The sequence below is a fragment of the Tenacibaculum litopenaei genome (assembly GCF_964514025.1).
GTDB classification, from domain to species: Bacteria; Bacteroidota; Bacteroidia; order Flavobacteriales; family Flavobacteriaceae; genus Polaribacter; species Polaribacter litopenaei.
In genome coordinates this window covers 57,672-288,357 of record NZ_CAZEQT010000001.1, presented here as the reverse complement: position 1 = coordinate 288,357, position 230,686 = coordinate 57,672, and the positions used below count along the sequence as shown (strand labels likewise).

General features: G+C 39.5%; 204 protein-coding genes and 2 tRNA genes (2 of these 206 only partly in view). 104 read left to right on the top strand and 102 right to left on the bottom strand.

The features are described 5' to 3' along the window. From ACKTS5_RS01220 to ACKTS5_RS01210, 3 genes are all read left to right on the top strand, one after another. Positions 1 to 466 carry the 3' portion of a hypothetical protein gene (locus ACKTS5_RS01220; RefSeq protein WP_408042003.1) on the top strand. Its footprint begins 107 nt before the window's first position, so the window shows 466 of its 573 coding nt (coding positions 108–573); its start codon lies off the left edge, out of view; it ends in the stop codon at positions 464 to 466. A 362-nt stretch (positions 467 to 828) separates the two neighbouring features. Further along, the gene (locus tag ACKTS5_RS01215; protein WP_408042002.1) at positions 829 to 1,077 is read left to right on the top strand and encodes a hypothetical protein; all 249 of its coding nucleotides are present in this window, start codon (positions 829 to 831) and stop codon (positions 1,075 to 1,077) included. Between the two features lie 189 nt (positions 1,078 to 1,266). Next, positions 1,267 to 1,659 carry a hypothetical protein gene (locus ACKTS5_RS01210; RefSeq protein WP_408042001.1) on the top strand — a complete coding sequence of 131 codons (393 nt, stop codon included), beginning with the start codon at positions 1,267 to 1,269 and terminating at the stop codon, positions 1,657 to 1,659. Positions 1,660 to 1,850: 191 nt separating this feature from the next. Here the strand turns inward: ACKTS5_RS01210 and ACKTS5_RS01205 are convergent, their stop codons facing one another. Beyond that, positions 1,851 to 2,027, bottom strand: a complete 177-nt coding sequence (locus ACKTS5_RS01205) for a hypothetical protein (protein ID WP_408042000.1) — start codon at positions 2,025 to 2,027, stop codon at positions 1,851 to 1,853. A gap of 392 nt (positions 2,028 to 2,419) precedes the next feature. On the opposite strand from ACKTS5_RS01205, the gene ACKTS5_RS01200 reads away from it, so the two are divergent. The 9 genes from ACKTS5_RS01200 (at position 2,420) to ACKTS5_RS01160 (ending at position 9,659) form a co-directional block, all read left to right on the top strand. Continuing rightward, on the top strand, positions 2,420 to 4,078 hold the full coding sequence (locus ACKTS5_RS01200; RefSeq protein ID WP_408041999.1) for a DUF262 domain-containing protein: 1,659 nt from the start codon (positions 2,420 to 2,422) through the stop codon (positions 4,076 to 4,078). A gap of 181 nt (positions 4,079 to 4,259) precedes the next feature. Further along, complete coding sequence (locus tag ACKTS5_RS01195) at positions 4,260 to 4,979, top strand: hypothetical protein (RefSeq protein WP_408041998.1); 720 nt, start codon at positions 4,260 to 4,262, stop codon at positions 4,977 to 4,979. Positions 4,980 to 5,092: 113 nt separating this feature from the next. Beyond that, on the top strand, positions 5,093 to 5,740 hold the full coding sequence (locus ACKTS5_RS01190; protein WP_408041997.1) for an SLATT domain-containing protein: 648 nt from the start codon (positions 5,093 to 5,095) through the stop codon (positions 5,738 to 5,740). Then, positions 5,741 to 6,091, top strand: a complete 351-nt coding sequence (locus ACKTS5_RS01185; RefSeq protein ID WP_408041996.1) for a hypothetical protein — start codon at positions 5,741 to 5,743, stop codon at positions 6,089 to 6,091. 184 nt (positions 6,092 to 6,275) lie between these two features. Beyond that, positions 6,276 to 6,791 (top strand): hypothetical protein, encoded by a 516-nt coding sequence (locus ACKTS5_RS01180; protein ID WP_408041995.1) that lies wholly within the window; start codon positions 6,276 to 6,278, stop codon positions 6,789 to 6,791. Positions 6,792 to 7,219: 428 nt separating this feature from the next. Beyond that, positions 7,220 to 7,504: a hypothetical protein gene (locus tag ACKTS5_RS01175; protein ID WP_408041994.1), complete on the top strand. Its 285-nt coding sequence runs from the start codon at positions 7,220 to 7,222 to the stop codon at positions 7,502 to 7,504. A gap of 246 nt (positions 7,505 to 7,750) precedes the next feature. Beyond that, the gene (locus ACKTS5_RS01170) at positions 7,751 to 8,173 is read left to right on the top strand and encodes a hypothetical protein (RefSeq protein ID WP_408041993.1); all 423 of its coding nucleotides are present in this window, start codon (positions 7,751 to 7,753) and stop codon (positions 8,171 to 8,173) included. Positions 8,174 to 8,761: 588 nt separating this feature from the next. Then, positions 8,762 to 8,917 carry a hypothetical protein gene (locus ACKTS5_RS01165; RefSeq protein ID WP_408041992.1) on the top strand — a complete coding sequence of 52 codons (156 nt, stop codon included), beginning with the start codon at positions 8,762 to 8,764 and terminating at the stop codon, positions 8,915 to 8,917. Between the two features lie 67 nt (positions 8,918 to 8,984). Then, positions 8,985 to 9,659: a restriction endonuclease gene (locus ACKTS5_RS01160; protein WP_408041991.1), complete on the top strand. Its 675-nt coding sequence runs from the start codon at positions 8,985 to 8,987 to the stop codon at positions 9,657 to 9,659. A gap of 141 nt (positions 9,660 to 9,800) precedes the next feature. Here the strand turns inward: ACKTS5_RS01160 and ACKTS5_RS01155 are convergent, their stop codons facing one another. Together ACKTS5_RS01155 and ACKTS5_RS01150 are read right to left on the bottom strand one after the other, a co-directional pair. After that, positions 9,801 to 10,319 carry a peroxiredoxin-like family protein gene (locus tag ACKTS5_RS01155; protein ID WP_408041990.1) on the bottom strand — a complete coding sequence of 173 codons (519 nt, stop codon included), beginning with the start codon at positions 10,317 to 10,319 and terminating at the stop codon, positions 9,801 to 9,803. A 10-nt stretch (positions 10,320 to 10,329) separates the two neighbouring features. After that, positions 10,330 to 10,911: an NAD(P)H-dependent oxidoreductase gene (locus tag ACKTS5_RS01150; protein WP_408041989.1), complete on the bottom strand. Its 582-nt coding sequence runs from the start codon at positions 10,909 to 10,911 to the stop codon at positions 10,330 to 10,332. 105 nt (positions 10,912 to 11,016) lie between these two features. Here ACKTS5_RS01150 and ACKTS5_RS01145 point away from each other — a divergent pair, with 105 nt between their 5' ends. After that, a complete protein-coding gene (locus tag ACKTS5_RS01145; protein WP_408041988.1) occupies positions 11,017 to 11,403 on the top strand; it encodes a winged helix-turn-helix transcriptional regulator in 387 nt (128 codons plus the stop codon). A gap of 482 nt (positions 11,404 to 11,885) precedes the next feature. On the opposite strand, the gene ACKTS5_RS01140 is transcribed toward ACKTS5_RS01145, so the two are convergent. Both ACKTS5_RS01140 and ACKTS5_RS01135 read right to left on the bottom strand, forming a co-directional pair. After that, positions 11,886 to 12,386 carry a GNAT family N-acetyltransferase gene (locus tag ACKTS5_RS01140; protein ID WP_408041987.1) on the bottom strand — a complete coding sequence of 167 codons (501 nt, stop codon included), beginning with the start codon at positions 12,384 to 12,386 and terminating at the stop codon, positions 11,886 to 11,888. Beyond that, positions 12,355 to 12,663 carry a type II toxin-antitoxin system TacA family antitoxin gene (locus tag ACKTS5_RS01135; RefSeq protein WP_408041986.1) on the bottom strand — a complete coding sequence of 103 codons (309 nt, stop codon included), beginning with the start codon at positions 12,661 to 12,663 and terminating at the stop codon, positions 12,355 to 12,357. The genes ACKTS5_RS01140 and ACKTS5_RS01135 overlap by 32 nt, the downstream gene beginning before the upstream one ends. Positions 12,664 to 13,849: 1,186 nt before the next feature. Between ACKTS5_RS01135 and ACKTS5_RS01130 the strand changes: the two genes are divergently transcribed. Further along, positions 13,850 to 15,271, top strand: a complete 1,422-nt coding sequence (locus ACKTS5_RS01130; protein WP_408041985.1) for a pyridoxal phosphate-dependent decarboxylase family protein — start codon at positions 13,850 to 13,852, stop codon at positions 15,269 to 15,271. A 2-nt stretch (positions 15,272 to 15,273) separates the two neighbouring features. Continuing rightward, positions 15,274 to 16,116 (top strand): methylated-DNA--[protein]-cysteine S-methyltransferase, encoded by an 843-nt coding sequence (locus ACKTS5_RS01125; protein WP_408041984.1) that lies wholly within the window; start codon positions 15,274 to 15,276, stop codon positions 16,114 to 16,116. Between the two features lie 231 nt (positions 16,117 to 16,347). Here ACKTS5_RS01125 and ACKTS5_RS01120 read toward each other — a convergent pair. Then, a tRNA-Leu gene (locus tag ACKTS5_RS01120) sits at positions 16,348 to 16,429 on the bottom strand. A 483-nt stretch (positions 16,430 to 16,912) separates the two neighbouring features. On the opposite strand from ACKTS5_RS01120, the gene ACKTS5_RS01115 reads away from it, so the two are divergent. After that, positions 16,913 to 18,307, top strand: a complete 1,395-nt coding sequence (locus tag ACKTS5_RS01115; RefSeq protein ID WP_408041983.1) for a dipeptidase — start codon at positions 16,913 to 16,915, stop codon at positions 18,305 to 18,307. A gap of 71 nt (positions 18,308 to 18,378) precedes the next feature. Here ACKTS5_RS01115 and ACKTS5_RS01110 read toward each other — a convergent pair whose 3' ends face one another. From ACKTS5_RS01110 to ACKTS5_RS01100, 3 genes are read right to left on the bottom strand one after another with little or no spacing between them, the layout of a single operon-like run. Then, positions 18,379 to 19,041 carry a DUF2490 domain-containing protein gene (locus ACKTS5_RS01110; protein ID WP_408041982.1) on the bottom strand — a complete coding sequence of 221 codons (663 nt, stop codon included), beginning with the start codon at positions 19,039 to 19,041 and terminating at the stop codon, positions 18,379 to 18,381. Then, a complete protein-coding gene (locus tag ACKTS5_RS01105; RefSeq protein WP_408041981.1) occupies positions 19,041 to 19,628 on the bottom strand; it encodes a hypothetical protein in 588 nt (195 codons plus the stop codon). The genes ACKTS5_RS01110 and ACKTS5_RS01105 overlap by 1 nt, the downstream gene beginning before the upstream one ends. A gap of 1 nt (position 19,629) precedes the next feature. Beyond that, positions 19,630 to 20,205, bottom strand: coding sequence for a Crp/Fnr family transcriptional regulator (locus ACKTS5_RS01100; RefSeq protein ID WP_408041980.1), 576 nt, complete (start codon positions 20,203 to 20,205; stop codon positions 19,630 to 19,632). Positions 20,206 to 20,289: 84 nt separating this feature from the next. On the opposite strand from ACKTS5_RS01100, the gene ACKTS5_RS01095 reads away from it, so the two are divergent. The 7 genes from ACKTS5_RS01095 to ACKTS5_RS01065 all read left to right on the top strand — a co-directional run bounded on the left by ACKTS5_RS01095 (position 20,290) and on the right by ACKTS5_RS01065 (position 29,311). After that, positions 20,290 to 20,874 carry an HD domain-containing protein gene (locus ACKTS5_RS01095; RefSeq protein ID WP_408041979.1) on the top strand — a complete coding sequence of 195 codons (585 nt, stop codon included), beginning with the start codon at positions 20,290 to 20,292 and terminating at the stop codon, positions 20,872 to 20,874. Continuing rightward, positions 20,871 to 22,040, top strand: coding sequence for an MFS transporter (locus ACKTS5_RS01090; RefSeq protein ID WP_408041978.1), 1,170 nt, complete (start codon positions 20,871 to 20,873; stop codon positions 22,038 to 22,040). Before ACKTS5_RS01095 ends, ACKTS5_RS01090 begins: the two co-directional genes overlap by 4 nt. Before the next feature lie 77 nt (positions 22,041 to 22,117). Then, a complete protein-coding gene (locus ACKTS5_RS01085; RefSeq protein ID WP_408041977.1) occupies positions 22,118 to 22,489 on the top strand; it encodes a BlaI/MecI/CopY family transcriptional regulator in 372 nt (123 codons plus the stop codon). Beyond that, positions 22,486 to 24,039: a M56 family metallopeptidase gene (locus tag ACKTS5_RS01080; protein WP_408041976.1), complete on the top strand. Its 1,554-nt coding sequence runs from the start codon at positions 22,486 to 22,488 to the stop codon at positions 24,037 to 24,039. Before ACKTS5_RS01085 ends, ACKTS5_RS01080 begins: the two co-directional genes overlap by 4 nt. 149 nt (positions 24,040 to 24,188) lie before the next feature. Further along, the gene (locus ACKTS5_RS01075) at positions 24,189 to 25,289 is read left to right on the top strand and encodes a DUF4407 domain-containing protein (RefSeq protein WP_408041975.1); all 1,101 of its coding nucleotides are present in this window, start codon (positions 24,189 to 24,191) and stop codon (positions 25,287 to 25,289) included. Between the two features lie 68 nt (positions 25,290 to 25,357). Beyond that, entirely contained in the window at positions 25,358 to 27,268 is a 1,911-nt protein-coding gene (locus tag ACKTS5_RS01070; RefSeq protein ID WP_408041974.1) for a DUF3857 domain-containing protein, read from the top strand. A 24-nt stretch (positions 27,269 to 27,292) separates the two neighbouring features. Then, on the top strand, positions 27,293 to 29,311 hold the full coding sequence (locus tag ACKTS5_RS01065) for a DUF3857 and transglutaminase domain-containing protein (RefSeq protein ID WP_408041973.1): 2,019 nt from the start codon (positions 27,293 to 27,295) through the stop codon (positions 29,309 to 29,311). A gap of 76 nt (positions 29,312 to 29,387) precedes the next feature. Here the strand turns inward: ACKTS5_RS01065 and ACKTS5_RS01060 are convergent, their stop codons facing one another. The 5 genes from ACKTS5_RS01060 to ACKTS5_RS01040 all read right to left on the bottom strand — a co-directional run bounded on the left by ACKTS5_RS01060 (position 29,388) and on the right by ACKTS5_RS01040 (position 36,422). Continuing rightward, on the bottom strand, positions 29,388 to 30,257 hold the full coding sequence (locus ACKTS5_RS01060; RefSeq protein ID WP_408041972.1) for an acyl-CoA thioesterase: 870 nt from the start codon (positions 30,255 to 30,257) through the stop codon (positions 29,388 to 29,390). Between the two features lie 11 nt (positions 30,258 to 30,268). Next, a complete protein-coding gene (locus tag ACKTS5_RS01055; RefSeq protein ID WP_408041971.1) occupies positions 30,269 to 31,471 on the bottom strand; it encodes a GNAT family N-acetyltransferase in 1,203 nt (400 codons plus the stop codon). Positions 31,472 to 31,531: 60 nt separating this feature from the next. Then, positions 31,532 to 32,488 (bottom strand): hypothetical protein, encoded by a 957-nt coding sequence (locus ACKTS5_RS01050; RefSeq protein ID WP_408041970.1) that lies wholly within the window; start codon positions 32,486 to 32,488, stop codon positions 31,532 to 31,534. Between the two features lie 142 nt (positions 32,489 to 32,630). Then, a complete protein-coding gene (gene leuS, locus ACKTS5_RS01045; protein ID WP_408041969.1) occupies positions 32,631 to 35,444 on the bottom strand; it encodes a leucine--tRNA ligase in 2,814 nt (937 codons plus the stop codon). Positions 35,445 to 35,657: 213 nt separating this feature from the next. Next, on the bottom strand, positions 35,658 to 36,422 hold the full coding sequence (locus ACKTS5_RS01040) for a hypothetical protein (RefSeq protein WP_408041968.1): 765 nt from the start codon (positions 36,420 to 36,422) through the stop codon (positions 35,658 to 35,660). 198 nt (positions 36,423 to 36,620) lie between these two features. Here ACKTS5_RS01040 and ACKTS5_RS01035 point away from each other — a divergent pair, with 198 nt between their 5' ends. From ACKTS5_RS01035 to ACKTS5_RS01020, 4 genes are all read left to right on the top strand, one after another. Continuing rightward, a complete protein-coding gene (locus tag ACKTS5_RS01035; protein WP_408041967.1) occupies positions 36,621 to 37,631 on the top strand; it encodes an SAM-dependent methyltransferase in 1,011 nt (336 codons plus the stop codon). Between the two features lie 67 nt (positions 37,632 to 37,698). Then, the gene (locus ACKTS5_RS01030; RefSeq protein ID WP_408041966.1) at positions 37,699 to 38,331 is read left to right on the top strand and encodes a Crp/Fnr family transcriptional regulator; all 633 of its coding nucleotides are present in this window, start codon (positions 37,699 to 37,701) and stop codon (positions 38,329 to 38,331) included. Between the two features lie 91 nt (positions 38,332 to 38,422). Then, on the top strand, positions 38,423 to 38,869 hold the full coding sequence (locus ACKTS5_RS01025) for a YybH family protein (RefSeq protein WP_408041965.1): 447 nt from the start codon (positions 38,423 to 38,425) through the stop codon (positions 38,867 to 38,869). 22 nt (positions 38,870 to 38,891) lie between these two features. After that, on the top strand, positions 38,892 to 39,611 hold the full coding sequence (locus ACKTS5_RS01020; RefSeq protein WP_408041964.1) for an alpha/beta fold hydrolase: 720 nt from the start codon (positions 38,892 to 38,894) through the stop codon (positions 39,609 to 39,611). Positions 39,612 to 39,661: 50 nt separating this feature from the next. Here the strand turns inward: ACKTS5_RS01020 and ACKTS5_RS01015 are convergent, their stop codons facing one another. From ACKTS5_RS01015 to tyrS, 9 genes are all read right to left on the bottom strand, one after another. Beyond that, positions 39,662 to 40,204, bottom strand: coding sequence for a DUF2911 domain-containing protein (locus ACKTS5_RS01015; RefSeq protein WP_408041963.1), 543 nt, complete (start codon positions 40,202 to 40,204; stop codon positions 39,662 to 39,664). 97 nt (positions 40,205 to 40,301) lie between these two features. Beyond that, positions 40,302 to 41,567, bottom strand: coding sequence for a PepSY-associated TM helix domain-containing protein (locus ACKTS5_RS01010; RefSeq protein WP_408041962.1), 1,266 nt, complete (start codon positions 41,565 to 41,567; stop codon positions 40,302 to 40,304). Positions 41,568 to 41,578: 11 nt separating this feature from the next. Next, a complete protein-coding gene (locus tag ACKTS5_RS01005) occupies positions 41,579 to 43,915 on the bottom strand; it encodes a TonB-dependent receptor (RefSeq protein ID WP_408041961.1) in 2,337 nt (778 codons plus the stop codon). A gap of 9 nt (positions 43,916 to 43,924) precedes the next feature. Then, positions 43,925 to 44,920 carry a transporter family protein gene (locus ACKTS5_RS01000; protein ID WP_408041960.1) on the bottom strand — a complete coding sequence of 332 codons (996 nt, stop codon included), beginning with the start codon at positions 44,918 to 44,920 and terminating at the stop codon, positions 43,925 to 43,927. After that, positions 44,883 to 45,923: a cytochrome-c peroxidase gene (locus tag ACKTS5_RS00995; protein WP_408041959.1), complete on the bottom strand. Its 1,041-nt coding sequence runs from the start codon at positions 45,921 to 45,923 to the stop codon at positions 44,883 to 44,885. Before ACKTS5_RS00995 ends, ACKTS5_RS01000 begins: the two co-directional genes overlap by 38 nt. A 60-nt stretch (positions 45,924 to 45,983) precedes the next feature. Continuing rightward, a complete protein-coding gene (locus tag ACKTS5_RS00990) occupies positions 45,984 to 46,778 on the bottom strand; it encodes an MbnP family protein (protein WP_408041958.1) in 795 nt (264 codons plus the stop codon). A gap of 88 nt (positions 46,779 to 46,866) precedes the next feature. Further along, the gene (locus ACKTS5_RS00985) at positions 46,867 to 47,913 is read right to left on the bottom strand and encodes a transporter family protein (RefSeq protein WP_408041957.1); all 1,047 of its coding nucleotides are present in this window, start codon (positions 47,911 to 47,913) and stop codon (positions 46,867 to 46,869) included. A gap of 89 nt (positions 47,914 to 48,002) precedes the next feature. Next, positions 48,003 to 48,368, bottom strand: coding sequence for a hypothetical protein (locus ACKTS5_RS00980; protein WP_408041956.1), 366 nt, complete (start codon positions 48,366 to 48,368; stop codon positions 48,003 to 48,005). Positions 48,369 to 48,810: 442 nt separating this feature from the next. Continuing rightward, on the bottom strand, positions 48,811 to 50,115 hold the full coding sequence (gene tyrS, locus ACKTS5_RS00975; protein ID WP_408041955.1) for a tyrosine--tRNA ligase: 1,305 nt from the start codon (positions 50,113 to 50,115) through the stop codon (positions 48,811 to 48,813). A gap of 62 nt (positions 50,116 to 50,177) precedes the next feature. Here tyrS and ACKTS5_RS00970 point away from each other — a divergent pair, with 62 nt between their 5' ends. After that, the gene (locus ACKTS5_RS00970; RefSeq protein ID WP_408041954.1) at positions 50,178 to 51,182 is read left to right on the top strand and encodes an NAD-dependent epimerase/dehydratase family protein; all 1,005 of its coding nucleotides are present in this window, start codon (positions 50,178 to 50,180) and stop codon (positions 51,180 to 51,182) included. Here the strand turns inward: ACKTS5_RS00970 and ACKTS5_RS00965 are convergent. Genes ACKTS5_RS00965 through ACKTS5_RS00955 form a run of 3 tightly spaced genes read right to left on the bottom strand, consistent with a single transcriptional unit; the run spans position 51,170 to position 53,668 of the window. Next, positions 51,170 to 51,613, bottom strand: a complete 444-nt coding sequence (locus ACKTS5_RS00965; protein WP_408041953.1) for a DUF4296 domain-containing protein — start codon at positions 51,611 to 51,613, stop codon at positions 51,170 to 51,172. The genes ACKTS5_RS00970 and ACKTS5_RS00965 overlap by 13 nt on opposite strands. Further along, positions 51,613 to 52,947 carry a dihydroorotase gene (locus tag ACKTS5_RS00960; protein WP_408041952.1) on the bottom strand — a complete coding sequence of 445 codons (1,335 nt, stop codon included), beginning with the start codon at positions 52,945 to 52,947 and terminating at the stop codon, positions 51,613 to 51,615. The genes ACKTS5_RS00965 and ACKTS5_RS00960 overlap by 1 nt, the downstream gene beginning before the upstream one ends. 1 nt (position 52,948) lies before the next feature. Beyond that, a complete protein-coding gene (locus ACKTS5_RS00955; RefSeq protein WP_408042289.1) occupies positions 52,949 to 53,668 on the bottom strand; it encodes a polyprenol monophosphomannose synthase in 720 nt (239 codons plus the stop codon). Positions 53,669 to 53,755: 87 nt separating this feature from the next. On the opposite strand from ACKTS5_RS00955, the gene ACKTS5_RS00950 reads away from it, so the two are divergent. From ACKTS5_RS00950 to ACKTS5_RS00890, 13 genes are all read left to right on the top strand, one after another. Further along, the gene (locus ACKTS5_RS00950) at positions 53,756 to 54,397 is read left to right on the top strand and encodes a DUF4271 domain-containing protein (RefSeq protein WP_408041951.1); all 642 of its coding nucleotides are present in this window, start codon (positions 53,756 to 53,758) and stop codon (positions 54,395 to 54,397) included. An 11-nt stretch (positions 54,398 to 54,408) separates the two neighbouring features. After that, a complete protein-coding gene (locus ACKTS5_RS00945) occupies positions 54,409 to 55,155 on the top strand; it encodes a uroporphyrinogen-III synthase (protein WP_408041950.1) in 747 nt (248 codons plus the stop codon). Positions 55,156 to 55,275: 120 nt separating this feature from the next. Next, positions 55,276 to 55,956 (top strand): TIGR04282 family arsenosugar biosynthesis glycosyltransferase, encoded by a 681-nt coding sequence (locus ACKTS5_RS00940; protein ID WP_408041949.1) that lies wholly within the window; start codon positions 55,276 to 55,278, stop codon positions 55,954 to 55,956. Between the two features lie 79 nt (positions 55,957 to 56,035). Further along, positions 56,036 to 59,251: a SusC/RagA family TonB-linked outer membrane protein gene (locus tag ACKTS5_RS00935; RefSeq protein ID WP_408041948.1), complete on the top strand. Its 3,216-nt coding sequence runs from the start codon at positions 56,036 to 56,038 to the stop codon at positions 59,249 to 59,251. A gap of 9 nt (positions 59,252 to 59,260) precedes the next feature. Next, complete coding sequence (locus tag ACKTS5_RS00930) at positions 59,261 to 60,691, top strand: SusD/RagB family nutrient-binding outer membrane lipoprotein (RefSeq protein ID WP_408041947.1); 1,431 nt, start codon at positions 59,261 to 59,263, stop codon at positions 60,689 to 60,691. Positions 60,692 to 60,701: 10 nt separating this feature from the next. Next, positions 60,702 to 62,051: a sodium:solute symporter family transporter gene (locus ACKTS5_RS00925; RefSeq protein ID WP_408041946.1), complete on the top strand. Its 1,350-nt coding sequence runs from the start codon at positions 60,702 to 60,704 to the stop codon at positions 62,049 to 62,051. Beyond that, on the top strand, positions 62,027 to 62,887 hold the full coding sequence (locus ACKTS5_RS00920; RefSeq protein WP_408041945.1) for a metallophosphoesterase family protein: 861 nt from the start codon (positions 62,027 to 62,029) through the stop codon (positions 62,885 to 62,887). Before ACKTS5_RS00925 ends, ACKTS5_RS00920 begins: the two co-directional genes overlap by 25 nt. A 19-nt stretch (positions 62,888 to 62,906) precedes the next feature. After that, the gene (locus ACKTS5_RS00915) at positions 62,907 to 63,791 is read left to right on the top strand and encodes a sterol desaturase family protein (protein ID WP_408041944.1); all 885 of its coding nucleotides are present in this window, start codon (positions 62,907 to 62,909) and stop codon (positions 63,789 to 63,791) included. A gap of 33 nt (positions 63,792 to 63,824) precedes the next feature. Beyond that, positions 63,825 to 64,433, top strand: a complete 609-nt coding sequence (locus tag ACKTS5_RS00910) for a TIGR04282 family arsenosugar biosynthesis glycosyltransferase (protein WP_408041943.1) — start codon at positions 63,825 to 63,827, stop codon at positions 64,431 to 64,433. Continuing rightward, positions 64,433 to 65,257, top strand: coding sequence for a purine-nucleoside phosphorylase (locus tag ACKTS5_RS00905; RefSeq protein ID WP_408041942.1), 825 nt, complete (start codon positions 64,433 to 64,435; stop codon positions 65,255 to 65,257). The genes ACKTS5_RS00910 and ACKTS5_RS00905 overlap by 1 nt, the downstream gene beginning before the upstream one ends. 37 nt (positions 65,258 to 65,294) lie before the next feature. Beyond that, positions 65,295 to 66,263: an arsenosugar biosynthesis arsenite methyltransferase ArsM gene (gene arsM, locus ACKTS5_RS00900; RefSeq protein ID WP_408041941.1), complete on the top strand. Its 969-nt coding sequence runs from the start codon at positions 65,295 to 65,297 to the stop codon at positions 66,261 to 66,263. Between the two features lie 216 nt (positions 66,264 to 66,479). Next, entirely contained in the window at positions 66,480 to 68,243 is a 1,764-nt protein-coding gene (locus ACKTS5_RS00895; RefSeq protein WP_408041940.1) for an APC family permease, read from the top strand. 24 nt (positions 68,244 to 68,267) lie between these two features. Continuing rightward, entirely contained in the window at positions 68,268 to 70,043 is a 1,776-nt protein-coding gene (locus tag ACKTS5_RS00890; RefSeq protein ID WP_408041939.1) for a chloride channel protein, read from the top strand. On the opposite strand, the gene radA is transcribed toward ACKTS5_RS00890, so the two are convergent. The 4 genes from radA to panC all read right to left on the bottom strand — a co-directional run bounded on the left by radA (position 70,040) and on the right by panC (position 73,846). Beyond that, positions 70,040 to 71,401, bottom strand: a complete 1,362-nt coding sequence (gene radA / locus ACKTS5_RS00885) for a DNA repair protein RadA (RefSeq protein WP_408041938.1) — start codon at positions 71,399 to 71,401, stop codon at positions 70,040 to 70,042. The genes ACKTS5_RS00890 and radA overlap by 4 nt on opposite strands. A 243-nt stretch (positions 71,402 to 71,644) precedes the next feature. Further along, positions 71,645 to 72,592 carry a lysylphosphatidylglycerol synthase transmembrane domain-containing protein gene (locus ACKTS5_RS00880; protein WP_408041937.1) on the bottom strand — a complete coding sequence of 316 codons (948 nt, stop codon included), beginning with the start codon at positions 72,590 to 72,592 and terminating at the stop codon, positions 71,645 to 71,647. 6 nt (positions 72,593 to 72,598) lie between these two features. Further along, positions 72,599 to 72,949 carry an aspartate 1-decarboxylase gene (gene panD / locus ACKTS5_RS00875; RefSeq protein WP_408041936.1) on the bottom strand — a complete coding sequence of 117 codons (351 nt, stop codon included), beginning with the start codon at positions 72,947 to 72,949 and terminating at the stop codon, positions 72,599 to 72,601. Positions 72,950 to 73,000: 51 nt separating this feature from the next. Continuing rightward, a complete protein-coding gene (gene panC / locus ACKTS5_RS00870; protein WP_408041935.1) occupies positions 73,001 to 73,846 on the bottom strand; it encodes a pantoate--beta-alanine ligase in 846 nt (281 codons plus the stop codon). Positions 73,847 to 73,943: 97 nt separating this feature from the next. Between panC and ACKTS5_RS00865 the strand changes: the two genes are divergently transcribed. From ACKTS5_RS00865 to glmS, 3 genes are read left to right on the top strand one after another with little or no spacing between them, the layout of a single operon-like run. Beyond that, positions 73,944 to 74,762 (top strand): glycogen/starch synthase, encoded by an 819-nt coding sequence (locus tag ACKTS5_RS00865; protein ID WP_408041934.1) that lies wholly within the window; start codon positions 73,944 to 73,946, stop codon positions 74,760 to 74,762. Between the two features lies 1 nt (position 74,763). Continuing rightward, the gene (locus tag ACKTS5_RS00860; protein ID WP_408041933.1) at positions 74,764 to 76,422 is read left to right on the top strand and encodes a DUF4270 family protein; all 1,659 of its coding nucleotides are present in this window, start codon (positions 74,764 to 74,766) and stop codon (positions 76,420 to 76,422) included. A gap of 19 nt (positions 76,423 to 76,441) precedes the next feature. Beyond that, the gene (glmS, locus tag ACKTS5_RS00855) at positions 76,442 to 78,298 is read left to right on the top strand and encodes a glutamine--fructose-6-phosphate transaminase (isomerizing) (RefSeq protein WP_408041932.1); all 1,857 of its coding nucleotides are present in this window, start codon (positions 76,442 to 76,444) and stop codon (positions 78,296 to 78,298) included. Positions 78,299 to 78,333: 35 nt separating this feature from the next. Here the strand turns inward: glmS and ACKTS5_RS00850 are convergent, their stop codons facing one another. Then, positions 78,334 to 79,299: an endonuclease/exonuclease/phosphatase family protein gene (locus ACKTS5_RS00850; RefSeq protein WP_408041931.1), complete on the bottom strand. Its 966-nt coding sequence runs from the start codon at positions 79,297 to 79,299 to the stop codon at positions 78,334 to 78,336. 345 nt (positions 79,300 to 79,644) lie between these two features. Between ACKTS5_RS00850 and ACKTS5_RS00845 the strand changes: the two genes are divergently transcribed. From ACKTS5_RS00845 to ACKTS5_RS00815, 7 genes are all read left to right on the top strand, one after another. Beyond that, the gene (locus ACKTS5_RS00845) at positions 79,645 to 79,968 is read left to right on the top strand and encodes a hypothetical protein (RefSeq protein WP_408041930.1); all 324 of its coding nucleotides are present in this window, start codon (positions 79,645 to 79,647) and stop codon (positions 79,966 to 79,968) included. A gap of 115 nt (positions 79,969 to 80,083) precedes the next feature. Continuing rightward, entirely contained in the window at positions 80,084 to 81,289 is a 1,206-nt protein-coding gene (gene hflX, locus ACKTS5_RS00840; protein WP_408041929.1) for a GTPase HflX, read from the top strand. A gap of 343 nt (positions 81,290 to 81,632) precedes the next feature. After that, positions 81,633 to 82,358 (top strand): energy transducer TonB, encoded by a 726-nt coding sequence (locus ACKTS5_RS00835; protein WP_408041928.1) that lies wholly within the window; start codon positions 81,633 to 81,635, stop codon positions 82,356 to 82,358. A gap of 148 nt (positions 82,359 to 82,506) precedes the next feature. Further along, the gene (locus tag ACKTS5_RS00830; RefSeq protein WP_408041927.1) at positions 82,507 to 83,232 is read left to right on the top strand and encodes an energy transducer TonB; all 726 of its coding nucleotides are present in this window, start codon (positions 82,507 to 82,509) and stop codon (positions 83,230 to 83,232) included. Between the two features lie 42 nt (positions 83,233 to 83,274). Further along, positions 83,275 to 86,022: a TonB-dependent receptor gene (locus tag ACKTS5_RS00825; RefSeq protein ID WP_408041926.1), complete on the top strand. Its 2,748-nt coding sequence runs from the start codon at positions 83,275 to 83,277 to the stop codon at positions 86,020 to 86,022. A gap of 207 nt (positions 86,023 to 86,229) precedes the next feature. Beyond that, on the top strand, positions 86,230 to 86,988 hold the full coding sequence (locus ACKTS5_RS00820; protein WP_408041925.1) for an energy transducer TonB: 759 nt from the start codon (positions 86,230 to 86,232) through the stop codon (positions 86,986 to 86,988). A 34-nt stretch (positions 86,989 to 87,022) separates the two neighbouring features. Further along, entirely contained in the window at positions 87,023 to 89,788 is a 2,766-nt protein-coding gene (locus ACKTS5_RS00815; protein WP_408041924.1) for a TonB-dependent receptor, read from the top strand. Positions 89,789 to 89,861: 73 nt separating this feature from the next. On the opposite strand, the gene ACKTS5_RS00810 is transcribed toward ACKTS5_RS00815, so the two are convergent. The 3 genes from ACKTS5_RS00810 to aspS all read right to left on the bottom strand — a co-directional run bounded on the left by ACKTS5_RS00810 (position 89,862) and on the right by aspS (position 92,907). Then, positions 89,862 to 90,557 (bottom strand): ArsR/SmtB family transcription factor, encoded by a 696-nt coding sequence (locus tag ACKTS5_RS00810; RefSeq protein ID WP_408041923.1) that lies wholly within the window; start codon positions 90,555 to 90,557, stop codon positions 89,862 to 89,864. Between the two features lie 5 nt (positions 90,558 to 90,562). Beyond that, positions 90,563 to 91,033: a DinB family protein gene (locus tag ACKTS5_RS00805; RefSeq protein WP_408041922.1), complete on the bottom strand. Its 471-nt coding sequence runs from the start codon at positions 91,031 to 91,033 to the stop codon at positions 90,563 to 90,565. A gap of 119 nt (positions 91,034 to 91,152) precedes the next feature. Beyond that, a complete protein-coding gene (gene aspS, locus ACKTS5_RS00800; RefSeq protein ID WP_408041921.1) occupies positions 91,153 to 92,907 on the bottom strand; it encodes an aspartate--tRNA ligase in 1,755 nt (584 codons plus the stop codon). Positions 92,908 to 93,005: 98 nt separating this feature from the next. Here aspS and ACKTS5_RS00795 point away from each other — a divergent pair, with 98 nt between their 5' ends. Continuing rightward, a complete protein-coding gene (locus tag ACKTS5_RS00795) occupies positions 93,006 to 94,331 on the top strand; it encodes a Kelch repeat-containing protein (protein WP_408041920.1) in 1,326 nt (441 codons plus the stop codon). On the opposite strand, the gene ACKTS5_RS00790 is transcribed toward ACKTS5_RS00795, so the two are convergent. From ACKTS5_RS00790 to ACKTS5_RS00775, 4 genes are all read right to left on the bottom strand, one after another. Further along, complete coding sequence (locus tag ACKTS5_RS00790; RefSeq protein ID WP_408041919.1) at positions 94,328 to 95,698, bottom strand: alanine/glycine:cation symporter family protein; 1,371 nt, start codon at positions 95,696 to 95,698, stop codon at positions 94,328 to 94,330. The two genes, ACKTS5_RS00795 and ACKTS5_RS00790, sit on opposite strands and share 4 nt — an antisense overlap. A gap of 139 nt (positions 95,699 to 95,837) precedes the next feature. Beyond that, on the bottom strand, positions 95,838 to 97,130 hold the full coding sequence (locus tag ACKTS5_RS00785; RefSeq protein WP_408041918.1) for an aminopeptidase P family protein: 1,293 nt from the start codon (positions 97,128 to 97,130) through the stop codon (positions 95,838 to 95,840). Between the two features lie 499 nt (positions 97,131 to 97,629). Next, entirely contained in the window at positions 97,630 to 98,610 is a 981-nt protein-coding gene (locus ACKTS5_RS00780) for a succinylglutamate desuccinylase/aspartoacylase family protein (RefSeq protein WP_408041917.1), read from the bottom strand. Further along, entirely contained in the window at positions 98,577 to 99,479 is a 903-nt protein-coding gene (locus tag ACKTS5_RS00775; RefSeq protein ID WP_408041916.1) for an ATP-grasp domain-containing protein, read from the bottom strand. The genes ACKTS5_RS00780 and ACKTS5_RS00775 overlap by 34 nt, the downstream gene beginning before the upstream one ends. 215 nt (positions 99,480 to 99,694) lie before the next feature. Between ACKTS5_RS00775 and ACKTS5_RS00770 the strand changes: the two genes are divergently transcribed. The 7 genes from ACKTS5_RS00770 (at position 99,695) to ACKTS5_RS00740 (ending at position 109,220) form a co-directional block, all read left to right on the top strand. Continuing rightward, positions 99,695 to 102,514 carry a WD40/YVTN/BNR-like repeat-containing protein gene (locus ACKTS5_RS00770; RefSeq protein WP_408041915.1) on the top strand — a complete coding sequence of 940 codons (2,820 nt, stop codon included), beginning with the start codon at positions 99,695 to 99,697 and terminating at the stop codon, positions 102,512 to 102,514. A gap of 93 nt (positions 102,515 to 102,607) precedes the next feature. Continuing rightward, entirely contained in the window at positions 102,608 to 102,970 is a 363-nt protein-coding gene (folB, locus tag ACKTS5_RS00765) for a dihydroneopterin aldolase (protein WP_408041914.1), read from the top strand. Between the two features lie 54 nt (positions 102,971 to 103,024). Next, a tRNA-Cys gene (locus ACKTS5_RS00760) sits at positions 103,025 to 103,095 on the top strand. Positions 103,096 to 103,321: 226 nt separating this feature from the next. Continuing rightward, on the top strand, positions 103,322 to 104,194 hold the full coding sequence (locus tag ACKTS5_RS00755; protein ID WP_408041913.1) for a hypothetical protein: 873 nt from the start codon (positions 103,322 to 103,324) through the stop codon (positions 104,192 to 104,194). Between the two features lie 617 nt (positions 104,195 to 104,811). Continuing rightward, positions 104,812 to 105,657, top strand: a complete 846-nt coding sequence (locus ACKTS5_RS00750; RefSeq protein WP_408041912.1) for an MBL fold metallo-hydrolase — start codon at positions 104,812 to 104,814, stop codon at positions 105,655 to 105,657. Between the two features lie 12 nt (positions 105,658 to 105,669). Continuing rightward, the gene (locus ACKTS5_RS00745) at positions 105,670 to 107,307 is read left to right on the top strand and encodes a S8 family peptidase (protein ID WP_408041911.1); all 1,638 of its coding nucleotides are present in this window, start codon (positions 105,670 to 105,672) and stop codon (positions 107,305 to 107,307) included. Positions 107,308 to 107,375: 68 nt separating this feature from the next. Next, on the top strand, positions 107,376 to 109,220 hold the full coding sequence (locus ACKTS5_RS00740) for a M1 family metallopeptidase (RefSeq protein ID WP_408041910.1): 1,845 nt from the start codon (positions 107,376 to 107,378) through the stop codon (positions 109,218 to 109,220). A 29-nt stretch (positions 109,221 to 109,249) separates the two neighbouring features. On the opposite strand, the gene ACKTS5_RS00735 is transcribed toward ACKTS5_RS00740, so the two are convergent. Then, positions 109,250 to 110,089, bottom strand: a complete 840-nt coding sequence (locus tag ACKTS5_RS00735) for a helix-turn-helix transcriptional regulator (RefSeq protein ID WP_408041909.1) — start codon at positions 110,087 to 110,089, stop codon at positions 109,250 to 109,252. 101 nt (positions 110,090 to 110,190) lie between these two features. On the opposite strand from ACKTS5_RS00735, the gene ACKTS5_RS00730 reads away from it, so the two are divergent. From ACKTS5_RS00730 to ACKTS5_RS00710, 5 genes are all read left to right on the top strand, one after another. Next, positions 110,191 to 110,751, top strand: a complete 561-nt coding sequence (locus ACKTS5_RS00730; protein WP_408041908.1) for a YceI family protein — start codon at positions 110,191 to 110,193, stop codon at positions 110,749 to 110,751. A gap of 94 nt (positions 110,752 to 110,845) precedes the next feature. Continuing rightward, positions 110,846 to 111,898: a helix-turn-helix domain-containing protein gene (locus ACKTS5_RS00725; RefSeq protein ID WP_408041907.1), complete on the top strand. Its 1,053-nt coding sequence runs from the start codon at positions 110,846 to 110,848 to the stop codon at positions 111,896 to 111,898. Positions 111,899 to 111,987: 89 nt separating this feature from the next. After that, complete coding sequence (locus ACKTS5_RS00720) at positions 111,988 to 112,845, top strand: hypothetical protein (protein WP_408041906.1); 858 nt, start codon at positions 111,988 to 111,990, stop codon at positions 112,843 to 112,845. A 4-nt stretch (positions 112,846 to 112,849) separates the two neighbouring features. Beyond that, the gene (locus ACKTS5_RS00715) at positions 112,850 to 113,692 is read left to right on the top strand and encodes a hypothetical protein (protein ID WP_408041905.1); all 843 of its coding nucleotides are present in this window, start codon (positions 112,850 to 112,852) and stop codon (positions 113,690 to 113,692) included. A 213-nt stretch (positions 113,693 to 113,905) separates the two neighbouring features. Beyond that, positions 113,906 to 115,597 (top strand): glutamine--tRNA ligase/YqeY domain fusion protein, encoded by a 1,692-nt coding sequence (locus ACKTS5_RS00710; RefSeq protein WP_408041904.1) that lies wholly within the window; start codon positions 113,906 to 113,908, stop codon positions 115,595 to 115,597. Positions 115,598 to 115,640: 43 nt separating this feature from the next. Here ACKTS5_RS00710 and ACKTS5_RS00705 read toward each other — a convergent pair whose 3' ends face one another. Beyond that, on the bottom strand, positions 115,641 to 117,236 hold the full coding sequence (locus ACKTS5_RS00705; RefSeq protein WP_408041903.1) for an Ig-like domain-containing protein: 1,596 nt from the start codon (positions 117,234 to 117,236) through the stop codon (positions 115,641 to 115,643). A gap of 52 nt (positions 117,237 to 117,288) precedes the next feature. Continuing rightward, positions 117,289 to 117,834: a ComF family protein gene (locus ACKTS5_RS00700; RefSeq protein WP_408041902.1), complete on the bottom strand. Its 546-nt coding sequence runs from the start codon at positions 117,832 to 117,834 to the stop codon at positions 117,289 to 117,291. Positions 117,835 to 118,035: 201 nt separating this feature from the next. On the opposite strand from ACKTS5_RS00700, the gene ACKTS5_RS00695 reads away from it, so the two are divergent. The 5 genes from ACKTS5_RS00695 to ACKTS5_RS00675 all read left to right on the top strand — a co-directional run bounded on the left by ACKTS5_RS00695 (position 118,036) and on the right by ACKTS5_RS00675 (position 122,420). Further along, entirely contained in the window at positions 118,036 to 118,596 is a 561-nt protein-coding gene (locus tag ACKTS5_RS00695) for a class I SAM-dependent methyltransferase (RefSeq protein WP_408041901.1), read from the top strand. Positions 118,597 to 118,644: 48 nt separating this feature from the next. Continuing rightward, positions 118,645 to 119,529, top strand: a complete 885-nt coding sequence (locus ACKTS5_RS00690) for a hypothetical protein (RefSeq protein WP_408041900.1) — start codon at positions 118,645 to 118,647, stop codon at positions 119,527 to 119,529. A 22-nt stretch (positions 119,530 to 119,551) separates the two neighbouring features. After that, a complete protein-coding gene (locus tag ACKTS5_RS00685) occupies positions 119,552 to 120,430 on the top strand; it encodes a hypothetical protein (RefSeq protein ID WP_408041899.1) in 879 nt (292 codons plus the stop codon). Positions 120,431 to 120,526: 96 nt separating this feature from the next. Then, entirely contained in the window at positions 120,527 to 122,071 is a 1,545-nt protein-coding gene (locus tag ACKTS5_RS00680) for a glycine--tRNA ligase (RefSeq protein WP_408041898.1), read from the top strand. A 121-nt stretch (positions 122,072 to 122,192) separates the two neighbouring features. After that, the gene (locus ACKTS5_RS00675) at positions 122,193 to 122,420 is read left to right on the top strand and encodes a hypothetical protein (protein WP_408041897.1); all 228 of its coding nucleotides are present in this window, start codon (positions 122,193 to 122,195) and stop codon (positions 122,418 to 122,420) included. Between the two features lie 41 nt (positions 122,421 to 122,461). On the opposite strand, the gene ACKTS5_RS00670 is transcribed toward ACKTS5_RS00675, so the two are convergent. Next, the gene (locus ACKTS5_RS00670; protein WP_408041896.1) at positions 122,462 to 124,099 is read right to left on the bottom strand and encodes a G-D-S-L family lipolytic protein; all 1,638 of its coding nucleotides are present in this window, start codon (positions 124,097 to 124,099) and stop codon (positions 122,462 to 122,464) included. Positions 124,100 to 124,110: 11 nt separating this feature from the next. Beyond that, the gene (locus ACKTS5_RS00665; RefSeq protein ID WP_408041895.1) at positions 124,111 to 126,801 is read right to left on the bottom strand and encodes a TonB-dependent receptor; all 2,691 of its coding nucleotides are present in this window, start codon (positions 126,799 to 126,801) and stop codon (positions 124,111 to 124,113) included. A 187-nt stretch (positions 126,802 to 126,988) separates the two neighbouring features. Here ACKTS5_RS00665 and ACKTS5_RS00660 point away from each other — a divergent pair, with 187 nt between their 5' ends. Further along, the gene (locus ACKTS5_RS00660) at positions 126,989 to 127,936 is read left to right on the top strand and encodes a bifunctional riboflavin kinase/FAD synthetase (protein WP_408042288.1); all 948 of its coding nucleotides are present in this window, start codon (positions 126,989 to 126,991) and stop codon (positions 127,934 to 127,936) included. A gap of 146 nt (positions 127,937 to 128,082) precedes the next feature. Next, positions 128,083 to 129,357 carry a serine--tRNA ligase gene (gene serS, locus ACKTS5_RS00655; RefSeq protein ID WP_408041894.1) on the top strand — a complete coding sequence of 425 codons (1,275 nt, stop codon included), beginning with the start codon at positions 128,083 to 128,085 and terminating at the stop codon, positions 129,355 to 129,357. 56 nt (positions 129,358 to 129,413) lie between these two features. On the opposite strand, the gene ACKTS5_RS00650 is transcribed toward serS, so the two are convergent. Continuing rightward, entirely contained in the window at positions 129,414 to 129,557 is a 144-nt protein-coding gene (locus tag ACKTS5_RS00650; RefSeq protein WP_408041893.1) for a hypothetical protein, read from the bottom strand. Positions 129,558 to 129,749: 192 nt separating this feature from the next. Here ACKTS5_RS00650 and ACKTS5_RS00645 point away from each other — a divergent pair, with 192 nt between their 5' ends. The 4 genes from ACKTS5_RS00645 to mgtE all read left to right on the top strand — a co-directional run bounded on the left by ACKTS5_RS00645 (position 129,750) and on the right by mgtE (position 134,244). Further along, complete coding sequence (locus ACKTS5_RS00645; RefSeq protein ID WP_408041892.1) at positions 129,750 to 131,525, top strand: tetratricopeptide repeat protein; 1,776 nt, start codon at positions 129,750 to 129,752, stop codon at positions 131,523 to 131,525. A 205-nt stretch (positions 131,526 to 131,730) separates the two neighbouring features. Then, on the top strand, positions 131,731 to 132,060 hold the full coding sequence (locus ACKTS5_RS00640; protein WP_408041891.1) for a DUF4286 family protein: 330 nt from the start codon (positions 131,731 to 131,733) through the stop codon (positions 132,058 to 132,060). A gap of 41 nt (positions 132,061 to 132,101) precedes the next feature. Next, a complete protein-coding gene (rsmA, locus tag ACKTS5_RS00635; protein WP_408041890.1) occupies positions 132,102 to 132,914 on the top strand; it encodes a 16S rRNA (adenine(1518)-N(6)/adenine(1519)-N(6))-dimethyltransferase RsmA in 813 nt (270 codons plus the stop codon). Continuing rightward, the gene (mgtE, locus tag ACKTS5_RS00630; protein WP_408041889.1) at positions 132,895 to 134,244 is read left to right on the top strand and encodes a magnesium transporter; all 1,350 of its coding nucleotides are present in this window, start codon (positions 132,895 to 132,897) and stop codon (positions 134,242 to 134,244) included. The genes rsmA and mgtE overlap by 20 nt, the downstream gene beginning before the upstream one ends. Position 134,245: 1 nt before the next feature. Here mgtE and ACKTS5_RS00625 read toward each other — a convergent pair whose 3' ends face one another. The 3 genes from ACKTS5_RS00625 to ACKTS5_RS00615 form a co-directional block, all read right to left on the bottom strand. Continuing rightward, the gene (locus ACKTS5_RS00625; protein ID WP_408041888.1) at positions 134,246 to 135,499 is read right to left on the bottom strand and encodes a T9SS type A sorting domain-containing protein; all 1,254 of its coding nucleotides are present in this window, start codon (positions 135,497 to 135,499) and stop codon (positions 134,246 to 134,248) included. Between the two features lie 72 nt (positions 135,500 to 135,571). Continuing rightward, on the bottom strand, positions 135,572 to 136,249 hold the full coding sequence (locus tag ACKTS5_RS00620; protein WP_408041887.1) for a LysE family translocator: 678 nt from the start codon (positions 136,247 to 136,249) through the stop codon (positions 135,572 to 135,574). 21 nt (positions 136,250 to 136,270) lie between these two features. Continuing rightward, positions 136,271 to 137,311 (bottom strand): 2Fe-2S iron-sulfur cluster-binding protein, encoded by a 1,041-nt coding sequence (locus ACKTS5_RS00615; RefSeq protein ID WP_408041886.1) that lies wholly within the window; start codon positions 137,309 to 137,311, stop codon positions 136,271 to 136,273. 148 nt (positions 137,312 to 137,459) lie between these two features. Between ACKTS5_RS00615 and ACKTS5_RS00610 the strand changes: the two genes are divergently transcribed. Genes ACKTS5_RS00610 through ACKTS5_RS00595 form a run of 4 tightly spaced genes read left to right on the top strand, consistent with a single transcriptional unit; the run spans position 137,460 to position 139,839 of the window. Further along, positions 137,460 to 137,798 (top strand): PadR family transcriptional regulator, encoded by a 339-nt coding sequence (locus ACKTS5_RS00610; RefSeq protein ID WP_408041885.1) that lies wholly within the window; start codon positions 137,460 to 137,462, stop codon positions 137,796 to 137,798. A 17-nt stretch (positions 137,799 to 137,815) separates the two neighbouring features. Next, positions 137,816 to 138,460: a hypothetical protein gene (locus tag ACKTS5_RS00605; protein WP_408041884.1), complete on the top strand. Its 645-nt coding sequence runs from the start codon at positions 137,816 to 137,818 to the stop codon at positions 138,458 to 138,460. Positions 138,461 to 138,472: 12 nt separating this feature from the next. After that, the gene (locus ACKTS5_RS00600; RefSeq protein ID WP_408041883.1) at positions 138,473 to 139,147 is read left to right on the top strand and encodes a hypothetical protein; all 675 of its coding nucleotides are present in this window, start codon (positions 138,473 to 138,475) and stop codon (positions 139,145 to 139,147) included. Further along, a complete protein-coding gene (locus ACKTS5_RS00595) occupies positions 139,144 to 139,839 on the top strand; it encodes a hypothetical protein (RefSeq protein WP_408041882.1) in 696 nt (231 codons plus the stop codon). The genes ACKTS5_RS00600 and ACKTS5_RS00595 overlap by 4 nt, the downstream gene beginning before the upstream one ends. Positions 139,840 to 139,848: 9 nt before the next feature. Here ACKTS5_RS00595 and rsmI read toward each other — a convergent pair whose 3' ends face one another. Continuing rightward, the gene (rsmI, locus tag ACKTS5_RS00590) at positions 139,849 to 140,520 is read right to left on the bottom strand and encodes a 16S rRNA (cytidine(1402)-2'-O)-methyltransferase (protein ID WP_408041881.1); all 672 of its coding nucleotides are present in this window, start codon (positions 140,518 to 140,520) and stop codon (positions 139,849 to 139,851) included. A 65-nt stretch (positions 140,521 to 140,585) separates the two neighbouring features. Here rsmI and ACKTS5_RS00585 point away from each other — a divergent pair, with 65 nt between their 5' ends. Continuing rightward, positions 140,586 to 142,346 (top strand): 1-deoxy-D-xylulose-5-phosphate synthase, encoded by a 1,761-nt coding sequence (locus ACKTS5_RS00585; protein ID WP_408041880.1) that lies wholly within the window; start codon positions 140,586 to 140,588, stop codon positions 142,344 to 142,346. Positions 142,347 to 142,396: 50 nt separating this feature from the next. Here ACKTS5_RS00585 and ACKTS5_RS00580 read toward each other — a convergent pair whose 3' ends face one another. Beyond that, positions 142,397 to 145,066 (bottom strand): Ig-like domain-containing protein, encoded by a 2,670-nt coding sequence (locus tag ACKTS5_RS00580; RefSeq protein ID WP_408041879.1) that lies wholly within the window; start codon positions 145,064 to 145,066, stop codon positions 142,397 to 142,399. Positions 145,067 to 145,252: 186 nt separating this feature from the next. On the opposite strand from ACKTS5_RS00580, the gene ACKTS5_RS00575 reads away from it, so the two are divergent. Further along, a complete protein-coding gene (locus tag ACKTS5_RS00575) occupies positions 145,253 to 146,134 on the top strand; it encodes a hypothetical protein (RefSeq protein WP_408041878.1) in 882 nt (293 codons plus the stop codon). Between the two features lie 201 nt (positions 146,135 to 146,335). Here ACKTS5_RS00575 and atpG read toward each other — a convergent pair whose 3' ends face one another. From atpG to gdhA, 23 genes are all read right to left on the bottom strand, one after another. Further along, positions 146,336 to 147,196 (bottom strand): ATP synthase F1 subunit gamma, encoded by an 861-nt coding sequence (gene atpG, locus ACKTS5_RS00570; protein ID WP_408041877.1) that lies wholly within the window; start codon positions 147,194 to 147,196, stop codon positions 146,336 to 146,338. Between the two features lie 73 nt (positions 147,197 to 147,269). Next, complete coding sequence (gene atpA, locus ACKTS5_RS00565; RefSeq protein WP_408041876.1) at positions 147,270 to 148,850, bottom strand: F0F1 ATP synthase subunit alpha; 1,581 nt, start codon at positions 148,848 to 148,850, stop codon at positions 147,270 to 147,272. Between the two features lie 21 nt (positions 148,851 to 148,871). After that, positions 148,872 to 149,429: an ATP synthase F1 subunit delta gene (gene atpH / locus ACKTS5_RS00560; protein WP_408041875.1), complete on the bottom strand. Its 558-nt coding sequence runs from the start codon at positions 149,427 to 149,429 to the stop codon at positions 148,872 to 148,874. Positions 149,430 to 149,445: 16 nt separating this feature from the next. Beyond that, complete coding sequence (locus ACKTS5_RS00555; protein ID WP_408041874.1) at positions 149,446 to 149,943, bottom strand: F0F1 ATP synthase subunit B; 498 nt, start codon at positions 149,941 to 149,943, stop codon at positions 149,446 to 149,448. Between the two features lie 93 nt (positions 149,944 to 150,036). Then, the gene (atpE, locus tag ACKTS5_RS00550; RefSeq protein ID WP_408041873.1) at positions 150,037 to 150,225 is read right to left on the bottom strand and encodes an ATP synthase F0 subunit C; all 189 of its coding nucleotides are present in this window, start codon (positions 150,223 to 150,225) and stop codon (positions 150,037 to 150,039) included. A 40-nt stretch (positions 150,226 to 150,265) separates the two neighbouring features. Further along, positions 150,266 to 151,384, bottom strand: a complete 1,119-nt coding sequence (atpB, locus tag ACKTS5_RS00545; protein ID WP_408041872.1) for a F0F1 ATP synthase subunit A — start codon at positions 151,382 to 151,384, stop codon at positions 150,266 to 150,268. A 124-nt stretch (positions 151,385 to 151,508) separates the two neighbouring features. Continuing rightward, complete coding sequence (locus ACKTS5_RS00540; RefSeq protein WP_408041871.1) at positions 151,509 to 151,889, bottom strand: DUF6168 family protein; 381 nt, start codon at positions 151,887 to 151,889, stop codon at positions 151,509 to 151,511. Next, complete coding sequence (locus ACKTS5_RS00535) at positions 151,882 to 152,112, bottom strand: AtpZ/AtpI family protein (RefSeq protein ID WP_408041870.1); 231 nt, start codon at positions 152,110 to 152,112, stop codon at positions 151,882 to 151,884. Before ACKTS5_RS00535 ends, ACKTS5_RS00540 begins: the two co-directional genes overlap by 8 nt. Then, positions 152,081 to 152,488, bottom strand: coding sequence for a bactofilin family protein (locus ACKTS5_RS00530; protein ID WP_408041869.1), 408 nt, complete (start codon positions 152,486 to 152,488; stop codon positions 152,081 to 152,083). Before ACKTS5_RS00530 ends, ACKTS5_RS00535 begins: the two co-directional genes overlap by 32 nt. 25 nt (positions 152,489 to 152,513) lie before the next feature. Further along, entirely contained in the window at positions 152,514 to 154,757 is a 2,244-nt protein-coding gene (gene porW / locus ACKTS5_RS00525; protein ID WP_408041868.1) for a type IX secretion system periplasmic lipoprotein PorW/SprE, read from the bottom strand. Positions 154,758 to 154,975: 218 nt separating this feature from the next. Next, positions 154,976 to 155,671, bottom strand: a complete 696-nt coding sequence (locus tag ACKTS5_RS00520; protein WP_408041867.1) for an ABC transporter ATP-binding protein — start codon at positions 155,669 to 155,671, stop codon at positions 154,976 to 154,978. A gap of 21 nt (positions 155,672 to 155,692) precedes the next feature. Next, complete coding sequence (locus ACKTS5_RS00515; RefSeq protein WP_408041866.1) at positions 155,693 to 157,162, bottom strand: DUF5687 family protein; 1,470 nt, start codon at positions 157,160 to 157,162, stop codon at positions 155,693 to 155,695. A gap of 97 nt (positions 157,163 to 157,259) precedes the next feature. Continuing rightward, positions 157,260 to 157,760, bottom strand: a complete 501-nt coding sequence (locus tag ACKTS5_RS00510) for a DUF1761 domain-containing protein (RefSeq protein WP_408041865.1) — start codon at positions 157,758 to 157,760, stop codon at positions 157,260 to 157,262. Between the two features lie 87 nt (positions 157,761 to 157,847). Further along, the gene (locus ACKTS5_RS00505) at positions 157,848 to 158,846 is read right to left on the bottom strand and encodes a DUF4837 family protein (protein WP_408041864.1); all 999 of its coding nucleotides are present in this window, start codon (positions 158,844 to 158,846) and stop codon (positions 157,848 to 157,850) included. 5 nt (positions 158,847 to 158,851) lie between these two features. Next, a complete protein-coding gene (locus tag ACKTS5_RS00500) occupies positions 158,852 to 160,360 on the bottom strand; it encodes a lytic transglycosylase domain-containing protein (RefSeq protein WP_408041863.1) in 1,509 nt (502 codons plus the stop codon). A 44-nt stretch (positions 160,361 to 160,404) separates the two neighbouring features. Next, positions 160,405 to 161,166, bottom strand: a complete 762-nt coding sequence (locus ACKTS5_RS00495; protein ID WP_408041862.1) for an exodeoxyribonuclease III — start codon at positions 161,164 to 161,166, stop codon at positions 160,405 to 160,407. Continuing rightward, a complete protein-coding gene (locus ACKTS5_RS00490) occupies positions 161,166 to 161,393 on the bottom strand; it encodes a hypothetical protein (protein ID WP_408041861.1) in 228 nt (75 codons plus the stop codon). The genes ACKTS5_RS00495 and ACKTS5_RS00490 overlap by 1 nt, the downstream gene beginning before the upstream one ends. Position 161,394: 1 nt before the next feature. Then, entirely contained in the window at positions 161,395 to 162,048 is a 654-nt protein-coding gene (locus ACKTS5_RS00485) for a 3-oxoacid CoA-transferase subunit B (RefSeq protein ID WP_408041860.1), read from the bottom strand. A gap of 97 nt (positions 162,049 to 162,145) precedes the next feature. Continuing rightward, positions 162,146 to 162,847, bottom strand: a complete 702-nt coding sequence (locus ACKTS5_RS00480; protein WP_408041859.1) for a CoA transferase subunit A — start codon at positions 162,845 to 162,847, stop codon at positions 162,146 to 162,148. A gap of 19 nt (positions 162,848 to 162,866) precedes the next feature. Beyond that, a complete protein-coding gene (locus tag ACKTS5_RS00475) occupies positions 162,867 to 165,155 on the bottom strand; it encodes a penicillin-binding protein 1A (protein ID WP_408041858.1) in 2,289 nt (762 codons plus the stop codon). 2 nt (positions 165,156 to 165,157) lie between these two features. Further along, positions 165,158 to 165,658 carry a gliding motility lipoprotein GldH gene (locus tag ACKTS5_RS00470; RefSeq protein ID WP_408041857.1) on the bottom strand — a complete coding sequence of 167 codons (501 nt, stop codon included), beginning with the start codon at positions 165,656 to 165,658 and terminating at the stop codon, positions 165,158 to 165,160. Next, positions 165,633 to 167,315: a regulatory iron-sulfur-containing complex subunit RicT gene (ricT, locus tag ACKTS5_RS00465; RefSeq protein ID WP_408041856.1), complete on the bottom strand. Its 1,683-nt coding sequence runs from the start codon at positions 167,313 to 167,315 to the stop codon at positions 165,633 to 165,635. Before ricT ends, ACKTS5_RS00470 begins: the two co-directional genes overlap by 26 nt. 267 nt (positions 167,316 to 167,582) lie before the next feature. After that, a complete protein-coding gene (gene gdhA / locus ACKTS5_RS00460; RefSeq protein ID WP_408041855.1) occupies positions 167,583 to 168,926 on the bottom strand; it encodes an NADP-specific glutamate dehydrogenase in 1,344 nt (447 codons plus the stop codon). Between the two features lie 192 nt (positions 168,927 to 169,118). Between gdhA and pheS the strand changes: the two genes are divergently transcribed. Together pheS and ACKTS5_RS00450 are read left to right on the top strand one after the other, a co-directional pair. After that, positions 169,119 to 170,138, top strand: coding sequence for a phenylalanine--tRNA ligase subunit alpha (gene pheS, locus ACKTS5_RS00455; RefSeq protein WP_408041854.1), 1,020 nt, complete (start codon positions 169,119 to 169,121; stop codon positions 170,136 to 170,138). A 121-nt stretch (positions 170,139 to 170,259) separates the two neighbouring features. Continuing rightward, positions 170,260 to 170,655, top strand: coding sequence for a hypothetical protein (locus ACKTS5_RS00450; protein WP_408041853.1), 396 nt, complete (start codon positions 170,260 to 170,262; stop codon positions 170,653 to 170,655). A gap of 41 nt (positions 170,656 to 170,696) precedes the next feature. Here ACKTS5_RS00450 and ACKTS5_RS00445 read toward each other — a convergent pair whose 3' ends face one another. From ACKTS5_RS00445 to ACKTS5_RS00395, 11 genes are all read right to left on the bottom strand, one after another. Then, a complete protein-coding gene (locus ACKTS5_RS00445) occupies positions 170,697 to 171,863 on the bottom strand; it encodes a hypothetical protein (RefSeq protein ID WP_408041852.1) in 1,167 nt (388 codons plus the stop codon). A gap of 255 nt (positions 171,864 to 172,118) precedes the next feature. Next, entirely contained in the window at positions 172,119 to 172,481 is a 363-nt protein-coding gene (locus ACKTS5_RS00440; protein WP_408041851.1) for a plastocyanin/azurin family copper-binding protein, read from the bottom strand. Between the two features lie 33 nt (positions 172,482 to 172,514). Beyond that, entirely contained in the window at positions 172,515 to 173,072 is a 558-nt protein-coding gene (locus tag ACKTS5_RS00435; RefSeq protein ID WP_408041850.1) for a carboxymuconolactone decarboxylase family protein, read from the bottom strand. A 321-nt stretch (positions 173,073 to 173,393) separates the two neighbouring features. Continuing rightward, on the bottom strand, positions 173,394 to 174,230 hold the full coding sequence (locus ACKTS5_RS00430; protein ID WP_408041849.1) for a helix-turn-helix domain-containing protein: 837 nt from the start codon (positions 174,228 to 174,230) through the stop codon (positions 173,394 to 173,396). A gap of 210 nt (positions 174,231 to 174,440) precedes the next feature. After that, positions 174,441 to 175,022, bottom strand: coding sequence for a hypothetical protein (locus ACKTS5_RS00425; RefSeq protein ID WP_408041848.1), 582 nt, complete (start codon positions 175,020 to 175,022; stop codon positions 174,441 to 174,443). Positions 175,023 to 175,039: 17 nt separating this feature from the next. Next, entirely contained in the window at positions 175,040 to 175,723 is a 684-nt protein-coding gene (locus ACKTS5_RS00420; protein ID WP_408041847.1) for a hypothetical protein, read from the bottom strand. A 97-nt stretch (positions 175,724 to 175,820) separates the two neighbouring features. Continuing rightward, positions 175,821 to 176,513, bottom strand: coding sequence for a hypothetical protein (locus ACKTS5_RS00415; RefSeq protein WP_408041846.1), 693 nt, complete (start codon positions 176,511 to 176,513; stop codon positions 175,821 to 175,823). Positions 176,514 to 176,577: 64 nt separating this feature from the next. After that, on the bottom strand, positions 176,578 to 177,546 hold the full coding sequence (locus tag ACKTS5_RS00410; protein WP_408041845.1) for a hypothetical protein: 969 nt from the start codon (positions 177,544 to 177,546) through the stop codon (positions 176,578 to 176,580). Positions 177,547 to 177,592: 46 nt separating this feature from the next. After that, positions 177,593 to 178,672, bottom strand: a complete 1,080-nt coding sequence (locus ACKTS5_RS00405) for a hypothetical protein (protein WP_408041844.1) — start codon at positions 178,670 to 178,672, stop codon at positions 177,593 to 177,595. A gap of 53 nt (positions 178,673 to 178,725) precedes the next feature. Then, positions 178,726 to 179,157, bottom strand: a complete 432-nt coding sequence (locus ACKTS5_RS00400) for a phage holin family protein (RefSeq protein WP_408041843.1) — start codon at positions 179,155 to 179,157, stop codon at positions 178,726 to 178,728. Then, a complete protein-coding gene (locus tag ACKTS5_RS00395; protein WP_408041842.1) occupies positions 179,150 to 179,581 on the bottom strand; it encodes a TIGR02594 family protein in 432 nt (143 codons plus the stop codon). The genes ACKTS5_RS00400 and ACKTS5_RS00395 overlap by 8 nt, the downstream gene beginning before the upstream one ends. Before the next feature lie 289 nt (positions 179,582 to 179,870). Between ACKTS5_RS00395 and ACKTS5_RS00390 the strand changes: the two genes are divergently transcribed. After that, positions 179,871 to 180,725, top strand: coding sequence for a zinc-ribbon domain-containing protein (locus tag ACKTS5_RS00390; RefSeq protein ID WP_408041841.1), 855 nt, complete (start codon positions 179,871 to 179,873; stop codon positions 180,723 to 180,725). A 96-nt stretch (positions 180,726 to 180,821) separates the two neighbouring features. Here the strand turns inward: ACKTS5_RS00390 and ACKTS5_RS00385 are convergent, their stop codons facing one another. The 3 genes from ACKTS5_RS00385 to ACKTS5_RS00375 form a co-directional block, all read right to left on the bottom strand. After that, the gene (locus ACKTS5_RS00385) at positions 180,822 to 181,265 is read right to left on the bottom strand and encodes an SMI1/KNR4 family protein (RefSeq protein ID WP_408041840.1); all 444 of its coding nucleotides are present in this window, start codon (positions 181,263 to 181,265) and stop codon (positions 180,822 to 180,824) included. Between the two features lie 6 nt (positions 181,266 to 181,271). Then, positions 181,272 to 183,515, bottom strand: coding sequence for a hypothetical protein (locus tag ACKTS5_RS00380; RefSeq protein ID WP_408041839.1), 2,244 nt, complete (start codon positions 183,513 to 183,515; stop codon positions 181,272 to 181,274). A gap of 233 nt (positions 183,516 to 183,748) precedes the next feature. After that, a complete protein-coding gene (locus ACKTS5_RS00375) occupies positions 183,749 to 187,324 on the bottom strand; it encodes a hypothetical protein (protein WP_408041838.1) in 3,576 nt (1,191 codons plus the stop codon). Positions 187,325 to 187,631: 307 nt separating this feature from the next. Between ACKTS5_RS00375 and ACKTS5_RS00370 the strand changes: the two genes are divergently transcribed. From ACKTS5_RS00370 to ACKTS5_RS00340, 7 genes are all read left to right on the top strand, one after another. After that, a complete protein-coding gene (locus ACKTS5_RS00370) occupies positions 187,632 to 188,432 on the top strand; it encodes an XRE family transcriptional regulator (RefSeq protein ID WP_408041837.1) in 801 nt (266 codons plus the stop codon). Positions 188,433 to 188,440: 8 nt separating this feature from the next. Continuing rightward, positions 188,441 to 189,067: a DUF6973 domain-containing protein gene (locus tag ACKTS5_RS00365; RefSeq protein ID WP_408041836.1), complete on the top strand. Its 627-nt coding sequence runs from the start codon at positions 188,441 to 188,443 to the stop codon at positions 189,065 to 189,067. Beyond that, complete coding sequence (locus tag ACKTS5_RS00360; RefSeq protein ID WP_408041835.1) at positions 189,067 to 189,759, top strand: alpha/beta fold hydrolase; 693 nt, start codon at positions 189,067 to 189,069, stop codon at positions 189,757 to 189,759. Before ACKTS5_RS00365 ends, ACKTS5_RS00360 begins: the two co-directional genes overlap by 1 nt. Positions 189,760 to 189,831: 72 nt before the next feature. Further along, positions 189,832 to 190,806: a sterol desaturase family protein gene (locus ACKTS5_RS00355; protein ID WP_408041834.1), complete on the top strand. Its 975-nt coding sequence runs from the start codon at positions 189,832 to 189,834 to the stop codon at positions 190,804 to 190,806. A gap of 125 nt (positions 190,807 to 190,931) precedes the next feature. Further along, positions 190,932 to 191,612: a succinate dehydrogenase cytochrome b subunit gene (locus tag ACKTS5_RS00350; RefSeq protein ID WP_408041833.1), complete on the top strand. Its 681-nt coding sequence runs from the start codon at positions 190,932 to 190,934 to the stop codon at positions 191,610 to 191,612. A gap of 15 nt (positions 191,613 to 191,627) precedes the next feature. Then, on the top strand, positions 191,628 to 193,643 hold the full coding sequence (locus ACKTS5_RS00345; RefSeq protein WP_408041832.1) for a fumarate reductase/succinate dehydrogenase flavoprotein subunit: 2,016 nt from the start codon (positions 191,628 to 191,630) through the stop codon (positions 193,641 to 193,643). Positions 193,644 to 193,652: 9 nt separating this feature from the next. Continuing rightward, positions 193,653 to 194,399 carry a succinate dehydrogenase/fumarate reductase iron-sulfur subunit gene (locus ACKTS5_RS00340; RefSeq protein WP_408041831.1) on the top strand — a complete coding sequence of 249 codons (747 nt, stop codon included), beginning with the start codon at positions 193,653 to 193,655 and terminating at the stop codon, positions 194,397 to 194,399. Between the two features lie 247 nt (positions 194,400 to 194,646). On the opposite strand, the gene ACKTS5_RS00335 is transcribed toward ACKTS5_RS00340, so the two are convergent. Further along, entirely contained in the window at positions 194,647 to 195,030 is a 384-nt protein-coding gene (locus ACKTS5_RS00335; RefSeq protein WP_408041830.1) for a DUF1573 domain-containing protein, read from the bottom strand. A 12-nt stretch (positions 195,031 to 195,042) separates the two neighbouring features. Further along, entirely contained in the window at positions 195,043 to 195,942 is a 900-nt protein-coding gene (locus ACKTS5_RS00330) for a thioredoxin family protein (RefSeq protein WP_408041829.1), read from the bottom strand. Positions 195,943 to 196,027: 85 nt separating this feature from the next. Here ACKTS5_RS00330 and ACKTS5_RS00325 point away from each other — a divergent pair, with 85 nt between their 5' ends. Together ACKTS5_RS00325 and ACKTS5_RS00320 are read left to right on the top strand one after the other, a co-directional pair. Beyond that, on the top strand, positions 196,028 to 197,095 hold the full coding sequence (locus ACKTS5_RS00325) for a sensor histidine kinase (protein WP_408041828.1): 1,068 nt from the start codon (positions 196,028 to 196,030) through the stop codon (positions 197,093 to 197,095). Continuing rightward, positions 197,092 to 197,772: a LytR/AlgR family response regulator transcription factor gene (locus tag ACKTS5_RS00320; protein WP_408041827.1), complete on the top strand. Its 681-nt coding sequence runs from the start codon at positions 197,092 to 197,094 to the stop codon at positions 197,770 to 197,772. Before ACKTS5_RS00325 ends, ACKTS5_RS00320 begins: the two co-directional genes overlap by 4 nt. A gap of 3 nt (positions 197,773 to 197,775) precedes the next feature. On the opposite strand, the gene ACKTS5_RS00315 is transcribed toward ACKTS5_RS00320, so the two are convergent. Beyond that, on the bottom strand, positions 197,776 to 198,378 hold the full coding sequence (locus ACKTS5_RS00315; RefSeq protein ID WP_408041826.1) for an FAD-dependent oxidoreductase: 603 nt from the start codon (positions 198,376 to 198,378) through the stop codon (positions 197,776 to 197,778). A gap of 29 nt (positions 198,379 to 198,407) precedes the next feature. Then, the gene (locus tag ACKTS5_RS00310) at positions 198,408 to 198,989 is read right to left on the bottom strand and encodes a MarC family protein (protein WP_408041825.1); all 582 of its coding nucleotides are present in this window, start codon (positions 198,987 to 198,989) and stop codon (positions 198,408 to 198,410) included. A gap of 160 nt (positions 198,990 to 199,149) precedes the next feature. On the opposite strand from ACKTS5_RS00310, the gene ACKTS5_RS00305 reads away from it, so the two are divergent. Next, entirely contained in the window at positions 199,150 to 199,731 is a 582-nt protein-coding gene (locus ACKTS5_RS00305; RefSeq protein WP_408041824.1) for a DUF3109 family protein, read from the top strand. A gap of 62 nt (positions 199,732 to 199,793) precedes the next feature. Here ACKTS5_RS00305 and ACKTS5_RS00300 read toward each other — a convergent pair whose 3' ends face one another. The 4 genes from ACKTS5_RS00300 to ACKTS5_RS00285 form a co-directional block, all read right to left on the bottom strand. Beyond that, on the bottom strand, positions 199,794 to 202,967 hold the full coding sequence (locus tag ACKTS5_RS00300) for a PA domain-containing protein (RefSeq protein ID WP_408041823.1): 3,174 nt from the start codon (positions 202,965 to 202,967) through the stop codon (positions 199,794 to 199,796). 363 nt (positions 202,968 to 203,330) lie between these two features. Continuing rightward, positions 203,331 to 204,758 (bottom strand): endonuclease/exonuclease/phosphatase family protein, encoded by a 1,428-nt coding sequence (locus ACKTS5_RS00295; protein ID WP_408041822.1) that lies wholly within the window; start codon positions 204,756 to 204,758, stop codon positions 203,331 to 203,333. Between the two features lie 326 nt (positions 204,759 to 205,084). Next, a complete protein-coding gene (locus ACKTS5_RS00290; RefSeq protein WP_408041821.1) occupies positions 205,085 to 205,594 on the bottom strand; it encodes a hypothetical protein in 510 nt (169 codons plus the stop codon). 124 nt (positions 205,595 to 205,718) lie between these two features. Continuing rightward, positions 205,719 to 207,056, bottom strand: coding sequence for a deoxyguanosinetriphosphate triphosphohydrolase (locus ACKTS5_RS00285; protein WP_408041820.1), 1,338 nt, complete (start codon positions 207,054 to 207,056; stop codon positions 205,719 to 205,721). 215 nt (positions 207,057 to 207,271) lie between these two features. On the opposite strand from ACKTS5_RS00285, the gene ACKTS5_RS00280 reads away from it, so the two are divergent. Together ACKTS5_RS00280 and ACKTS5_RS00275 are read left to right on the top strand one after the other, a co-directional pair. Continuing rightward, positions 207,272 to 207,769 (top strand): Panacea domain-containing protein, encoded by a 498-nt coding sequence (locus tag ACKTS5_RS00280; protein WP_408041819.1) that lies wholly within the window; start codon positions 207,272 to 207,274, stop codon positions 207,767 to 207,769. After that, positions 207,762 to 208,088, top strand: coding sequence for a hypothetical protein (locus ACKTS5_RS00275; protein ID WP_408041818.1), 327 nt, complete (start codon positions 207,762 to 207,764; stop codon positions 208,086 to 208,088). The genes ACKTS5_RS00280 and ACKTS5_RS00275 overlap by 8 nt, the downstream gene beginning before the upstream one ends. A gap of 188 nt (positions 208,089 to 208,276) precedes the next feature. Here ACKTS5_RS00275 and ACKTS5_RS00270 read toward each other — a convergent pair whose 3' ends face one another. From ACKTS5_RS00270 to trxA, 3 genes are all read right to left on the bottom strand, one after another. Further along, positions 208,277 to 210,661 (bottom strand): ribonucleoside-diphosphate reductase subunit alpha, encoded by a 2,385-nt coding sequence (locus ACKTS5_RS00270; protein WP_408041817.1) that lies wholly within the window; start codon positions 210,659 to 210,661, stop codon positions 208,277 to 208,279. Between the two features lie 180 nt (positions 210,662 to 210,841). Next, positions 210,842 to 211,813: a ribonucleotide-diphosphate reductase subunit beta gene (locus tag ACKTS5_RS00265; RefSeq protein WP_408041816.1), complete on the bottom strand. Its 972-nt coding sequence runs from the start codon at positions 211,811 to 211,813 to the stop codon at positions 210,842 to 210,844. 282 nt (positions 211,814 to 212,095) lie between these two features. Continuing rightward, on the bottom strand, positions 212,096 to 212,455 hold the full coding sequence (gene trxA / locus ACKTS5_RS00260; protein ID WP_408041815.1) for a thioredoxin: 360 nt from the start codon (positions 212,453 to 212,455) through the stop codon (positions 212,096 to 212,098). A 271-nt stretch (positions 212,456 to 212,726) separates the two neighbouring features. Between trxA and ACKTS5_RS00255 the strand changes: the two genes are divergently transcribed. The 6 genes from ACKTS5_RS00255 to ACKTS5_RS00230 all read left to right on the top strand — a co-directional run bounded on the left by ACKTS5_RS00255 (position 212,727) and on the right by ACKTS5_RS00230 (position 220,602). Next, positions 212,727 to 214,058: a serine hydrolase domain-containing protein gene (locus tag ACKTS5_RS00255; RefSeq protein WP_408041814.1), complete on the top strand. Its 1,332-nt coding sequence runs from the start codon at positions 212,727 to 212,729 to the stop codon at positions 214,056 to 214,058. Between the two features lie 76 nt (positions 214,059 to 214,134). Then, complete coding sequence (locus ACKTS5_RS00250) at positions 214,135 to 214,659, top strand: hypothetical protein (protein ID WP_408041813.1); 525 nt, start codon at positions 214,135 to 214,137, stop codon at positions 214,657 to 214,659. A gap of 10 nt (positions 214,660 to 214,669) precedes the next feature. Next, positions 214,670 to 215,047, top strand: a complete 378-nt coding sequence (locus ACKTS5_RS00245) for a PH domain-containing protein (protein WP_408041812.1) — start codon at positions 214,670 to 214,672, stop codon at positions 215,045 to 215,047. Between the two features lie 230 nt (positions 215,048 to 215,277). Then, positions 215,278 to 217,443, top strand: coding sequence for a prolyl oligopeptidase family serine peptidase (locus ACKTS5_RS00240; protein ID WP_408041811.1), 2,166 nt, complete (start codon positions 215,278 to 215,280; stop codon positions 217,441 to 217,443). A 17-nt stretch (positions 217,444 to 217,460) separates the two neighbouring features. Next, on the top strand, positions 217,461 to 219,545 hold the full coding sequence (locus ACKTS5_RS00235; RefSeq protein WP_408041810.1) for a M13 family metallopeptidase: 2,085 nt from the start codon (positions 217,461 to 217,463) through the stop codon (positions 219,543 to 219,545). Positions 219,546 to 219,654: 109 nt separating this feature from the next. Continuing rightward, entirely contained in the window at positions 219,655 to 220,602 is a 948-nt protein-coding gene (locus tag ACKTS5_RS00230; protein WP_408041809.1) for an ABC transporter ATP-binding protein, read from the top strand. Between the two features lie 71 nt (positions 220,603 to 220,673). Here the strand turns inward: ACKTS5_RS00230 and ACKTS5_RS00225 are convergent, their stop codons facing one another. After that, positions 220,674 to 221,123 carry a 3-oxoacyl-ACP synthase gene (locus tag ACKTS5_RS00225; RefSeq protein WP_408041808.1) on the bottom strand — a complete coding sequence of 150 codons (450 nt, stop codon included), beginning with the start codon at positions 221,121 to 221,123 and terminating at the stop codon, positions 220,674 to 220,676. Between the two features lie 3 nt (positions 221,124 to 221,126). Next, positions 221,127 to 222,233, bottom strand: a complete 1,107-nt coding sequence (locus ACKTS5_RS00220; RefSeq protein ID WP_408042287.1) for an NAD(P)/FAD-dependent oxidoreductase — start codon at positions 222,231 to 222,233, stop codon at positions 221,127 to 221,129. 70 nt (positions 222,234 to 222,303) lie between these two features. Between ACKTS5_RS00220 and ACKTS5_RS00215 the strand changes: the two genes are divergently transcribed. After that, on the top strand, positions 222,304 to 222,783 hold the full coding sequence (locus tag ACKTS5_RS00215; protein ID WP_408041807.1) for a hypothetical protein: 480 nt from the start codon (positions 222,304 to 222,306) through the stop codon (positions 222,781 to 222,783). A gap of 72 nt (positions 222,784 to 222,855) precedes the next feature. On the opposite strand, the gene amaB is transcribed toward ACKTS5_RS00215, so the two are convergent. Beyond that, positions 222,856 to 224,397, bottom strand: a complete 1,542-nt coding sequence (amaB, locus tag ACKTS5_RS00210) for an L-piperidine-6-carboxylate dehydrogenase (RefSeq protein WP_408041806.1) — start codon at positions 224,395 to 224,397, stop codon at positions 222,856 to 222,858. A 198-nt stretch (positions 224,398 to 224,595) separates the two neighbouring features. Between amaB and ACKTS5_RS00205 the strand changes: the two genes are divergently transcribed. Continuing rightward, the gene (locus ACKTS5_RS00205) at positions 224,596 to 225,642 is read left to right on the top strand and encodes an isoaspartyl peptidase/L-asparaginase family protein (RefSeq protein ID WP_408041805.1); all 1,047 of its coding nucleotides are present in this window, start codon (positions 224,596 to 224,598) and stop codon (positions 225,640 to 225,642) included. Positions 225,643 to 225,669: 27 nt separating this feature from the next. On the opposite strand, the gene ACKTS5_RS00200 is transcribed toward ACKTS5_RS00205, so the two are convergent. Continuing rightward, positions 225,670 to 227,529: an ABC-F family ATP-binding cassette domain-containing protein gene (locus tag ACKTS5_RS00200; RefSeq protein WP_408041804.1), complete on the bottom strand. Its 1,860-nt coding sequence runs from the start codon at positions 227,527 to 227,529 to the stop codon at positions 225,670 to 225,672. Between the two features lie 74 nt (positions 227,530 to 227,603). After that, a protein-coding gene (locus ACKTS5_RS00195) for a GEVED domain-containing protein (protein ID WP_408041803.1) crosses the window boundary here: on the bottom strand, positions 227,604 to 230,686 show its 3' portion. 1,165 nt of this gene lie beyond the right edge of the window; only the last 3,083 of its 4,248 coding nucleotides appear in the window; the start codon falls outside the window, past its right edge — the gene reads right to left on this strand; its stop codon occupies positions 227,604 to 227,606.

Here is a 230,686-nt window from a genome sequence, read left to right as displayed (position 1 = left end):
CACCTCACCACTGCCCTTCATCATATTTCCAGCATGGCAACCCAACTCAAAAAAATACGTCGGTACCCTTACGACCAACAGCTTCAAGATGCGCGAACATATAAGCATCCGTAATTCCCTAACTACCAATATTGCTAGTGTAAGCGCAGCATTTGAGGAGCAGGGTACTTCCTTAAAGGTAAAAACAACCATACGTGGTATGCAAGTTGTTCCTTTTATAATAAGAGCTTTTGTCGTATGTGTATACCTCCTAGTAATGTCACTAGTCTTTATTGAATCCCTTCTGATGCCAGCAAGTCCTAGTACAGATAATTCAATGATTATCCTTCCACTTATCTTGACACTATTTGTAGGATTCCTAACCTACCTACCCTACCGTATCGCCCAAGCGAATACTCTCAAAAAGAAAGAAGAAATGCTTCATTTGTACAAACGAATGGTAAAAAACAACAGCGCTTCCCTATAAGCACTCACGGCACAACCTAGTACATAATAGTCGGAATGCCTTTTCCAAAACAGCCAGAATTATTCGTTGATGCCTACCCTTTTTACCACACTGTTAAATTACGTTAAGTAACGAAAACACATACTTTTTGTAAGGTATAACCTTCCTTTTACAGCATTATTTACGCTAGGTTTACCCACCAACAAGCTGTGAAAATTAAAAAATTCTTCCACGACACATAAGCTCTTAAGAGACAAAAATTTACCGGAAGCCGAAAAGGTTATAGAGTAGGCACATTTAAAAAAAATAATAATGAAAAACATCTTTATCATGACACTCCTCTATTTTTAGGGGTAACCAGCTTACAAGCACAATCCAATGAATTGATTAGAGAAACAGAAAAAATAGCGAGACAGGATGCCGTTTTAAATAAGGGACTGTTTAACGATTATTCGCAAAAATTAGATATCGTACTATTTGGATACTACCATGATGCATATAGAAAAAAAAAGGATGAAATCAATAAATCATCAGGAGGTGGTAATGGTGGTGCTGATCTCCCAGATCAATTGTCAAACCGTGTAGAACAACCGGTATGGACTATGAGACCTCAAGCATTTGGGCGTAACTAAGTCTTAGCAAAACTTATAATACAAATTATTAAAAACCACCTTATAAACTGAGGTGGTTTTTCCTTGTCCTTTACCCTAGTGTGAGTATTAACAACAAAAAACAACACTAGCTATCAATCTTGGCCACGAAGGACTTAAAATGCCCATTTTTACGAGTAACAATAGAATCATTTTACTAATTTGCATACCATGGAAAAGACACATACCCCCTACGAAACCATACTGCACCGTACGTGCGACTTCCGGGTTGCCTACGAATTTTACGAGCTTTCACGAATAGGTAAGAAAACCACTCCACCTCAAGGCATTCGATGTAATTTTTGGTATGAGCATCACGATCATAATCACAAGAAAAATTGGGCATTTATGATTTGGCCTGAGTTTGAAGATCAAGAGGGAAACATCCTAAAATCAGGAACTGTACCAATGACTGGAACGGCCCGTATGTGGATTATCAATGACGAGTTTCACGCATACCACCAATCACACATAGAAATCGGCACCACCGGCTGGTTTAAAGAGGGCAGTAACTCCATAGCCGTTTGCAAGGTGATTTCCATCAATGCCTTACAAAACCTGTAATGAGAAACACCAGCCTGTTAGTATTGGGCTAGTAAACGTATTCAAAATACCATTCCTAGTAAAACCTGTTCTTACAACCAAGTGTCCACTCACTCCGTTCGATACTACCAGAAACTGCTACCAAAAGGTACCTATGGCACGAGTAAATGCGCTCCTTGGTATGGATAGGCGCCTGCTTTGCGATTTTGCCATTAAGAAGCTTTATCCTGATTGCGTTTTTCGATGAGGACCGCTCCGATGAGTGCTACGCCAATAACAATCCCACTTAGCGATTCCATAGCTTCGCCTGTTCGAATGGCTCCATACATTCCCGATAAGATAGAGGCGATTCCAATTCCGATAATTAAATACAGCGTACGCTTACTCATTGTGTATACTTTTTTAGTTTGTGATACGATTTTACGCTCGGCAACTCTTGTTTCCATAGCTGATGGGAAATATAGTATATTTTTCGCCAACTCACACAGCTGTCAGTTCATTCGTTCGGCGTATTCAGCAATACCCCTAGTCACCATAATTGAACCTCTGTTCACCTAATATTTCCATAAAATTTCTCAAAAAATTTTACTTGTATTATGGATTCCCGTAATACTAAAACTTCCAAGTATCATACATTTATGACGTATCAATAAAAGTAACAAAGCACATTTTTGAATTGATTATGCACTTGAATAGGTGTATGAGGGGGTGTTTTGTGAGTGTATTAACAAGTTGGGGACCATGAACAAACCGAAAAACAACTAAACGAATAGAGAACTAGATGGCAGAAATTACAGCTGATAAGATAGAAGTAAACTCATTATTTAATAACTTTTGGTTTCTTATACCAGAATATCAACGTTCTTATGTATGGAACACGGATAATATAAATGATTTATTAGACGATTTGTGGTACGCTTTTAAAAACAAGCCATATGATGAGTATTTCTTAGGTTCTTTAGTTCTTAAAAAAACAAGTGAAACGAAGTTTAATGAATTTGAGGTGTTAGATGGTCAGCAAAGGCTAACTACTTTTTTTATGTTTATGGCTGTCTTAAGAGATGTAGCTATTGATGATGATTTGAAAGAAGCTTGTCACGATAGGATTTTCCAAAAGGCTAATAAATTTAAAAAAATTCCAGAGAGAATTAGGTTGATTTATAAAATTAGAGATAATGTTGAGACTTTTATTAATGATTATGTATTAGAGAATGGAGGTTCAAATAAAACTGACGATTTAAAGGAATCTTCAAAAAACAAGAATATTTCTATTAGTCATATGGCTAACGCCATATTAACTATTTCAAAATTCTTTTCGAATAAAAGCTCGACCGAAATTGAAAATTTCGGAGAGTTTATTGCTGAAAAACCTGTGTTTATTTATGTGTCAACAGAAAGTATGGAAGATGCTTTTAGAATGTTTACAATTCTTAATAACAGAGGGGTTCCATTAACAAATGCAGATATATTGAAATCTATAAACATTGGATTTATAGAAAATAGCGAACAAGAAAAATACGCTCAAATTTGGGAAAATATTGAAAGCGACCTCGGTGGAGATTTTGATAGATTTTTGTCCTTCATAAGAACAATAAAAGTAAAAGAAAAGGCAAGGCTTAATTTACTTGATGAATTTAATGAAAATATTTACACAAAGAATAAACTTGAGAAAGGGAAAAAAACAGTTGAGTTAATCCAAAAACACAAAGTAAACTATGACAAAGTAATCACGTTTAAAGAAGACATTAATTTAGAAAATGAATATAAAAACCTACTCACAATAATGCAAATTGGTCTTCCTTCTACAGATTGGATTCCTTCTCTTCTTCTTTATTTTGACAAATTCAAAAAAGAGAACATTTTTCATTTTTTGGAAAAATTAGAATACAAGTTTAGTAGTGATTGGATTAACCAGTTAACACCTACAAAGAGAATTGATAACTTAAACTCAATCCTAAAAGCGATTGAAAAGTATCAAACATCAAACGACCTTTTAAAAGACCAAGAAATTTTTGCTGTTGATAAAACAGAATTAAAAAGACGACTTTCAGGAAAAGTCTATGGACGCAGATTTGCTAGATACATACTATTAAAATATGAATATCTTTTAGGAGATAATACTGTTCATCTTTCAGATTATAATACCATCAGTGTTGAGCACGTTTTACCACAAAATCCAAAATTAGATAGTCAATGGATTAAAGACTTTAGCGAAGATGAAAGAAATGAATGGACTCATAAATTATCAAATTTAGTTTTGATCAGTAAAAGAAAAAACAGTTCTCTTAGCAACCTTGATTTTACCGAAAAAAACAGAAGATATTTCAAGGGGAGAATTGATGTATTTCCAAGTAACAAAATCTTTCAAACCTATAATAGATGGAATACTGAAATTTTGACAGAAAGGCAAAAAACAATGACTGAAAAGTTAATAAAATAACACCCCACAACCATGGCCGTAAGTAATTGGGACGATAGTGATAAAACAAAAGTATAAACATAAAACAAAGGACAAAGGACAAAGGACAAAGGACAAAGCTAAAAATTAGGCATAAAAACCCCAACTCACCATTCACGTTACCGTTGGTAGTAATGTTAACTTACTGATGAAATTAGAGAAAATGAACGAAATAGAATATGATTTAAAAAAATTATCACATATTTTCGGAGAAATTTTAGAAAAGTATCGACAATACGAGTTTGAGGCAAATCTTGCTGAGATATGTCTTAAATTATACAATTTTAAAATTTCTTACCTCGCACCAGCATACCATTTAAATAGATTTGATACAGTAACAAAAGAGTATTACGAAATTGACTTACCCAACATTTTTAAAAAAGGAGTTATTGATGAAAACGAAATAACTCTATCATTAACAAAACTTCATCTAGAATTCAATTCAGTTCTCTACTCAATAAAAATGTCATTAGATAGAATTGTTTTCTTTATGTCTAAATTTTATAAAGGAATTACACCACACAATACTTTTGGTAGAATTACAGAAGGAGGAAAACCGAAATCAATGATGGCAGAAGTAGTAAGATTAAAAGATTCTGACGAAATTATGAAACTAATTTACATAAATTATAAAGACTGGATTTCTGAGGCAGTAAAACCAAGGGACACAATAACACATTATGAAAACCTTTCATTGGATTTTTTGCCAATTGATAATTTTAAATCCACTCTAACATTTAGCCATAGCGACAAAAATATTAAGAACTTTGGAAGGACAGAATTGAAAAATTATATTGATAAATGGTATTTATTTATAGACGAATTATTGAACTTAATATTAGTTGAAAAGATAAATATTTCTACTAACAATGGTTATGAGTAATTGCTTGTTATGGTATTCTTATGAAAGTACTCTCGAATTTTCAGTTTACTGCGTACTTATAAAGCTAAACACCAACACACAAAACAGTTACCATTCATTTTTTTATAATAACAATGAAAAAGAAAAAATCATATAAAGATTATTTAGACAAAACATTTCTTGAGGAATTGAATTATAAAATTTGGTCTACTAAGGGTAGTAGATTTAATGCAAGTAAAAGACTTTTGAAAGTAGCTCACTTATCAAACTTATGTTTGAGTATGTTATCTGTCTACCTGATAGCTGTAGGACTTTTATCAGTTTACAATATATATTCAACTGAAACAATTGACGAAAACTTAATTGCTTACTCAATTACTTGCCTTTCCATATTGCTATTAGTATTTGGACAAATAGAGAACGCGAAAGACTTTAGTACAAAAGCAAAGCAATTTCATACTTGTGGACTTGAATTATCAAAACTGTATAATGATTTAAGGATTTTTAAAACTCTAAAAAAGAAACCAAAATTCAATGAAAAGAAAAAATTTGCAGAAAAAATATCTGACAAATATGAACGAATTTTGGAAAGGCACGAAAATCACGAGCCAATTGATCATAACATGTTTAAGGCATCAAAAGCTGATTATCATGAATTAAACAATTTAGATGTTTATAAAATAAAATTTAATTACTACATTAAAACAAGTTTGATTTATCACTCTTTAATAATATTACCACCAATAATCATAATTGGACTTTTAACTAAAACTAATTTTTAAATGACAATTAAAGAATTTGAAGAAAAATCTAAAATAATTAGAAAAGAAATTTTTATTGAGAGTCGATTAAAACAACCAAGTATCTACTCATTAAAAAGTGCTGGAAATAAACTTTTAGACATTGTAAAGACAATGGAATCTGAAAAGTCTGAAATGATTCCTACTCTTCAATCATTGGAAATGGACTTAGATATATATTTAACTGATTTAGGTGGAGAACTTCAAGACGATTATGATAAAAATAATAAAAGGTACAAAGGAAAATGGTCGAATGAAAGTAGAAAAATTAATGGATTTATTTCTCAACTGAAAACTTACATTTTGGAAAACGAAACGGTAAAAATCGTATAACCACAATTACGGCGGATTCGACTACGTCCGAATCTACTCGGAATCGTTGAAATCAGTACTAAACCGAAAAGTCTGTGAATAAAATACGCTACTTTTCACATACAAGACCGTTGTACGTAATATTGACCAATCTATGTGGAAATGACTTCCTCCCATTAAATCGGACAGATTAGAATTTTGAAATATGAATTTTATTAAGAAAATATTCTCTAAGAAAAGAGGTTCTGAAAAAGTAAATTTGGAATGGAATGAACATTTGGATAAAGTCTATGAATCAATAAATAATGATACATTAAATTATCCGATTATCTTGTTTTGTCACGTACTATGGGATTTTGCAGTTTTTAATAATCCTTCTGAAATTATTGGTGAATCAATAAGCGGGCATTGGGGATTAGATGAATATCTATCGAAAAATATTGATGAATTAGAAATTGTTATTGATAGTCACGGAAAAACATATAAATTATCTCACAAACATTATGACAACAAAACTAAGACCGGATTTTCGTATCCGTCAATTTTGCTTGATAGTGACAGTTTAAGTAGTTTAAAGAATAGAATTGTGGAAGGTTGTGATGATTACATTTTACAATTTCAAGAAAATGAAGAAATAATTAAAGCGAAGATTAAAACAGTAAATGAAATAAAATCGATTCCTGAATTGATACATTTTGTGGAAAAAGAATTAAACTTTTAGAAAAAATGAAATGCCAACATCAGGCATGATTCATCTCTAACACTCGTCTTATCAACAAGTTAAGAGCTAAACCGCAACAAACCATAAATAAACACGTTAAGTCTATTTTACTTGATTCAAACCTTATCACAAAACATCCCACACTGTAAACAACCAATCATCAACCTACTGTAGTGCATAAATCCAAAAAACATACAATTCCGGGGAAATATGCAATTTAGTAATAGAAGTAGAAACTTATCTCCACATTTGTAGTTAGAAATCAACATTAATTAACAAAATCTCAATAACAAGCAATAACTTAATTTTTTATATTTACAATTATTATTTTTTTTTTAAGAGCATATACATATGTCGTTTACCTATATAAATTAGTTCTATAACGACCTATTTTATGCGTATATATACAAGTTGTAGTACATTAAGAAATGAAATTGGAAGATAAATACCCAGAAGCATATTTCGAACATTGGTTGGTTATGCTTTCAACTATGAATATCGAATTCTCCAAGAACGGATTTGAAGAGCAAATAAATAATTATCTAAACTTCGAGGGAGAGGAAGAAATGAGGAAGTTACAAAATGAAGTTGTGCAAATTGTTCAATCTGATGATTTAATTAAATTTAAAGAAGTTGGAAATCGTTTTGATATTGAAAATTTGAATGAACAAAGTTTGAAAACAATGGCAGAAGTCATAATGAATTGGAATTAGTATCAGAAAGTGAATTCATAGACAATTGAAATTCAAAACATATCCGATAAAACTAAATGGAAAACAATAGAAATGGATTATGTTGCGGAGTTAAGTACTGCACATTTAAAAAAACGGATAAAAGACTGAAAATTAAAACCATACAAAACCATCGACTTGCATTTAAACCGTAAAATAATATGACTGATTTTAATCTAAATGATAAACATTCTGAAATTAACATTATAGATTGTATTAGAATACTGAATGAAAAAATTTGAATTTATATCTGATGATGCCTTTTATATTTGGAATAGGTGTTTTAGTTTTAAAGGTCAGGTTAAGTTTGGCGAAATTTCAGCCAACGAAGAAGTAATGATTGAAACAAAAAATGGACCTTTATATGCTAATATTGATTTAATTGTCAGATTATCGGATAGAAAAGTAATCAAAAAATCAATCCCGGAGGAAAGAATTGCAATCGGACTTAATAAATTCAGTAAAGCGGAATTAAATAATATTGAGAAAAAATTTGATCCCGAGGTTGACAAAGAACCTCCTGTCACAGAATTTATTGGAGCTGAATATCCAATACGCATTTATAACACTGATAGAACGGAAAGTAAAACTACTCACAACAAGGGCTATAGTTCATTGTGGCAGCAAGTAAAAAGAATATTTAATCAATAAATTTGGCTGATTTCATAAGTGGAATATTTCCTGCGGAAAATTCCACAACGAAATCATAGCCCAGACCTTAGTACACATTAAAACAAATCATAACTAAATAAACATTTACGATTATCGTAAGTGTTTATTGTTTTTCATTAAATCAAAAGAAATACCCTCGAAAATTAACTCACAAATACCTAGCAATAAGCAACTTATTAACAGAACAAGAAACGTTCCCCACATTTGTAATCAATTATTAAGTCTATTTTACTTGATTCAAACCTTATCACAAAACATCCCACACTGTAAACAACCAATCATCAACCTACTGCAGTGCATAAATCCAAAAAACATACAAATCCGAGGAAATATGCAATTTATTAATAGAAGCAGAAACTTATCTCCACATTTGTAGTTAGAGATCAACATTAGTTAACAAAATCTCAACAACAAACAATAACTTAATTCTTTTATATTTACAATTGTTATTTTTTGTATAAAAGTATATAAATATGTCGTTTACCTATATAAATTAGTTCTATAACGACGTATTTTATGCGTATATAAACAAGTTAGCTGCAACCTTGAAAAGATAAATGGTATTAAATGGCATCTGAAAAACTATTCAACATCCTAGAGGAATTTAATTTTGACAATCTTAAAAATCCTGAATTTCAAGAAGACTCTGTTAGAGAGGAGCTAATAATACCAATAATTCGTGGACTAGGATATTCTGCAGATAAACCAAATAGTAAGAAGTAGAAAGCTAATTCAACCATTTGTTTCGATAGGATCAAAACGTAAAAATATCTATTTAATTCCTGACTATTTGTTTGAAGTAAATGGAAAAGCTGCATGGATACTTGACGCAAAATCACCAAATGAAGACATTGTTAAATCTAAGCACGTCGAACAAGCCTACTCCTATGCAATTCACAGTGAAGTAAGAGTCAATTTTTTTGCACTTTGTAACGGAAAAGAGTTTGTACTTTATGATATACAAAAACCTGAACCTTTACTTCATTTCCCATTGACGAGTATTCCACGGTTTTGGGAACCACTTAAAAGCCTACTTACTCCTAACAAAGTATTTAGGGAAGATTATAGTAAACTTGCAAAAGACTTAGGATTACATCTTAAAAGATTAGGTTTTGAGAGCTTTAGAAGTTTAATATTTCCAGCCATTCCAATAATGCAAATAACACAATTAGACCCAAATCAGTTTTCTATTTCAGGAGGTTTGATTGTAAATGATGAAACCAACATGGTCACTTTCGACTTTGACGAAAATGTATTTAAACAACTTAAGAGTATAATCCCAGACGATGCATTCAAGATGTTAAGTATAAGACGAAAGGACGAAAGATTGTCTGCAAGATTCAGCGACAGAGATTTTCTGGTAACAATTGATTGTAAAATTGGACAAAATTTAGAAGAAAATGAAAGAGAAATCTTTTTACCAATGATTGTAAATAGATTTATAAAAATAAATGGCAGCAGCTAACAATGTGTATAATTCATTGCTGGCTGATTTTTCCGACGGAAAAATCATCGGACAACTTCAATGAGTTGTGATTTATTTGCTAACTTTCCGTTAAACAAAACCGCAACAAATCATACACGAGAACGTTGTACACAAGCTAAACTAAAGCATTTCACCTCTTGCAGGATAGCCTGACTGAACGATATAATCTACCGCTTTTACAAAAGAAGGAAGATATGGTCTTCCCCAAGGATTACTGTTTGTAGCTGAATAATAAACTTGATTACTATTGTCAATTAAAAATAATCCTGGTTCACTAAACTCACTTGGTTCACCATCTTTTACACCTGCACTTAAATACAAAGCCCAATCTCTTGCTGATTTTTCAGATAAACCATAGCCCAAAGCAAGATTAGACAGTTCCCACTTTTGACGAGAAAGTCTAGCTCTCTTTTCGGTATCCATACTTACAGCTACTACATTAACACCTCTTTGCTCAAATTCTGGTAGCAATTCTTGTAATTGTTGTAAGTACTTTTTACATAGTGGACAATGTAACCCTCGATAAAAAACAACCAAAGTAAAATTGTCTGGATTTTGGTCTGCTAAATTCCATTGATTTCCATCTAATAACGGAAATTCTAAATCTGGTGCTATGTGTTTTGGTGTTGGTCTATTCATAATTAATACTTTAAAAGTTTGCTTTTAAATGATTTTCAAAACGAATAAAATCATTCTCTATTTCTGGATTTTTCATTACATCATATGCCATGAATGTTGGTAATTGTTCAAAACCAAACCACTTGAAATTAAGATGCATTGGTTTTAAAAGTTCATCTTCGCTTATTCCATTAAAAAATGTTTCCTCTGGATTATTAAAAGCTTCTTTTGGTGCATTAGCCGTTACTGACATCATATACTTTCCGTTTAACTTTCCACCTAATCCATAATTCTTCTTCGGTGCTTCTTTACTTCTGCCGTCACCATCAGACATTTCGCCCATCATACCCATCGAAAATACTTCATCAATGTATTTTTTAAACGACCAACTTACACCCATCCAGTTCAATGGTGTTTGAAAAAAGACCACATCTGCCCATTTGAATTTTTCGATTTCTTCATTTACATCATAATTGTCTTCCATTGTAGTCTTCTTGATATTGTAACCATTGCTCTTAAAGTAGCTTTCCGCTTTTTCAGTTAAAATTGCGTTTAATTTTCCTTCAGAAAATGGATATTTCTGATGACCATTGATTATAAAAATATTTTTCATTTTAAATTTTTAATTACATTTGTGTCACAAAGAAACTAATATTAGTATAAAAAAGAAACTAATATATCTAGATTTGGACAAATAGTGGTAACTAAAAAGTAACTAATGGCAAGAAAATATATAGACAACCCAAATGCTTGTTCCCTTGTTCATACAATGAACATAATTGGCAATAAATGGAAACCGATTATTTTATATTTATTATCAAATGGTTCTATGCGATTTGGAATGCTGAATACTCTAATACCTACAATCTCAAAAAAGGTGCTGACTAATCAGCTGAAAGAATTAGAAAACGATGGATTACTTTTAAGACAGTCTTTTGCTGAAATTCCACCAAGGGTTGAATATTCATTAACCGAAAAAGCAGTTGGACTTTTGCCCGTTTTAAGAATGTTAAGTGATTGGGCAAATGAAGCTTATCCCGAAATGGACTTTGAACAATGTAGAATAATAGAAAATGGAAAAGCCAGCGTACAACAACGTGTATAAGCAATATCGGTTTGAGTGAAAGCTTAAACCATTTTGTCATTTAAATAAAGTATAATGCTCATTGAAATAAGGCAACATAAATCCGCTACTGCTCATACACAAAACCGTTAGCAAACATTAAAACAAATCATAACTAAATAAACATTTACGATTATCGTAAGTGTTTATTGTTTTTCATTAAACCAAAAGAAACACCCTCGAAAATCAACTCACAAATATCTGGAAATAAGCAACTTATTAACAGAACAAGAAACGCTCCCCATATTTGTAGTTAGAAATCAACATTAATTAACTAAATCTCTATAACAAACAATAACTTAATTCTTTTATATTTACAATTGTTATTTTTTGTATAAGAGTATATACATATGTCGTTTACCTATATAAATTAGTTCTATAACGACGTATTTTATGCGTATATAAACAAGTTGTAGCTAATTTAAAAAAAGAGAGTGCTAAACGAATAACACTCTCATCTTTAATCATATTGAATCTTCGATTGTTTTAATGGTAATGAACATCTTCCCTGTTCCTGGAATTAAAATAAAACCATATTTTAAATAGAACTTTTCAGCTTTAGAGTCGATTGGGTCAACCACTACTGCTAATGTTCCAAGGTTTTTAGATATTTGAAAACACCTATTGAGTGCATCTAATAATATTAATTCGCCAAATCCATTTCCTTTATATTTCTCATCAATAGCCAATCTACCTAGAAGAATTGTAGGCAAGTCTTGATATGACTTTGGTAATTTTTTAGAAATACTAATTGGGAAATCACCTCTACTTATCGAGTTAGCTGACAAAGTGTAATAGCCTAAGACTAAATGACTTTGTTCATCTTCTAATACAAAACAAGCCGATAAGTCTCTTTTTATATCTTGTTTTGCTTGTCTTTTAATATAATTATCCAGCATTGAATAACCACAACTGAAGGACTTTTTGTCGTGATTATTTTCTAGCGTCGTTATTTTTAAATCCATTTGTCTCTTTAAATTTTTTATAATTTAATTGAGCTCTTTTCAGTCTCTCGTTAGGAGAAGGTGGATTCAATATTGCATTTAAGAATATTTTCTTGTCTTCTAAAGTTTTGACAATAAGATTATTGTCTTTAACAATATTATTAGCTTCAGTATTAATACAGTAAACTACAAATTCGGACAAACTCTTAAATCCACGCAACTCTGACGCATACTTTACAAACTCTTTTTGTTCCTTGCTGATACGAACATCAATTCTATCTTTTGATACGGTTGACATAATACTCTTAATTTGCTTTGACTTACTTTCCTTGTCTTAATTTACTTTGACTTACTTTCCTTGTCTTAATTTACTTTGACTTACTTTCTTTGTCTTAATTTACTTTGACTTACTTTGACTTACTTTGACTTACTTTGACTTACTTTCTTTGTCTTAATTTCTTTGACTTAATTTCTTTGACTTAATTTCTTTGACTTAATTTCTTTGACTTAATTTCTTTGTCTTAATTTCTTTGTCTTAATTTCTTTGTCTTAATTTCTTTGTCTTAATTTCTTTGTCTTAATTTCTTTGTCTTAATTTCTTTGTCTTAATTTGCTTTGACTTACTTTCTTTGTCTTAATTTACTTTGACTTAATTTACTTTGACTTAATTTACTTTGACTTATGCTTTATTTCTATTTTTTTGTCGTAATAATGTAATCAGCATTACAAATGTACGTATTTTTACCGTACAATAAAAGTAAAATTAAAAAAAGTTGAAAAACTAGCTACAACAACGTATAAAATTAATTGCTTGGTTCAGGAGAACTTGCGGGAATCCTTGCGGATTTTCTATTCGGTTTATATTTGCTAAATTAGGTGCTTAAACATGCAACTAATCTTATACAAAACCGTTAGCAAACATTAAAACAAATCATAACTAAATAAACATTTACGATTATCGTAAGTGTTTATTGTTTTTCATTAAATCAAAAGAAATACCCTCGAAAATCAACTCACAAATATCTGGCAATAAGCAACTTATTAACAGAACAAGAAACGTTCCCCACATTTGTAATCAATTATTAGGTCTATTTTACTCTATTCAAACCTTATCACAAAACATCCCACACTGTAAACAACCAATCATCAACCTACTGTAGTGCATAAATCCAAAAAACATACAAATCCGGGGAAATATGCAATTTATTAATAGAAGTAGAACCTTATCCCCATATTTGTAATTAGAAATCAACATTAGTTAACAAAATCTCAATAACAAACAATAACTTAATTCTTTTATATTTACTATTGTTATTTTTTTAAGAGCATATATATGTCGTTTACCTATATAAATTAGTTCTATAACGACGTATTTTATGCGTGTATAAACAAGTTCTTAGTCATTTATAAGAAAACCGCAAGAATCGGGTTTTATAGTAAAAAGACATTTTAGAATTTTGTCAAAAAATAAAACGATACATAAAATGAATTTTGATTTTGACGAAAAACAACGCAAAGAAATACTAAATACTGTTTCACAAAAAATAGAGCATTTTTACTCTAATACTAAAGATTATAGAACTACACCAGAACTTAACTTACAAGAAATTAGAAATATTATAGAATCTGAAAATTTAGTTTCTGGAACCGAACCAGACAAAGCTATAGAGCATATAATAAACGGACTTGAAAATTATTCTGTTCACACACCACATCCAAAATATTTTGGTTTATTTAATCCACGAACAAATTTTGCGGGAATTATTGCAGATTTTATAACCGCTTCTTATAATCCTCAATTAGCAGCTTGGAGTCACGCTCCTTTTGCCGTTGAAGTAGAAGCTCACGTAATTAATCAGTTTATTGAAAAATTTGGCTTAAATCCAAAAAAATCAGACGGAGTTTTTACAACTGGCGGAGCTGAAGCAAATCTAACTGCTGTATTATCTGCATTAAATAATAAATATCCTGATTTCGCTAAAAACGGAATGTTTGGTTTAGATAAAAAACCTGTTATTTTTTGTTCTCAAGAAGCACATCATTCTGTGCAAAAAGCAGCGAAAATTGTAGGCTTAGGATATGAATTTGTAAAAACAATTCCAACGACTAAAGATTTAAAAATAGACACTGATTTATTAGAAAAAGAAATCAAAACCCTAAATAATTCAACACATAGCCCATTAATGGTTATTGGTACAGCAGGAACAACAGGAACAGGAACAATAGACGACTTAGAAGAAATTTCAAAAATATGCAAAACACATAATATTTGGTTTCACGTCGATGCCGCTTATGGTGGAGGAGCTGTCTTAAGTTCAAATCTAAAACACATACTGAAAGGCATTTCTGCTTCCGATTCGATAACTTTTGACGCACATAAATGGATGTCTGTTCCTATGGGAATAAGCGTATTCTTGACTTCTCATCAAGAAATTCTAAACAAAACATTTAGAATTACCACAGAATATATGCCTAAAGAAGCAAATGAATTAGAAATTGTTGAACCATTCTCACATTCCATTCAATGGTCAAGACGATTTATAGGTTTAAAAGTCTATTCATCTTTACTATTTTACGGTTGGAATGGTTATGAAAAAGTAATCAATCATCAAGCTAAAATGGGAGAATATTTAAGAACTAAACTAACAGAAAATAATTGGATTATTAAGAACAGTACCGAATTACCAGTAATCTGTTTTACAACCCCAAAATTTGAATCGGATGCAAATTTCACAAAAACCATTTTAGACAACATTTTGGCTAAAGGAAATTCTTGGATATCGGTTTACCCAATAAAAAACGTTCCAACATTTAGAGCTTGTATTACAAATTACAATACAACCGAAACAGAAATAGACGAATTAATTGAAGAATTAAATAAGGAAAGAAAAGCATATCAAGATTAATTATGTCAAATACTACAAAGACATATCATTATGATAAAATAGCAGAAGCTATTGAATATTTAGATGAGCATTTCAAAGAGCAACCTACTCTAGATGATATTGCTGAACATTTAAACATGAGTTCTTTTCATTTTCAAAGATTGTTCAAAGATTGGGTTGGTGTTACACCAAAAAAATACATTCAATTTTTGAGTGTAAATTATGCAAAAAGCAAACTTAAAAAAGATAAAAACACATTGTTTGATACTGCTTTAGACACAGGGCTTTCAGGTACTAGTCGTTTACACGATTTATTTATAAACATAGAAGGAATGACACCAGGAGAATATAAAAACGGGGGTAAGAGCTTAAATATAAACTATAGCTTTGCCGAAACCCAGTTTGGTGATATTTTGATGGCCACCACTAAAAAAGGAATATGTCATATTGCTTTTGTAGATAATAAAGAAGAGGCTTTACAGGTTTTGATAAATAGTTTTCCAAACGCAAATTACCAACAAAAGATTGATAAAATTCAACAAGAAATATTGATGGTATTCTTAAATGATTGGAATAAACTTAGTAAAATAAAATTACATTTAAAAGGCACTGATTTTCAATTAAAAGTTTGGGAGGCTTTATTGACTATTCCTAAAGGAAAATTGGCCACCTATGGAGAAATTGCAAAAAAAATCGAAAAACCAAAAGCTTCAAGAGCTGTAGGAACAGCTATTGGAAGTAATCCTATTGCTTATTTAATTCCTTGTCATAGAGTAATTCAATCTTCTGGAAAAACAGGTGGTTATCGCTGGAATCCAATCAGAAAGAAGGCAATAATAGGATGGGAAGCATCAAAATTAGATTAAAAACACCTTACAACAATGTGTATAATGCATACCCTCTGGGATACGTACCATACACAAAACGTTAGGACTATTTAAATCTATTTAGATCTTATCACAAAACAATATTTATTGTAAACAATAAATTATTAACCTACAGTAAAGTATTACTGCATAAAAAATGTGCAACGTTTGTACATCCTATAAAGCAAAAAATGCAATCAGTTAATTTTAACTAATTGCATTTGTTTAAAGTACGGGTGAAGGGAGTCGAACCCCCACGCCTTGCGGCACTAGATCCTAAGTCTAGCGTGTCTACCAATTCCACCACACCCGCGTGTTTTTGAATTGTGCCTGCAAATATACACCAAATATTCAATTTACAAGGACTTTTTTGAGGTTTAATTCCCTACTTTTTTATTGAACACTCAATTACAAGCACTTAACCAGTAAAAAAAGCAAAAGTCCTCCCGAGGAGGACTCACTTTAATCCTATTTTAAAACCCTTCTAAAAATTTTAAATAGATAACTAATGCGGGGCAAAAATCCGCTTTTATCACCATGATCAGGTTAAGCAAATATTATCAGTTTTTTAACTAAAAACCACCCAATTTCAACCTATTTAAAATCAACCACTTAGCAAACAAAATTCTTTTCCATTTTCCAACCTCCCGATACTCACTTCGTTTCAACTGATAGTATACTAACAAAAATCGCTCTAGCCTCAGTCAAAAAACACCAAAATCACCGCGCCTAACAAGGGCGTAAACATTTGTAAAAAATAAGTTAACTTTACATATTCAAATAACTTAATTTATCCATGCAAACAATTCAAGAATATATAGCTCAACACAAACAACGATTTATCGATGAGCTTATTGACTTATTAAAAATTCCTTCGGTAAGTGCCGACCCTGCCTATAATCAAGATGTATTAAATACTGCCGATGCAGTGAAAGCAAGCCTAGAAAAAGCAGGCTGCGATAAGGTGGAAATTTGCGAAACCCCAGGATATCCAATTGTTTACGGAGAAAAAATAATTGACCCTGCCCTTCCTACCGTATTGGTGTACGGGCACTACGATGTGCAACCCGCAGATCCTATTGACCTTTGGGATGCGCCTCCCTTTGATCCCGTGATCAAAAAAACAGACATCCACCCAGAAGGTGCCATCTTCGCCCGCGGTGCCTGTGATGACAAAGGACAAATGTACATGCACGTAAAAGCCCTAGAATACATGACTCAAAACGGTCAGCTTCCGTGTAATGTGAAGTTTATGATTGAAGGAGAAGAAGAAGTAGGCTCGGAAAGCTTGGCGTGGTTTGTACCTAAAAATAAAGAAAAATTAGCCAATGACGTGATCTTAATCTCCGATACCGGAATGATTGCGAATGATATTCCATCAATCACCACCGGATTGCGTGGTTTGAGCTACGTGGAAGTAGAAGTAACCGGACCTAACCGCGACCTGCACTCAGGGCTCTACGGAGGTGCCGTTGCCAACCCTATTAACGTATTGACCAAAATGATTTCGTCATTACACGATGAAAACAACCATATTACCATCCCTGGTTTTTACGATAAAGTAGAAGAATTATCAAAAGAGGAACGCGCAGAAATGGCCAAAGCGCCCTTTTCATTAGAAGCCTATAAAAATGCCTTAGACATCGACGATGTGTACGGAGAAGCGGGCTATAGTACCAACGAGCGCAACTCAATTCGACCTACCTTAGACGTCAACGGAATCTGGGGAGGCTATACCGGTGAAGGTGCCAAAACCGTTATCGCTAGTAAGGCCTATGCTAAAATTTCTATGCGACTGGTACCCAACCAAGAGTGGGAAGAAATTACCGAATTGTTTAAAAAGCACTTCGAAAGCATCGCACCAGCTGGCGTACGTGTAAAAGTAACGCCACACCACGGTGGACAAGGTTATGTAACTCCAATCGACAACATCGGATACCAAGCAGCGAGCAAGGCCTACCAAGAAACCTTTGGTGTTACCCCAATACCACAACGCAGTGGAGGAAGTATTCCTATTGTAAGCTTGTTTGAACAAGAACTAAAAAGCAAAACCATTTTAATGGGATTCGGATTGAACTCCGATGCGATCCACTCACCAAACGAACACTTCGGCGTGTGGAACTACCTTAAAGGAATTGAAACCATTCCGTTTTTCTACCGCTATTTTAGCGAGTTATCGGAAAAAGCATAACGTACTACGCTTAGTACAACAGCACGACCGGAATTCAGTACTGCACTGAATTCCGGTTTTGTTTTTTTAGACTAGTTGATGGTAATGTACCAGGTAGTTCGAAACCATAAACTGTGTGCCTGTGCAGGTTCAAATAGGTGGGCATAACGGTAGTCTACCCCAAATTCCAGCTTGTTGTTCGGATTGATTAAATACCCCACATACGGCGATACTCGCAGTTCAAAATCACGTTTGTTAAACTGGTATAAATACTCGTTGGTCAGTTTTACATACCACTCTTTTGGATCTAACTTTTCTCCACTCAACGCCCGTTGAGCACCCAAACGATATCGCGCACGGTATTGCGGACGTTTTCCCGATTGGAAAAACTGTTCAAAACCTATGCGATGGGCCAGCTTCCAATGCTGCACCCCAGTAACGATATTGTAGTGTTGCACCGTTCGGTGTATGCGCTCACCCGCCTTAAATCGTAAAATATATCCGACATTAACCGAGCGATTATAACCCGATTTTATCGATACTAAGGTCGATACATCGACCAACCTATGTGCTAACTTCCAGTCATCTTTATACCACTGCTCGCGTGCTTCCACACTTTGCACCCACTTTAACTGGGAATTGATTTTTTTCGTTAGTACCACCTTTGGCAACCATCCACTCAAGGTGGTATCTTGGGCATATAGCGCAGTGCTCAGCAATCCGAACACCCAAGTCATCATCAAAATTTTCTTCATTAATACTCTAGATTATCCGAATTTACCGGAGCAAATTTTAGTTCTTTTTCAAGGCTACCATCTCGGCGCAGCAATACTTCGTACTTAGCAGTGTCTCCGTCCTTCTCAGCGGTGAGTACGAGCTCGTACTTCAATACCAAAGGCTCGGCTAAATCACCCGTAAAAACAGCCTTCTTAATCGCTTCCACACTCCCAGTATACTGAAATTGTACTTTTTTTACCTTGAACGATCGAAAAGTTTGCTGCAGCCTTTTTTTTAACAAGGATTTTAAAGACTTCGGCAATTTTTTCCATCGGTAATGTACCTCTACATCTTGCAATTCACCCAATTCACTAAACTCCACACTGTGACGCTGCCCGCGGAACTTAAATTTGGCTTCAAAGGTTTTCCCATCTTGGCTCTCCTCGGCAAACCACTTTAGCTTTTTGAGGCTCTTGACTGGTAAATCCCAATTAGTAAGTAAGGTTCTTGCCGCTGGCGGAACCGCTGTGTCTTCGATACGATATTCGCGCTCGAATTTTTCTTGAGCCTGCACGCTTGTCCAACTCATCGTGGCAATCAAGCAAATGCCTATCAGCGTTTTCATGCTATAACTTTTTGTTTTTTTCTTTTCGTTGTAATAAGGCCCTGTTTAGACTTCTCGGAGTAATTCCCAGGTAATTTGCGACGTCGGTTTTTGCCACCTGCGTTAGCAATTCAGGAGCCTGTGTCAGTAAACGCGTTAGGTTTTCTTCAACCGTATAACTCGCCTGGTAAGCACTTCGCGGTGCTTTGTACGAAATCTTTTCGGCCAGGCCTTTCATGATCAACGCGTTAAAGGCGGTATCTTTTGCGAGTAGTTGCCGAAAGTGATCAAATGAAATTTTATACAGTACCACCTCGCTCAACGCCTCAATAACGCAGTAACTCCGTTTCCCATTAAAAAACTCAATCTCCCCAAAAAACATACCCACTCCCAAAAACTCTTGGATGTATTCTTTACCGTTTTCATTGGGCAAGTAACACTTGGCCAAACCCGTACTCAGTATGTAAATCCACTGATACCGTTTGTCAACATCGATCAACACCGCATTTTTTTCGCGCTGTTCGCGTTGAAAATAGCCTGCCGTTTCCCCTGTTAAATTTTCGATATAGGTTAGTAAATCGGGTTGTGTTCTGATCATGATATACCGTTGGGACAAATGTCCTTTGCCGTCCTTTTTAAGCGTTGTTACTTTGCCTTGTAAAAATACACAATATTTAAACACATGACCACAACAACGCTTTCACAACAACTAGATTTTATAACAGAAATAGACAAACTCAAAAACGTAGCACGCAAAACCAGACATCTCAACGGAACCACCGCAGAAAACGATGCGGAGCACTCTTGGCATCTCGCCATGATGGCCTTGATACTCCAGGAGCACGCCAACCAGCCCGTAAACATCCTCAAAGTTCTCAAAATGGTCTTGATTCACGATATCGTCGAAATTGACTCGGGAGATATCTTTTTATTTGACACGGTCCGAAACCACGACAATACCGAAAATGAACTCAAAGCCGCCGAACGTATTTTTGGACTACTTCCAGCACCCCAAAAAGAAGAATTCATTGCCCTTTGGCAAGAGTTTGAAGCTGCCGAAACACCAGAAGCTCAATTTGCCAAGGCCATTGACCGCTATGCACCTGTACTCATCAACTCACAGAACGACGGTGGTGCATGGAGAGAATTTGACATTTCTGAACAGCTTGTGATTGAAAAGAACCAGCGTATTCAACAAGGGTCTACTACCTTGTGGAGCATTGCAAAAAAGCAAATTCAACAGGCATTTCAACGAGTACAACTATGAAAACACTAACCCATACTACTACGCTGATCAGTAAACCCTTTGTGTTTATTTGTATCAGCTCCCTGCTCTTTTCATCGAGCTACAACATGCTTATACCTGAACTTCCAAGCTACCTCGCCCAAATGGGCGGTGGTGAATGGAAAGGACTCATCATTGCGCTATTTACCCTTACCGCCGGGCTTTCACGTCCGTTTAGTGGTAAACTCGCCGATACCATTGGGCGCAAACCCGTCATGCTCTTTGGCGCTTTTGTTTGTATAGGAATCAGCAGCTTATATCCTGTAATCAGTTCCATTGCGGGCTTCTTGTTTTTACGTCTCGTACACGGCTTCTCTACAGGTTTTACGCCCACCGGATTATCGGCCTATATTGCTGACAGTATTCCGAAAGCTCGCTGGGGAGAAGCCCTCGGAATCCAAGGACTATTTTACAGCACAGGACTCGCACTCGGACCCGCCGTAGGCAGCTTGATAAAGGCCAACTACTCCTTCGACATCATGTTTTACAGTTCCTCAGCAGTAGCTCTACTGGCCCTAACACTTATGCAACAAGTTCCTGAAACCCTGCAAAAAAGCGGGCAGTTTAGCTGGAATAGCCTAAAAATTACCAAAAGCGATGTGATTGCCAAAGAAGTACTACCTGCAGGGATCATCAACTTTCTTTACTACCTGCCCTTTGGCGTAGTACTCACCTTGATTCCCGACTGGAGTGAAACTGTAGGCATCAGCAATAAAGGCGCCTTCTTTATCTATTTCACCTTGGCTTCGTTGGCCGTTCGTTTCTTTGCCGGAAAATACTCGGATACCTACGGACGCATCCCGCTCATCAAGGTAGGACTCCTGCTCATGGGGATCGCCCTACTGCTCTTGGGCAGTATGCACAGCGCAACAGGCGTGTACTTGAGTGCAACGCTCTACGGCTTGGCTATGGGAATTTTATCACCCGCTGCCAATGCTTGGACCATTGACCTCAGCAATGACCATGAACGCGGAAAAGCAATGGCCACCATGTATATTGCCCTCGAAGCCGGAATAGGCCTCGGAGCCCTTTGCAGTGGTGCCTATGTACAAAACCATATTCAACGAACTCCAGTAAGCATACTCATTGCAGCAGCCCTTGTTTTTAGTGGTATTGTATACCTAACCCTAAGACGCTCAAAAAAATAAACTGCATTTTTTCATCTCTACATTTGTAGAATACATTTTTTATTTCTACATTTGTAGAGTACAAAATTGAAAAAAGCATGCAGTTATCAAAAACAGAAGAGCAAGTAATGCAACATTTATGGAAACTTGAAAAGGCCTTTATGAAAGACCTGCTTCAAGCCTTTCCAGACCCCAAGCCGGCAACCACTACGGTGGCTACCTTATTAAAGAGGATGCACGACAAAGGGTTTATTGGCTATGAACTCCACGGCAAAGCGAGGGAGTACTATCCGCTAGTAAAAAAATCAGATTACTTTTCAAAGCACGTGAACGGATTGATTAAGAACTTCTTTAACAATTCAGCTTCCCAATTTGCTTCGTTTTTTACTGCCTCAACAGATCTTTCTATCGACGAATTAGAAGATTTAAAAAAGCTCATTGACAACCAAATTAAAGAACAGAAAAAATGATGCTTTACCTCCTCAAATCGTCGCTGTGCTTGGCCTTGTGTTTAGGCTTTTACCTACTGTGGTTACAACGAGAAAAAATGCATCAGTTTAAGCGTTTTTTCTTGCTGGGAAGTATCTTTCTTTCCTTTCTCATCCCACTACTAACCATAAGCACACCAGCACTCACCGAAACATTGATCTACGAGCAAGCTATCACGGATAATATTGTTATTGCCGAGCAAGTAACTCCTGAGCCTGGATTCGATTACGGGCAGGTACTGTGGGTACTTTACCTGGCAGTGACAGCGGTGCTTACCGTCCGTTTAGTGCGCAATCTATACGGAATTGCCAAACGCATATGGACGTCAAAACGCTTGCATTTGGAATCGGCAACCCTGGTATTGACGGAAGAGCATTTGAGTCCGCATACTTTTTTGAACTATATCTTTATCAGTAAAAAAGAATACACCGACAGCAGCATTGCCCCGGAGTTATTGACCCATGAGCTCACGCATGCCCGTCAAAAACACTCTGTAGACATCTTGATTATAGAATGCTTGCTCCTCGTATTTTGGTTCCATCCGTTGTTTTACCTAGTCAAAAAACAGATGCAACTAAACCACGAATTTTTAGCCGACGACAAGGTGCTGCAACAGCACAGCAACCTCGTTGGATACCAACATTTACTCTTAGAAAAACTCACGCTGAACAGCGCTCATTACTTGGCCAGTAATTTTAATTATTCATTAACAAAAAAACGATTAGTTATGATGACTTCAAAACGATCAACCACGACGATACTGCTCAAAAAACTAGCAGTACTTCCATTACTTGGCGCATTTGTATACCTGTTTGCCGAACGTGTTCAAGCTCAAGAAGAGCCCAGCTATGAAAAAGTTATAGTAAAAGCTCCTAAGCCCAATGCTCCGGCAGCACAGTCACAAATGACCATTACGTACCAACGCAAAGACGGTACTAAAATCGTAAAGAAATTCGAAGATCTTACGGAGGCAGAAAAGGCAAAATTACCGCCACCGCCACCGCGTATTACCGCCCGTAAAGTTCCTTCAAAGGCACTTATAAACAAATTGAAAGACAGTAAAACCTATGCAATTTGGATTGATGGAAAACCTGTTAGCAACAAAATCCTCAACCGCTATAAAAACACGGATTTTGCGTATCATTCAGGGAGTATGGTGCATAAAAACGCTCGTAGCAAACGCTTCCCTCAACCCTACCAGTTTAACTTAGCTACGGAAAAGTACTACCGCAAGCACATTAAAAACCGCAAAGGTATATATCCGGTTGCTATTAAGGAGCTGTTACCTCCTCCGCCTCCACCACACACCAAAGAGTGCGAAGCAGTACCACCACCGTCTCCTTTAGAGTTTGTAAAAAAGATGAACAACAAAGAGGTGAGCTATACCTATAACGGTAAGCCTGTAAGCCATAAAAAAGCCTTACAACTCTTACAAAAAAACAACGCTCTCAATATTCGCGTGCTAAAGAAAAACGGAAAACAAAGTGTGCACATTAGCGAAAAACCCATTGTGATCGAAAGCAAACAGTAAATTTTCGCAAGCCGCTGCAAGCAGCAGACTAAAAACCAAGACACTAACCCAAGAACGGGCTCCTAGTGCTGGTAAAAACTTTAACACTAAAAAGCCTCTGAATCAGGGGCTTTTTTGTAACAAATCAACTTTTCATTCGTTATTAGAGTATGCTAAAACGTTTTTTCCTCCTTTGTTCTGGGGCCGATATTCCCTTGCTCAACGAATGTTCACACGGTGAACAAAACAAATACGTCGGTATCGGCGCTACCGTATTTTTTACTGCAGTCATGGCCGCCATTGCGGCTAGCTATGCCTTGTATACCGTATTTGACCAGGTGCTCATTGCAGTATTTTTTGGACTAGTCTGGGGGTTGCTCATTTTTAACCTCGACCGTTTTATCGTGTCGACCATGCGCAAAAAAGAATCCTTTAAAAGTGAGTTTCTGCAGGCCTTACCCCGATTAATTTTGGCTCTCATCATTGCCATGGTGATCTCAAAACCTTTGGAATTAAAAATTTTCGACAAAGAAATTCAACAGGTCCTACTCGAAGAAAAAAACGAGATGACACTTAACAATCAGCAGCAAATTGCGCAGCAATTCACTCCGCAACGAACTGCACTTCAAACGGAAATCGAGCGCCTAAAAGAAGAAATTACAGCAAAGGAAACAGAAGTAAACAACCTCTATGAAACCTATATTTCAGAAGCAGAAGGACGCAAGGGAACTAAAAAGGTAGGAAAGGGCCCGGTATACAAAGAAAAAAGAGCGAAACACGATCAAGCGCTTGCCGATTTGGCGGCCTTAAAAAAAGAAAATCAAGCAAAAATTGCCACCAAAGAAGCCGCCGTGCTCCAGTTGCAACAGCAAGAAAAAAATTCAGTGACCAACAGTCAACCCATCATCGATAATTTCGGAGGGTTTATGGCTCGCATCAACGCACTTAACAAATTGCCCTGGCTGCCGTCATTCTTTATTTTCTTACTCTTTTTAGCCATTGAAACAGCCCCTATTTTTGCGAAACTCATCAGTGCTAAAAGTGAATACGACCTCAAGTACCAGAACCGAGAAGACATCCTAAAAAACTGGATTTTACAACAAGAACACCAACGCAGTGTCTTACTGGCTACGGATACGGAATTAAACAACAAAGTATACCGCGATTTACAAGAAGAAGAAGCCATCTATCAACAAAAACAACAGATGGCTAGAAAACTCATTCAAGCCCAAACAGATAGCTTTTTACAAAACCATCAAAAAGTGCTATAGATTTCATAATTTTTCTTTATATCCTTCAACATTTTTTTTAATTTTGCGAAGAATATTATTGAAATTGCATGAATAAACTAAAAACGCTAGTACAAATTGCTATTGTATGTGTTAGCATGACCTCATTTGCACAAAATCCATTAGAATATTCAGGTTTACTCATCAGTCCTGAGTTAAAAGAAAATGCAAATGCCGTCATTAAACTGTCTGAAACGACCATTGAAGTCACCTCTTTTGACCGCTTAAAAGTAACGGAAAAACGCGTGGTTACGGTACTCAACAAGCTCGGTCGTAAATGGGTACACGCGTACCAACATTACAACAACGACACAAAAATTCGCAACCTAAGTGCGACGATCTACGACAATCTCGGAAAGCGTATCAAACGCTATGCTGAAAGTGACTTTAACGATGTAAGTGCTGTTGACGATGTTTCTTTGTACAGCGACGCCAAAATTAAGTTCTTAGAATACACGCCAACCTCATATCCGTATACCGTAGTTTTTGAAACTACCTACGAAAATTCAACGACGGCCTTTATTCCGAGTTGGAATCCTATAGAAGGATACAGTGTTTCTGTACAGAAAAGTACCTATCGACTGCTAAATCCTACCTCAGTACCTTATCGCAAAAAAGAATCGAACTTCAAAGGTTTTGACGTTCAAGCATCAGCTACTCCTGAGGTCTTGGTATACGAAATCAAAAATCAACCTGCTATCAAGTTCGAGCGCACCAGTGTTGCCTTGCATAAAACAACTCCGACACTACAGGTAGCCTTGGATAAATTTGCCTTAAAAGGCGTTGCTGGGACCGCAACAAACTGGAAAGAACTCGGTTTGTGGTTGCACCAGCATCTGTTTACCGACAAAAACCAGTTAAGTCCTGCAACCATTAGCAAGGTAAAACAACTCGTTAAGGGAATTGAAAGTGACGAAGAGAAGGTCAAAAAAATCTACGAATACGTTCAAAATAAAACGCGATACATCAGTGTACAAGTCGACATCGGTGGCTGGGAACCCATTGCCGCTATGGAAGTAGACAAGGTGAGCTACGGTGACTGTAAAGGCCTGTCTAACTACACTAAAGCCCTGTTAGACGCTGTTGGGATTCCGTCATATCACACCCTCGTATACGCGAAAAACAAACGTGACATCACCAAAGATTTCACCTCATTGCAAGGAAACCACATGATTTTAAACGTTCCGTTAAAAGATAAGGAACTGTGGTTGGAATGCACCAATCAGGAGATCCCTTTCGGATTTTTAGGAGACTTCACCGATGACCGTGATGTTCTCGTAGTAACCCCTGAAGGAGGAATCATTAAAAGGACTCCTAGCTACAAAGACAACAGTTTGCAAGAAACTACGGCAACCATAGCATTGAAAGCCAATGGAAATGTTACGGCTCATATTGAACGCAGTTCAACAGGAGTTCAGTACAACAACAGTTATCAAATTGAAGGTTTCACATCAAAAGAGCTCGACAAATACTACAAAGAACGCATTTGGGACTATAACAACAACTTGGAAATTGTTAAAACACAGTTTACCAATGACAAGAAAGCCGTTAAATTCACGGAATCGATAGATGTTACCTTGGATGAATTTGCTACGGTACGTCCGGAAAACTACCTCGTACGCGTCAATGTATTTAACCGCTTTTCGCACGTTCCTAAGCGTTACCGCAAACGCAAGCGTCCGTTAAAATTATCGATGAGCTATACTGACAAGGACAGCTATACCTACACCTTACCTGAAGGGTATAAGATGACGACACTTCCTGCGAAGATCAACCTTGAAAGTACTTTTGGACGTTACACCGCCTATTTTGAAAAGATAGATGATACGCATTTCCGCTACCACCGCGAAATGACCATCAACGAAGGAGTGTACCCAAAAGAAGACTACAAAGCCTATAGAAAATTCAGAAAATCAATTGCTAAATACGACGGAATGCGTATTGAACTTATCAGACAATAAGAAAAACTACTAAACATAAAAATTATGAAAAAACTAGCATTATTAGTATGTATGTTTATATCTGTCACGGCTATGAGTCAAGATATAAGCTTCGGAAAAGTTTCGGAAGCGGAACTTAAAGCAACGCAGCACGCCCTTGATTCCACGGCAGATGCGGCCTATCTCTTTAAAAAGAGACGCACCTATTTTGACTATAATCGCAACGACGGATTTAACGTCGTTACCGAATATCACAGCCGTATTAAAATTTACACCAAAGAAGGCTTTGACTACGCCACACGCCACATTAGCTACCGCGATCCTAAAAAAGGAGACCGCGAAAAAGTTACGGACCTAAAAGCCTATACGTTTAACCTCGTGGATGGTAAAATAAAACGTACCAAAGTATCGAGAAAGGACATTTTTGAAGAGAGAATTAGCAAATATGCCAGTCAAAAAAAGATCACCTTTCCTGAAATTAAAGAAGGTTCCGTAATCGATTTCAAATACACGATTACTTGCCCTTTTTGGATTATCGAAACCCTAAACTTTCAATACGGTATCCCCGTTGATCAATTAGACTATAAAGTAACCGTTCCTGAATACTTTTTATTCAACCAACGCGCTAAAGGATACTATACCATCAATCCTGTAAAATCTATTTCCAGAGGAACCATCAGTTGGAATACGAAAACCAGAAATCACGCTGCAGCAACTGTGGTTACTCAATTTTCTACGGAGAGTGTTTCGTTTAACAAAAACATTTTGGAGTACAAACAAACCAATATTCCTGCTTTAAAAGACAACGAGCCTTTTGTCGGTAATATTAATAATTACCGCGGAGGAATGCAATTTGAATTGGCAGGAACGAGATTCCCGAATTCGCGTTTTAGAGATTTTGCTGTGACCTGGGGTGATATTTGTAAACGCATCTACAAATCGGCGGATTTTGGTGGTCAACTCGAAAAAACGCGCTACTTTAAAAAGGACTTAGCGCAAATTGTAGCCGAAGCAAAAACCGATTCTGAAAAAATTGCCAGCATCTACTATTTTGTGCAATCAAAAATGACTTGGAATGAATACTTCGGGAAATTCACTGACGAAGGTGTGAAACGCGCCTATGCTGATGGAAAAGGAAACGTAGCTGAAATCAATTTGATTTTGACAGCGATGTTGCGAAGTGCAGGACTTAATGCCAATCCAGTATTGGTAAGTACCCGTGCCAATGGTGTGCCTTTGTTCCCTACCAGTAAAGGGTTCAACTACGTGGTTACCAAAGTGAATTTAGGAAACAGCTACGTACTACTCGATGCTTCTGACAAGTTTTCAACTCCGAATATATTACCTGCACGTGCATTGAACTGGAACGGGCGTGAAATTACTCCTAACGGAACTTCTAATTGGGTAGCTATGGTACCGCGACGTCCTTCAAAAGAAACCTATACGTTACAGTTAAAAATTGCTGACGATTACAGCGTTCAGGGAATGATGCGCAAGTCACTCAGCAATCACTATGCAATGTATTACAGAAATGTAAACCACAACAAAAAAGAGGAAGACATCATAGGAAAGATCGAAGAAAAATACGGTATCGAAATCGAAGACTTCAAGCTTACGAACCTCAAAAAACTAGGAAAAAACATCACTTATACCATCAAGTTTGACATCGACGAAGCTGTAGAGGTAATCAATGACAAAGCCTATATCAATCCGATGGTCTTTTTAGCGAGAAAAGAAAACGTATTTAAAGCGAAAGAGCGCAGCTATCCAATCGACTTTGTAATGCCTTGGGAAGATAAGTTCACGGTGTCAATTAGTATTCCTGAAGGATATACAGTAGCTGAGTTACCAAAACCACTCGCTATTGGGTTACCAGAAAAAATGGGGCTTTTCAAGTACCAGGTTACCCAGCAAGGAAACAAAATTAAGCTGATTGCTATGCATAAAAACAACAAGAGTATCATTGGTCCTGAGTACTACGAAACTCTTAAGGAATTCTACAAGCAAATCGTGGCAAAACAACAAGAAAAAATTGTATTGGTAAAAGCAGCGGCTGCTAAGTAATACAAACCTCAACGAAACCAAAAAAGCTCGGAAATTCCGAGCTTTTTTTGGTTTTATATGCTGTAATACTAGTACCTTACTGTTTTCGCATAGGGCGCATGAGTCCCTCTTGAGCAACCGAAGCCACTAATTCTCCTGTACGCGTGTAAATATTACCGCAAGCGAATCCTCTGGCCCCGTATGAGTTTGGACTTTCGATAGAGAAGAGCATCCAATCGTCAAAGTCAAAATCGCGATAAAACCACATAGAATGGTCCAAGCTGGCCATCTGAGTATTTCCGAAATGGGCTTGACTCGCATTTGGATACAGACAAGCCGTTAAAATATTATAATCGGAAATATAGGTCAGTACTTGTTGCTTGATAGCAAGCGGAATATCGGTAACAGGTTCCTTTAACTTAAACCACACATCAACCACCGGTGGCAAATCTTCCTTATCAAAAGGATTTACTACCTGCACTGGTTTAAAATCTATGGGGCGCTCAATACTCAAAAAATCTTTCATTTTTTGCGGTAAAAAGTCTCCAAACTGATCCAGCATATCCGTCCAGCTAAACAGCTCTTCAGGCTGCTTTAGCTCCCGTTTCATAGGCATTTGATGTTCGTAACCTTCCTCCTGTTTGTGAAAAGAACAGGCTAAAATAAAAATGGTTTTATCCTCTTGATGTGCGGTAACACGCCTCGTTGAAAAGCTTCCGCCATCGCGAATGGTTTGTACGTTGTAGGTTATCGGAATATCCAAGCGTCCAGCCTCTAAAAAATAGGCGTGTAACGAATGCAAGCTACGCTCTTCTGGGGCCGTTCGGTAAGCGGCGTTTAACGATTGTGCCAGCACTTGTCCTCCAAACACATTCGGACTTCCAATGTCCTTACTAACTCCTGTAAAATTGCCTTCTCCGGCAGCTTCCAAGGTTAGTAAATTCAGTAATTCTTCAGTATTTCTCATGAGTCTTGTCGTTATTTCTTCGGAACAACGGCCTTAAACGGATGTTTTTGCACAAAGGCTGTCGGCTCAATTTTCCGGAGAAATAAGCTTAGTATTTTGTTAGGTATTGTTTTTTTGTGTCGTAAATAAATAGTCATATCTCGGGGTTCCGCTCCAACGGAACTCTTGATTTCACTGGCCGTTCTGCCCAAAACCAAATAACGAGCTTTGTGCGCGATGGCCATCGAAATATAATCGTAGAGCATGCGCTGATACACCGCATAGGTTCTGTTTACCTCATAATCGATACCTACGAAATGCGCATCAACAGAATCATCGGTTATCATCCCCGAAGCAAACCCTACCAATTGCGATTCCTGCCAATAGGCGTTTACAAAATAGCGATCCCCCAAATTGTTAAGCAAGTGCACATAGGCTCCCAAACTGAAGTCTCCTAAATTAAAACTGGCATTCGATGCCACACTTTTGTACAACTGGGTTAACTGCGGCTCCAATGCTTCCATACGCGCCGCTGTAAGCGCTTCTACACGCAGTGTTGCACTCTTTTCCAATGCTTTTTTGGCTTTTACTCGGAACTTTGTTCGCATGGCAGCTAGATAGTCATCAAAATCTTGCCAGTCGGGACGCAAGGTCATCACCATATTCGGATCTACCTGAAACGAATAAAAGCCCTCATCTTCCAAATCGTCTGTACTCGCCAAGGTTTCTTCTGCAAAGTCTTTTACCATAAAGGCATCCACTTCACTTTTTAAATTGGGCACCGTTTCAACGAAGTGTAACAGGCCGGCAACACTTTGGTTAATAACCTTTTTTTTATCCTGGTCTGGGCGGATGTAAATTCCGTGTTCTCCGCTTACAAAAGTATTACCACAGGTCAGGATTTTAAAAGGTTTTTCAGGTGATAAGAGCCCTGCCTTACGACCGATACACCGCAGCCAATGAAACAGGGATTCCATGGTTTCCTGCACGCTGTCCAAATAAAAATCTACCAATTGAATAATTGCCAACCCAATGGCTTTAGAGTGTTGGTCTAACAACACCATATACGAAAACTGAATATTCTCGTGATTGAGTTCTAAGGCGCTTAAGTAGCCCGGACTAAAATACAAGTGATTGCAGCAATCCAACTCGTTAAATACCTGCTTAGGAATGTCATCGACCTTCGCGTAATACGAAACTTGGGGTGCATTTTTATTGCAAAAAAATAAGTTCACAGAGAATTTTTATGGTTATCTGAGTGTAAATTACGAAAAAGTTACAAATATACCAGTCTCTTACTGTACTCCAGCATTCCAAACAGGAAGCTTTAAAGCCTGTGCTATTTTCACCATATCACTCAAAATAAACATTTTATCACCGTGATTGAGTAAGTTATGACGCTGTCCTTCACGCGTCACGAGATTCACTTCATAGCTGTAATAGCTACCCGATTTGTTTCCTTGAACAAATTTTTCGAGTACTTGCAGGGCGTATAATTCGCTAAAGTTAAGCTTTATACCATCTACGATAAGCAATCGCCTGTTGCGATGTATATGTGCTTTAGAACCGAACGTAACGATTAAAAAGCCTCCAACGAGCATAAAAACTCCTCCAGAAGTAAAAAACATCTTCCCGAGCTCCATAAAGCCTAACGAAGTAGTAGAAAATTCATAGTGCTCAACGATGCTCCAACCCAAGTAATTCAGACCTACTAAGAAAAAGGCCCAAGCCATAAACTTCATATAGGGACTGGAACTAATTTTAAATCCATATCGGGTTTCTTTCAAGTGTTCACTCATAAAATTACTCCCTGAATTCGCAACGGGCTCCCAAGAAATTCCCTGTCCGATGGCATCACTGGTAAAATCGCCGAAATCAAAACTAATTTGTCGATTTTTAGAAGACGACTTTTTGCGCTTTACCCAATAACTCGATCCAAACATACCTACAAACATCACTGCGAGTACCGCCAGCATACCTCCTGTCTTATACCCTGTATACCTACGTTTGTCCAATCCGCGTTTCCTAATTGGCAATCCAGTTTCCAAGCGCGAAATCGTATTACGCACACGCATCGAAGGGTTTTGGACTTGCTGTAGCGAATCTAACTCGCGTACTTGTGCATGGTAGGTTTGTTCGTCTTTTACATAGTTGTCATACATACCACGAAACTGTGGGAAGGCAACAAAAATCACCATTCCAATAGGAATAATTAAAAAAAACCAGGAATTCTTTAAGGATACTTTGTTCATAGATCAATTTAAAAGAACAATATTAAGAATTTTTTAGTTGTTATTAAATTAACCTGTGTTAATAAGCCTACGTATTAAGGCATAAAAAAACCGATCAAACAGCTGTTTAATCGGTTGTATACATTTTTAAAAATCGCGCTTCTTAGCCAACGATATTGATAATCTTTCCTGGAACAATAATTACTTTTTTCGGGGTACGCCCTTGTAATTGTTGTTGGGTTTTTTCGTGAGCCATCACCGTTTTCTCGATGTCTTCTTTACTCATATCCAACGGCAAGTTTAATTTAAAACGCATTTTACCATTGAAAGAAATTGGATATTCTTTTTCTGACTCTACCAAATGCTTTCCATCAAATACAGGGAATGCTTCAGTAGCAATAGAAGCATCGTGCCCGAGCTGACTCCACAATTCTTCAGCAATATGTGGCGCATACGGTGAAATCAATACTAACAAAGGCTCCAATACTTCACGGCTTGTACAAGCTTGCGCTGTCAATTCGTTCACCGCAATCATAAAAGTAGACACAGAGGTATTGAATGAGAAGTTTTCGATATCTTCCTGTACCTTTTTAATCGTTTTGTGTAACGTTTTTAAGTTGTCTTTGGTCGCAGCTGCCTCTGTTACCTTAACGCCATCTTCACCGATATACAACTTCCACAATTTTTTCAAGAACGAATACACTCCTGAAATTCCTGAAGTCTTCCAAGGCTTAAACTGCTCTAGAGGTCCTAAGAACATTTCGAACAAACGCAGACTATCCGCTCCGTACTCGGCACAAATATCATCTGGGTTTACAACGTTGTACCAGCGTTTCGACATTTTCTCTACTTCGCGACCTACGAGGTACTTTCCGTCTTCCAAAACAAACTCAGCATCGGCAAATTGAGGTTGCCATTGCTTTAATGCTTCTGTATCCAATTCATCAGAGGCATTGATCAACTTTACATCTACGCGAAGTTCTTCTGTTTCATACTGGTCTTTTAGACCTGCAGACACATAGGTATTCGATCCAGATACGCGGTATACAATCGCAGAAGTTCCCAAAATCATCCCTTGGTTAATCAACTTCTTTGCAAACTCATCTACAGGTAAAAATCCTCTGTCGAATAAGAACTTTTGCCAAAAACGCGCGTACAATAAGTGACCGGTAGCATGCTCTGACCCTCCGATATACAAATCTACTTCACGCCAGTAATCCGCAGCCTCCTTACTTACGAATTCCCCGTCATTGGTAGCATCCATATAACGGTTAAAATACCATGAGCTTCCCGCCCATCCTGGCATGGTATTCAGCTCGAGTGGGAAAACAGTTTCGTTGTCAACCAACGCGTTCGCCACCACTTTATTCGCTGTAGTATCCCAAGCCCAAACGTCAGCATTTCCTAACGGTGGTTTCCCATCTTCGGTAGGTAAATACTTCTCTACTTCCGGAAGTACGATTGGCAAATGCTCAGCGGCAATCATTTGTGGCATCCCTTCTTTGTAGTACACTGGGAAAGGTTCTCCCCAATAACGTTGACGGCTAAACACCGCATCGCGCAAACGGTAATTTATTTTTCCGTAACCGAAACCGCGTTGCTCCATTTCGTAAATTACGGTTTTCATCGCTTTCTTATAAGGCAATCCGTTTAAGAAATCTGAATTTGCGATGACTGTTTTTTCTTTATCTGCAAATGCCTCTTCACTGATATCTACTCCTTCAAAAATATTTGGAATTTCCAATCCGAAGTGCTTGGCAAAATCGTAATCGCGCTGATCACCACAAGGTACTGCCATAACAGCTCCTGTACCGTAGCTTGCCAACACGTAGTCACCAATCCAAATTTGAATTTTTTCTCCTGTAAATGGATGGATTGCATACCCTCCTGTAAACACTCCTGAAATGGTCTTTACATCTGCCAATCGATCGCGTTCAGAACGTTTTGCAGTAGCTTCTATATAGGCCTCCACAGCTTCTTTTTGTTCCTCAGTAGTGATTTTTGCCACTAACTCGTGCTCCGGAGCCAACGTCATAAAACTCACTCCGTAAATCGTATCAGGACGCGTTGTAAACACGTCGATATTGGCATCGTGGTCCGCAACTTTAAAGCTCACCATAGCTCCTTGTGATCGTCCAATCCAGTTGGTTTGACTGTCTTTTAACGGCTGTGGCCAATCAATTGTCGCCAATCCGTCTAACAAGCGCTGTGCATAAGCAGTAATACGCATCGACCACTGGGTCATTTTTTTACGTACTACCGGATGTCCTCCGCGTTCAGAAACACCATTGACAATTTCATCATTCGCTAAAACGGTTCCCAATTCAGGACACCAGTTTACCTCGGTATCCGACAAAAAGGTCAATCGGTATTGCAAGAGAATTTCACTTTGCTTCGCCGCGTCGAACTGCTTCCATTCTTCAGCAGTAAACAACGGAGTATCTTCATCACAAACAGCGTTCACCTCAGTAGTTCCTGAAGTTTCGAACAACGCAATCAACGTATCGATAGCCTCTGCTTTATCGGTAGCTTTGTTGTACCACGAATTAAACAACTGGGTAAAAATCCACTGTGTCCATTTGTAATACGACGGATTTGACGTACGCACTTCGCGTGACCAGTCAAAAGAGAATCCTATTTTATCTAACTGACTGCGGTAGGTAGCAATATTGGTTTCGGTAGTAATGGCAGGGTGCTGTCCTGTCTGGATAGCATACTGCTCCGCCGGTAAACCAAAGCTATCATACCCTTGTGGATGCAATACATTAAATCCTTGATGGCGTTTGTAACGCGCATAGATATCACTCGCAATATACCCTAATGGATGCCCAACGTGTAATCCTGCACCCGAAGGGTAAGGAAACATATCCAGCACGTAATACTTAGGTTTATCCGATTGATTACTCGCTTTAAAAGTTTGGTTACTCGCCCAATACTCTTGCCACTTTTTTTCTATTTCTTGGTGATTGTATTGCATTTTCGTGTTTTTACTGGTGTACTCGTTTTTGTGGCTAAACAAAAACGAACGACCGTTATTTTAAGGCTGCAAATTTACATTTATTGTTCTGAAACTAAAAGTTTCACCCGAGTTAAATTAACTCATTAAAAAAGAGCTCCTTTAAAAAGGAGCTCTCATAATTTATGTGTTCGTTTGGGATACGTTTACATTGAATAATTTACCGTCGGTAGGCTAAGGAATTGTGACCGCAAAGCGTGACCCGTAATCATCAACTACTCTACAAACCAGGCCATTTTTACCAGAAGTTGCAAACATCACTGTATACTTGCGCAATGAGTGAGGCTTGTAAAACTCCAAGATATACATGGCAGGAGTATACGAATAATCGGTTACTTCTTCCAGTCCGTCTCCAAAATCAAAGAATACCTTTGAATCGGTAATGTTCAAGAGCTCTTCTCCTTCACGAGGGAAGTCCATTTCTTTGTAAGTACCGATAAAAGTTTTCATAGGAACTGGGTTAAAGTGACTAGAACCCGTAACTGCAAATTCTTTTCCTTGTTCGTAGATAGAACCTGAAAAAGTTACTAAACGTCCTCGTTCGTAATTTCTAGTGAAATTTAAACGTACTAAGTTGCCAATGATTAAATCTTCACCATTGAAACTCGTAATGTCTTGGAAAGAGAATTCCCGCGACTTTTTTCCATCCATTGAATATGCCACGGTAACCACCGGTATGTGAACGCGGAAGGCTCTCCCTTTGACAACAATGTTTAAACGATAGCGAATAGTATTGATAGATAAAAAGGCATCCCCGTTTGGCCTGTTCATTTTGTAATACCCCGTGAGGGAAATGAGTGGGACGGTATCAATGTATTCTTCAAATAGCAAATTGTCGACACTGCGTTGCGACAAATTTTCCAACTGAGCAATCTTCTTTTCAAGCTCATTTTGTAAGATAGCTAATTTTTCATTCGGGGGAGTGAGTACATCTATCATGAGTAATAAGGTTTTTTGTTCCTTTTAAAAATAGCTAATTATTTTTATTCACAACAAGAAAAACACCCTAAAAGTCAATATTTTAACCACAAAACAACGAATTCTAACCATCGGTTAAATTTTTGTCTCTTTCCCATTTTTTTTTAGTATTTTTATGTGCTTGGGTCATTTTTTAGCTTAAACCCTGCAATTTTGCCTATGAAAACCACCAGTACTGCGCCAACTGCCCTAAAATTACACCTCAAAACTGCTGTTTCACAATTGTTAGCCATGGAACTCGACGCTCCTGAACTGCCAAAAGTAGTCCAACAAATTCACAGTATTTTTCAAGAGGCCTCACAAATCACTGGCTTTGATCAGAAACTAGAGTACCTCGCCGCTGTACCTACGACTAAAGGAAAAGCACTTGGGCTTAATCACGCTGCCCAATGTTTACTGGACTACCATCGTACCCACCTGTTTTTAAAAGGCATGTACCAGAGCATCATCCAACTCCTGGCAAAACAAAAGAGCCCAGTTCACGTGTGCTATGCTGGCTGTGGGCCCTACGCTCCTTTTATGAACCTCATCGCCGTGTTATTTACTCCAGAAGAAGTGCAGTTTACACTCTTAGAGATTAATGAGCACTCCCTAAAAGCGGCTCAAAACACTAGCATTGCTTTCGAACACCAGGCCTATGTACGAGCGTATTTTTGCGCGGATGCAACCTCGTTTAGCCTCCCAGAGGCCACGAGCTACCATTTGCTCTTTAGCGAAACTCTCGATGCCCTGCTCTACCGCGAGTGCTACGTTCCCATTTTAGCCAACTTACTGCGACAATTACCTGAAAATACTACCGTGATCCCTCACAACGTAACCTTGCAATTGTCGAAAGCTAAAACCTCATTACAAGAAGGGGGACTTGATGAACAACCCCTCAATGAGCTGTTCAACACGCGCGAATTGCTCAAAAAACACCAATATGAACTTCCAGCTGTTATTGCACTACAAACCATTCCGCTGCAAACACTTTCTCCTACTGAATACCCCTTTTTAATCGTAGACACCTGCGTACACGTTACTGAAAACTTGCAGCTCAAAAGAGGGAGCTCATCCCTTAGCTTAGCCTTAGAACTACAACTAGCTCCTGAAAACAAACAACAACGTTTGCAATTTCAGTATGTGTTAAGCCCTGAAATAGAATTGCAATGCCACTACCTACCCGAATAAAATTTATGAAAAGCACTCGCAATTAACGTGCAGACTTGCCTATTTTTGTGGCATCAAACAAATTTTTATGACTGTTTACGAAGAACTCTTCAAAGCCCTCAAACTTCACGAACCCGAACTACAAGAAGCCATAAAAACCCATAGTGAGCTGCAAACAATTCCTAAAAACAGCTATATCATTGAGCAAGGAAAATACATCAAATGGTTGGCCATCGTCCTCAAAGGAAAAGTTCGCGTTTGGCAAGAAAACGAAGATCGTCAGATATTGGTGTATTACGTACATCCAATTGATACTTGCGTGCTATCGCTCTCCGCAGCTTTTCAAAACAGTACCAGTATCGTTCATGCAAAAGCCGAAGAAGAAACCACCCTGCTTAAAATTCCCGTGCGACTCCTTTCCGATTGGAACTTTAGCTATAAGTCGTGGAATAATTTCACTACCGCCACTTTTATCGATAGCTACGACCACCTGTTAAACGCCTATAAAAATTTAGCCTTCCACAAAGTCGATCAGCGAATTTTAGACTATCTCAAAACCAGTAGTGAGGAAAATGCTTCGAAACACATTGCTATATCACACAGTCAACTAGCAAAAGAAATCGGCACAACTCGAGAGGTGGTATCTAAAGTTCTCAAGCAACTGGAAGCCTCGGGAAAGGTAAAATTAGACTTTAAAAAAATACAACTCCTCCACCACTAAGAACAAGAAAAATCGCTACCTGTACCTTTTGTTACAGGTTTACTCAAAGCCGCTGAGATACTTTTGTCACATCAATTAAAATCAACAAGAGATGTACAAAATTTATCGTTTTACTTTCGTCCTATTTTTTAGTCTACTGCTAACCAACTGCACAGACACTGAACAAACCGTCCGCAATGAGGTCCGTGAAGCTAGCAAAACTTGGATTCAACATTTTAACCAAGGAAATACCCGTGCCATTGCCGATGCCTATACCTCAGACGCCCTGATGGTAGCCCTTCCCTTTGGAGAATACAAGGGACGCACTGCCATTAGTGGTTTTTGGACTCCCTTTGTGCAATCCGGTGCTTCCGATTTGCAGTATTCCAACATCAATATTAAAGTTATCAACAATGACAAAGCCATCTTATCGGCCTCGTGGCGTATGAATGTTGGTGAAGGTATAATTACCAATGAAACTTGGATTCGCAAAGGCACAACATGGAAATTAATTGAAGATCACTTTGAAGTTACTAAGCAATATCAAAAAAATAATTAAGAACAGCATACAACCCTATACCATGAAAAATACCTACCTACTCGTGCATTCAGCCTGGCTAGGAGCCTGGCAATGGGAAGCCGTGGCTAAGCTACTCACCAACCAAGGACACACCGTACTTACTCCTGATTTACCAGGACATGGTGCCGACACCACTCCGGCAAGTGAGATTGGAATGGAGCATTATATCGACACCCTTGGACAAATCCTCCTCAAACAAGAACACCCAGTGATTCTCGTTGGTCATAGCTTTAACGGCATCACTATTAGTCAAATCGCAGAACTCTATCCTCGTCGCGTACAAAGCTTGGTGTACATCGCTGGATTTTTGTTGCCCAACGGAGCTTCCTTCCTAAAGGCAGTGCAAGGAGTTACCCATTCAAAAGCTGTTACTCACTTTTCACTCTCTGCCGACGGAACAGAAGCTTATGTTGCCGATAGTGAACTTCAAAATGCCTTTGCACACGACATCCCTGCTTCCGTTTTTAACGCAGCGAAAAAGTATATAGTACCTGAACCTGCAGCACCGCTTCAATACGAACTCCGCCTAAGTGATGAAAATTTTGGCAGTATTCCAAAATACTACATCGAGTGCACCGATGATCAGGCCTTGCCTATTGATATACAGCGCGCCATGTATCAAAACAAGGTTCGTAAAGTATATAGCCTGGCAACCAGTCATACCCCTAACTTTTCGGCACCTGAAGAACTCGCTACTATTTTATCAAAAATCGAAGCATAAAAAAAAGCAAGAGTCGTTTGACTCTTGCTTTTTTTTATTGTGATTACTTCTTAGCCTTTTATTGGCAACGAAACAATTGATTTACCCCATCCGAGGTACATGGTAAACTCTTCATCTTCTCCGTCAAAAACAATCGAAAAAGCCTCCAATGACTTTTTTGACTTGCGGACTTTTGCTTGTACGCGCACCACGTCTTCTTTCTGCTTGTAAAAATACGCTCCCCACACATTCAATGAGGTATTGAGTACGATGGTCCATTCTTTCTTTCCAGGAATGGTAAACATGCTATAGGTACCCGCTTTCACTTCTTTTCCACCAAAAATGACATCTTGATAAAAGGTTATTTCCGCGGCCTCATTAGCTCCAGTTCTCCAAACTTTTCCTTCAGGAGCAAGTTTTGATAACTTTCTGTTTTTTAATTGTGGCCTACTATAAATTACTTTTACTTTCTTGTTGGAATTTCGATAACTTTCCGGATAGGTGGCTGCATCCATAGGACTTTTATCTAAACCAGGAAACTTTTGGGCCGTCGCTTCTTTCGAAAAAACAAGGCTTACAACAGTGATGAACACTGCTAAAATTGAATTTTTCATGATAAAAATATTAGTTATTCTAAAGGTTTGGTCTTCAAAATTAAGCATCCTTACGTTGCTGAACACAACTTTAACACTTGAATGTTTACCCACACTATCACAAGGAACGTACCAAAGTTGTTTCTCCAGCTTTGGTCTTTCGCTTTCTTAAAACATCGACGATAAAGAGCAATACGATACTCGCACCGAACAACGGCAACAAACAACCGAGAACTAGCAGCAGCACTACAAAGCCAACTCCTACCTTAAATTTTTTAGGTTGTTTAGGAACTCCGAGTTTTTTAGTAGGCTTGCGTTTGAGATACGATACAATAGCTCCTACCGACATCAAGGTAAGAAATATCGCCACCCCTTGCATTAGCCACCAATTCCATGCGCCAAATTGACCTTGATGAAAAGCCATTACCCACATTCTACCTCGCATAAGCACTCCGACATCACTCCAGGCATACTCTTGAATTAAAGCCCCTGAATACTGATCAAAATGCAGCATTTTTTGCTCCGAAAGCGGAAAGGTTTTGTTGGACACACTGAAGGAACTTTTGGTCCCCTTAGGCAGGCCTACACTTACCGTCCCCGGTAATCCTTGTGCTTTGGCAATAGCGACCATGGCATCTAAGGTCAAGGGTTTGTCTTGTACTATCGAAGTCAATCCGCGACCATTCCATCCTTTTGGATAGCCGGTATCTGTCCATTTCTGTACTTTTTTAAACCCCGCTCCAAATACGTCTGTCCACGGCAGCCCTCCTGCCAAGGTCAGCAACAATAAACCACTCATCCAAAAGCCTATAACCGCATGAATATCGCGAAAGAAGATCCGTTTTCCCTGACGCCAACGAATGGTAAACACCCCTTGAGCACCGCGTTCAAAAGGCCACCAAATATAGAGTCCTGACAAAATTAACACAACCATCCAACAAGCTACCAACTCCACGAGTTTGGTTCCTACTTTACCTCCTAATAACTCTCCATGAAGCTTACGCACGGTGTACATCCATGAATCTTTAGGGCTAAAAGTCGCCAAAACCGCTCCCGTAACAGGATGTATATATACGGTTGTTTTATGACTAAACCTCCCCGCAGTAAACTGCGTACTTTCCGAGGATTTTTCAGGTATTTGAAATTGACTCAAAGGCTTTTTCAACACTCCTTTCGCACGGTTCCACTGCTCCTGATACGTCAATCGTTGGGCTTCATCGGTAAGCCCTAGCTCACGCCAAGGTTCTGTTTTGGTTTCCACAACTTTAGGATGGAACAAATACAGTCCTCCTGTGATTGCTAAAACCAATACAAAAGGCAAAGAAACCATGCCCGCTATGAAGTGCCACCTCCATAGCCAAGCATGTAGTTTTCTATTTTTCATCTCAAGATTGCTTAGAAATTATATCGGATTCCAACGTGAAAAGCTCTTGGGTTTCCAATACTGTAGGTATTTTGTTTACTCCAAGTACTGTAAGAAGCCCTTACTGCATATAGGGTATCGAACAAATTCAATGCTTCTCCCCACAACTCCACATTCTTGTAACGGTAAGAAGCCTTAAAATTAACTACCTGATGACCTTTGTAAGTAGCTGTTCCAGGTGTATTTGTACCAGTGAGTACCGCCTGTCCTTCAAAACTCGTATTGTAACTTCCTACCTGCTCGTGTTCAAGGGTTAACAACAAATCCTCTATCGGAGTATAAGCGATACTAGCCATCGCTAAGTACTTAGGAGCTGTGGGCATCGTCGTATTTGAAAAATCCTTATTATTATCCACAAAAGAACGGTATCTGTGCGTTGCATAACTTCCGCTATAACGCAGGCGTACTGAAGGCAACACTTTATAATCTACTCCAAACTCCACCCCTTTTGAACGCGTTTTCCCCGCATTTCTTTGAATGAAATTCCCTTTGTCATCTCGCATAGAAATAAGGCGATCAACACCGTCTAACTGATACACCGCCGCATCTAACTTTAATCCGTACGAACTCATCCAAAAAGCCCCGATTTCATAATTGTGAAAAGTAGCAGGCTGCAAGCTAAACGCGGTTCCCGTTTTGTTCTTCCCATTTCTAAACAAGGTTCCTACTTGTGGTGGTGTAAATCCTTTTGAGTAATTTGAATACACCCCTAAGCCCTTACCTACATCGACAGAAATTCCAAATTTTGGAGCAAAATTCGAGTAGCTCACGCTCGTGTCTTCTACTCCTGAATTCCCTTTGTCTAAATTTTCATAGTCATAGGTAAAACTATCATAACGCAGTGCTCCCGTCAGTTTCAATCCTGGTAAGGGAGTCATTTCTACCTGAGCATACCCAGCGTGATTGTAAATATCTGCTCTATACTTCATAATATAGTTTCCCGGCTGTAGGCTGTACCCGGTATTGGTTCCGGTAGTAGCATCAACGGATACGGCTATTTTCTCGGCCTGATATTCTTGTGGAGAATAGTCCGTTGTCGCACCGATAATTACGCGAGTGTTCGCAAAATCCCAGTCCATCTTATGCTGGATTAACCCTACATAACTCTTAAAAGAATTCGAGTTAATTTCTCCGCTTCCCGTTCCGTTTAACACACCGCTAGTTCTGTTTTGACGAATGCGATACGAAGGAATTTGGTTCATTTGATTATCTCTGTAAATAAAATGGAATGATGTTTTGTGATCATTATCCCAACGCTGCACTAACGACGACCTAAATCGGCCGGCGATGGCTTCGCGTTCAGTAAAGGTTTGATTGCTTTGGTAATCTCCGTCGGTGTAGTTCTTTTCAGAAATAGATCCTGACATATCCGAGCGGTAATTGATGTAATTTATACTGTTCGTCCAACGCAGGTTCTCGGTAAAATCAGTTACGACCTTAAAAGTCACCGCTGTTTTCTCGTAATTAGAATGCCCAACAGGTCCGTTAACACGTCGAACGTGATGTGCCCCTACGTATACTCCAACCGTATCTTGCAAGGTAGTCGATGCCTCTAAGTCTATTCGGCGAAGTCCCATACTATTTCCTTGCACTCCTACAAAGCCCGATAGTTCCTTACTTGGATTTTTGGTGATAAAATTAAAACTTCCTCCTATAGCTTCGCTTCCATAGATACTTGAGGCAGGCCCTTTCACCACTTCCAATCGTTGAAAAGCTGTACTATTCATTTCCAACAAAGCATTGTGATTAAACACCGCTACTGGGCGAATAGGAATACCGTCTTCTAAATACAAAAACAGTGATTTGGTAGAAATTGGCGATCGAGTAGCCATAAAATGCTGTTCATTACTCGCTGCCTTAGACGTGCTCATAAACACACCTGGTACCTGATTAACCAATTGTTCAATACCAAAGGCTTTGGTATTTTCGATATCTTGAGCCGTTAACACCCCAATAGCAGCGGGTACTTCCTTTCGTTGCTGACGTTCTCTACTCGCTGATACGATTACCTCATCTAGGTTTTCTGAACTAACTTGTAACACCACTTCGGTAAAAGGGGCCTTTAATTGTACGCGTTGCGTTCGATAACCGACACTCGATATTTGAACGATACCGGAGTTCAAACGAATACTAAATACTCCTGCCGCATCACTCATTGTTCCTTTCGAAGTATCTTCAAGAGCAACTACTGTGGCCCCCACCAACGGTTGTTGATCCTGTCCTAAAACGCGTGCTTTAAACACTGTTTGTGCGCTAGCCATTAACACATTACAAAGTAATGCAACCCACACTAATACTAAATTTCTCATTTTGATTTCTTATAAATTGTAATTGATATACACAGAAGTTCGGTGTTTTACCTCCACAAATCCCTGTGCTAAATTTTGTGCTATTGGATACATGGCTAACACCCCTAAGGTTAGCCTTTTTGCCGTATACTCCGCACCGATCGTAGTAAACAATGCCTGTCCTGAAGTATTCTTTACCGGAATACCGAACACCTTATTTTCCTGATAAAATTCACCAGAAACACTCAGTGATGGCACCAAGACATTTTTTGTATTGTCTTTAAAAACGTAAAAAAAAGTACTGTTGAAATTGAACTGATTTCCAAATCGATACTTATTCGCATTACTGCCTTTCGCATAATAGGTAACTACATTTGACAGCCCCCAAGAATTTCGTTTAAACAAATACTGCAGGTTTCCTATAAAATCAGTACTTCCCGTTCCTAACTGAAAACTAGGGTTTAAAGTATTGTCTATAGTTTCATTGTATTTTCCTGTAGGCAATTTAACGCCTGCTCCGACTTTTAAAAGGTGGTAACCACTGTCAATTTTATCGGTAGCACGGTCATAACCAGCCGTTCTCTTTTCCCACAAGGTATAATTCGCCAAAAGTGAAATATCACCTATTCCACGAATGTGTAATTCTTTGGTGGTGTATTGTCTGTTATGCTCGTGCCAAGGCACAAAAAGCTGCACTTCTAAAACATTACTAATCACCGGAATGCGCGACCAAAGCTGTAAGGTGTTAAAAGCCTCATCAACTGTTGGTGAATTGTCAAAAATCCCCGTCTTTGATTCGTACTTTTGATACAAATAGCGCAATCCAACGAACTGTGTATCTAAAATTGCGCCCATACCTAAGCTCCCCCCATTATTACTACAACCACAGGCATCACAGTCGTCTAAAAAGGATGTATAACTGGGTGGAAAAGGGTTTTTGGCCATGAGCGTACTGCTGATGGCTCCTATGACAAGAGCGAGTTGCCACTTACTCTGCAAACCTTTTATCTTTAATAAACTCTTCATCTGTTAGTGTTTTTAAAAATGCAATAACATCTTGTTTTTCTTGAGTAGTCATCGAAATCCCTACAGTACCATCAGGTCTTTTGAGTTGTGCATCTATGGTTGCCGAAGTGACCATTCCATCGGTATAAAAATTCAATACACTTTCCAATGAGCCAAAACGACCGTCGTGCATATACGGAGCTGTCAATGCCACATTGCGCAAACTGGGAACCTTAAATTTGTACCTGTCTTCAGGGACTAAGGTTACGGTCATTCTTCCTAAATCGTCAACGGCAGGATCCACTGGCAAACCGTTGTTTCGAAAGCTGTCATCGGTGAACAAATCCGTAGCATGACAAGAACTACACTTAGATTTAAACACTGTAAAACCTCTTGACTCTTCAGCTGTTAAAGTGACGTTTTCTTCTTTCCGAACGTACTTGTCGTACTTAGCATTCGCCGACACCATCATTAACATAAATTGCGACATTGCCTTAAAGGTATTGTCAGCATTTACACGGCCATCTTTAAAAGCTTCTGCAAACATTTTCTGGTAGGTTGCATCGGCAGCCAATTTCTTTAATACGTTCCCCACAGTTTCATCCATCTCCACTGGGTTTGTCAGCGGAATTATCGGGAACATATCTAAATGAAAGGCCGCGCCATCCCATGAAAATTGTTTTTGAAAAGCTAAATTTTGAATGGGCTGCGAATTTCGTTTCCCACTGCGGTTATCGACTCCGTGACTCAAAGGATGTCCGTGGTGCGTAAATGCAAACTTTTGCTGATGACAAAAGGCACAAGAAACAACACCATCCGAGGCGAGTTTCCCATCGTAAAACAACTTCTTCCCGAGATCAAATCCGGCTTTCGTAATCGGATTGGAAGCCAAATCATAATGAGGTTCCGGAAAATTACTAGGCTTTTCAAACACGGGGTCCACGGCCACATAAGGCGCTTCTTCCTGCTTTGCACAGCTCATAAAAACTGTGACTAAAACCATGGCTACTACACTTTTTTTCATATCGTATTGCATTAAAATGCCAGCCTTTCCTCACTCAGAAAAGCCAGCATCTAATTAGAACTAATGATGTCCCGCGTGATGTACGTGGTGCACCGTAAACATTTCTTTATTATTGTCTGCAATTTCAGAAGCTTTATCACCTCCCATAATAGTAGCGCCCTCAGCCAATTTAATCTTGTGAGTTCCGCCTAACATTTTTTCAGCATCTACCTTGATGTGAATTTGAGGCGATGAATTAGCGCTTACCACAGCTTGATCCATGTTTAGAGTTACCTCTTTGTACAAATCAACACTAGTACCTCTACTAGCAATGTGCAACATATACGGCTTTTTAGTAGCCTGTGAGCTCGCTTGGTAATCTCCTTCCAACACTACAAACTTGTACCCTGCCTGCCAACTCCAGGTTAAGCTATACTGCTCTGCCAAAGTCCAAAAATCTTGCTGCACTGCCTGTCCTTGTTTAAATCGCTCTTGATCAACACCGATACCAAATTTTATTTTCACGTATTTTCCGGCAGGAACACCTTCTAAATCGACCGCTACTTTTTTTGTTTTCCCAGCTCCTCCTTCACTGATAATAAAATAGCTCTTATCCTTGTTAAACACGAATTCTTTACCCTGTTCATCGATTAAAACAAAATTACTCACGATATAGTCAAATGCATTGACCGTTAAGAATTCACCGTTTGAATTTTGGTAACGGCTACTTCCCAACAACAGTTTGTCATTTTTAAAACCGTTGTCAAAGGCGATACTTACTTTGTTTGTCCCTTTTAACTGTTCTGCCGGAAGTTCGTCATCACTACAGGCTATAAAGCTCATTACGGCGAGCACACCGAGTATAAATTTTTTCATGTTTTCGTTATTTTTTGAGCGTAGCATTCCCCGCAACCCTAAATCTAAGGCTGTCAATAAAGCTGCTACGCAGTTGTAATTAAGTTTTTTACAAAGAGTACTGCAGTCCTATTACAAAACTTTCTTTTTGTTTAAGTTGTACTCCTGTTACAAATTGATACACCGGATACACATATTCAGCTCCCAATCTCAGATTCTTTAAATTGCCTTTAAAAGCATACAAATTAAAACCCAATGCAGTGTTTACTAATTTTCGCCCTGAATTTGCAACATCAGCCGTGGTAACCATCATTGGATTCAAGTTTGCATTTCGACCGATGATACCCGTAGTTACCTGCCCTTCTACACGAGCAGACACACTTAACCAAGGTGTCGTTTTCACAGCAAACCAAGAATTCAATTGATAGGCATTTCCCATTCGATACCCGTAGGTATTTGTTCCAAATCGATAGGTCCCTTTTAGTTGAGTTCCCCAAGAATAATGGGTAGCCTGCCCCAAATAGGTCAATCCTAAATCCGCATCGTAGGTTCCACTTCCCAATTGCATCGGATAGGGTAACTGTAGTTGCTTACCGCCCGACATTGGGGTTGCTGCTTTGGCCTCCAAACTTCCTGTCGGAATGGATAGATTTACCAAGGCGTGTAACGATTGCTTATTACGGTTCAGAAGCTTGTATAGGAATCCTAATTTAACGTCGCTTAATCCTGATGATGCCGTTGAAAAGGTTCGCGTCATCCCTGTAGGCATGCGCATTTGCAAATCCATATCGTTTTGCAAATAATTAAACATCGCCATCAGTGTGATTTTATCCGTTGGAGCGTACATCACTCCTAACATATGCATGTTCATCGGCATTTTTAATGGCGTTACCATATAACCTGCCTGATGCCCCTGCAAATTGCTAATTGCGGCATCTCCGCGGTACAGCCCTTCCATGTTCATAAACATAAAGCGGTACGACACCATGAACTCCCCTTTGTGGTGATAATGGTCACCCATTACTGAAATAGGAGCATGTCCGTCCGGACGAGCTGATGTCCAAGATTCTGTGTGTTGTTTACTGTGGTCTTGCGCATTGATTTGTTGGCACAGGAGCACAAGCAATCCTGCGAATATAGTTCTTGCGAATTTCATTTTAATCGTATTAATTTTAAACAGCATAGCCGAAGAAGCCCTCATATTTTATGACGGTTCTGGTTTGAGAGTACTAAGTATGTATAAAATTAAACTGCGGGTGGGTGAAATACCTCCTGAAGATATTGATAGGTGTATTGATCTTGATACGTATCGTCAATTGTTACAGTACGCGGTGAAACCAACAAAGATTCTATGCTCATAATAGAAACGAAACCGATAGGATACTCTTCCATCGATACGCGCAACGCTTGGTAATCGTCTTCTTGTTGTTTCTCCAGTTTTTTCATAAGCTGACATTTACCATTACAGCTCATTTCTGGCTTATCTTTATTGATACACAACACCTTGGCTATATAATCGTAATTAATAGCGTACTCCACAAAAGGAGTAATCGGTCGCAACATGGCGATCAGGTATAACGCTACTAAAAAGTATACAGTTGTTGGCTTCAACAATTCTAAGTTTTATAAAGGACTACAAAGATACCACCTCCCGATTTTATGGGCAACAAAATAAGTTTTAAATTTAATTTTAATTTGTTCTAAATAAAAAACTTATATTTGCAGCGGAATTTGAAGAGATGATATGTTAGTTTTTTATACTGAAACCCAAAAAGTTACTCAAGTTGTCCCTATGCAAGCAAAGGCAAGCGCCTGTTCAACTGCATGTAGTAGCAACTGTATAAAACCGAAAAACAAGTGCTGTAATAAGTACTTAAAGAAAGGGATAAACTGCAAACGTTGCCCCTTAACTTTTGACCTAAAAGCCGTGTCGTAATTCTTTGCGAAACGGACAACCTCATAGAGAAGTTCGACTGAACTCCGAACCGATAAAACTAAAAAAGGCATCACAGAAGTGATGCCTTTTTTATGTGTATTCAATGCTATCCGCGCATTATTCCACGGTTAGCAAATAGTAATTCTTCTTACCTTTCTGTAACAACACGTATTTTCCGGCAATTAAATCACCTTCTGAAATTGTAAAACTCTCGTTTACTTTTTCTTTGTTAACAGAAATTGAGTTTTCCTTTAAAGCTCTTCTAGCTTCACCATTTGACTTTAAAAAGTTGGTTTTGGCAGCCAGTGCTCCAATCATATCCAACCCTTCAGCAACGTCTTCTTTGGCTACTGTTGCTTGCGGTACTCCTGCAAATACGTCTAAAAATGTCTGTTCGTCTAAACCTTTTAAATCGTCAGCTGTCGACTTTCCAAACAGGATATTTGATGCTGCAATTGCTTGTGCTAGCTCTTCTTTCGAGTGTACAAAAGTAGTAACCTCTTCTGCCAAACGCTTTTGCAAAGCACGTTGATGCGGAGCTTCTTTGTGCTCTGCTATCAAGGCATCAATAGTTTCTTTATCTAGGAACGTGAAAATTTTAATGTATTTCTCCGCATCTTCATCACTGGTATTCATCCAAAACTGGTAAAACTTGTACACAGAAGTCTTGTCGGCATCTAACCAAACATTACCTCCCTCAGATTTTCCAAATTTTGAACCGTCTGCCTTTGTAATTAACGGACAGGTAGCAGCATAGGCTTTTACCTCTTCTCCTACATTCATTCTGCGCACGAGTTCTGTACCGGTAGTAATATTACCCCATTGGTCTGAACCTCCCATTTGCAACAAGCAATTGTGTGTTTTATGCAAATGATAAAAATCGTAGCCCTGGATTAACTGATACGTAAACTCGGTAAAACTCATACCTCCACCAGACTCACCAGAAATGCGCTTTTTTACAGAATCTTTGGCCATCATATAATTTACCGTGATTCGTTTACCTACATCACGTGCAAAATCAATAAATGAAAAATCTTTCATCCAATCGTAGTTATTTACCAAAATTGGAGAGTTCTCTGCACCGTTGTCGAAATTTAAGAAACGCCCTAAGGTACGTTTAATCCCGGCAACATTTTTTGCAAGTGCCTCTTCATTTAACAAATTACGCTCATCCGATTTTCCAGATGGGTCCCCAATCATTCCTGTGGCACCTCCTACAAGAGCAATCGGCTTGTGGCCTGCTTTTTCTATATGCACCAATAAAATAATTGGTACCAAACTACCAATGTGTAATGAATCCGACGTCGGGTCAAAGCCAATATACGCTGCGGTCATTTCTTTTTGCAATTGGTCTTCTGTTCCTGGCATAATATCGTGAATCATACCACGCCAACGTAGTTCTTCTACTAGATTCTTGGTCATATCATTATATTTTAAAGAAGCAAAGATACATTTATAAGCTAAAAAAATTCTATTTTCGCAGTATGATTTTAGTTACGGGAGGAACGGGTTTAGTAGGGTCACATTTACTGTATCATTTGGCTCAAAAAAACGATTCCATTTTAGCAATTTACAGAACTGAGGAGAAGCTTCAGCACGTAAAAAAAGTGTTTGCCTATTACACCGAAAACACCGATACACTGTGGCAGCGTATCACGTGGATACAAGCCGACATTACCGACATTCCCTCCTTGACAAAAGTCTTTGCACATCCTATCTCCTACGTGTACCACTGTGCTGCCCTGGTCTCATTTAAACCCTCCGATTACATGGCGATGCGTCAAGTAAATATTGACGGAACAGCTAATATTGTAAACTTTTGCGTCGATGCAAAGGTTAAAAAACTCTGCTTTGTAAGCTCTATTGCTGCCGTTGGCGACAGCCTTCATGGCAGGCCGGTAAACGAGGAAAACGAGTGGAATGACAATTCGGACAACCACGGTTATGCCATTACAAAATACGGTGCAGAAATGGAAGTTTGGCGTGCCAGCCAAGAGGGAGTTCCAGTTGTCGTTGTAAATCCAGGAGTTATTTTGGGTAGTGGATACTGGGAAGAAGGATCGGGAAAACTCTTTTCACAAGTAGCCAAAGGGTTTAAGTACTACACCCAAGGAGTTACGGGCTTTATCGGAGTTCATGACGTAGTAAAGACGATGCTCCAACTCACGGAAAGCACAAAAGCGAACGAACGTTATATCCTGGTAAGTGAAAACAAATCTTACCGCGACATCCTCAACGCTATTGCCGATGCACTCAACAAACCGCGTCCTAGTATCGGTATTGGAAAAATCGCTACAGAAATTTTTTGGAGAATTGACTGGCTGCTCACATTACTCACTCGCAAAGACCCGCTGTTAACTAAAAACTCAGCGCGCTCTTCACATAACAAAACCTTTTACAGTACCGATAAAGTAAAAGCTGCACTCGGTTGGGAATTCACCCCTATTGAAAAGGTGATAAAGGCCATTGCAAAGGACTATCGCAGTTGATCAATACTGTCTTCCGATAGTTTCTCTTCTTTACGCAATTCTTCTTTAATTTCCTTCAAACTCGGTTTTACCGCGTTGGTAGAGTCTTGCGCTGCTTTTAAATTTTGATAATGTATACGCGTACTGTCAAGGCGTTTTTTTACAACATTCAACATGTCGGTATACTCGTCAATTCGCGAAGTGTAATACTGATTGCTCAAATCAAAACGAACGCTATCAATACGGTACTTCTCATACACTTGAATCATGTAATTTGCCTCTTTCTTTAAGAACTTATTTTTAATATTCTTTGCCGATGAGGCCAAGTACATATCTGTCAGTAAAGAGATCATTGAATCTCTCGGAATCAGCCCTTCTGGTTCCTTGTAAATAGTATTACTATTACAAGAAACCAAAAGTAGGATGATTGCTATATAACTTACTTTATTCATTATCTGTCAAAAACAAGGCGTTCTCCTTTTACTTCTTCGTTAAACGCTCCTTCGTTATACATCAGATTTCCATTGACAAAAGTATGGGTAATGGCATTTGAGAATGCTACCCCTTCGAATGGTGACCATCCACACTTGTAAAGCACACTTTCTCTCGTCACTTCCCAAGAAACCTTAGGGTCTACCAATACCACATCGGCATAGTATCCTTCTTTAATAAATCCTCTCTTTTGTACTTTAAAGATTTTTGCCGGATTGTGGCTCATCTTTTCAACGGCTTTTTCTATCGATAAAACGCCTTCTTTTACTTTTTCCAAGATAGCGATTACCGCGTGTTGCACTAAGGGTCCACCACTCGGTGCTTTTGTATACACATTGCTCTTTTCTTCTAAGGTGTGAGGGGCGTGATCTGTTGCGATGATATCGATGCGATCATCTAACAGCGCTTTCCATAATTCCGCTCTGTCCTCAGCTGTTTTAACTGCTGGGTTCCATTTAATATGGGTTCCTTTTTTCTCGTAATCTGCATCGCTAAACCACAGGTGGTGCACGCAAACCTCAGCGGTTATTTGCTTTTCTTCTAACGGAATATCGTTTCTAAACAAATGCGTTTCTTTCCCTGTTGACAAGTGGAATACGTGTAATCGAGCTCCTGTTTCTTTCGCTAAAGCGATGGCTTTTGACGATGATAAATAACAGGCTTCCTCGCTGCGGATGATCGGGTGGTATTTCATTGGGATATCATCTCCGAACTTCTCTTTATACTCCGCTGTATTTTTGCGTATCGTGCCTTCATCTTCACAATGCACAGCAATTAACAACTCGGTTGACGAGAAAATCTTTTTGAGTACCTCCTCGTTATCAACTAACATGTTTCCTGTTGAAGACCCCAAGAAAAGTTTAATTCCGGCCACATTTTTAGGGTCGGTTTTTAACAACTCTTCTAAATTGTCATTCGTTCCACCAAACATAAACGAATAGTTAGCATACGACGTTTCTTTTGCGATGGCAAACTTGTCTTCTAACAATTCTTGAGTAGTTGCTTGCGGAACGGTATTGGGCATTTCAATAAAAGAAGTAATTCCTCCGGCAATAGCTGCCTTACTTTCCGTGGCAATATTGGCCTTGTGGGTCAATCCTGGCTCCCTAAAGTGCACTTGATCATCGATCATTCCTGGGATAAGATACTTCCCTTCAGCATCGATAACTTCAACTCCTTCCGCGTCTATGTGTTCCGCGATGGTTTTGATATAAGCTCCTTCAATAAGTACGTCACTCTTGAAAACCTTGTTTTCATTGACTACAGTGGCATTTTTTAATAAGTAAGATTGCATATTATTTAGGTAAACCGTTAATTCTCATTTTTATCACACCAAAAAGGGCCTCATAAACGATTCCTCCGCTCATTTTGGACTCTCCTTTGGTTCTATCTGTAAAAATCACAGATACTTCTCGTACAGAAAAGTTGTGTTTCCACGCTTTGTATTTCATTTCAATTTGAAATGCATACCCCACAAATTTCACTTTGTCCAATTTAATGGTTTCCAACACCTCTCGCTTCCAACAAACAAAACCTGCAGTGGTATCACAAATTGGAATTCCCGTCATAAAACGAACGTATTTTGAGGCAAAATACGACAGTAGCACTCTGTTCATAGGCCAGTTCACAACATTTACTCCTACGGAATAACGCGATCCCACAGCCACATCGCCTCCGCGAACTGCGCATTCTTCATACAAGCGAATAAGGTCGTTAGGATTGTGCGAAAAATCCGCATCCATCTCAATAATGTACTCATAGCCCTTTTCCAAGGCCCACTTGAAGCCGTGGATATAAGCAGTACCTAAACCGTTCTTTTCTTGACGTATTTCTAAATGTAATTTATTGGAAAATTCTTGTTGTAAGCGGGTAACTATTGTAGCAGTTCCATCAGGTGAATTATCATCTACCACGAGTATATCGAATTCTTTCTCCTGGTTAAAAGTAGCTCGGATTATAGCCTCAATATTCTCTTTTTCGTTATAGGTAGGAATAATAACTACTGCGTCTGAAATCATATATTTTCATCTAAATTAGCGCAAAGATACACTAATTTATTACTAATTTTGTGTTAATTAAAAGTCGAATAAAACAAGGAATCCGTGCAAGCACAAGAACTTATCAATCAAGGAAATAGCTGGTTCACCCTCCTCATTCTCTTTGCTATAGTATTGCTGGCGTTACTCAAACTCATGAAACCAACGCAACTATTCGGGTATACCGTTGCCTTCTTCACTCCTGGTTTTTTTCAAAAAAAGGCAGAAGAACCCTTGAGTATTTTCACGCCTTTTAACTTTGTCCTTTTCGGATTTACCGCTCTAGTACTCTCGTTACTAGGCTATGAACTCCTGCAAATTTACGCACCCAATGACTTTGGTTTTTTGTTATTTTTAGGACTGTTTAGCGGTGTTTTTGGCTATTTGTTTCTTCGGTATTTATTAGATATTTTTCTCAGTAATGTATTGGGCATTCGAGAGCTCATCAACTATTTTGCCTATGTAAAATACGGGTACTTGTTTACCTTTGCGCTCTGGTTGCTCCCTTTACTCATCCTATACGAGTACGGCATTAAAAACACCACTCTTTTGCTTGTCTTAACGAGTATACTACTTATTTTCAGAGGATTTTTGGTTTTATTTAACAATAAAAATATTCTAATAAGCAAGTTGTTTTATTTTATTTTGTACTTTTGCACACTTGAAATAGCACCGCTATTAATACTTTATAAAACAACAACTACGTAAAGAGAAATTTTATGAAAGTGAAAACTATTTTAGTGTCTCAACCAGCTCCAAAAGCAGAAACTTCTCCTTATTTTGACCTGGCGGATAAACAGAAAGTAAAAATTGATTTTCGTTCTTTTATCCACGTTGAGGGTATCCCTGTAAAAGAGGTACGCACTCAAAAGGTAGACTTAAGCAACTACACAGCAATCATCTTAACCAGTAGAAATGCCGTGGATCATTTTTTCAGAATCGCTGAAGAAATGCGTTTTACTGTCCCAGACGACATGAAGTACTTCTGTCAATCGGAAGCTGTGGCCTATTATTTACAGAAATATGTTGTTTATAGAAAGCGTAAGATTTATGTGGGTAACAGAACCTTCCCAGAATTAACAAAGCTTATCAAAAAGCACAAAGACGAGAAATTCTTATTACCATCTTCTGATAAGTTAAAAGCATTAATCCCAGACGAACTCAACAAATTAGGAGTAGACTGGAAACGTGCCGATTTATACAGAACTGTGGTGAGTGACTTATCAGACTTAGAAAATGTATTTTATGACATTTTAGTGTTCTTTAGTCCTTCAGGAATTGATAGTTTGTTTAAAAACTTCCCCAACTTTAAGCAAAACAACACCAGAATTGCCGTATTCGGAAATTCAACTATCAAAGCCGTAGAAGACCGAGGATTACGTGTAGATATCGCTGCACCGACACCAGAAACACCTTCTATGACCATGGCTCTAGAGAAATACATCAAAGAGGCAAACAAAAAATAAGGATAACTTATTTCGTTTCAAGATACTAAACCGCTAAGTAAAAAACTTAGCGGTTTTTTTGTAATGCTTCCCGTTTTATTGCGACTTCTTCATACCGACCCAACGAAGTAGTTAAGTAATATGGTACCAGCACAACAATCAGTAGCCGTTCTTATTTTTGCCAGGAATTCACAAGAAGATGCCCTGCAGAAAAGAATTCCGGCAGGTACCGCCCTCTTCGATTACCTTACCGAAAAAACCCAACGCATCGCCGAAAAGACCAACTTTGCAGTCTTGACCAGCTCAAAACAGCGAGGAAACTCTTTTGAAGAGCGTTTTATTTACGCCTTGGAAGACGCCTTTAAGCAAGGGTACGAACACGTGATTGCTATCGGAAACGACAGCCCTAAACTCAATACCCAACATTTAAAAGCAGCTGGTGAGGCACTCGAAAACAACACTGCAGTCTTGGGTCCTTCCACAGATGGTGGCGCCTATTTAATTGGAATCTCTCGTCAACATTTTGACCCTGCTTCCTTACGTGCACTCCCTTGGCAAAAAGCGAGTTTGTTTCGCGCATTGAACCACTATTTTGAAGCGCGAACTACCCGAGTTGCTCAATTAGAGTACCTGGTAGACCTCGATTCCTTAAAAGACATTGAACATTTTATTCACTTTTCTGTCTGTGATACCCACTTGCATACACTGCTCGTCAGATTGGTACTCAGCAAGCGAATAAAAAGATCAACTAGCTCCTATCAAATTCCTGTAAAGCGCACAGAGTCGCACTACAACAAGGGTTCTCCATATTCCCTTTCTTAATAGTTCCTAAATACCATAACGCAATACTACCTGGGCTTTTACGAGCTTAGGTTACTTATATTTTTAATTAATTTTACACATGAAACACTACATGCTAGGGTTGCTTTTGTTGGTGCTAAACACACTGCATGCGCAACGTACTATTCGTGGAACCATCCGTTCTGCTGAAGACCAAACGACCATTCCGTTTGTGAATATCACCGTTCAAAACAGTACCATCGGAGTCTATTCAGATGAATTGGGTCAATTTGAGCTAGTGCTCCCTAAAATTCCAGCCGTTGTGCAATTTTCTTTGTTGGGTTATGAAACCCAAAAAATTACTATTGCCGAGCAAACGACCATCGATGTCCTCTTAAAAGAGTCGAACACCGCACTCGACGAAGTCGTGATTACCGCTCTCAACAAAAAACGCGCTTCGAAAGAACTCGGATATGCAGTACAAAAATTAACCCCTAAAGAGATCGCTAGTGTAAAAAGTGTCAACTTTTTGGACAACCTCGCCGGTAAACTAGCCGGAGTTACCATAACATCCGGAAGTGCTACTGGAGTGGGTTCGTCTTCCAAAATTACAATTCGAGGAGAACAATCATTTAGTAATAACAATCCTTTGTTTATCGTTGACGGAACTCCAATTAACAACAATACCGTATTCAATTTTACCAGTGAAGCAGCCGCCGGATTCCAAGAAGTAGACTTCGGAAATGGAGCCATGGCTGTCAACCCTGATGATATTGCCTCGGTAACCGTATTAAAAGGAGCTAGTGCCGGTGCTTTATACGGTACACGTGCCTCTAATGGAGTTATCATTATCAACACCAAAAAAGCTAAGAAAGACTTTAGTCTCTCCGTTAATTCCAGCCTTTTTATTGAAGAAGCTTTTCAACTTCCTCAATTTCAAAACCTCTATGGACAGGGAAATTCTGGAGCATTCGCTTTTAAAGACGGTCTTGGTGGAGGAACCAACGACAATATTACCTACAGTTGGGGACCGCGCCTAGATCAAGGCACACTCATTCCTCAATTTGACAGCCCAGTATATTTGGCCAATGGCCAAGTTGTTCGCGGAGGAGACACCGCCTTGTATTCAGGAGTAGCCATTACCCCCACTCCTTTTGTATCCAACCCCAATAATCTAAAAGATTTTTACCGTACCGGAATTACCACGATTAACAACATCGCTATAGGCAGTGCCTTTGACAAAGGTGCTGTCCGTTTTTCTTTAACCGATTTAGACAGTGAATCGATCATTCCTGGTGTCAATTTAGAACGCACGACACTCGCCACCCACCTCAACTTTAAACCGAGTGACAAAACCTCGATTAATACACATATTACCTATATTAACACGTCGAGTGACAACCGCCCTTCAAACGGGTATGGCTCTGAAAACGTCAACTATTCATTAGTAGCATGGGGACCGCGTTCTCTTAACATCAACAACCTCAAAAACTACTGGCAACCCGGCTTGGAAGGACGTCAACAGTATTCATTTAATTATACCTTTTTTGACAATCCTTATTTCATACTCCAAGAAAACCGCAACAGCTTTGGTCGCGATCGTCTGTACGGAAATATTGCCGTAAACCACAATATCACCGACCATCTAAGTCTAAGCCTTCGAACAGGAATGGACTACTCTACTGAAAAAAGACGTTTTTTAAGAAACTTCAGTACCAACAGGTTTCGCAATGGTGCCTATGCAGAGCACGATGTAAACTACCGTGAAATCAATACCGATTTCTTAGTGAACTACAAGAATACTTTTGGCGATTTTAGCCTCGATGTATCGTTTGGTGGCAATAGACTGGATAAAAAAGCGAGTTCCAAACAACAACAAACCACCCAGCTTGCCCAACCGGGAATATTTAGTTTTAACAATGCAGCCTCTCCTGTAGAGACCTTCGATTTCAGATCAGAAAAACGTATTAATAGCTTGTATGGACTGGCTAAATTTGGCTATAAAGACACTTATTTTTTAGATATCACAGGAAGAAATGACTGGTCAAGTGCCCTGGCAACACCATTCTCTGCCGACAACACTTCTTTCTTTTACCCTTCTGTATCGGGAAGTGTCATTGTAAGCAACCTACTCTCCTTACCTAAGGCAATTTCCTTTGCTAAACTGAGAGCAAGTATCGCACAAGTTGGTAACGACACCAATCCGTATCAGACTTCGAGAAGCTTTGTACCGAGTACGCATGTCAACGCATTACCGACGTTTACTAGCCAAAATTTTATTCCAAACGAAAACCTACGTCCAGAAAAAACGACCTCTTACGAGCTCGGAGCAGATCTTCGTTTTTTTAAGGATCGCCTGCAATTCGACATTACCTATTACAACGCGACCACCCAAGACCAAATTCTATCGCTCCCGATCCCTATATCTTCTGGATATTCACAACAGGTAGTAAACGGTGGAAAAGTAGTTTCTAAAGGTTGGGAGGTCATCGCGAACATAACTCCAATAGCAACTGCAGATTTCAGCTGGAACAGCAGCTTAAATTTCAGTACCAATACTGCCACCATTACTGAACTTCCACAAAAGGACGGCCGTGTAACTTTGGCGTATTCAAGAGTCTACAACAACCCAGATCAAACGGTTTGGTTTCAAGTAGAGGAAGGAGGCCGTATCGGTGATTTCTATGGTACCGGTTATTTAAAAAATGAAAATGGAGAATTCGTGCTAACCCCTGACGGTAGGTATATTGCCGATCCGACCTTGAAAAAATTAGGGAACTACAACCCGGATTTTACCTTGGGCATAGGAAATAGCTTTCGCTATAAAAACTGGAGTTTAAACTTTTTATTTGATTGGAGACAAGGAGGAGAATTGGTATCGAGAACCCTATCATTGGCAGGTGTTGCTGGACAGTTAGCAGAAACTAGCAATCGACCAAGCAGCGGAATCATTGCACAGGGTGTTGTCAATACCGGAACCCCGCAGAACCCTATATACACCCCAAATACAACCCCTGTGAGTGCAGAGAGCTACTACCGTCAGTACTACGACAGAAATCACGAAGAAAACAATGTCTACGACGCTTCCTTCCTGAAACTTCGTCAAGTAGCACTCGGATATAGTTTTACGTTAAAAAACAAGCAGTTCGGAATCTTTAAAAAAGGAACCAAAGTCAACCTATCACTCATCGGTCGCAACCTTTTTGCCATCAGTAAGATCCCACATTTTGATCCTGAGCAGCTCGCTGTTCAAGGGCAGGGACTGATAAGCGGAGTAGAAGATATGTCCTATGCTTCTACACGTAGTTTTGGATTTAAACTAGGACTCCAATTATAAGAGAATCGCATGAAAAAAATACTATATATCGCCTTAGTCATCAGCAGTATCTTTGCCTGCACAGCAGATTTTGAGCAGCTAAACACCAACCCCAACTTCCCTGTAAAAGTAGCCCCTAACCTACTTTTCAGAAATGTAATTTACAATTACGGAGAAGCCATGTCGTATGAAGGCTTTGTTGCAGGAAACCTTCTGAGCCAACAATTGACAGCGCTAGACTTTAACCTGTTTGACCGTCACGCATTAAAATCACCTCAGCTAGGAGGTAATCCTTGGCCTATTTTCTATAAAAATCTCCGAGACAATGAAATTGTACTTCAGCAAGCCTCTAACGAAGCTACCTTTGAAGTATACAAAGGTCCAGCGCTGATTTTCAAAGCCTATATGACGATGGCCTTGACCGATTTGTACGGAGACGTTCCTTATAGCGAAGCCTTTAAAGGAGATCAACAATCAAGCACTCCTAAATACGATTCTCAGGAAACTATTTATACAGGAGCTCAAGGAATACTAGACAATCTAAAAAAGGGGATTGAAGCCATCAAAAATTATACAGGAACCCTCCCACTAGAAGGAGATGTACTGTACAACGGTGATTTAAACAAATGGATTTTATTTGCAAACTCTTTACAGATAAAAGCCTTGGTACGCATTTCGAGCAAACGTGCAGTTGGAAACGAATTACAACAAATCGTTACCGAGGGCAACTATATAAAATCTGCAGCCGAAGATGCCATCTTTCAGTTTAGCAGCAGTGAACCCAACAATTTTAGAATGGCCCGATTGCGTGCAGGAGATTTTAATAATTTTGTCATGGCCAAAACTGCGCAAACCGTACTCACGCAATTGAACGATCCTCGCATGGCTGTCATGTATCGTCCTTTCGGAAACGCAACAGGCAACGATTACAACGGGCTTCAAAATGGAATTGACGCTTCACAAACGACCATTTCTCTCGCTGATTATTCACTCGCCGGACGTGTATTTAGAGAAGAGGCCGGTAACCTAAAAGCGAACTATATGACCAACTGGGAAACGAATTTTTTACTAGCTGAAGCCGCTCAACGCGGGCTTATCACAGGGAATGCAAAAACCTATTACGATACGGGTGTACAGCAAGCATTTGCGTATTGGAATACTGCACTTCCCGCAAACTACCTTACGGGTGCGGCGCGCTTTGATGCAGCAAACGGCTTAGCACAAATTATTACCCAGAAGTGGATTGCCAATACCATCAATGGTTACGAAGGTTGGATAGAATACCGAAGAACCGGATTCCCTGCGCTCCAAGCCGTTGCAGCGAGTTTAAACAACAACCTCATCCCGGTGCGTTTACCCTATCCTGCAGAAGAGGCTACGCTCAATGCACAACATTACAATACAGCAGCGCAAAACACGAACAACAACAGCATTAACCACAAGGTTTGGTGGGATAATTAATACACATAGTATGGATACTACCGTTCAAACTTGGCAATGGATTTTACTTATTGGCTCCAGTATACTGTTTTTGATATACTCGCCATTTGCCAAAACTAAAGCGGCCTTTTTCAAAGCCCAACATCAAAAAAAGCCAACGACCACGCTCCTGTTAACAGGGAGCCTGGTCATCTCTTGGATTTTTGCAAAAAGCATTACCAACGCGGCCAACTTAGGGCTCGCCTTTGGGCTCTTGGGTGGCCTAGCCTATGCAGGGTACTACTTGTCTTTTGCCGTAGCAGGCTGGATATTATACCAAATGCGAATTACAGGTGCTTTTAAGAGTATTCACGAATTTTTACAAACGAGATACGGTCGCAAGGCCGTTCTCGTTTTTACCGTTTTAATCCTCATTCGCTTATTCAACGAAGTATGGTCAAACACCATGGTTATCGGCTCGTACTTTGGCGAGGTAGGTAGCAGCTCGTATTACACGGCTATCATCACCTTTACGCTCTTGACCTTGAGTTACGCAGCAAAAGGCGGACTTAGCAGTAGTGTTTTTACCGATGCTATACAGATGTTATTGTTCAGTATACTACTCATTTGTATATTGTACTCACTGTTTAAAACAGATCATTTTAGCACGCAAACCGTGGTAAATTCCAGTGAATGGACCATGGCGCTAGGAGGTAACTTATTACTGACAGCACTAGTACAATCGTTCAGCTATCCTTTCCACGACCCCGTGCTTACCGATAGGGCATTTATTGCCCCTCCTAAAACAACCCTCAAGAGTTTTCTCTTTGCCAGTGTTCTCGGAGGTCTTGCCATCGTACTTTTTAGCTTTATAGGAATATACGCACAACAGCAGCAATGGAGCGGACAAGCCGCCGTTTTGGTTGCCAAATCATTCGGAACGGTCTCTTTATTGCTTATGAACTTCATTATGATAAGCTCAGCAGCATCGACCTTAGACTCTACCTTTGCTTCTACCGCTAAACTGTTTGTCATTGACTTAAAAATTGGCAATACTGTCACCGCTGGGCGCATCACCATGCTCCTTATGGCACTCTTAGGATCTATTCCGGTGTTTTTAGACGCGTCCATCTTGTCAGCAACGACCATTAGCGGAACCATGGTTATTGGCTTGGCGCCAATATTCTTACTCTGGAAACTCCCTGCCCCCAAAATAAGTTTCTTTCTTTCGGTCGGTGCAGGTTTGCTTTTTGGGATATTACTCACGACTAACAGCGTGCCAGCATCTTTATTATTGACAAGTGGTAAGTACGCCGCTCTTTTATGGACTAATATTTGGGGAAGCCTTATTTGTTTCCTTTTATACCTCATTCCAATATGGATAAAAAAATACAGAACTTAGGACAACTCAAAGGAAAAATACTGCTCTTCGGGGGTGTCTACAGCAATCTACAGGCTCTTGAAGCCACCATACAATTTGCCCAAGAACAAGGCATTCCGCCTGAAAACTGTTTGTGTACTGGTGATATCATCGGATATTGCGCACAGCCACTGGAAACCATCGAAACTTTCAAAGCTTGGGGAGCCAAGGCCATTCTAGGTAATGTGGAAGTACAACTCATCACCAATCAAGACGATTGCGGATGCGATTTTGTCGAGGGATCACGTTGCGATCTCCTTTCAAACACCTGGTATCCCTTTGCTAAAAAACAACTCGATAGGAAAGCGCTCAATTGGCTACAAACACTTCCTGACCACCTCGTTTTTAGCTATCAGGATCATCACTTCGGTATGGTACACGGAAGCTATAAAAAACGTTCTCAATTCATTTTTAACTCCACTCCTTGGCAAGAAAAATCACCCAATTTTAAAGCCTTGTCAACCGATGTTATCATCGCAGGTCACTGTGGACTTCCCTTTACAAATAGCCATGATAATCAGACGTGGATTAATCCAGGAGTTATAGGCATGCCTGCGAATGACGGAACGCCTAAGGTATGGTGTGCAGTTCTCACTCCTATTGCTGGTGGATTTCAGTACTCCTTTACCGCCTTACACTACGACCATGTCACTGCCAGTAAATATATGCAAGATGTGAAACTCCCAGAGAGTTATGCAGAAACACTGAACACGGGAATTTGGGACACTATGGATATACTCCCAGCATCGGAACGTCGTTTACAGGGCTTAGCACTTTCTATACCTGATGGCGAGCTCATTAAAAAAACGTATTTTTAACTTTGTATAAATCCTCATCATGAACGACTATCTCAACCTCATTAAAAACTCGTACTCCAATTATTGGAACTACCTGAAACAGTCGGTTTTGTTTGAACTGGAATGGGAAAACTATTTCTACGGACTCATTGTCATATCGCTATTGGTTTGGGGGCTCGAAATCCTCTTCCCTTGGAGAAAAAACCAAGCTATCTTCAGAAGAGATTTTTGGCTTGACACCTTTTATATGTTCTTCAACTTTTTCTTACTCAATCTCATTGTACTTATTGCACTTTCCAACACCGCTGCGCAATTGGTAAATGACGGTTTGGGGCTTTTCGGACTTTCCATCTCTTCTTTACAATTGTTCGACATCAACAGTTTTCCGACTGTGCTAAAACTCCTTGTATTTTTCATCGTTTTGGACTTTGTACAATGGTTTACCCATACCTTACTGCACCGTTATGAATTTCTGTGGAACTTCCACAAGGTGCATCATTCCGTAAAAGAAATGGGATTCGCGGCACACCTGCGGTACCATTGGATGGAGCCTGTGCTTTACAATTCTATGAAATACATTGCTCTGGCTATTATCGGCGGGTTTTCTGCCAGTGATGTCGCGGTAGTTCATTTTTTTAACATCACCGTTGGTCACCTCAACCACGCCAATATCAATTGGGATTACGGAGTTTTAAAATACGTATTCAACAACCCTAAAATGCATATTTGGCATCATGCAAAACACCTCCCTGCCGATCGTGCCCGTGGCGTAAACTTTGGAATTACACTTAGCATTTGGGACTACTTATTCAAAACCAACTACATTCCTCACGACGGTAGAGACATCGAAATAGGCTTCGAAGGAGACGATGAGTTTCCTGACAACTTTATTCATCAGGAACTCTACCCACTAAAAAAATCATAAACTCGTAAAACACGCATTCAGTATAGCAACACTATGTCAAAAAATCTCGTTTTAATATTTACGCGCAACCCTGAAATCGGTAAAGTAAAAACCAGACTAGCCAAAACTATCGGAAACGAAGCTGCTTTGGCCATTTATAAATTTCTCTTAGAACACACAAAAAACGTAGCCCTAGAGGTTCCCTATGACAAGGCGGTATACTATTCGGTAAAAATCAGGACAGCAGACCTCTGGGAACCTGAAAACTTTCAAAAATTTCGCCAAGAAGGTGCTGACCTCGGTGAACGTATGCAAGCTGCTTTTCAACGAGGCTTCGACGAGCACTACGACAAGGTATTAATTATCGGTAGTGATTTATACGATTTAAAACCCTCGCATATCGAAGCAGCATTTCAGGCACTCGACAACCACGATGCCGTTATCGGCCCGGCCGAAGATGGAGGCTACTATTTACTGGGACTTAAAAAAATGTACAGCTCTCTATTTTCCAATAAAGAATGGGGAACGAGCACCGTTCGTCAAGACACGCTAAAAGATTTAGAAAACGTTTCAGTACATTTGCTAGAAACACTCAACGATATTGATGTCTTTGAAGACATCCAAAACCGCACTGTTTTCAACCAATTTTACACTAAAAACTAATGAGCAATCTCAAAAAAAAGCAATTACAAGAAACCAAATCATATTTACTACAACAAGGAATTTCACATCCTGAAATTGGAATTGTACTCGGTACAGGCCTCGGCAAACTCGTAGATGAAATCGATATCGAAGTAACCATTCCCTACAGTGAAATTCCACACTTTCCACAAGCAACGGTCGAATTTCACTCCGGAAAATTGATTTACGGAACACTCGCAAACAAAAAGGTACTCGTCATGTCTGGACGCTTTCACCTTTATGAAGGCTATGATTTGTGGGAAGTAACCTATGGAATTCGCAGCATGCACCAGTTAGGCATTCAAACCCTTTTGATATCCAATGCAGCAGGAGCAGTAAACTTGAACTACAAAAAAGGGCAACTCATGCTCATTGACGATCATCTAAACCTACAGGGAAGTTCACCGTTGGCCTTCAAAGGAGCTGGTGAATTTGGAGATTTATTTGCGGATATGCTGGAGCCTTATTCTAAAGATCTCAACGTCAAAATGAAAGCTATTGCCAAAGCAAACGACATAGATTTAAAAGAAGGAGTTTACGCGAGCGTAGTAGGACCACAACTCGAAACGAGAGCAGAGTACAGAATGCTTCAAATTCTCGAAGTAGATGCTGTTGGAATGAGCACTGTACCAGAAGTTATCGTTGCCAAACACTTGCAATTGCCTTGTGCGGCAGTGTCTGTTTTAACAGATGAATGCGACCCTAAAAACCTACAACCCGTAGACATTCAAGAAATCATCGAAGTCGCTGGAAAAGCAGAACCAAAGATGATTACACTTTTTAGTGAATTAATAAAATCATTATAATCCTGCGTTAGTATTAACGCCTTATTGAGCAACGTTTATGAGTTATTTAGAAACTACGAAAAATGTTTACAAAGAAGCAGCACTTACTCCGGATATCGGATTGTGCTGTACGACAAATCCTATTTGGGAGCTGCCTGGACTAAGTATTCCGAAAATCATGCAAGAAATGAACTACGGATGCGGTACCACAGTACATGCCAGAGACCTTACCAACAACCCGAAAATTTTATACGTAGGTGTTGGCGGAGGGATGGAATTATTACAATTCTCCTATTTTTCACGTCAAAAAGGAGGTGTTATCGGTCTTGACGTAGTCGACGAAATGCTCGAAGCTTCTAAAAAGAACTTTGACATCGCCGAAAAAGAAAACTCATGGTTCCAAAAAGACTTTGTAGACCTCCGAAAAGGAGATGCTCTAAACCTTCCCGTTGACGATAATAGCATTGATGTAGCCGCGCAAAATTGCCTGTTCAATATTTTTAAGGCCGATGATTTAAAGAAAGCTATTGCCGAAATGTACCGCGTGCTAAAGCCACACGGTCGTTTGGTTATGAGTGATCCTACCTGTGAACAACCGATGAACGAAACCCTGAGAAACGATGACCGCCTGCGCGCACTTTGCCTCAGTGGTAGTTTGCCTATTCAAGAATACGTAAAAATGCTTACGGATGCAGGTTTTGGAACCATTGAGATACGAGCCCGCAAACCATATCGAATACTAGACCCTAAACATTACCCTACCGATGAACTCATCTATATAGAATCGATAGAAGTGGCTGCCATTAAAGATCCTATGCCAGAAGACGGTCCTTGTATTTTTACTGGAAAAGCGGCAATATACTTCGGTGAAGACGACTATTTTGACGATAAAAAAGGACATACCCTACTCAAAAATCAACCGCTTGCCATTTGCGATAAAACAGCAAAAGCACTCAGCGATTTGGGAAGAAATGATATTTTCATCAGTGAATCAACCTTCCATTACGACGGTGGAGGTTGTTGCTAACAAAATCGAAGAACGCTTGAACATTTCAAGCGTTTTTTTATGCCCTCTCCCCAATTCCGCCCTAGATACTTATCCATTTTTTTTGTACCTTTATAGTACATAATTCCACTGCCGAAAGACAGCGTTATCGGCCAAAACCTGGCCTTTGTTCACAAGGTTGCTGCATCAGTACTTCGTCACATCAACCTTATTTTATTGACTTCAAAAAATAACTTTATGAAACCAAAAGTTTCAAAAAAACTCCATCAATTAGCTGCAACAGCAATTTGTGGAAACGACATCAGTTCGTCAGTATTATACGTTTCAGCCCTGTCTATTGCGTTTGCTGGGCAATACGCATGGATTACCTTGTTAATTGTATCCTTAGTACTCTTTCTGTTCAGAAAGATTTACGGAGAGGTCGTCGGGGCGCTTCCGCTGAATGGGGGCGCTTACAACGCACTTCTCAATACCACGAGTAAGCGAATGGCATCCTTCGCTGCCACCCTTACCATACTCTCATATATGGCTACCGCAGTTATTTCTGCCAATGAGGGCATCCATTACCTACACCATTTGTTACCGTCGATTCCTATTTTGATTTCAACGGTGTGCTTACTCTTGTTTTTCGCCCTTTTAAGCATCGTAGGAATCACAGAATCTTCTACCGTTGCCATCGCCATTTTTATATTTCACTTAATCACCTTAGCAGTACTCTTCTTCTGTGTTGGAAGCTACCTGTTTCAACACGGACTGAGCACTTTTCACTGTAATTGGCACACACCGAGCCCAAAAGGTATTGGATACGCAATCTTTTTTGGATTTTCAGCTTCGATGCTCGGAGTTTCTGGCTTTGAAAGCTCGGCCAATTTTGTAGAAGAACAAGCACGGGGCGTATTTCCGAAGACACTCCGAAACATGTGGGTTATCGTAAGTATCATCAATCCGTTAGCGGCAGTCTTTGCTTTGGCTCTTTTTGACATCCCTACCTTACAAGAACCTGCATTTCAAAACACCTTGCTCATCAAAATGGGAGATTTTGCAGGAGGGTCCACTTTATCTACCATCATTGCGCTGGATGCTTTTTTAGTACTTAGCGGGGCCGTACTAACGAGCTTTGTTGGAGTTACGGGGCTGTTAGAACGCATGACCTTGGATAGAATCATGCCTAAGTTTTTTCTCAAAAAAAACAAACAGGGCAGTTCTTATCGCATTATACTCGTCTTCTTTTTACTAGCCTGTTCAGTGCTGTTCATCACCCGAGGAAATGTCGCCTTACTTGCGGGGGTATATACCTTGTCCTTTTTATCGGTTATGGCCTTATTTGGTATCGGGAATATCTTACTCAAACAAAAACGAAGCTCCCTACCTCGGCCAGAAAGCGCTCCTTGGCTAGGAGTACTACTCGCCATTTCAGCTGTTCTGGTTGCCTTGACAGGAAACTTGCTGATGCCTCCCAAAGACAATCTTCCAAGTAATTTCCTGGTCTTCCTAGAGTATTTTATCCCGACCATCATTTTTGTCTTTATCATGCTCAACCGCACCCAGCTTCTTAAACTAGGACTCAAACTCGTATATGCATTGTTTAACCCCTTCCGAAAATTTGTTCTCAAAACAGATAAAAAAATCAACCAAACCATCAACTCCATCAACAACCAAGAATTTATATTTTTCACCAAAGGTGACAATATCGCAACATTGAATAGCGTAATGCTCTACATTCAAAAAAACGAGCACACCAAGAAAATCAAAATCGTCCATATAAGAGCTGCACAAGAACCGCTACTCGAAGAACTGGCTGTTGAAATCCACGTGCTCGATAAGGAATACCCAGATATTTCTATACAGTTTTTAGAAATAGAAGGTGTATTTTCGCCAGAATTAATCGAAAAACTCTCTAAAAAATGGGATATTCCTATTAACTTTATGTTTATTGGATCGCCTGGAGAGCATTTTCCTTATAAAATTGAAGAGTTGGGAGGTGTCCGACTCATCATTTAAGAAGCTTTAAACCGAAACATACTCATGCCCACTTCTAAATACTACTACAAAAAGTTACTCATTTGGAGATATAAAAACATCTCTGAACGACAGTTTGTATACGTCCTTAGCGTCCTTGTAGGATTCTTAGCGGGTTTAGGTACTTTGGTTCTAAAAAACCTCACGTATTTTTTTCAATATGTTTTGGAAGGAAAGTTTATCAAAGACCTGCATCATTCCCTGTACTTTATTTTCCCCATTCTGGGGCTCTTTTTGGTGTACTATATCAAAAAGAAGCTGATAAAGAAGAGCATCGGCCATGGAATTTCAACCACCTTGCACGCCATTTCTAAACGCAGTGGTATCATTGAGCGGTATAAAATGTACGCGTCCTTGATTACCGCTCCTATTACCGTAGGATTTGGTGGATCAGCCGGACTTCAAGGTCCCGCAGTGAGCACTGGAGCTGCCGTTGGTTCAGGAATTGCACAGCTTTTCCACATGAACACCAAAACGCGAATGTTACTCATTGGTTGCGCAACCGCAGGTGCCATGTCATCTATGTTTAAGGCCCCTGTAGCCGCCATTATTTTTGCTATAGAAATTTTTAGTTTAGACCTGGCTTTTGCCTCTTTAATACCGCTGTTACTAGCCTCCGTTTCAGCTGTCGTTACTTCCTATTTCTTTTTAGGTCAAGACGTATTACTGGGCTTCGAACTAACCGACGATTTTAAAATCACAGACATCTTTTTCTTTGTATTATTAGGCATAGGCACCGGAGTTGCCTCCGTTTATTTTTCAAAAATCTATTTTAAAATCACCGGGTTTTTCGAAAAATTCACCAATCCCTTTCACCGGTTACTCATTGGGGCGCTCGCCATTGGACTTATGCTATACCTCGTACCTCCACTTTACGGAGAGGGATATGCTATTATCAATAACTTACTCGAAGGCAATGCCCATAAGGCGTTGAATGACATTCCTTACGAAGTCAATTTCAACAATGTATGGACTGTGATTGTATTTCTCTTAATCATCACACTGTTTAAAGCCATTGCCATGACTACCACCTTTGCTGCTGGTGGAGTAGGAGGAATCTTTATCCCCACGCTCGTGATGGGAAGTGCTCTAGGAAATGTATTTGCAAAAATTATCAATCAATTAGGAGGTAGTGTCTCAGAAAGTAACTTTACGCTTGTTGGTATGAGTGGATTAATGGCTGGAGTTTTGCACGCCCCCCTCACCGCCATATTCCTCATTGCTGAAATCACTGGGGGCTACGAGCTTTTTGTACCTCTGATGTTAGTAGTAGCTATTTCTTTTGCCTTTACGCGCTATTTTGTGTCCAACTCCATTTACACCATTGAACTGGCTAAGAGAGGAGAACTGATTACCCATGACAAAGATAAAAATGTGATGATGATGATGCGTACTGACAAACTCATTGAAAAAAATTTCGTGGTCATCCATCCGGAGATGACCTTGGGAGAAATGCTTAAAAATGCGGTGGCAAAATCGGCCCGAAACATTTTTCCTGTAGTCGATCATGATGATCGCTTTCTAGGTATCGTCCTACTCGACGACATCCGCCCCTTGATGTTCGAACAAGAACTGTACGACAAACTCACCATTCAAGTACTGTTAAAGCGCGCACCGGCGCTAATTTACCACGACGACAGTACCGAAACCGTTATGCGGAAATTTAAAGAAAGTGGTGCGTGGAATTTACCAGTTATCAAGGACAATAGCTATCAAGGCTTTATTTCCAAATCGAAATTGCTTTCGGCATATCGCAACAAACTGATTGCATTAACCAACTAAGCAAACAAGGTTGCAAAAGCTTCCTCTATCTTACTCACCAGTAAAACCTTGATCTTATAATCTTTTAAGGTAATCTTATTGTACTTTGACGTTACGATGGTTTTATAGCCTAGTTTTTCAGCTTCTACGATGCGCTGGTCAATTTTGGATACAGGACGTATTTCTCCTGCCAATCCGACCTCTGCCGCAAAACAGACATTTGGATGAATCGCGAGATCTTGATTCGACGATAATATTGCTGCAACCACTGCCAAATCTATAGCAGGATCATCTACCTGAATTCCTCCAGTTACATTTAAAAACACATCTTTCGCTCCCAACTTAAATCCAGCACGCTTTTCCAGTACGGCCAAAATCATGTGAAGGCGCTTCAAGTTATATCCTGTAGTGGTACGTTGAGGCGTACCGTAAACTGCAGTGCTTACAAGAGCCTGAATCTCCACCATAAGTGGGCGAATTCCTTCGAGAGTCGATGCAATGGCTGTACCGCTTAAATCTGCATCTTTTTTAGAAATTAAGATCTCAGAAGGATTGGATACTTCGCGCAGCCCTACAGACAACATTTCGTAAATCCCCAACTCTGCCGTAGAACCAAAGCGATTTTTCTGGGCTCTCAAAATACGATAGGTATGATTGCGATCGCCTTCGAACTGTAAAACGACATCTACCATATGCTCGAGAATTTTAGGTCCGGCAATATGCCCTTCTTTATTGATATGTCCAATGAGTAGCACTGGCGTTGCTGTTTCTTTGGCAAACTTTATCAATTCAGCCGACGTTTCTCTGATCTGTGAAATACTCCCTGGCGAAGCTTCGATACTTTGGGTATGTAAGGTTTGAATAGAGTCAATCACCAAAACTTCTGGCTGTACCTCTTCAATGTGTTTAAATATTTGTTGTGTATTGGTCTCTGTCAAAATCAAGCAATTCGAATCTTTTGCATCGAGTCGTTCAGCGCGCATTTTTATCTGTGACTGACTTTCTTCACCTGAGACGTATAATACTTTTTGAGGAATTTGCAGAGCTATTTGAAGCAGCAAGGTCGATTTTCCGATACCGGGTTCTCCACCGAGCAGTACCACAGCTCCCTTCACCAATCCTCCACCTAAAACCGTATCCAATTCCTGATTACGCGTTAAAATTCGCTCTTCCGGATTGAACTCTATATCCTCTACTCTAAGAGGTTTGACCACGCGTTTTTCTTGGTTTGCTGGAGTTTTCCAACTGCGTTTTTCTTCTTTCTGAATTACTTCTTCAACAACGGTGTTCCACGCTTTACAAGTAGAACACTGCCCCACCCATTGGGTGTGTTGTGCTCCACAGTTTTGACAGAAAAATGCGGTTTTGGTTTTTGCCATAATACGGTATTAATACCACAAAGATAGCTAAAAGAAATAGATCTAAACCCCTTAAAAAAGCTGCATTCAAAAGCCATCACTTTCCTTAAAAATCGATCTATTCCCCAAAGGAATAGTACCGTTTCTGGAAGCATAAAAAACCGGGTACCCAACGTGAAATTACAAGCATAAAAAAACGCCATTATCCACAAAAATGAACAATGGCGTTTCTATGTCATCAGCAAAGTGATGCTCCTTAATTTTCTATTCTTTTGCTTTGTTATAAACAGGTAATACAGCAAAGGCTAAGCCTCCAAAAACGATTATCATAGCGGTTTGCGCTGTCCACATAATCCAACCAAAGGCATTCGCAGGCTCCTCGGCAATCCCAAATAAAGCAAAGGCCCCAGCAACTGCTACCGGATACAATCCTATCCCACCGTTGGTCGCGGCAATACTAAATCCACCTGCAATAAAACCGATCAATACAGCTCCAAAAGGAACCTCTAAATTATCAATTGCAGGAATAGTAGCCCAAAACATGGCTACGTACATTAACCAAATAAATACCGTGTGGAAAATGAACGACCACTTGTCTTTCATTTTAAAGATACTGGTAGCTCCTTCTATCAATCCTCCAATAAAGGACTTGATTTTCAATCCGACTCCTGTCTTCGCCTTTTTTACATATTGGGAAAACACAAAAAAACCGAGTACTACCGCCGCGATGATTCCTCCAACTTTTACGGGCGAAAAATTCGCCGTCAAGAGTTCAAATATGAAATCAAACTGCACAAACAAGGTCACGCAGATAATGAGTAACATCATGATTAAATCGGCAATTCGTTCAGCTACTATAGTACCAAATCCTTTCTCGAAAGGAATGTCTTCGTAATTTGCCATCACGGCTGCTCTTGACACCTCACCAGCTCTCGGAACTGCGTAGTTTACCAAGTACGCCACCAATACGGCCATTGTACTATTCCCAAAATCAGGGGTATACCCCATGGGCTCAAGCAAATATTTCCAGCGATAGGCTCGTGACAAATGACTGAGGATTCCAAAAAACAATCCTAGGGAAATCCACCAATAATTCGCATTCTTAAAATATTGAACTAAGGTTTCCGGAGATACTTTCGACAAGGAGTACCAAACTAAAATACCTCCCAAAATGAGAGGTAATAGTATTTTAAGTATTTTCTTTATATTCAAAACGGACTAGGTAAGTGTATTATCTTTTTCGTTTGGAAAAACCAATTTCGGTTTAAAATTCTTGGCCTCTTCCAACTCCATAAAAGCGTATACGATTAAAATTAACGTATCGCCTTTTTGAACTCTTCGGGCTGCGGCACCGTTTAAGGTTATTTCTCCACTTCCTCGCGGTCCTGGAATCGCATACGTTTCCAAACGCTCTCCGTTGTTATTATTCACGATTTGAACGCGCTCACCCTCTATAATTCCTGCAGCATCCATCAAATCTTCATCAATGGTAATGCTTCCTATATAATTTAAATCGGCACCAGTAACTTTTACACGGTGGATTTTTGACTTAACTACTTGAACTAACATATTGCAAAAATAGTTGTTTTTTAACGATTAATGGATTGTTTTTTTTATCAATTAATTTAACCCGATGTTATCTATCAGTCGAATATCACCTGCAAACACGGCTATGAAGGCGCGGTACTTGGCAGACGGACTGATCTCATTAGGCGTTTTCAACGTTTTTTCATCGGCGATAGTGAAGTACTCCAAGTCCAACAACGGCTCCTTTTTAAACTGCTTTTCAACCCATTGCGTTAACTCTTCAATACTCTTTTGACCAAATTTCTTTTTAGCCTTTTTCAATATTTTAAATATCATTGGAGCTGCGTCACGGTGTGCTTCGGTTAATCGGGTATTTCTTGAACTCATGGCCAAACCATCAGACTCTCTGAAGATTGGACGCCCTTTTACCTTCACTGGCAAGTCGTATTTTTTGACGAGTTTTTTGATAATTTTATACTGTTGAAAATCTTTCTTACCAAAATACGCGGTATGTGGTTCTACTAACTCAAACAAGCGTTTAACCACGGTACCAACACCATCGAAATGTCCTGTTCGGAACTTCCCCTCCATTTCAAACTCCAAGCCATCAAAATCAAAGGACTCTGCACTTACCTGCTCTGGGTACATTTCCGCCACGGTTGGCACAAACAAAACATCACAGCCTATTTGTTCCAGCATGGCTTGATCGGCAGCCAACGTTTTCGGGTATTTCACCAAATCTTCTTGATTATCAAATTGGGTTGGGTTTACAAAAACACTTACCACCACTACATCATTCTTCTTTTGAGCTCTGGTTACCAGCGACAAATGTCCTTGGTGCAATGCTCCCATGGTCGGTACGAAACCAATTTGTTTACCAGCCACTCTGAGGGGCTCTAAAATGGCTTTCAATTCCGATTTTTTACTAACTAATTTCATTACTAATTCATTGGAAAACATGCAAAATTAGCAATTTAACACGATTTTAGTATAAAAATTCGTATTTTTGCATCCTCATATAAAGAGTTCGACATTAATGAAGGATAAGAGAATACTGTATGTTTCATCGGAAGTTACACCATACTTACCTGAAACAGAATTATCGTCAACTGCGTTTAACGTTGCTAAGCAAGCACATTCAAAAGGAGTACAAACCCGAATTTTCATGCCGAGATTTGGTGTAATCAATGAACGAAGACACCAATTACACGAAGTTATTCGTTTATCTGGTATGAATTTAATAATCAACGACATGGACATGCCATTGATTATTAAAGTTGCATCGATTCCAAAAGAGCGTATGCAGGTCTATTTCATCGACAATGATGAATACTTCAAACGCAAGGCTGTGTATTCGGATGAAGATGAAAAATTATTCGACGACAACGACGAACGCATGATCTTCTTCGCGAAAGGCGTTGTTGAAACTGTAAAAAAATTAAACTGGGCACCTGATATCATCCACGTTCACGGTTGGATGGCTTCTTTATTACCGCTATATTTAAGAGAATTTTATAAAGAGGAACCCTTGTTGAATGGAAGCAAGATTGTAACTTCGCTCTATAGTAAAGGATTTGAAGGTGAATTAAACTCAGAAATGGCCAACAAAGTTCGTTTCGACAAAATCGACGATGCCAAGGCTACTGTCTTAGAATCACCTAATCATATCAATATACTAAAAAGCGCTATCGCAAATTCAGATGCTATCGTAAAAGGTAGTGAGGAATTACCTGAAGAATTGGAGTCGTTTATCAAAGAAAGTGACGCTCAAGTTTTAGAGTTCCAATCTGAAGAAAATTTAACCGAAGCGTATTTAGAATTTTATAGAGAGAACGTTTTAGAACTTAGTGAATAACATGATTAGAAAAATTGGTAGTTTAGGGATTGGCTTATTTTGCTTAGCATCCCTAATTTCTTGTGAAGAAGACTTTGATAATATCGGTACAAACGTAGTGAACAACAATCAATTCAATGCGGAATCGGTAGATTTAGAGTTAAAGATTTCTCCAGTAAGTACAACAGTAGTGCGCGCCGACAATATCGGAGCGAATATTACAGAGTACTGGTTGGGTGTATACAACAGTAAAAATTACAAAACGGTAAATGCCTCTTTTGTAAGTCAAATTGGTTTCTTGAGCAATCCTAAAACGAGCGATGTAAAATCATCTACAGATAAGGGAGATATCGATTCGACCTTTATCCTTGACAAGGTTGTTTTAAAGTTACCTTATGCGGCTACCAATAAAGGAAAAGACAGCAATAATAAAACGAAATGGTTATTAGATTCGTTGCTAGGAGATGCTAGTAAAGGAGTTAATTTACAAGTGTTAGAAAATGAAACCTTCTTAAACACCTTAGATCCTTCGAATCCATCTCAGAGTAATTCCTTCCAATCAAACCACGCCTATTTGGCGAACAAGGTATTAAATGAAGATGCTAACTTCATGTTTCAACCGAATCCAAACGACACTATACTCAAAGTTACGCGTCACCACGGAAACGGTACTACTTTTGAAAGCGAAGAAAAATTGGCTACAAAAGGGCCTTTCTTGAGTATTCCATTGAGTACTGCCATTATGAAAGACCTCTTCTGGGACAAATTCAACGGCAGTAATTTCTCATCTGCTGACGCCTTAAATAATTACTTTAAAGGACTGTTGTTCAACGTAACAGGTACAGACGGTGCCATGGTACCATTGAGTTTGTTAGGTACTACGGAATCTGCTTCGTTAGATTTCTATTACACGATTACCAGAAAGGAGCGTTTGGACGCCAATGCAAATTACACGCACAAAGATACAGTTCCTACAAAATACTCATTTCCACTATCTGGTGTACGTAACGTACGTTACAGTACTGCAGCGGCATCTGTTGCCCCTCCTGCCAATAACTTTGTTATTCAAGGAACTACTGGAACACAGGCCAAAGTAGAAGTGTTAGGAATCAACTTAGCAAAATTAAGAGCGAGCAACCCTAATCACACCATGTTGAAATACGCAAGTAAAGACGCAGACAGCGATGGGTACTTAAGCTTAAAAGAATTAGCAACTATTAGAGATGTTGCCAACGGCGAATACGGTTTGTTAGTAAACGACGCCGCCTTGACGTTCAACATCAATCAAACAGTCAATACCGATAAAAACATCATTCCACAACAGTTGTTTGTATACACTTCGAATAGCAGTGGTGATCCAATTCAAATGACCGATGCGCATACCGAAGCAACGACTTATGGTGGAAGGCTGATTTTAGCAAGTGACAAACCAGAAAAATACACGTTCAGAATAACGGATTATGTTTCGAATATTTTGGACAGAAGCTCTACTGATATATCCCCATTATTTTTAAAAGTTTACAACAACCCAACGGATAGTCCTTACAGAAATAGAGTACTCGATACCAGCATCCTTACGTACAACTGGAATCCTAGAGGAGTTACCTTATTAAACGAAGACGAGACTACCCACAGCGAAAAACGCGCTGTATTAAGATTATCATATTCAGTAAAAAAATAATTAATATACAAGAATTGTTATGTGTGGTATAACAGGATACATTGGTCATAGAGACGCTTACCCTATCGTAATTAACGGATTAAAACGTTTGGAATACAGAGGTTACGATAGTGCCGGAATCATGATGTACGACGGCGAAACAATGCACCTTTCTAAAACGAAAGGGAAAGTGGTTGACCTCGAGGTAATCACGAACAAAGAAACGAAGAGAAAAGAAGGAAAAATAGGTATCGGACACACGCGTTGGGCTACTCACGGAGTACCGAACAATACGAATTCACACCCGCACTTCTCAGCATCTGGCGATTTAGTAATCGTTCATAATGGTATTATCGAAAACTACGATACCATTAAAAAAGAGCTGATTTCAAGAGGTTATGAATTTCAAAGTGATACCGACACCGAAGTACTTATCAACCTCATAGAAGAAGTTAAGAAAAACGAAGGTTGCAAACTAGGTAAAGCCGTTCAGTTAGCGTTGCAAAACGTTATTGGAGCTTATGCAATTGCCGTGTTTGACAAAACCAAACCCAATGAATTAGTAGTGGCTCGTTTAGGAAGTCCAATCGCCATTGGTGTTGGTAAAGACAACGAAGAGTTTTTTGTCGCTTCTGACGCCTCTCCTTTTATTGAATTCACCAAAAACGCTATCTATCTTGAAGATGGTGAGTTGGCTATTATCAAAAAAGGGAAAGGAATTAAAGTTCGCAAAATAGAGAACGACAAAGAAGTTGACACCAATATTCAAGAACTTCAACTCAACCTTGAACAAATTGAAAAAGGAGGTTACGACCACTTTATGCTCAAGGAAATTCACGAACAACCAAAAGCTATTATCGATACCTATCGCGGACGTATGCTCGCAAATGAAGGAATTATCAAAATGGCCGGAATCGATGACAATCTTCCTAAGTTTTTAAATGCTAGTAGGATTATTATCGTTGCCTGTGGAACCTCGTGGCACGCTGGTTTGGTAGGAGAATATCTCTTTGAAGATATGGCTCGTATTCCAGTAGAAGTTGAGTACGCTTCAGAATTCAGATATAGAAACCCGATTATTACACCAAATGATATCGTAATTGCCATTTCTCAATCAGGAGAAACAGCTGATACCTTGGCGGCTATTAAATTAGCAAAATCGAAAGGTGCTTTTGTATTTGGTGTTTGTAACGTAGTTGGTTCTTCTATCGCTCGTGAAACTCACGCCGGAGCTTATACGCACGCAGGTCCAGAAATTGGAGTTGCCTCTACAAAGGCCTTTACAACACAAATCACGGTACTTACTTTAATTGCCTTGAAATTAGCGCAGGCAAAAGGAACGCTTTCTAAGACCGCTGTAAATACCTATTTACAGACACTAGAGCAAATCCCTAATCAAGTAGAGCAATTGCTTAAAATTGATCCTTTGGTAAAGGACATTGCTGAAGTGTACATGGAAGCTAAAAACTGTTTGTACCTCGGTAGAGGGTTTAATTTCCCTGTTGCCTTAGAAGGAGCATTAAAGCTGAAAGAGATCTCATACATTCACGCAGAAGGATATCCAGCTGCTGAAATGAAGCACGGTCCTATTGCTTTAATCGATGAGAACATGCCAGTTTTCGTTATTGCCACCAGCAAGGGACATTACGAAAAAGTAGTTAGTAATATTCAAGAAATTAAATCGAGAAGTGGTAAAATTGTAGCCATCGTAACCGAAGGAGACGTTACTGTAAAAGAAATTGCAGACCACGTAATTGAAATTCCTGATACGGAGGAAGCCTTTACTCCATTACTTACGACGATTCCTTTACAATTACTTTCGTATCACATTGCAGTGATGTTAGGAAAGAATGTAGATCAACCAAGAAACTTAGCAAAATCAGTTACCGTTGAATAACGACAATTGATCGCAGAAATAAAAAAAGCTTCTAGTTACCTAGAAGCTTTTTTCTTTTTAAAATGAGCCAACACCGGAAAATGATCGGAATAGCCTCCTTCATACCAAGGACCGATAAAGGTTCTATACGGGCTTCCTTTTAGCTTACCGTGGTACACCTGTAACCAAGGTTTTATAAATAACTGCGCTCGTTCAAAACTCAGACTACTATCCTCGTCAAAAAAATTCCTTGAGATGATAATTTGATCAAACAAATGCCACGCTTTATCGTGTACCAAACTCCCTTGATCGGGAGTGTGCAAAGGAGCGGTCGCATTGTAAAAATCATCGCATAATAGCGCTTGCAAGCTCTTATCGGCGGGATCGTCATTAAAATCTCCCATCACGATAAACTTTGCAGGAACCTTATCGGTAGCTCGCAGTTCCTCAATTACTTCACGCACGGAGTTTGCCGCAGCCATACGTTTGTACTCACTCGCTTCAACCCCCTCTCTACGCGAAGGCCAATGCGTAACAATAACATTGATAAGATCACCTTCCAAAATTCCTTTAACCACTAAAATATCACGAGTTCTCACCACTTCTCCCTCTGGTGTGGTGATGTCTTTAGGTACGGCTTCAGCTTGCAGCACCTGAAAGGCATCGCGTTGATACAATAGGGCAACATCGATCCCTCGAACATCGGCAGATTCAAAATGAATAAAACCGTAATTCGACGCGAGCAAATTCTTTTGCCTTACCAAATCCGCGAGCACGCGTTCGTTTTCCACTTCTACCAAACCGATCAGTGCGGCAGGTTGATGAGAAGCTTCTTTCCCTAGCATGGACAGCACGCGGCTTATTTTCTTTAGCTTGTGGTAATACTTTTTCTTATTCCAATTTCGACTTCCCTTTGGGGTAAACTCATCGTCCTTTGTATAAGGATCTTTTACCGTATCAAAAAGATTCTCAACATTATACAACCCTATACTTATGGTGTCATTCCATTTACTTCTAGACATTATTATCGATACTTCTAACAAATTACAGCTGCAATGTACGAGCATTCTAAACAAAACACTAACACTCGCTATTCAATTTTTTATAGGGATAGACATCATTTTACAGTAAACTATTAAATGTTTCCTCAAACAAACACTATAATCCTAAAAAAAAGACCAAAAACATTAAAAACTAACCAATATTACCAAAGCGTAAAAACTGCTAAAAAGAAACCTAGTCCTAACACAAAAAAAATATTTATATAACCACATAAAAAACACACAAACACCTCATTAACAGTATTTTTACCATGTAATTAAAAAACAAAAAACCAAACTTTTAATCCTATAAAAAATCAGAAAAAAATGAGAAAGTTAGTAGTAATCATCACCGCACTTATCTTGAGTTCCACTTCTTTAATGGCCAATGAAAATCCAGTAAAAAAAGAAATTAGAACTAACATTGTAAAACTTTTAAAAAAAGCAAAATTTAACATTCAAACAGACGTTCAGACCACCATTGAATTTCTTGTAACCAAAAAAGGAGAAGTTGTGATCCTCGACATCGATTGCAGCAATCCAGAGATCTGTAACTACATCAAAAGTAAACTAAACTACAAGCGTGTAGCGACCAGTGCAAATACTTCTGTACAAATATTTAAGATGCCTTTAAAGATCGTTAAAGGGTAACTTTTAGTTGTGTGTAATTTTGACCTCGCCTCGGCGGGGTTTTCTTTTTTATCGCCTGGAGGTCTCAGCAAACAAAAACTGCAAAATCCATGGATTAATTCGTACTTTTGCACCTATGATTGAAACGAGACAGGCCATATCAGAGAAAGCTGTTTTAATTGGAATTATTACACAGCATCAAGACGAAAAGCAGTCAGAAGAGTATTTAGACGAATTGGAATTTTTAACTGCAACGGCAGGAGGAGTTGCCGTAAAGCGTTTTGTACAAAAACTGGACAAGCCCAATCCGAAAACCTTTTTAGGAACCGGTAAATTAGACGATGTTAAAGCGTATATAGAAACACACAACATCGGAACTGCGATTTTCGATGATGAATTATCACCCGCGCAACTTCGCAATATTGAGCGCCTACTCGATTGTAAAATTCTTGACCGAACGAACCTTATTTTGGACATTTTTGCCTCAAGAGCGCAAACTAGCTCGGCAAAAGCACAGGTAGAATTAGCACAATACCAATACTTACTTCCTCGTTTGACTCGAATGTGGACCCACCTCGACAAGCAAAAAGGAGGAATTGGTATGCGTGGACCGGGAGAGACAGAGATTGAAACCGATCGACGTATTATCCGAGACAAGATTACCTTACTCAAGAAAAAGCTAGAAACCATTGACAAACAGATGGCCGTTCAGCGTAAAAACAGAGGTAAAATGGTACGCGCCGCCTTGGTAGGGTATACCAATGTCGGAAAGTCAACCCTGATGAATGTCGTAAGTAAAAGTGAGGTTTTTGCTGAGAATAAGTTGTTTGCTACCCTTGACACTACCGTACGTAAAGTAGTTATCAAAAACATCCCTTTTTTGATGACGGATACTGTAGGATTTATCAGAAAACTGCCTACGCAACTAGTAGAATCATTCAAATCTACACTAGACGAGGTGCGAGAAGCGGATTTATTACTTCATGTAGTTGACATCTCTCACCCCAATTTCGAGGATCACATCAACTCAGTAAATAAGATTTTAGACGAAATTGACAGTGCCGACAAACCGACCATCATGGTTTTCAACAAAATCGATGCCTATACCCATAAATCGATTGAAGAGGATGACTTGGTGACAGAAAAAACCAAAGAGCACTACACATTGGACGATTGGAAAAAAACCTGGATGAATGATGAAACCAAACAAAGCATCTTCATTTCGGCAATCAACAAAGGAAATCTTGAAGCTTTTAAAGACAAGGTATACGAAGAGGTGAAAAAAATACATATTCAACGCTTCCCATACAACGATTTTCTCTACTACGAATACGATAAATAACAGAAAATAAACAGGTAAGAAAATATTTGTTTCGGATTTTAACATTTTTTTCTTACCTTTAAATCCCCAACCTAATTTTTATTAGGTATTGATTATTAATATTTTAATTCCCCCTAAAATGAAAATAACTAAAACCCTACCCCAAAAAAGAGCCCTTTGCTCAACCAATCGAGTAACCCAACCAGACGTTACCTTTTCAAAACTTATTGTATAACCTAACATTTCTTAGTAAGAAACTTTTTTTTCATCCCCCTTCTTATGCACGCATAAGATATCCGTAAACTTCATTGAGATTTGCTACTTTGAAATTTAAGTTTCCCTAGGAAAGTAAACAATAGTCGTTATGAGAAACCTAACTCTATTTTTACTCGCCAGTATTATTACACCTTCGATTCTTGCACAGGAAGTATGTAAGGACAACGAAGAAAAAAAAGAAAATCTAAACGATATTGCAAGTATCGCTAAATGCACCGTCGTAGCTAATGCCAATGGGACGAACGCAGAGAAAGATGCCAAGGTTGTTGTCATTTCTCGTAGTCACCAAAAAAGGCGAGCTGCCTTAAACAAAGAAGTTCAGACTGCCAGCAAAATTCAGGCAGCAGAAATTTCGAAGCTACGGACGAGTGATAGCATAGAACGCTTGCGAATGAAAAATATTAAAAAGCAGTTAAACGCGATTAACAACGCCATAGAAGAACTTGAAATTAACGATCAAATAGCCTTTGATACCGTTGAAATCATACCGAGTTTTCCGAATTGTGACACTAGTTCGTATGACGATGTAGACTGCTTTAATTACGAAATGCAACAGCATCTCATAAACAATATTGTATACCCTAAGAAAGCCGTAAAAGAAAGAATTGAAGGAGATGTGTGGGTAAGTTTTGTCATCACCAAAAACGGTGACGTTAAAGGAATAACAACCTCAGGACCAGAAGGAAGCGAAGACCTCAAAAAAGAAGCTCAACGCGTTATCAGCCTGCTACCGAAATTCATTCCTGGAAAGCAAAACGACGCTCATGTAAATGTAAATTACACCTTTCCAATTAGTTTTAATTTGCAAAATTAAACTGATTAACAATTTCTTAAAAAGAGATTTAACTGTTTTTCAAGCGGGTCGTGCAGATTTTTTAGTAGATTTGCCTGTTAAGAATACAATTTTACAACGACTAACCAACCGATGTTTGTTTATTGTGTAATTTTTTAAACACCTGTGTATGAAGAAAGCAGTATTTCTAAGTGCAGTATGTGCCTTATTCCTAACCACTTCACTCCGTGCTCAAGAAGTATGCGAGAACCCCGATGAGGCTAACAATGATTTAAATAGTATTACCAAGTGTAGTATTAAACCTTCTAAAGGGAAGGACAAAAAATCGAGACAAATTACGGTGAAGGTATCCGTGAGTAAACGTTATCTCAAAAAACGAGAACTGACAAAAAAGAAGAGTGTAGCCTCTGTAGGTTCTTTGAGCTCTTCAGGAGTGCAAAACAGCTCTACCAGTTCTGGGTTAAACAACTCCCTTACTCTTAAAACTAATATCGAAGACTTAAAAAAGAAGTTATCAGCTGAAGAAGTGCGTGCAGCTTCAAAGTTCAGTGCTGTTGACAAAATTCCTGCTTTCAAAGCCTGTGGTGCTGGAAGTACTGAGGAACGCGCAAATTGTTTCAATGAAGAAATGATTAAACACATACAAAAATACTTCCGTTATCCAAGTAAAGCGGTCAAAGAATCTTTGCAGGGAGAAGTATGGGTGCGTTTTATCATTGATAAAAATGGTGATGTAAGAAATATCAAGGCCTTAGGACCTAAAGGTGGTGATATCTTGAATGCTGAAGCGAAGCGAGTAGTGTACAACCTACCACAATTTAAGCCAGCGAGAAAAGATGGAAAACGCGTTGCTGTAAAATACGGTTTCCCCATCACGTTTGCCCTAGAAGAGTAATCTGACAACAAACCAAAAATACCTAACCATTACCCCAAGCTTATGCACAAAAAAGTACTAGCCTTTATTTTTATAATGGCAAGTGCGGTAATTTACGCACAAACAACCATTACGGGTACTATTTACGACGAGTATCTAGAGCCGTTTTCGAACGCCGTTATCAAAACCACTAACGAACAAGTTGTTTCCGGAGCAGACGGAAGCTTTACTTTAAAAACCTCACTGACACCGCCCTTTACGGTACAAGTATTGGCCGTTGGTTACAGAACAGAAGAAGTTCAAATTTCGCAAAACAACGACGAAATCAATGTCATCCTTAAAGAGAACATCGCTTTGGATGAAGTTGTAATTTCAGCATCGCGATCTCCAGAACGAGTTATTGAATCACCAGTGACCATCGAGCGTATGGGAATTGCTGACATCAAACGAAACACCTCCGTTTCTTTTTACGATGGCTTAACCAACCTAAAAGGAATTGAATCGAGAGAAGCGAACTACGGATTTAAATCAATCAACTCACGTGGATTTTCTACGTTCGACAACACCCGATTTGTGCAACTTGTAGACGGAGTTGAAACTTCTATTCCTGCCTTAAACTTCTCTGCAGGTAACATTGTAGGTCTTTCAGAATTGGATGTAAAAGATGTAGAAGTTCTGCCAGGGGCCTCTTCAGCATTATATGGAGCCAACGCCTTTAACGGTATTTTGTTAATGAGAAGTAAAAATCCATTTGATTACGACGGTATCAGTACCTATATCAAAACGGGGTATATTAGCCAGCAGGCAACCGATACCGAAGCTTTTTACGACGTCGGAATCCGTATGGCACACAAGTTCAGTGACAAACTTGCTGCAAAAGCAAACTTCACCTACTTCGACGCAGAAGAATGGCATGCTACGAACATAGCAAATACCTCAGGAGTAGGAGGTGAAATCATCGCTGGTGATCGCAATAGTAATACCGATTATGACGGTGTTAATGTATATGGAGATGAGTTTACTGTTGGTCTGCGTCAGGTTGCGCAAGCCGCCGGACTTCCAGCCGCTGTAATTGCCACCTTACCAAATGCAAACATCAGTAGAACGGGATACGAAGAGCGCGATATGGTTAATTACGACGGTAACAACTTAAAATTCGATGCCTCTTTGCATTACAGACCTTGGGGAACTGAAGATTTTGAAATTGTGTTAAACTCTCGTTTTTCAAGAGGTAACAACATCTATCAAGGAACCAATAGATTTTCTCAAAAAGACTACCTAGTACAACAATACAGAATTGAATTTATCGGTAAAAACTTCTTTTTACGCGGATATTACACAGGAAATGACTCTGGACGATCGCACGATTTACGTTTCGTTGGAATCGCTCTTAACGAGGCGAGTAAGCCCAGTAACCAATGGTTTGGTGAATACCTCGCCGCTTTCATTGCATCGGGAGGAAACCACGGAGTGGCACGTACTACCGCCGATAACAACCGACTGCAACCAGGAACGCCTGCATATGAGGCTGCCTTAAACAGAATTATTGACGCACCTATTACAGAAGGTGGAGCTGGACTAAAAGACCAAACTTCTTTTTACCATGCCGATGCCAATTACAACTTTAAAGACTTAATCAAATTTGGTGAAATCCAAGTGGGTGGATCGTATCGCAAACACATCGTAAACTCAAACGGAACCTTATTCACAGATAAAGACAGCAAAATTAACTTCGACATGTTCGGTATCTACGCGCAACTTCAAAAGAAATTCTTAGAAGATCGCTTAAAATTTACTGGATCTGTTCGTTATGATAAGTCGAAAAACTTTAGCGGAAACTTCTCACCTAGGATTGCCATTAACTACGCCCTAGACGAAAGTAACGACCACATTTTACGTGCATCGTATCAAACCGGTTTCCGTAACCCTAGTATCTTAGAGCAATATTTCGGATTAAGAACTGGGCCTAACAGCTATATTTTAGGAACTGCTGATGAAAACTTAGATCGCTTTGTAGTAAATGCCACCAACAGAAACGGTAGTACTAGTAGTATTACTGGTAGAGATGCTTTCAGCAGAGCTTTCCTAGCCACATCTGTGAGAAATGGGGCTCCTGTTCGCGCTGAAGTTGCTCCGATTAAACCAGAAACTGTAACTTCATACGAGATAGGATATAGAAGTATCGTCGGACTGTCATCAGACAATATTTTAGAGCTTGACATCAATGCCTACTACAATCAATACAATGATTTTGTAGCTTTCAAGAACGTTATTGTACCAAACTACGGTGGACTTACACCTGCAGGACAACCTGATGCATCAGCTACAGCGGCATTGGCTAGTGGAGATTTTACTGAAATCACCTTAAATACCAACTCTTTGGCCGATATCAACTCATACGGTGTTGGAATTGGTGCTAATACCAAAGTATTTAGCTCGTTTAATGTCGGATTGAACTACACCTACTCAAAAATGGATTTTAACCGTGCCAGTGACCCTAATTTCTCACCGGGATTCAACACACCTGAGCACCAAGTTAAATTTATGTTTGGGAATCCGAACCTATTTAAAAACATCGGATTCAATGTGAATACGCGCTGGCAAAGCGATTACTTGTGGGAATCGAGTTTCTTAAACGGAACTATCGATTCGAGACTCATACTCGATGCACAAGTAAACTACCGATTGCCTGCTATTAAATCGAGATTCAAGATTGGTGGAACTAACCTCACTGGACAAGAGTACTTTGTAGCTCCTGGATCAGGTAAAGTAGGTTCTCTGTACTATATATCATGGACCATCAACGATTAATAACAACGTTTCTTAACGTTAACTTAAAAGAGAGAACTTGAAAGTTCTCTCTTTTTTTTTATTTCAATTGATTCTAAAATGAGAATAAAAGTTAAAAAATGTTAAAATAAGTTAAGAGTAAGGACTTTTTTTTATAATTTTGCACCCCTAACTACCAAACTATAAACTACTAAAAGACAAAGAGATAAAAAAAAAGAGTTACCCCTTATGATGAAAAAATACTTATTTTTAGTACTATTGGTAGTGAACACATTTGCTGTAATTGCGCAAGAAGTGTGTGAAACTCCGAACGAAGATGCCCCAGACTTAAACAGTATTACGAAGTGTAGCATTAAGCCTGCCAAAAACTCAAAGGACAAAAAATCACGTCAGATTACGGTAAAGATTTCTGCTCGTAAACGCTTCCTCAAGAAGAGAGAGATTATAAAAAAACAAACGGCTTCTTCCGTAGGAGCGATTAATACTGCTGGTGTAAGTGCACTTAACACTGACAACAGCATTGCTGCGATTGAAAAAGCACCGAAAATTGAAACGAAAAAAGAAACTGACTACAAAAGCGGTTTAGCAAGTATTAAAGAACGTTTATCAAAAGAAGAAGTACGTAAGGCCTCTCGCTTTATGGAAGTGGAAAAAATTCCAGCGTTTACCTCTTGTACGAGTTCTAAAGCTGAAGATCGCATGGACTGTTTTAACATGGAAATGATTAAACACATCCAAAAGTACTTCCGTTATCCAAGTGAAGCGGTTCGAAACCAAATCGAAGGAGAAGTATGGGTACGTTTTATCATTGACAAAAATGGATACGTAAGAAACATCAAAACGTTAGGTCCTCAAAACGGTGAACTTTTAAAAGAAGAAGCACGTAGAGTAGTTAGTAAATTACCTCACTTTAAACCTGCGAGAAAAGACGGTCGATCGGTTTCTGTAAAATACGGATTCCCGATTAACTTCTCTTTAGAACAATAATCACACCCTTATATTTAATATTAAACTCAACAACATGTTAAAAAAGCAATTCGTAATGATTGTTTTTACATTGTGCGCGCTTTCGAGTTTCGCACAGGTAAAAATTAGTGGACTGATCTATGATGAGTACCTCGAGCCTTTTTACAGTGCCAAAATAACACAGGGGAGTAATTTTGCCTTATCGAATGTCGATGGTGAATTTACCTTGGTTATTAAGGACGCCCTACCCCAAACCATCAGAGTATCTGCTTTCGGATACAAAACTGAATTGGTTGAAGTTACTAGTGTTGACCAACAAATCAACGTGGTACTAAAAGAAAACATCCTACTTGACCAAGTAGTTATTTCAGCATCGAGAGTTCCGGAACGAATTATCGAATCGCCTGTAACTATTGAGCGTTTAGGTTTAGGAGATATTCGTAAAAACACGTCTAACTCATTCTACGACGGCTTAACTAACTTAAAGGGAATCGATTCTCGTGAAGGAAACTACGGTTTTAAATCGATCAACACACGTGGATTCTCTGACTTTAGCAATGCTCGTTTTGTACAGTTAGTAGATGGTATGGATACTGCCGCACCGGCCTTAAACTTCAGTGCAGGAAACCTATCAGGAGTTTCTGAATTAGACATCCACAGTGTGGAAGTCTTACCAGGAGCCTCTTCTGCCTTATATGGAGCCAACGCCTATAACGGTATTATGTTATTGAATACTAAAAATCCTTTCGACTTTACTGGAATTAGCGTATTGTTAAAAGGAGGGGTATTATCGCAAAAAGCTGCAGGAACTAATCCGTTTTACGATGCTCAAATCCGTATGGCATACCGTTTTAGCGATTACTTCGCTGCTAAGGTGAACTACTCGTATTTCGAGGCTGAAGAATGGCATGCAACTGATATGAGAAACCGCGAAATTGATTCTGCCAACTTAATTGATGGTAGCTTAAACAGCGTAACAGATTACGACGGAGTTAACACTTACGGTGATGAATTGTTTGCTGACTTATCATTTTTCGGTAATGTACGTCCTGGAATCTTACTGAGAAGAACAGGGTATACTGAGCAACAATTACTTCGCGATACAAAAACGAAAAACTTAAAATTCTCTACCTCGCTTCACTACCGTCCTTACGGTGATGAGTCATTAGAAATTCAATTAGCAACGCGTTTGGCTATCGGAGATAATATTTTCCAAGGATCTAGTAGATTCGCACAACGCGATTACTATATTGGACAGTCTAAATTAGAAGTAAAGGGTGATAACTTCTACGTTCGTGGATACTATACAAGAAATGACGCTGGTAACTCATACGATTTAACAAAAACAGGAATCGTGATGAACGAAGCAGGAACTTCTTTCCAAAATTGGGGAAGAGACTACTTCAATGCCTTAGTAGCAAACATCTCTAGCCCGAACGCTTTAGAACTAGCGAGAAACTTTGCAGATAGAAACAGGTTACAACCAGGAACTCCTGCATTTAACCAAGCCTTTGATAGAGTAACTTCTACTTTAATTACAGATCCAAATGGTTCTGCTATCTACGACCGTAGTGCATACATCCACGCGGATGGTAATTACAACTTTAGAAGCTTGTTAAACGATTGGGCAGATGTTCAAGTTGGAGGATCTTACAGACAGTATAATCCAGACTCTAAAGGAACCATCTTTAACGATGCTAATGAAGAAATTGAAGTAGAGGAGTTCGGTATTTATTCACAAATTCAGAAAAAATTATTCGACGAGCGTTTAAAGTTAACCGCTTCGTTACGTTATGATAAATCTGAAAACTTTAAAGCGAATTACTCACCTCGTTTTGCAGTAAACTACGCGTTAGGAGCTAACAAAGGACACATCCTTAGAGCTTCGTACCAAACAGGTTTCCGTAACCCAACTATTCAGGAGCAGTACTTTTTCTTAAATACCTCTGTTAAAACAATGGTAGGTTCAACTGCGGACAACTTGAGAAGAATTAATTTCACCAACTTCAACGTATTCCCTGGAATCGGAACTATTATCACCAATACTACAGGTGATGAAATTTTAAACAACTCGGTATTGACAAGATCTGTATATGACAATACATTTACAGGACCACGTTATTTAAAATCTGCTTATACAGAGATTCAACCAGAAGAAGTGAAGACTTTAGAATTAGGATACCGTAGTATTTTACGTTTGAACAACCAAAACAACTTGGATATTGACGTAAATGCTTACTATAGCCAGCACAGAAACTTCGTTTTTGTTCAGGATTTAGTAGTACCTAACTACGGAACTATTTTAGGAACAGGACAATTAGACGCAGATGCTCAGTTAGCATTCCGCAACGCACACGTTCGTGAATTTAACTTAGTAACCAACAGTAGATCAGAAGTAGACTCTTATGGATTCTCTATCGGATTACACACCAAAGTATTTAAAAACTTTGAATTGGGTGCAAACTATAACTTTATCGACTATAAAATGGGAGAAGATAAAGATTTCGGATTATTTGACCCGAACTTCAACACTCCTAAGCACTCAGCAAAACTTCAATTCGGAAACGAGCGTTTGTTTAACAATTTCGGATTTAACATTAATGCACGTTGGACAGATGCGTATCGTTGGATTTCTCCTTTCGTAAAAGGAAATGTTGCAGCGAGAACCGTAATTGATGCTCAATTAAACTACCGAATCCCGTCTATGAAGTCGCGATTCAAAATGGGAGGTACTAACTTATTCGGAAAAGAATATTTCGTAGCTCCGGGAGCTGGCCAAATCGGTCAATTGTATTACTTATCATGGATTATTAATAATTAGTAGAAGTATATATCCCTTTTTAAAAGCCTGTAAATTGATTTTTACAGGCTTTTTTTTATGTTGCAATACTATTCTATAATTCATCCGTATCAATGCCTAAAACTTCATTAAAATGCTTCTTGCCTTTGGCACTGACCGTAAGTTTCCGAGACGCGTTACTGGGTCGTAACCAATCTTCTTGCAGTAACCAGCGCAGTAAGTGAATTCCGAGCCAGCCACCGAGGTGAAGTTCACGTTCACTCCAATCTAAACACAGCTTCAGTTTCGCAGTCAATCCAGGTTCCGATTCTTTACAAATACCCTGCGCTACCAAAAAACGAAGACCCCGTTCGGACACGTATACCTCATCCAACACAATTTCTACATACCCCTTGTCCTGAAACGCTTTAAAAACCGCAACGCCTAAGGCTCCTGCCAGGTGTTTGTAGCACGATCGCGCTTTGCGCAAGGTTACCGGAGTTGAACTCCTTCGCTCTTTGAGTTGGATAGGAGCCCCCACCAAACTCGCAAAAGCTTCCATGGCATGTGCCACTTCCCCATCGTACAAACTGTAATAACGATGCCTGCCTTGAGGTATAACTTTTAGCACTTTGGCTTCGAGCAATTTTCGAAGGTGGTTACTACACCCCGACAATGACAACTCCGAAACAGTCGCTAGCTCCCCTGCAGTATAGGCTTTACCATCGAGCAAACACCACAAGATTTTAGCCCGACTCCTATCGCCCAACAAGGCTGCTAACTCCACAAATCGATCCGCTAATTCTTCCATACCTATCAGTCCCAAATTAAAGGACGTTCCATTCCAAAGGTACGTAAATACCCCAGAAGTTGCCCTAGATGGACTGCTTCGTGGTAGACCATTCGGTTGAGATAATCCCCCAAAAATTTAACTTGGTTCAGCTCCTTTCGTTCAATACGTACCGTATGCATATCGTTTGGTGAACAGGAACGCAGCCAAACCATAAAGTCGTTTCTGTAGTTCTTTGCAAAGGCTAATTCTTCTGAAATTCCTTCCCAAGTACGTCCTTCCCATGGAGAAACATAGTCCCCGAGATCACCTCGATACTGTATAATTTTGTGATACAAATGCTCCCCTTCCAATACGTGACGCACCATTTCCATACTACTCAATGCAGCTTTATCCGGTTTCCAATACCAAATTTCCGGTTTCATACTGCGCCAAACCAATTCACTTCTCCTTCGTGTTTCTTCGAAGTTCAAATAGATACTATCAATACTTGTCATGAGTTTTTAAGGCAAAACTACCCTTACTTCATCAAGAATACTTCAGTTAGCAATGAAGTAAAAAAAATCCCGTTTTGTCAATGCAAAACGGGATTCCAATACAGCTAGTATTCTTATAATTATTCTTTCAAATCCAATTGGATACTCAATTCTTCTAATTGGGCATTGTCAATCGTAGCTGGGGCATCGATCATCACATCTCTTCCCGAGTTGTTCTTAGGGAAAGCGATAAAGTCACGAATGGTTTCTTGACCTCCTAAAATAGCGACCAAACGATCCAAACCAAAAGCCAATCCACCATGTGGTGGTGCTCCGTACTCGAAAGCATCCATCAAGAATCCAAATTGTTCTTTGGCTTCTTCTGGTGTAAATCCTAAATGCTTAAACATAATCGCCTGTGTTTCCTTATCGTGGATTCTGATAGAACCTCCTCCAATTTCATTTCCGTTCAATACTAAGTCATAAGCATTGGCTTTTACGGCTCCTGGATCGGTTTCCAACAAGGCTAACTGCCCTGGTTTCGGCGATGTAAATGGATGGTGCATTGCGTGGTAATGTCCAGTTTCTTCATCTAGTTCCAACAATGGAAAATCAACTACCCACAACGGAGCAAACTCATCTGGCTTTCGCAATCCTAAGCGCTCAGCCATTTCCATACGTAAGGCACTTAACTGCGCACGTACTTTTGACGTTTTCCCCGACAATACACAAATCAAATCACCGGCTTTAGCTCCAGTTTGCGCTGCCCAGTTTGCCAAATCTTCCTGATCGTAGAACTTGTCAACTGACGATTTAAAACTACCGTCTTCGTTACATTTTACATATACCATTCCTAAAGCACCAACTTGAGGACGCTTTACCCAATCAATCAATTTATCAATCTCCTTACGCGTATATGAGGCTCCACCTGGAACTGCGATTCCTACCACTAGTTCCGCTTCGTTAAATACTTTAAATTCTTTGTGCTGTGCAACGGCATTTAATTCCCCGAATTTCATTCCAAAACGAATGTCTGGCTTGTCATTACCGTAGGTACGCATTGCCTCGTCAAAGGTAATTCTAGGGAAAGTAGCTACCTCAACCCCGTTAATCTCTTTCAATAAATGACGTGTCATTCCTTCAAAAATTTCCAAGATATCTTCTTGTTCAACAAAGGCTAACTCACAGTCAATTTGTGTAAACTCAGGCTGACGATCTGCGCGTAAATCTTCATCTCTAAAACACTTCACTATTTGGAAGTACTTATCCATACCCCCAACCATCAACAACTGTTTAAAAGTTTGTGGACTTTGAGGTAAGGCGTAAAACTGTCCACTATTCATACGTGATGGCACTAAGAAATCACGAGCTCCTTCTGGAGTAGACTTTATCAAATACGGTGTTTCAACATCGATAAACCCTTTATCTGACAAGTATTTACGAACCTCCATAGACACCTTGTGACGGAAAATCAAACTCTCCTTTACCGGGTTTCTACGAATGTCCAAATAACGGTACTTCATTCGTAAGTCTTCACCACCATCCGTTTCATCTTCAATCGTAAAAGGAGGTAATTTTGCCTCGTTTAAAACGGTTAACTCACTCACCAATACTTCCACTTCTCCGGTTGGAATATTCGGGTTTTTAGAAGCTCTTTCTATGACAGTTCCCTTCACTTGTACCACAAACTCACGACCTAGAGTTTTCGCTTGCTCCATCAATTCCTTACTGGTACGCTCTTCATCAAAGATCAACTGCGTTATTCCGTAACGATCTCGAAGATCTACCCAAATCATAAATCCTTTATCACGTGATTTTTGTACCCATCCAGATAGGGTTACTTCCGTATTAATGTGCGATGCTCTTAACTCACCACAAGTATGCGTTCTGTACATTTATCGAATTTTTAGCAGGGCAAAATTACGGATTTTAACTATCTTCTTATCTATATTTATTAATATATTTAGGACTGGTAATTATAATAATGCGCGCTGTGAAAAAATTGTACCTACTAATCTTATGCTGCTGTCTGTCTACAGCTTATGGACAAGACCGAACACTCCGCTTTTTTGACCTTCAAACACGTTTGCCAATTGCAGATGTACACGTAACTAGTAGCCATCGCATTTTTGTCTCTGACTCTAGTGGTACCGTGCAGGTTCCTGTAAATGCAGCAATTATTGAAGTAAGTCATGTACAGTACGAACCCCGCACAATCGATCTAAAAAAACAGTCGCATCAACAGCTTTTTTATCTAACAGAACAACTGAGCCAACTGCAAGAAATACACCTCAGTACAACACTGGAAAACCGACTACACATCCACGAACTTAAAAGTTTACAACGCGGAATCCTCGGCAGTGCCTCTGTATTAATAAATGGAAAAATTTACCTGTTTGGAGGTGACCACTCTATCATAAAAAACGGATTTCTAAATGCTTTTAAAGAAACCGGTGATTACGGTTCGCCCGCGGGCCAAACAGCACCTGGAGAAATGTCTGCTATCGCCTTTCGAAATAAGACGTACTTAAAACACAGTTCGGATATTTGGTGCTATGACATTATGAACAATACCTGGAACCTATTAGCCAGTAAAACGCTACCAAGGGCAAACCACAGTGCTGTTTACCATCACGGAAAAGTGTACCTGAGTGGTGGACGCAGGTTTTCTAAAAATCAAACCCGTGAATACTTAGCGGATCAATTAGAAATTTTCGACCCTATCACCCAACAAATAACGCTGCCTACCAAGAGTAAACACCTAGCGACCAATACGGGAGTCATCAGTTTTGAAAACTACCTCATCTATTTTGGTGGCCGCACCAAACGAAAAGAAAAAACGCATTTCTTGTACAAAGACGATATTACTTTGTACAAACCCACCACGGACAAATGGTATCGCTTCGGAAGCTTACCTTCACCGCAAGAAATCCAATGTCTAAGCGTAAACCACCAAATATATGGACTGAGTAAAACAGGAAAACAAGGGTATGCTATTAGCTCCTTTGACATCGAAACCAATACTTGGAAAGTACTTAAAACCCTTCCAAAAAAGATCAACAATCCCGGATTCACTTCTGACGGTCACCACTTATACCTCTTACACGACAACTTTTTATACAGTTATCATCCAGGCAAAAATCAGCTACGCAAGTATCGCGTAAACGCACCTTTCGAAGGTGCGTCGCTATTTTACTTTAATGAAAGCATCTATGTTGTGGGCGGATACATCCCTGACGTCGCTAAAAAAATCCCTTCAAAAAAAGTGTTTTCTATCGACCTTTCACAGCTTCCAACCACCCGATTTTACCGTCTTTAAACGGCTTCGAAATTCGATTTCAATCGCGAAAAATAGTCTTTTGCCGCCCTGCGAACTCTTGGAGCCAACAACAGTGTCGATACCATAGTCGGTATCGCCATCAAGGCATAGGCACTGTCAATAAGGCTAATAACAAACTTCAATTTGATCGTAGAGGCAATGACAATCGTCACTATATAAATCCAGTTGTAATAGGCACCGATACGCTTCCCGAACAAATAACTCAAACAACTAAACCCGTAAAAAGAATAGGTAAATAGTGTAGAAAAAGCAAAAATCAATACGCAAATGCAAATAATTATACTACCGAGGTTATAAGGCAGTACACTATCAAAAGCTTTTAAGGTCAAGCTAATCCCATTTCCATCAAATCCTTGCCAAATACCAGATGCTAAAATGGCCAATGCGGTGAGCGTACACACCAACAGCGTATCTATTGCCGGTCCTAGCATCGCTACTAATCCTTCGCGAACAGGCTCATTGGTTTTAGCTGTTCCGTGCATCATAGGAGCTGTTCCTAAACCTGCTTCATTTGAAAATGCGGCTCTTTTAACTCCAGTTATTATCAAGGTTCCCAGTGCACCACCCAACACTGCTTTTCCTGAAAAGGCATCTGTAAAAATCAGTTGAATAATCTCCGGAACCTCTCCAATGCGAAGCATTAAAATACTCAGTACGGTTAGCAGGTACAACACTACCATCAAGGGTACTAGCTTTCCTGCAACTTTACCAATTCTTTTGATTCCACCAAAAATTACAGTCCCTGTAATCAAGGCGATGACTATCCCAAAAACCAACTTACTCGTCGCTGTATTTTCGGGTGATATCCCTACGACATCCACAAGTGTTTGGGTCAACTGATTTGCCTGAAAAGCGGGTAAGGTACCCACCAATCCTGCCACGGCAAAAAATATCGCTAGTGGTTTCCAGCGGTTTCCCAAACCTTCGGTAATCACGTACATCGGCCCTCCCTTAGCATTTCCTTCTTCGTCTTTCCCGCGGTACATTACTGAAAGCGTACAGGTAAAAAATTTAGTAGCCATACCGACAAAGGCACTTAACCACATCCAAAATATAGCTCCCGGACCTCCTTCGGCAATCGCGATGGCAACTCCTGAAATATTCCCCATACCCACTGTGGCGGCAATAGCAGATGACAATGCTTCGTAATGACTGAGGTCTCCGGGTGAATCGTGTTTATCGTACTTTCCTCTTAACACCGCCACGGCGTGTCGCATATAGCGAAAAGGAACCAGCCCTGAATAAAGGAATAAAAACAAACCTCCACCAATGAGTAAAATCAGTAGTGGAATCCCCCATACCCAACCTGAAAATTGGATGATACTATCTTGTAATTGTGTAAGCATAGCTATGTGAACTCAGTTAAACTTTATTAAATGATGAAAACAATGTTTTCAATGCTGTAATTCCCAAACTCAAAAAAGAAATCAAGCTCAGGACAAAAAAAACGAAGGACTCTTAGTAGCCCTTCGTTTTTGCTTTGTTTTATTGATTCATTAACGATTCTATTTCCTCTGCTTCGATAGGAATATTTCTCATTAAGTTAAACGGCTCTCCTGAGGCTTGGATAACCACATCGTCTTCCAAGCGAATTCCGAAGCCTTCGTCTGGCAAATAAATTCCCGGTTCTACGGTAAATACCATATTTGCTTCCATAGGCTCGTGTAACAATCCGTAATCGTGCGTATCCAAACCTAAATGATGCGAAGTACCGTGCATAAAATACTTTTTGTACGCCGGCCAATTCGGATCTTCGTTCTGCACAGCTGCTTTGTCTAACAACCCTAAACCGAGTAACTCTGAGGTCATAATTTTGCCAACCTCAACGTGGTAGTCTGCCCAGATAGTTCCTGGCACTAACAATTTAGTCGCCTCATTTTTCACGCGATTCACCGCATTGTAAACCGCTTTTTGTCGGTCGGTAAATCGTCCCGAAACTGGAATCGTACGACTCATATCAGAGGAGTAATTTGCGTACTCTGCTCCAACGTCCATCAAAATTAAATCACCGGCCTTACACTGCTGATTGTTTTCGATATAATGTAGCACATTGGCGTTAGCACCCGAGGCTATAATGGGCGTATAAGCAAATTTCTTTGATCTATTTCTGATAAACTCATGAATGTACTCAGCTTCAATTTCGTATTCCCAAACTCCGGGTTTTACAAAATCCAATACTCTACGGAATCCCTTTTCGGTAATATCACAGGCTTTTTGAATCAAATCTAACTCTACTTGATTTTTAACAGAACGCAAGCGTTGTAATATCGGATTACTCTTTGCCACAGCATGTGCTGGATACTCCTGACGCAACCATTTCGTAAAGCGATCCTCACGAGTTTCCGTTTCTACATTGGCTCTGTAGTGCTCATTGGTATTGATATACAATACTTCTGCATAGCTCATTAGCTCAAAAATCACTTTCTGCATGTCTTGTAACCAAAAAACAGTGGTAATTCCACTTACTTCCTCCGCTCTTTCCTTAGTGAGTTTCTCTCCTTCCCACACGGCAATGTGTTCATTGGTTTCACGTAAAAACAAAATTTCTCTGTACGCAGGTTTCGGACAGTCGGGAAACAACACCAACACACTCTCTTCCTGATCTACACCACTCAAATAAAAAATGTCACGGTGTTGTTCAAAAGGAAGCGTACTATCAGCGCTTACCGGATAAATATCGTTTGAATTAAAAAAGGCGATGCTCTTTGGCTTCATCGCAGCTGAAAAGTTCTTGCGATTTTGAATAAACAAATTGCGATCTATTGCGTTATATTTCATGTCGTAAATACTCTTATTATCAAATCCAAAATTAACCAAAAAGGGTGTAATTATGCAGTAACTGCCCCTAAAATTAACAAGGAATTCAGCAGTTTTGTAAAAACTGAGAAAAATCGTAGTTAGCAATAAAAAAGAAAGATGCCTTTCGGCATCTTTCACCCTTCATTCTACTTACTTCTTATCATTCACTCCTCGTGTTTTTATAAGACCAATTATCAACAAAAAAACACCATAACAGACGTCTGTAGTCGCGATACCTCTCAAACCACTACCTAAAACAATACTCACGTATGTGGTGTATTGCGCCCCAAGGCCTCCTCCCAGAACTCATGGAGTTCCAAAGAACCTTTAGCAGCTGTTTGCGCTACGGCATTCCCGAAAGATCGCTGTCGGGAGCTCCTGTAAGTAAGCTAAAAAATTAAATTCTTGATTTTTTGATTTCTCTTTGCTAGCTAGCCCTTAAAGTAACTAAAAATAAATGATTTAAACAAGTATTTTTTTACTCTTCTTGTCCCTCGCTCATTCCAAAATGGAAAAGTGCATCACCTTTATTGATGACCGGAAAAAAATTAAGGGCAATAATATAGCCGTCACTTGGGGCTTTTACACTGAACTTCGTTTCACCATAAGTGTCCACAATGGTTCCTAATACCATACCTTTGGTAACAGCGGCTCCGTTGTACACGCTTGCACTAAAAAGACCTGCAGCTTTGGCACGTATCCACCTGCGCTTGGCAATATACACAGGTTGCTGCAAGCTAGGCAAGTGAACCTGTTCATCAATCATTTCAAAATGCTTGAGAATTCGCAAAGTTCCCTCTATTCCCTTTTCTATGGCAAACTCGTCTAAACGCAGTGATTCTCCTGCTTCATACACGATAACAGGCACCCCTTGCTTAAAACACTCATTTCTGAACGATTTCGAAATCAGTCGTGAAGGAAACACAAAAGGAGCTGCAAAGAGCTTGGCCAAACTCGCCGCTCGTGCATCGATGGGCGTATATCGAATTTGCGGATAGTTGTTTCGCTGGGCACCTCCCGTATGGTAATCGATAGCAAAATCAATTAACGGAATGAGTTCCTTGCTGATAAAATTTGCCATACTACTCGCCAAAGAACCTTTTTTACTTCCTGGAAAACTGCGATTTACATCTTTTCCATGCATGTCACGGGCAAGGTTCAAAAAACCGAATACATTGAGTAGCGGAACCACTATCACACAGCCTTTTGTAATCTTGTATCGCTTGTCAATTAACATGCGTCGAATTAACTCCACCCCATTAATTTCGTCGCCGTGTAAGCCTCCTTGTAATAACACTGTAGGCCCCGGAGTTTCTCCGTTAAAGACGTATACGGGGATTTCGATCAAGGTCCCTGTTGCCAATCTGTCAACTGGAATTTTAATCAGACTACTCTCTCCCAAACCAATACGTTCACCACGTATAACTATTTCTTGGTTTTTATAGGTTTTGATTTCCATTTACTTTCTAAAAATTTAATGATAGCGGCGGCTACATTGACACGAGCATAGGCCTCAATTCCCTGTAAGCCCGGAGTTGAATTCACTTCGATAATCAAACTACCTTTTTTGGATCGTATCATATCGACCCCGGCAACTGGCAGCCCTAAATAATGTGCCGCTTTTACTGCCATCGCTTCTTCTTTTGCCGATATTTTTATGGCCACAGCAGTACCACCTCGGTGCAAGTTCGAACGAAAATCGTCGTCGGTCCCTTTTCGTTTCATTGCGGCAACCACTTCCCCCCCAACGACAAAGGCACGAATGTCTTCACTCTTGCTCTCTTCGATAAACTCTTGTAACAAATAACTAGAGTTCATCGTGTGTAACGTATCGATGATGGAACTCGCCGATTTTTCAGTTTCTGCGAGCATCACCCCCATACCATGAGTTCCCTCTTGAAGTTTTATAATTACTGGAGGACCTCCGAGGGCTTTGAGTTGTGACTTTAAATTGATCGGCGTTGCTGAAAATAAGGTATCGGGTATGGGCAACTGCTTACTATTTAACAATTGAAGCGTACGCAACTTATTTTGCGACCTCCAAATACCCAGTGAGCGCGCTGTGCTGAATACTTCGTTTAACTCAAACTCTTTTACAATGGCAGCTCCTTGCGTCGTTACCGAAGCTCCGATTCGCGGAATAATCACATCGAATTCGTCAATTATATCTTCTCCCTCGTACAAGATTTTTTTTCGGCCTCCCGACAATACAATGCTACACTCCAAATGATTTATGATGGCTACTTCATGCCCTCTTTTGAGCGCTTCTTCATACAGCCTTTTCGTAGAGTAAATTTGATCACTAACTGAAAGTATACCTATATTCATAAAACAGTATTAAAATTAATCCACCCAGTACTACCTGATTAAAAACCATTTAGCCTGTTACCATGGTGAGGTGTATCGACACTTCACAAATCTACTATATTTTTTAGCAGCTTGTTCGGCAAACCTCCTAATGGGTTTCTTAAATTTTGTTAATTTTTTGAAATAGCTTAAAGGAAATAGTACTTTTCCTGCTTATAAACCAAATCAACAACTAAATGAAAGCGCTAATAACCTCAGCTTTTGCTTTGTTTTCTGTTGCTACTTTTGGACAGCAAGCAAGTACTGCAAACGCTTTAAAAGCTTCTTTGGACACTCAGCAAAACTTACATAAGCATTCACTTGTTAAAAACGTCTCTTTCACCAATATCGGTCCTACTGTAATGAGTGGACGCGTGGTCGCCCTAGCGGTAAATCCGTCGGATCCTACAGAATTTTATGTCGGATACGCTTCAGGAGGTGTATGGTACACACAAAACAACGGAACCACCTTTAAACCAGTACTCGATACCGCCCCTACGCAAAACGTAGGAGATATCGCCGTAGATTGGAAAAACCACACTATATGGGTAGGTACTGGAGAAGATAATTCTTCTCGTTCATCTTATGCCGGAATTGGAATCCTCAAATCGACAGACCGTGGAAAAACATGGCAACATACAGGTCTCTTTGACAGTCATCACATCGGACGTATTTTACTCAATCCCGATAATCCGAACGAAATCATTGTAGGAGCTATCGGACACCTTTATACTCCGAACAAAGAACGCGGAATATTTAAATCGGTAGACGGAGGGAAAACTTGGCAACACAAACTCTATATTAACGAGCATACCGGAATTATCGATATGCAGCGCGCACCTGATAATCCCAAGGTACTTTATGCTGCCGCTTGGGAACGCGAGCGAAAGGCTTGGAATTTTGATGGTGACGGAGCACATTCTGCTATTTATAAAAGTAGTGATGGTGGAGATACTTGGTCAAAAATCACCGACGGTAATGGCTTTCCGAAAGGACAAGGTGTTGGACGAATTGGATTGGCGGTTTTCGACCAAAATACGGTCTACGCCATTCACGACAATCAATTTAGACGCAAAAAGGACAGCAAACAAAAAAGTAGCTCACACGCCTTGACCAAAGACGATTTTAAGTCGATGAGCAAAGAAGCTCTCCTCGCTCTAAGCGATAAAAAACTAAATACTTACCTGAAATCGAATGGATTTCAAGAAAAATATCGCGCAAAAAACGTAAAACAACTCGTGCGCTCTGGAGCAGTTAAACCTGCTGACCTCGCTAAGTATCTGGAAAATGCCAACGCTCTTTTATTCGATACTCCTGTGATAGGAGCAGAAGTATACCGTACTGAAAACGGAGGAAAAACTTGGAAAAAAACTCATAAAGGCTATATCGACGATCTCTTTTATTCATATGGTTATTACTTTGGAGAGGTACGTGTAGATCCTAGCGATAAAAATGCCATTTACGTATTAGGGGTACCTATCTTAAAATCAAAAGACGGCGGAAAAAGCTTTACTTCTATCAGTAAAGAAAACGTCCATGCCGATCACCAAACCTTATGGGTAAATCCTAAACGCTCAGGGCACCTCATCGATGGAAATGACGGCGGTTTGAACATCTCTTATGACGACGGAGCTAGCTGGACCAAACTCAACGCTCCTGCTGTAGGACAATTCTACGCGGTGTATGCCGACCAACAAAAAAATTACAAAGTATACGGAGGGTTGCAAGACAACGGAGTTTGGGTTGCTGACCACAATGCCAAAATGGACAAGCGCTGGAAGCAAACCGGAAAAAATCCTTACCAAAGTATTATGGGTGGCGATGGTATGCAAGTAGCCGTTGACTCGAGAAATCCGAACATCGTATTTACCGGATATCAATTCGGAAACTACTTCCGCATTGACAGAGCAACCGGACAACAACGCTATATTCAGCCAAAACATGAACTCGGAGAAACTCCTTACCGCTTTAATTGGCAAACCCCCATACAGTTATCCAAACACAACGAAGATATTTTATACCTCGGAGGAAACAAGTTACACCGCTCTCTGAACCAAGGAAAAACTTGGGAAACTATCTCTGGTGACTTAACACAGGGAGGTAAAAAAGGAAATGTCGCCTATGGTACACTCACCAGCATTTCAGAAAGTCCCTTTAAGTTTGGCGTATTGTACGTAGGCTCTGATGACGGACTTATTCACCTGAGTAAAAATGGTGGTGGAAGTTGGAAAAATATCGCAACATCACTACCACAAAATTTATGGGTAAGTAGAGTTATTGCTTCTAAGCACAAAAAAGAACGTGTTTACGCCACCTTAAACGGGTATCGAAACGATGACTTTACACCTTATGTGTTCGTCTCTGACGACTTTGGAAACACCTGGAAAAACATTGGCAATAACCTTCCACTTGCACCTATTAACGTGATCAAGGAAGACCCCAAAAACCCAGATGTGCTGTATCTCGGTACCGACAATGCCGCCTATGTAAGCCTCGACGCTGGAGCATCTTGGCAACCTTTTAGTCAACTACCACCGGTAGCCGTGCACGATTTGGTAATTCAGCCTAAAGCCAAAGACCTCATCATAGGTACCCATGGCCGTAGCCTGTACACCACCAACATCAAAGCCCTACAAAACCTCAACGACACAAATGCCTCGCAATTGTTTCCTGTAGCCCCAGTTAGAAAAAGCAGTTATTGGGGAAATTCGTGGAGTCGATGGTTACAACCGAGTACTCCAGAAGTTACGGTAGTGTACTTCAGTACCAAAGCACAAACAGCGACGCTGGAAGTACTGTTCGACGACGCCTTAGTTTACAGCAAACCGGTGAACTTAACTAAGGGATTCAACAGCGTGACCTACGACGTTTCAATGAACAAAAAAGGCGCTAAGAACTTCCGTAAAAAAGCACCGAAGACCGAACTCAAAAAAGCGAAAAACGGCGTGCAATACCTTCCAAAAGGGTCGTACTTGATCCGATTGGCCAATGCCACGCAAAAATTCACTGTAAAATAAAACCGAAGAGCAGCCATGAGCTGCTCTTTTTTTGTCCTAGCTTCTTTAAAAAAAGTACTACGGCATCCACTAAAACATCAGTATCTTTGTACTATGGGAATCATACGAGTTAACAACATACGCCTTTACACCAATCACGGCTGTTTGGAAGAAGAAGGAAAAATTGGCTCTGAATACAGAGTAGATTTAGAAATAAAAGCCGATTTACAAAAATCAGCACAGTCAGACGAATTAAAAGACACCGTTGATTACGTGCATTTAAATCACATCGTAAAAGAAGAAATGGCCATTCGTTCAAAGCTATTAGAGCACGTTGCCAAGCGAATTATCGATCGCATTTTTAACGAGTTACCTATGGTAACAGAAGCGGAGGTGAGCGTTGCCAAAATTAATCCACCTATTGGCGGTGATGTTGAGCAGGTAGTTATTGTTTTACAAGAGACGCGTAAAAACTAAAAAAACATTTGCATAAACTAAAATAAGGTGTAAATTTGCAGTCCTAATTCATTAGGTGTCGTGGCCGAGTGGCTAGGCAGTGGTCTGCAACACCATCTACAGCGGTTCGAATCCGCTCGACACCTCAAAAAATCCTGAAACCATCCGGTTTTCAGGATTTTTAGTTTTGTAGAGAATCCTTTTTACTATTGGTGTTTTTTGCTATCGACATCATCCTTCTTTGCCAGAGCACCTACACCGATCTTTTTTATTTTCCGCCCCCTTGCAAAGTACCGACTTAAACCTCGTATTTTTGATCTTAAACTACCGAGAAAGGTCAGGTTTTTAATCCTTTGAATTCTCTAAACTACTATGAAATATTTTACAGCGCTATGGATCATTTTTTGTTTGGGTTGCGCAACGACCACTACAAAAAGTAACGACTTAGATTACAAATACTATTACTTGTCTATCGCCAAAGCAGATAGCTTACTTTTTGTTGGTAAAAATGAACAAGCCTATTTAATATTTGATAGCCTTTATAAAAAGTACGACTTTAGAAACGGGTTTAGAACCAACGAGTATTTTTACTATTTGATAAGTAAAGCCAACTCCAATAAAAAAATATCGAAAGCAGATCTGGAACGATGTTTTTCAACATATGGAATCCGAAAAAGAGCTGTACTCGCACACCCCATTTTAAAAGAAGCCTACCGTAAGTACAAAATTGAAACCAGCTATGAAAAACTCAAGAAGATGTATTTGGCAAGTGTCGACTTGAAGTTAAGAGCTCAAATGAGTGCCATGCTGGAACAAGACCAATATTACAGGTCAAACGAGGACAATCCCGATAAAATGAAACAGACAGACCTAGAAAATGAAAAAATACTTAAAAGTCTATTTGATAAAGAGATTTATCCGGATGAGCTGGTAGTCGGAAATTATCATATCGATAATTCCTTTTACGGTATCGAAACCCTTTTGTTACATACCAACGACAGCAGTAGAACGACCTATTTTCTTCCTAAAATAAAAAAATTTGTAGCACGAGGAGTCTGTTCTCCGTATACCTATGCCCTCCTGGTTGATCAGATGTACATTTACAGAGGTGAAAATCAAATATACGGTACGTATAGCGGTAGCAATTTGAGAAAAGAAGACTTTGCGAAGTACAATAAAAATAGAAGGGCATTAGATATAGGACTGCCTTCTATTCAATACGATGTTTGGAGACGTGAACGCTAAAATTTAGGAACATTACCGATCCCGCTGTGCACTTATCTTATACCTTTTTTAACGGGTATTCCTACCTTCCAAAATAACTGAGGTGAATTGACAATTTCAATAAATATCTGAAGGAACTATCTGCAACAATATTCAAATTAGTCTCTGTAATCAAAAGGTTTACCGATAATACATAACAAAGAATTACCATATAAAATACAGCATGTATTCCATCCATGTTCGTAGCTATTCTCCATAAGTCAACCAAAAAGTACTGCTCGACCTCCTTATTCTCGCTTATAAAGAAGGTAGGTTTAAAGACTAGCCCCTAACCGATCAACAGTTGAACTATTGAACCCAAAAATTGCTTCACATCAGAAAAATAGTCTTGCAGGGATGCAGAACACAACTGAAAGCACTTGGAGTCTAATCATTGTACACTAGCTACTGTCCTTTCTAAACATGCAAGAAGTACCTCCACGATACCGCTTCTTTCAAAAATACTTCCTCCAATCCTGTTCGCTTTGGAATCTAAATCCTGACAAGCACCAAATAAGAATCAAAAATCTTAAACGTTTGCAAACGGTTTTTGGATTTCCTTAACAAAAAATTCACGAAAAATCACCATCTTTGTTCTTATGCGAATATACCCTATAGAAACTGGAAATTTCAAATTGGATGGTGGCGCCATGTTTGGCGTGGTTCCCAAATCTATTTGGCAACGCACCAATCCAGCAGATGGAAACAATATGATTGATATGGCGCTCCGCTGTATGCTTATCGAAGACGGTGATCGGTTGACCTTAATTGATACCGGACTAGGTAACAAACAATCAGACAAGTTTTTTGGGTATTACTTCCTTTTCGGAGACCATAGCCTTGACCGTTCGCTAGCACAATACGGATTTCACAGAGATGATATAACCGATGTTTTTTTAACGCATTTACACTTTGACCACTGCGGTGGTGTTATTCAGTGGAATGCCGATAAAACAGGATATATGCCCGCCTTTAAAAATGCCAAAGTTTGGAGTAACGACCGCCATTGGCAATGGGCAATTCAACCTAATGCGCGCGAAAAAGCCTCTTTTTTATCAGAAAACATTTTACCCATCGAACAAAATGGTCAATTGAATTTCGTACATCGAAATGCCAAAGACCAACTGGGATTTGATGTGATTTTTGTCGATGGCCATACGGAAAAGCAAATGCTCCCAAAACTCAATTACCAAGGAAAAACCATCGTATTTATGGCCGATTTACTCCCCACTGTAGGTCATATTCCACTCCCCTATGTTATGGGCTACGACACACGCCCGCTACTTACCATCAAAGAGAAACAAGTATTTTTAAACGAAGCTGCCGACAAGGAGTTTTACCTCTTTCTAGAACACGATGCACATAACGAATTGTGTACCGTACAACACACAGAAAAAGGCGTTCGTTTAAAGGAAAGTTATAAATTTACAGACATTTTTAATTAAGCAATTTATATTATGAGAGTTTTGAAGCCCGCTTTTTATTCAGCAATGGCAATGACAGCCCTAGTAGGTTGTTCTTCAATCAGTAAAATTCCTGTTCCTGCAGGAAGCAATACCGCAATTAACATTCCCGCTAAAAAGGCGCCTTTAACAGACTACCAAAAAGAAAATTGGCAACACTTAGACTTGGAAGCAGATTCTATTCCTGGAATGAGTGTAAACAGAGCTTATAAGTTTTTAGAAGGAAAGAAAAGTACACAGGTAATCGTCGGTGTAGTTGACAGTGGTACTGATTTAAAACACGAAGATTTAAAAGATGTTGCTTGGGTAAACGAAAAAGAAATCCCAGGAAACGGAATTGACGATGATAAAAACGGTTATGTTGACGATATTAACGGATGGAACTTCCTAGGAAAATCGTACAAAGAACACCTAGAGTACGAGCGTATCTTAATGAACCCATCAGTTGCTGATGCCGAAACTTTAGCTGAAGTTAAAGCCTACCAAGCTAAAAAAGTTGGTGAAGCAAAAGCATCTAAAGGACGATATGCACAAATGCTAGACGGTACTAAAAAAGCACACGAAGCATTGACGAAGCACTTCGGAAAAGCAGATTATACTGCTGATCAAGTAAAAGCTATCAAAACAGAAGACGAAAATTTAAAGAAAAGTGTTTCTGCTGCATTGTATATGTATCAGTTCGTTCCTTCTTTAGATGACGCTGTTAAAGAATTAGAAAAATTAGTAGAGAACGCTGAAAAAACTATCAAGGGAGAAAACCTTAAAACAAACTACCGTGAAGTAGTAGGTGACAATGCATACGATATCAATGACAAGCCAGGATCAGGTGATGGTAACACAGGACACTCTGAAGTTGGTGAAGCTCACGGATCACACGTATCAGGAATCATCGGAGCTACTCGTAACAACAATAAAGGAATGGATGGAGTTGCTAATAATGTAAAAATTATGGCAGTGCGTTCTGTTTCTGACGGAGATGAGTACGATAAAGATGTAGCTTTAGGAATTCGTTACGCTGTTGACAACGGTGCTAAAGTAATCAACACGAGTTTTGGTAAGGCCTTCTCTCCAAACAAAGAGTGGGTTTACGACGCTATCAAATACGCTGCAAAACACGATGTGTTAATCGTAAATGCTGCTGGTAACGACGGTAAAGATATCGATGTTGAAAAAACATTCCCGAACGATGCTCCAGACTTACAAAATGAAGTTGCTGACAACTTCTTAACGGTAGGAGCTATGAGTGCTAAGTACAACGAAGAATTACCTGCTGGTTTCTCAAACTACGGTAAGAAAAACGTTGACGTATTCGCTCCTGGTGTACAAATCTATTCAACAACTCCAGAAAACGAGTACAAGAAATTTAACGGTACGTCAATGGCATCTCCAAATGCTGCTGGTGTTGCTGCCTTAATCCGTTCGTACTATCCAAAATTAACCGCGAGTCAAGTAAAGCACATCTTAATGAACTCAGGTACAAAAATTGACTTCGACGTATTGAAGCCAGGTACTGGAGGACGTGGTGCAAAACCTTTAATGGTTCCTTTTGCTGACTTATCTGTTTCAGGTCGTGTAGTAAACGCTTACAATGCAGTTCGCATGGCTGATAGAATGGTGAACGGTAGAAAGTAAAAACCAAATAATTCACTATATTTGAAAAGAGCATTTTAAAATGCTCTTTTTTTTTAACTTATTAGCAAATGAAAAAATTTTTATTAGGGGTAAGTTTGCTTTCTATAATTGCTTGTGCTTCTGCTAAGCAACAGCAAAACAACCCAATTCAGCAATCATCAACTGCCAACAACTATTGGCAACAACACGCTGACTACACGATGGACATCGATGTAGATGTCAAAAAATTTCAGTACAAAGGAGTTCAAAAATTGGTCTATACCAACAATTCTCCTGACGTATTAAACAACGTGTACTACCACCTGTATTTCAACGCCTTCCAACCCAACTCACAAATGGATGTGCGCTCGAGAAACATCCAAGATCCAGACAAACGCGTAAAAGATCGCATCAGTAAATTAAAGCCTTCTGAAATTGGTTATATCAAGGTGAAGAGTCTTAAACAGAACGGAAAAGCGGTATCCTATGAAACCGTAGGAACCATTTTAGAAGTACAACTCAACCAGCCTATTCAACCTGGTGAAAGCGTTACTTTTGATATGCTCTTTGATGCACAAGTACCGAATCAAATCCGTCGTTCTGGAAGAAATAGTTCCGAAGGAGTTGCCTTTTCAATGACCCAATGGTATCCAAAAATGGCAGAATACGATTTTGAAGGTTGGCATACACCTCCGTATATCGGAAGAGAATTTCACGGTGTTTGGGGTAATTTTGACGTAACCTTACACATCGACAAAGCCTATACAGTAGGAGGAACCGGTTACCTACAAAACCCACAAAATGTAGGACATGGTTATGAGAAAAAAGGCGAAAAAGTAAAGCAACCAAAAGGTAAAAAACTTACATGGCACTTTAAAGCTCCCAATGTACACGACTTTACTTGGGCAGCAGACCCTGAGTACATTCACGATACTTTGACTATGGACAACGGTATTGTATTACACTTCTTGTACAAAGAAACCCTCGATGCTAAGTATTTGGAAAACTGGAAAAAGTTACCAGCTAAAACAGCAGAGTTGATGGAGTATTTTAGCAAACACGTAGGACAATACCCTTACAAACAGTATTCTGTAATGCAAGGAGGTGACGGTGGAATGGAGTATGCTATGTGTACCTTAATTACCGGAAAGCGCAGCTGGGGAAGTTTGTTTGGAGTAACTGCACACGAATTGGCCCACACCTGGTTCCAGTTTTTACTCGCAACCAACGAAACCAAACACCCTTGGATGGATGAAGGATTTACTACCTACATCTCTAACAAGGCAGAAAATGAGATCATGAATCTCAACAAAACAAACCCACACAAAGGTTCGTACCAATATTATAATTACGTAGTTCGCAACAACGCTGAAGAACCACTAACTACCCACGCTGACCGTTACCACACGAACATGGCCTACGGAATGGGTAGCTACTCAAAAGGAAGTATCTTCCTGTACCAGTTAGAGTACATTATCGGAGAAGAAAACGTCGCTAAGACATTGTTAAAATACTTCCGTGATTTTTCATTCAAGCACCCTACGCCAAACGATATCAAAAGAACAGCCGAAAAAGTTTCAGGTATTCACCTCGATTGGTATTTAAACGAATGGACGCAAACAACACATACTATCGACTACGGTGTTAAAAGCGTAAACGGTAAGGAAATCACTTTGGAGCGTATCGGAACGATGCCGATGCCTATCGATGTTGAGGTTACCTATACCGATGGTAAAAAAGAACAGTTTACCATTCCGCTACGCATGATGAGAGGCGCAAAACCAACGGAAGGAACCACCTTAACCGATTGGACTTTTGCCCACCCTACCTATACCTTTAATGCTGCCAAAGCAGTAAAATCTGTCAGTATTGACCCTTCACAACGAATGGCCGACATAAACATGGACAACAATACCTTTGAGGTAACTAAATAAAAAGAAAGGGAAGCAATTGCTTCCCTTTTTTATTGCTTTGCTAGTATTTTTTGTAGTTCTGAAGGACTGTAGCCCGTTTGCTTTTTTACAAACAAGCTAAAATTGGAAGGACTGTCAAAATTGTAGTGATAAGCCACCTCCTTTATATTGGTTTCTTTAAAGACCAAGTCTCTTTTTATTTCGAGCAATAGCGCTTTATGAATAAACTTCAACGGAGTTATACCGAAACTTTCCTTGACCAATTCAGTCAATTTTTTAGTACTTACCCGCAGGGCATCTGCATACTCATTAACAGACCACGCGTTTAGTTTCTCATCGACCAATTCCGTAAATGCCACTGCCGTTTTACTCAAAATAGCCGGTGTTTGCTGCTGTGACTTTAAACAGCTATCCAAGTCGTACAACAAGGTGGCCAATAAGTGTTTTGACATGGCATGCGCATGTGGATTAGGCTGTTGCTGTATTTCCTGAATCATAAACACCCATTGTAACATTTTAGCACTGAGCACCTCATCATTCTCGTAGATTACCTTGTTTGATTTGTGATAGGCCAACATATCCAAGTCTTTTAACAAGACTGTATTAAGTGCCTCATGGGTAAACTGCACCAAATATCCATCGGCGTTCTCCAAGCGTTTTACCAAATGAATTTGTCGGGGTTTGATAAAATAACAACTAAAATCTTCAATAGCACTGCTTTCAAAATCGATCAACTGATCGCCTCCCCCTTGGACAAAAAACAACATTTCAAAATAGCTATGCCTGTGAATCTTGTGATAATCATAAGGATTCCTATACGAGATACGTTCTACATTCACGGCGAATTCAAGACCGATATCATGGATGGGGATTTGCTGTTTCGACTTCATAAGTACAAGCGTAAATTAATAACTATTCCTCTTTTTTTCATAAGCACAACAGCCATCGCTGACTGTACATTTGTGCAGTACGAAAATATAAAACAAGTATAATGAAAAAATTTATGTTACTCTTAGCAGTTGCTTTTAGCTTTCAATTGAGTAGTGCCCAAAGCACTTGGAAAGTAGACAAAGCACACTCGTCTATCAGTTTTTCAGTATCGCATTTTATGATATCGGAAGTTACCGGAAATTTCAAACAGTTCGATATCGAAGCTACCGCGGGAGCTCAGTTCGAAAACCCTAGTTTCGACGTCAGTATCGCTGCCGGAAGTATTGACACCAACCAAGGAGGACGAGATAACCACCTAAAAGCTCCTGATTTTTTTGATGTAAAAAACCACGCTCAAATTACCTTTAAAAGTGAAAGTTTTACAGCTGGTGAAAACGGAACTTTTACAACCAAAGGAACCATCACCATCAAAGGAGTCCGTAAAGAAGTCGTTTTTAAAGGAAAGTTAAACGGTGTAATTAAAGGTCGTAACGGAAAACACAAGGCCGGACTGAAGTTGACAACACAAATAAAAAGAGAAGATTTTAACTTAGGTAAAGGAATGACTCCTATTGGAAAAGACGTTACTGTAACTGTTCATCTAGAAATGAACCAACAATAAAAATTCCCTCTCTCAAGTTTCTTGAGTGACTAAAAAAGGCAAAAGCAGTTCGTGCTTTTGCCTTTTGTCATTTTTGCACGTATCTTTAGCAATCATGAAAGAAATTACCCTTGAATTCTCACCCTATGCCCTAATTGATATCCTGTCTATTTGTACGGCATTTACCTTAGGATTACTGTTTTTTAGTACCCCCTCAAAAAATAAAAAAGCAACAGTATTCCTCGGTTTATTTTTGTGGTCATTAATGCTCGAAGTGGTTGATAGCTTTAAAGAAATACTAGTCCCAAGCTTTGAACTCTACCTTCAAACAACCTGGTTTACCCTTCCGTTACTCGTTATCTATGTTCAACAAACATTGTTTAAGCGTTGGCAGAAGTGGCACAGTTTACTCTTTGTTCCCGGAATACTTGCAAATGGCATCGGCATAGCTCCCTCATTTCCTGCAATCTTAGAATATTTGTACAACTTGGGAATACTCGGATACCTGTGGATGCTCATAAGTAACCATGAAAAAGACGTGGCCAACTATTATTCTGATCTCGAAAATAAGAGTTTGGTATGGCTCAAAACCATCATCTATATTTTTATCGCCTTTCATTTACTGTGGATAGTAGAAGACCTCATCGGATTCCAATTTGAAACCGTGGCGGGCTACTTTGCCTACCTCTCGAACCTGGGAACCTATTTTATGATTTTTTGGATTGGCTACAACGGATTTTCACAACCCGAAATCTTCGCTACCGAACTCTTTTCCGTTAGCCCTAACTCAAAAAAAGACAGCAATGCCGAAACTGCGGCCGATCGCGAAAAATACCTCGAGCTGGTTCGCTGTATAGAAGAACGAGAATTGTATCGCAATTCCAATCTCAACCTAAAAAGCCTCTCAGAAGCGGTAGACATCAGAGAAAAAGAGCTTTCCAAACTCATCAACACCTACGCGAATACCAATTTTTATCACTTTATCAATACCTTTCGTGTCGAAACCGTAAAACAACTCCTCACTTCAGATAAGGCTGTACAACTTTCTATCCTAGGATTGGCAACAGAAGCCGGTTTCAGCTCGAAGTCAACCTTTTACGCAGCCTTTAAAAACATAGAAGGCTGTACCCCTAAACAGTATCAAAAACGCCAACAAACGTCCGACTAACGTCTACTCGGACTTTTTCACAGCAGCTATACATACTTTTGGATATACTTTTGCGCTTGTCAGTATATCACCCATAAATTCTTAAAAGTATGTTACAAAAATTTACCTGGTGTTTCGCCATCATCTCCTTTGTCTCTTTTTACGCTTGTTCAGACAGCAACTCCAACACCCCACCGAGCAACAACACTAGTTCCTTAGTGGAATACCTTAAAGCCAATGCCGATTTCGTTCATGAAATCAACGGATTTTACATCGTAGGTAGTGCTCAAAAACCGGGAAGTCCGGAAACGACTCCCGGAACTACGGGAAAAGAAATATTTGACCACAGCGTTCGCTTGTTCAGTAATTTCTTGGACCAGGATAACGACGGAGTCATCGATGCTGACAAAAAACAACTCAACAAAGACCTCGCTGCAAAACTCCTATTCATCTCAGGTCCACTTACTATGGTCGACAAGATTTCCGAATCGACCCAAGTAAACGCTAAGGGACTCTACGGCATGTCCATGCAAACCAATCATTGGCCTTATATCAAAGACTACAATGGTAAAGGTTGGACGGTAAGTAAGTTAGAATCCTCAACGTGGCGTCCGCCCAATTTTAATGCCCTGTGGGAAGAAACCTTTCACACCATTACCGAAGCCTATAGCCGAACCGATCAGAGCTTCCGATTTACTACGGGTGGCGCTCTACGCACACACATGGACAAAGATATTCAAGCAAAAACCTACGATATCTCAGAACAAAATGCCGCGGAAAACGGAAACTACGATAAGGTTACTGCTGTTAACGAATACATTCATCAAATTTGGGCCATCGCTTATGCCGGACAAGAAGTTGCTTTAAACCCCCATCAAAAGGCCGCTTTAGCGTTTATGAAAACTAAAAACGTTCCGATGAAGTTAGTCCCTAACTACGCACACAAAATAGGAAAAACCATAAAATAAGCCCATGAAAATTGCACTATACAACACCCTAGGTGCCTTGTTATTTCTCTTAGGAACCAGCGCCTGTACCGATACTACTCCTGGAGGTCCCATAGCCCCAGGTAAAGACCCTAACTTTAAAATCGTCGCGAATACCGATGCCGGCATGAACCAATTTAACAGAAAGGTCGTTGTGTTTGGAATCGATATTTACGCAGCTCCAAAGGTCGAAGACAGCAAGCTCCTGCACGCCGCCAATGTTATGGCTCAATACCTCGACAACAATGCCGATGGTACCCCCGACAATCTGCTAGTTGTCGAAAAAATGGTTGCTAACAAAGCCTTCTTATTTCTCTGGAAATCTCAAGGAGATATGGGAGCCCCACCGGCAGGGAGGTTAGGTCAAGACCTCGGAAACGACGAAACCAATCCGAATTATGTACAACAAGGTAAAACAGGCCGATTTGATGCCAGTTTAGAAGAAGTATGGCACCTCATTACCCATGCTGGTTACGCCTATGCCTATCCTAGTATTTTTGGAGAACAGCAAGGAACCACCTTGACAAATGCCATGGACAAGGCCCGAGGAGGTAGCTTTACCTCAATTCCCAATCCGTATCCTACAGGAGCTTGGTATACCTATGACGACACTACTTGTACCTACGACTGTCAAGCCACAGAATACTTTTATTGGGCCATGACCTCTATTTTAGGAGCTCAGACCAATAGAGCTGCCGACATTGAAAACGAATGGAAACTCAATACCAAAGCGAAGGTAGCACAAACGGATACTGCCATTTACGCGTTGCTAACCACCCCTCGCTATCAATTACCACAGGTACTTCCTAACGGGAAATACAAGCAATAAATATCCGAGCTTCTCATAAAATTCCTATGCCCTACACTGGGTATCCCTTCTTACAACACTGAGTAAAGCTGAAAAACCTCAGTGTTCGCGCCGTCGAACACTGGGGTTCTCTGATAAAAATCAACTCAAGCATGTATTGCTACTGCAAAAGGATGTGGTAAGGCCATTTGGCTCAACTATTTTCACTAATTTTGCACTTCAATTCTTAAGAAAATGTCAGAAGAAAAGAAATCATTAAACTTTATTGAGCAAATCATCGAAGACGATTTAAACAATGGAATGCCACAAGAGCATTTGCGTTTTCGATTTCCTCCTGAGCCGAATGGGTATTTACACATTGGGCATACAAAAGCCATCGGAATTAGCTTTGGATTAGGAGAGCAGTACCAAGCACCTGTAAACCTTCGTTTCGACGATACAAACCCTGCTAAAGAAGAACAAGAATACGTAGACGCTATCAAACGCGACGTAGCTTGGTTGGGGTATCAATGGGAAAACGAATGTTACTCTTCTGACTATTTCCAGCAGTTATACGATTGGGCTGTACTATTAATTAAGGATGGTAAGGCCTATGTTGATTCACAGTCATCAGAAGCCATGGCTACTCAAAAAGGAACTCCTACTGAACCTGGAGTTGCTGGTCCGTACAGAGACCGCAGTGTAGCGGAAAACCTAGACCTATTCACTCGTATGAAAGCTGGTGAATTTGATGAAGGAACACACGTATTACGCGCAAAAATAGACATGACCTCTCCAAACATGTTGATGAGAGATCCTATCATGTACCGAATTTTAAAGAAAACTCACCACAGAACCGGAGATGACTGGGTTATTTACCCTATGTACGACTGGACCCATGGTGAAAGTGATTATATCGAACAAATTTCACATTCTTTGTGCTCCTTAGAATTTAAACCGCACCGTGAACTGTACAATTGGTTCCGCGATCAGGTTTATCCTTTAAGCAAAGAACAATATCCTCTTGCTCCTAAACAACGTGAATTTTCGCGTTTAAACCTCAGCTACACCGTAATGAGTAAGCGTAAGCTTATGAAGCTCGTAGAAGAAGGTGTTGTGGCAGGATGGGACGATCCGAGAATGCCAACCATTTCTGGATTGCGCAGAAGAGGGTATACCCCAGCATCAATTCGCAACTTTATCCAAACTGTTGGAGTTTCAAAACGTGAAAATGTGATTGATGTGGCCTTATTGGAATTTAAAGTCCGTGAGGACCTTAATAAAATTGCCAACAGAGTCATGGGGGTTTTAAACCCAGTAAAATTGGTCATCACGAATTATCCAGCAGGTCAAGAAGAAATCTTAATCGCTGAAAACAATCCGGAAGATGATACTGCTGGATCACGTGAAATTCCTTTTTCTGGAGAACTCTACATCGAAAGAGAAGACTTTAAAGAAGAAGCGAACCGCAAGTACTTCCGCCTGTCTATCGGTAAAGAAGTTCGACTTAAAAACGGATACATCATCAAAGGAGAAAGCTGCGTAAAAGACAGCGAAGGAAACATTACAGAAATCCACTGTACCTACGACCCTTTGAGTAAATCAGGAAGCGGTACCGAAGAAAGTAAGCGCAAAGTAAAAGGAACCTTACACTGGGTGTCTATCAAACACGCGGAAAAAGCAGAAGTACGCATTTACGACCGCCTATTCTCTGACGAGGCACCAGACAGTCATAAAGACAAAGACTTTATGGAGTTCTTAAACCCAAATTCTTTGGATGTTATCGAAGCGTTTGTAGAACCAAGTTTAAAATCGGCAGCTAAAGGAGCCCAATTCCAATTCCAGCGATTGGGGTACTTCAACGTTGACGATGACAGCAGTGAAACGGCACTCGTTTTTAATAAAACGGTTGGCCTTCGCGACACTTGGTCAAAGAAAAATAAATAATAAATAAAAAGCCGCTAATTTTACAGTTAGCGGCTTTTTTTATTTATTCGATAATCATCGTTTCATTGTCTACCCAGTTGGCGCGAAGCTTCAGTATTTTTTGGAAGTATTCTACGCGTTCCGGCTGTTGTCTTTTCAAATAATTTCCGGTATCCCACCTTCCGTTTTTGTTGTCGTCCACGATAACTCTAATCAAGTAATCCTTTGGTTCTAACAAGGTATAATTAACGGTTTTTGTACTGTTGATTACACGCTGATCTATCACCTCATCCCCATCTATTAACTCGACTAACAATTGGTGGTTATTTGCATTGGAAACATTAAAAATAATGGTTCCGTAATCTTCTGGTTCAAGAGTTCCAAACTGGTACTTAATGGTATCCGTTTTACAGGTATAAATATCCTCTAATGCATCCGGTAGCATCTGGAAACTGTATTCATTCGACGGTTTCTTATCAAATAATACCGCTAATTTCGTGTGGCGTAGCTGTGCTATGCTATATTTCACAGGTAACGTGTCTCTGTCTACCAATGAAATTTTACTTGTATCAATGGCCACAATAGGGTTGTTCGCCTCTAATATCAACGTGTCTTTTAAATTCAGAATGCGTTTTATCTTCGAAGTTACTCGCAACGAATCTATCTTTTTCTTGCGCAGTCGTACGGTAACTGTATCTGTAAAATCTCGATGTTCTATTGCAAATTGCAACGAATCTTTCACATTAGGAGTATACCAATAATTCAGCGTATCTCGTTTTTCGTCAAAAGCAGCAATGGCTTTAAAATCGGCTGGCACCTGTGACAATAGGCGAGCCTTAAAGTCGGCTTTGTTGCCCTGAAAACCAAAGCGTATCTTTCCCTTGAACAACTCTTTCGGACGCTTTAGTTTAAACGGTTGCTTTTCTGTAAACAACACGATTTCTTTGGCTAAAATACTATCTTGTGGCAGGTGTAAGGTATCAGAAAGAAATCCAATTTGATCAACTTTAGGATTAAATTTGTAATCATTTCCCTTATCCTTTAACGCAATCATCAAATACTTACCTTCTCGGATATTACTAAACTCAAAATCGGTAGAATCTAAGGTATTGGAAACGTAATCAGGTTTCTTCTTATAAACAATAGAATCGTTAAAATCGCGGTCGTAACGATACAATAATACTCCGATATTCGAGAACTTCTTTTGTCGGAATGCGGGTTTAACAGCTCCCTTTACTTTCAATGAATCGATGTAAGTCCCCGTTGAAAACACGTACTTAAAACTCTCCAAAGTATTGCCTTCGTTGTTATCGCGTATCGCATTCCCGAAATTAATCGTATAGGTAGTATTCTCCTTGAGCGTATCCATGATTTTGATGGAAATATACTTGCTGGGAGTTCCTTGTGGTGTGATGATTAAAGGCGTTTTAACCGGTGGTGAAACAACCAATTGCTTCGTCAACTCTTTTAAGGTGATATACTCATCAAAGTAAATTCGTATGTTCTTTTCCTTAAATTCTAAGGTTTCGTATGGCGGATTCGCCGTTACCATAATTGGAGCTGTTTCGTCTTTGGGTCCACCTTCTGGTCGTCCCACCCTTGCACAACTGGATATGATACTGGCAAAAACCATCGCGTAAACTATGTTTGTTATCTTCACAAATATTCAATTTATAAGGCATGTCAAAAGTACTAAAATAAAGGCATCAAAACTATTCCTTTGGCGTATATGCCATAGTACAAATACTAATTTTACGAACGCCCACCTTATATAATTGCTCACAACAATTAAGTAACGTAGCACCTGTGGTAATCACGTCATCTACCAGCAAAATATGGGCGTCACGCAACAACGCATGCTCTTCACAAGTAAAAAGGGTATCGCTATTAGAAAATCGTTCAAAGCGTTTTAATATTGTTTGGGAGGAACGCGTAGAGACTCTTTTTAACACTTTTGTAAGATATACAACCCCTAAAGTCCTCGCCAAGACGGTTCCAAACGCAGTCACTTGGTTGTATCCTCGCTCTTTTAGTCGCCTGGAGTGCAAAGGCACTGGCATTACGGCTGTAACGCTTTCAAACAAGTGTTGTTCCTGCAGTTGCTTCACGACTCTTTTAGCTAGCCATGTCCCTATGGCCTCTTGACCGCGATACTTCAATGCGTGAATTAAAGACTGTGAAGGCGTCGCTTTCCTAAAATACATATAACTCGAAATCTGTTCAATTACTGCGCTTCCGTAAAAAGTACTTTGTAACATTTTTTGATGGTACTCGTCATAAGGAATAGGAACCACTTGATGATTGCACTCGAGACACAAGAATTTTTCACCTGTAACTAAAGGTATTGAGCAGTGCACACACAAATTAGGAAAAAAAATATGGAATATATCTTTTAAAAATTGCATCTTTACTAGCAGTTTTTACCTTGAAAATTAAGAAAAAAATTAAGAAATTACACTTTGGAAAGCAAATTCAGTTTTTTTAAAGAGGCTGTAAAAAATTACAAAACCTCGGGAACCTTAGTTCCAAGTTCGCGCTTTTTAGCCAATAGAATGTTAAAGCCTATCGATTTTGACAAGGCAGATGTCATTGTTGAATTGGGGCCTGGTGATGGAGCCATTACCAAGGTCATACTCGAAAAACTACAACCGCATACCAAATTAATTTGCTTTGAAATCAATCCTATTTTCTTAAAAGAACTCGAAAAAATAACGCATCCTCAGCTCATATTGCTCAACGAATCTGCTGAAAACCTCGAGGGACACCTAAAAACATTTGGATTTACACAGGCCGATTACATTGTTTCAAGCCTCCCATTAACCATTATTCCCAAAAAGATATCACACAGTATTTTGAGCGCTTGCTACGCAGTACTCAAGCAGCGAGGCTTGTTTATTCAATACCAATACAGCCTTACCTACTTCAAAAAACTCAAGCTCGTATTCGGTAAAAACATCACCTTGGACTTTGAAACTTTGAATTTTCCTCCGGCATTTGTGTATAAATGTCTTAAAAAATAGTATTTTAGCCACGAACTCATTTAGTTTGTTCATCATAATTCCCCTTTGATGATGGTTGGCAGAAAAATAAAACATAAAGGGCTCGTAGCCTTTTTACTCTTTTTAGTAATAGTTATTGGGCTTTTAGCCTATCAGAATGCGCGAGACTTTTCGCAGCTGAAAAGCGCTTTTGATACCGAGAAAGCAGAACTTGAAAAAGACTTAGACAAGGTAATCACCAACTATCAAAACATCATTGCTGAAAACCACGATTATTCCGATAAATTAGAAGTACACCTTACCAGAGTTGTGGCTTTGCGAGACAGTATTCGCGATTTAGAAGCCAAAAATTACCGCTTGTTACGCGTTTACAAAAAGAAAATCGGTGTTTTAGAAGAGCAGAATGCCAAGCTCATGTCAAAAATAGACTCATTAAACGCGATCAATCAAGAGTTGTATACCGAAAACGACAGTGTAAGAGAAGTACTCAACGAGACCGAAGAGCTGAACACCAAACTGTCAAGAAACAACAAAATATTAGAGCGAAAAGTAGCTTCTGCAGAGCAACTTGAAATTGCCAATATCGACTTCAATGCCATGAAACCCCGTGGAAGCTCACGATTGACAACCACGTATCGCTCCTGGAAGGCTACCGCCTTTAAAGTCAGCTTTGATCTCTTGGAAAACAAAGTCATTGACAAGGGATATAAACCCATACACGTTCAATTGTTAGGGCCCGACAAAAAAGTTATTGCTCCAAAGGGTAAGATTCGCTTAAAAAATGGTAAATTACTATCGTATAGCGATATAATTTCTGCCGAGTATTACAACGAACAGGTTCGCGTAATGTCTTTGGTTAAAATCGAAAAAGGATCTATTCAAGAAGGAGCGTATACCGCTCGTATCTTTGCCAACAAAATATTTATCACTGAATCAACTATCAAATTAAAATAACCCTCTTAAAAATCCCCTACACATGAATTCAAAATTCCTAAAAAACTCAGTCATTGTGGTACTGCTGTTTGCTGTGCTATTTTTGACGCTATTCAACCTAAAAAAGTCGAGTGAGCTCAACGAGCTTAAAAATGTATTTAAAGAGGAAAAAGCTGATTTAAAAAATGCCCTAGACGAAATGATCAAGGACTACACCGATGTTGTGGTTCGAAAAAAAAGCCTTTCAAAGCGCCTTCGCGTCGAGGTTCAAAAAATGAAAGACCTTCGTGATTCTGTGGCTAAACTACAAGGGCATAACTACAACCTAATACGACGCTATCGAAGTAAAATAGCGAGTTTGGAGCGCGAAAACAGGCGTTTGTTTATCAAAATTGACTCGTTGAGCACCGCGAACCAAGCGCTGACGCAGGAAAATGTGATTACCAACGAAATATTAGAGCAAAAGGAAACCATCAATACCAAACTCGAAGAAAAAAATAAAATCCTCGCTGAAAAAGTAGCGATTGCCTCAAAAATTGACATTAGTCCGGTAAAGGCTATAGCCATGAAAGAGCGCAGTAGCGGTAAATTGACATCGACCTCGCGTTCGAGCAGATGCGATGCCTTTAAAATTAACTTTGATCTTTTGGAGAATCCGGTGACCGAATCGGGTAAAAAAATGGTATACATCCAAATCATCGATGAAGATAAAAATGTGGTGACTCCAAAGGGGAAAGCCAGTTTGAAAAACGGAAACAAAATCCTTTACAGTGACTCACTAGCTGTAAATTACGACAACAACCGATTGAGTTTAGTGTCGTTAATTTTGGTAAACAGAGACGATATCAACCGAGGCAAATACACCATCAGCGCATTTGTTGATGGCCGCTACTCGGGCAATTCCACTGTAAAACTCAGGTAAAAAATACACGAGCTATTAAAAAGTGGAGATTGCAAAATCTTCACTTTTTTTTATGTTCTTAATTCATAGTTTAAAAGCTTATTATATTTTTGCATTATGGCAAAACAAGAAGATCAATTTAAAAAAGTAATTTCACACGCAAAGGAGTACGGATACATCTTTCAATCTTCTGAAATTTACGACGGACTTAGCGCTGTGTACGACTACGCCCAAAACGGTGTAGAGTTAAAGAAAAACATTCGCGACTACTGGTGGAAAGCCATGGTTCAAATGCACGAGAATATCGTAGGGATAGACGCGTCTATCTTAATGCACCCAACCACCTGGAAAGCTTCGGGCCACGTAGATGCATTCAACGATCCTCTTATCGATAACAAAGACAGTAAAAAGAGGTACAGAGCCGATGTATTGGTAGAGGATTACTGTGCTAAAATCGAGACCAAAATTGAAAAGGAAGTCAAAAAAGCAGCGAAACGCTTTGGAGACGCTTTTAATAAAGAAGAGTTCGTAAGCACGAACCCAAGAGTCTTAGGGTATCAAGAGAAAATCGATTCGATTTTGAAACGCTTAGGGCAGTCGTTGGAAAAAGAAGATTTAGCCGACGTAAAAAGCCTAATTGAAGAACTCGAAATTGCCGATCCGCTGACAGGAAGCAAAAACTGGACAGATGTCAAGCAATTTAACTTGATGTTTGGAACTCAGTTAGGAGCCTCTGCTGATAGCTCAATGAAAGTATACTTGCGCCCGGAAACAGCACAGGGAATCTTTGTTAATTTCCTCAACGTGCAGAAAACCGGAAGAATGAAAATTCCTTTTGGTATTGCACAAACTGGAAAAGCGTTCCGTAATGAAATCGTAGCACGTCAGTTCATCTTTAGAATGCGTGAATTCGAACAAATGGAAATGCAATTCTTTGTAAAACCAGGGACGCAAAAAGAGTGGTATAACCAGTGGAAAGACACTCGTTTAAAGTGGCACTTATCATTGGGAATGGGTGCGGACAATTACCGTTTCCACGACCACGAAAAATTAGCGCACTACGCCGATGCTGCTGCTGATATCGAATTCAAATTCCCATTTGGATTTAAAGAATTGGAAGGAATTCACTCTCGTACAGATTTCGATTTAAAAGCTCACGAAGAGTTCTCAGGTAAAAAACTACAGTATTTTGACCACGAAGACAATCAGAACTACGTTCCTTATGTAGTGGAAACTTCTATTGGTTTAGATCGTATGTTCCTAGCAGTTTTTGCAAATTCACTACAAGAAGAGGAGTTGGAAAACGGAACTACGCGTACGGTATTGAAATTACCTGCGGTATTGGCTCCGACCAAAGCTGCCATTTTACCACTCGTAAAAAAAGATGGACTTCCTGAAGTAGCTCGTCAAATTGTAGACGATTTAAAATGGGATTTCAACGTAGCATACGATGAGAAAGATGCCGTAGGACGTCGTTACCGCCGTCAAGATGCAGCGGGTACCCCCTTCTGTATCACTGTAGACCACGATACCTTAGAAGATCAATCTGTGACTATTCGTCACCGCGACACTATGGAGCAAAAACGCGTTAAAATAAGCGATTTAAGAGCCATCATCAAAGAAGAGGTTGATGTACGCACTTGGTTGCAAAAAATGAAATAAAACGAGCTAAAATTAGCTTTATTAGCCTGTCTGACTTCGGTTAGACAGGTTTTTTTATTCTCTTGAGCGTTCCCTGCTAATTATGTGTATTTTTGTGGAGAATTCAATAGTATCAAGAACCATGCAAACCTTAGTAAAAATACTCTTTTTCATTTTCGTAGCTTGGATGCTTGTCGGCGCCTACCTACTCAACACAGCACACCCCAAAGCACAAGTTGTTATGGGACTCGGTGTTTTGTTTATGGCCTTTATCCTCATGCCGGTTTTTATTTACCATCGCTATCGAGACGGGAAGTACAAAAAATACATTATCAACAACGACACCAATAATAAAAACAAAAAAGACTGATGTTTCCATCAGTCTTTTTTTATGCATGATCTTTCCTTTCCTTATTTCAAGGTAGGAGAGTAATTTGTCGGATAATTTTTAGCCTTAGCCAAACCGTCTTTTGCATCTTTAAAGTTAGATCCGTAGGTTTTATCGATAGCCTTTAACATCTCGTTTGCCATTAAAGCATAACCTCTTGCAGTTAAGTGCACACCGTCTAAACTCACCAATCCTCCAAATACGAACCTAGTACTCATATTGAATTCGTCAAATACTAAACCAGTGGTTGACGCTTGTTGTAAGATAGCTTTTAAATCAACTACAGCCAATCCTTTAGCAGTCGCTACAGAAGTAATCGTATTGTTGTACGCATCTACCGCTGTTTTTAACTCAGCTACCTCGCTTTTTGTCAAGACCCACTTATCTTCTAAAGGTAAGGTAATTCCTTCAGCAGAGAATTGTCCTGCAACCGCTTGTGGCAATCCTTGTCCCATCAATGCTTGTACGCTTGCTCCATTCACAGTTCCAATAATACCACTACTAGGCAATACGATATAATCATCAGCCGTTGCTGGTCTTGCCTGCCCATAAGTACGTCCTAAAAGCGTTGCTACCAATGGTGCTGCCGCTGCAGGAAGTCCGAACTGTTGTACGAACGCTGGAAACTGAGGGTTTGCATTTAAAGCCGCTGTGATTTGACCTTCTAAGTTCACCAAACTTTCATCCTTAATAACTACAGGATTCGCTTGGTCTGCCTTAAACTGGATGATACGATTAGGCTGATTGATTGCCGGATTCGAAAAAATCTGATTTAAGGCACCGTATACAGTATTAATACTTGCCAACTGTCCTTGTAAAGCAGCATTCGTTCTAGGATCTAATGGATTGTGGGGTACTGTTGTAAAATACGGTAACGAATTAACGTAAGGTACCGTTCCTACCACTCCTTTAGCTCCTCCGGCCGTCAATGCATTGACCATGGCAGTAAACGATTGAGCAAATACTCCTGGATCCGTAATATCTGTTGGCCCGTAGGTAGCAGGGTTGGTATTACCTGTTTGATTGGTACCAACACCTCCGGCAATGGCATACCCTAGTACGTCATTTCCTCCAATTTCTGACAAACTAAAAAACGTTGGTTGCTTAGACGCCGCCTCAGCAATAACTGTAGATTGCGTAGGTGCCATGCGTCCGAAATAAGGATTCAAAGCCGCGTACCCTGGAGTTACAAAGTGAAAACTCTTTGCTCCTGGAAGTCCGTAGTTATTAAAATTTGGTGCGTTGGTTGCTGCAGTTCCTACTACAGTTCCTGGCTTGTCAGTCAAGCGCTTTGGCTTCTGTGTTTGCGCATCGAAATAAAATCTTTGGTCCTGAGCAACAGCTCCTGCTGACGTTACCATTCCTCCGATATTATCGGCCATTAACGGCTGCACAAAATCGCCTCCGCCGACCATTTTAAACTTAGACGCAAGTGTATTTGGAAACGAGTATTGTTGTCCAGTTTTAAACAGGGCTCCGTCAGAAAAACCTGCAGTGAAAGAAGCTCCTACTGCCACGTATTTCGAAAAGTCCACACTTCCTGCGTCTAATTTAATTGTATTTTCTGCGTCTTTAATTTCTGGCAATGAATTATCCACGTCACAGGCAGTAAACCCAACGAGCATTGCAGAAAGAAAAGTATATTTTAAAGTATTCTTCATGTTTCTTCTTTTTAGTTATTGATAGTCCAAGAAATGTAGTACTGTGAACCAACGGCTCCTACCCCTGGTGCACTGATAAACTCCTCACCTGTCAAGTTTGTTCCTCCCAACTTAAATACCGACTTGATAGAAGGTACGCTGTAGTTAATTTGAGCATCGAGTACTGTTCTTTCTTCAACAGTTCCTTCCAAGAAAGTAGACTGCCAATAAAATTCATTTTGCCAACGACCACTGATGTTAAATCCGAAGTTCTCAAATAGATTTGGATGTCCAAACTGTACCTTAAGCTTGTGCTCAGGCGTGTTGAATCCAGCTTCGAAATCAGGATCTTTTGACTGGTCAAAATCAAATTTAGACCACGTATAGTTCATTCCTACAGTATATCCGTTGAAAACCTTAGTGTTTAATCCTAACCCTACTCCGTATGAATTTACGTCAACAGTTGAATTTGTTTTTACACTAAATGTTCTTACTAAATCTCTGTTTGTAAGATTTGCAGGAGTCACTGGAGTTGTTGGGTTGATTAATACCAATACATCTTTGTTCGCGATGAAATCAGAATACATGTTGTAGTAAGTACTAAAGTCAACTGATAATTTTTTATCTCCAATTGGTAAAGCGGCACGGTATCCGATCTCGAAAGACTTTACTTTCTCAGGTTTTACCAATGCTGTTTGTGCCAAGGTAGGCGCTCCAGCAGCAACAGAACTCGCTGAATATCCTCTTGTAAACACATCCGTTCCTGTTAACGTAAACGAATTTCCAGCAACGTCTGATACTTGCGACGAGAAACGTGTTAAGTTATCAGGAGCAGTACCTAAAATGAATCCAGCACCTGTTGCTAATCCGATGTATTGATCTTGTGTTGTTGGATTTCTAAATCCTGTTTGGAACGACGCTCTGAAGTTGTGATTCTTATCTTCACCAGCTGCATACGCTAACGAGATTCTCGGGGTAAAGTTTCCTTTAAAGTTATCTGACTTATCGTAACGGATAGACCCAGTAAACTTCAAACGATCGTCTAACATTTTCTTTTGAACCTGCGTATAAATACCGTATTCACCGTATTCGATAGGTCCGTCTGCATCGGTATAAATAGTACCAAATGAGTTCAATCGGTACTGACGGTACGATCCTCCAAACTGCACCTCAGCCCAGTCGATATAATCGCGTAAATTCAAGTTACCATCTGCGTGGTAGTAGCTCGTTTGATCTCTAAACTTAGATCCTGTTAATAAATCTGGATCTGAAGTTACCTGGTTAAATAAGTTTTGGAATTGCGCTGATCCTGGTAATGGGCGACCTGTATCGGCAACCTGACGTGCCACTGCATGTGATCCAGAATTTAAATACGCTACTGCGTACTCGTTAAACCACTGTGTGTTTGACTTCCACTTGCTGTTCATGTTGATCGCAGCAAAACGCGTATCATACGAGTCCCCTGCGTCTTCTCCTGCGTAGTAACCTCTAATGAAGAAACTCTTTCCGCGTACTTCTAACTTGTGTTGCTCCATAAAGAAGTTTGCCAAGTTATACCTGTTTTGTCCTTGGTAAATAGTATTACCTGTACCGAACTTAGAATTCCAAATAATTTCTACACGGTCATTTCCTAAAGGACGGTAGTGCATCGATCCGTTGAACTTAACACTGCGAGCTTCGTTACTCATTAAGTCAACTTCTCTGTATCCCGTTCTACTTACTTTTCCGATAGCTCCTCCTAAATCGATAGAAACTTCGTCTCCGTAGATGTTTGCTCCGTCGTAATTAGGATCGTCAGCATGGCTCATTCCAGGAATGTATCTCCCTCCGATTCCAGTAGTGTTTCTGTAATCTGTAGCGTGCCACTCTTCACCTTTTAAATACGACATACTTGCTTTCGCTGCGAAGTAATCGTCAAAGGCATGTGCCATACGCACTGTAAAATCGTAGTATCCGTTATCTCCAGCCGCTTGTTGGCTTGTAAGTCCTGTTTTCAATCCTAAGGTAATTCCCTGATCGTCAAACGGGCTCTTACTGGTCATTAACATGATTCCGTTAAATGCATTCGCCCCGTATAATGCCGAAGCTGCACCTGGTAAAATCTCTACGCTCTTTACATCAACCTCAGATACTCCTAATAAGTTTCCGATAGCGAAGTTCAAGGCTGGTGAAGCGTTGTCCATTCCATCAACCAACTGAACGAAACGCTCGTTTCCAAACGTAGCGAAACCACGAGTGTTCACCGTTTTAAAGGTTAAACCACCCGAGTTAATATCAATTCCTTTTAAGTTTTCTAATCCGTCGTAATACGATGCAGAAGCAGTATTCTTGATCGCTCTTGAATCGAAACGCTCAATAGTCACCGGAGACTCCATTACACGTTCAGGAGTACGAGATGCCGATACCACAACCTCATCAAGAGATGTTACATTCTCTGCTAAACTCACTTCAACAACCTGATTGTTTTGAGTGATTTCAACTTTTTTAGTCTGATAACCTATCAATGAAATTTCAAGAGTGAAAGGAGGTTTATCGGTAACACGAAGTGTAAACTTACCATCAAAATCAGTAGAGGTTCCTACTGCCTTACGTGAAATTTTGATGTTGGCTCCCGGTAGTGGACCACCGAGGGTCGCATCGTTTACCGTACCTGTTATGGTGGTCTGGGCCATCATAATACTACCGTACAGTGCAAATGCAACAAGTAATAATCTTTTCATCATAATGTGTATAATAATTTGTTAACTTAACGCAAAATACGATTTTTTTTCATTTCCAAAATAATTGTGTTAAATTTTATTAAAAACAATAGTATTACTAGGGCCAAATTAGCAAAATCACACTGAGTAATTTGCATGGATTTTAGCCTAGCTATTTTGGAAATCTCCGACAAATCGTACATTTGTGAAAATTTATTTCACCTTGGAAATTAGGCATTCAATTTTTGACTTTACCCCTACTCAAAAAACTTATGTAACCATAGGTACTTTTGACGGTGTACACATAGGACATCAAAAAATCATAAAAAAACTGGTTGCAGAGGCCAAAAAAGCCAATAAGCAATCGGTACTACTCACCTTTTTTCCGCATCCGAGAATGGTTCTTCAAAAAGATGTCAGTATAAAACTGATCAATACTATTGAAGAGAAATCAGAACAATTGCGCCGTTTGGGGCTCGATTGTTTGCTAATCCATCCTTTTAGCAAAGATTTTTCGCGATTAACAGCCCTCGATTTTGTACGAGATATACTGGTCAATCAGTTAAATACCGATAAATTGATTATCGGTTACGATCATCATTTCGGTAAAAACAGAGAGGGGAATATTGAACAACTCACCGAATATTCTCATCTGTACGATTTTGTGGTAGAAGAAATTCCAGCACAGGACATCGATGATGTTTCTGTGAGTTCCACGAAAATCCGAAGGGCACTACAACAAGGACATCTGAAAACGGCAAATGACTATTTAGGCTATGCGTATACCTTGCGCGGCACAGTGGTTACTGGTCAGCAACTGGGTAGTAAAATAGGTTTCCCAACGGCGAATATTCAAATCAAAGAATCGTATAAACTCATTCCTAAAACTGGTGCATACATCGTGCAAGCCCACCTAAACAACGCCGTGGTATACGGAATGATGAACATAGGCATGCGCCCAACGGTGAATGGAACTACTGAAACCATTGAAGTGCACTTTTTTGACTTCAACGAGGACCTTTACGGACGGGAAATTACCATTGAGCTTCTGTACTACCTCCGCGAAGAGCAAAAATTCGACTCTATTGCCACACTGAAACAGCAACTCGCTACTGACAAACAACAAGCACTGAACTATCTAGACACAGCAATACGTTAAACAGAAATTACTGTAATTACAGCTGTTTTTATGCCAGTACTACTACATTCGGTTACCATTTGTAACGGCAGACCATAAAATATAGAGAAATCGTAGGTAATACTTGTCACAAATTTTATATTTGCCTTAGTTAAAAAAATATAATAATGTTACAGGTTCAGTTTATTAGAGAAAACAAACAAACTGTTTTAGAAGGCTTGGCAAAGCGAAATTTTGCCAATGCAGAAACGATGATAGAGGAGGTATTAAAATTAGATGAAGCCAGGAGAGCTACTCAGGTTTCATTAGACAATGTACTTGCTGAATCCAATAAACTGTCCAAAGAAATCGGTGGTCTTTTTAAAGCTGGAGAAGTTCAAAAGGCAAATCTTTTAAAAGAAAAGACATCACAACTCAAAGAAGACTCTAAACGCCTTTCTGAGGAGTTGAATACGCACAGTAACGATTTACAAAACTTGCTGTATCAGATTCCTAATGTTCCACATGCCTCTGTGGTAGCTGGTAACAGCGAAGAGGATAACGAAGAGATTTTCAAAGAAGGGATTGTTCCTGATTTGGGAGAAAAAGCCTTACCTCACTGGGAGATCGCCAAGAAATACGATATTATCGATTTTGATTTAGGAGCCAAAGTATCGGGTGCTGGTTTTCCTGTTTACAAAGGAAAAGGAGCGCGTTTGCAACGTGCGTTAATCTCGTATTTTCTCGATAAAAACACAGCTGCTGGATACAACGAAGTACAGGTACCTCATTTAATTAACGAAGCTTCAGGATACGGAACAGGGCAACTTCCTGACAAGGAAGGACAAATGTACCACGTTACTGGAGATGATCTATACCTCATTCCGACGGCAGAAGTTCCTATTACCAACATGCACCGCGGTGACTTGTTAAAAGAAGCCGAATTACCAAAAGCCTATACGGGATATACGCCTTGTTTTAGACGTGAAGCTGGTAGTTACGGAGCTCATGTACGCGGGTTAAATCGCTTACACCAATTTGACAAGGTAGAACTCGTTCGTGTAGAGCACCCAGAGAAGTCGTACCACGCATTAAACGACATGGTAGAGCACATCAAAGATATTTTGAGAGAATTAAAATTACCGTATAGAATTTTACGTCTTTGTGGAGGAGATACCGGATTTACCGCTGCTCTTACTTTTGACTTTGAAGTGTATTCAACAGCACAAGAGCGCTGGTTAGAAATCAGTTCTGCATCGAACTTTGAGACCTTCCAAGCAAATCGCTTAAAATTGCGTTTTAAAAATAGCGAAGGTAAGAGTCAATTGGCACATACTTTAAACGGAAGCTCGTTAGCGCTACCGAGAGTATTGGCGGCAATTCTTGAAAATTATCAAACGGCTGATGGAGTTAAAATTCCTGAAGTATTAGTTCCATATTGTGGATTCGACCTCATTGACTAAGTACTTTTCAACCGACAAATACATATAAAAGTAAGTTTCTCCGGAAACTTACTTTTTTAGTTTGCAACGATGGCAACCATCAATCTTTTGTATTTGTTCATTTCTAACAAAGCCTCGAAGTATTGGGCTATTTGACCATTTTTCATAAACACATTGGCTTGTTCTCTTGCAGTTTCGTATTGTCTAGTTAAGTTTTTCATGATGTTCTAAGTTGGATTGTTATCATTAAGACAAAGTCCGTGCCAAAATGTTACAGTATTCTCAAAAAAAATTATTTTTTTAATAGCTTTTTAACAATAAAAACGCAGATACTCAAGAGCACAACGCTTTATTTACTTGATATTCTGCACTTTTTTTAAGAAGTTTGTATACCTGCTTTTTTATTCAGTTTTATGAGAAAATTATTGCTTTTCGTTTGTATGCTCCTCCTCAATACAGGAATTTTTGCCCAGCAAAACTCCTTTGTAATTGCCGAAAACTACTTTCGAAATAGCGAATACGAAAAAGCGCTACAATACTATCAGGAGTTGTATAAAAGTAGCCCGTACAATACGACGTATTTGAAGCGACTCATGAGTTGTTACCAAGAATTGAATCAATTTGACAAAGTGGAGCAAACGCTGGTCAGCAAATTACAGCAATACCCAGATCAATTGTACCTAGAAGTATTGTTAGGACACAACTACGAGCGTCAGCAGCGACATACCGAGGCCAAAGAACACTATGAAAAAGCCATACAGGCAGTACAACAAGGAAACGGCTATGCCAGCGTCATTGCAAACCTCTTCAAAGATTTCAGTAAGTTAGACCTCGCTATTCAAGCCTACGAAACTATCCTCGTCCAAAACCCGAACGCCAACTTTGGCTTTCAATTGGCACAAATTTACGGGGAGCAAGGAAATTTTGCCAAAATGTTCAATTCCTATTTTGACCTTGTAGACAAGAATGAAAATTACCTGAGTAATGTCAAGTATTTCAGTAACCGCTACTTGTCAGACAACCCTGATGACCCCAACAACCAATTGTTTAAAAAAGGCTTGTTAAAAAAGTCGATCAGCAACCCCAAAGATATTTGGAACGACTTGCTGGGCTGGTACTTTATCAAGCAAAAGCAATTTGGCAAAGCGCTCATTCAATACAAAGCCTTGTTGGCTCGAAATCCCGACAACCTCGCCAATATTAAAAACCTCAACAGGCTGGCTTTTGACGCCGAGGATTACGATACTTCTGAAAAGTGTTCGGCTTTAATTATTGCCAAAACCAACTACGAGCGCGATAAGTTCAGTGCCATATACATCCAGCTACAAATTGCCATACAAAAAAAATATCCAGATGTTCTTGAACGCTTTGAAAGCATTCTCAAAGAGTACAAAAACTCACGTCATACCATTCCTGTAAAAATTGCTTACGCCAACTATTACAGTTACACCTTAAAACAACCTGAAAAAGGCATCGCCATCCTAGAACAAGCACTGCGAGAAAGTACTAGTAAATTCAGTAAGGGACGCATTAAATTAAATTTGGCACAACTCCTCGTATTTACAGAAAATTTCAACCGAGCGCTCATCTATTTTTCTCAGGTTCAAAGTCAATTTAAAAATCATCCACTGGGTCAAGAAGCTCGCTTTAAGGTTGCCCAAACTTCGTACTTCAAAAACGATTTTAAATGGGCCAAAGCTCAATTAAAAGTCCTCAAAGGCTCTGCCACACAACTCATTGCAAACGACGCAGCAGAACTGTTCTTAACCATTTCTGACAACCAACCCAAAGACAGTACCGCAACAGGGCTAGCTCAGTATTCAAAAGCTGACTTCTTGAGCTATCAACGCAAAAATGACCAAGCGATCCCCATCTTACAAGAATTGATCAGCTCGTATAAAAATCAACCCATTGAAGACGAAGCGCAATACAAACTAGGAGTATTATACATCGATGAAAAAAAATACCTAGAAGCCATCGCTTGTTTTGAAAAAGTGATTGCCATAGACGCAAAGGGAATTCTCGTCGACAACGCCTTGTACCAGTTGGGTAATCTATACCTCAATCAACTCGAGGATACAGAAAAAGCAGCTACTTACTTTCAAAAAATCATTTTTGACCACCCGTCGAGTATCTATTTGATCGACGCTAGAAAAAAATACCGTACACTTCGCGGAGACCAACTGTAAAGAGCAAAAAAATAATCGTATCTTAGAGAGAAGCCGTTAAAATGCCTTGCCTAGCTATCCAACGAACAGCTGTTTTGCTCTATTTGTAAAAATTAGGGAAACTTATTCGTTTTCAACAGGCAAATTATTGTAGGTAAACCCTATTTTTGCAAAGCAAACAACACAACTGCTCAACAATCACTTTATACTTTAAATACGAAAGGATATGTATATATACAATGTAACTGTAAACGTAGACGAGAGCATTCACAAAGAATGGCTGGTTTGGATAGAAAATCACATTCCAGACGTTTTAGCCACTGGGTATTTTTTGAGTGCTAAAATGACCCAAGTTTTGGTTGAAGAAGAAATGGGAGGCATTACCTACTCTATTCAATACACGGCGAAAACAAGAGAAGATTTAGACAATTATTACAAAAACAGTGCTGATCAACTCAGACAGGACGGATTGAAAAGATTTGCCGATAAAATTCTTGCCTTTAGAACAGAATTGAAGGTGATTAATGAATTCTATCCTACAGCAAAAAACAACTAGACTCTTCACAGAGGTTTCTCAACATAAAATTAGTACGCAACATGACGGTACGCGCAAAAAAACATTTAGGACAGCATTTTTTAAACGATGAAAATATCGCAAAAAAAATTGCGGACACCCTTACCGAAAACGGTTATGACAACGTTTTGGAAATAGGACCTGGTATGGGGGTACTCACGAAATACCTACTGGCTAAAAAGCCAAAAGTAACCGTGATGGAACTAGATAGCGAGTCTGTTACTTACTTGCACGAAACCTTTCCCTTAGAGCATATTACCTTAGATACAAATGCGGAAAATTTTCGCATATTGGAAGGTGACTTCTTAAAGCAAAATCTCGAAGAACTGTTTCAAGGCAATCAAGTAGCGATCATCGGAAATTATCCGTACAATATATCGTCACAGATTGTATTTAAAGCTATTGAGAACCGCCATCTCGTTCCTGAATTCTCAGGAATGTTTCAAAAAGAAGTCGCTCAGCGCGTCGCTGAAAAAAAAGGAAGTAAAACCTATGGTATTCTCTCGGTATTAACTCAAGCTTTTTACGATGCTGAATATTTGTTTACCGTTCCACCAGGAGTTTTTAATCCTCCTCCAAAGGTAGATTCTGGGGTAATTAGACTGATCCGCAAGGAGAACCAAGAGCTCCCAGTAGATGAAAAATTGTTTTTCCGAGTGGTGAAAACAGCCTTCAATCAACGTAGAAAAATGCTCCGTTCTAGCTTAAAATCCTTGCAAATTTCGCAGGAACTAAGAGAAGATCCCGTGTTTACCATGCGTCCAGAACAATTGTCTGTAGAAGAATTCATCGAGCTAACTGCTAAAATCGAAAACGATGGCCATAGAAATCACTAGAGAACTACTCAAAGGCTTACAATCGTGTGTAGCCAATCAGAAAGACAAAGAAATACTCGAAACCTTTGAGAGTGTTCATCATGCTGATATCGCCGAGGTTTTAGAAGAGTTAACCTTCGAAGAAGCGCTGTATATCATCCGTTTGCTCGATTCTGAAACGACTTCAGAGGTTCTTATGGATATTGATGAAGATACCCGAGAACGCGTTTTAGGAGAGCTTTCAGCAAAAGAAATTGCCGAAGAAATTGACGAACTCGATACGGATGATGCTGCCGATGTTATTGCTGAGTTGCCCGAAGAACGCAAGCAAGAGGTAATTCAAGAAATTGAAGACAAAGAACACGCGAAGGAGATTGTAGAATTACTCCGTTATGACGAACATTCTGCCGGTGGACTTATGGCCAAGGAATTGGTAAAAGTGAACGAAAACTGGAATGTCATGTCGTGTGTAAAAGAAATGCGCCAGCAGGCGGAAGAAGTAACCCGAGTTCACTCTATTTACGTAGTTGACAACGACGGAAAACTAAAAGGACGGCTGTCTTTAAAGGACCTACTCATGGCCTCTACCCGCTCAAAAATTGCCGATGTCTACATTCCTAATGTAGATTACGTATATGTGCATGACGCAGCGGACGAAGTTGCCAATATCATGCGTAAATACGATTTGGAAGCCATTCCTGTAGTTGATGAATTGGGAGTGTTAGTAGGCCGAATTACCATTGATGACATCGTAGATGTTATCAAGGAGGAAGCGGACAAAGACTACCAGTTAGCAGCCGGAATTACACAGGATGTCGAGGCTGATGATTCTATTTTGCAATTGACCAGAGCGCGACTTCCTTGGTTGTTTTTAGGTCTCATTGGAGGGATTAGTGCTGCCAGTATCATGGGCTTCTTTGACGAAGCACTTTCTAAGAATGCCATTTTATTTATGTTTACCCCGTTAATTGCCGCTATGGCTGGTAATGTGGGGGTACAATCGTCAGCGATTATCGTACAGGGATTGGCAAACGATGATGTGAAAGGAAGTGTTGGGAAACGTTTATTGAAAGAAATGTCATTAGCCGCCGTTAACGGTGCTATACTCGCCATACTATTATTCTTTTTTGTACTGGTATCAGAATCGGATATCAACATGGCAATCGCAATCTCAGTTTCTCTGTTCGCAGTGATCGTTGTTGCGGGACTCATCGGTACCTTTATTCCGTTGTTTTTACATAAAAGAGGCATCGATCCAGCCATTGCAACTGGACCGTTTATTACTACCTCTAACGATATTTTTGGTATTCTTATTTACTTTTCCATCGCTAAACTGATCATCGGTTTCTAAGTTATTTAACAACGAGCTTTTGTACGCTGCGCCTTCCCGTATCTGTTCGAATTTCTAATAGGTATACTCCCCCTGAAATACTGCCCAGTTCTAAGCTTGCTCTAGAAACCTTTTTGATTTGTACTCCCGTAGTTGTATACAAAATGAGTTCCTTTACCGAATCGGTCTCCAAAGTTACCTGTACTGCGTTAGTAGCCGGGTTTGGAAACACGCGTGCCTGCGAAAGACTTGACTCATTTACCGACATGGTTTTACAACTCGTACTGTACGTTGCATCGGTATCTTTTTCCCAGTTTACATTGACCAAACTAGCGGCCGGATCATCGACCTGAATACACTTTAACAAGGAATTGTTCTTTAATTTCACCGAGGTCAATACCTTATTGCTTCCATTTTTTAGATTTAAATACTCCAACGAATTATCATCGAGGTTTACGGTGGTAAGTACTGTATTTGCGGATAAATCTAGACGTTTTAGTTTCGTGTATGAAGCGTGCAATGACTCCAGTTTTGGGTTACTAGAGAAATCAATGCTCTCCAGTGGATTGCTTACTCCGTTAAAACTTCTCAATTTTGCGTTCTGCGTGAGGTTGAGCTGTTTTACACCATTACTCGCCATCAACAAAAATTCCAACTCCGGGCAATTCGAAACATCGAGTTGAGTCAACTCATTCTCAAAGCAATTTAAATTTCGCAATACTCGATTTTTCGTCAGGTTTAAGGTCTTCAGATGATTGGTTCGTACCCAGAGAAAGCTCAATTTGGGATTTGCCTGAACATCCAAGCTCTTCAACTCATTCATATTGGCAACAAAATACTCCAGATTTGGGCATTTAGAGAGGTCTATTTGCGTCAATTTATTCTGCATAACCGTCAAACGCTTCAAATTGGGATGAGTCCCTAACACCAAGGATTGCAAACCAATTCCAGTGGCTTCCACCCTTTGTAATTTTGAATTTTTAGAAAGATCCAGTTGCGATATGCTATTTCTGGTACATACCAGCCCGGTGATGTTTTCGAAATACTCAATTCCTGACAAATCGTTAATTCCGAGGTTTCCACAGCGCAATTCTCCGGTAAAGGCCTTGGCCTCGGTTACCTGGATTTCTCCATCATTATTGGTATTGATGGTGTAATTCGTAAGCAAATAGTTTTTGAAAATTGCATCCTTAATCGGAACAATATCGTTGGCGTAACCAAGGGTAACAGACAAATTTAAGAGGAAAATTGACAGTAATCTTTTGGTTTTCAACATACTAATTTTATTGATAATTTCCTCCCAATCTAAGTCAGAATCCTCAATAAAAGATTATCATTTGTTAAAAAATTAATGCCCAGTAACAGCCTCTAATTTTACACTTTCGATTAATTCTTTCGGAATGAACCCCTTAAGCATAAAAAAGGCTCCGAATACGATGAGTAATATTCCCATTCCCTTTTTAATTCGGTAGATGACAAGCGGAGTAAGGGAGCTCTTTAAACGTTTGGCCAACACAATTTTCATAAAATCGGTAGTAGCATACCCGATAATCACGGTTACGAAATACCAAAAAATGGCATTGGGATTCATATTTAAACTCGGTCCTACCATAATCATAATTCCGAGCCATCCTGCCAAGACCCCTACATTGATAAAATTGAGCAAAAACCCGTTTAATATAAGCTTAAAGTAGTTGTTTGCCTTCGGCACCTCAACTTGACTTTCATCTACTTCCTTTTTATTGTTTTTATCGATATAAGTTATGATACCATACACGATAAGAATGAGACCCCCAATCCAGAATAATCGGGGGTCATCCTTGATTTTTTCTAATAAATTTCTACTTCCGTAGTAAGCGATCAGTATAAAGGTTACATCACCCAAAATAACACCAATATCAAAAGCCATGGCCGCGCGAGCCCCTTTTAAAATACTAGTCTTTATCAACATAAAGAATACCGGTCCTATCATAAAGGCCATACCCACACCTATTAAAAACGCATTTTTTAACGTAAGGAAATCCATTAGCTATTTTTTTATTTATTATTAAACCTCATCAAAATCGACAGTAATTGTCGGTGTTGTCGGATGCGATACACAAGTTAATATCAACCCTTCTTCCAACTCTTCATCTGTCAAAATCGAATTTTTGGTCATTACTGCCTTTCCTTCAGTTACCTTAGCAATACAACTGCTACACACACCTCCTTGACATGAATAGGGCGCATCTAACTTATTGCGTAAGCTCGCGGCCAAAATAGTATCCGTTTGCTTCATCGTAAAACTCGCTTCCTCATCATCGAGGAGTATTTTAACCTGCGACTCTCCGTCTTTCACACCTTCTGTATCATTCGAAGTCGAAGCTGTAAACAATTCGTAATGTATGTTACCTGCAGGAATACCTGAGGTCTCTAAGGTCGATGAGGCAATTTTTATCATCTCTTCAGGTCCACATAAGAACGCAGCATCGAAATTCGCAGCTTCACCGTATTTTTTAAGTAAGTAATTAATGTGACCTTGATCAACACGACCATTCAAACTTCCTTCTACACGGGCTCTACTGTACACGTAATCCACAGTAAATCGATTTGCATACTTCACTTGCAATTCATTAATTTCCTGATAAAAGATGGTATCTTCAACGGTTTTATTTCCATAAATCAAGGTAAAACTAGCTTCTGAATCTTCTAAGGTTGCCTTGACCATCGATAAAACAGGGGTAATTCCACTACCTGCTGCTATCCCTAAATAACGCTTTCCGTCAGCTGGTTGCAACACAAATTTTCCTTCTGGAGCACTCACCTCTAATAGGTCTCCAGCCTTTAATTTTGTTGTGGCATAGGTAGAAAAAACACCGTTAGGTACTGCTTTTACGGCTACTTTTAAAGTACCACTAGCAGGGGATGAACAAATAGAATACGCACGGCGTACTTCTGCTCCGTCAATAGTCGCTTTCAATGTTACATATTGTCCTGCTTGAAATGCAAAGCTCGCTTGCTCTTCTGCTGGAATTGTAAAAACTATCGAAACGGCATCTGCCGTCTCTTGAATAAGGTCTTGTATAGTAAGTGTATAGAATTTTGCCATGTTGTTTGTAATATCACGCAAAAATAGCAAACTAAAAAGTAACATTTAGTTAGAGTTCTGATAAAAATATACCTAAGAAAATTATACATAAGAAAATTATGTATATATTTGTAACAGCAAACTTGTTCATTTACAGGTTAAAAATTATATGGGAAATCAAAAATTATACAAAGGATCTTTGCAAACCATCATCCTAAAACTCCTAGCCCAGCACGACAAAATGTACGGGTATGAGATTACGCAAAAGGTAAAAGAACTCACCAAAGGAGAACTTAAAATTACGGAAGGTGCACTGTATCCAGCGCTACACAAACTAGAAGCCGAAGGATTGCTAGAAGTAGAAGTCGCCAAAGTTGGTAACAGACTTCGAAAATATTACCGCCTGACTGAAACGGGCACCACAGAAACGGTTAATAGACTCGCAGAAATGCAAGAGTTTTTACAAACCATGCAACAATTAGTAAATCCTAAATTCGGATTGGAATAACCCTCAAATAAGATGTTATGAAAGTAGTATTAAACGATGAACAATTACGACAAATTGATAGGTACCTCAACGCAAAACGCATTACTTATATCGATTTTAAATTTGAAATTTTTGACCATATTGCCTCGGAAATTGAAAGTAGAATAGCCGAGGGGACTGACGATTTTGACACCGCGTTTTACGAAGTTCAGAAAAAGTGGAACCATCATTTTCAGAGAGATACTAGCTGGCTTTTCGGAATCTGTTTTAACGCTCCAGCCATCGTACTCAAACGCGCGGCTAAGGTTTACCGTCCATTTCACGCCATACTTTTACTCATCGCTTTTGGAGGTCCTTTTTTGAGTTATTATTTCAACATTCAATTCAGCCCTGTTACTTCTGACACCCTTCTGTACTTTGGAAAGCCTATACTGGCCCTCTGCTTTGTTATCTGGGCGTTCGGAACTGTAAAAACACTGACTGACAAGGTAAAAACCACCTATACCTTTTTGATAAAAACACAGGTATTATCCATTTTGTACCTCCCAATCCTTTGGTCGATGCAAAGTCTGAACCAGACCTATTCATTGACCTTGGTAGTCGCGTTTATATATACCAGCGGCTTGGTATTTTACCTGGCAAACAAACACTCGAAAGAAAAGGAAAAATTCGCTCTTGATTAAATTGACAACGCTATGGAATTAACAGAAAAACAACTCGCCTACATTCTTGACCGACTCGAAAAAGACGGCATAAAATATTGGGACTTGCGTTTGGAATTACTAGACCATGTTGCGGTACTCGTAGAAGATAAACTCGTAGCAGGTAGCAATTTTCGCGCAGCCGTGCAGGAGAGTTTTGAAGAAATTGGCTGGAAAGAAAATTTTAATGGCAGCTGTTTTGAATCGTTAATCGCTACCCATTACAAAGAGGTATACAAAGGCTATCAGCGCCAGCACAGGAAAGCGTTCGTCAGTTTTTTTAAATCCGTACGCAACACGGTCGTATTTATGAGCGGAATTGGCTTGTACCTGATCTTAGCATATACGCTATCGTTCCGTTATTTCAATAAGATGAGTGTGATCATTTTTATCCTTCCGGTAGTGTATTACTTCTATTTATTGGTGAAGTCTTATGTTAAAAAATGGGGGCCTTCCATGCACTTGGAAAGCGGATTGGCCGTCTATGGCTTAGCGTTTACAATTATGCAGGGAGTGGTTAATTTGGCTACCGAATTGTCAGAAACGGTGCAATTGAGTTTATGGATCGGTTTGATGCCCGTTTACCTATTAAGCTCCTTTACGGGCTATCTCGTATTCAAAAACTCACTCCGTCAATTAAATTCCTATAAAAAAGTAACGAGCGCATGAAACTAACAGCAGCACATATCGAAGAACTATTCACCTTTACACAACAACACTACGTAGAATATTACGACGTGCAATTGGAGTTGGTAGACCACCTCGCAAATGATATCGAGGCCATTTGGAAACAAGAACCTCACTTGAGCTTTGAACAAGCAAAGGCGAAAGCCTTTCAGAAATTTGGAATCTTTGGATTTATGCCCGTTGTCGAAGCCAAGCACAAACAACTCAGTAAAAAGTATTTTAAACTCTTGGGGCAATTTTTAAAAGAGTGGTTTGCCCTTCCTAAAATACTCTTGACAGCGGTGTTATTTTACTGTTGTTTTCTAATACAAGAAGTACCTTATGGAATCGAAATCTATATCGGTAGCTATTTTGCACTCATCATCACCGAACTGATATTTCTCTTTACGTCTAAAAGAAAACTAGAAAAGAAGAAACGTGAAGAGGGCAAAATATGGATGTTAGAGCACTATATTTGGCAACAAGGACTCAGTGGGTTCACCCTAATCATTTTAAATGTGCTCCAATTTGCAGTTCCCAGATCGAATGTTTTTACGGATCTTTCTATGATTTGGCGACTGGTATTTGCTGGGCTTTTAGGACTATGCATACTTATCGCTTATATAAATCAACGAGTAATTCCTCAAAAAAGTGAAGCGATACTACGAGAACAGTATCCTGAATACAGCTTATAACACAACTCGTTACTTTTTACCATCCACGATGATTACGATCTCTCCTTTGGCGGGTTTTTCTAGGTAATAAGCCTCAACACTAGCGATGTCTCCTCGTTTGGTCTCTTCGAACATCTTGGTCAATTCTCTGGATACAGAAATGCGTCTGTCGGTGCCAAAGTACTCTCCAAATTGCTTCAATGTTTTGGCTAATTTGTGCGGACTCTCGTAGAATATCATGGTTCTGGTTTCCTCTGCGAGCTGCAATAATCGCGTTTGTCGTCCCTTTTTAACGGGTAAAAATCCTTCAAACACAAAGCGGTCGTTGGGGAGTCCTGAGTTCACGAGTGCTGGTACGAAGGCCGTTGCCCCTGGTAAGCATTCTACAGCAACCTCATTTTGGACACAGGCACGTGTGAGTAAAAAGCCAGGGTCTGAGATAGCCGGTGTTCCCGCATCTGAGATCAACGCAAAAGTTTCGCCCGCTTGGATGCGTTTTACGATGGCATCCACTGTTTTGTGTTCGTTGTGCATGTGATGTGATAACATAGGAGTTGCAATGTCAAAGTGCTTTAACAACTTCCCGCTAGTTCTCGTATCCTCCGCTAAGATTACATCCACTTCTTTCAATACGTTAACAGCCCTAAAAGTCATATCTTCTAGGTTTCCGATAGGGGTAGGTACCAGGTATAATTTACTCATGATACAAAACTACAAAGTTTTGGTTGATTGAAAGGGTTGTTCCTAGCTTTTTGTACCTTTGTTTCATGTTAAATAGCTTACTACCTTCTATCCATACTCCTGCCGATTTACGGAAGTTATCGGCTGAACAGCTCCCTTTAATCGCCCGTGAATTACGAGATTTTATTATCGATGTCGTCGCTACGAAGGAAGGACATTTAGGAGCCAGTTTAGGAGTGATCGAGTTAACTATTGCATTGCATTACGTGTACGACACCCCTAATGACCTGTTAGTATGGGATGTAGGGCATCAGGCTTACGGTCATAAAATTCTCACAGGGCGTCGCGAGGTGTTTCATACCAATCGACAATTAGGTGGAATTTCAGGCTTCCCTAAAAGAAGCGAAAGTCCGTTTGACACCTTTGGGGTTGGACATTCATCCACCTCTATATCCGCAGCCTTGGGAATGGCCATTGCTTCAAAATTACAAGGGCACTCGAAACAACACATTGCAGTTATTGGCGATGCTTCCATCGCCAGTGGAATGGCCTTTGAAGCTCTGAACCACGCTGGAGACACCCATGCCAACCTATTGGTTATTCTCAATGACAATGCCATTGGTATTGATCCTTCAGTTGGGGCCTTAAAAGACTATTTAACCCGTATCAAATCGACGCGAAATGATTTCGAGCAGCACAATATATTTGAAGCTCTTAATTTTGATTATTCGGGCCCTATAGACGGCCATAACTTTGAAGAATTATGCCGTGAATTAGAGCGATTAAAGCATATTAAAGGTCCGAAATTCCTGCATGTCATTACTACGAAAGGAAAAGGCTTACGACAAGCAGAAGAAAACCAAGTAAAATACCACGCTCCAGGAAAATTCGATAAAATTTCAGGTGACGTCCTGCCAAAACAGTACAATGCTTTTACCAAGTTTCAAGATGTCTTCGGAAAGACCTTGGTAAGCTTGGCCGCTGATAATGAAAAAATCGTAGGAATCACGCCGGCTATGCTCACAGGAAGTTCCATGAAATTTATGATGGAGCGCTTTCCAGAACGTACTTTTGATGTGGGTATTGCCGAGCAACACGCGGTAACTCTTGCAGCAGGGATGGCCGCGGAAGGTCTCATTCCATTCTGTAATGTGTATTCTACATTTCTGCAACGTGCATACGATCAGATTATTCACGATGTAGCCCTGCAAAAGCTACCCGTTATTCTTTGCCTTGACAGGGCTGGACTGGTCGGTGAAGACGGAGCCACCCATCACGGAGTTTTTGATTTGGCCTATTTACGCTGTATTCCCGACTTACAAATTGCAGCTCCTAAAGATGAGCTAGAACTGCGCAATATCATGTATACGGCACAGTTAGGTTTGACTGGTCCTTTGGCCATCCGTTATCCGAGAGGCTATGGGGCACTACCCCATTGGGAAGCAACTTTCGAAGAAATTCCATTCGGTAAAGCACAAGTAATACAAGAAGGACATAAAATTGCCGTACTCTCAACAGGTACTATGGCCGCCGTAGTTTCCGAAGCCTTAACAAAACTTGGTGATGCTACTATTGCCCACGTTCACTTCGCCTTTGTTAAACCCCTAGATATTGCTATGTTACGAGCTGTATTTACCAAGTTTGATCGTATTATTACCTTAGAAGATGGCTGTATAGCTGGTGGTTTTGGAAGTGCTATTGCTGAACAAGCAAGCGTTTTAAAATTCAGAGGGACTATAGAAATCATGGGAATTCCAGATAATTTCGTACATCACGGTACCGTTGCTGAATTAAGAGCCTTATGCCATATCGATGCCGAGGCCTTACTAAAAAAATTACAATCGTAAAACAGGGCAAGCATCGCGTACTCACCCTGTATGATCTTTTTATTTGATGACTATTCTTTAAAGATTTTTTGCGTCAAACGATGGGTACCTTGTTCGTCGTATAACTGAACAAAATAAACGCCTTTAACTCCTAGAGAAGAGACATCGATGCTGTTGTTCTTTAAATCGGCTAGTAATACTATTTTACCAGTCAAATCTATCACTTTTGCCTTCCACATAAGCGTTGAATCAACTCCATTGATATACAAAACGGTACGGACTGGTGTAGGATAAACGGTAAGCTCGTTGACATTTCTTAACATAGAATTCGTATGTAAACTGGCGGCGCTCTCTCCCATACAGAAAGCCTTCGTCTCGTCACTCCCGAAACTTCCCCCTGAAACGATAACCTTACCTTTATAAGAAAGTTCGTAAGCACCATTTCCATGAGCACAACATATTCCATCACCGTAACTGTCGGTAATAGAAAAGCGGTAACAACCCCGCGGTAAGCATTTTGACACCTCTATTTTTTCGCCATTGGCCTGCGTATATCCACTACCACTCATCACCGTAGCTCCCGATTCATTAGTGAGTTTCCAAGAAGTTTCACTCGCGTAACGATCAAATACAATTTTTACTTTCAGCGCCTCACAAGTAGGAGGGGTCCCGCCACCGGTTCCGACAGCATAACTCACTACTAATTTTGGCGCTTTGGAACTACTGCCATCATACGCTTCAGCAGTGCGCTCACCAGTTCCCGAAAGATAAAACATCATATTATTCCCGGCCTTCCAATCGTCCAAGCTCACCACTTGCTGAACCAAACTTTTTAAACTAGGTGTTCTCTGTGCACTTCCTGCTTGCCCTACCTGAGTCCATGGAGCAGGGTTCCACGTCACAAAACTATCCAAATACGTCCGTTTACTAACGTTGTAATCAGCATCGGTAAGCATTGCTGGCTGTGCTGATTGCTCCATCCTAATTTTCAACTCCGTAGTACCAGAACTCGTCTCATCAGTCGTAAATTGAAGATACGCATCCGAAATAGTAGCATTCTTCGGAATATTAAGGTTGCGGAACAACAGACCTACGTGTTGATTTCCCTTTCTAGAGCCATCATACACGAGTTCCAAATCAGAGCTATCCATATACATACGTCCAGACGATTGGTATTCTTCTACATCGTCATTGGTACGGTTAATTGCAACGCTAATTGTTTGGCTTACGGTCCCTACGAAAATAGTGATCCCATTTGAGCTTGCTGCATTTCCATCATTGTCAACAGCGATCGCTTTAAGCTCATAACGCTGATTGTTCACTGTTGGCGTCCAATCTATGCTGTAAGGAGCACTAGCATCAGTTCCTACTATTGTGTTGTTCACATAAAAATCAACTCGACGAATACTACCATCGCTATCAGAAGCTGAGGCTTGCAATGAAATATTCTTATTAACGGTAAATACATCCCCATTTTTAGGACTTGTGACAGCTACTTCAGGCAAATTTACATTGCTATTCAACAGGGTAATCACCGCTCCGTTTGCAGGGCTCCACAAATCGATATTGCTGGGTATGCTAAAGGGGTTACTATTCGAGACAGTTCCTACCTGGCTTGCATTATCGACCTTCACGGTGCGTATTTCTATTTTTGACTCTTCCACAAAGATCCATTTGAACTGATTAAAAGAATCCGCATCACGAGTCCAGTCCTTAGCGTCGTTAGCACTTCGAAGTGGAGCACCCCAACAACCTTCACCTACATATACGGTACCTCCAGTAGTGGCTCTTGAAAAACCATCCTCACAACCAGAACCGCCTGAACAAGGTTTTACCGGCCAAGTGGTTTTTACCGTATGTGAATCTGACTCAAACACCAAATTCACTCCTTTAGCATAAAACAAGGCTGCCCATGAACTGTACTCGTCATTTCCTTCCGATTTAGAAGCTACGTGAGGTCGCATAGGCTTGTGGTATTGAGCAGATTTCCACACGGCGCTATTCGTAGCTAATTTTGACTGCAACCAAGTATACTGATTCCCTCCGGCCGAAATCTCCGAATTCAGTGTAAATACGGTGTATAAATTGCTTCCAAACGTAATATCGTAATAGACACTCGTTGAAGGTACATTAAACAAATGGTAAATACTATTGTTAGAATCCTCGTGATTTCCGCGAGCGGGAATGATAGGAAACATGCGTCCGTCACTAGCAATCGTATTTTGCCAATCGTCAAACCACTCTTTCCATTCACTACTAGAATCCCCATTGGTCATATCACCTCCAAAAAATACAGCAGTGGGCTTTAACTTCGCCACCAAGGTATTAGCGTTACGACGGGGCGTGCGGTTATTTCGGGAATCCCCACCAGCAATAAATGACATACGATCATTGGTACTCGGCGCTGTTTTAAACCAAAATCGATTGCTTAGGCCCTCACTGTCTTTAATAACAAAGTAATAATTTGTATTGGGGCTTAGATTTTCTAGTTTTACAAAGGTGTTATTCATGCCTTTGTAATACACTGAACGCGTCACCGCTTTTGTACTCGGATAACTACTCCAAACCGTACCAAAATCGGTTGTTCCGTAATGTACTACCGGACTAGTTCCGGAAATTTGATTCCAACCAATTGTTATGGTCGTTGCAGGATTATCGGTGATAATCAAGCGGTATTTGTCATTATTGGCCCAGCAATAAACGCTTGCGAAAAGCACAAATGTGATGACTAAGTTTTTCATTGATAAAGGGTATTAAATTTTAGTACTAAGGTATCTTGTTAGTGCAGTAAAAAGGTACGACAATTCAAAAAGTTAATGATCTAATAAAACAACGAAATACCCCGATTACACTATTTTTACACTTTTCTAAACTTAGGTTAACAAGCTTCGAAAATTAGCTTCTTATTTTGGTCTAAATTATCAGGCATGCAACACAAAACGCTTTTACAGTTCCTAAAAATAAGTAGCTTTCTCATTTTTGCTGGACGCGCATATCAGCACCTTTTTTGGGATGCTCCCTATCGCAGTATTTTTTGGGATCAACAGCTATTAGAACCTATAATTACGAAACTATTAGCACTCCCCTGGCAGGACTACGTAACCAATTTGGAAACTGATCGTGCCATTCAGCTACTTACCAGAAGTATTGGTGTGTTATTCGCGCTCTGTGCTCTGATCGCTATCACCTATACCGAAACCACAAAACGCTGGAACAAAATAATCTTAAAGACAGGGAGTGTCGGTTTGGTATTTTTAGCCTTTGCCTTGACCAAAGAAAAGTTTTATCACCTGAGCATGTTTTTTGAACACAGCATACAATTCGGTATTCCAATCGCCCTTGTATACTTTGTCAAATACCCAAACACAAAAAATCTTATTACCTATCTAAAAGTGTGCATCGCCTTGGCATTTACCTGTCATGGAATGTATGCATTAGGCATACTTTATCCTATCCCGGCAAACTTTGTTACCATGACTTTGAATATACTACCTGTAACAGAGGAAACCGCTAAACATTTATTGTTTATTGCCGGGATTTTAGATGTGCTGATTGCCATGGGAATATTTATACCCAAAATGGCTAGAATCAGTTTGTGGTACGCTTGTTTTTGGGGGTTTATCACAGCCTTAGCTCGAATTTTAGAGGGCTATCACTACGGTATTACTGCCGCTAACACGCATCAATACCTGTATCTGGTTATTTACAGACTTCCTCATGGGCTTGCGCCCCTTGCTGTTTATTGGACATGTTACCTAACCCCTCTTCGAAATGTAGGGTTTGACAGCGCCAAGCTTAAGCTTCATTGATGAGTTCGATAAAACCCACAGGTTTAACCCCATAAATAAAGCATTTAAAAGCAACTATTAGCTTTTCTAACGCGGAACACTTGAGAAGCCTAAAAAAGGCTTAGAGCTTAAAAAATTACGGAAATTAGCTATACATGACAATCTATAAAACAAAAAAAGCGAGTCCTTCCGAACTCGCTTTTTTAAACTTTATAAAATTTTCTAATTGTTTAATGCTTCTGCACCACCAACAATCTCTAAGATTTCGTTGGTAATTGCTGCTTGACGTGCTTTGTTGTATGTTAATAACAACTCGTCACGTAATTCTTTAGCATTATCCGTAGCCTTGTGCATTGCAGTCATACGTGCCCCGTGTTCGGCAGCAAATGAATCACGGATTGCTTTGTACAACTGAGTTTTTAAAGACTTAGGTATTAATTCTAATACAATTTCTTCTTTTGAAGGTTCAAAGATATAGTCTAGGTTTACTGTATCGTCACCTTCTACAGGTTTAATCGGTAAAAATTGCTCTACTTGCACTATTTGAGTTGCAGCGTTTTTAAAACGGTTATAGATCAATTCGATCTTATCATAGGTACCGTTAGTAAACAGCTCCATCAATTGTTCAGCCAATACAGCTACGTTATCGAAAGTCAAGTCGTCAAAAACATCGTTTCTATTATCGATGATAGTATACTCTTTTCCTAAGATATCGTTTCCTTTTTTACCAATAGTCAATACGTCAACATCTACCCCCTGATAGGTATCTTCAATTGTTCTTACTGTTTGTTTGATGATCGATGAATTAAAACCACCACACAAACCTCTGTTTGAAGTTATGCTAACTACTAATACTTTATTTACTTCTCTTTGCTCAGAGTACGCTCCTCCCACATTACCGTCTAAGGTAGCGCTAAGGCTTTGCAATAACTCAGTAAGCTTCGATGAATACGGACGCATAGCCGTAATTGCATCTTGTGCTTTTTTCAACTTAGCAGCCGATACCATTTTCATGGCAGAGGTAATCTGCATCGTTGATCCAATCGAAGTAATTCTGTTACGTATTTCTTTTAAGTTTGCCATACTAGTAATTCTTTAGTATTGAGTATTGAGTATTGAGAACTTTCATCTCAACACTCAATACTAAAATAGGTTATTAAGCTGAAAATTTAGCTGAAATTTCTTTAGCTGCTGCTGTTAAGGCATCTGTTACCTCATCAGTCAATTTACCAGCTTTTAAAGTATCTAAAACGTTTCTGTGTTTCGCGTTTAAGTACTCTAAGTAATCTTTTTCGAATTCTTTTACCTTGTTTACAGGTACGTCTTTTAATAAGTTCTTAGAACCTGCATAGATAATCGCAACCTGATCTTCTACTGTAAATGGATCCGCTTGGTTTTGCTTTAAGATTTCTACGTTACGCTTACCTTTTTCGATTACGTTCATCGTAGCTGCATCTAAGTCAGAACCAAACTTTGCGAATGCTTCTAATTCACGGTATTGCGCTTGGTCTAATTTTAACGTACCAGATACTTTCTTCATCGATTTAATCTGAGCAGAACCTCCTACACGAGATACCGAGATACCTACGTTAATTGCAGGACGAACCCCTGAGTTAAATAAATCAGACTCTAAGAAGATCTGACCATCAGTAATCGAAATTACGTTGGTTGGGATATATGCAGAAACGTCACCAGCTTGTGTTTCAATAATTGGTAAGGCTGTTAAAGATCCTCCACCTTTTACTTTACCTTTTAAAGACTCTGGTAAATCGTTCATTTCAGCAGCAATAGCGTCATCGTTGATCACTTTTGCAGCACGCTCTAATAATCTTGAGTGTAAGTAGAATACGTCTCCTGGGTACGCCTCACGTCCTGGTGGACGACGTAATAATAATGATACCTCACGGTAAGCTACAGCTTGTTTAGATAAATCATCATAAACAATCAATGCTGGTCTACCTGTATCACGGAAGTACTCACCAATAGCCGCTCCTGCGAAAGGTGCGTATACCTGCATTGGAGCAGGGTCAGATGCGTTTGCTGCAACAATTGTAGTATATGCTAAAGCTCCTTTTTCTTCTAACATATTAGCGATTGCTGCTACGGTAGATCCTTTTTGTCCTACTGCAACATAGATACAGTATACAGGCTCACCCGCATCGTAAAATTCTTTTTGATTTAAGATAGTATCGATAGCAACGGTAGACTTACCAGTTTGACGGTCACCAATGATTAACTCACGTTGACCACGTCCGATAGGAATCATTGCATCTACAGACTTAATACCAGTTTGCATAGGCTCAGTAACTGGTTCACGATAGATTACCCCAGGAGCTTTACGCTCTAATGGCATCTCGAAAGTTTCACCTTCGATAGGACCTTTACCGTCGATTGGTTGTCCTAAAGTGTTTACTACACGTCCTACAATACCTTCACCTGCTTTTAAAGAGGCAATTCTTTCAGTACGTTTTACAGTAGATCCTTCTCTTACAGATGTAGAAGCTCCTAATAATACAACCCCTGCGTTATCTTCCTCTAAGTTCAATACGATACCTTCCAATCCGTTATCGAATTCAACTAATTCACCATATTGTACGTTCGACAAACCGTATACACGTGCGATACCATCACCTACTTGTAATACCGTTCCTACTTCGTTTAACGTCGCTTTCGCTTCGAAATTCGTTAATTGTTCCTTTAAAATTGCTGATACCTCAGCTGGTTTAATTGCTGCCATCTTATATCGTTTGATGTATAATTAAATTTTTGGAATATAATGACTATTGTCAAATTCTCTTCTTAATTCTTTAAACTGATTAGAGATACTTGCATCGTATTGCACATCTCCAACACGTAAGATAAATCCTCCTAAAATATCAGGATTTACTACGTTTTCTATCGTTGCGCTGTTCCCTGTTAATTCAACGATTTTCGCATGAACTTTTTCTTCAAGGTCTTTGTTCAACGCCACTGCAGTAGTCACTTTAGCTACTTGCATGCTCTTGTAGTAATCGTAAATTACACTGTATTGCTTAGCAATAGGCTCAAGCATCATCATACGCTTATTTTCCTCTAACAAGTTAAATAAACCTTTTACTACATTGTCAACTTTGTCACCAAAAAGAGCCGTTAAGACTTTACGTTTATCGGCTGTTTTGATAATAGGACTCTTAAGCATGGCATCTAAGTCGCTACTTTCAGCAATGGTACTTGCGATCAACTTCATATTCTCATTTACAACGCCGTCGTTTCCTGAAGTTTTTGCTAAGTTTAAAATTGCCTTTGCGTAACGTAATGCTGGTCTTGCTCCTTTCATCGGTTGTACTAATTAATTAGTTTAAAGTAACTTCTTCTAACATCCCCTCAACAAGCTTTACTTGCTCTTCTTGAGATGCTAACTCTTTTCTTACTACAGTTTCTGCAATACCGATAGATAAGTCAGCTACTTTTTTCTTTAATTCAGCGATCGCTGCTTGTTGCTCTTGTCTTATAGTAGCTTTTGCATTTTCAATTAATACAGTAGCTTGCTCTTGAGCTTCTTCTTTGGCTTCAGTGATGATGCTTTCTTTAATATCACGTGCTTCTTTCAACATGGCATCTCTCTCTGCTCTAGCTTCTTTTAACAAACGATCGTTATCAGCTTGTAAGTTTTGTATTTCTTTACGGGCGTTTTCTGCTTGATCTAAGGCATTTTGAATTCCTTCTTCTCTTTCTGTCAAAGCTGCCATAATAGGTTTCCAGGCAAACTTCATCATTACGAAAATTAAGATGAGTAAAATGATCATCTGCATGAAAAACAATCCGGGTGAAAAATCTTCTAATAAGCTCATTTTATGTATATCTGTTTTATAAAGTTTCTTGTTTAATTTTAAAACACTTCCTGTAACCAACCGTTACAGGAAAGCGTTTTTGTGTGTTTTGGACTAATTTCCTAAGATTAAAGCACCAAATGCTAAACCTTCTAATAAAGCCCCGATGATGATCATCGCAGTTTGGATTTTACTAGCTGCTTCAGGTTGACGAGCAATTCCTTCCATTGCTTTTGATCCGATCATACCTAATCCTAATCCTCCTCCAATTACGATTAATCCTGCTCCAATTAAATTGTACATACTAATTGATTTATATAATTAAACAAATTCTTATTCTTACTTAGTGGTGGTCGTGCTCTTCTACAGCCATCCCGATAAATAACGATGATAACATCGTAAAAATAAAGGCTTGTAAAAAGGCTACTAAAATTTCAATAACCGAGATAAACAAGGCTAATATCATTGAAATTCCCGTTGACCCAAACGCTCCAAATTGTGCTTTTAAGGTAATCATCAACGCGATCAAACTCATTACTACGAAGTGACCCGCAGTCATGTTCGCGTACAAACGAATCAATAATGAGAATGGTTTCGTAAACATTCCTAAAACCTCAATTGGTGCTAATATAATTTTCATTGGTACTGGCACTCCTGGCATCCAGAAAATGTGTTTCCAGTAATCCTTATTTCCGCTAAACTGAACGATAAAGAACGTGAACAATGCCAAACATACTGTCACAGCAATTTGCCCTGTTACGTTAAACCCTAACGGCGTCATCCCTAACAAGTTCAACACCCAAATAAAGAAGAATACGGTTAATAAGAATCCCATAAACTTACGGTAGTGCTTTTCTCCGATGTTTGGTATTGCAATTTCGTCTCGCACGTACAACACCAATGGCTCTAATACACGACCAATACCTGTAGGAATCGCTCCTTTTTTATAACTTCTTGCTAATGAACCAAATCCTAACAACAATAACAACCCTGCGAACAACATTCCGAACACACTCTTCGTAATAGAAAAATCTAATACTTTGTGCGCGTTTGTTGCGTGATGACTTTCGTCAAAAGCTACCGCTGTTGCACCTTCGTTCAATTCGTAAATTTTACTGTGGATTTTCACGAGCTTTACATCTCCTTGATCAACGATTACAGTTCCGTTGTCGTTGTGATGGAATGCTGACGACATAAAGGTTTTCACTCCTTTACTCGTCCAAACGATCACGGGTAATGGAAACCCAACATGCTTGCGCTCTCCCGCATCGTTCGTATACGAATACAACGAAAAATCGTGAGAATCAGCCAAGTGATGTTTGATATATCCTTTAATAGATTCAGGAGTATTGATTTGTCCTCCTTTACTTGAAGTTCCTCCGCCACCAGCAAATGCTGTGAACGAACTAAATACTAACGCGATTAGCACTAAAAAATAGATAGGTTTTTTTGCTATCATCATACCTTACTAAATATAGAATTATGGTCTCTAAATTTCCGTGCAAAGGTACACAATTAATTAAAACTACAAACGCTTTTTTTATTTAGTTTTTTTATTTGGGGGTTTCGTCCCTTAGCAGTCTAAACTATTTGTTGTTCAAGAGCTTTGCAATAAAAATCGCTTCAGCGAATAAAAACAAAAATAATGGAACGATTAAAGACAATCTTTCCGGCATTGGCAGCTCGACATTCGAAAAGACAGAAGCTTTAAAGATGAGTACAAAAAATCCTATTTTGATAAAGATGGATCCTAAATAGGCGTAGGCGGCTTGGTCAGGTAAAAACTTCGCGACCAGTTCAACGATACCGTACAAAAACATGGCGGCAATTAAATGGAAGATATACACTCCTAAAAGAGAGTAGGACACACTTGCTTCTTGTGCGTTGAGAATAAAACTGTGGATTCCGTAACTCAGGCCAAACAAGGCTGTCATTACTCCTATGAAGATTAAAATTCGCTTAGTCATTGTCATTTGATAATTTAGTAACCTGGCGAATTACTGAGTACATTGCGCCAAAAACTGCTGCAAGTGTACAAATTTTTGTGTAAAGTTCTCCTTCATTCGGGAACTTTGTGTCTAACCATTTACCCAGAAGACTTCCCAGATAAATGGTGAGACCCATTTGTAGGGCTATGCCCGAAAATCGAATGTATTTGTTAAGCTGACTTTTCGGTGGCTTTTTGTCCATTCTTTTTTAATTCTTTTACCGCACCTTTCATGGCACAAGTAGCGTTAAAGGTAGCTCCAGGTTCTACTGACAATTTACCGATAACCACATCACCTGTGATGTTTGCTGTCGATTTAACCGTCAAGGTGTTCGAAACTTGTAAATCACCTGAAAACTTTCCTTCAATATCGGCATTGGTACATTCGGCCTTTCCTTTAATCAGCCCTGTTTGACCAATAATAATACGACCGTTGGTTTGAATATTTCCTTCCAGTGTACCGTCAATACGGAAATCACCTTCAGAGATGATATCACCAGTAATTTTGGTATTTCCTCCAATTATATTTCTTTCCGATACTATTTTTTCGCTTCCTTTTTTACTCTCTTTACTGAACATATCGTGGGGAATTTATACTAATAGGTTATTTAACTTTATTTAATTGTGTGATAATTTCTTTGGCTTTTTTTCCGGCATCTGTGTTCGCATAACTCAACGAAACAAATTCCAAGGCCTTCTTGTAGGTTTCTTTGTCTTTGTGCTTCCCTATAGCCAGCGCCTTTATCAGGGCTAATTTAGGAATTAAATTCGAATTTTTTAGGGTCGGCAAAAACTTGTCTACTTCTTCAATAGTTTCTTCGAACTTATTGAGCTTGTACATCACGTAAATATTTTTAAATCTCCTATAGGCTTCGTCTACTTTTTTCTCTTCTTGAGGCCCTTGATCCGGTGTGCGTATCACTTGAGCAAACCTCGTATCCGGATACTTCGTTAAAATCACTTCTTTGTACTGGTCTGCCTTTGTCATATCATCAATTCCTTTGTATATCTGATACAAATGGTAACTCGCTGCCAGCTCCGTTTGTCTGTCTTTACGCAAGGTGAGCAAGCGTTCGAGTTTTTCGATGGCCAGTTGTGGATTTTTAAATTGTTCCTTATAAATCAACCCTAATTGATACAAGGCCTCATTTCTATCGTCTTTTAACTGCTGTACCACTTTCGGATCTTCAGGAATCGCTTCCAAATAGGTAGCCAGCATATAACGAGGGTTCGGTTTTGCCTCGGCTTCTGCTACTTCCTCCTCATCAGGAACATTTTTAGCCGATTTATCAGAGACTCTCCAATTGTCTTCCAAAGCGCGGGTTCCCCATACTTTCTCAAACTCTGCCTTTCCAAAGGCCACACTCTGATCGTTATAGAAATACCACTTTCCTTTGCGTGTACTGGCTCCGATAGTACCAAAACCTCCAAAAGAGGTTCCGAAATTCTGAGCATTCAGCATTTGCTGTCTGCGTTCCTCATCTTCCTTTTTTATTTTCGCAATATAGGTTTCAAAAAACTCCGTTCGCTCTTCTGAACTCATCCCTACCAAAGTCAGGATACTGTCGTTTTCTTGTACCGTTTCTTCAAACTTACGCAAGGTTGTAAGTCCTTTGTTTTTTCTTCTCAAACGACGAATGCGCTTTTCCTGATCAAACTTCTTCGAAGTCAAACCTAGCACACTGTCATAATACGAGCCCGCAAGCACGTATTGCTGCTTTTCAAAAGCTAGGTTCCCCAGTTGCTCATACGCATGTGTTTTCTGATAGTCCGTATTTGTTTTGGCTTTCAGTGACTTCTGAAAGTAGGCTTCTGCATTCTCGAACTTTCCACGACCTTTTTCCAATACTCCCGCTTGGAAATACAAGGCGTTCAAGTACTTTCTATTATCGCTGTTTTTTATCAGTTTCTTTAAACGAGCTAGGACAACTACTGATGCTGAGTCGTGTTCTGTGTTCTTTGCCAATTCCACATTGGCTCTTATTCTGTATTTATAAGGAGCCCTTCTGTAATCGGCTAATTTTTGAAATACCATTCTCGCAGAATCACGGTGATTTAGTTCACTGTAAATTTGACCGAGAATAAACATATTTCTGGCCGCTTGCTCTTTGTTCTTAAACGTTCTAGTAGCCAACTTTAAATGTTCGATAACTTTGTGGATGGTATCTGTTTTCTCATAAGCCATAGCCATGGCGGTATGCGCACGCTCCCTTTGTAAATCCGATAAGTTTTCCTCGTTCTTATCCAACTTCAACAACAAATCTAGAGTTTCAATAGCCAAGGTTTCGTTGTCCAAGCGAATATTGGCTTTTGCTCTCCAAATTTTTGTATCGTAAATCAAATCGGCTTTCGGGTAATTGGCAATGATGTAGTTAAACGCTTCAATTGCCGGAATAAAACGCTGGGTGTAGTACCTTGACTTTCCCAACAACAAATAGGCGTCGTCAATTTGACGGTTGCGTTCAAAACCTCTGATATTCATCGAGTGTTTTTGAATTGCCTTAACTGCTTTTTCTTCGGCTCTATCAAAACTCGTTAATTGTTTTGGTTCTTCATCTTCGGCATCGGCATCATCGAATCCGGTTCCTGGCTTAAAAGTAGGTACGATAATTTTATCCTCATCAAAGGCGATGGGTTCAATAGGGAGGCGTTTCCAAAAGTTATCGCGGTAATTATCTTCGATATCTTTAATCCCTTTTAAATACGCTTGTTCACCATTAAATAACACATTGTACTTGGTAGTAACAGCGTGGAAATTTCTATTGACAAACCCGTCTTTTTTGACACTACAGGACAAGGCCAATGCAATCAGCGTACTGAATGCTAAAGTTTTGGACAATTTTTTCATATAAAATACGCATTTACTTTACAACAACTATACAGTTAAGTTATTGTGTGTAAATGCGTAAAAATACTAATTATATTTATAGATGTACTCTTGAGTTTTTCTATTTCCTAAAAAAATAGCCAAATTGACTTCCGAATACAATTTGATGATCTTCTCTCTCGAAAACTGGTTTTCTCAAAAGCATGGCTTTTAAAAGATCAGTACAGCTACAACTTCCACTATGCAGAAAAATAGCTCTCTAACTCTTGTAGGGTTTCTGTAGATGTATGGATATCTCGTACCTGTTCTCCTTTATCCAACACGACAATACGCTCACACACATCAGTCACGTGGCTTAAGTCATGGCTCGATACCAATACTGTTACTTCCTTGTCTTCCGTCAATTTTTTGATAATATTTTTAAGGCGAATTTGAGTTGTTGGATCTAAATTGGCAAAGGGCTCATCCAAAATTACCACTTTCGGATTCCCCATCATAGCCGCAACGATACCGGCCTTTTTTTGATTCCCTTTAGAGAGGTCTCTTAAATATTTCCTTTTGCCGAGAATTTCTCCATTAAAGAACTCTTCAAATTGGACCAAGAAGCTCTTGACATCTGCCTTATTCATTCCTCTCAAGTCACCTATAAACTGAAAGTACTCCTCAGGAGTTAAATAACTAATCAAAAAACTCTCATCGATAAACGAACCGGTAAATTTCTTCCACTCTTCGCTATCATTCACTCGAATCCCATTATTTGCAATGTGCCCTGAGCTCGGACGAATAAGGTCGAGTAGTAAATTAAATAAGGTGGTCTTTCCAGCACCGTTGTTTCCTACCAAACCAAACGCTTGGCCTGTTGGAATTGTTAATGAGTCGATGTCTAACACCTTGGTACTTCCGTAAGATTTTGTAATATTTTGTATCGTAATCATAAGTTCTTTATTCGTTAGTTATTAAGCTTCTTGACTAAAAGCGTGAATCATAGCATATTTGTCGCGTATGTATTTCTTTTCAATTCCATTCATTACCACATTCTTTAAAGCCAACCCTAGCAGCCCGACAATCACAATCGCGGCCAAACCAGCATTAAACCCGAGAAAGTAACTTACCAACCCAAATAGCAACATTGGAAAGCCCAAAACAGGAATGACAATTAAAAATTGCGTCGCACTCGTGCCTTGATAGTTCGTAAGTCCACTTTTTGTCAAATCGATTTGTTTTCTGTTATACGACCCCATATACACCAAGAATAAGGCGTTAAATCCTATATTAAAAATAGCTCCAGCAGTAATCATCAGAAACTTGTCTACTCCGTAATACAGGTAAGGAATACTGAGAAGGTAAAGTAAAACTGTCATTACCACCATCAAGTACCATTTACTCTCTAAAAATTTTCGATAAGGAATGTTCTGACTCATGATCATCTTGTAATACGAGCTGTCCCAAGCCGGAATAAACTGTCCGTAGTTTATGGTAAATCCACCAGTAATAAACATCGCTATAAAGAGAAGAAACCCTTCCATTTTCCCGTCGTATTTAGGGTCTTCAAAAAACACTACCCCATAAAACAGAAAAAGGAATGACATTAAAAAAACGGTTTTCGTTCGCTTGTTTCTCCAAATAAGTCGAACATCATTTTTTAAAAAGGCTCCTAATTCACCAAAGCGCTCCACCCAAGTTAACTCCATAGCAGTGGCCTCTTCGGTTTTACTCGCTACCGCTGCATCTAAAAATACGAGTTTTCTGAGCATCTTGAAATTCAGGATGTACAACAGGAGTACCAACAATACAAATAAAAGGCTCGCTAGAGGATAGTTGTAGATTCCCATAAAAAAATCTCCAAAAAAACTACCAAAATCAAACCAACCGTTGTATTGTAAAAAGTACCCTACCCCTAAGACAGTTAGCAAACTGGCAAAAGCAACATTGTTTTTATTGATTAGAAAGTTGATAAAGTTTGCCGATAATACAATGAGCATTAACGAAAACAACCATCCTAGTACTCCATTGGCATCGTAGCCTTCGCGCACCAATACCACAGAGAATGGGATATAGAAAAACAACGGCAATACGTTGAAAAAAGAAAACACCGATTTCCCTAGTACAAAGTGCACAAGGGCATCCTTCTTAATTGGCACCGTTAAAAAGGGCTTTATTTTGAGCATGGGTAGCTTGTGCAACAAATACCTCGCAATCAAATCACCCACTATTACAAATATTAAGAAATTGTTTACTAGAACAAAGGGGTCCATTTCAGGATACTCTTTTTTAAGTATACTAAAGCCAAGGACACCAATTCCTAAAAACACTAGTACAAAATACAGTGCAAACAATGCCATGATGATATTCACGGCAATGCTTTTACCAAAATAAGAGGAACGGAAAAATTGTTTCCATTCGAGTTTTAAAAAGCGTAGAATCATTTGGTTTCTTAATTGATTGATACTTATTGGTAGCAGTAAGAAACAAAATGTTACAAAAAAAACACCTAGGAGCTAGGTGTTTCTATTTTTTTATCGCTTAGGCCCATTGACAAACGATGCCTCCCATGAGCGCTAAAGTCAGTATCCAGTACCCTGCATTGATTGCGATATATCGGAAACTCTTGCGTTCAAATAAAGCCTTAGTTCCCAAAATTGGGAGAATAATAAATATCCCAGATAAAACCCCGTGCAATGCTCCGTGCTTAAACGTGCGGAAGCGATTGCCATACGTTTCCATAAACTCCGTATAAGTTTCATATCCCGATCCTGTTTGCTCTAAAAAGCCTGGTTCACCAGCCAGTGTTGAAAAAACACCCCATTGATGAATTACCAGTATTTGCATGGCATAGGCCAAAATAAAACTAAACAAGAAGCTCAATCCAAAAATCAACAGCATATTCCCTCCTTCGACATCCTTTTGGGTAAAGTTCATTTCCTTCATCCAAGCTTTTTGAAAAAGCATGGGACCGTACCACAAAAATCCCATGATCATCGGGATAAATGCAGCACCTAGTACGGCTAAAAAATTAGTTTCCATTGAATTGATTTTTAAGTTAATACACTCAAATATAACAAAAAAAGCACCGAATAAATCCGGTGCTCACTGTATAACTGAGGTTTGTACTTACTTAAATTTCAACGATTTTGCTATGGCTTCCAGCTCAAACAAAAAGTTTCGTTTGTTTACAGAAGGTGCATAGGTAAACCCTTCAACAACAATCAAACGCTTATTTTCCTTGTCTACCACAGTGTAATTTACAAAAGGACCTGCCATAAAATCATTCTTCACTTCCCATTTCCCACGTGTTTCAAAGGCGGGTTTACCAGCAACAGTAGCGCTATAGGTAAACGGTGTATAAGCCTGTTCAGTAATCATGTACATTCCTTCCTTTGATCCCGGAATGTGTTTTTCTCCAATACTATCACGAACAGCTGTAATTCGATCAACGATTTTTGCTTCATCTCCTAGAGGTACGCTGTACACTATAATGTTGTTGGTTCCATCACCACGAGCAATTCCACTTTGCAAGCGCTGTCTAAACCACAAGAAATCTCCTGCGTCATCTACCAAACTAAAGCGTTTAGGAACATCTAAAGAAATCCCTAAATTCTTAAAGGTTTTGAATTCTGCATCGTCATGACGTTCTTTTTTAAAGATACTCTGGATAAATTTGATATCCTCGTCTTTAAACGTTTTTATAATTTCCTTACCACGTTGTTCGATGAGTTGGATGAGTTCTGCTTTACTCTTAGCCGTTGCGTAAACGATGATTTGAGGGTCTGCATATTTGTTTCGCTCTACCTGAATACTTTCTTCTTTGCCTTTGCGCAACACGAGAACGGCTCTTCCGTGACGCATAAACCCCTTGAATCCTGAAGGATCTACTTGCGGTGATACTGTTAAAAGTGTTTCTGGCTGTGGTAATCCTACCTGATGCTCACCGAATACTTTGCGGATAGCATCGCCCACTTCGCTTTGCCAATCAGTACCTTTTAACACAACTGTAATGGAATTGGTATGTCCGTTTGAGCCTGGTAAGGTAATTTCATTGGTACCTTTTCCTCCTTGATTACAAGAAGTCAATAGTAGTATTGCTACTAAAAAGGTTAGTACATTTTTCATGCTTTCTAGCTTTTAAAAATTTTTAATTTCATGCCTGGTTTAAGACTTTTTACACTCCAAATATTGTTCCATTTTTTAATTTCGTCGATAGAAATTTTTGGAAATTTTTTGGCAATTGACCACAACGAGTCTCCTTCTTGGACCACGTAAACTTCGTGTTTCCCTTTAGGCGTTGATTGCTTGGCTTTTGAAACCGATTTTGGAATTGCCAATCGTTTGGGATAGATACTCAAGCGTTGTCCTACTTTTAAATTATTCGATCGCATACCATTCCAACGTTTAATATCACGTACGCGAACACCGAATTTATTAGCTATTTTTCCGAGGTAATCTCCACTGCGCACACGATATCGAATGCGTTTGTCCATTTCAAAATACTTCGGTAGTGGTTTTTCTCTTTTCGCGTCTTCCTCTTCGGCAAGTGCATAGATTTCTTTCTCTTTATCCAAGAAAGCAATCATATTCTTTACGGGCAAACGCAAACTGTAGTTTCTATTTGGCACCAAAGGAATGATGTCGAGTTTGTACGATGGGTTTAAAAAAGCCAACATATCGCGATCAACGTCAATTTTAGCTGCAATTTGATCGAAGCTTACTGTTCTTTTAATGCGGATGGTGTCGGTTTCGAACTGATATATTTTTGGTGAATTGGCGTACAAACCGTGTTCTTCTGCATATTCAAACAAATACATAGTAGCGTAAAAAGCAGGAACGTACCCAGCAGTTTCACGAGGTAAAAAAGGGCGAATATTCCAGTAATTTCGGTAGCCTCCCGAACGCTTAATAGCCTTCGCCACGTTACCAGGACCTGAGTTGTAGGCTGCTAAAGCCAAATCCCAATCTCCAAAAATCTTATACAACTGACTGAGGTATTTGCACGCGGCCACGGTTGCCTTAACAGGGTCCTGACGTTCGTCGACATAGGAGCTGATTTTTAAGTCAAACTGCCTTCCTGTGCCGTACATAAACTGCCACAGTCCGGTTGCTCCAACATACGAGCGGGCGTCCGGACGCAATGCCGATTCAACGATGGCTAAATACTTCATTTCAACCGGGATGTCGTATTGATCCAAATGCTGTTCAAACATCGGAAAATAATACTTCGCCTTTGCCATGAGTGCAGGGTAATACTTTTTACGGTATTTTAAATAACTGTTAATCACTTTGCCTAAGGCGGGGTTATACGACAGGTGAAAAGGCGTATTGGCATTCAAATCAGCGAGGCGTTTCTTCAGTAGTTCCTCGGTTACAATTACGGTTTTATTCGCAAAAATATCTTTGTCATCTATGACGTATTGCACGGTATCGACGAGGCTAGAATTGAACTTCTCCTGTATCATCAAATCCGTAATCATTTTCAAATCCTCGTCGGTAATGAGCTCTAACCTTCGCTTTTTCGTTACCGTATCCATCGCGACTTGCACGCTGTCTTGCTGCACTTCACTACTCGGGGTAGGTTCTTGAGCAAACACAGGTGAAACCGCTATTCCTAAAAGTAGCAATAGTTTCTTCATGGTCGTAGTTTTAAACACTAAGTTTGGTTGGTCTTAGCACTGCATTAAACAGCCAGTTCAACCACTATAGGGCAGTGATCTGAATGCTTAGCTTCTGGTAAAATATACGCTCTCGAAATCGCGTCTGTAAGCGGCGCTGCCACCATACAATAGTCAATACGCCAGCCTTTGTTATTAGCGCGTGCATTGGCGCGGTAACTCCACCAGCTATAATGATTAGGTTCTTTATTCAAATGACGAAAACTATCTACAAAACCACTGTCGATAAATTTCCCAATCCATTCACGTTCTTCTGGTAAAAACCCTGAAACGCCTTTCATTTTAGGATTGTGAATATCAATTTCTTCGTGACAGATATTGTAGTCTCCACAAATCACCAAATTCGGAACTTCCTCTTTTAATTGATTCACGTATTCTTGGAATTCATCCATGTAATTGAACTTAAATCCCAAGCGAGCGTCATTGGTTCCTGATGGCAAATACAAACTCATGATAGAAACGCCATCGAAATCTACTCGTATATTTCTACCTTCAAAATCCATCGATTCAATACCGGTACCGTATACGACGTTTTTAGGTTCTTCCTTACAAAAGATAGCTACACCTGAGTAGCCTTTTTTTTGTGCTGAAAACCAATACTGATACGGATAGCCTGCCGCTGTAAAATCATCGGCATTCAATTGTTCTTTTTGAGCTTTGGTTTCTTGTATACACAGTACATCAGGATTTGCCTGCTGTAACCATTCTAAAAAGCCTTTTTTTATGGCGGCTCTAATTCCATTTACATTGTACGATACTACCTTCATTAATCTAAGAATATTGGCTCTTTAAGAAATACCCAAGTCAACTGCTTACGGTATCCTGTTTCTGTTTTTACTGATTTTACCTTAGGGGATAAAAAATAGGCTACTCCAATGGCAATGGCAATACGGAGCCACCTCGGTTCTAATTTAACCCCTCGCTCCAGAATCAGGTAAAACACTACCATCAACGCGGGATAAATTAAACGGTATGCATAAGCTATCACCTTCATCTTATAGCTCCATTTCCGGAATATCACCATTGATAACGAGCGTTCCTTCTGTCGCCTTCTGTATTTCTTCTACAGAAACTCCAGGAGCTCTTTCTAGTAAGTGAAACGCATTGTCTTTAATTTCCAACACGGCTAGGTTCGTCACTATTTTAGTCACACAGCCCACCCCTGTTAGCGGTAAAGAACATTTTTTTAAGAGCTTTGACTCTCCACGTTTGTTGGTATGCATCATAGCCACAATAATATTATCAGCACTGGCTACAAGGTCCATAGCACCTCCCATACCTTTTACCATTTTACCCGGAATTTTCCAGTTGGCAATGTCTCCATTTTCTGCAACTTCCATAGCTCCTAAAATAGTGAGGTGCACGTGTTTTCCACGAATCATGGAAAAACTGGTAGCTGAATCGAAGAAACTCGCTCCTGGCAATGTTGTAATGGTTTGTTTTCCTGCGTTGATGATATCGGCATCCTCTTCTCCTTCAAAAGGGAAAGGCCCCATACCTAACACTCCATTTTCGCTTTGAAATTCAACTTCTATATCTTCACGAACAAAGTTCGCTACTAAGGTTGGAATTCCTATACCTAAATTGACATAGTATCCATTTTTTACTTCTTTTGCTATACGTTTAGCTATTCCGTTTTTATCTAACATTTTTCTAAATGAATCGATTTTATTGGTACTTAGGTACCCTAGTTTTTACTTGGTGTATTTGTCATCTATCACCTCTATCGGTGCTTAGTATTGACAATTAAGCCTTTGAGCGTACGGTACGTTGCTCAATTCTCTTTTCATACTGCTCTCCTTGGAAAATTCGTTGAACAAAAATCCCTGGAATATGAATTTGATTTGGGTCTAAAGTTCCTACAGGAACTAACTCTTCCACCTCAGCAACAGTAATCGTCGCTGCCCCACACATATTAGGGTTAAAGTTTCTGGAAGTACCTTTAAATATCAAATTTCCGGCAGCATCTCCTTTCCAAGCTTTTACAAAACCGAAATCAGCTTTAAAAGCGGGTTCTAGTACGTACATTTTACCGTCAAATTCACGAGTTTCTTTCCCTTCTGCTACTTCCGTTCCATAACCTGCAGGCGTGTAAAAAGCTGGGAATCCAGCCTGTGCTGCACGGCACTTTTCTGCTAAGGTACCTTGAGGGGTGAGCTCTACTTCTAGTTCACCGGAAAGCATTTGTCGTTCAAACTCATCATTCTCTCCTACATAGGAAGAAATCATTTTTTTTATTTGTCGATGTTGGAGTAATAAGCCCAGACCAAAATCGTCTACTCCTGCATTGTTAGAAATACAGGTAAGCCCATTTACACCCAAGCGCACGAGCTCAGCAATAGCGTTCTCTGGAATACCACAAAGACCAAAACCACCTAACATTAAGGTCATATTGTCTTGAACACCAGCTAGGGCTTCTTGTACGTTCTTTACTTCTTTATTAATCATATAGCTGTTTGTTGTTAGTTTAAAATTCAGTATCGTTGTTTTGCTCTACTTCTTTCTTTTCTTCTTCCTTTTTCTCCTTATCAGCCTTATCACAATCGATTACAATTGACAATTCTTCTTCTGGTTTTTCAAAATCCTCCGTACTAATATTTAAGGTTTTGTCGTCATAGCACTTTTTCATGTACAATCCCCAAGTTGGTAAAGACATGGTGGCTCCTTGCCCCATTCCTATTCCCGCAAAGTGGGTTGCTCTATCCTCTCCTCCAGTCCAAACACCTGTTGCCAAGTTCGGAACAATTCCCATAAACCATCCGTCTGACTGGTTCTGTGTTGTTCCTGTTTTTCCTGCAATTGGATTCATCAACGAATACGGGAATCCCGTAATTGCTTTTTGTCTTTTGGTGTGTTTCGCTCGTAAGCGTCCTCCAGAACCGTATAAAGTAACTCCTTTCATCAGATCTAAAATCACATAAGCCGACTCTTCACTGAGTACCTCTTTTGTTTTCGGAACAAATTCCTCTAACACGGTCCCATTCTTGTCTTCAATTCGCGTGATAATCATCGGGCTTACTCGAAGTCCTTTGTTAGCGAAGGTCGAGTAGGCACTTACCATCTCAATCAACGAAAGATCAATGGCTCCTAAGGCAATAGAAGGATTGGCTTCGATTTTTGATTCAATTCCCGCTGACTCCGCCAAACGCGCAACGTTTACTGGAGATACCATATCAATTAACCTCGCCGTAATCACATTGGTTGAATTTGCCAAAGCTTTCTTTAAGGTCAACTCTCCTCCGTACTTATTATTCGAGTTTTTCGGAGTCCAATCATCTGGCATACCGTATTTTTCTTTTGGAATGGTATACGGTGTATTTGGAAACTTATCACATGGAGACAACTTTAATTGGTTGATTGCCGTTGCGTAAACAAAAGGCTTAAAAGTTGACCCTACCTGTCTTTTTTGCTGTTCTACAGCATCGTACTTAAAGTGTTTGTGGTTAATACCACCGACCCAAGCTTTGATATGACCCGTTTGTGGTTCAATAGATACCAACCCAGTACGAAGTATCTGTTTGTAATAACGAATCGAATCGTAAGGAGTCATGACAGTATCACGCTCACCTTTCCAAGAGAATACGCGCATTTCAGTTTCCGTTTTAAATGCTTTTTCAATCTCTTTTTCAGAAGCTCCATTCGCTTTCATCTTTTTATAGCGCGATGAATTTTGTTTAGCCCTGCGAAGCGTTCTCGCAATTTCATCTTTGTCAAGATCGTAAAAAGGCGCGGTTCTATTGCGCTTTTGCTCATTGTCAAAATACGATTGTAAATTTCTCATATGAGCATCTACAGCTTCTTCTGCATACTGCTGCATTCTCGAATCAATCGTCACAAAAATTTTGAGTCCATCACGGTAAATATTGTACGACTCTCCATTCGGTTTTGGATTGTTTTTTACCCAACCTTTAAGCACGCGTCGCACGTGTTCGCGGAAGTAGGTTGCCAAACCATCACTGTGACCTTCTTTATTGATATTTAAGCCTAAAGGCAATTTCTGTAGTGAATCTTTTTGCTGCGCCGATAAAAACTCACTGCGCGTCATTTGCTTGAGTACTACATTTCTTCGTTTTCTAACTCTTTCTTCTCTTCTCAAAGGATTAAATAGCGAAGAATTCTTCAACATCCCTACGAGCATTGCCGATTCATGTACATCCAATTCTTTAGGCTCTTTACCGAAGTAAATGCGTGCTGCAGAGCGGATCCCTACGGCCTGATTTAAGAAATCGTATTTATTGAGGTACATCGTAATAATTTCCTCTTTGGTGTATTGGCGCTCCAATTTCGTCGCCACTACCCATTCTTTCACTTTCTGTAAAACGCGTTTAAAGATGTTCTTAGAAGCTCTTCCTGTAAAAAGCATCTTTGCCAACTGCTGTGTAATGGTACTCGCTCCACCACTTCCCGGTTTTAAAATCGCACGTGCAGTTCCTCTAAAATCAATTCCTGAATGCTCATAAAAACGTTCATCTTCCGTTGCTACCAAGGCTTTTACCAGGTTTTCTGGAATGTCTTGGTACTTGATTGGCGTTCTGTTTTCATACGCGTATTTCCCGAGGGTTTTTCCATCGGATGAAATAATTTCTGTCGCTAAGTTATTCTCTGGGTTTTCGAGTTCTTCAAAGGTCGGCAAGTCTCCAAACAAGCCCCAAGAAGCAAACAAGAACACGAGGGCTAGGGCAGTAATACCACCGAGGACTATCCCCCAGAACCATTTGATATACGTTGCGAAATTCACTGTTTTTTCCTTTGTCATTTTTAATTTGATTTTTCTATTCTAAACCCGACATGAGTAACCCCTGGTAAGGCCTCAATGCCTTGTACTGCTCCCATTTTTCGCATAGACTGCTTAATTTTAAAATGGTACATCCCCGTATTGGGGAAGGTGATTTTTTCTTTATAGAAAAGTTTATTTTCCTTAATATCCGTCATTCCCTTTCCCAAAAACTCACCTGCTGCAGTGGCCATATCGTATTCTAAAGTATCTATTACCTGGGTACCGTCTGGAAAATCCATTTGTGTGATAACAAATAGATTGCTGTACGCGTAGTCCTTATTGTTTCTGAGATTGATAAAAAGATCGTGCTTACTGAGCGTGTCATTCACTTCAAAACTAAAATCCAAAGTATTCGCAGCTTCCCATTTTTGATGGGAAAGTGGCAAATAGGCATCAAATACCCCCTTGCTATCGCAGGCCACTACGCTGAGCATCAAGAAGCCCATTAAAAGCCCTTTATTTCTTTTTATTCGTCGGAGCATTTTTGTCGTTATTATTATTCTTTCTGTTGTTATTCGTTCTCCTTCTCGGAGCTGTTGAATTCCCTTTAGCTTCAGGATTCTTTGCTGCTGAAGGTCCATTATTTCCTCCCGATTGAGGTTTTGCAGCTCCTTCACCTCCTTTTTTCGGTTTGCGATTTCGAGACCTGTTACCGCTATTTTTCGGTTTTGCCTCGTTTGCTTTTGGATGGGTATCCGTACTCTTACCTTTTCCTGCAGTCGCCTTTGGTCTCGCTTGTTGATTAGACTTCGTTTGTTGACCGGACTTCGCTTGTGGATTGGTTTTGGTTTGTTGATTTGGCTTTGGCCTCGATTGCCCTCCCTTTTTTGCTTCGGTATTTTTAGCCCTGTTATTTCTAGACTTACTCCTGCTATTTCTCGACGTTCCTTCTGCTGGTTTTTTTGCCTCACCTTTTGAATTCCCAGCGTTGCTTTTCGGTTTACTTCCTCCAGCATTCTTAGAATTATTCTGCGCAGTTCCTCCTTTTTTATTTTGAGGTCTTTTACGATTTCTTCGTCTGTTGCGCTTAGGTTTTTTAGGCGTATCAAAACGCGTTAAACTATCTTGACCAACCACATTCTCAAAATCGACAGACTCGTCTTCTAAGATCTCCGATTCATATTCTTCCAACGGAGAAGCGAGTTCTTTATTTTCATTGAGCTCGATGATTTCTTGAACTTGTTCGAGTGATAATTTATACCATTTAAAACTCTCTTCTTTATACGTATACCAGAGTAACTCTTTAAAAATGTCCATTTTTACAAAAACGGCATCTCCTTTTTCAGTTTTAAGTACGAGATCTTGTGCTGGAAACTCCTTTAAGGCATCCAAATAGGTGTCTAATTCAAAATTTAAACAACACTTCAACTTCCCACACTGTCCAGCGAGTTTCAATGGATTAAGCGACAATTGTTGGTAACGTGCGGCAGCCGTATTCACTTTACGGAAGTCAGTAAGCCACGTAGAACAGCACAATTCTCTTCCACAAGATCCTACACCTCCTAGTCGGGCAGCTTCCTGACGCATTCCTACCTGTCTCATTTCAACGCGAATAGAAAAGGCACTAGCCAGATCGCGAATAAGCTGACGGAAATCTACTCGTTCATCAGCGGTATAATAAAAGGTCGCTTTGGTTCCGTCTCCTTGGAACTCCACATCCGACAATTTCATTTTCAATCCTAATTTCGAGATAATTTCACGACCACGACGCTGGGTTTCGAGCTCTCGATCGCGTGCATTTTGCCAAACATCAATATCTTTTTGGCTCGCTTTGCGATAAATGCGCTTCACGTCTTCACTATCAAACGCAACCTTGCGTTTTCTCATCTGAACTTTTACCAATTCACCTGCCAACGAAACCACGCCGACATCATGTCCTGACGAGCCTTCGACGGCAACAACGTCACCCATAGATAGGGTTAGTTTCTCGGTATTTTTAAAAAAGTGTTTTCTTCCGTTTTTAAAACGGACTTCATATATAGAAAATGGAGCTTCACCTGTCGGTAAAGTCATATTAGACAACCAATCAAAAACGGCTAATTTATTTCCACTACCACAAGACCCAGAAGCGCAATTTCCATTGCTCTTACAGCCCTTAGGCACTCCGTCTTTACTAGTTGAGCAACTGCTACAACTCATAATTTACATGTATATTTTTATCGCATTCTTTAAACCTGACCTTCATCAGCATCAAAAAACACTTATTATCTTATTGATTTTCAATTTTTTAACCTCAAATAGTCAAAATCTACTTTTAATGAGTAAAGATACATATTCTTATGAAATGTAAAAACCGGATCAGTTTATTCTTTTATTCTGTTAAAACAGCCCTAAATTTTGGGGTATAACAGTAAAAAAAAACCCACTGCTAAGCAGTGGGTTTTTAAAAATTTTATCGCTAGAAGTTTATACAACTCCTTGATCTAACATTGCATCGGCTACCTTTACGAATCCAGCAATATTTGCTCCTTTAACGTAATCCACGTAACCATTTTCATCAGTTCCGTAAGTAACACAAGCTTCGTGAATATTATTCATGATACCGTGTAACTTGCTATCTACTTCCTCTCTTGTCCAAGAAAGACGCAACGAGTTTTGAGACATTTCCAAACCAGATGTTGCTACTCCACCAGCATTCGAAGCTTTTCCTGGAGCAAATAAGATTTTTGCTTCGTGGAATACTTCAATAGCCTCAGGAGTTGACGGCATGTTAGCACCTTCAGCAACACAGATACATCCGTTTGCTACTAAAGCTTTTGCTTCCTCACCGTTTAACTCATTTTGCGTTGCACATGGCAAAGCCACATCACACTTCACACCCCAAGGTCTTTCACCTTTGAAGAACTTAGCCGACGGGTACTTTTCAACGTATTCGTGAATTCTTCCACGACGAACGTTTTTCAACTCCATTACAAACGCTAATTTTTCAGCATCAATTCCTTCCTCGTCATAGATAAATCCAGAAGAATCAGATAAAGTAACTACTTTACCTCCTAATTGTGTTGCTTTTTCTGTCGCGTATTGTGCTACGTTTCCAGATCCTGAAACTACAACTGTTTTTCCTTCAAAAGACTCACCTTTCGTTTTCAACATGTTCTCAGCAAAATATACATCACCGTAACCTGTTGCTTCTGGACGAATTAAAGATCCTCCCCAAGAAGCTCCTTTACCAGTTAATACACCAGTAAATTCGTTACGTAAACGCTTGTACTGACCAAACATAAATCCTATTTCACGACCACCAACACCGATATCTCCCGCAGGAACATCCGTATCAGGACCAATATGACGTGCTAATTCACTCATGAATGACTGACAGAAAGCCATTACTTCGCGATCTGACTTTCCTTTTGGGTTAAAGTCAGAACCACCTTTTCCACCTCCCATAGGTAAAGTAGTCAAGGAATTTTTAAACACCTGCTCAAATCCTAAGAACTTTAAGATTGATAAGTTTACAGATGGGTGGAAACGCAACCCTCCTTTGTAAGGACCAATAGCAGAATTGAACTCCACTCTATACCCTCTATTCACCTGAGTTTCGCCATTATCATCTACCCATGGCACTCTGAACATAATAACACGCTCAGGCTCTACCATACGCTCAAGTAATTTTTTATCTTGATACTTAGGGTTATTTTCAATGAACGGAATAACTGTTTCTGCGACCTCCTTCACTGCTTGCAAAAACTCTGGTTCGTATGCATTACGTTCTTGAACGTAATCCATAAAAGCATTTATTTTAGATTCCATAAATCTTTTAGTTGTTGTTATTAAATATTAACAATTTTACTCGGCAAATATAATTAATTTACAATTTGTTAAATTTGATTTTATCGTTTATTTTTCTTATTCCTACAACGATTTCGTTATTCCCTAAAAACTCCTGCTTTTTTAACCAAAAAAACGTAAATTTGCGACTTAATTTTTTTTGCAACAAAAACAATGTTAGACAAGGTTAAAGAACTTATTGGAGATGTACAGGCATTTAAAGCCACCTCTAAGGAAGAAGTTGAAGCTTTCAGAATCAAATATTTGGGTAGTAAAGGACTTTTAAAAGACCTATTTGCTGAGTTTAAAAACGTAGACGCTGAGTTACGCAAAGATTTTGGTCAAGCCCTCAACAACCTAAAGAAATCAGCGGAAGGAAAAGTTGCTGAATTAAACGATGCACTGGAAAGCGCTATCGAAGAAAAAGGTGTTTACGGAGACCTTACCCGTCCTGCAGAACCTATAGAACTCGGTTCAAGACACCCTATTTCACTCGTTAAGAATCAAATTATCGAAGTGTTTAACCGCATCGGATTTACCGTATCAGAAGGTCCAGAAATAGAAGATGATTGGCATAACTTTACGGCCTTAAACTTACCGGAATACCATCCAGCACGCGACATGCAGGATACTTTCTTTATCGAAAAAAATCCGGATACCTTATTGAGAACCCACACCTCATCGGTACAGGTACGTTACATGGAAAACAATGAACCTCCTATTCGTACCATATCACCGGGACGCGTTTTTAGAAACGAAGATATTTCGGCAAGAGCACACTGTATTTTTCACCAAGTAGAAGGACTTTACATCGACACCGATGTTTCTTTTGCGGACCTGAAACAAACGTTGTTGTACTTTACCAAAGAAATGTTTGGAAAGTCGAAAATTCGATTACGTCCTTCGTATTTCCCTTTTACGGAGCCTAGTGCTGAAGTAGATATTTACTGGGGACTTGAAACCGAAACAGATTACAAAATTACCAAAGGAACAGGATGGCTTGAGATTATGGGATGCGGTATGGTAGATCCAAACGTATTAAAAAACTGTAATATCGATCCTACCAAATATTCAGGATATGCCTTTGGAATGGGAATCGAACGAATTGCCATGCTTTTATACCAAATACCAGATATTCGAATGTTTTACGAAAACGACAAACGTTTCTTAGAGCAATTCAAGTCTGTTTTATAAAAATAGTTTATATACCACTCACGAGTTAAGAACCACTTAACAACTACAAAAATTCACGACGGGAAGCACTGCTTTCCGTTTTGATTTTACGAAAAGACCCTAATACAGTAATTGAAGTAGTATGAAAAAAGACATCCAAATCCCAGAAGTAACCGATATCGAAATGGCTGTGGTTTTAGAGCACAATGAAACCCATAATTGCGATGATTGGAACGTGTATTTACTGAATAAAAAATCCGTTGCTATCGAAATGGTTGTTATCGTATCACAAGGATTCTCCGAAACCAAAACCACTTCTGTTTTTAGAAAAAAAATCGATGCTCTTCCTGCAAATTCAGTAGCTAAAATTGAGTTAATTCAGCCTGAATTATTCGCTTTAGACAATCGCTTTCAAGTCAGTTTTTTTGAAGGGAACACCTTGTTTGAAAAAACGTTTACTTTTGAAAAAAACACCATTAAAGAAGGAAATCTCCGCATGTTAACCCCTTTTAATAAAAGAGGCGTTTTAGGCAAATAATACAAAACGACAGGTAGTTTTACCTGTCGTTTCTTTTATACTTAAGATTTTAATTCAACGCTACAAGATTGGTAAATCTTATCCAATTCTTGCTCATAAGTCTCGAGCTGAGCGTACACACTTTCAATTTTTGACAAATCGGCTGCCAAGGCATTTATCGGAGCTTCGATACTATTTTCAAAAGAATTCAATGCAGATGTCAAGTCGTTTAGTACCCCTAAACCAGGAATAGAAGGCAGATTAATGTTTAAATGCAATGCTTTAAGTACAGGATCTAACACTTTTTCCATGGCTTTGTTTAGCAAATCCATCACCGGCTTGATCACATCAACACCTTTTAAAATATCGTCCACCGAAAATGAAAAGTACACGGTGTGCCATCCACATGGATACGGAACTTTTACTCCCAACACGTGCTTATAACACACTTTTGGATAACCTCCGTAAGGCACTCTAATAGTATCACTCAGTACTTTTTTCACCTCATTCAGCTCAGAAATTAACGGATTCAACACATTCATAATTGCGTTGATTTGGTTTTGTAAACTCACCAAACCAGAAACCATCCCTACCAATTTTTGGGCCTCAGCCTCCGCGCTGTTAATCCCGTTTAACAATTGAATTTGAACGGCATCAAAATCCAAAACAATAGGATCTACTTTTTCTGCTGCCGCATCCAAACCATTCCCTAAGGAAGTTTTTACCGAAGAACTAGGAAGACTATCGATACACTGAATAGCATTTCCAAGCGCAGCAATTAACGAGTTTTCTCGATTCATCAAATTCAAAAGTGCTTTGTCTACTTGTTGCACCTTAGGCGCTATCTTTTCAATAGCATTGCGCACAGGAGACACCACTTTCTCTACGTCATTTGAAGCCGATAACGCCTCATCAATAGGTTTTTTGAACGCCGATAAGGTATCTTTTAATTCAGCAGCTTCGGCCCCAATTTCTGGGATAACAGAAACCACTTCTAACAAATCAATAGCTTCACCGAGTGCCGAATCGATATCGCTCAAGGCCGTATTGATTTTTTTTGAAACGGCGAGATCGTTGTCTATCGTTTCCAGATCATTGTACAAGCTCTTGGTATCCGCTTCTAATTTAGCAGTATTCCCTTCGGTCGTACTTACATCGTGCATTAGTTTGTTGGCAGCTGCTAATTCTTGCGTAGCTGCGTCAGTAATTTGAGAATTTACTGTTGACATAATAAATAGTTTAGTTAGTTAATACTCGAAGGTCCTCCGAAAGACTCCTCGTAGCGCTGGGTAATTGCGCTACGATAACAAAACAGACTCTCTAAGTCCCTTCACTACTCAAAGTTTGTCATTTTAAATCCTTTACGCCTACAAAAATCCACAAACGACTGATTTACAGTCACAAAAACCACCACCAACAGTACAACTGTAGGTAAAAGAAAACCCCGCCAAATGGCGAGGTCTTCAGAAATCAATATAGGTATATTACTGAACTGTAAGTGTGTACTGTGGCGTCGGGTTCAACGGACAAAAATATACGTACTCTCCCTTTTCCAACTGTACTTTTTTAGAACGTGACTTTTTGTTAGTTTTAACTAAAGACGTTACATATGCGTTTTTAATATGGTGCTTTTGATCGGTTTTTCCTTTCGGAGCTAGCACAAATCCTACATCGTGCCCTACTTCGTTGTTAGCGATTTCGAAAACATAGGTTCCTGGTGCTAGGGTTAAGGATTTTTGAGTAAACTCTCCCTTAGTTTGTTCTAAGGCTACTGTTTTTACTGATTGTGCATTTGCTTGAATTCCGAATCCAAGTACTAAAGCGATAATTGCGATTAATTTTTTCATGGTGATATAGGTGTTTTTTGATTAGATTATAGATTATACGCTTGCTGAAAATTTACCAGCTGTTACTTTTGGAAAATCAATTTCCGTTTCTGCGATGTGATTTACATAGTTTGTTAAGGTATTTGAAACCACATTTAACACGATTTCAAGAATATCCTCATCGGTATACCCCGCAGCCTTAGCCGCTTGTACTTCCTCAATACTAACTTTCCCTCGGTTCTTTGTTACGAGCTGTGCAAATTGAAGCCCTGCTGCAACTTTAGCATCTGAGGCATTGGCAACACGGTTTTGCTCAATTTCTGACTCCTCTAAACCGTTCATTTTCCCAATAGCAGTGTGTGCTGACAAACAGTAATCACAACTATTCTCTTCTGCGATGGCCAGTGCTAATTGCTCTCTGAATTTATTGGTGAAATTTCCACTCGCTGTCAATTCTCCTAAACTCAAATAGCTCTGTAAGGTCGCAGGAGAGTTTCCAAATACCTTGATAAGGTTCGGAATAAACCCTAATTTAGCCTGAACGGCATCAAATAACTCTTTTGATTTCCCAGTAGTAGTCGCTGGGTCTAATGTTTTAATTCTTGTACTCATAATGCTTTTATTAAATAGTTCTTTTAATTACTTATTACACTGACACAATTCTCTTTCCGGATATTGCTCATCGTATTCCTGATAGCCCCAACAGTTTGGGCATTGGTGTTCCTCTGTTCTCATATAGCCTTGTGTTTTATTTCTGATACAAAGATGCGACAGATACCAAGCTCAAAAAATGGACAAAGGTTCCTAACACTTGGACAGCTATACAAAAGGGATGATTTTAAGAGCAAAAACAGAAAAAAACGCATAAAAAAACCGGCTGTACGATCGCTAATCACGTACAGCCGGCATATACACATCTAAAAAGTAAAAATTCTATTTCTTTTGAAATTGCTTTGGCGAAATTCCTGTGGCCTTAGCAAAAAACCGGGAAAAGTAAGCCGGATCATTAAAGCCTAAATCAAAGGCTATGTATTTGATGGCATCATTAGAATACCTCAACTTTCTCTTAGCTTCCGTAATAATGCGATTTTTTATATAATCACTCGGAGTTTGTACACCTAACTTTTGGAAGTGTTTTGTCAATGACTTCGGCGACAAGCCCAACCTATTGGCGTAATCAGTAACGCTGTGCAGGGATTTATAATTTTGCTCAACTAACAAACTAAAATCTTTAAACAACTTGGTTTCTGCATCTTCCTTAACAACATCTCTTTCTTTTTTTATTCGTACCGAATACACTATAAACTGCTTTAAAAAAGACTGTAGCATGTCGTATTGTGCGGTTTCTTCTAGTCGGAACTCCTCAATTAAACCCGACAAAATCATTTCGAGTCTTTTTGTTTCCACATCAGAAGGAGATACAAAAGGGGTTTGATATACATTATTAAACAGCACCCCATTACAGGCAACCTCAGCATCATGCGCTTGGATACAATAAAAATCTCTCGTAAAACTCAACTGGTAAGCTTCTTTCACTTTTTCTGAATCTACGGTAAACACTTGCCCAGGAGATAGAAAAAAAAGCACATTCCCCGTAAAACTATAACTCTCGAAGTCAATTGTATAGGTACCCTTTCCTTCCTTAATCCAGTAAATCTTGTACGAATCAACGCGCTCGTTCTTATTTGCTATACAGGCTTTTTCAAACTGCACCTGATGTAAAGCGAAAACATTCTTAAAATTATAGGTTACTAAATCTTGCACTGCCATAGTTTGCGATAGTTTTAATGAATTGGTCGTATAAATACAAGATACTGACAAAAAACCACTAAAAAAACCTTTGGCAGAAATCAGTAGTAATCTCCTAAAAACAGTGACGTCAAACAACATCCAATGCCTTTAACTACGCATAAAAAAGACCACTAAGTTTAACTTAGTGGTCCTGATAAATTTCTCTTTCTCTTATAGTACTATCTATCGCTACCTAAACAACCGATATCCCACTCCTATGTTATGAGTAGGCTGACTCCAAGTATTCAAATTCATACGATAACTCGCAAACCAAGCTCCTCGGTGCTGGTATTGCACTCCTAAACTTACATTTGAAAATTTGGCCGCATTCCCTCCTAACTCCGAAAAGATATACCAACCACTGTAGTACTGTTTTGGATATCGAATCGTCTTTTTAACGTTCACCTCAGCAGTCTTGTTTTTATAGGTCAATTTTCCATCCAACAAAACCCCTCGAATCAACTGATAAGAATAAATCTCCAACGAAGGCGTCTGCAGTGTATCACGATATGCACGAGCAGTCATGACAGCTGTCGTATCTTTAATCAATGTGCTATCACTAACCACTACCGCAGGCTGTTCACGGTAAACATAGACTTTTTTAAACTTGGTTCTTTCTAACAAAAACGTATCTATTTTTGTTCTCCAAATAGTATCGTGCTGCACCGTAATTACGGGAGAACCTTCCACTGTGGTGCCTTCTTTTCCTGACCTCAACCAAAAAAGCAATACCGCAATTACGAACAGCCACAATCCTCTTTCTAGCTTCATAGCAACTTCTTTTTTTATTAATTTACCTGTACCATCAAAACGGCGAAAAACTCATTAAACCCCTGTAGTGCTCCCATACTCTGGAGCGCAGTGCTGTTTGCCCTGACTTTGTAATCTTGCATACCTGCGGTACCACCACCACGGAAGTATTGGGTGTATTGAATTTTATAAGGTAATTGAGCAGTAATTTCAAGGTTTTCAGCACCACCTGACAAGTTAACTGCATGCAACAGTAAAAATCTACCTTCTAATTTTGCGTAAAACGAAGTTGCTGTATACCCCTCATTTAAAGGCACTGCTACCCAGTCTGAATGCATGTCTTTATGCAACAAGTTCGTTTTAGGATCGATCACGACATCGCGGAATTTTGGCAAATACGAACTGTGGTAGTTTCTTTCAGGAAGGTCTCCTAAAGCACTGCTATCTTTAGCATACTGGGCAAGGTCGATCTCCTTGAGTACTTCGCCATCTTTCAAAAAGCTAATTTTATTTCCCGTAACTCCTGCTACATCGTACACAGGTATTTTTTTAGCCTCAGCAATCGAGACAGCTCCTTTTTCGTCAATTACAAAGCTTCTTTCAGCACTTCCCTCAGACTGTTGTGCATCGATATAACTATCAATTAAATCTGCGTATTGCGCTTGGGTTGGCTTGTCGCCAGACTCGAAGTACTGTTTTAATTCTTCTTTTGTTTTTTTCATCTTCTTATCATAGTTTTTTATGTGATTTCTTCTATTTATGATAAAAAGAGTCCCTAAAAACACCTCAAGAACGGTGATAGTGACTAAACTTTAACAATTACACAAGAACTAGGTTCCCTGCATTATCAATGGTAATTTTCTTGGTCGTATTCCCATCAGGACTTTTCAAAACGATTCCACCTCCGTTCGCCTGCACTTCAATATGCTTCGTGCTCAGCTGCTCTGTTAAGTCTTCAACAAAAGCAAAAGTTCCTGTCGATCCTTTACCGACCCTATTCTCTAACTTTAAGGTATGAATATTCGTAAAATTCGAAGTGATAATATACGGTTGAGACGTTCCTTTAGGATTGAAAAAAAAGCCCTTCGAGGCAGCACTTTCCGTATATCCTGCACAAGCGGTAACTCCATTAATACCACCAGCCGACGGCGTGGGTTTAAAAGCCACCCTCCTCATGATTAAATCGTTACTAGTTTCGTTTCCTACTGACGACACCTCATGTAAATTTCCGTTGGCTCCACTCGCTGCTGGCAAAGTAATTTCCTTTACTACCACACCGTCTTTCAACAACGATAGTTTATTATTGGTAACCTCCGATAAACTGTACACAGGAATTGGCTGTTGTTCTACCAGAGCGACCTCTCCCTTTTCATCAATGGCAAACTGTCTGTTGGGCTTACCTTCGGGTTGTTTCGCATCGATATAGCTATCAATCAAATCCATGTACTGTTCTTGTGTAGGCTTATCTCCCGTCTCAAAGTACGTCTTTATCGTTTCTTTATTTTTTTTCATTTTTCGATTTATTTTTAATCGAAGTTGCTAGCGCAATGCCCTAGCAACTCCTTGTGTATTTTAGTTATTGGTAAACATTGGTCATATAACACCCTGAGACAAAAACAGCTCCATTGGTAAACTCAACTTTTGGTAACGTAGTGGTTCCACCTGCGTTTAAAATACCGTAATTGAACTTAATACGATCGGTGTATTGCCCAGCTCCTACATAAGCGTTAAGTGTCTCAGTAGGCAAGGTGATTCCAGAATTCCCTGACTTAAAAGCACTGATATTCAAACTACCTCCCAGAGTCAAGTCTGCGGATCTGAAGGGTAACGAAATTGACATAGCTCCAGACCCTGCTTGAATAGTATTCGATGGAGTTGTAATTCCTGTAAGCTTGATGGTTACATATACCAAATTCCCGATTCTCAAGTACTTTCCTTCCGCTGAAGTTGTATTGTAAGTAAACTCATTTACTCCTGAATGCCCTCTGAACACAGGGGTAAAATTCCCCTCCGCGTAGTAATTGGCCTTCATAAGACCTGCCTTTGACGTTGTTGCTACAGGAATGACAGCAGCTGTTCCTGAACTTGAAACTACTTTTCCTTGATCAGCTGCAGTTTCATACGATAAGTTCGTCGCTGTACCTCCAGCTCCGCCGCCGCCTACTAAAGAACTAAAATCGACCGTAAACTCTGATCCATCGGTTCTGGTAAACGTCGCAATTCCATTTCTATCTACTTCTCCCTCCGTCAGTCGGGCCAGATTAGTATCGTCGAGATACGGAGACAAGTTAATTTCCTTTACCACCACACCGTCTTTTAAAAGGGATAGTTTATTATTCACTATATCCGACAACGTATACACTGGCAACGATGGTTTTTCAATAACGCTCACGGCCCCTTGTTCATCAATAGAAAACTGTCTATCCGCAGTTCCTACTGGTTGTTTTGCATCGATATAGCTATCGATTAAATCGGCATATTGCCCTTGTGTTGGTTTGTCACCTGTTTCAAAGTACTTTTTTAAGGTTTCTTTGCTTTGTTTCATATTCTTTTTTTGTTTTTACTTGATGTTTATTTAATTTTTCTACTTATTAGCTTTGTGCTGACGCTCCAAACACGTTGGTTCTGTAGGTACCTCCCAAGATTAATTGCGTTCCCGGAGTTTTGAACTGAAGGTTATTAACTCCGCTTAGAAACACTTTATCGCTCGTTGAGAATATTCCGTACACTGTAGCACCTTCAGGACTTATAGACCCCGAAGCCCCATAACTTAATCCACTTATGGTTGCATAGCCATTATTTAAAGTAAAACCTGCAACAGGAAGCCCTTCCGGTAATGTTATATTGATCATACCTCCGGCATTTGGCGTCGTCAACTCCGTTAGATTGATCCAAAAATGGACGGTATTACCCATACGGACGTAATTCGCATCAGCACTCGTACCTATACTTCCTAAGGTTACTCCTTTTGCAATTTTTGGAGTCCAGGTACCTTCTTCGTAAAAGTTGGGCATCATCAACCCTGAGTGGGTCTTATTCGCCAGAGGAATTTGGGTATTGGTCCCACTGCTTGACGCCACTGTTCCTGGCCCAGCACTCGCTACATACGATAAATTTGTTGCTCCGCCAGCTGGGATATCGTCTAGGTGTGCAATGGTACCAGACTTCCCTTGTAATAGGTGCTGCGTACTTCCCGTAATGGTCGCTTTAATAGTAGCGGAACCCGCATTGTTCGGTTCTGTAAAATCAAGTGCATTTGCACCCGCACGGATACGTCCTCCAGCAACGATTCCTTTTGCAGCGGAGATACCGTTATTACTTTGAATATAACCAGTATACAAACTCGACTGAATTGTTTTAGTTCCGGTAATGGTCTGATCAGTATCTAGGGTTACAAAATTCCCTCCGGAACCTCCACCTGTGGCGTTAATTACCGGTCTTTGAGGATCTGACGTATCAATGGTTACGTTGGTTCCACCTTGGTAGGCGGGCACCTTTTGCTCGGGTGCAACTTTTACGGCTCCCTGCTCGTCAATAACAAATCTTCTGTTCGAGGCTCCTGCAGGCTGTTGTGCATCGACATAGCTATCGATTAAATCGGCATACTGTCCTTGTGTTGGCTTATCACCTGTTTCGAAAAATTCTTTTAAAACTTCTTTTGTTCTTTTCATCTTTTTTATCTGTTTCAATGATAAAAAAGAGGCGCTAAAAACTACGTTAGCGACTAAACTTTTTCTTGTTCTTCTTTTTTTGGTTGCTCCTTATTCAACTGTTCCAGTGTCGATTTAAAACCAGACTGATTCAATAAGTTATGCAGTACTTTAAACGGATTTACTCCGTAAATTTTATTGTAATTTTCTAGGATTGATTTTATCTCAGTAATCGCAATAAACCCAGCAATAATTTTTAAAAATGGCACCTCATCAACGATGTGAATTTCCAAGAAATACGCGGAGATAATCACCAAATTATAAATAAAAAACTTGGAAATTGTATGGGCAATTTTGGCGCTTTTAATCGGCATTAAAAGCTTGATTGACGCATAGGCACCGGTAATAAAATCAACTACAATAAGAAACATTACAGTAGTCAACACCCCGTTTAACGGCGAAAGCAAGGCTAACAACCAAAAAACACTGGGAGTTAACTTATCCATGTTTCGCTAATTTTCTGTAATCTAAAATTCTGTTTTTAGGATAGGCCTTAATACTCACACTATTCCCCTGGTTTCCACCTAATAAATACACATATCGCTTAGACTCCTTCACTAAGAATCCGACATGTCCTTTCCAGCTATTCGGTGATTCACGCCACAATACCACCACATCTCCTAATTCTGGTTGCATGGTAGACGTTCCTACCGATAACCAACTTCTTGCCGTAAGTTGATTGGATCTTTCATAGCCAGCTTGCTGTGCTACCCAGTTGGCAAAAGCACTGCACCAAGCTGTTTCTTCTTTAAATTTTGTAGCCTCGAAGCCCATTGAGGTAAAGTAATTGATAATTTGAGGGTGGTCTTTAGCCCCTTTTACTTCTTTTACTCCATATTGCGACAACGCTACTGTTAACACATTACTCATACAAATGTTTGAATTTTTAGCGTTCGCAGATCAAACTATTAAGTTTGTGATTCTTTTTCGTTTTTTCTTGACCTGAATGAGGTTTAACCCAACTTTTTTTAGTTTCTGGCGAACAATACTAGATTAATAATTACTTGAACTGTTAAAAAAGCTAAGCAAATATACAACATTTTACAAATAAACCCAAAACATTTTACAGATTAATTCAACATGTTGCGGAAAAAAATTATCAACCAATTGAAACTTAAATTCCTAAATTTACAAGCACGAAAAAAAAATTAAAAACGCTATGTTACTACTATTTGGAACCGGCAAGACACGGCTGGACGCTAGAATGCTTACCTCTGAAACTCCTTGTGATCACTGTCAACAAGAAAACACGTATGGAGCTATCACAGAAAGCACCTATTTCCACATCTTTTGGATTCCTATCCTCCCAATCAGCAAAGAGACTGTAGTCGTTTGCCAGCATTGCAAAAAAGCGTATCACGAAAAAGAGCTACCTCCTTACCTTCAAAAAGCGCTTACACAGTCCTACGAGCAGCAACCGGTAAAACACAAATTTTGGGAATACTTTGGCTGTCTTGGCATCAGCGCAATCATTGCCTTTTTTGTAATTACTGCTGTATTTGCCATATTTTACAATCTCATTAAAGGACAACCCGACAGCCCAGCTTCTTCTGATTCGTACTACCATACCGAGGGGACAGCTCCCCCAGAAAACACTCGTTCTGAGTCAGTACTCCCCCTGTGGCTGCAAACGCTAGAGAAAGATAGAAGAAAGGCAAATTACTTTCCTGAAGCAACCGAACAGGCACTGGAACACCGAATTTTTGAATGCCTAGAGAGCAACTTAGCTACTGCTAAAAAGGGAGACATCGCCTATTATACCAAGGTGCAAGACAACAAAATACTCGTGTTAGTTGGGGCTTTTAATTTAGAAAGTTATACAGGTCAACAACGCGACTCCTTTTACAGCCGCATTAATGAATGTCTCGACAAGATACTCCCCTCTGAAGAGCAGCAACGCTATGTGGGTATCTTTAAAGGAAAAACCTATTATTATCAGCAAAACAACACCACACAAAAGGATACCGTTCAAACCAAAAGCCCTGAACTATTAAGAGCTTTTTACACAGAATAACAAAAAAAAACCGCAGTTAAAACTGCGGTTTTTAAAAATTGTATTCTTTACAATATTACCAGACTTAACCTGTCTTGTTTTGATGAGCGGTTATTCTTAAATAGTATAACGCGCTATTTTCGAACTTATCCAATCTTCAAAATTTTCGGCAAGTTTTCCAAAACTAAATTCATCAGGTTCTTCTTGATGTGCTTCACATGCCAAACGATATACAGGTGGATTTCCTCCTTTGTTTAACGGAAAATAAAACAGTGACCTCGAATCGTAATCAACTGCAAAAACCCAAAAAGGCTTGGGTACCAATCCATCAAAACCGAATTCCGTCAACCAGGACTTCGCATCCTCCTGAAAAGATTCTAAATAATCAAAATTGTGAGACACTCTAACAAAGGGTGCTTCCTCCCCAACGTGCAGTAAAAAAGATTTATAGCTCTCCGGAAATTCTACTCCTGCTCGCTCTTCCATCATTTGAATCTCGTTTATCGAAACACCACTCCCATCTTCATAGGTTTCTTTCCATTGTTTAATTTTTTCCAACATACCTCATTATTTTTTCTTAGTTAACTTTCCTGTAGCCCTTTCTAGGCCTGTCTTATCAATTACGACTTCTCGTTTTCCTTTTTTATTCACGTAAAAAGGTCTAAAAATCGCTAAGTCGGCATCGTAGAGCTCTTGAAACAGCAATAATTCTTTTCTACAAACAATACACGGATCATAAGTAGAGTCAATTTTTAAGTCGATTTTCAGCCTTTTCAAATCTTCCAATGCGATACCTAATTTATCAGCAAGCTTTACTATATCTTCATTTACCAACTCCAATATTTTCCTTTCCGAATCATTGAGCCTTGGTACATTTAATTCTGAATCGTAAAAATGCGGCCTATGCGTTTCCCTATGAGGAGCTCCTAAAGAACCAGGAATCTTCGCTCCATTTCCTGCGTGTTCAATATAATCATACGTATACACCTTTCCTTCGAACTTTATTTCCAATTTTGCCGTTGCTATATTCACGTTTTTCAATTCCTCGTAATATACCAAGAGTTCGTCTAACCTTTCTTTTGGAATTTCTTCCTTCACAATCTTAGAACGCTTATTCCACTCATCCTTAATAAAAAGATCATCGAGTTTACCGTCGAGCATAAAACGTTCTCTATTCTCCTTAAACCAATTATCAATTTTAAGAAATTTTGCATTTTTTCTCCTAAACAAACTACGTTTTCTTCGAGCAATTCTCTTTATTTCGTTCTCAAAAAAGTCTTTATCCCGCGTCAATCGATACAAATACTTATCATATTCAGGGGTAAAATCATATCCTTTGGAAGAGAATAACAAATCTCCTTTATAATACACTTTTTTCACTTTAGATTTTAAGAGTATCGTTACAATTGCCGGTATCGAGATAAAAGAATTAAAACTATCAAACTGAAAATTAAAGCGTACCTCTATTCCGAGAAGCTTTAGTTTTTCAGCCAGCTCAGGATTGATATTCAACAATAGCTTGTTCTTGATTTCTTTTACCGCCTTTTTTAACTCATTTGCTTTCTTAGGTAGGTCTTTAACGATTTCTGCAATTGTTTTCAGTCCTTTTTGTGCCGCTCGAGCTCCGGTTAGCAAGCTGACAATCATCTCAATGAGTTTCGGAAAAAACTCACCAAACAAATAAATTTGCTTGTACTTGTTTTCTTCGTCAACAAAGGCAAAAAACTTTTGAAGCTCCTTTTGAAACATGTTAACCAGTAAAGACCATTCAAAATTTTCAGCAAATTCTTCAAGAGCGTTGACTAACTCAAACATCGTTTCCTTATTGAATAAGCCTATCATGGAACCGATTCCTTCTACAACAGAAGCAACAGCATCAATTACCCCATTGATTAACCCAACTATAAAAGCATTGTTTTCACGGATGTATTCATTCAAACTTTTTAAGGGAGTCAACAAGATTTTCTTAAACCATCTGAGCAATTGATTCACCTGTCCTGCAAACCCTCGATAAATGGCCGCTGCCTCAGGATGTTGAGGCATCCCAACTTCTCCTAACTCCAGCCCATCAAAAAAAGCTTCTAAACGCTCTTCAAAACTTGAAAAATCGCTAAATAATGGACTGTAATCGGGTTTGTTTTTTTTGTCTTTGCTATCCGGATTCCATCTTTTTTCTGCTAATTTTAACTTCCTAATTTCCTTAGCCAACGCCAAAAAAACTTCATCAGCCAGAAACTTTGCAATATCACTTACACCTTCTACCCCCAGAATCAAACACTGCTGTAGGAGCCTTACAAACTCTTCGTATACTTTTGGCGCTTCAAAGACCTCTGATGGAAACTCAGTTACAAAATCACCTATCAAACCTTTCAGGTGTAAATAGGCCGTTTCATCTTTAGCTCTGCTCGTTCCTATCCAACTCAAATAATCTTTTAGGATTACTTCCATGTTTTTCGGATCCTGCTCAATGGCCTTCACCAAATTGACTCCTAAACTCACTCCGTGAATCTTTTTAATATCTCGATGTCCAAGGCCTGCGTTTTCCAGCTTTTTAAATGACCCTTTGACTTTCATTTCAGGGCTGTATAACTGCGCAAATACTCGAAACTTATTGGGAGCGTGTTTTAACAGACCAAACTTCTTTTCAAAATCTCGTTTTGATGCTACCCAAATAATCCCCGACTGCACGCGTTTGGTTGTGAGCTTAATAGGATCTTTGTATACATCTAAATCAGCAACTTCGGGCGCTAAAAATTGAAAAGGAGGTGTGAACTCAAATTTTTCTTTTAATTCAAATTGACTTTTCATCATACTAATTCTTCTTCAAAATTTCACAAAAAAGCCCCACAAGACCTTTGCAAACTATTTCACATACCTACAGCAATCCCCCAGTGCAAGCGCATAGATGCTCGCATTAAAAACTTTATTAAATAGATGAAAAATGTGCCTGTGACAACGAAATTTTGTCACAGAAAGCACGAGGTTAGCACAATAGTGAAATGTTTAGCAAAGCCTTATGAGACTCACTTTCAATTTACTGCCGTTTAGGCTACAGTATTCGTTTTTCCAACGATATCAAAGTCAACACCATCAGGTGACGTTTTTACGGAATCAAACAAACCACCGCTTTCACAATCTGGATTACAAGGTAAGCCGCCTTCATTCAAGGCTACAGCGTCTGCCTGTAAAACGGTTAATGAAGTAGGAACACGTGTTTCCCAAGTTCCTTCGATTTCTCCCTCGACCGTTTGCATTTCGTCAACAACAGAAACGTACAAATCGTCATCAATGTCCGTTACCATTCCTTGACCATTCCAGATTTCTCCGGTTTTCATATACCAGTTAACTGCTTCTTCAAATCCTGGCTTAACAGGCACTACAGCTCTCGCCATGGCACTTTGTAAAAAGGCCTTAAATACGGGGTCATTCCCTCCGAGATAATTGAACGATTTTTCCCAAGCTCCTTTGTTTTTGTAGAAGTACGGATAAAACGTATAGGCCATGATTTCCCAATCAAATGCTTGTTCAAAGAATTTAACCAGCGCACTGTGTTTTTCGAAGCCTGCATTTTTAACCACCTCCGTATAATCTTCATTTATGTAATGAGACTCGCTAGTATTCAATCCGAATGGCTCTGTTAATAAATCAACAGCGATTCGTTTTAGCTCGCGTTTTTCAATACCTCGATTCAAAGCAGCGTTCAATTCCTTTTTCTCTTCCTTAGCGGCTTTTGTAGCATCTTTGATCTGTGCGTACTCATTGTACTCTAACACGCGATCGCGGTACGCCTCCATAATGCGTTGGTAATTTTTGTTTTGCCAATTTTGACCGGCAGCAACGGTAGGAATACACCATACTCTTACATTCACACTTCCTGAATGACGTCCCATTACAGAATATGAAATAGCGACTTTTCCTGTCAATTCTCCTAAGAAACTAGCTTGACTTCCAATAGTACAACGATTTCCTCCAAGCAATACTTGAACACCTTTTCCGTCATCTTTTTCATTTGACATCGTAGTCTGAACTTCGTACCAACGGGCTTTATACCCTTCCGGAATTACCAACTCATAACTTCCTGCAGCTACCTCATCGTACTCTTCTCCGTGACTTTCAGGAGTTGTAAACGTCAAGCCTTTACTAACACTAATATTCTCTGGATAGGCCTCCACCTCTGCACCGTAAGCCGCTGCTACTTTTTGGTAGTTTTGTATGCTTAAATCTCCTGCATTTTTGATTCCATTGTGGGAAATATTTCCGTATTCGTCTTTAATAATCGGAATATTTAGCTCAGCCGGATGGATTGGCTTAACAGGAGCAACTCCTGAAAACCCTTCTTCCGTAGTATCCTTCCCCCAATACGAATCGATGAAATACTTCGCCGGCTCCGGGATAGAAAACTCGTACATCAAGCGCTTTCCGTAGTTAATAATTTTGTTGTTGTAAATTTTATCAACCCATCTGTAAACACCCGTTACGTGTTTATCGCCTTTGGTGTTGTCAAAACCGTGTTTATTATTTTCTTCAAATTCACGCAACATACGCGATGTTCTTCGTGATGACACCTTTTGCACAACGCGTTCTAAAGCGCGCTCCGTTACTTCTTGTGCGTAATTTTGCGCTTGCGAATTCGAATTTGACTGTGAACTATTTGAAGCCGAATTAAAACTTGCTCCTGCACTAAACTTAACACCTCCAAAACCACCACTTACGCTGGCATTAGCACCATAACTCGTCGATGAATCTTTACTTACAACTGACGATACTTCACTTTGCAGCTCATTGCGTTCCGTGGTACTGGTATCCGTCAAGTTTTCAACTTCTTGCTCTGATGTTTTTTCCGTGGTTACCTCTGAACTGGTCAAATTTCTGGTAGAGCGCTCCTTGTATTCCTTCGCCATAATATTTTCGATATGCGAAACTTCTCCCGGAACATAGCAACATACTTCCTGCTCTACGCGTCTGAAATCGGCAATTCCCAATTGTGTTACTCCGTAAAACACACCTTCCTCAGCATCCGAAGTATCCTCAGCGTTCTGCTTTATTTTACACAGTCCTCTAAAGTTGGCATCCAACATCCCATCATCGAAAAGTACGGCCATCTTCTTTTCGTGGAAGGTCAACACAACCCCATTACTCAAGGTCAATTCTCCTTTTAATTGATAGGTGCCTTCAGCAATCATTTTCTTCTCAGGGAACAACGCTACAACGAGGTCTTTTTTATTAAAACTTGACGCCTTACTTTCTACAGCGGTTCCTGCGTACAACGCTCCACCGTCGGCTTGCAATAATTCGTATGTAGCACTGGTAACTGTCACTCCTTCTTGCGGAATACGCAACACCAACTCTACACTCGATTTGGTTTGAAAAAATGGAAATACCAAACTTCCGTTACTCGCTAAACCTCCCCAATACGAATACACCGGAACTTGTTTGTCTATGTTAAAGACTAAAGATTCTCCATTAATTTTGAGCGCCTTTGTTTTTTGCGGTGTATTTTCAATTAAATTCTGGTATTCTTTGGCCACCTTTTTCTCGACAGCTTTGGTAACTTCGGTAAACGTGTCGTACATTTTAAACTCTTCAGAGTTCAATAATAAATTAGTTACCTCAGAAAAAGCCGTTACTTCAGCAGCATTTGACAAAGCAGCTTCCGCTTTCGCCGAAACAGGCTGATTTCTCGGAATCTGAACACCATTTTGAAAGCTAAACTTCGGTAACTTTAATTCTGGATAGGTTTTAACACTTTTTTGAAATCCCGTTTTGGAATCTACGACATTTTGAACAATGGGAGTCGCTTCATTTTTTAAGCGTTCAATCTCCTGCTCGTGTGCTTTAACTGCGACATCGTATCTCTTTTCTTCCGATTTTCTAAAGGTTCTGTCAGCTCTTTCTAATTCGTCTAAACTCGATTTTAACTGACTTATTTTAGTACGCGATTGGTGTAGTTTTAAGCTTGATTCCAAATATCGTTCCACGTCTTTCGTCAATCGAATATCCGGATTTCCAGCAGCATTTCTCCCTTCTAATATCACTGCTTTCGGGATAATCACACTCGCGTTAGCGCGTCGAATAAACTGCTCCTTTTCTTCTTTTGAAAAAACAATACTTCCCGATTTTGGCACGTAGGAAGGAGTAAACGTCTTAAACTCCTTGGCAAATCGATACCCGATCATCAGCTGAATTAAAACATCCCTGATGCCAGCATCTCCTTTTTCGATCACGTTGTTGAACAATTGATTCCACAAAGCGTCTTCCATAGCTAAGAAGGCAGCATCAATTTTTAGGTCCTTTGGTAGGTTAGCAGCTACCGATTCATACGAAAAATACTGCTTATTTCTTCCTAACCACATTGAAAAATCGAAAATACTCTCGAAAGCTTTCTTTAAGGCTGCTCTGGAATTCAAACTCACAAATCCAGTATTGTAAGCGCCACTCAAAGCTGTTTTTCGCGCTGCTTCCGTGGTGACTCCATCCACTGCTAGGAGTGCTTTGTTATTTTTCTTTCGCTCCTGAGGAAAGGAAATAAATCCTACTTCAAGATTTTTCTGATCAATAGTTTGTGGACTACGCAGTGTAACAAATCTAAAAAGGTTTGATGTAATTGGTTTTTTACTCATGTTAATTTTTTTTTTAATTAATAATACTCCCTTAGAGCATCCTGTTTTTGGCTTTTCTAACAGTCCACTCTGGAATAGTATTCCAAAAAATGTTTGATTTTTTTAAATGAGATTTTAAGAAAGTGAAGAAAATCAAGTCAAAACCTCCAAAACGCAATCACTAAAACAACACAAATGTTTGATTTATAAAGTTTTTTTGTATCTTAGCAATTAATTACGGGGCAAATATACCACATTTTACAAACACACCCAAACAAAAGTGTGATTATTTTTTGTAAAATGTGCTAAAAAAAGAAAAACAATGAACATGGGGATATCAGAAAAAATAGCCGCTATACGCGATGCATTTCAGTTAAATAATTTTTCGCTTTCTAAGCGCATTGGCGTTACTGGTACCACCATCGACAGTATTATCAACGGTAGGCCGCAGCGCGATGGAAGCAGGAAGAAAACCAAACCAGGCTACGACGTATTAACAGCCATCATCAATGAGTTTAATATCAATCCAGACTACTTGTTTGGAAAAAGCGATCAGATGCTTAAAAGCGAAGTAACGAGCCCGACGAGCTATTCAGGGATGCCTCAAGTGGTTTCGGTAAATCCGCAAGGACATGAAAACATTATATACGTACCAATCCAAGCAAGAGCAGGATATTTAAATGGCTATGGCGATTCTAATTATATAGGACAACTTCCTTCCTTTCATATGCCGCATTTAAACAACGGAACATTTCGTTGTTTTGAAGTACAAGGGAACTCCATGGTCCGTACTTTCTTTGACGGTGATCTCGTTTTCGGTAAATACGTTGAACATTTAGAAGATATCAAAGACGGTAGGGTGTACGTCATCGTTAGTAAGAATGATGGTATTGTACTTAAACGCGTCATCAACAGAATTCAGGAACGCGGTAAGTTAATTTTAAAAAGCGATAACAAAACAGGAAATTACCCAACCTATACCATTAATGCAGAAGAAATTATGGAGGTGTGGTATGTAACCATGTTTGCTTCAAAGCAAATGCCAGAACCTGTGGATGTTTACGATAGACTGCACGACCTAGAAAGTCAACTCGTAGAATTACAAGAACAAATTAGCCGCAATCACTAGGAAGTACTATGAAACGTTATACGGCGTTATTTGCCTTTCTACTGCTGAGCAGTTACGGCTTTGGCCAGTCTAATTGGAAAGCTTTTACAAAGTTATCAGGGCCCAAGAAAAATTGGGTTATTTGGCATGTTTTTAAAGCAAAAAAAGCGCGACAAATATCACTAGAAGCTAGGAGGGTAGCTGACTCTATCAAAAACTCACCGTTACTAGACCGAGATCCTTCAGGAGGTCAAGTTGATGCTTTCCGACATGCCTATTGGATGGCGAGATTAAGACAGGAAATAGGTAAAAATGCAGCTCGATCATTAGGAAAAGCTCATGAAAAAGAAAACTACAACGATTTTCTAAAGAGACGAAAAGAGGAGGGAAGTGTGCCGGATGCTATCAGTTCAGAAATGGATTTGTACAACAACGAAATTGGGCTCAGTTTCACCGTTAAAAACTGTGTGTGCCCGAGAGAAGGACTTATTTACAAAATAATTAACGCCATTAAAGCTGGAAAACTCAAAGTGATCAAAAAAAATAAAGATCAACAGTTTTTAACCTGCAACGATGCTGTAATTCCTGAAGAAACCCTTCAAGGAGCCTGGTACAATGAAAAATGTCTCGTCCCATCTAATTATCGCAACCGCTAATGCAAAAAATTTATTTTATTCCAGGTACCATGTGTACCGCTGCCTTGTGGAGTTCCATGCACGCTGTAGCTCACAACTATACTCCGATTTATATCGATACGACTGCTGCGACCTCCTTCGATGAAATAAACGCCATTATCGATTCAACATTAACCGAGCCGAGTATTATAGTCGGGTTTTCGATGGGTGGTTTTGCCGCGATGTACTTCGCCGTAAAACACCCTGGAAAAGTGCGCAAATTAATCGTTGTATCGGCAACGCCCTTTGGATTGAGTGAACGGGAATTATCACTGAGGAAAAGCACTTTAGAATTCCTTGAAAAACATCCTTACAAAGGAATTTCTCAGCAACGAATAGCACAGTTTATTCACCCTTCTCAAATAGGGAATACTCCTTTGATTGCACTGATCAAAAAAATGGATAAGGATTTGGGTAAAGAAATATTGATTAGACAATTGAAAGCCACTTCTAGCAGGACCGATATTAGTGAAGCGCTCAAAAAAAGTACCGTACCCATACTCTTTGTTTTAGCGGCTCAAGACTCCCTGGTAAATCCGGCGCCAGTAAAACAATTATACCCGAAAATTCCGAAGGCTCGATATATGTTATTAAAGGGGAGTGGTCATATGATTCCGCTGGAAAAACCAGAAGTCTTAACAACGATTATTGAACGTTTTTCTGAAGCCCTATAATTTCGTATTTTTGCAGTACTAACCAACACATCATCCCAATGAGGGTAGCACCGATAAAACCAATCGTTAATTATGAATTTTGATGTGTTTTTACGCGAACTCGAATCAGTAGTTCAGTTGCTCGGTTCATACTTGAGCAACCCACAACGCAGGACTTATGTAGTGTACTTGCTTTCCGCAGGTGCCCTAGCTTACTTTTGGTTTAAACGAAAAAAGATCAAGGGATCCTTTTGGCGATACATTTTCAATCGAAAAGTTTGGCTTTCCTCTTCGGCGAAAGTCGACTATAAAATACTCACATTCAACAGTGTTTTAAAAGTTGTATTTATCGGACCTTATTTGATTTTGGGGTTGTACTTGTCATTTTACACTCGTGAATACTTGCTACAACAGTTTGGCTATCCGACAGCTAGCTACGCTACCCATACACTAATCATCACCTACAGCATATGTTTGATGTTGCTCAACGATTTCACCTATTACCTGTTGCATTTGGCTTTCCACAAACTTCCCTGGCTTTGGGAATTTCACAAGGTACATCATTCGGCAACGAGTTTAAATCCCTTTACGCAATACCGTATTCACCCTATTGAGTTATTTGCCAACAATGCGCGAAGTTTGCTTATTTTCGGCCTTACAACCGGGGTTTTTGAATATTTTTCGGGAGAAACACTCCCCAAATTAGCACTTTTTGGGATTCCTGTTTTCGGCTTGTTATTTATGTTTACGGGGGCCAACTTACGACATTCACACGTTCCTTTCCGATATCCTCCTTTACTCGAACGCATTTTTATCAGTCCGAGACAACATCAAATTCACCACAGTAAAGCCACGGAACACTACGACAAAAACATGGGATCAAAACTAGCTATCTGGGACTGGCTGTTTGGCACGCTTGTCATTTCAAATGCCGATGACAAACTCAAATTTGGCATCGATGATCCCGAGCATAAGTTTAGTTCTCTTCGTGGAAATTTAGGGATTCCTTTTAAAAACATATTCTATTTACTGAAACGAAACATCAATAAACTACTCAGAGCGAATTAGTAGCCCTAGTTTCAAAAACTTATTTAAACCGATTCTAAATATCCAACAAAACAATTCTTAAAGTTTGCCCAAGTAGGTGGTTCGGCGTAAATTTGTGGTTATTATTTAAACAATAACACAAAATAATGAGCGGATTACTCAAATCTTCGATCGGAAGGAAATTTGCCATGGCACTTTCGGCTTTTTTCTTAATGTTTTTCTTACTTCAGCACTTTGCTATTAACCTGACGTCTATGTTTCCTGATAACGGAGCGACTTTCAACAAGCTTTCGCACTTTATGGGAACCAACCCAGCAGTACAGTACGCCTTACAGCCTGTATTGATTTTCGGAGTTGTATTCCACTTTGTTATGGGATTTGTACTCGAGTTAAAAAACAACAGTGCTCGTCAAGTGAAATACGCTAAAAATAACGGAAACGCCAATTCTACTTGGATGAGTAGAAACATGGTATACAGCGGATTGGCTATTTTAGCATTTATCGTTTTACACTTTATCGATTTCTGGATTCCAGAATTAAACACCAAGTTTATTCAAGGAGACTGGACAGGAATGCACAACGGTGAATTCAGATATTTCCACGAATTACAACACAAATTTGAAAATCCAATTCGCGTAGTAGCTTATGTAATTGCTTTTGTTTTCCTAGCATTACACTTATTACACGGATTTAGCTCAGCATTCCAATCTGTGGGTGCCAATAACAAATACACGAGAGGGTTGAAAACATTCAGTAAGATTTACGCTATCGGTATTCCAGTAGGGTTTATCATCATCGCAATTTTTCACCATTTGACTCACGCATAAAACCACTTATCACATATGGCAATTTTAGATTCAAAAGTACCAAAGGGTCCATTAAAAACTAAGTGGACTGATTATAAAGATAAAATTAACTTAGTAAACCCTGCTAACAAGCGTTTGATTGACGTTATCGTTGTAGGGACTGGTTTAGCAGGAGGTTCAGCATCGGCTACCTTGGCTGAATTAGGATACAATGTAAAAGCATTTGCTTACCAAGATTCACCGCGTCGTGCGCACTCGATTGCAGCACAGGGAGGGATCAACGCAGCAAAAAATTACCAAGGTGATGGTGACTCTACGTACCGTTTATTCTACGATACAGTAAAAGGAGGAGATTACCGTTCACGTGAAGCCAACGTATATCGTTTAGCTGAGGTTTCTGCCAACATCATTGACCAATGTGTTGCCCAGGGAGTTCCTTTCGCTCGTGATTACGGTGGTTTGTTAGATAACCGTTCTTTTGGTGGGGTATTAGTATCTCGTACGTTCTACGCCAAAGGACAAACAGGACAGCAGTTATTATTAGGAGCTTATTCGGCGATGAACCGTCAGATTGCTCGTGGTAAAATTGAAATGTTTAACCGTCATGAAATGCTTGATGTAGTAATCGTTGACGGGAAAGCGCGTGGAATTATTGCGCGTAACATGGTAACAGGAGAAATTGAGCGTCATTCAGCACACGCTGTGGTTATCGCCTCAGGAGGATACGGAAACGTATACTTCTTATCGACCAATGCCATGGGATCAAACGCAACGGCTGCATGGAAAATTCACAAAAAAGGAGCTTTCTTTGCTAACCCTTGTTTTACCCAAATTCACCCAACATGTATTCCTCGTTCTGGTGATTACCAATCAAAATTAACCTTGATGTCAGAGTCGTTGAGAAACGATGGTCGTATTTGGGTTCCAAAAAACATGGAAGATGTATTGGCCATCAGAGAAGGGAAATTGAAACCGACAGAAATCGCTGAGGAAAACAGAGATTACTACTTAGAGCGCCGTTACCCGGCCTTCGGTAACTTAGTACCTCGTGACGTTGCCTCTCGTGCTGCCAAAGAGCGTTGTGATGCTGGATATGGAGTAAACGCAACAGGAGAAGCAGTATATTTAGATTTTAAATCTGCGATCGAACGCTATGGTAAAGAGCAGTGTAAATTAAAAGGGAATGAAAACCCTACACATGCTGAAATCTTAGCAGAAGGAGAGCAGGTAGTTGAAAATAAATACGGAAACTTATTCCAGATGTACGAAAAAATCGTAGATCAGAATCCGTACAAAACACCGATGATGATTTACCCTGCAACGCACTATACCATGGGAGGTATTTGGGTAGATTACAACTTGATGACAACCATTCCTGGATGTTACGCAATTGGAGAAGCAAACTTCTCTGATCACGGTGCCAACCGATTAGGAGCTTCTGCCTTAATGCAAGGATTAGCTGACGGGTATTTTGTATTGCCTTACACGATCGGTGATTACTTAGCTAACGATATTAGAACTGGGAAAATCAGCACTGACACACCAGAATTTGACGCTGCTGAAAAATCAGTGAAAGATCGTATTGACTTCTTCGTAAACAACAAAGGAACGCACTCAGTAGACTACTACCACAAGAAATTAGGAAAAATCATGTGGGACAAATGTGGTATGGCGCGTAACGAGAAAGGATTGCAAGAAGCTATCAAAGAAATTAAAGAACTTCGTGAAGACTTCTGGAAAAACGTAACAGTGCCTGGAGGAGCTAACGAAATGAATCCTGAATTAGAAAAAGCAGGACGTGTTGCTGATTTCCTTGAATTAGGAGAATTGTTTGCACGCGATGCACTGGACAGAACAGAGTCATGTGGTGGACACTTTAGAGAGGAGTCTGTAGAATTAGACGGACCTCAAAAAGGAGAAGCAAAACGTGATGATGTGAACTTTACTTATGTTTCGGCATGGGAGTACAAAGGAGAGCCATCAGATGCTGTTTTACACAAAGAAGATTTAGAGTTTAACGATATTGAATTAAAACAACGTTCATACAAATAAGAAAGGATTATGAATTTAACATTGAAAATCTGGCGCCAAAAAGGTGCGAATGATAAGGGAAAAATGGTCGAATACAAAGTGACCGAGATTTCTGAACATATGTCCTTCTTAGAAATGATGGATGTATTAAACGAACAATTAATCGCAAAAGGAGAGGAGCCTGTAGCCTTTGACCACGACTGTCGTGAAGGTATTTGCGGTATGTGTTCAATGTATATTAACGGGGAAGCTCACGGTCCTGACCGCGGAGTAACAACTTGTCAGTTACACATGCGTATGTTTAAAGACGGTGATACTATCTTTATCGAGCCATGGAGAGCAAAAGCCTTCCCGGTAATTAAAGATTTAGTAGTAGACCGCAGTGCTTTTGACAGAATTCAACAAGCAGGTGGATACGTGTCTGTGAATACTTCAGGGAACACCCAAGATGCCAATGCACTTCCTATTAATAAAGAAAATGCAGACAAAGCATTTGACGCCGCTACCTGTATTGGTTGTGGAGCCTGTGTAGCTACGTGTAAAAACTCTTCTGCCATGTTGTTTGTAGGAGCAAAAGTTTCTCAATACGCCTTGTTGCCACAAGGACAAGTAGAAGCAGTAGATCGTGTTAAAAACATGGTTGCTCAAATGGATTTAGAAGGATTTGGTAACTGTACCAATACTGGAGCTTGTGAAGTAGAATGTCCGAAAGGAATTTCTTTAGAAAACATCGCTCGTATGAACTCTGAATTCTTAAAAGCGAGTTTAAAAGGTTAATAGTTATACCTAACGATAAAAAAAGCGAGGATGAAGATCCTCGCTTTTCTTTTTTTACCCACTTTTATACCTTTATTAGCCACGTTTGTGGTTCTTTTTTTTTTCTCTGTAAGAAAACGAATACATTTGTACCCGTTGATTAACCAAGCATAAAAATCTGGGGGGATTTGCATGTAATAATGACATCAACAGTACAACCCACATGGGTATAAAAAAGCCTGAGCTCACTACTCAGGCTTTTCTGTGTTTACACATCTTTTTTCCCTTTTTTCACCACAAACCCTTTGATTTTCAACCGCCTTTTCGGTTGCTTGGCATTAGACACTATAGTTATAACCTTGGAAAACCCTCCAAGTGCATGGGTATTGTAGGAAACCACGATACTCCCTTTTTCTCCGGGCATAATCGGTTTTTCTGGTTTCTTGGGAATTGCGCAACCACAGGTAGATCGAACCTCTTTGATAACCAAAGGCGTATCTCCGACATTGGTAAATTCAAAGCTTCGTTCTCCATTTGCCCCCTGTACTACCTTCCCGTAATCAATTTGTTCTTTTTCAAATTTAAATTCTTGTGCTACTAGTTGCATTTGGAACAAGCCTGCTACTAATAAAAAGAGTACACTTCGTTTCATATGTTTTCGTTTTTATGGATTACTTTTTTTTATTACTTCCGAAACCTCACGGATTTCTTTTTGTAGTTCGTTATTTTTTGGCTGTAATTGCAGCGCTTTTTTATAGGTTTCCAAGGCTGCAGTATACAGCTTCAATTCCTTTTGAAGACTTGCCAGACTCTCTAGGATATACGCATTGTTCGCGTACATACCTGCATTTAACTCAAAAACAAAAAGGGCTTTGTCCATGGCTCCTGATCGCCAAAGTTTATAACCGAGCGTATTTAGTTCTTTGCTACCCTTGGCATGCTCTACAAAACTCGCCATCAATTGGGCTTTTTGATTTTTTAACTCAGACCAAGTACTCGATTCTAGCAAACTGTATAAATAATTCGCTACACTGTAATTAGGACGGTACGTTTCTCCTTGTACTAATTTTAACATATCGCGCTCAAAATCTTGTTTAGGATACTCCACTATGCGTCCAACTTCTTTTCCATCCTTCAAAACAACTACTGTGGGAACACGGTGAATTCGCCAGCCCTTTTCTTCTCCATTAGGCGCTTGTTTATAGGCCGTTGCCTTCCGGTCAACAGCGATGAGTTCTAGTTGTGCTATTGGAAAACTTGCCTCCTCCAATACCTTGTAAAACCTCGGAACTTCACGCTTACTATCGCCGCACCAGGTTCCGTAAAATACTTTGATCGTATAGTTTGGTAGCTCCTTTGCCAACTGCGTTATTACCGCCGTATTAGTAAGATAAGTTTCCTGATTTTTCTCAAACCAAGGAAATTCAGCCGTCTGCAAGTCCGCTTTCGTTGTTGGGCCTAAGAGTAGCACAGTACCTTTTTCGTCCACAACCCTTGCCGTCGACTGTTGCGCAGACAACGCAAGTACGCTCATAAAAAAATAAATGAATCCTATATATTTCATAGTTAGTTAATTTGATGAGTCAAAAATAGGAGCCACCGCTAGTAGGCACAAAAAATCAATACCTACTACCTCAAAAACTGTATCAATGACAAAAAGTGTGTTGTTCATACACATAAGACCGTCATTGGTACTCGACATTAGCTATGGACCACAAAAAAATACGTATTTTAGTTTTCCTATGATTTTTATAAAAAAATACGGCACACAGCTGCTTATCCACCTCCTTTTTTGGCTGTTCTTTACAGCGGTGTCACTCTTTGTTTTTACCCCGTATTATTGGACAGAAAACCCCTTTTTACAGTACTTTTTTATTTTGGTGAGCATCGTATACAGCAATTACTTTATCCTATTGCCATTCTTCGTCAAAAGAAAGTGGTACTTTTTATACCTTCTCCTTTTTGCGGCAATTGCCTTCCTTGCAACCCAACTTTATTGTAACGTATTCACGCGTTGCGGTTGTACTGTACTCAAATGTTTAAGCGATTACTTATGGCAAACCTTGGTTCCTCTGTTATTTTTTTCCTTTGTGTGGTTATTGTTCCGATTCATTGAAAACACCGAAGAAATCGAAGAAGTAAAGAAGGCACATACCGCTATGGAACTCCAATTTTTAAAAAATCAGATCAACCCTCATGTTCTTTTCAATAACCTAAATACCATTTACGCTCACGCTATCGAAAAGCCAGATGAAACCCCGGACCTTATTTTAAAACTTTCCGAAAACCTACAGCATGTGCTTTACGAAAGTCACGAACGCTATGTATCTTTGAGCAAGGAGATCGATTATATTGACAATTATTTAGCTTTCCAAGAATTGCGAACAGAAGGATTACAGACCATCCACTATGAAAAAAACATCGTACCGAATCGCCTTAAAATAGCACCGTTACTCCTGATAACCATTATTGAAAACGCTTTTAAACACAGCATTCCACATGGAAGCATTCGTCTGCGTTTGGTAGTAAAGGAGCAGCAACTCGATTTTTTTTGTGAAAACAGCTATCGTCCCAAAAACGAAGAAAATGAGCGTACCATCGGCTTAAAAAACTTACGAAAACGCTTAGACCTCATCTACAAGGAACACTACCGCTTAGAAATTAAGCAAGAAACCTTATTTAAAGTCCATTTAAGCATCAAACTCACAGAAGTATGACCTGTATTATAATTGAAGATGAAATGCCGGCACAGCGCATTTTAAAGCATTATATCAATAAAATTCCAGATTTGGAAATCCTAGCCTGTTTCCAAACAGCTCTCCTAGCTCATGATTTTTTAAAATCAACGCGGGTTGATTTGGTATTATTGGACATCAACTTACCGGACATACAGGGCATCGATTTTATCAAGACCATTCCGACACCACCTCGAATCATCATCACAACTGCTTATCCTGATTACGCCGTATCGAGCTTTGAATTGGAAACTATTACTGATTACCTAGTCAAACCCATTTCGTTTGATCGTTTTGTAAAAGCCATCCAAAAAGCAAACAAACAAATTGATCGATACGCAAGTACCTCGCAGGAATTCTTGTACTTAAACGTCGATAAACTTTTACACAAAATAGCCTTAGACGATTTGGTATACCTGGTTTCTGACAGGAATTATCTGACTTTTGTTACCACTCAGCAAAAGTTGAGTATCGTAGACTCTTTAAAAAAATGGAAGCAGCAGCTGCAATCCAACGGATTTATCCAGGTCCATAAATCCTATCTTATCAATAAAAAACACCTGCAAAAATACAGTGGGAGCTTTGTGTGGATTGCCAAAGAAAAACTCCCTATAGGCAGAACCTATAAGGAGTCATTTTTAAACGCTATACAGTCGTAAGACTTATTTTTTATCGTGCACCTTAGTAGGTATATGTTCGTTCCAAACGGTGAGTATGTCCGTAGCGACACTAGCTCCACTACCGGCTGCAATGGCAAATTGACTTCGCCAACCCGCGAGTGTTCCGCAGACGTATAATCCCTCCTTGATGAGGTGATTAAAATTGCGCAACTGGATGCGGTCTTTCATAGCATTAGCTCTTGAATGGCGTTCTACATATTGCTCCAAACCACCAATTTCAAAAGGTTTCGAGTAGTTTAACGCCACGACTACATTGGCGGTTGTGTATTCTGCTTTGTTGGTAACCACTCGATAACTACCGTCCAAATCCATTACCGCTAACACTTTTTCCGACGCTATTTGTATCACTTCAGGATACTGACTTGTTAGTTGCTCTTTTCCTGAACTCAATATCTCTTCTCCTAAGGTTCCTGGACTGAGCCCCAACACATTGTTGAACAAGGCATTTTGTAAATGAGAAGTACGTTGGTGCATTATTATTCCAACCTTTTTCCCTTGAGCGAATGGCTTTTCTAGGGCAGAACCGAGTACCAGAGCACACTGCATTCCTGCCACGCCACCACCTATGATGAGTACATCAAACATAATTCTAGTTAATTAATTCGAATTTTTAATTAGGCCAATAACATTTTGATATTCGCTGCGAATAGCTTTACTGCGATCGCCAACAGTACCACACCAAATATTTTACGGATGATTTTAATTCCGTTCGGACCAATAAATCGCTCAATTTTCGAAGAGGTTTTTAAAACCACGTAGATCAACAATACATTCAAAAAGATAGCGACTAAGATATTCTCCCAGTTATATTCTGCACGCAAAGATAATAGCGTAGTCAAACTACCTGGACCTGCAATCAATGGGAATGCAATAGGAAAAACGGAAGCGTTTAAAGCTTCATCTTCATCCTCTTTGTACAAGGTGATTCCCAAAATCATCTCCAAGGCGATAAAAAACAAGATAAACGCACCTGCCACGGCAAATGAATTTACATCAATTCCAATAAACCCTAACAATCGCTGTCCTACAAACAAGAAGACGACCATAATGGCTCCTGCAATAACTGCGGCCTTTTCGGATTGAATATGACCTACCTTTTTTCGTAAATCGATGATAATTGGAATGTTTCCAATGATATCAATTACAGCAAATAACACCATAAATGCCGTAAAAATTTCTTTTAAATCAAAATTCATAATAGGTTGTTTTTCGTTGACAAAATTAGATAAGTAAACTTACAATCTGCTATTTTTGCAAAAGTTTTACAGAAAACTAATATACTATTTTTAAGTTTACCGCGTAGTACTCTGATTTTATTTGAGTTAACTAGCAAAACACCATAACATCAAGGAGGATATGTTTCAATTAGGAAAGACCATAGTATCGGAAGATTTATTAGAGAAAGAGTTTGTTTGCAATTTGTCTGCCTGTAAAGGGGCTTGTTGTATTGAAGGAGATGCCGGTGCACCCTTAAGTCAAGAAGAAACCGAAATTTTAGAACGCATATACCCGCAAGTAAAACCGTTTTTACGTCAAGAAGGAATCGATGCCATAGAAGCCCAGGGAACCTGGATTACCAGTGATTTCGACGAGCTAGAAACCCCCTTAGTAAATCACGAAGAATGTGCCTATGTCATTTTCGACGATAAGGGAACGGCGCTTTGCGCCATTGAAGAAGCCTATAATCAAGGACTTGTCGACTGGAAAAAACCTGTTTCATGTCATTTGTATCCCATTCGCGTACGCGATTACAGCGAGTTCTCTGCTGTGAATTTCCACCAATGGGAAATTTGTGATGATGCTTGTAGCTTGGGGAAAGAATTGCAAGTTCCTGTATACAAATTTGTAAAAGACGGCTTGATAAGAAAGTTCGGCGAACACTGGTACAGTGAACTTGAAAAAGTTGCCAAAGAAAAACAAGACAACAGTCCAGCATAAAAAAAGCCAGCAAATTGCTGGCTTTTTCATTCTTACAAAGAATTTTTACTGTTAACTATCTATTATTCGATAACAACTTTTTTAGAGCTCTTTCTATTTTGAGCGTCGTAAATTTGCATAATGTAAATTCCTGCACTCAAGTTCACCTCAACTTTATTGCGCTCTTCAACGCTAAAGTCGATATTTTGACGGTGTACTTCTTGACCTTTTACATTGTACATTTTTATCGTAGACTTTCCTGCATCAGCCTTTGCAAATACTGTAAAACTTCCGTTAGACACGGTCGGATATACCGTAAATACATCTACATCAGCAATCACATCTTTTACAGACGCCGACTCAGCAGTGAATTTACCTGAGAATACTCCTCTACCATAAGTAGCGGCAAATACAGTATTATCATCTCTTAAATCCATATCTAATACAGGTACGTTACTCATTCCGTTATACGCTTGTACCCATTTAGGGCTACTAGCAGTAATGTCAGAAGTTGTCCATACTCCTAAATCAGTACCGATAATTACTTCTTTTCTGTTCAATGGGTTTTGTAATATAGTTTTTACTGGAATGTCTGGTAAATCTCCTTCTTTGCTTACCCAGTTCGTTCCTCCATCGGCAGAATACCAAATGCTGTTTACACCGTAGTTGTGCATTGTCACGAAGATTTGGTTCTCATTTTCACCGAATTCAACATCCGATACTGAACCTAAAAAGTCTGTTCCCGTAATGTCAGCCCAAACAGCTGCTGCAGTATTTGCATTGGTTACTTTTAATAACTTTCCATTCTTCAATCCAACAAATAATTTGCTTGAAGCTGTTGTATATGGTGAAACTTTTAACGTTGATGGTTCAGAATTCATCATAGGAGATGTCATTTGAGTTTTCCCAACAGTACCCGTTTTGATTTCTGAATAACGCATTACAATTGGAGTTACTGACCCGTCTAAAGCACTTGTAACACTGTAGTTAGAGTATAAGATATCTAAATTAGAATCCAAATCTTCTTGGTTGATAAAGTCTCCATTTCTAGTTCTTTCACTATTAATGCTCTTTCTACCAGTAGCCACATCAACTAAGTCAATTGCCTGGTTGTAAACGTAGTTTGTAACAAAATACCTGTCTGTTCCATCGGTATCGAAGAAACTCGCAGCACCGTCACCACCAGACACATCACGTGAACTATTGATTCCAGCTGTAGCGTTTTGCACTAATTGAGTACCGTTGTCCTGAGCTCCAGCTAAGAAGTACTCAGCTCCACCAAAAGCAGTTGTCGGTGCAACACCAACAGTATAAAATTGCAAGGTATTGTAATTCTTATTTCTCGCTGAAATAGTAGTTCCTGAGTTCGTAGATAAGTACACTCCTCCGTCATTACTAAATACCATTTTCGAAGAAGATGCAAACGCTAATCCGTGCTGATCTGCATGTACGTTATTTGCAATTCCGAATCCACCGTACCAGTGTGATAACTGTCCCCATGAAGTACCTGCATCTGTTGACTTAAATAAGTCAATACCTCCAGCGTACAATACTTTATCATTGTTAGGATCTACACGTAATAATAAATCGTAAAAAGACTGTCCACGTGTAAAATCAGTAGCTGAGATACCAGTATCAGCGTCATTTGGCAATGCCATTTCTGTAACTGTAGTAAAACTGTCAACAGTTTTATACATCTTAACAGGGTTGTTTCTGTCTGTTGTTTGCGCTAGGATATAAGCAACTTTTGCATCTTGCTTTGAAAGTGCAATCTCAGTTCTCGCTCCATTTGGCACTGTGTGTACCTTAGTAAAGGTTACCCCATCGGTAGATCTGAAGATTTCTCCTCCACCATTTCCGAATGAAGAACGCGCCGTACTCATAATTACTGCGTTATCCGCTGCAATACGAACGTTATTTGGTTCGTGCTCGTTACCCCCTGTAGTTTTTGGCACATTGACTTTCGCAAAGTTAGTACCGTCAGTAGAGCGGTATAAACCATAGGTTTTTAAACCGATGAATGCAGTAGTACCAGGACTCTTATTAGGACCTTCTGCAACAGCAACGTACACTTCAGAGTTTCCTCCGTTGTTTCTTACAACGATGTCGTTTACCATTCTAACTCCAGGAACGATTAATTGATTAATTGCTCCAGAAACAGCACTTAATGTAATATTAACAGCACCTGAACCCAATGCATTTATCAACTTATTACCATCAGCTTGTGACAACATCATAGCTGGAATGGTAATAGTAGCATCGTCACCTGACATATCGATTGGATTACCCGATGTATTGTTGATAACGATAGCAGCAATAGCTCCTGCCTTTTGAGCGCGCAATACTTTATCGTCAAAATTACAACCACCTCTTTTAATCAAGGCAATCTTACCGTTTACAGCAGCGGCATTCGTGATATCTTCACAAATATCATCTACCGTTCCAGTACCGTCATTTGCCACGGCTACATCCCCTGTAATAGGCGCCGTAATATCTCCTCCAAAACGAGAAGACTTTACCAATCTGTACTCTCCAGCAATTCCAGCAGGGCTGTTTACGACCATCTTGGTGTTAAAATCTAAGAAAGAGGCACCCGATGCATCACCGAATACTCTTTTCCAAGAAACTCCTCCATCGACAGATTTCCATACACCGTCACCATTAGAATCTCCTGTATACGACTCACCAGTACCCACGTATAAAATTTTAGGGTTGTTTGGATCCGCAGCGATACACGAAACGGCTAAGTTTTCTGGAATTCCAACACGCTCCCATTTGTGCGCTGCGTCAGATATTTTGGTATTTTTCCATAAACCACCACTAACTCCACCGGCAAATACAGTTTCATTGGTAGCGTCATTAGGATCAAATAACACGGCTCTCGTACGTCCACCTACGTTATCTGGTCCTCTCTCAATCCAAGCGTTTTTAGCATCTCCAGGAACTCTTCTTCCTCGACGTAATTCCGCTAGTGCACGTTGAACTTCAAAAATGTTTTCCTTGTGAATTTCTCCTGTAGCAGGGTTGATTTCCGACAAGTACTTTTGTTCGTAAAACGCGTTAGGAGGTAAGCCTAAAGCTTTTCGCTCCTCTTTGTCCAAATCCCCAACTTTTTGATATGGGTGATTTTTTAAGAACTCAGCGTGTTTTTCTCTGAGTTTTTCGACCTCAGACGGTCGACCTTCCATTGTTTTTAAGATTGCCCCTCCGGCCAATATTACTGTGCAAGACACAAAGAGTAATATTCTTCTATTCATACTTATTTGTTTAGTTTAGTACCTCTTATAACAGTTAAAATCATAAATACCCTAACTATTTTTAACAAAAAAACAACTATTTTAAAAAAATATTAAATCTTTTAACATAAAAAGAATAATATTTTACCAATAGTAATAGGATAGACGTTTTTTTTACTAAAAACTAACAATCATCTAATACTAAAGTTCTTAGTACAAAAAGAAATAGTATTTAGAACGAACTAAACACTATTTCTAATTTAAATTTTCTCATCGCTAAAAGAACTGATACGCACTTTTAATTCCCTTCAATTTAACCCTTAACGCCGTCGAACTCGAAACAGACAGCTGGATAACAACAAGTAGCTCAGAAAACTACTTCGATTACTGGTTGCTAAAGGTAAACGTGACTGTTGGGCTCGTTCCTCCTCCCATGACACCTCGTAATTGAAAACCCTGTGCCGTCGATGTAAAGCGTTTTCCGCTTCCGTCAGAAACCACAGCGTTAATCTTACCGTTGATTTCGTTGGCCGCCCAACCCCAAGGGATAATTGATTTGGTAGAAAAATAATGTCCGGTAGCTCCTATGTGGTACTCCAAAGAACTTTCTACCCCTAAAGCCTCTCCTGGTGGATGTACCACTAGAAAAACACCAAACTTTCCAGGAGGAATCACGCTAGGAGGTTCGCTAAAAAATTCTCCGCCATCCAAAACAATGCGTTTTTTTAAGCGCAGGTACTGATTGGAGGTGTTTTCAATGATTGTCAATCCTGAAACGCCATTACCATAAGCAGACTTTAGTGCTTTAACCGCAGATGCTGCTTCTGAACGGGTATTGTAAAGATGCGGAGGTATCGACGTTTTATCAGTCGTTATGCTTACAACGGTTTGTATTGGATAATGATCGGATACATCGAGTAGTTTCCCAGCCTTTTTAGAGGTATACTTCGGAGTAAACACCTTTGTTAAGTCCTTGTTTACATGAGCTTCTTTAGCGACGAGTATGTAATCTAATCGCGATTGCTCAACCACTTTTTTGTTTGTATCAAAGTGTTGTGCCAGTTCATTATGAACTTCGTCATAGGTATAATTCTTTTTTGTTGGATGCTTTGCTGGATCTTGTAAAAAGCCCAATCGTCGCTCCATGACATTTACGTATTCCCTTTTTTCCGCAGGTACGTTGAGGTCCCCAGCTACGATAATAGGGTAGTCCTTTTTAGCATTCATTCGTTGCAACATTTGACTAAACTGCTTGTTACGAACTTCGAACTGATCATCGTCTGCTTGCAAATGGCTCGCGTACAAATACACACCAGCGCCTTTTTTAGTACCTAATTCCAGCTCCCAAAATCCTTTTTGTGACAAGGCATCAAAACCGGCCGCATCTTTAAAGCGCTCAAAATGCTTTTTATGAACCCCCAATTTCGATAGAATTAATAAACCATCCCCAACAATTCCATTGGCTTCTGTATGGATGGCATAGGGGTGGGTAGCACTTAAACTTTGTGCAATTGCTCGTTTCGACGCATCTGTCCAAACTTCAGTCAATACAAATACATCTGCATCTACTTGTTCCTTGAGAAAAGCAATCACCGCCTTTTGACGTAAAGCGTCTTCGTAACGAGTAATCAAAAACAGATGTGTATTGTAGGTCACCAATTTAATTTGCTCCGTGATACTGCGTTCCATAAATTGGTTTTGCTTAGCTCTATCCTGCGGGATAGCCATTTCTAAAAGTTCATCATTGTGCTGGCAACGCATGCTGATAAAGAATACCAGCACTCCGAGAAGTGCTACAAAAATTTTCTTCATAATAAAGGGTTTAGTGTCCCCTGAAGATAGTGACGACCTAACTCAACCATTTTACCGCTGTGTTACTAATTAGCAGTGTGTAGTTTATTCTTTTGGAGTTGAAGTAGCCCACTTCAAGGATCATGATTACAAACACAAAGGTGTTCCACAAACCCCTCACTATCAAGTTTTAGAAGTCCTAAATCAGCATATAGGACTCCTTACCATCACGAAAGCCTCCCCTATAATTCGCTATACTACTGGTATTGATTATTTTAAACAAAACCTATTCTGAAAGGCTATTGCTGAAAGGTACCAACGGTAAGTGACCAAAACAATGATTGGTTTTAATTATGTCTATCGATAAAATCTTTGTAAAATTTCAAAATTGGTAGTATCGCTTCCCACCAGTTTTCAAAAGCGAGGTGGTATTCCATTTCTAAATGAAAATTCTCGGCTACATTTTTCCCTGTGATACGGGGCTCAAAAGCCTGCTCATTAGCAAGGTTTTTAAGAGTCTTTACGGCACTATTGGTACGTATAAAATTACGAATTCCTGAGTGATCACAATTTAGTTTAAAGCGGTTTCTATTTCTAAAAAACAAGGTTTCCCAGTGACTTCTCGTTACTAATTCAAATTCACCAGAGGCATTGTAAGACAAATCTCTACAGTACACCAAACCCGTAGCACCAACTCCTAAAAAATTTGTTAGTACAACCGTTTTATTGCGATATTCTAAAACTATTTTAACATTAGTCGCAGTATCGCGAACTCCAAACCCTTTGTAAACCAAGGCTTCATTAAAATACAAGGATGCTCCAGCCTTCTTGGCAATTTTTTCTAATACTTCTTTCATTTAACAAGCTACTTTTTCATGCTTTGACAAGATAGCTGTTTAAAACTACCCCACAAAATTAGCTTCTGTAAAAGAGTATTTCCATGATCATTAAAGAGTAAAGCACTCCATTAAGAACAACTATTTAAAATATATCTCCCTTGAGTTTTTTATGCAAACGGATGGCATATCCGTCAGACAATCCTGCTACATAACTACAAACTTGCATAATACGATCGTACAAGCGTTCCTTTCCTTGCTGGTACTCTTGAGGGAGCACATTAAGCACAAGCTTATCGTAATTAGATGCCTTATTTAAGTAGGTATTGTTTAATGCGGTTACGAAAACATCCAATAAATCTGCAATAATTCGATAGCCAGCAACTTCCTTTTCAATGACGTCTTTACTGCGATAAATTTTTTCTACACTGATCTTTATGATATCATTGATTTGTGCCTCGTATTGGCATTTATCGAGCAGGCCTTTGTCAAAAGTTCCTTGCATAATGGCTGCTTCATTATCTAAAAAGATGGTTACAGCCTCGTTAATTAGGACCCCAATAGCGAGGGCTCTCAAGTAGGAAACACGATCTTTTTTATGAATTAGCGAGTGATATTTAGCGCTGTCAATCGTTCCTTTCACCAGTTTAATCAAGTACTCCAATGCGTATTCTTCATCGATTAATCCGAGGTTAATTCCATCTTCAAAATCGATAATCGTATAGCAAATATCATCTGCTGCTTCCACTAAATACGCCAAAGGGTGGCGATAGTACGACACGCCTGTACTTTCCTTTTTTAGCAAACCGAGATCCTGCGCTAAATCATTGAATGCCTCTTTTTCTGACTGAAAAAAACCGTATTTTTTATCGACGATATGCTTGCTTGGTTTTTTAGGTAAACTCTCTTTAGGATACTTGATAAAAGCTCCTAAAGTCGCATAAGACAAACGCAATCCTCCGGTTACACCCGCCTTAGATTCTGTGAGTAGTTTTAATCCATTGGCATTCCCTTCAAAATCGATGAGGTCTTGGTATTCCAGGGCTGTCAGTTCGTCCTTGTACTGCAATCCATTACCCGTTTTAAAATACTCTCCAATAGCTTTTTCACCAGAGTGACCAAAGGGAGGGTTTCCAATATCATGCATGACGGATGCAGCCGCAACTATGGCTCCAAAATCATTGAAGGTATAACCTAATTCGGACAATTGTGGATGTCTTTCTAGTAAGACTTTCCCAACGCGACGTCCTAAGGTTCTTCCAACTACTGATACTTCCAAACTGTGGGTCAAACGGGTGTGAACAAAATCAGTTTTCGATAGGGGAATCACTTGAGTTTTGTCTTGCAAACTCCTAAAAGCAGATGAAAATATAATGCGATCAAAATCGACTTCAAACCCCAAACGCGTTTCATCTTGTTCGGCTCTTAAGCGCTTTTTTGTATCTCCAAATCTCTTTAACGAAAGTAATTGTTCCCAGTTCATATCGGTAGTTTAAGTAAACAAAGTTATTTAAAGTTTTTATCTTTCGGTAAGCTTTTTTTAACTTGCTTCGAATAGGTTTTTACTGAAACCCAGATGCTCTGATAAAAAATTGTAAACGAAAGAGTTAAAACAAAAAGTAAATCCGTACCTTTGTATTAATTAACTTGACTAACCAAAAAATTGTGCTTAACTTTATTACCGAAAATATAAAACACATGGGGAGTACTAGCTCTGTAGCTAATGAATTTATAAAACTTTCTAAGGAGAGTGATGTTGCGCTTACTAATATGAAACTCATTAAATTGATGTACATAGCGCAGGGGCTTTCTCTGTCTTTATTGGAACGTCCAATCTTTAGAAATGACGCTATTGAGGCTTGGAAATTTGGTCCGGTTATCCCTAGTGTATACCACGAGTTTAAGCATTTCAAATCTGATCCTATCACCAGTAAGTCAGTTATCCTTGACAGTGACTGGAGTCATTCATCAGAACCGACTTTAAGCAATGAAGAGGATCGAAAAATAGTGTTGCTCACTTGGCAGCTCTACAGAGATATTTCTGCCAAAGATTTGGTAAATCTCACCCACATGCCTGGAACTCCTTGGAGTTTAACCTACAGTCCAGATCAAAACAGAGTTATCAGTAACGACCTTATCAAAAGGTATTACGATAAGTTTATTATCAACCTGGATAAACAATTAGAGAGTGCATAATTCCAAGCTAGACAAACTACTAGAAGGTTCCAAAAAAGTTGCAGTAGATACCACAAAAATAGACAAAGACACCGCGCTTACCCAACAAGAGGTATACGACCGCGTACAAGACCGATACGAGCGTAAAAAATACGCTTTTCGGACTTTTATATTTCTCTGTGCGTTTACCAGTTTGGTCCTGCTGATTATCATTGCAGCTGGTTTTTCGAAATTGAGTCATTTTGAGTTGAGCGAGGCCGTACTTATTGCCCTCATCACCTCCTCACTAGCTACCGTCGTAGGAATTTTTATATTGGTCATGCGTTATTTGTTTAAATAAATACCCCAGTCTACAAGCTACTCGCGCCACAAACCAGTAAACCTCCATTTTAAGACCTGTTTTATCAGTTTCTAAGGAATCCCTTGTTCCATACACAAACGTTTTATAAAACCCCATTAACACCAAAAAAAGAGCCTTTACCCAATCCGGGCAAAGACTCCTTCGTGTCGATTCTTAGGGAATCAAGCTTATGATCCACACATTAAACAATCATCAGGACCTGCGTTCTTTGATTGTTCAACCATGGCTTTAAATTCTTCTGGGCTCATTGCTGGCTCTTCTTCTTTCTTTTCAACATCTAGTGTAAATTGTTTAGCATTTACAGCCGATTTGGTACGTAGGTAATACATACCTGTCTTCAAACCAGATTTCCAAGCGTAGAAGTGCATCGATGTCAATTTACCGTAATCAGGGTCATTCATAAATAAATTTAACGATTGCGACTGGTCGATAAAGTAACCTCTATGTCGTGCCATATCGATAATATCCTTCATACTCATCTCCCATACAGTTTTATACAGCTCTTTGAGTTCTTGAGGAATCGCATCGATATGCTGAATCGAACCGTTTGCACGCATAATACTCTCCTTCATATTGTTGTCCCATAAATCCAACTCTACCAAGTCTTCCAACAAGTGTTTATTTACGACAATAAACTCTCCAGAAAGTACACGACGCGTATAAATATTAGAAGTATAAGGCTCAAAAGCTTCATTATTTCCTAAAATTTGCGATGTAGATGCTGTTGGCATAGGTGCTAATAACAACGAGTTTCTCACCCCGTGCTCCATCACTTCTTTACGCAGTGATTTCCAATCCCAACGACCACTTAACTCGTCATCTTGAACTCCCCACATATTGTATTGGAATTCTCCTTCAGACATCGGTGATCCTTTAAAAGTAGAATACGGTCCTTTTGCTTTTGCTACCTCCATTGATGAGGTTACTGCAGCGAAATACAAGGTTTCAAAAATTTCCTGATTCAACTTTTTAGCTTCGTCACTTGTGAACGGCATGCGCAGCGTAATAAAAGCATCGGCCAATCCTTGAATTCCCAATCCTACTGGGCGGTGACGGAAGTTTGAGTTTTCAGCTTCTTTAACAGGGTAGTAGTTACGATCAATTACCGTATCTAAGTTACGGATAACTTTTTTCGTCACCTCAAATAATTGCTGGTGATCAAAAAACTTATTTCCGTTTTCATCTTGTGCGATAAACATCGGAATGGCAATAGACGCTAAGTTACATACTGCTACCTCATCTTCAGCAGTATACTCCATAATCTCGGTACACAAATTCGACGAACGAATAGTTCCTAAGTTCTTTTGATTCGACTTGCGATTTGCCGCATCCTTATACAACATATAAGGCGTTCCCGTTTCAATTTGAGACTCTAATATTTTCTCCCAAAGCTCTCGTGCTTTGATGGTTTTTCTACCTTTTCCTGCTGCCTCATAGCTCGTATACAAACGCTCAAATTCCTCACCATACGTATCGTATAAATGCGGGCACTCGTGCGGACACATCAACGTCCAATCCGCATCTTCTTGTACGCGCTTCATAAATAAATCAGAAATCCACATTGCGTAAAACAAGTCACGGGCACGCATTTCTTCTTTACCGTGGTTCTTTTTAAGATCTAGGAAATCAAAGATATCGGCATGCCAAGGCTCTAAATACATGGCAAAAGATCCTTTGCGTTTTCCTCCTCCTTGATCCACGTAACGCGCGGTATCGTTAAATACACGTAACATCGGTACAATTCCGTTTGAAGTACCGTTGGTTCCACTGATATAAGAACCTGTAGCACGGATATTGTGAATAGATAACCCAATACCTCCGGCCGACTGAGAAATTTTAGCCGTTTGTTTTAGAGTATCGTAAATTCCATCAATACTGTCATCTTGCATTTGTAATAAGAAACAAGAAGACATTTGTGGTTTAGGTGTTCCTGAATTAAACAGGGTAGGAGTTGCGTGGGTAAAGTACTTTTTACTCATCAATTCATAAGTTGCGATAGCCTCATCGATATCATTTTTGTGAATACCGATAGACACACGCATTAACATATGCTGTGGACGTTCCGCTATAAGTCCATTTAACTTGAGTAAGTACGATCTTTCTAAAGTTTTAAAACCAAAATAATCATAGTTAAAATCGCGGCTGTAGATGATGGTAGAATCTAATTTATCCGCATTTTTCTCAATGATTTCATAGACATCATCGGCCAAAAGAGGTGCCTTATTACCAGTACGAGGGTTTACGTACACGTAGAGGTCCTTCATGGTCTCTGAGAATGATTTTTTAGTGTTTTTATGTAAGTTAGACACTGCGATTCGAGCTGCTAATTTCGCATAATCTGGATGTGCAGTGGTCATGGTTGCAGCAATTTCTGCGGCTAAGTTATCCAATTCAGAAGTAGTAACTCCATCATACAATCCTTCAATAACACGCATGGCTACTTTAACAGGATCAACAATCTTATTCAAACCATAACACATTTTGCGCACGCGCTCAGTGATTTTATCGAACATTACAGGCTCTTTTCTACCGTCTCTTTTTACTACATACATACTCTTAATAGGTCGTTTTAGGTTAATTTAGCTGTTGCCAAGAGTCCACAAGAACTTCAGCAACCTTTTTTAAATGATTAAAAATGGTTTCCACAATGAAAACTAGATAACGTATGAAAAGCTCAAAGCTTTTATACTTACATTACCGCATGTAGGGGATAGCAGTATTCAATTCCTTTTTTAGAAGTCAGCATCAAAACTGATACTTCCAGTACCTCCTGATTTTACACCAGCTTTTTGGTACTCAGAGACTCTCTTTTCGAAGAAATTAGTTTTTCCTTCTAGAGAGATCATCTCCATAAAGTCAAACGGATTGGAAGACTCGTAGACTTTTTCGCATCCGAATTCGAGTAGTAGTCTATCGGTCACATACTCTAGGTACTGCGTCATTAATTTGGCATTCATTCCTATCAAGCTTACAGGCAATGACTCCGTAATAAATTCGCGTTCTATATCAAGAGCTGACACGATAATTTCTTTAATTCGTTCTTTAGGAACTTTGTTGACTAGGTGGTTGTTGTGTAAGTGAACAGCGAAGTCACAGTGCATACCTTCATCTCTTGAAATCAACTCATTTGAGAAGGTTAGCCCCGGTAATAAACCTCTTTTCTTTAGCCAGAAAATTGAACAGAAAGAACCAGAGAAGAATATTCCTTCAACCGCAGCAAAAGCGATTAAACGCTCAGCAAATGAATCAGAATCAATCCACTTGAGTGCCCAATCAGCCTTTTTCTTAATTGCTGGGAATACCTCTATCGCTTTAAATAACCTGTTCTTTTCTTCTTCGTCCTTAATATAAGTATCGATCAATAATGAATACGTTTCAGAATGAATATTCTCCATCATGATTTGAAACCCATAAAAGAACTTTGCTTCAGAATACTGAACCTCATTTACGAAGTTCTCCGCTAAATTTTCATTTACGATACCATCCGATGCAGCGAAAAAAGCCAATACGTGTTTAATAAAATAGCGCTCGTCGTCAGATAACTTGTGATTCCAATCATTGAGATCAGAATGTAAGTCAATTTCTTCCGCAGTCCAAAAACAAGCCTGTTGCTTTTTATACCATTCCCACAAATCGTTGTGTTGGATTGGAAAAATTACAAATCTGTCTTTGTTTTCTTGTAAAATTGGTTCGATGCCAGCCATTTTTTAAACTAATATTTTCTGTTATTTTTTCGAGTTGTTAAGGGATAAACAAAGATTGGAATTTTTGATTCAAATTGAAAGTTATACTTATTCACAAATCCCTTGAAGTTTTTAACAAATGAGCTTTTTAAGCAATTTTTCACTAAAAAAAAGATTTACATAAACAACTAAAAAACAACTGTTTAAAATTACTTTTTTTCGCTCCGCAGTGATAATCACTGAGTTTGTATTGAACGGCATTTTAAAAAAAAAGTGAGGTAAAATTACCTCACTTTTATCCGTTTATTTTTCTGTTTTGAGCACGTCTTTTATAATTTGCTCTAGCTGCTTTTTCGGCAGTGCTCCGTGTGCCATTTGCGGTTCCTCGCCCATAGGACAAAACAACATGGATGGAATGCTTCGAATTCCAAAAGCAGCCGATAATTCCTGTTCTGCTTCCGTATCTACTTTGTAAATTTTTAGCTTATCACCGTACTCTTCGCTCAATTCCTCCAATACAGGAGCAATCATCTTACATGGACCACACCAATCTGCGTAAAAATCAATAATGGCAGGAACCGACCCCTCAAAAGTCCATTCCTTATTCTTTTCATAATTAAACACCTTTTCTAAAAAAGTTGCTTTGGTTAAATTTTCTGTCATTTCTTTATTCGTATTATCCTGAATTTCTTAATTACACTACATTTGGGCTTGATTAGTCGTAGTATAACCCAATCATTACAGCCCTGGAACTTTATTAACCTTTGTATAGCAAAAGCTACTAACTAAAACTCCTAATGCTCCTATATATTGTTGTCCTTCAAGAACCATACCGCTCCCTTAAACTGAAATATTGACATAAAAAACATATAGTACCTTGCATAACAAGGTATATATTTTTAACTTAGCCGAACTAATACATTAATTTATCAGTATGAAAAGGTACACTGTTTACACGGTATGCCTACTGCTCTTTGCAGTGGCTTGCCAACCGAAACATACTAATAAAACCAAACCAACTGAAGTTCAATCGTTCGCTCGTACTTTTAAGAAGTACCCTCCAGAAACTCATTTTATGGGATCTGTTGAAATTGCGGATCAAACCCGAGTTCGCTTCACAAAACACCAAGGTTTTGAGCAGCTGACCCGAGGGGTCCCGATAGGCAATTCCTCCACCTTTAAAATCGGCTCCGTTTCAAAAATGTTTACCGCGGTGCTCTTATTGAAAGCCTATGAGAAAAAAATGCTCACTTTGGAAACTCCTCTAACAGCGTTCTTCCCAGAAAACAGGCATTGGAAAGACATCCAGGTGAAAATGTTATTACAACACCAAAGTGGAATTCACAATTTCACAGCAGATTCATCCTTCTTTTCCTACCGAGAAACTGCACAAACCCAGCAAATGCTGTTGGGAAAAATCAGCAATTTCCCCTTAGATTTCACACCAGGGCACAGCACTGAGTACAGTAATTCTAACTATTTTTTGTTAGCACTCATTTTAGAAAAACTGTATCAGCAGCCCTACGCAGCACTCATCAAATCTGAAATTATTACTCCCTTAAAACTCAGGCATACCTATGAAGGTACAACCATAACAGCCGCTGCTCAACCTAACTCGTATACCTATACTAGCCATTGGACTCTATTTCCACCTACCCATCTGTCTATTCCTTTGGGTAGCGGCTCACTGTGTTCCAACCCGAGCGATCTCAATCGGTTTTTATCAGCTCTTTTTGAGGGAAAACTCCTCCAGCAAAACACCCTAGCACTCATGCTTTCTGCTAGGCAACAATTTGGACTAGGAATAAAAGAATACGTTTTTAACGATCAGAAGGCTTGGGGACATATGGGAAGTATTGACGGGTTTAAAACTGCGGCTCTCTATTTTCCAAAGCAAAAGATAGCCCTGAGTGTTTGCTCAAACGGTACTGCTAATAATTTCGATCAGTTCCTTCAAGAACTCACTAGCGAATTTTTTAATCGACCCCAATTACAAATTTCTCAGCAACAACTCTTGCAGTATACCGGCCGTTATCAAGACCCTACAGACCCTAAACACCAACCGGAATTCTCTGCAAAAAACGGAATCCTATACCTTCATCTCAGTGACTTTAAAGATCCGTTGCGTTATAAAGGAGCTCACGAGTTTGTATTGGATCAAATACATGCAAATCCCATCCATTTCGTATTTGACACAAAAAACAATCAGCTCACTTTTAAGCAGGGTACCTTTAAGTGTACGATGAAAAAACAAGAACAAGGCTAGGTTGAAGACCTAGCTTTTTCTTTTTCATCTTTCAAAAAATCTCGTATCTTTAATCCCAAAATTGACTAACTGAGCTATGAATTCATTTGAAATAAAAGGAAACCTCCTGACCATGAAAAATGGTAAAACACCTGTTGTTGTCAGAGTTATTACTTTTACTTTAGCACTGCTCTTTTTTCTTATGCCGATAGCTGCTTTGGTGAAGGCTTTTATGGAACAGCAAGCTCCCACTTTTTATTTGTTTGCCTTTGTCATGGTGTTAGCTTTAATGGGCTACTATATGTTTCGTATTTCTCTGTGGAATACCTATGGAGTAGACCTCATTGATTTTCGCGGCGATCGCATCACATACACGACTCACTACGGATGGTTTTCAGAAGAAATGGATACTTTACCCGTTAGGGGCGCTGTGTTCTTTACTTTCGACACATCACGTTCAAAAGATAATACTACAGGCAGTTTATGCATTTCATCAGCAGAGCAGTCAATTCAATGTACAGTACAAATTCCTCTTAATGAGTTAGAGCTACTCCTAAAAAAGCTCGAAAAATCAAGCTTTACAGCTACTTATAATAATGACAAATCAACATTAATTATATAACTCTAAACTCATGGGATTATTTAACAAATTGCTAGGCAACGCCAGCGAAGTAAATTCAGAAAAACTCAACGAAAAATACGCGCGATTGCTATTGGCCAACGAGGAAATTGAATTGGGATTCAAATTGGTAAGAGATACCTTTATGTTTACCAATAAGCGCTTAATTTTAGTAGATGTTCAAGGACTTTCGGGAAGTAAAGTTGAGTACTTATCACTTCCTTACAAGAGTATCTCACGTTTTTCATTGGAAACAGCGGGTACCTTTGACCTCGATGCAGAATTAAAGATTTTTATGTCAAGCGCCGACACTCCAACGGTTAGTAAAAAATTTAATAAGAGCATCGATATCTACGAAGTACAAAAATACTTGGCATCAAAAGTGATGTAAGCATCCAAAATATTAGCGCCACTTTCCAAATCCAGGAGAGTGGCCTGATTTTAAACACAGTACAGCTTCTCTCGCTGTTTGTTCTAAAAAAATTCTCGCTCGTTTCACTACTAAAAAAGGAGCTTCCTTCGTTTACTGGAATGTTATCATATGTTAAAATCCTCTTAAAATGTAACATTTCCGGATTTATTTCATCTAACTTTGAGAGAATTATCTAACTATTTCATACCATGAAAAAACTACTCTTCCCTGTTATGGCAGCGGGCGCACTATTGGTCGCATGTGATAACACCAATTCATCAACTTCAAAACAAGATATTGCCGTGAAATACCCGGAAACCACTAAAAAACCAGTTGTTGACACCTATTTTGAAACTAAGGTGACCGATAATTACAGATGGTTAGAAGATGACAGAAGTCCTGAAACTGAAGCTTGGGTAAAAGCTGAAAATGCAGTAACCTTCGATTATTTAAAGAAAATTCCTTACCGCGAACAACTCAAAGAGCGATTGTCAGCACTTTGGAACTACGAAAAAGTAGGGACGCCATTTATCGAAGGAGACTATACTTATTATTATAAAAATGACGGGTTGCAAAACCAATACGTTATTTACCGAAAAGATAAAGAAGGAAAAGAAGAGGTCTTTTTAGATCCTAATGGTTTTTCAAAAGACGGTACGACCTCTTTAGGATCTGTGAGCTTTACCAAAGATGGTAAAACAGTAGCCTATTCAATTTCAGAAGGAGGAAGTGATTGGAGAAAAGTAATTATCATGGATGCGGAGACGAAAGAAATTAAAGAAGATACGCTCGTTGACGTTAAGTTTTCAGGAATTTCTTGGAAAGGTAATGAAGGATTTTTCTATTCTAGTTACGACAAGCCAAAGGGTAGCGAATTGTCGGCCAAGACAGATCAACACAAATTGTACTTCCATAAATTAGGTACTCCACAATCAGAAGACAAGGTAATTTTTGGAGCTACTCCAGAAGAGAAACACCGCTATGTAGGAGGTTATTTGACTGAAGACGATCGCTATTTATTGATTTCAGCATCTACCTCTACCTCTGGAAACAAACTATTTATCAAAGATTTAAACGATCCGAAAGCCAAACTCGTAAGTATCGTGGATAATTTTGACAGCGATACCTATGTAATTGACAACAGAGGAAGCAAACTATACTTGGTAACCAACTTAAATGCACCGAATAAAAAGGTGGTAACTGTGGATGCTGCAAATCCTACTCCTGATCAGTGGGTAGATTTTATTGCAGAGACAGAAAACGTACTTTCACCATCAACAGGAGCGGGATACTTTTTCGCAGAGTACATGGTTGATGCAGTATCAAAAGTAATGCAATACGATTTTGACGGAACCTTAATTCGTGAGGTTAAACTACCAGGTGTAGGATCTGCTGGAGGATTTGGAGGTAAAACAACCGCCAAAGAATTATATTTCTCATTCACAAACTACAACACTCCTTCATCATCGTATAAATTTGATCCAAAAACAGGAGACTACCAAGTATATTGGACGCCGAATATTTCGTTTAATTCGGACGATTACGAGAGCAAGCAAGTATTCTATACTTCAAAAGACGGTACCAAAGTTCCAATGATTATCACCTATAAAAAAGGTATCGAACTCAACGGAAAGAACCCTACTATTTTATATGGATACGGAGGATTTAACGTAAGCTTAACTCCGAGTTTTAGCATAGGAAATGCCGTTTGGATGGAGCAAGGTGGTGTGTATGCTGTTCCGAATTTAAGAGGAGGAGGAGAATACGGTAAAAAGTGGCACGATGCAGGAACTCAAATGAAAAAGCAAAACGTATTTGACGATTTTATCGCTGCAGCTGAATACTTAATCGCTGAAAAATATACTTCTTCTGATTTCTTAGCTATCCGAGGAGGATCAAATGGAGGTTTGTTAGTGGGAGCTACCATGACACAACGTCCTGAATTAATGAAAGTAGCACTTCCTGCAGTTGGGGTACTAGACATGTTGCGTTACCACACCTTTACAGCGGGAGCTGGTTGGGCTTACGACTACGGTACATCTGAACAAAGTAAAGAAATGTTTGAGTACTTAAAAGCGTATTCTCCAGTACACAATGTAAAAGACGGAGTGGCCTATCCGGCAACTTTGGTAACTACCGGAGATCATGACGATCGCGTAGTCCCTGCTCACAGTTTCAAGTTTGCTGCAGAACTACAAGCACATCAAAAAGGGAACAATCCTGTGTTAATCAGAATTGAAACCAATGCCGGACACGGTGCTGGAACCCCAGTTGCAAAGACTATAGAACAGTACGCTGACATCTTTGGATTTACCCTTTATAACATGGGATTCAAAGCATTGCCGAACCCAAGCACGGCGAAAATCAAATCATAATCAAATATATTAGCACAATGAGAACATTACATAAAGTTGTTTTTACTTCTGCCTTGGCATCCCTTGCCATTGCATGTAAGACTGAAAACAAAGAAGCGAAGCCTGAAGCAAAAGCTCAGGGTATCGTTTTGGCCAATATGGATCCTTCTGTAAAACCCAGTGATGACTTTTTCACTTATGTCAATGGTAAGTGGATTGAGAACACGAAAATTCCTGCCGACAGAACTTCTTGGGGAGGTTTTGGAGAGTTGGTTAAAAAGACCGATGCCGATGTCTTAGCCATTTTGGAAGAGGCTATTGAACAGGGAAATTTTCCAAAGGTAAAAGATGCCAACGGAAACGAAATTGATTCTGATCAGCAGAAAGCTGTAAACTACTACCAGACCATTATGGATACCGTAGCTAGAAATCAAGCTGGAATAGCCCCAATTGAACCTTTTTTAAAGCGTATTTCCGAAATTAAAAACCTGGATGACGTTCAACAGTACTTAATCAATATGGCTCCATATGGAGGTGGTGGTTTTTATGGATTCAGTGTTTTTAACGACTTAAAAAACAGTTCCATCAATGCTGGATACTTAGGTTCTGACGGTCTTGGACTCTCTCGTGATTACTACGTTGATGCAAAGGTTAAAGAGAAATTAGCAAAGTACGAACTCTTCGTTGCCAAAATTCTCGAGAAATTTGGAGACGACACTGCTACAGCACAGAAAAATGCTGCTGCGATCATCAGCTTTGAAAAGAGCTTGGCGGAGCCTATGATGAGCAAAGAGATGCGCAGAGATACTCGTAAAATATACAATCCAATGACAATTGCTGAATTGACAAATTTGGCTCCAGCTGTTAATTGGGATGCTTACTTCAAAGGAATTGGCGTAACTGATATCGATAAAATAATTGTTACGGATCCTGGATACTTTAAAGCCATGAGTAGTCTTTTAAAAACTCGTTCTATCGACGATATCAAACTCTTACTGCGCTGGAATGCTATCAATGGTTCGCTCGGTTTGTTAACTACAGATTTAGACAAAGCCAGTTGGGAATTCTACAGTAAAGAAATGCGTGGTGCTGAGAAGCAACGCCCTCGAAATGAGCGAGCTTTAAACAGCTTAAACCGTGCTATCGGAGAAGCTTTAGGTAAGTTATACGTAGAAAAAAAGTTTCCGCCTGAAGCGAAGAAAAAAGCACGTGAAATGATTGATAATGTAATGCTTGGATTTGAAAAGCGCATCAATCAATTGCCTTGGATGAGTGAAGAAACTAAGAAAAAAGCCTTAGATAAACTTCATAAGTTAACTGTTAAAATAGCCTATCCGGACAAGTGGAAAGATTATTCGGCATTGCAAGTAAAAGGAACCGAAAAAGGAGGAAACTACTTTGACAACGCCCTTCAAATTCGTCAGTGGAACTTTATGAAGACTTTGGAGAAATTAGGTAAAGAAGTAGATAAGACAGAGTGGGGGATGTCTCCGCAAACTGTAAATGCGTATTTCAATCCGGTGAACAATGAAATCGTATTCCCAGCAGCTATCTTACAACCTCCATTCTACAATTACAAAGCTGATGATGCTGTAAACTACGGTGGAATTGGTGCTGTTATCGGGCATGAAATTTCTCATAGCTTCGACGATTCTGGTGCGCGTTTTGACGGTGATGGAAACCTCAAAAACTGGTGGACAGAAGAAGATTCTGAGAAGTTTAAAGTTGCAGGAAAACGCTTGATCGATCAGTTTAGTACTATTGTCGCTATTGACAGCATGCACTTAAATGGTGAGTATACACTTGGTGAAAACATCGGTGATTTAGGAGGTGTTCAGGCAGCTTATGAAGGATTACAGATCTTTTTAGCTAAAAATGGACGTCCTGAAAACATTGATGGATTTACACCTGAGCAACGTTTCTTCCTTTCTTGGGGAACCATTTGGAGAACTAAGATGAGAGATGAAGCTCTTAAAAATAGAATTATGACCGATACCCACGCACCTGGTATGTATCGCGCATATATGCCTTTAAAAAACGTAGACGCTTTTTACGAAGCATTCGATGTTAAGGAAGGAGACAACATGTATTTAAAACCAGAAGATCGCGTTCGAATCTGGTAATTTGAATACGACTGAATTTTAAAAACTGGCCTTGTGCCAGTTTTTTTTATGGTTATTTACCGTGTATTCTAAAGTACAAAAGCTCGTTAATTATCGTATTTTTGCAAGCATGCTTCAAGTACAAGACATACGGTTTACCTATCCTGATAAAACAGCTACCTTACATTCCATCAGCTTTGATTTAGCCCCTGGAGAGCACTTGTGTGTCATGGGCGAAAGTGGGTGTGGAAAATCAACCCTACTCAAACTCATTTACGGCTTACTCGACCTGAAATCCGGACATATCTTTTGGAAAGAAACAGAAGTTCTCGGACCAGAGCACTACTTAGTCCCTGGTATGGATTTTTTTAAATACGTCGCACAGGATTTTGATTTGATGCCATTCACTAGTGTCGCTGAAAACATCTCGAAATACTTATCTCGTTTTTATCCTGAAAAAGCTCAAAAACGAACCAAAGAACTCTTGGAAGTCATTGAAATGACAGCCTTTTCAGACGTTAAGGTAAAAAACTTGAGCGGGGGACAACAACAGCGCGTTGCCATTGCACGTGCTTTGGCCAAGGAACCTGAATTACTTTTACTCGATGAACCTTTTAGCCAAATCGATAATTTTAAGAAAAATTCGCTGCGCAGAAAGCTGTTTCAGTATTTAAAGGAGAAGAACATCAGTTGTATCGTTGCGACACACGACGGAAACGACGCATTGTCTTTTGCCGACAAACTACTGATTATCAAAGACCAGCAATGTTTGGATTTCGACAGCCCCACAGCACTGTACAACCATCCTAAAAACCGCTATACCGCAGCGCTCTTTGACGATGTCAATGAAATCCAATTTAACGGTACTACCACATTTTGGTACCCACATCAAATTAGCATTGTCGATCACAGTGAATATCGCGGTACTGTAGTTACTAGTTACTTCAGAGGTAGTACTTGGTTGCTAGAGATCGAATTCAACGAAACGCATATTTTTGTGAATCACCCAAGGCCTATCCCTAAAAAAAGAACAGTTTCACTGGAATTTAATAAAAAACTCACTCGTGAAACCGTCTAAATTATAAACAACCGATTTTTGACATTCATCAGTTATATAACAACCTCGTTGTACTATTCCCTACCACAAAATTAAAATACCGCGGTTATTTTGATGCTCATGCCGTTTAAAATCTCGGTGTCTCCAGCTCTTTTACCCAATAACAACTTTCCTATTGGAGAAGACAGCGAAACCGCAAAATAATTTTGGTCCGCTATGTGCAAGCTTCCAGCAGAAATACTCAGGTAATACTGTCCTTTATTGGTATGTACCAGACTTCCTAGACGAGCGACGTCAGAGCTGTCTAGTCCGATTTTATTCAAAGTCGTTTGCATGGCTTGGATATTTTGTAGTTGCTGTCCTGCTTTTTCCATTTCCAATTGAATCATGGCCCTTCCTGTTTCGTGTTTGTCACCGGCAGAGCTCTTGGTTTCAGAATTCAACGAATCTCTTCCTGACGACATGACCTTGCTAACCGTTTCCAAACGCTTGTTCACAAAGCGCTCACAAGCTTCTTTTAATTGTCGTTTAATCGCTTCCATACACTACACTATTTCAGCCAGTTCTTTTCCTATTAAACTACCTATGGCCACCCCCATTCCTCCTAAGCGGACACCACAGTATACATGAGCGTCCAGAGATTTAACGATCGCTTTCTTTTGTTCACCTACGCCCATAATTCCACTCCAACGCTGCGCTATTTTAACCTTCTTCCCGGGTAATATCACGGTTCGTAGCAATTCTTCTAACTTGTTTTGCACCAATTGAGTTTGCCCGAATTCAGCGGTCTCTTCTGCTTTGAAATCCAAATTTCGTCCGCCTCCAAACAAAATTCTACCATCGATATTTCTAAAGTAATAGTACCCTTTGTCTAAGTGAAAGGTCCCTTCAATGTGTAAGTCTGGTATCGGTTCTGTAATCAATACCTGAGCTCGTGCTGGCTTAACATCAGCCGACAGCAGTTGTCTGGCAAAGCCATTGGTCGTAATGCACAATTTTGCCGTGCGAAATTCAAAACTTCCCAAAGATACGCGTACCCCATCAGCATCACTTTGATATTCGGTTACTTCACAACTGTTCAGTACGCGAATTCCTCGATGCTGTACCAGTGCTAATAAAGAAGCCATCATACTACCCGTATCTATTTGCCCTTCAAAATTATTAACGATATACGACGGGTGTATATTCTCGAACTCAAATACATTCGTCATTTCGGTAAACACTGGTTGTTTAAATAAAGGCAATAAGAGCTCATTTACGCGTTCTTTTTCTAGAACGCAAGTATTGTATAGCTTTTTATCTAAAAACAGCTCAAATCCTTTCTTTTGTTGAAAATCTAATTTTAGATCTCCAACGGTACTCCGAAGTTCTTTTAAACCTTCCCAACGCTTGGCCACTAAATCAAGAACTTCAGCTTCGCGGTGACTCTGTAAATCATCAATGAGTTCTGACAAACTTCCAAAACAGGCAAATCCCGCATTTTTAGTACTTGCTCCTTGTGGCAACATTCCTTTCTCCAAAACGAGTATTTTGGCTGTAGGATATTTCTTTTTGAGCTGTAAGGCCGTTGACAAACCGACAATTCCACTGCCTACAATGGTAATATCGACATTTGAAAACCACTCTTTCAACTCCCAGTAACTGAAATTCAACATTTTATAATCGCTAATAAATTAGTATTTTGGCACACTACTTGAAAAGCTAAAATATAAACAATATCTCATGAAATTAATGAAACTCTTCAGCTTGTTGTTCCTAAGTTTAGGATTTATCCAATGTGGCAGCACCAAATTTGACCAAACCCCACCTTTTAAAATACTGAGTGCCAAAATGACTCACATTACTGGTGGAGTTCCAGGAGTCTCGAGTTTAGACGTATATCTACAATACACTGCAGCGACCAAACCAACGGTTAAACACCTTTATTTTAGAGGTAAAAAAACAACGGCTATCATTGAGCAAAAGCTCGACAATCCGTATATCGTTGCGCGCTTTAAAGAAGAAGACAATGCTGAACGCTACGATTTAGAACTTCAAAAAGACGTCAAAAAGGAATACGGTAATACGACCGCTAAGAAAGCAGAAAAATTTCCTTTTGAATTGCAACAAAATGAAGCTGTACTGAGTTATGAAGTTAACGGAAAGCTCCGCTACTACAAGATTTCAAACATCAAAGAAAATACTCCTGTTCGCATGCGCTAAGTTGCGAACGTAACACATAAAAAAAGCCTCGTTGATTTTCAACGAGGCTTTTTTTATATGATTAAAATTCTACTATAAATCGAATTTAATTCCTTGTGCTAACGGTAAATCTGTAGTGTAGTTAATCGTATTTGTTTGACGACGCATATACACTTTCCAAGCATCTGATCCAGACTCACGTCCACCACCAGTTTCTTTCTCTCCACCAAAAGCTCCTCCGATTTCTGCTCCTGAAGTACCGATGTTAACATTGGCAATTCCACAGTCAGAACCTGCGTGTGATAAGAAACGTTCTGCTTCGCGTAAGTTATTGGTCATGATAGCAGATGACAACCCTTGTGCCACTCCATTTTGAATTGCAAGAGCATTTTCTACATCTCCTTCGTACTTCAATAAATACAATACTGGAGCAAAAGTTTCGTGTTGTACAATTTCAAAGTCGTTAGAAGCTTCAGCGATAGCAGGCTTTACATAACATCCACTTTCGTATCCTTCACCTTCTAAAACACCACCTTCTACTAAGATGTTACCTCCTTCTGCAACTACTTTTTCAAGTGCATTTTTGTACATTCCTACTGCATCCGTATCGATTAACGGCCCCACGTGGTTATTTTCATCTAATGGGTTTCCAATACGCAACTGCTTGTAAGCATCAACTAAAGCGGTTTTCACCGTTTCGTACATTGATTCGTGGATAATTAAACGACGTGTAGACGTACAGCGTTGTCCAGCAGTTCCTACCGCTCCAAATACCGCTCCGATAACTGTCATTTTAATATCCGCATCTGGAGTTACAATAATTGCATTGTTTCCTCCTAACTCTAATAAAGACTTTCCAAGGCGACCAGCTACTTCTTTAGCAACGATTTTCCCCATACGTGTTGACCCTGTAGCAGATACTAAAGGAATACGCGTGTCTTTAGATAAGTACTCACCTACTTGGTAATCTCCGTTCACTAAACAAGAGATTCCTTCTGGCAAGTTATTTTCTTTTAATACCTCAGCAATAATGTTTTGACAGGCAACTCCACACAACGGTGTCTTTTCTGATGGCTTCCACACACAAACATCTCCACAAATCCAAGCCAAAGCAGTATTCCATGCCCACACAGCAACTGGGAAGTTAAATGCCGAGATAATTCCTACCACTCCTAATGGGTGATATTGCTCGTACATTCTGTGTCCAGGACGTTCAGAGTGCATCGTTAAACCGTGTAATTGACGTGATAATCCTACAGCGAAATCACAAATATCAATCATCTCTTGTACCTCTCCCAATCCTTCTTGGTAAGATTTACCCATTTCGTAAGAAACTAATTTTCCTAGCGATTCTTTCTTCTCGCGTAACTTTTCACCAAACTGACGAACAATCTCTCCTCTTTGTGGAGCAGGCATCAATCTGAAAGTTTTAAAAGCTCCCGTTGCAGCTTCCATTACTTTCTCGTAATCTTCTTTAGTCGATCCTTTTACCTTTCCAATTAACTTACCATCTACCGGAGAATACGATTCGATGATTTCTCCATTTGAAAAGTTAACGGCACCAGTAGAAGTCCCTTCGTTGATTTCTTGAAGCCCTAAGTCTTTTAAAGCCTCTGCTATTCCAAAATTAGTCATGGTATTTCTTAATTTAATTATAATCGTACTTTTAGGGTAACAAAACTACAAATAAAATAAGTTTATAATAATTAACATTTAAAAGAATTTTGTTTAATTTTAAAACATTCTGTGTAAATATTAATATTTCCTCACGTAGTTGTTGCAACTTACCAACGGCTTCAAGCATCAATGAATCAAACAATTAACAACTTTACTATGAAAACACTTAGTTTCATCGCGAGTATCGCTTTGGTATTTACCCAATGCAAAACACCTAAAAAAAATACGAGTTCCACAGAAAACCCTACCAATAAATTTGCCATCGTCATCCACGGAGGTGCCGGTACTATCTTGAAAAAAAACATGAGCCCAGCACTGGAGTCTGCCTACAAGGCCAAACTCACGGAAGCAGCTCAAACGGGTTACGAAATTCTCAAAAATGGTGGAAGCAGTACAGAGGCCGTTGAACGAAGCATCCACATCTTGGAAAACTCACCGTTGTTTAACGCCGGTAAAGGTGCTGTTTTTACCCATGCAGAAACCAATGAAATGGACGCTTCTATTATGGAGGGAGCCACTGGAAAGGCCGGAGCTGTTGCTGGGGTAACCAAAGTAAAGAACCCTATTTCTGCCGCCATTGCAGTGATGAATCAATCAAATCACGTATTACTTTCAGGTAATGGAGCTGATACCTTTGCGGCTCAGGCAGGACTCGACATCGTCGACCCTAGCTATTTTTACACCGAAAAACGCCATCAGTCACTGCTTCGAATTAAAGCAAAAAACAAGGCTCAATTAGACCACGATGCTAAAACAGCCATGCACGATCCTTATATAAAAAACAGCAAATACGGAACTGTAGGTTGTGTCGCTCTCGACAAGCAAGGCAATATTACCGCTGGAACTTCCACAGGAGGAATGACCAACAAGCGATGGAATAGGATAGGAGACTCACCGATTATCGGAGCAGGAACCTACGCAAATAATAGCACTTGTGGCGTTTCATCAACAGGATGGGGTGAATACTTTATAAGGGGAGTAGTCGCTTACGATATCGCGGCTCAAATGGATTATAAAAAGGCAAGCTTACAAGACGCTACCCACGATGTCATCCAACGAAAACTAACTGCAGCAGGAGGTACCGGTGGGATCATCGCTATTGACCGTCTGGGAAATATCTCTTGGGAATTCAATACAGCAGGTATGTATAGAGCTTCTGTAAATGACCGAGGAGTGCTTACTGTAAAAATCTATCAAGAATAAAAAAAGCCCCAGCAGGGGCTTTCATTTTTATCCTTCCAACTTCATGGAAAGTTCAAACCATCGTTCTTCTTTCTCTTCGATGCTCTGAATAATTTCTTGTAACTCTAATGATTTCTCTTGAATATCGTCAGTGTCAATAGTACCATCTGTAAACGCTGCTTCAATCACCTGTCTGCGTTTCTGTAATTTTTCTATATCCGATTCTAACAGTCCGTATTCACGTTTCTCATTATAACTCAGACTTCCTTTATTGGGTTGTTTTTGAGCTTTTTCTGCTACTTTCTCTACTTTTTTAGACTCTGGTACTTGCGAGCTTTCATACGCTCGGAAATCCGTGTAATTTCCAGGAAAATTCTCCACAACTCCTTCTCCTTGAAATACAAACAAAGAATCCACAATTTTATCCATGAAATACCTGTCGTGAGAAACGACCAATAAATTTCCTGGGTAGTCTAATAAAAAGGCTTCTAAGACATTTAAAGTAACGACGTCGAGGTCATTCGTAGGCTCATCGAGAATTAAGAAGTTGGGGTTTTGTATGAGTACCGCACAGAGGTACAGTCGTTTTTGTTCACCTCCTGATAGCTTTTCTACAAAATCGTGTTGTTTTTTTCGACTGAACAAAAAGCGCTCGAGTAATTGCGCTGCAGAAATTTTTCTTCCTTTGGTCAACGGGATGTATTCACCGAATTCCTTGATGACATCGATTACCTTCTGGCCCTCTTTAATCTGGATTCCCTTTTGCGTATAGTAACCGAACTTCACTGTTTCACCAACAACAACTTTTCCACCGTCTAAAGGGATTTGCCCAGTAAGCATGTTGAGAAAAGAGGATTTTCCCGTTCCATTTTTTCCGATAATACCAATGCGTTCTCCTCTTTTAAAAACGTAATCAAATCCGTTGAGGATAACTTTGTCGTCGAAACTCTTTTTAATATTGTGTAACTCGACAATTTTACTGCCCAAGCGTTCCATATTAATTTCGAGCTGTACTTGGTGTTCTTGACGGCGTTGGTGAGCCTTCTTCTTTATCTCAAAGAAATCATCGATACGCGATTTCGACTTGGTCGTTCTCGCTTTCGGTTGTCTGCGCATCCAGTCCAACTCTTTTTTAAACAAACTCTTGGCTTTGGATAAATTAGTGGCCTCTAGCGCTAAACGCTCTTCTTTATTTTGAAGGTAATACGAATAATTCCCTTTGTATTTGTACAATTTCCCATTGTCTAATTCTATGATTTCATTACACACTCGCTCTAAAAAATAGCGGTCGTGAGTCACCATAAACAAGGTGATTTTTTCTTTAGCAAAAAACGCCTCTAGCCACTCTATCATTTCCAAATCCAGGTGGTTGGTAGGCTCGTCTAAAATCAACAGGTCGGGTTTATTGATCAGAATAATGGCCAAAGCTAAACGCTTGCGTTGCCCTCCCGACAATTTTCCTACTTTTTGCTGTAAGTTATCGAGTTTTAGTTTTGAGAGTATTTGCTTGTACTGAGTTTCAAAATCCCAGGCATTGTGCTGCTCCATTTGCTCAAAGGCCTTTTGATAAGCATCCTGGTCATCGGGATTTTGCAAAGCCGCCTCGTACTCTTGAATTACGGGTAGTATTTTATTTTCCGTAGAGAATATGGTCTCTTCTACGGTTAAATTCCCATCAAAATCCGAATCTTGCGCTAGGTAGGCAAGATGAATGCCTTTCCTACTGATAATTTGCCCTGTATCAGGGGTATCTTTCCCTGCTATGATATTGAGGATTGAGGTTTTACCACTTCCGTTTTTTGCTACGAAAGCAATTTTTTGATCTTTGTTGATACCAAATGAGAGGTCGTCAAACAAAACGCGTTCTCCGTAGGCTTTAGATATATTTTCTACCGATAAGTAATTCATACTGCAAAAATATAAAAAACCCTGAGCAAAAGCTCAGGGTCTAGCATTAGTTAAAAAGAAAGAAGGGTTTAAAATTATCTTTTAACCAATTTTGTACTAAGAGATTTCTGACCGTCGTTAGCTTCGATTAAGTAAACGCCGCTCTTTAAGTCTGAAATATCTACGTTACTGTTTAAAGTAGTTCCTCTCTTCACCACTTGACCAATAGCATTGGTGATGCGGTAGTCAACCTGTTGGTTGTCTCCAAATTTCACCACTACATTGTTCACTGCAGGATTAGGATATACTTGTAAACTGTTCAATCCATCAACGTCTAAAGGCTCTCCAGCAGTTGCTGCTGTTGCTCCTGCTAATGAAGATGCTGAACTTACGATATTCACAGTATAATCTTCTACTTCACCATCGTCAAAAGTTTCACAAGGTGTAGACGCTGCGTTGTACTTCATAGAAACACGCATTCTCGTTTGTCCTAAACTCGCTCCGGCAGGAATAGAAATATTCCCTGTTCTGTTTCCGGCAGTGCTAGAAGAACCTAAAGAAGTACGCTCACTCGTTTCAAATGTTCCATTTTTATTGTAATCGATCCATACTGTGAAGTACTCAGTATAAGCAGTACTTCTATATCCAGCACTCACCGTAATTTGGTTGGTACTTCCTTGAGCAACAGTAGCAACTTTTGCCGTATAGTTTCCGTACCCACCATCTTTGTTGGTCGCGTTAGTCATACCACCAAAAGCGACATAGTCAATCCACTCATACGTATCTCTATTACTTTTAGAAGCACAGTACGTTACAGTATTCGCTAGGGTAGTTGCATTGGCTGTATTACTCGCTGCAGAAACGTTTCCTGCTGCATCTTTTGCTTTTACTGTAAAAGCATAGGCTGTACCTGCTGTTAACCCAGTAACATTATACGTTGTTGCTGTTACAGTTGCAAGCTTAGTACTTCCTCTAAACACATCGTATCCAGTTACGGCCACGTTATCCGTCGCTGCTGTCCAGTTCAATGTCAAGCTAGTTTGTGCGATACTCGCCGCTGCTAAGCTACTAGGTGCCGTTGGTGCTTGAGTATCTGCTGTTGCCGCTTGGATGTTTACAGTATAATCTTCTACCTCTCCGTATTGGAAAGAAGTTTCACAAGCTGTAGGAGTAGCATTGTATTTCATAACAATACGCATTCTCGTAGGCCCTTCTACTGCCGAAGCAGGAACAGTAAAGCTCGTGCTCACAGGCGTAGTTTTCGATTTTGCCTTTGTCCAAACAGTTTCGTTTGCATCTGAGAAATCTCCGTCTTTGTTATAATCAATCCAAACACCGTATCCTTCATCGTATGCCGATCCAGTCCATTTAGGTGTAATGGTAATCGTATTTGATTTCCCTTTCTCTAAATTCGTAGAGATTGAAGTAAAATCAGAATATCCATTGCCACCAGTAGAGGTATTGTTAATTGTTCCTAATTGTACGCGTTGGATGTACTCATCAGAAACACTGTTTCCTTTCGACGTACAGTAATTTAAACTCGGTGCTGTGGTAGTAGCATTTACCGTGTTACTAGCTACAGATACATTTCCTGCCGCATCTTTAGCTTTCACGGTAAAGGTATACGCCGTACTCGCCGATAAACCAGTAACATTATAAGTAGTTGCTGTTACTGTTGCTAACTTGGTACTTCCTCTAAAAACATCGTATCCAGTTACTGCAACATTGTCTGTCGCCGCTGACCAGTTAAGAGTTAATCCAGTTGCTGAAATAGCACTTGCAGCTAAATTTGTCGGTGCTGTTGGTGCTTGTGTGTCTGCTGCCACATTTGCTGTAAACGTTCCTGTAAATACACCTCTTCCATAAGTAGAAGCAATTACTTTATTGGTTGCGTTATTTCCGCTTACGTTCCAATAATCAAATGACGTAACGCTAACGTCACTCATTCCGTTATACGACTGCGTCCAGCTAGGATTAGCAGCATTAAAGTTCTCTGTAGCCCAAACACCTAATTGTGTCGCTAAGATCGCTTCATTTCTATTTAATGGATTTTGTAAAATATCTCTTACAGGAATATTTGGTAAGTTACCTTCTTTATTCACCCAGTTTGCTCCACCGTCAGTTGAGGCCCACACACTAGTTACTCCGTAATTGTGCATTGTTACGAAGATATCATTTGCTGTAGCTCCAAAACGAACTGCAGAAATAGACCCAACAAATGGGGTCGCTACATTTGTCCATGTAGCACTGCTATTGGTAACATTTGTCAAACGCAAAAGTTTTCCGTTTGCCAAACCAACATACCAAGTATTGTTCGCAAAAGGAGATGCTGTAAATGCTGTAGGACTTGCATCCATTAATGCATTCGTGATGTTTCCTTTAGTATTCGATGCAACATTGATACTCTTAATCGATTTACCAGCACTCGTAGAAGCATTTGATAATAAACGATTTGCTTGATCGTCATACCCCATAGGGTTTACGAAGTCTCCAGTAGATCGTTCGTTTAATAAGGTAGTAGCACCACCTTGACGACGACCTAACCCGTTCCAAGGAAGGTTAAAACGATAGATTACATTGTTTGTATACGTAGCAATCATGTATTGACCGTCTTTATCAACGAAAGTATAGAAACCGTCACCATCACTCAATTCAGTTGAGCTGTTTATTCCAGCAGCTGCATTTCTGAACGCTTGTGTACCGTTATCTTGTGCACCAGCACTAAAGATTCCATTTTGATCTCCAGCACCGTCAGGACCGATACCTGCCTTTACAAACTGTGTTACATTGTACCCTCTATTGCGAACGCTGATTGCAGAACCTCCGTTTGCTGAATAGTAGATACCTCCGTCATTTCCGAAAAGTACTCTTGACGAATTGTTGTTACCGAAAGAAATTGCGTGTTGATCTGCGTGTACATTATTGGCAATCCCAAATCCTCCATACCAGTGAGATAATTGAGACCAAGAAGTTCCGCTGTTGGTCGATTTAAACAAATCAATACCTCCTACATAAACAATGTTATCGTTTGACGGATCTGCTTCAATTACTAAATCGTAAAATGCTTGCCCTCTACAGAAGTCATTTGCTGCAATATTCGTATCCGCATCGTTTGGTAACGACGTGGCACTTGCAGACGTAAACCCATTAGTAGTTAAGTAAATATGTACAGGCGCTG

Bases quoted from the DNA above. Each gene is read 5' to 3' on its own strand.
- ACKTS5_RS00390 (WP_408041841.1), top strand. From the start codon at position 179,871: ATGTTACTACTATTTGGAACCGGCAAGACACGGCTGGACGCTAGAATG.
- ACKTS5_RS00690 (WP_408041900.1), top strand. From the start codon at position 118,645: ATGATGGTTGGCAGAAAAATAAAACATAAAGGGCTCGTAGCCTTTTTA.
- glmS (WP_408041932.1), top strand. From the start codon at position 76,442: ATGTGTGGTATAACAGGATACATTGGTCATAGAGACGCTTACCCTATC.
- ACKTS5_RS01140 (WP_408041987.1), bottom strand. From the start codon at position 12,386: ATGGATTTAAAAATAACGACGCTAGAAAATAATCACGACAAAAAGTCC.
- ACKTS5_RS01095 (WP_408041979.1), top strand. From the start codon at position 20,290: ATGACCACAACAACGCTTTCACAACAACTAGATTTTATAACAGAAATA.
- ACKTS5_RS00250 (WP_408041813.1), top strand. From the start codon at position 214,135: ATGAATTCATTTGAAATAAAAGGAAACCTCCTGACCATGAAAAATGGT.
- ACKTS5_RS00755 (WP_408041913.1), top strand. From the start codon at position 103,322: ATGAAATATTTTACAGCGCTATGGATCATTTTTTGTTTGGGTTGCGCA.
- ACKTS5_RS00710 (WP_408041904.1), top strand. From the start codon at position 113,906: ATGTCAGAAGAAAAGAAATCATTAAACTTTATTGAGCAAATCATCGAA.
- ACKTS5_RS00305 (WP_408041824.1), top strand. From the start codon at position 199,150: ATGTTTCAATTAGGAAAGACCATAGTATCGGAAGATTTATTAGAGAAA.
- ACKTS5_RS00355 (WP_408041834.1), top strand. From the start codon at position 189,832: ATGAATTTTGATGTGTTTTTACGCGAACTCGAATCAGTAGTTCAGTTG.
- ACKTS5_RS00740 (WP_408041910.1), top strand. From the start codon at position 107,376: ATGAAAAAATTTTTATTAGGGGTAAGTTTGCTTTCTATAATTGCTTGT.
- ACKTS5_RS01000 (WP_408041960.1), bottom strand. From the start codon at position 44,920: ATGAAGAGTTTATTAAAGATAAAAGGTTTGCAGAGTAAGTGGCAACTC.
- ACKTS5_RS00370 (WP_408041837.1), top strand. From the start codon at position 187,632: ATGGGGATATCAGAAAAAATAGCCGCTATACGCGATGCATTTCAGTTA.
- ACKTS5_RS00430 (WP_408041849.1), bottom strand. From the start codon at position 174,230: ATGGCAGTGCAAGATTTAGTAACCTATAATTTTAAGAATGTTTTCGCT.
- ACKTS5_RS01025 (WP_408041965.1), top strand. From the start codon at position 38,423: ATGTACAAAATTTATCGTTTTACTTTCGTCCTATTTTTTAGTCTACTG.
- ACKTS5_RS00625 (WP_408041888.1), bottom strand. From the start codon at position 135,499: ATGTTGAAAACCAAAAGATTACTGTCAATTTTCCTCTTAAATTTGTCT.
- ACKTS5_RS01015 (WP_408041963.1), bottom strand. From the start codon at position 40,204: ATGAAAAATTCAATTTTAGCAGTGTTCATCACTGTTGTAAGCCTTGTT.
- ACKTS5_RS00330 (WP_408041829.1), bottom strand. From the start codon at position 195,942: ATGAAATATATAGGATTCATTTATTTTTTTATGAGCGTACTTGCGTTG.
- trxA (WP_408041815.1), bottom strand. From the start codon at position 212,455: ATGACAGAAAATTTAACCAAAGCAACTTTTTTAGAAAAGGTGTTTAAT.
- ACKTS5_RS00515 (WP_408041866.1), bottom strand. From the start codon at position 157,162: ATGATTCTACGCTTTTTAAAACTCGAATGGAAACAATTTTTCCGTTCC.
- ACKTS5_RS00490 (WP_408041861.1), bottom strand. From the start codon at position 161,393: ATGAAGGTGATAGCTTATGCATACCGTTTAATTTATCCCGCGTTGATG.
- ACKTS5_RS00935 (WP_408041948.1), top strand. From the start codon at position 56,036: ATGAAACACTACATGCTAGGGTTGCTTTTGTTGGTGCTAAACACACTG.
- ACKTS5_RS00240 (WP_408041811.1), top strand. From the start codon at position 215,278: ATGAAAAAACTACTCTTCCCTGTTATGGCAGCGGGCGCACTATTGGTC.
- ACKTS5_RS01060 (WP_408041972.1), bottom strand. From the start codon at position 30,257: ATGAGAAATACTGAAGAATTACTGAATTTACTAACCTTGGAAGCTGCC.
- ACKTS5_RS00860 (WP_408041933.1), top strand. From the start codon at position 74,764: ATGATTAGAAAAATTGGTAGTTTAGGGATTGGCTTATTTTGCTTAGCA.
- ACKTS5_RS00225 (WP_408041808.1), bottom strand. From the start codon at position 221,123: ATGGAAGCGATTAAACGACAATTAAAAGAAGCTTGTGAGCGCTTTGTG.
- panD (WP_408041936.1), bottom strand. From the start codon at position 72,949: ATGTTAGTTCAAGTAGTTAAGTCAAAAATCCACCGTGTAAAAGTTACT.
- ACKTS5_RS00205 (WP_408041805.1), top strand. From the start codon at position 224,596: ATGAAAACACTTAGTTTCATCGCGAGTATCGCTTTGGTATTTACCCAA.
- ACKTS5_RS00280 (WP_408041819.1), top strand. From the start codon at position 207,272: ATGGGGAGTACTAGCTCTGTAGCTAATGAATTTATAAAACTTTCTAAG.
- ACKTS5_RS00385 (WP_408041840.1), bottom strand. From the start codon at position 181,265: ATGTTGGAAAAAATTAAACAATGGAAAGAAACCTATGAAGATGGGAGT.
- ACKTS5_RS00775 (WP_408041916.1), bottom strand. From the start codon at position 99,479: ATGAATATAGGTATACTTTCAGTTAGTGATCAAATTTACTCTACGAAA.
- ACKTS5_RS00255 (WP_408041814.1), top strand. From the start codon at position 212,727: ATGAAAAGGTACACTGTTTACACGGTATGCCTACTGCTCTTTGCAGTG.
- ACKTS5_RS00295 (WP_408041822.1), bottom strand. From the start codon at position 204,758: ATGAAGAAAATTTTTGTAGCACTTCTCGGAGTGCTGGTATTCTTTATC.
- ACKTS5_RS01070 (WP_408041974.1), top strand. From the start codon at position 25,358: ATGAATAAACTAAAAACGCTAGTACAAATTGCTATTGTATGTGTTAGC.
- ACKTS5_RS00835 (WP_408041928.1), top strand. From the start codon at position 81,633: ATGAGAAACCTAACTCTATTTTTACTCGCCAGTATTATTACACCTTCG.
- ACKTS5_RS00770 (WP_408041915.1), top strand. From the start codon at position 99,695: ATGAAAGCGCTAATAACCTCAGCTTTTGCTTTGTTTTCTGTTGCTACT.
- ACKTS5_RS00595 (WP_408041882.1), top strand. From the start codon at position 139,144: ATGAAACTAACAGCAGCACATATCGAAGAACTATTCACCTTTACACAA.
- ACKTS5_RS00895 (WP_408041940.1), top strand. From the start codon at position 66,480: ATGAAACCAAAAGTTTCAAAAAAACTCCATCAATTAGCTGCAACAGCA.
- ACKTS5_RS00365 (WP_408041836.1), top strand. From the start codon at position 188,441: ATGAAACGTTATACGGCGTTATTTGCCTTTCTACTGCTGAGCAGTTAC.
- ACKTS5_RS00610 (WP_408041885.1), top strand. From the start codon at position 137,460: ATGGGAAATCAAAAATTATACAAAGGATCTTTGCAAACCATCATCCTA.
- ACKTS5_RS01085 (WP_408041977.1), top strand. From the start codon at position 22,118: ATGCAGTTATCAAAAACAGAAGAGCAAGTAATGCAACATTTATGGAAA.
- ACKTS5_RS00300 (WP_408041823.1), bottom strand. From the start codon at position 202,967: ATGAATAGAAGAATATTACTCTTTGTGTCTTGCACAGTAATATTGGCC.
- ACKTS5_RS00725 (WP_408041907.1), top strand. From the start codon at position 110,846: ATGAAAGAAATTACCCTTGAATTCTCACCCTATGCCCTAATTGATATC.
- ACKTS5_RS01155 (WP_408041990.1), bottom strand. From the start codon at position 10,319: ATGAATAGACCAACACCAAAACACATAGCACCAGATTTAGAATTTCCG.
- ACKTS5_RS00500 (WP_408041863.1), bottom strand. From the start codon at position 160,360: ATGAAGAAACTATTGCTACTTTTAGGAATAGCGGTTTCACCTGTGTTT.
- ACKTS5_RS00285 (WP_408041820.1), bottom strand. From the start codon at position 207,056: ATGAACTGGGAACAATTACTTTCGTTAAAGAGATTTGGAGATACAAAA.
- ACKTS5_RS00675 (WP_408041897.1), top strand. From the start codon at position 122,193: ATGCAAACCTTAGTAAAAATACTCTTTTTCATTTTCGTAGCTTGGATG.
- ACKTS5_RS01050 (WP_408041970.1), bottom strand. From the start codon at position 32,488: ATGAACAAAGTATCCTTAAAGAATTCCTGGTTTTTTTTAATTATTCCT.
- porW (WP_408041868.1), bottom strand. From the start codon at position 154,757: ATGAAAAAATTGTCCAAAACTTTAGCATTCAGTACGCTGATTGCATTG.
- ACKTS5_RS01005 (WP_408041961.1), bottom strand. From the start codon at position 43,915: ATGAGAAATTTAGTATTAGTGTGGGTTGCATTACTTTGTAATGTGTTA.
- ACKTS5_RS00360 (WP_408041835.1), top strand. From the start codon at position 189,067: ATGCAAAAAATTTATTTTATTCCAGGTACCATGTGTACCGCTGCCTTG.
- ACKTS5_RS00395 (WP_408041842.1), bottom strand. From the start codon at position 179,581: ATGAGTAATGTGTTAACAGTAGCGTTGTCGCAATATGGAGTAAAAGAA.
- ACKTS5_RS00535 (WP_408041870.1), bottom strand. From the start codon at position 152,112: ATGGACAAAAAGCCACCGAAAAGTCAGCTTAACAAATACATTCGATTT.
- ACKTS5_RS00215 (WP_408041807.1), top strand. From the start codon at position 222,304: ATGAAATTAATGAAACTCTTCAGCTTGTTGTTCCTAAGTTTAGGATTT.
- amaB (WP_408041806.1), bottom strand. From the start codon at position 224,397: ATGACTAATTTTGGAATAGCAGAGGCTTTAAAAGACTTAGGGCTTCAA.
- ACKTS5_RS00415 (WP_408041846.1), bottom strand. From the start codon at position 176,513: ATGAAAAAAAATAAAGAAACGATAAAGACGTACTTTGAGACGGGAGAT.
- ACKTS5_RS00495 (WP_408041862.1), bottom strand. From the start codon at position 161,166: ATGAAGGTAGTATCGTACAATGTAAATGGAATTAGAGCCGCCATAAAA.
- ACKTS5_RS00685 (WP_408041899.1), top strand. From the start codon at position 119,552: ATGAATTCAAAATTCCTAAAAAACTCAGTCATTGTGGTACTGCTGTTT.
- rsmA (WP_408041890.1), top strand. From the start codon at position 132,102: ATGACGGTACGCGCAAAAAAACATTTAGGACAGCATTTTTTAAACGAT.
- ACKTS5_RS01200 (WP_408041999.1), top strand. From the start codon at position 2,420: ATGGCAGAAATTACAGCTGATAAGATAGAAGTAAACTCATTATTTAAT.
- ACKTS5_RS00425 (WP_408041848.1), bottom strand. From the start codon at position 175,022: ATGAAGCTAGAAAGAGGATTGTGGCTGTTCGTAATTGCGGTATTGCTT.
- ACKTS5_RS00790 (WP_408041919.1), bottom strand. From the start codon at position 95,698: ATGCTTACACAATTACAAGATAGTATCATCCAATTTTCAGGTTGGGTA.
- ACKTS5_RS00400 (WP_408041843.1), bottom strand. From the start codon at position 179,157: ATGGATAAGTTAACTCCCAGTGTTTTTTGGTTGTTAGCCTTGCTTTCG.
- ACKTS5_RS01115 (WP_408041983.1), top strand. From the start codon at position 16,913: ATGCAAACAATTCAAGAATATATAGCTCAACACAAACAACGATTTATC.
- leuS (WP_408041969.1), bottom strand. From the start codon at position 35,444: ATGCAATACAATCACCAAGAAATAGAAAAAAAGTGGCAAGAGTATTGG.
- ACKTS5_RS00680 (WP_408041898.1), top strand. From the start codon at position 120,527: ATGGCAAAACAAGAAGATCAATTTAAAAAAGTAATTTCACACGCAAAG.
- ACKTS5_RS00375 (WP_408041838.1), bottom strand. From the start codon at position 187,324: ATGAGTAAAAAACCAATTACATCAAACCTTTTTAGATTTGTTACACTG.
- ACKTS5_RS01125 (WP_408041984.1), top strand. From the start codon at position 15,274: ATGTCAAATACTACAAAGACATATCATTATGATAAAATAGCAGAAGCT.
- ACKTS5_RS00960 (WP_408041952.1), bottom strand. From the start codon at position 52,947: ATGCAATCTTACTTATTAAAAAATGCCACTGTAGTCAATGAAAACAAG.
- ACKTS5_RS00905 (WP_408041942.1), top strand. From the start codon at position 64,433: ATGAGCAATCTCAAAAAAAAGCAATTACAAGAAACCAAATCATATTTA.
- ACKTS5_RS00820 (WP_408041925.1), top strand. From the start codon at position 86,230: ATGATGAAAAAATACTTATTTTTAGTACTATTGGTAGTGAACACATTT.
- ACKTS5_RS00510 (WP_408041865.1), bottom strand. From the start codon at position 157,760: ATGGAAACTAATTTTTTAGCCGTACTAGGTGCTGCATTTATCCCGATG.
- ACKTS5_RS00230 (WP_408041809.1), top strand. From the start codon at position 219,655: ATGCTTCAAGTACAAGACATACGGTTTACCTATCCTGATAAAACAGCT.
- ACKTS5_RS00890 (WP_408041939.1), top strand. From the start codon at position 68,268: ATGCCCACTTCTAAATACTACTACAAAAAGTTACTCATTTGGAGATAT.
- ACKTS5_RS00650 (WP_408041893.1), bottom strand. From the start codon at position 129,557: ATGAAAAACTTAACTAGACAATACGAAACTGCAAGAGAACAAGCCAAT.
- ACKTS5_RS01210 (WP_408042001.1), top strand. From the start codon at position 1,267: ATGGAAAAGACACATACCCCCTACGAAACCATACTGCACCGTACGTGC.
- ACKTS5_RS00605 (WP_408041884.1), top strand. From the start codon at position 137,816: ATGAAAGTAGTATTAAACGATGAACAATTACGACAAATTGATAGGTAC.
- ACKTS5_RS00325 (WP_408041828.1), top strand. From the start codon at position 196,028: ATGACAAAAAGTGTGTTGTTCATACACATAAGACCGTCATTGGTACTC.
- ACKTS5_RS01130 (WP_408041985.1), top strand. From the start codon at position 13,850: ATGAATTTTGATTTTGACGAAAAACAACGCAAAGAAATACTAAATACT.
- ACKTS5_RS00450 (WP_408041853.1), top strand. From the start codon at position 170,260: ATGAAAAAAGACATCCAAATCCCAGAAGTAACCGATATCGAAATGGCT.
- ACKTS5_RS00810 (WP_408041923.1), bottom strand. From the start codon at position 90,557: ATGGAAGAATTAGCGGATCGATTTGTGGAGTTAGCAGCCTTGTTGGGC.
- ACKTS5_RS01195 (WP_408041998.1), top strand. From the start codon at position 4,260: ATGAACGAAATAGAATATGATTTAAAAAAATTATCACATATTTTCGGA.
- ACKTS5_RS01135 (WP_408041986.1), bottom strand. From the start codon at position 12,663: ATGTCAACCGTATCAAAAGATAGAATTGATGTTCGTATCAGCAAGGAA.
- ACKTS5_RS00805 (WP_408041922.1), bottom strand. From the start codon at position 91,033: ATGACAAGTATTGATAGTATCTATTTGAACTTCGAAGAAACACGAAGG.
- ACKTS5_RS00615 (WP_408041886.1), bottom strand. From the start codon at position 137,311: ATGGCAAAATTCTATACACTTACTATACAAGACCTTATTCAAGAGACG.
- ACKTS5_RS00600 (WP_408041883.1), top strand. From the start codon at position 138,473: ATGGAATTAACAGAAAAACAACTCGCCTACATTCTTGACCGACTCGAA.
- ACKTS5_RS01080 (WP_408041976.1), top strand. From the start codon at position 22,486: ATGATGCTTTACCTCCTCAAATCGTCGCTGTGCTTGGCCTTGTGTTTA.
- ACKTS5_RS00700 (WP_408041902.1), bottom strand. From the start codon at position 117,834: ATGTTACAAAGTACTTTTTACGGAAGCGCAGTAATTGAACAGATTTCG.
- ACKTS5_RS01150 (WP_408041989.1), bottom strand. From the start codon at position 10,911: ATGAAAAATATTTTTATAATCAATGGTCATCAGAAATATCCATTTTCT.
- ACKTS5_RS00585 (WP_408041880.1), top strand. From the start codon at position 140,586: ATGTTAAATAGCTTACTACCTTCTATCCATACTCCTGCCGATTTACGG.
- ACKTS5_RS01065 (WP_408041973.1), top strand. From the start codon at position 27,293: ATGAAAAAACTAGCATTATTAGTATGTATGTTTATATCTGTCACGGCT.
- ACKTS5_RS00405 (WP_408041844.1), bottom strand. From the start codon at position 178,672: ATGAAAAGAACAAAAGAAGTTTTAAAAGAATTTTTCGAAACAGGTGAT.
- hflX (WP_408041929.1), top strand. From the start codon at position 80,084: ATGATTGAAACGAGACAGGCCATATCAGAGAAAGCTGTTTTAATTGGA.
- ACKTS5_RS00350 (WP_408041833.1), top strand. From the start codon at position 190,932: ATGAGCGGATTACTCAAATCTTCGATCGGAAGGAAATTTGCCATGGCA.
- ACKTS5_RS00380 (WP_408041839.1), bottom strand. From the start codon at position 183,515: ATGATGAAAAGTCAATTTGAATTAAAAGAAAAATTTGAGTTCACACCT.
- ACKTS5_RS01030 (WP_408041966.1), top strand. From the start codon at position 37,699: ATGACTGTTTACGAAGAACTCTTCAAAGCCCTCAAACTTCACGAACCC.
- ACKTS5_RS00865 (WP_408041934.1), top strand. From the start codon at position 73,944: ATGAAGGATAAGAGAATACTGTATGTTTCATCGGAAGTTACACCATAC.
- ACKTS5_RS00910 (WP_408041943.1), top strand. From the start codon at position 63,825: ATGTCAAAAAATCTCGTTTTAATATTTACGCGCAACCCTGAAATCGGT.
- ACKTS5_RS00945 (WP_408041950.1), top strand. From the start codon at position 54,409: ATGAAAGTGAAAACTATTTTAGTGTCTCAACCAGCTCCAAAAGCAGAA.
- serS (WP_408041894.1), top strand. From the start codon at position 128,083: ATGTTACAGGTTCAGTTTATTAGAGAAAACAAACAAACTGTTTTAGAA.
- ACKTS5_RS00815 (WP_408041924.1), top strand. From the start codon at position 87,023: ATGTTAAAAAAGCAATTCGTAATGATTGTTTTTACATTGTGCGCGCTT.
- ACKTS5_RS00825 (WP_408041926.1), top strand. From the start codon at position 83,275: ATGCACAAAAAAGTACTAGCCTTTATTTTTATAATGGCAAGTGCGGTA.
- atpH (WP_408041875.1), bottom strand. From the start codon at position 149,429: ATGAAAGGAGCAAGACCAGCATTACGTTACGCAAAGGCAATTTTAAAC.
- ACKTS5_RS00925 (WP_408041946.1), top strand. From the start codon at position 60,702: ATGGATACTACCGTTCAAACTTGGCAATGGATTTTACTTATTGGCTCC.
- ACKTS5_RS00735 (WP_408041909.1), bottom strand. From the start codon at position 110,089: ATGAAGTCGAAACAGCAAATCCCCATCCATGATATCGGTCTTGAATTC.
- ACKTS5_RS01185 (WP_408041996.1), top strand. From the start codon at position 5,741: ATGACAATTAAAGAATTTGAAGAAAAATCTAAAATAATTAGAAAAGAA.
- atpA (WP_408041876.1), bottom strand. From the start codon at position 148,850: ATGGCAGCAATTAAACCAGCTGAGGTATCAGCAATTTTAAAGGAACAA.
- ACKTS5_RS00940 (WP_408041949.1), top strand. From the start codon at position 55,276: ATGGTACCAGCACAACAATCAGTAGCCGTTCTTATTTTTGCCAGGAAT.
- panC (WP_408041935.1), bottom strand. From the start codon at position 73,846: ATGAAATTAGTTAGTAAAAAATCGGAATTGAAAGCCATTTTAGAGCCC.
- ACKTS5_RS01010 (WP_408041962.1), bottom strand. From the start codon at position 41,567: ATGAAAAATAGAAAACTACATGCTTGGCTATGGAGGTGGCACTTCATA.
- ACKTS5_RS00785 (WP_408041918.1), bottom strand. From the start codon at position 97,130: ATGAAATATAACGCAATAGATCGCAATTTGTTTATTCAAAATCGCAAG.
- ACKTS5_RS00265 (WP_408041816.1), bottom strand. From the start codon at position 211,813: ATGGCTGGCATCGAACCAATTTTACAAGAAAACAAAGACAGATTTGTA.
- ACKTS5_RS00720 (WP_408041906.1), top strand. From the start codon at position 111,988: ATGTTACAAAAATTTACCTGGTGTTTCGCCATCATCTCCTTTGTCTCT.
- ACKTS5_RS01170 (WP_408041993.1), top strand. From the start codon at position 7,751: ATGAAAAAATTTGAATTTATATCTGATGATGCCTTTTATATTTGGAAT.
- ACKTS5_RS00555 (WP_408041874.1), bottom strand. From the start codon at position 149,943: ATGAGCTTATTAGAAGATTTTTCACCCGGATTGTTTTTCATGCAGATG.
- ACKTS5_RS00970 (WP_408041954.1), top strand. From the start codon at position 50,178: ATGATTTTAGTTACGGGAGGAACGGGTTTAGTAGGGTCACATTTACTG.
- ACKTS5_RS01165 (WP_408041992.1), top strand. From the start codon at position 8,762: ATGGCATCTGAAAAACTATTCAACATCCTAGAGGAATTTAATTTTGAC.
- atpE (WP_408041873.1), bottom strand. From the start codon at position 150,225: ATGTACAATTTAATTGGAGCAGGATTAATCGTAATTGGAGGAGGATTA.
- ACKTS5_RS00345 (WP_408041832.1), top strand. From the start codon at position 191,628: ATGGCAATTTTAGATTCAAAAGTACCAAAGGGTCCATTAAAAACTAAG.
- ACKTS5_RS00730 (WP_408041908.1), top strand. From the start codon at position 110,191: ATGAAAAAATTTATGTTACTCTTAGCAGTTGCTTTTAGCTTTCAATTG.
- ACKTS5_RS01190 (WP_408041997.1), top strand. From the start codon at position 5,093: ATGAAAAAGAAAAAATCATATAAAGATTATTTAGACAAAACATTTCTT.
- folB (WP_408041914.1), top strand. From the start codon at position 102,608: ATGGGAATCATACGAGTTAACAACATACGCCTTTACACCAATCACGGC.
- gdhA (WP_408041855.1), bottom strand. From the start codon at position 168,926: ATGGAATCTAAAATAAATGCTTTTATGGATTACGTTCAAGAACGTAAT.
- ACKTS5_RS01100 (WP_408041980.1), bottom strand. From the start codon at position 20,205: ATGATCAGAACACAACCCGATTTACTAACCTATATCGAAAATTTAACA.
- ACKTS5_RS00580 (WP_408041879.1), bottom strand. From the start codon at position 145,066: ATGAAAAACTTAGTCATCACATTTGTGCTTTTCGCAAGCGTTTATTGC.
- ACKTS5_RS01205 (WP_408042000.1), bottom strand. From the start codon at position 2,027: ATGAGTAAGCGTACGCTGTATTTAATTATCGGAATTGGAATCGCCTCT.
- radA (WP_408041938.1), bottom strand. From the start codon at position 71,401: ATGGCAAAAACCAAAACCGCATTTTTCTGTCAAAACTGTGGAGCACAA.
- ACKTS5_RS01175 (WP_408041994.1), top strand. From the start codon at position 7,220: ATGAAATTGGAAGATAAATACCCAGAAGCATATTTCGAACATTGGTTG.
- ACKTS5_RS00315 (WP_408041826.1), bottom strand. From the start codon at position 198,378: ATGTTTGATGTACTCATCATAGGTGGTGGCGTGGCAGGAATGCAGTGT.
- ACKTS5_RS00540 (WP_408041871.1), bottom strand. From the start codon at position 151,889: ATGACTAAGCGAATTTTAATCTTCATAGGAGTAATGACAGCCTTGTTT.
- ACKTS5_RS00475 (WP_408041858.1), bottom strand. From the start codon at position 165,155: ATGACAAAGGAAAAAACAGTGAATTTCGCAACGTATATCAAATGGTTC.
- aspS (WP_408041921.1), bottom strand. From the start codon at position 92,907: ATGTACAGAACGCATACTTGTGGTGAGTTAAGAGCATCGCACATTAAT.
- ACKTS5_RS00640 (WP_408041891.1), top strand. From the start codon at position 131,731: ATGTATATATACAATGTAACTGTAAACGTAGACGAGAGCATTCACAAA.
- ACKTS5_RS01040 (WP_408041968.1), bottom strand. From the start codon at position 36,422: ATGATAGATGTACTCACTCCCCCGAATGAAAAATTAGCTATCTTACAA.
- ACKTS5_RS00530 (WP_408041869.1), bottom strand. From the start codon at position 152,488: ATGTTCAGTAAAGAGAGTAAAAAAGGAAGCGAAAAAATAGTATCGGAA.
- ACKTS5_RS00420 (WP_408041847.1), bottom strand. From the start codon at position 175,723: ATGAAAAAAACAAAAGAAGAATTAAAACAGTACTTCGAGTCTGGCGAC.
- ACKTS5_RS00920 (WP_408041945.1), top strand. From the start codon at position 62,027: ATGGATAAAAAAATACAGAACTTAGGACAACTCAAAGGAAAAATACTG.
- ACKTS5_RS00985 (WP_408041957.1), bottom strand. From the start codon at position 47,913: ATGAAATTCGCAAGAACTATATTCGCAGGATTGCTTGTGCTCCTGTGC.
- ACKTS5_RS00290 (WP_408041821.1), bottom strand. From the start codon at position 205,594: ATGAAAGAAGTATTAGAAAAAATTGCCAAGAAGGCTGGAGCATCCTTG.
- ACKTS5_RS01105 (WP_408041981.1), bottom strand. From the start codon at position 19,628: ATGAAAACGCTGATAGGCATTTGCTTGATTGCCACGATGAGTTGGACA.
- mgtE (WP_408041889.1), top strand. From the start codon at position 132,895: ATGGCCATAGAAATCACTAGAGAACTACTCAAAGGCTTACAATCGTGT.
- ACKTS5_RS00485 (WP_408041860.1), bottom strand. From the start codon at position 162,048: ATGTTAGATAAAAACGGAATAGCTAAACGTATAGCAAAAGAAGTAAAA.
- atpG (WP_408041877.1), bottom strand. From the start codon at position 147,196: ATGGCAAACTTAAAAGAAATACGTAACAGAATTACTTCGATTGGATCA.
- ACKTS5_RS01180 (WP_408041995.1), top strand. From the start codon at position 6,276: ATGAATTTTATTAAGAAAATATTCTCTAAGAAAAGAGGTTCTGAAAAA.
- ricT (WP_408041856.1), bottom strand. From the start codon at position 167,315: ATGAGTTGTAGCAGTTGCTCAACTAGTAAAGACGGAGTGCCTAAGGGC.
- ACKTS5_RS00270 (WP_408041817.1), bottom strand. From the start codon at position 210,661: ATGTATGTAGTAAAAAGAGACGGTAGAAAAGAGCCTGTAATGTTCGAT.
- ACKTS5_RS00670 (WP_408041896.1), bottom strand. From the start codon at position 124,099: ATGAAGAATACTTTAAAATATACTTTTCTTTCTGCAATGCTCGTTGGG.
- ACKTS5_RS00750 (WP_408041912.1), top strand. From the start codon at position 104,812: ATGCGAATATACCCTATAGAAACTGGAAATTTCAAATTGGATGGTGGC.
- ACKTS5_RS00965 (WP_408041953.1), bottom strand. From the start codon at position 51,613: ATGAATAAAGTAAGTTATATAGCAATCATCCTACTTTTGGTTTCTTGT.
- ACKTS5_RS00470 (WP_408041857.1), bottom strand. From the start codon at position 165,658: ATGCTCCGACGAATAAAAAGAAATAAAGGGCTTTTAATGGGCTTCTTG.
- ACKTS5_RS00200 (WP_408041804.1), bottom strand. From the start codon at position 227,529: ATGAATTACTTATCGGTAGAAAATATATCTAAAGCCTACGGAGAACGC.
- ACKTS5_RS00410 (WP_408041845.1), bottom strand. From the start codon at position 177,546: ATGAAACAAAGCAAAGAAACCTTAAAAAAGTACTTTGAAACAGGTGAC.
- ACKTS5_RS01035 (WP_408041967.1), top strand. From the start codon at position 36,621: ATGAAAACCACCAGTACTGCGCCAACTGCCCTAAAATTACACCTCAAA.
- ACKTS5_RS01110 (WP_408041982.1), bottom strand. From the start codon at position 19,041: ATGAAGAAAATTTTGATGATGACTTGGGTGTTCGGATTGCTGAGCACT.
- ACKTS5_RS00310 (WP_408041825.1), bottom strand. From the start codon at position 198,989: ATGAATTTTGATTTAAAAGAAATTTTTACGGCATTTATGGTGTTATTT.
- ACKTS5_RS00320 (WP_408041827.1), top strand. From the start codon at position 197,092: ATGACCTGTATTATAATTGAAGATGAAATGCCGGCACAGCGCATTTTA.
- ACKTS5_RS01075 (WP_408041975.1), top strand. From the start codon at position 24,189: ATGCTAAAACGTTTTTTCCTCCTTTGTTCTGGGGCCGATATTCCCTTG.
- ACKTS5_RS00575 (WP_408041878.1), top strand. From the start codon at position 145,253: ATGCAACACAAAACGCTTTTACAGTTCCTAAAAATAAGTAGCTTTCTC.
- ACKTS5_RS01090 (WP_408041978.1), top strand. From the start codon at position 20,871: ATGAAAACACTAACCCATACTACTACGCTGATCAGTAAACCCTTTGTG.
- pheS (WP_408041854.1), top strand. From the start codon at position 169,119: ATGTTAGACAAGGTTAAAGAACTTATTGGAGATGTACAGGCATTTAAA.
- arsM (WP_408041941.1), top strand. From the start codon at position 65,295: ATGAGTTATTTAGAAACTACGAAAAATGTTTACAAAGAAGCAGCACTT.
- ACKTS5_RS00340 (WP_408041831.1), top strand. From the start codon at position 193,653: ATGAATTTAACATTGAAAATCTGGCGCCAAAAAGGTGCGAATGATAAG.
- ACKTS5_RS00745 (WP_408041911.1), top strand. From the start codon at position 105,670: ATGAGAGTTTTGAAGCCCGCTTTTTATTCAGCAATGGCAATGACAGCC.
- ACKTS5_RS00520 (WP_408041867.1), bottom strand. From the start codon at position 155,671: ATGATTACGATACAAAATATTACAAAATCTTACGGAAGTACCAAGGTG.
- atpB (WP_408041872.1), bottom strand. From the start codon at position 151,384: ATGATGATAGCAAAAAAACCTATCTATTTTTTAGTGCTAATCGCGTTA.
- ACKTS5_RS00715 (WP_408041905.1), top strand. From the start codon at position 112,850: ATGAAAATTGCACTATACAACACCCTAGGTGCCTTGTTATTTCTCTTA.
- ACKTS5_RS00445 (WP_408041852.1), bottom strand. From the start codon at position 171,863: ATGTCAACAGTAAATTCTCAAATTACTGACGCAGCTACGCAAGAATTA.
- ACKTS5_RS00645 (WP_408041892.1), top strand. From the start codon at position 129,750: ATGAGAAAATTATTGCTTTTCGTTTGTATGCTCCTCCTCAATACAGGA.
- ACKTS5_RS00435 (WP_408041850.1), bottom strand. From the start codon at position 173,072: ATGAGTACAAGAATTAAAACATTAGACCCAGCGACTACTACTGGGAAA.
- ACKTS5_RS00335 (WP_408041830.1), bottom strand. From the start codon at position 195,030: ATGAAACGAAGTGTACTCTTTTTATTAGTAGCAGGCTTGTTCCAAATG.
- ACKTS5_RS01020 (WP_408041964.1), top strand. From the start codon at position 38,892: ATGAAAAATACCTACCTACTCGTGCATTCAGCCTGGCTAGGAGCCTGG.
- ACKTS5_RS00440 (WP_408041851.1), bottom strand. From the start codon at position 172,481: ATGAAAAAATTAATCGCAATTATCGCTTTAGTACTTGGATTCGGAATT.
- ACKTS5_RS00850 (WP_408041931.1), bottom strand. From the start codon at position 79,299: ATGTCTAGAAGTAAATGGAATGACACCATAAGTATAGGGTTGTATAAT.
- ACKTS5_RS00665 (WP_408041895.1), bottom strand. From the start codon at position 126,801: ATGATGAAAAGATTATTACTTGTTGCATTTGCACTGTACGGTAGTATT.
- ACKTS5_RS00505 (WP_408041864.1), bottom strand. From the start codon at position 158,846: ATGAAAAATGTACTAACCTTTTTAGTAGCAATACTACTATTGACTTCT.
- ACKTS5_RS00235 (WP_408041810.1), top strand. From the start codon at position 217,461: ATGAGAACATTACATAAAGTTGTTTTTACTTCTGCCTTGGCATCCCTT.
- ACKTS5_RS00845 (WP_408041930.1), top strand. From the start codon at position 79,645: ATGAGAAAGTTAGTAGTAATCATCACCGCACTTATCTTGAGTTCCACT.
- ACKTS5_RS00245 (WP_408041812.1), top strand. From the start codon at position 214,670: ATGGGATTATTTAACAAATTGCTAGGCAACGCCAGCGAAGTAAATTCA.
- ACKTS5_RS00995 (WP_408041959.1), bottom strand. From the start codon at position 45,923: ATGAAAAAAAGTGTAGTAGCCATGGTTTTAGTCACAGTTTTTATGAGC.
- ACKTS5_RS01145 (WP_408041988.1), top strand. From the start codon at position 11,017: ATGGCAAGAAAATATATAGACAACCCAAATGCTTGTTCCCTTGTTCAT.
- ACKTS5_RS00480 (WP_408041859.1), bottom strand. From the start codon at position 162,847: ATGATTAATAAAGAAGTAAAGAACGTACAAGAAGCCCTAGCTGGTGTT.
- tyrS (WP_408041955.1), bottom strand. From the start codon at position 50,115: ATGACCAAGAATCTAGTAGAAGAACTACGTTGGCGTGGTATGATTCAC.
- ACKTS5_RS00620 (WP_408041887.1), bottom strand. From the start codon at position 136,249: ATGGATTTCCTTACGTTAAAAAATGCGTTTTTAATAGGTGTGGGTATG.
- ACKTS5_RS00930 (WP_408041947.1), top strand. From the start codon at position 59,261: ATGAAAAAAATACTATATATCGCCTTAGTCATCAGCAGTATCTTTGCC.
- ACKTS5_RS00830 (WP_408041927.1), top strand. From the start codon at position 82,507: ATGAAGAAAGCAGTATTTCTAAGTGCAGTATGTGCCTTATTCCTAACC.
- ACKTS5_RS00915 (WP_408041944.1), top strand. From the start codon at position 62,907: ATGAACGACTATCTCAACCTCATTAAAAACTCGTACTCCAATTATTGG.
- ACKTS5_RS00780 (WP_408041917.1), bottom strand. From the start codon at position 98,610: ATGGAAATCAAAACCTATAAAAACCAAGAAATAGTTATACGTGGTGAA.
- rsmI (WP_408041881.1), bottom strand. From the start codon at position 140,520: ATGAGTAAATTATACCTGGTACCTACCCCTATCGGAAACCTAGAAGAT.
- ACKTS5_RS00990 (WP_408041958.1), bottom strand. From the start codon at position 46,778: ATGAAAAAATTTATACTCGGTGTGCTCGCCGTAATGAGCTTTATAGCC.